General features: G+C 74.5%; 183 protein-coding genes, 5 tRNA genes, 3 pseudogenes, 2 CRISPR repeat arrays and 1 riboswitch (2 of these 194 running past the window's edge). Of the genes and pseudogenes, 110 read left to right on the forward strand and 81 right to left on the reverse strand.

Going from position 1 to position 230,686, the window contains the following annotated elements; all coding sequences use genetic code 11:
• The 6 genes from V1J52_RS08810 to V1J52_RS08835 form a co-directional block, all read right to left on the reverse strand.
• A protein-coding gene (locus V1J52_RS08810) for a Gfo/Idh/MocA family protein (protein WP_330139089.1) crosses the window boundary here: on the reverse strand, nt 1-598 show its 5' portion. It extends 587 nt beyond the left edge of the window; 598 of the gene's 1,185 nt are visible here — the first part of the coding sequence; it begins with the start codon at nt 596-598; the stop codon falls past the left edge of the window.
• Between the two features lie 55 nt (nt 599-653).
• Nucleotides 654-1,577, reverse strand: coding sequence for a carbohydrate ABC transporter permease (locus V1J52_RS08815; RefSeq protein ID WP_443075759.1), 924 nt, complete (start codon nt 1,575-1,577; stop codon nt 654-656).
• Nucleotides 1,574-2,512, reverse strand: coding sequence for a carbohydrate ABC transporter permease (locus tag V1J52_RS08820; protein WP_330139090.1), 939 nt, complete (start codon nt 2,510-2,512; stop codon nt 1,574-1,576). The genes V1J52_RS08815 and V1J52_RS08820 overlap by 4 nt, the downstream gene beginning before the upstream one ends.
• Nucleotides 2,513-2,710: 198 nt before the next feature.
• Nucleotides 2,711-4,435, reverse strand: a complete 1,725-nt coding sequence (gene araD, locus V1J52_RS08825; protein ID WP_330139550.1) for an L-arabinonate dehydratase — start codon at nt 4,433-4,435, stop codon at nt 2,711-2,713.
• 101 nt (nt 4,436-4,536) lie between these two features.
• A complete protein-coding gene (locus tag V1J52_RS08830) occupies nt 4,537-5,448 on the reverse strand; it encodes a dihydrodipicolinate synthase family protein (protein ID WP_330139091.1) in 912 nt (303 codons plus the stop codon).
• Nucleotides 5,449-5,551: 103 nt separating this feature from the next.
• Complete coding sequence (locus tag V1J52_RS08835) at nt 5,552-6,292, reverse strand: GntR family transcriptional regulator (RefSeq protein ID WP_330139092.1); 741 nt, start codon at nt 6,290-6,292, stop codon at nt 5,552-5,554.
• A 280-nt stretch (nt 6,293-6,572) separates the two neighbouring features.
• Between V1J52_RS08835 and V1J52_RS08840 the strand changes: the two genes are divergently transcribed.
• Both V1J52_RS08840 and V1J52_RS08845 read left to right on the forward strand, forming a co-directional pair.
• On the forward strand, nt 6,573-7,301 hold the full coding sequence (locus V1J52_RS08840; RefSeq protein WP_330139093.1) for an ArsR/SmtB family transcription factor: 729 nt from the start codon (nt 6,573-6,575) through the stop codon (nt 7,299-7,301).
• Nucleotides 7,298-8,641 carry an MFS transporter gene (locus V1J52_RS08845; RefSeq protein WP_330139094.1) on the forward strand — a complete coding sequence of 448 codons (1,344 nt, stop codon included), beginning with the start codon at nt 7,298-7,300 and terminating at the stop codon, nt 8,639-8,641. Before V1J52_RS08840 ends, V1J52_RS08845 begins: the two co-directional genes overlap by 4 nt.
• 38 nt (nt 8,642-8,679) lie before the next feature.
• Here the strand turns inward: V1J52_RS08845 and V1J52_RS08850 are convergent, their stop codons facing one another.
• On the reverse strand, nt 8,680-9,189 hold the full coding sequence (locus tag V1J52_RS08850; protein WP_330139095.1) for a peptidoglycan-binding protein: 510 nt from the start codon (nt 9,187-9,189) through the stop codon (nt 8,680-8,682).
• Nucleotides 9,190-9,274: 85 nt separating this feature from the next.
• Nucleotides 9,275-10,465, reverse strand: a complete 1,191-nt coding sequence (locus tag V1J52_RS08855; protein ID WP_330139551.1) for a hypothetical protein — start codon at nt 10,463-10,465, stop codon at nt 9,275-9,277.
• A 102-nt stretch (nt 10,466-10,567) separates the two neighbouring features.
• Here V1J52_RS08855 and V1J52_RS08860 point away from each other — a divergent pair, with 102 nt between their 5' ends.
• On the forward strand, nt 10,568-11,380 hold the full coding sequence (locus tag V1J52_RS08860) for an NAD-dependent epimerase/dehydratase family protein (protein WP_330139096.1): 813 nt from the start codon (nt 10,568-10,570) through the stop codon (nt 11,378-11,380).
• A gap of 119 nt (nt 11,381-11,499) precedes the next feature.
• Here V1J52_RS08860 and V1J52_RS08865 read toward each other — a convergent pair whose 3' ends face one another.
• The 3 genes from V1J52_RS08865 to V1J52_RS08875 form a co-directional block, all read right to left on the reverse strand.
• Nucleotides 11,500-12,003: an AMIN-like domain-containing (lipo)protein gene (locus V1J52_RS08865; protein ID WP_330139097.1), complete on the reverse strand. Its 504-nt coding sequence runs from the start codon at nt 12,001-12,003 to the stop codon at nt 11,500-11,502.
• 272 nt (nt 12,004-12,275) lie between these two features.
• Nucleotides 12,276-12,479, reverse strand: coding sequence for a DUF397 domain-containing protein (locus V1J52_RS08870; RefSeq protein ID WP_330139552.1), 204 nt, complete (start codon nt 12,477-12,479; stop codon nt 12,276-12,278).
• A gap of 5 nt (nt 12,480-12,484) precedes the next feature.
• The gene (locus tag V1J52_RS08875; RefSeq protein WP_330139098.1) at nt 12,485-13,360 is read right to left on the reverse strand and encodes a helix-turn-helix domain-containing protein; all 876 of its coding nucleotides are present in this window, start codon (nt 13,358-13,360) and stop codon (nt 12,485-12,487) included.
• Between the two features lie 149 nt (nt 13,361-13,509).
• Here V1J52_RS08875 and V1J52_RS08880 point away from each other — a divergent pair, with 149 nt between their 5' ends.
• The 12 genes from V1J52_RS08880 to V1J52_RS08935 all read left to right on the forward strand — a co-directional run bounded on the left by V1J52_RS08880 (nt 13,510) and on the right by V1J52_RS08935 (nt 29,220).
• A complete protein-coding gene (locus V1J52_RS08880; RefSeq protein ID WP_330139099.1) occupies nt 13,510-13,974 on the forward strand; it encodes an ATP-binding protein in 465 nt (154 codons plus the stop codon).
• 157 nt (nt 13,975-14,131) lie between these two features.
• Complete coding sequence (locus tag V1J52_RS08885; protein WP_330139100.1) at nt 14,132-15,427, forward strand: SGNH/GDSL hydrolase family protein; 1,296 nt, start codon at nt 14,132-14,134, stop codon at nt 15,425-15,427.
• 201 nt (nt 15,428-15,628) lie between these two features.
• Nucleotides 15,629-17,139: a CRISPR direct-repeat array (repeat unit 37 nt; unit sequence GTGGCGGCCGCTCCCCGGAGCGGCCGAGAATCGCAAC).
• Between the two features lie 228 nt (nt 17,140-17,367).
• Nucleotides 17,368-19,698, forward strand: coding sequence for a CRISPR-associated endonuclease Cas3'' (locus V1J52_RS08890; RefSeq protein ID WP_330139101.1), 2,331 nt, complete (start codon nt 17,368-17,370; stop codon nt 19,696-19,698).
• A gap of 155 nt (nt 19,699-19,853) precedes the next feature.
• Nucleotides 19,854-20,618, forward strand: coding sequence for a type I-C CRISPR-associated protein Cas5c (gene cas5c, locus V1J52_RS08895; RefSeq protein WP_330139102.1), 765 nt, complete (start codon nt 19,854-19,856; stop codon nt 20,616-20,618).
• A gap of 4 nt (nt 20,619-20,622) precedes the next feature.
• Nucleotides 20,623-22,422 carry a type I-C CRISPR-associated protein Cas8c/Csd1 gene (gene cas8c, locus V1J52_RS08900; RefSeq protein WP_330139103.1) on the forward strand — a complete coding sequence of 600 codons (1,800 nt, stop codon included), beginning with the start codon at nt 20,623-20,625 and terminating at the stop codon, nt 22,420-22,422.
• Between the two features lie 47 nt (nt 22,423-22,469).
• Nucleotides 22,470-23,378: a type I-C CRISPR-associated protein Cas7/Csd2 gene (gene cas7c, locus V1J52_RS08905; protein WP_330139104.1), complete on the forward strand. Its 909-nt coding sequence runs from the start codon at nt 22,470-22,472 to the stop codon at nt 23,376-23,378.
• Between the two features lie 8 nt (nt 23,379-23,386).
• Entirely contained in the window at nt 23,387-24,058 is a 672-nt protein-coding gene (gene cas4 / locus V1J52_RS08910; protein WP_330139105.1) for a CRISPR-associated protein Cas4, read from the forward strand.
• Entirely contained in the window at nt 24,055-25,089 is a 1,035-nt protein-coding gene (gene cas1c, locus V1J52_RS08915; protein ID WP_330139106.1) for a type I-C CRISPR-associated endonuclease Cas1c, read from the forward strand. The genes cas4 and cas1c overlap by 4 nt, the downstream gene beginning before the upstream one ends.
• The gene (cas2, locus tag V1J52_RS08920) at nt 25,089-25,379 is read left to right on the forward strand and encodes a CRISPR-associated endonuclease Cas2 (RefSeq protein WP_330139107.1); all 291 of its coding nucleotides are present in this window, start codon (nt 25,089-25,091) and stop codon (nt 25,377-25,379) included. The genes cas1c and cas2 overlap by 1 nt, the downstream gene beginning before the upstream one ends.
• A 143-nt stretch (nt 25,380-25,522) precedes the next feature.
• Nucleotides 25,523-26,148: a CRISPR direct-repeat array (repeat unit 37 nt; unit sequence GTGGCGGCCGCTCCCCGGAGCGGCCGAGGATCGCAAC).
• Nucleotides 26,149-26,497: 349 nt separating this feature from the next.
• Nucleotides 26,498-27,268, forward strand: coding sequence for a CPBP family intramembrane glutamic endopeptidase (locus V1J52_RS08925; protein ID WP_330139108.1), 771 nt, complete (start codon nt 26,498-26,500; stop codon nt 27,266-27,268).
• A 28-nt stretch (nt 27,269-27,296) separates the two neighbouring features.
• Nucleotides 27,297-28,523, forward strand: a complete 1,227-nt coding sequence (locus tag V1J52_RS08930; protein ID WP_330139109.1) for a sensor histidine kinase — start codon at nt 27,297-27,299, stop codon at nt 28,521-28,523.
• Between the two features lie 4 nt (nt 28,524-28,527).
• Complete coding sequence (locus V1J52_RS08935; RefSeq protein ID WP_330139110.1) at nt 28,528-29,220, forward strand: response regulator; 693 nt, start codon at nt 28,528-28,530, stop codon at nt 29,218-29,220.
• Between the two features lie 271 nt (nt 29,221-29,491).
• Here the strand turns inward: V1J52_RS08935 and V1J52_RS08940 are convergent, their stop codons facing one another.
• Together V1J52_RS08940 and V1J52_RS08945 are read right to left on the reverse strand one after the other, a co-directional pair.
• Nucleotides 29,492-31,459 carry a TerD family protein gene (locus V1J52_RS08940; protein ID WP_330139111.1) on the reverse strand — a complete coding sequence of 656 codons (1,968 nt, stop codon included), beginning with the start codon at nt 31,457-31,459 and terminating at the stop codon, nt 29,492-29,494.
• A complete protein-coding gene (locus tag V1J52_RS08945) occupies nt 31,456-32,445 on the reverse strand; it encodes a DMT family transporter (protein ID WP_330139112.1) in 990 nt (329 codons plus the stop codon). The genes V1J52_RS08940 and V1J52_RS08945 overlap by 4 nt, the downstream gene beginning before the upstream one ends.
• A gap of 211 nt (nt 32,446-32,656) precedes the next feature.
• On the opposite strand from V1J52_RS08945, the gene V1J52_RS08950 reads away from it, so the two are divergent.
• Nucleotides 32,657-33,592, forward strand: a complete 936-nt coding sequence (locus V1J52_RS08950; protein ID WP_330139113.1) for a LysR family transcriptional regulator — start codon at nt 32,657-32,659, stop codon at nt 33,590-33,592.
• 745 nt (nt 33,593-34,337) lie between these two features.
• Nucleotides 34,338-34,880 (forward strand): PAS domain-containing protein, encoded by a 543-nt coding sequence (locus V1J52_RS08955; protein ID WP_330139114.1) that lies wholly within the window; start codon nt 34,338-34,340, stop codon nt 34,878-34,880.
• Nucleotides 34,881-34,977: 97 nt separating this feature from the next.
• On the opposite strand, the gene V1J52_RS08960 is transcribed toward V1J52_RS08955, so the two are convergent.
• Entirely contained in the window at nt 34,978-35,496 is a 519-nt protein-coding gene (locus V1J52_RS08960; protein WP_330139115.1) for an RNA polymerase sigma factor, read from the reverse strand.
• A 60-nt stretch (nt 35,497-35,556) separates the two neighbouring features.
• On the reverse strand, nt 35,557-36,933 hold the full coding sequence (locus V1J52_RS08965; protein WP_330139116.1) for a phthiocerol/phthiodiolone dimycocerosyl transferase family protein: 1,377 nt from the start codon (nt 36,931-36,933) through the stop codon (nt 35,557-35,559).
• 434 nt (nt 36,934-37,367) lie between these two features.
• Between V1J52_RS08965 and V1J52_RS08970 the strand changes: the two genes are divergently transcribed.
• From V1J52_RS08970 to ccrA, 3 genes are all read left to right on the forward strand, one after another.
• Nucleotides 37,368-46,160: a non-ribosomal peptide synthetase gene (locus tag V1J52_RS08970; RefSeq protein ID WP_330139117.1), complete on the forward strand. Its 8,793-nt coding sequence runs from the start codon at nt 37,368-37,370 to the stop codon at nt 46,158-46,160.
• Nucleotides 46,153-49,968, forward strand: coding sequence for a type I polyketide synthase (locus V1J52_RS08975; protein ID WP_330139118.1), 3,816 nt, complete (start codon nt 46,153-46,155; stop codon nt 49,966-49,968). The genes V1J52_RS08970 and V1J52_RS08975 overlap by 8 nt, the downstream gene beginning before the upstream one ends.
• Before the next feature lie 136 nt (nt 49,969-50,104).
• Entirely contained in the window at nt 50,105-51,271 is a 1,167-nt protein-coding gene (ccrA, locus tag V1J52_RS08980; protein ID WP_330139553.1) for a crotonyl-CoA carboxylase/reductase, read from the forward strand.
• 60 nt (nt 51,272-51,331) lie between these two features.
• On the opposite strand, the gene V1J52_RS08985 is transcribed toward ccrA, so the two are convergent.
• The 3 genes from V1J52_RS08985 to V1J52_RS08995 are packed head-to-tail and all read right to left on the reverse strand — an operon-like array spanning nt 51,332 to nt 53,724.
• Nucleotides 51,332-51,985, reverse strand: coding sequence for a 4'-phosphopantetheinyl transferase superfamily protein (locus V1J52_RS08985; protein WP_330139119.1), 654 nt, complete (start codon nt 51,983-51,985; stop codon nt 51,332-51,334).
• Nucleotides 51,986-51,988: 3 nt separating this feature from the next.
• Nucleotides 51,989-53,467 carry a class I adenylate-forming enzyme family protein gene (locus tag V1J52_RS08990; RefSeq protein ID WP_330139120.1) on the reverse strand — a complete coding sequence of 493 codons (1,479 nt, stop codon included), beginning with the start codon at nt 53,465-53,467 and terminating at the stop codon, nt 51,989-51,991.
• Nucleotides 53,467-53,724, reverse strand: coding sequence for an acyl carrier protein (locus tag V1J52_RS08995; protein WP_330139121.1), 258 nt, complete (start codon nt 53,722-53,724; stop codon nt 53,467-53,469). Before V1J52_RS08995 ends, V1J52_RS08990 begins: the two co-directional genes overlap by 1 nt.
• Nucleotides 53,725-54,088: 364 nt before the next feature.
• On the opposite strand from V1J52_RS08995, the gene paaA reads away from it, so the two are divergent.
• The 10 genes from paaA to V1J52_RS09045 all read left to right on the forward strand — a co-directional run bounded on the left by paaA (nt 54,089) and on the right by V1J52_RS09045 (nt 62,187).
• Complete coding sequence (paaA, locus tag V1J52_RS09000) at nt 54,089-55,195, forward strand: 1,2-phenylacetyl-CoA epoxidase subunit PaaA (protein ID WP_330139122.1); 1,107 nt, start codon at nt 54,089-54,091, stop codon at nt 55,193-55,195.
• Nucleotides 55,192-55,503: a 1,2-phenylacetyl-CoA epoxidase subunit B gene (locus V1J52_RS09005; RefSeq protein ID WP_330139123.1), complete on the forward strand. Its 312-nt coding sequence runs from the start codon at nt 55,192-55,194 to the stop codon at nt 55,501-55,503. Before paaA ends, V1J52_RS09005 begins: the two co-directional genes overlap by 4 nt.
• Nucleotides 55,487-56,284, forward strand: coding sequence for a 1,2-phenylacetyl-CoA epoxidase subunit PaaC (paaC, locus tag V1J52_RS09010; protein WP_330139124.1), 798 nt, complete (start codon nt 55,487-55,489; stop codon nt 56,282-56,284). The genes V1J52_RS09005 and paaC overlap by 17 nt, the downstream gene beginning before the upstream one ends.
• Before the next feature lie 101 nt (nt 56,285-56,385).
• Entirely contained in the window at nt 56,386-56,862 is a 477-nt protein-coding gene (gene paaD, locus V1J52_RS09015) for a 1,2-phenylacetyl-CoA epoxidase subunit PaaD (protein ID WP_330139125.1), read from the forward strand.
• Between the two features lie 8 nt (nt 56,863-56,870).
• The gene (locus V1J52_RS09020; protein ID WP_330139126.1) at nt 56,871-58,031 is read left to right on the forward strand and encodes a 2Fe-2S iron-sulfur cluster-binding protein; all 1,161 of its coding nucleotides are present in this window, start codon (nt 56,871-56,873) and stop codon (nt 58,029-58,031) included.
• 85 nt (nt 58,032-58,116) lie between these two features.
• Nucleotides 58,117-58,893, forward strand: a complete 777-nt coding sequence (locus V1J52_RS09025) for an SDR family oxidoreductase (protein WP_330139127.1) — start codon at nt 58,117-58,119, stop codon at nt 58,891-58,893.
• A 100-nt stretch (nt 58,894-58,993) separates the two neighbouring features.
• Nucleotides 58,994-59,848, forward strand: coding sequence for a tryptophan 2,3-dioxygenase (locus tag V1J52_RS09030; RefSeq protein ID WP_330139128.1), 855 nt, complete (start codon nt 58,994-58,996; stop codon nt 59,846-59,848).
• Nucleotides 59,838-60,641, forward strand: coding sequence for an alpha/beta hydrolase family protein (locus tag V1J52_RS09035; RefSeq protein ID WP_330139129.1), 804 nt, complete (start codon nt 59,838-59,840; stop codon nt 60,639-60,641). Before V1J52_RS09030 ends, V1J52_RS09035 begins: the two co-directional genes overlap by 11 nt.
• A 52-nt stretch (nt 60,642-60,693) precedes the next feature.
• Nucleotides 60,694-61,167 (forward strand): NUDIX hydrolase, encoded by a 474-nt coding sequence (locus V1J52_RS09040; protein WP_330139130.1) that lies wholly within the window; start codon nt 60,694-60,696, stop codon nt 61,165-61,167.
• Between the two features lie 120 nt (nt 61,168-61,287).
• Complete coding sequence (locus V1J52_RS09045) at nt 61,288-62,187, forward strand: class I SAM-dependent methyltransferase (RefSeq protein ID WP_330139554.1); 900 nt, start codon at nt 61,288-61,290, stop codon at nt 62,185-62,187.
• A gap of 599 nt (nt 62,188-62,786) precedes the next feature.
• Here V1J52_RS09045 and V1J52_RS09050 read toward each other — a convergent pair.
• Nucleotides 62,787-62,862, reverse strand: a tRNA-Arg gene (locus V1J52_RS09050).
• A 307-nt stretch (nt 62,863-63,169) separates the two neighbouring features.
• Here V1J52_RS09050 and V1J52_RS09055 point away from each other — a divergent pair.
• The 7 genes from V1J52_RS09055 to V1J52_RS09085 all read left to right on the forward strand — a co-directional run bounded on the left by V1J52_RS09055 (nt 63,170) and on the right by V1J52_RS09085 (nt 72,291).
• Entirely contained in the window at nt 63,170-64,780 is a 1,611-nt protein-coding gene (locus V1J52_RS09055; RefSeq protein WP_330139131.1) for a dynamin family protein, read from the forward strand.
• On the forward strand, nt 64,777-67,113 hold the full coding sequence (locus tag V1J52_RS09060; RefSeq protein WP_330139132.1) for a GTPase: 2,337 nt from the start codon (nt 64,777-64,779) through the stop codon (nt 67,111-67,113). Before V1J52_RS09055 ends, V1J52_RS09060 begins: the two co-directional genes overlap by 4 nt.
• A gap of 191 nt (nt 67,114-67,304) precedes the next feature.
• Complete coding sequence (locus tag V1J52_RS09065) at nt 67,305-67,763, forward strand: single-stranded DNA-binding protein (RefSeq protein WP_330139133.1); 459 nt, start codon at nt 67,305-67,307, stop codon at nt 67,761-67,763.
• 177 nt (nt 67,764-67,940) lie between these two features.
• The gene (locus V1J52_RS09070; RefSeq protein ID WP_330139134.1) at nt 67,941-69,392 is read left to right on the forward strand and encodes a Cys-Gln thioester bond-forming surface protein; all 1,452 of its coding nucleotides are present in this window, start codon (nt 67,941-67,943) and stop codon (nt 69,390-69,392) included.
• A gap of 163 nt (nt 69,393-69,555) precedes the next feature.
• A complete protein-coding gene (gene ettA, locus V1J52_RS09075; protein ID WP_330139135.1) occupies nt 69,556-71,220 on the forward strand; it encodes an energy-dependent translational throttle protein EttA in 1,665 nt (554 codons plus the stop codon).
• Between the two features lie 5 nt (nt 71,221-71,225).
• The gene (locus V1J52_RS09080) at nt 71,226-71,663 is read left to right on the forward strand and encodes an acyl-CoA thioesterase (RefSeq protein ID WP_330139136.1); all 438 of its coding nucleotides are present in this window, start codon (nt 71,226-71,228) and stop codon (nt 71,661-71,663) included.
• Nucleotides 71,623-72,291 (forward strand): DUF8185 domain-containing protein, encoded by a 669-nt coding sequence (locus tag V1J52_RS09085; protein WP_330139137.1) that lies wholly within the window; start codon nt 71,623-71,625, stop codon nt 72,289-72,291. The genes V1J52_RS09080 and V1J52_RS09085 overlap by 41 nt, the downstream gene beginning before the upstream one ends.
• 42 nt (nt 72,292-72,333) lie before the next feature.
• Here the strand turns inward: V1J52_RS09085 and V1J52_RS09090 are convergent, their stop codons facing one another.
• The 11 genes and pseudogenes from V1J52_RS09090 to V1J52_RS09140 all read right to left on the reverse strand — a co-directional run bounded on the left by V1J52_RS09090 (nt 72,334) and on the right by V1J52_RS09140 (nt 85,106).
• Complete coding sequence (locus V1J52_RS09090; protein ID WP_330139138.1) at nt 72,334-72,738, reverse strand: globin; 405 nt, start codon at nt 72,736-72,738, stop codon at nt 72,334-72,336.
• Between the two features lie 131 nt (nt 72,739-72,869).
• Complete coding sequence (locus tag V1J52_RS09095) at nt 72,870-73,946, reverse strand: ABC transporter permease (RefSeq protein ID WP_330139139.1); 1,077 nt, start codon at nt 73,944-73,946, stop codon at nt 72,870-72,872.
• Nucleotides 73,943-74,674: an ABC transporter ATP-binding protein gene (locus V1J52_RS09100; protein ID WP_330139140.1), complete on the reverse strand. Its 732-nt coding sequence runs from the start codon at nt 74,672-74,674 to the stop codon at nt 73,943-73,945. Before V1J52_RS09100 ends, V1J52_RS09095 begins: the two co-directional genes overlap by 4 nt.
• A gap of 45 nt (nt 74,675-74,719) precedes the next feature.
• Nucleotides 74,720-75,841 carry an FHA domain-containing protein gene (locus V1J52_RS09105; RefSeq protein ID WP_330139141.1) on the reverse strand — a complete coding sequence of 374 codons (1,122 nt, stop codon included), beginning with the start codon at nt 75,839-75,841 and terminating at the stop codon, nt 74,720-74,722.
• Nucleotides 75,842-75,875: 34 nt separating this feature from the next.
• Nucleotides 75,876-76,586, reverse strand: a pseudogene (locus V1J52_RS09110) (hypothetical protein); the annotation flags it as partial.
• 133 nt (nt 76,587-76,719) lie between these two features.
• Entirely contained in the window at nt 76,720-78,024 is a 1,305-nt protein-coding gene (locus V1J52_RS09115) for a protein phosphatase 2C domain-containing protein (protein WP_330139555.1), read from the reverse strand.
• 2 nt (nt 78,025-78,026) lie between these two features.
• A complete protein-coding gene (locus V1J52_RS09120; protein WP_330139142.1) occupies nt 78,027-80,507 on the reverse strand; it encodes a serine/threonine-protein kinase in 2,481 nt (826 codons plus the stop codon).
• Nucleotides 80,504-81,805, reverse strand: a complete 1,302-nt coding sequence (locus V1J52_RS09125) for a hypothetical protein (RefSeq protein ID WP_330139143.1) — start codon at nt 81,803-81,805, stop codon at nt 80,504-80,506. Before V1J52_RS09125 ends, V1J52_RS09120 begins: the two co-directional genes overlap by 4 nt.
• 86 nt (nt 81,806-81,891) lie before the next feature.
• Nucleotides 81,892-82,947: a glutamate ABC transporter substrate-binding protein gene (locus V1J52_RS09130; RefSeq protein ID WP_330139144.1), complete on the reverse strand. Its 1,056-nt coding sequence runs from the start codon at nt 82,945-82,947 to the stop codon at nt 81,892-81,894.
• The gene (locus tag V1J52_RS09135) at nt 82,944-84,353 is read right to left on the reverse strand and encodes a GlnX family signal transduction membrane protein (protein ID WP_330139145.1); all 1,410 of its coding nucleotides are present in this window, start codon (nt 84,351-84,353) and stop codon (nt 82,944-82,946) included. Before V1J52_RS09135 ends, V1J52_RS09130 begins: the two co-directional genes overlap by 4 nt.
• A gap of 153 nt (nt 84,354-84,506) precedes the next feature.
• Complete coding sequence (locus tag V1J52_RS09140; RefSeq protein WP_330139146.1) at nt 84,507-85,106, reverse strand: HNH endonuclease; 600 nt, start codon at nt 85,104-85,106, stop codon at nt 84,507-84,509.
• Nucleotides 85,107-85,282: 176 nt separating this feature from the next.
• Between V1J52_RS09140 and V1J52_RS09145 the strand changes: the two genes are divergently transcribed.
• The 3 genes from V1J52_RS09145 (at nt 85,283) to V1J52_RS09155 (ending at nt 87,595) form a co-directional block, all read left to right on the forward strand.
• Complete coding sequence (locus tag V1J52_RS09145) at nt 85,283-86,203, forward strand: mechanosensitive ion channel family protein (protein ID WP_330139147.1); 921 nt, start codon at nt 85,283-85,285, stop codon at nt 86,201-86,203.
• A 6-nt stretch (nt 86,204-86,209) separates the two neighbouring features.
• On the forward strand, nt 86,210-86,950 hold the full coding sequence (locus V1J52_RS09150) for a TSUP family transporter (protein ID WP_330139148.1): 741 nt from the start codon (nt 86,210-86,212) through the stop codon (nt 86,948-86,950).
• A 99-nt stretch (nt 86,951-87,049) separates the two neighbouring features.
• Nucleotides 87,050-87,595: a winged helix DNA-binding protein gene (locus tag V1J52_RS09155; RefSeq protein ID WP_330139149.1), complete on the forward strand. Its 546-nt coding sequence runs from the start codon at nt 87,050-87,052 to the stop codon at nt 87,593-87,595.
• A 27-nt stretch (nt 87,596-87,622) separates the two neighbouring features.
• On the opposite strand, the gene V1J52_RS09160 is transcribed toward V1J52_RS09155, so the two are convergent.
• Nucleotides 87,623-91,018, reverse strand: a complete 3,396-nt coding sequence (locus V1J52_RS09160) for a beta-N-acetylglucosaminidase domain-containing protein (protein WP_443075794.1) — start codon at nt 91,016-91,018, stop codon at nt 87,623-87,625.
• A gap of 329 nt (nt 91,019-91,347) precedes the next feature.
• Between V1J52_RS09160 and V1J52_RS09165 the strand changes: the two genes are divergently transcribed.
• The 3 genes from V1J52_RS09165 to V1J52_RS09175 are packed head-to-tail and all read left to right on the forward strand — an operon-like array spanning nt 91,348 to nt 94,033.
• Nucleotides 91,348-91,632, forward strand: coding sequence for a hypothetical protein (locus V1J52_RS09165; protein ID WP_330139151.1), 285 nt, complete (start codon nt 91,348-91,350; stop codon nt 91,630-91,632).
• Nucleotides 91,632-93,746, forward strand: a complete 2,115-nt coding sequence (gene malQ, locus V1J52_RS09170; protein WP_330139152.1) for a 4-alpha-glucanotransferase — start codon at nt 91,632-91,634, stop codon at nt 93,744-93,746. The genes V1J52_RS09165 and malQ overlap by 1 nt, the downstream gene beginning before the upstream one ends.
• 47 nt (nt 93,747-93,793) lie before the next feature.
• Nucleotides 93,794-94,033, forward strand: coding sequence for a hypothetical protein (locus V1J52_RS09175; RefSeq protein ID WP_330139153.1), 240 nt, complete (start codon nt 93,794-93,796; stop codon nt 94,031-94,033).
• A 227-nt stretch (nt 94,034-94,260) separates the two neighbouring features.
• On the opposite strand, the gene pepN (V1J52_RS09180) is transcribed toward V1J52_RS09175, so the two are convergent.
• The 3 genes from pepN (V1J52_RS09180) to pepN (V1J52_RS09190) all read right to left on the reverse strand — a co-directional run bounded on the left by pepN (V1J52_RS09180) (nt 94,261) and on the right by pepN (V1J52_RS09190) (nt 100,713).
• Entirely contained in the window at nt 94,261-96,831 is a 2,571-nt protein-coding gene (pepN, locus tag V1J52_RS09180) for an aminopeptidase N (protein WP_330139556.1), read from the reverse strand.
• Nucleotides 96,832-96,922: 91 nt separating this feature from the next.
• Nucleotides 96,923-97,966 (reverse strand): hypothetical protein, encoded by a 1,044-nt coding sequence (locus V1J52_RS09185; RefSeq protein WP_330139154.1) that lies wholly within the window; start codon nt 97,964-97,966, stop codon nt 96,923-96,925.
• A 155-nt stretch (nt 97,967-98,121) separates the two neighbouring features.
• Entirely contained in the window at nt 98,122-100,713 is a 2,592-nt protein-coding gene (gene pepN / locus V1J52_RS09190; RefSeq protein ID WP_330139155.1) for an aminopeptidase N, read from the reverse strand.
• A gap of 176 nt (nt 100,714-100,889) precedes the next feature.
• On the opposite strand from pepN (V1J52_RS09190), the gene V1J52_RS09195 reads away from it, so the two are divergent.
• Nucleotides 100,890-101,522 carry a DsbA family protein gene (locus V1J52_RS09195; RefSeq protein ID WP_330139156.1) on the forward strand — a complete coding sequence of 211 codons (633 nt, stop codon included), beginning with the start codon at nt 100,890-100,892 and terminating at the stop codon, nt 101,520-101,522.
• Nucleotides 101,523-101,726: 204 nt separating this feature from the next.
• Here the strand turns inward: V1J52_RS09195 and V1J52_RS09200 are convergent, their stop codons facing one another.
• Both V1J52_RS09200 and V1J52_RS09205 read right to left on the reverse strand, forming a co-directional pair.
• Complete coding sequence (locus tag V1J52_RS09200; RefSeq protein WP_330139157.1) at nt 101,727-102,371, reverse strand: superoxide dismutase; 645 nt, start codon at nt 102,369-102,371, stop codon at nt 101,727-101,729.
• 136 nt (nt 102,372-102,507) lie between these two features.
• Nucleotides 102,508-103,914, reverse strand: coding sequence for an amino acid permease (locus V1J52_RS09205; protein ID WP_330139158.1), 1,407 nt, complete (start codon nt 103,912-103,914; stop codon nt 102,508-102,510).
• Between the two features lie 275 nt (nt 103,915-104,189).
• Between V1J52_RS09205 and V1J52_RS09210 the strand changes: the two genes are divergently transcribed.
• On the forward strand, nt 104,190-104,789 hold the full coding sequence (locus tag V1J52_RS09210; RefSeq protein ID WP_330139159.1) for a biotin transporter BioY: 600 nt from the start codon (nt 104,190-104,192) through the stop codon (nt 104,787-104,789).
• Between the two features lie 122 nt (nt 104,790-104,911).
• Here V1J52_RS09210 and V1J52_RS09215 read toward each other — a convergent pair whose 3' ends face one another.
• A complete protein-coding gene (locus V1J52_RS09215; RefSeq protein WP_330139160.1) occupies nt 104,912-107,542 on the reverse strand; it encodes a valine--tRNA ligase in 2,631 nt (876 codons plus the stop codon).
• Nucleotides 107,543-107,678: 136 nt separating this feature from the next.
• Between V1J52_RS09215 and V1J52_RS09220 the strand changes: the two genes are divergently transcribed.
• Nucleotides 107,679-108,584 carry a hypothetical protein gene (locus V1J52_RS09220; protein WP_330139161.1) on the forward strand — a complete coding sequence of 302 codons (906 nt, stop codon included), beginning with the start codon at nt 107,679-107,681 and terminating at the stop codon, nt 108,582-108,584.
• 120 nt (nt 108,585-108,704) lie between these two features.
• On the opposite strand, the gene clpX is transcribed toward V1J52_RS09220, so the two are convergent.
• The 5 genes from clpX to V1J52_RS09245 form a co-directional block, all read right to left on the reverse strand.
• Entirely contained in the window at nt 108,705-109,991 is a 1,287-nt protein-coding gene (gene clpX / locus V1J52_RS09225) for an ATP-dependent Clp protease ATP-binding subunit ClpX (protein ID WP_330139162.1), read from the reverse strand.
• A gap of 141 nt (nt 109,992-110,132) precedes the next feature.
• Entirely contained in the window at nt 110,133-110,813 is a 681-nt protein-coding gene (locus V1J52_RS09230; RefSeq protein ID WP_330139163.1) for an ATP-dependent Clp protease proteolytic subunit, read from the reverse strand.
• A 72-nt stretch (nt 110,814-110,885) separates the two neighbouring features.
• Complete coding sequence (locus V1J52_RS09235; protein WP_330139164.1) at nt 110,886-111,503, reverse strand: ATP-dependent Clp protease proteolytic subunit; 618 nt, start codon at nt 111,501-111,503, stop codon at nt 110,886-110,888.
• Nucleotides 111,504-111,752: 249 nt separating this feature from the next.
• Nucleotides 111,753-113,195, reverse strand: a complete 1,443-nt coding sequence (gene tig / locus V1J52_RS09240) for a trigger factor (protein ID WP_330139165.1) — start codon at nt 113,193-113,195, stop codon at nt 111,753-111,755.
• A 121-nt stretch (nt 113,196-113,316) separates the two neighbouring features.
• Nucleotides 113,317-113,393, reverse strand: a tRNA-Pro gene (locus V1J52_RS09245).
• An 88-nt stretch (nt 113,394-113,481) separates the two neighbouring features.
• Here V1J52_RS09245 and V1J52_RS09250 point away from each other — a divergent pair.
• Nucleotides 113,482-113,555: transfer RNA gene (locus V1J52_RS09250), tRNA-Gly, on the forward strand.
• 107 nt (nt 113,556-113,662) lie between these two features.
• Here V1J52_RS09250 and V1J52_RS09255 read toward each other — a convergent pair.
• Nucleotides 113,663-113,857 (reverse strand): hypothetical protein, encoded by a 195-nt coding sequence (locus V1J52_RS09255; protein WP_330139166.1) that lies wholly within the window; start codon nt 113,855-113,857, stop codon nt 113,663-113,665.
• 299 nt (nt 113,858-114,156) lie between these two features.
• Between V1J52_RS09255 and V1J52_RS09260 the strand changes: the two genes are divergently transcribed.
• Nucleotides 114,157-115,293 (forward strand): acyltransferase family protein, encoded by a 1,137-nt coding sequence (locus V1J52_RS09260; RefSeq protein WP_330139167.1) that lies wholly within the window; start codon nt 114,157-114,159, stop codon nt 115,291-115,293.
• Between the two features lie 27 nt (nt 115,294-115,320).
• On the opposite strand, the gene V1J52_RS09265 is transcribed toward V1J52_RS09260, so the two are convergent.
• On the reverse strand, nt 115,321-116,475 hold the full coding sequence (locus tag V1J52_RS09265; RefSeq protein ID WP_330139168.1) for a SpoIIE family protein phosphatase: 1,155 nt from the start codon (nt 116,473-116,475) through the stop codon (nt 115,321-115,323).
• A 113-nt stretch (nt 116,476-116,588) separates the two neighbouring features.
• On the opposite strand from V1J52_RS09265, the gene V1J52_RS09270 reads away from it, so the two are divergent.
• On the forward strand, nt 116,589-117,821 hold the full coding sequence (locus tag V1J52_RS09270) for a GNAT family N-acetyltransferase (protein ID WP_330139169.1): 1,233 nt from the start codon (nt 116,589-116,591) through the stop codon (nt 117,819-117,821).
• 98 nt (nt 117,822-117,919) lie between these two features.
• On the opposite strand, the gene V1J52_RS09275 is transcribed toward V1J52_RS09270, so the two are convergent.
• Together V1J52_RS09275 and V1J52_RS09280 are read right to left on the reverse strand one after the other, a co-directional pair.
• Nucleotides 117,920-118,741, reverse strand: coding sequence for an Fpg/Nei family DNA glycosylase (locus V1J52_RS09275; protein ID WP_330139170.1), 822 nt, complete (start codon nt 118,739-118,741; stop codon nt 117,920-117,922).
• A 55-nt stretch (nt 118,742-118,796) separates the two neighbouring features.
• Entirely contained in the window at nt 118,797-119,285 is a 489-nt protein-coding gene (locus V1J52_RS09280) for a ribose-5-phosphate isomerase (protein WP_330139171.1), read from the reverse strand.
• Between the two features lie 171 nt (nt 119,286-119,456).
• Between V1J52_RS09280 and folC the strand changes: the two genes are divergently transcribed.
• The 15 genes and pseudogenes from folC to obgE all read left to right on the forward strand — a co-directional run bounded on the left by folC (nt 119,457) and on the right by obgE (nt 138,805).
• Entirely contained in the window at nt 119,457-120,917 is a 1,461-nt protein-coding gene (gene folC, locus V1J52_RS09285) for a bifunctional tetrahydrofolate synthase/dihydrofolate synthase (protein ID WP_330139557.1), read from the forward strand.
• The gene (locus V1J52_RS09290; RefSeq protein ID WP_330139172.1) at nt 120,917-121,252 is read left to right on the forward strand and encodes a DUF4233 domain-containing protein; all 336 of its coding nucleotides are present in this window, start codon (nt 120,917-120,919) and stop codon (nt 121,250-121,252) included. Before folC ends, V1J52_RS09290 begins: the two co-directional genes overlap by 1 nt.
• A 163-nt stretch (nt 121,253-121,415) precedes the next feature.
• Nucleotides 121,416-121,829, forward strand: coding sequence for a nucleoside-diphosphate kinase (gene ndk / locus V1J52_RS09295; protein WP_330139173.1), 414 nt, complete (start codon nt 121,416-121,418; stop codon nt 121,827-121,829).
• 319 nt (nt 121,830-122,148) lie between these two features.
• Entirely contained in the window at nt 122,149-123,168 is a 1,020-nt protein-coding gene (locus tag V1J52_RS09300; protein ID WP_330139558.1) for a rod shape-determining protein, read from the forward strand.
• Nucleotides 123,169-123,288: 120 nt separating this feature from the next.
• Nucleotides 123,289-124,353, forward strand: coding sequence for a rod shape-determining protein MreC (gene mreC / locus V1J52_RS09305; RefSeq protein ID WP_330139174.1), 1,065 nt, complete (start codon nt 123,289-123,291; stop codon nt 124,351-124,353).
• A gap of 3 nt (nt 124,354-124,356) precedes the next feature.
• Nucleotides 124,357-125,115 carry a rod shape-determining protein MreD gene (mreD, locus tag V1J52_RS09310; protein ID WP_330139175.1) on the forward strand — a complete coding sequence of 253 codons (759 nt, stop codon included), beginning with the start codon at nt 124,357-124,359 and terminating at the stop codon, nt 125,113-125,115.
• Between the two features lie 33 nt (nt 125,116-125,148).
• Nucleotides 125,149-127,311, forward strand: coding sequence for a penicillin-binding protein 2 (gene mrdA, locus V1J52_RS09315; protein WP_330139176.1), 2,163 nt, complete (start codon nt 125,149-125,151; stop codon nt 127,309-127,311).
• Nucleotides 127,311-128,495: pseudogene (locus V1J52_RS09320) on the forward strand (FtsW/RodA/SpoVE family cell cycle protein); the annotation flags it as partial. The gene mrdA and the pseudogene V1J52_RS09320, both read left to right, overlap by 1 nt.
• Before the next feature lie 141 nt (nt 128,496-128,636).
• Nucleotides 128,637-130,562, forward strand: coding sequence for a TIGR03960 family B12-binding radical SAM protein (locus V1J52_RS09325; protein WP_330139177.1), 1,926 nt, complete (start codon nt 128,637-128,639; stop codon nt 130,560-130,562).
• Nucleotides 130,563-130,568: 6 nt separating this feature from the next.
• Nucleotides 130,569-131,135 (forward strand): GNAT family N-acetyltransferase, encoded by a 567-nt coding sequence (locus tag V1J52_RS09330; protein WP_443075761.1) that lies wholly within the window; start codon nt 130,569-130,571, stop codon nt 131,133-131,135.
• A gap of 118 nt (nt 131,136-131,253) precedes the next feature.
• On the forward strand, nt 131,254-132,012 hold the full coding sequence (locus tag V1J52_RS09335; protein ID WP_330139178.1) for a TIGR03936 family radical SAM-associated protein: 759 nt from the start codon (nt 131,254-131,256) through the stop codon (nt 132,010-132,012).
• Nucleotides 132,013-132,250: 238 nt separating this feature from the next.
• The gene (locus V1J52_RS09340) at nt 132,251-136,378 is read left to right on the forward strand and encodes an Rne/Rng family ribonuclease (RefSeq protein WP_330139179.1); all 4,128 of its coding nucleotides are present in this window, start codon (nt 132,251-132,253) and stop codon (nt 136,376-136,378) included.
• A gap of 259 nt (nt 136,379-136,637) precedes the next feature.
• Nucleotides 136,638-136,958 (forward strand): 50S ribosomal protein L21, encoded by a 321-nt coding sequence (gene rplU / locus V1J52_RS09345; RefSeq protein WP_330139180.1) that lies wholly within the window; start codon nt 136,638-136,640, stop codon nt 136,956-136,958.
• Nucleotides 136,959-136,972: 14 nt separating this feature from the next.
• A complete protein-coding gene (rpmA, locus tag V1J52_RS09350) occupies nt 136,973-137,230 on the forward strand; it encodes a 50S ribosomal protein L27 (RefSeq protein ID WP_330139181.1) in 258 nt (85 codons plus the stop codon).
• Between the two features lie 129 nt (nt 137,231-137,359).
• Nucleotides 137,360-138,805, forward strand: coding sequence for a GTPase ObgE (obgE, locus tag V1J52_RS09355; RefSeq protein ID WP_330139182.1), 1,446 nt, complete (start codon nt 137,360-137,362; stop codon nt 138,803-138,805).
• Between the two features lie 55 nt (nt 138,806-138,860).
• Here obgE and V1J52_RS09360 read toward each other — a convergent pair whose 3' ends face one another.
• Nucleotides 138,861-140,975 carry a hypothetical protein gene (locus V1J52_RS09360; protein WP_330139183.1) on the reverse strand — a complete coding sequence of 705 codons (2,115 nt, stop codon included), beginning with the start codon at nt 140,973-140,975 and terminating at the stop codon, nt 138,861-138,863.
• A gap of 337 nt (nt 140,976-141,312) precedes the next feature.
• Here V1J52_RS09360 and proB point away from each other — a divergent pair, with 337 nt between their 5' ends.
• From proB to V1J52_RS09385, 5 genes are all read left to right on the forward strand, one after another.
• Nucleotides 141,313-142,455: a glutamate 5-kinase gene (proB, locus tag V1J52_RS09365; protein ID WP_330139184.1), complete on the forward strand. Its 1,143-nt coding sequence runs from the start codon at nt 141,313-141,315 to the stop codon at nt 142,453-142,455.
• A 169-nt stretch (nt 142,456-142,624) separates the two neighbouring features.
• Nucleotides 142,625-143,074: a DUF8830 family protein gene (locus V1J52_RS09370; RefSeq protein ID WP_330139185.1), complete on the forward strand. Its 450-nt coding sequence runs from the start codon at nt 142,625-142,627 to the stop codon at nt 143,072-143,074.
• Between the two features lie 74 nt (nt 143,075-143,148).
• Nucleotides 143,149-144,486 (forward strand): glutamate-5-semialdehyde dehydrogenase, encoded by a 1,338-nt coding sequence (locus V1J52_RS09375; RefSeq protein WP_330139187.1) that lies wholly within the window; start codon nt 143,149-143,151, stop codon nt 144,484-144,486.
• A 51-nt stretch (nt 144,487-144,537) separates the two neighbouring features.
• Nucleotides 144,538-145,134 carry an SCO2584 family spore wall biosynthesis protein gene (locus tag V1J52_RS09380; RefSeq protein WP_330139188.1) on the forward strand — a complete coding sequence of 199 codons (597 nt, stop codon included), beginning with the start codon at nt 144,538-144,540 and terminating at the stop codon, nt 145,132-145,134.
• Nucleotides 145,135-145,188: 54 nt separating this feature from the next.
• On the forward strand, nt 145,189-146,334 hold the full coding sequence (locus tag V1J52_RS09385) for an SCO2583 family membrane protein (RefSeq protein WP_330139189.1): 1,146 nt from the start codon (nt 145,189-145,191) through the stop codon (nt 146,332-146,334).
• Between the two features lie 85 nt (nt 146,335-146,419).
• On the opposite strand, the gene V1J52_RS09390 is transcribed toward V1J52_RS09385, so the two are convergent.
• Complete coding sequence (locus V1J52_RS09390) at nt 146,420-147,490, reverse strand: M48 family metallopeptidase (RefSeq protein WP_330139190.1); 1,071 nt, start codon at nt 147,488-147,490, stop codon at nt 146,420-146,422.
• A gap of 173 nt (nt 147,491-147,663) precedes the next feature.
• Between V1J52_RS09390 and V1J52_RS09395 the strand changes: the two genes are divergently transcribed.
• The 13 genes and pseudogenes from V1J52_RS09395 to V1J52_RS09455 form a co-directional block, all read left to right on the forward strand.
• A complete protein-coding gene (locus tag V1J52_RS09395) occupies nt 147,664-147,825 on the forward strand; it encodes a hypothetical protein (RefSeq protein ID WP_330139191.1) in 162 nt (53 codons plus the stop codon).
• A 40-nt stretch (nt 147,826-147,865) separates the two neighbouring features.
• Nucleotides 147,866-148,495 (forward strand): nicotinate-nucleotide adenylyltransferase, encoded by a 630-nt coding sequence (gene nadD, locus V1J52_RS09400; protein ID WP_330139192.1) that lies wholly within the window; start codon nt 147,866-147,868, stop codon nt 148,493-148,495.
• A 13-nt stretch (nt 148,496-148,508) separates the two neighbouring features.
• Nucleotides 148,509-150,419 carry a LytR C-terminal domain-containing protein gene (locus V1J52_RS09405; RefSeq protein ID WP_330139193.1) on the forward strand — a complete coding sequence of 637 codons (1,911 nt, stop codon included), beginning with the start codon at nt 148,509-148,511 and terminating at the stop codon, nt 150,417-150,419.
• 95 nt (nt 150,420-150,514) lie between these two features.
• The gene (gene rsfS / locus V1J52_RS09410) at nt 150,515-150,943 is read left to right on the forward strand and encodes a ribosome silencing factor (RefSeq protein WP_330139194.1); all 429 of its coding nucleotides are present in this window, start codon (nt 150,515-150,517) and stop codon (nt 150,941-150,943) included.
• A complete protein-coding gene (locus V1J52_RS09415; RefSeq protein WP_330139195.1) occupies nt 150,943-151,578 on the forward strand; it encodes a histidine phosphatase family protein in 636 nt (211 codons plus the stop codon). The genes rsfS and V1J52_RS09415 overlap by 1 nt, the downstream gene beginning before the upstream one ends.
• 138 nt (nt 151,579-151,716) lie before the next feature.
• Nucleotides 151,717-151,789: transfer RNA gene (locus tag V1J52_RS09420), tRNA-Ala, on the forward strand.
• 190 nt (nt 151,790-151,979) lie between these two features.
• Nucleotides 151,980-152,213 (forward strand): hypothetical protein, encoded by a 234-nt coding sequence (locus V1J52_RS09425; protein WP_330139196.1) that lies wholly within the window; start codon nt 151,980-151,982, stop codon nt 152,211-152,213.
• A 138-nt stretch (nt 152,214-152,351) separates the two neighbouring features.
• Nucleotides 152,352-152,424, forward strand: a tRNA-Ala gene (locus tag V1J52_RS09430).
• Between the two features lie 231 nt (nt 152,425-152,655).
• The gene (gene leuS / locus V1J52_RS09435) at nt 152,656-155,535 is read left to right on the forward strand and encodes a leucine--tRNA ligase (protein ID WP_330139197.1); all 2,880 of its coding nucleotides are present in this window, start codon (nt 152,656-152,658) and stop codon (nt 155,533-155,535) included.
• Between the two features lie 123 nt (nt 155,536-155,658).
• Complete coding sequence (locus V1J52_RS09440) at nt 155,659-156,261, forward strand: hypothetical protein (protein ID WP_330139198.1); 603 nt, start codon at nt 155,659-155,661, stop codon at nt 156,259-156,261.
• A 10-nt stretch (nt 156,262-156,271) separates the two neighbouring features.
• A complete protein-coding gene (locus V1J52_RS09445; RefSeq protein WP_330139199.1) occupies nt 156,272-157,117 on the forward strand; it encodes a DegV family protein in 846 nt (281 codons plus the stop codon).
• Nucleotides 157,118-157,262: 145 nt separating this feature from the next.
• A complete protein-coding gene (locus V1J52_RS09450; RefSeq protein WP_330139200.1) occupies nt 157,263-158,441 on the forward strand; it encodes a ComEA family DNA-binding protein in 1,179 nt (392 codons plus the stop codon).
• Nucleotides 158,438-160,981 (forward strand): annotated as a pseudogene (locus V1J52_RS09455) (ComEC/Rec2 family competence protein); the annotation flags it as partial. The gene V1J52_RS09450 and the pseudogene V1J52_RS09455, both read left to right, overlap by 4 nt.
• A 1-nt stretch (nt 160,982) precedes the next feature.
• Here V1J52_RS09455 and holA read toward each other — a convergent pair.
• The gene (gene holA, locus V1J52_RS09460; protein WP_330139201.1) at nt 160,983-161,975 is read right to left on the reverse strand and encodes a DNA polymerase III subunit delta; all 993 of its coding nucleotides are present in this window, start codon (nt 161,973-161,975) and stop codon (nt 160,983-160,985) included.
• A 123-nt stretch (nt 161,976-162,098) separates the two neighbouring features.
• On the opposite strand from holA, the gene V1J52_RS09465 reads away from it, so the two are divergent.
• Entirely contained in the window at nt 162,099-162,344 is a 246-nt protein-coding gene (locus tag V1J52_RS09465; RefSeq protein WP_330139202.1) for a hypothetical protein, read from the forward strand.
• A 108-nt stretch (nt 162,345-162,452) separates the two neighbouring features.
• On the opposite strand, the gene V1J52_RS09470 is transcribed toward V1J52_RS09465, so the two are convergent.
• The 3 genes from V1J52_RS09470 to lepA all read right to left on the reverse strand — a co-directional run bounded on the left by V1J52_RS09470 (nt 162,453) and on the right by lepA (nt 166,932).
• On the reverse strand, nt 162,453-164,345 hold the full coding sequence (locus tag V1J52_RS09470; RefSeq protein WP_330139203.1) for an AMP-dependent synthetase/ligase: 1,893 nt from the start codon (nt 164,343-164,345) through the stop codon (nt 162,453-162,455).
• Nucleotides 164,346-164,522: 177 nt separating this feature from the next.
• Entirely contained in the window at nt 164,523-164,870 is a 348-nt protein-coding gene (locus V1J52_RS09475) for a hypothetical protein (protein WP_330139204.1), read from the reverse strand.
• Between the two features lie 190 nt (nt 164,871-165,060).
• A complete protein-coding gene (gene lepA / locus V1J52_RS09480; protein ID WP_330139205.1) occupies nt 165,061-166,932 on the reverse strand; it encodes a translation elongation factor 4 in 1,872 nt (623 codons plus the stop codon).
• A 199-nt stretch (nt 166,933-167,131) separates the two neighbouring features.
• Between lepA and rpsT the strand changes: the two genes are divergently transcribed.
• Nucleotides 167,132-167,398, forward strand: coding sequence for a 30S ribosomal protein S20 (gene rpsT / locus V1J52_RS09485; RefSeq protein ID WP_330139206.1), 267 nt, complete (start codon nt 167,132-167,134; stop codon nt 167,396-167,398).
• A 359-nt stretch (nt 167,399-167,757) separates the two neighbouring features.
• On the opposite strand, the gene hemW is transcribed toward rpsT, so the two are convergent.
• The 3 genes from hemW to V1J52_RS09500 form a co-directional block, all read right to left on the reverse strand.
• A complete protein-coding gene (hemW, locus tag V1J52_RS09490) occupies nt 167,758-168,990 on the reverse strand; it encodes a radical SAM family heme chaperone HemW (RefSeq protein WP_330139207.1) in 1,233 nt (410 codons plus the stop codon).
• A 57-nt stretch (nt 168,991-169,047) separates the two neighbouring features.
• Complete coding sequence (locus tag V1J52_RS09495) at nt 169,048-169,899, reverse strand: DUF3097 domain-containing protein (RefSeq protein WP_330139208.1); 852 nt, start codon at nt 169,897-169,899, stop codon at nt 169,048-169,050.
• A gap of 74 nt (nt 169,900-169,973) precedes the next feature.
• Nucleotides 169,974-170,675 (reverse strand): MBL fold metallo-hydrolase, encoded by a 702-nt coding sequence (locus tag V1J52_RS09500; RefSeq protein WP_330139209.1) that lies wholly within the window; start codon nt 170,673-170,675, stop codon nt 169,974-169,976.
• 257 nt (nt 170,676-170,932) lie between these two features.
• Between V1J52_RS09500 and hrcA the strand changes: the two genes are divergently transcribed.
• The 5 genes from hrcA to V1J52_RS09525 all read left to right on the forward strand — a co-directional run bounded on the left by hrcA (nt 170,933) and on the right by V1J52_RS09525 (nt 175,247).
• Nucleotides 170,933-171,949 (forward strand): heat-inducible transcriptional repressor HrcA, encoded by a 1,017-nt coding sequence (hrcA, locus tag V1J52_RS09505; protein WP_330139210.1) that lies wholly within the window; start codon nt 170,933-170,935, stop codon nt 171,947-171,949.
• Nucleotides 171,950-173,074, forward strand: a complete 1,125-nt coding sequence (dnaJ, locus tag V1J52_RS09510) for a molecular chaperone DnaJ (protein WP_330139211.1) — start codon at nt 171,950-171,952, stop codon at nt 173,072-173,074.
• Nucleotides 173,075-173,191: 117 nt separating this feature from the next.
• Complete coding sequence (locus V1J52_RS09515) at nt 173,192-173,929, forward strand: 16S rRNA (uracil(1498)-N(3))-methyltransferase (RefSeq protein WP_330139212.1); 738 nt, start codon at nt 173,192-173,194, stop codon at nt 173,927-173,929.
• 29 nt (nt 173,930-173,958) lie between these two features.
• Complete coding sequence (locus V1J52_RS09520) at nt 173,959-174,312, forward strand: histidine triad nucleotide-binding protein (protein WP_330139213.1); 354 nt, start codon at nt 173,959-173,961, stop codon at nt 174,310-174,312.
• Between the two features lie 17 nt (nt 174,313-174,329).
• Nucleotides 174,330-175,247 (forward strand): ribonuclease Z, encoded by a 918-nt coding sequence (locus V1J52_RS09525; protein ID WP_330139214.1) that lies wholly within the window; start codon nt 174,330-174,332, stop codon nt 175,245-175,247.
• A gap of 93 nt (nt 175,248-175,340) precedes the next feature.
• Here the strand turns inward: V1J52_RS09525 and V1J52_RS09530 are convergent, their stop codons facing one another.
• The gene (locus V1J52_RS09530) at nt 175,341-176,654 is read right to left on the reverse strand and encodes a family 4 glycosyl hydrolase (RefSeq protein WP_330139215.1); all 1,314 of its coding nucleotides are present in this window, start codon (nt 176,652-176,654) and stop codon (nt 175,341-175,343) included.
• A 37-nt stretch (nt 176,655-176,691) separates the two neighbouring features.
• On the opposite strand from V1J52_RS09530, the gene V1J52_RS09535 reads away from it, so the two are divergent.
• The 7 genes from V1J52_RS09535 (at nt 176,692) to era (ending at nt 182,988) form a co-directional block, all read left to right on the forward strand.
• Entirely contained in the window at nt 176,692-177,762 is a 1,071-nt protein-coding gene (locus tag V1J52_RS09535; protein ID WP_330139216.1) for a carbohydrate kinase family protein, read from the forward strand.
• A 124-nt stretch (nt 177,763-177,886) separates the two neighbouring features.
• A complete protein-coding gene (locus V1J52_RS09540) occupies nt 177,887-178,879 on the forward strand; it encodes a PhoH family protein (RefSeq protein WP_330139217.1) in 993 nt (330 codons plus the stop codon).
• Between the two features lie 39 nt (nt 178,880-178,918).
• On the forward strand, nt 178,919-179,416 hold the full coding sequence (gene ybeY, locus V1J52_RS09545) for an rRNA maturation RNase YbeY (RefSeq protein ID WP_330139218.1): 498 nt from the start codon (nt 178,919-178,921) through the stop codon (nt 179,414-179,416).
• Between the two features lie 10 nt (nt 179,417-179,426).
• Nucleotides 179,427-180,737 (forward strand): hemolysin family protein, encoded by a 1,311-nt coding sequence (locus V1J52_RS09550; RefSeq protein ID WP_330139219.1) that lies wholly within the window; start codon nt 179,427-179,429, stop codon nt 180,735-180,737.
• 75 nt (nt 180,738-180,812) lie between these two features.
• Nucleotides 180,813-181,589, forward strand: coding sequence for a hypothetical protein (locus V1J52_RS09555; protein WP_330139220.1), 777 nt, complete (start codon nt 180,813-180,815; stop codon nt 181,587-181,589).
• 21 nt (nt 181,590-181,610) lie between these two features.
• Nucleotides 181,611-181,964 carry a cytidine deaminase-like protein gene (locus V1J52_RS09560; RefSeq protein WP_330139221.1) on the forward strand — a complete coding sequence of 118 codons (354 nt, stop codon included), beginning with the start codon at nt 181,611-181,613 and terminating at the stop codon, nt 181,962-181,964.
• A 91-nt stretch (nt 181,965-182,055) separates the two neighbouring features.
• On the forward strand, nt 182,056-182,988 hold the full coding sequence (era, locus tag V1J52_RS09565) for a GTPase Era (protein ID WP_330139222.1): 933 nt from the start codon (nt 182,056-182,058) through the stop codon (nt 182,986-182,988).
• A 25-nt stretch (nt 182,989-183,013) separates the two neighbouring features.
• On the opposite strand, the gene V1J52_RS09570 is transcribed toward era, so the two are convergent.
• Nucleotides 183,014-183,709: a zinc ribbon domain-containing protein gene (locus V1J52_RS09570; RefSeq protein ID WP_330139560.1), complete on the reverse strand. Its 696-nt coding sequence runs from the start codon at nt 183,707-183,709 to the stop codon at nt 183,014-183,016.
• Nucleotides 183,710-183,932: 223 nt separating this feature from the next.
• Entirely contained in the window at nt 183,933-185,705 is a 1,773-nt protein-coding gene (leuA, locus tag V1J52_RS09575) for a 2-isopropylmalate synthase (RefSeq protein ID WP_330139223.1), read from the reverse strand.
• 253 nt (nt 185,706-185,958) lie between these two features.
• Here leuA and recO point away from each other — a divergent pair, with 253 nt between their 5' ends.
• On the forward strand, nt 185,959-186,708 hold the full coding sequence (gene recO / locus V1J52_RS09580) for a DNA repair protein RecO (RefSeq protein ID WP_330139224.1): 750 nt from the start codon (nt 185,959-185,961) through the stop codon (nt 186,706-186,708).
• A gap of 45 nt (nt 186,709-186,753) precedes the next feature.
• Entirely contained in the window at nt 186,754-187,578 is an 825-nt protein-coding gene (locus V1J52_RS09585) for an isoprenyl transferase (protein ID WP_330139225.1), read from the forward strand.
• A gap of 88 nt (nt 187,579-187,666) precedes the next feature.
• Here V1J52_RS09585 and V1J52_RS09590 read toward each other — a convergent pair whose 3' ends face one another.
• On the reverse strand, nt 187,667-189,049 hold the full coding sequence (locus V1J52_RS09590; RefSeq protein WP_330139226.1) for a glycine--tRNA ligase: 1,383 nt from the start codon (nt 189,047-189,049) through the stop codon (nt 187,667-187,669).
• Between the two features lie 186 nt (nt 189,050-189,235).
• On the opposite strand from V1J52_RS09590, the gene V1J52_RS09595 reads away from it, so the two are divergent.
• The 5 genes from V1J52_RS09595 (at nt 189,236) to dusB (ending at nt 193,737) form a co-directional block, all read left to right on the forward strand.
• Nucleotides 189,236-190,273, forward strand: a complete 1,038-nt coding sequence (locus V1J52_RS09595) for a metal ABC transporter substrate-binding protein (protein ID WP_330139227.1) — start codon at nt 189,236-189,238, stop codon at nt 190,271-190,273.
• Between the two features lie 24 nt (nt 190,274-190,297).
• On the forward strand, nt 190,298-191,116 hold the full coding sequence (locus V1J52_RS09600) for a metal ABC transporter ATP-binding protein (protein WP_330139228.1): 819 nt from the start codon (nt 190,298-190,300) through the stop codon (nt 191,114-191,116).
• Entirely contained in the window at nt 191,113-192,012 is a 900-nt protein-coding gene (locus V1J52_RS09605; protein ID WP_330139229.1) for a metal ABC transporter permease, read from the forward strand. Before V1J52_RS09600 ends, V1J52_RS09605 begins: the two co-directional genes overlap by 4 nt.
• Nucleotides 192,013-192,124: 112 nt before the next feature.
• Nucleotides 192,125-192,547 (forward strand): Fur family transcriptional regulator, encoded by a 423-nt coding sequence (locus V1J52_RS09610; RefSeq protein WP_330139230.1) that lies wholly within the window; start codon nt 192,125-192,127, stop codon nt 192,545-192,547.
• 56 nt (nt 192,548-192,603) lie between these two features.
• Nucleotides 192,604-193,737, forward strand: coding sequence for a tRNA dihydrouridine synthase DusB (dusB, locus tag V1J52_RS09615; RefSeq protein ID WP_330139561.1), 1,134 nt, complete (start codon nt 192,604-192,606; stop codon nt 193,735-193,737).
• Here the strand turns inward: dusB and V1J52_RS09620 are convergent.
• Complete coding sequence (locus V1J52_RS09620; RefSeq protein WP_443075767.1) at nt 193,683-195,188, reverse strand: MGH1-like glycoside hydrolase domain-containing protein; 1,506 nt, start codon at nt 195,186-195,188, stop codon at nt 193,683-193,685. The two genes, dusB and V1J52_RS09620, sit on opposite strands and share 55 nt — an antisense overlap.
• Before the next feature lie 204 nt (nt 195,189-195,392).
• Between V1J52_RS09620 and V1J52_RS09625 the strand changes: the two genes are divergently transcribed.
• Together V1J52_RS09625 and ppdK are read left to right on the forward strand one after the other, a co-directional pair.
• Nucleotides 195,393-196,685 (forward strand): ROK family transcriptional regulator, encoded by a 1,293-nt coding sequence (locus tag V1J52_RS09625; RefSeq protein ID WP_330139231.1) that lies wholly within the window; start codon nt 195,393-195,395, stop codon nt 196,683-196,685.
• A 425-nt stretch (nt 196,686-197,110) separates the two neighbouring features.
• The gene (ppdK, locus tag V1J52_RS09630; RefSeq protein WP_330139232.1) at nt 197,111-199,858 is read left to right on the forward strand and encodes a pyruvate, phosphate dikinase; all 2,748 of its coding nucleotides are present in this window, start codon (nt 197,111-197,113) and stop codon (nt 199,856-199,858) included.
• A 158-nt stretch (nt 199,859-200,016) separates the two neighbouring features.
• Here the strand turns inward: ppdK and V1J52_RS09635 are convergent, their stop codons facing one another.
• From V1J52_RS09635 to V1J52_RS09685, 11 genes are all read right to left on the reverse strand, one after another.
• Nucleotides 200,017-201,171 carry an alkaline phosphatase PhoX gene (locus tag V1J52_RS09635; RefSeq protein WP_330139233.1) on the reverse strand — a complete coding sequence of 385 codons (1,155 nt, stop codon included), beginning with the start codon at nt 201,169-201,171 and terminating at the stop codon, nt 200,017-200,019.
• Between the two features lie 233 nt (nt 201,172-201,404).
• On the reverse strand, nt 201,405-202,802 hold the full coding sequence (locus V1J52_RS09640) for a transglycosylase family protein (protein ID WP_330139234.1): 1,398 nt from the start codon (nt 202,800-202,802) through the stop codon (nt 201,405-201,407).
• A gap of 2 nt (nt 202,803-202,804) precedes the next feature.
• Nucleotides 202,805-202,990: riboswitch (cyclic di-AMP (ydaO/yuaA leader) on the reverse strand.
• A gap of 436 nt (nt 202,991-203,426) precedes the next feature.
• A complete protein-coding gene (locus V1J52_RS09645) occupies nt 203,427-203,792 on the reverse strand; it encodes a nitrite reductase small subunit NirD (RefSeq protein ID WP_443075769.1) in 366 nt (121 codons plus the stop codon).
• Entirely contained in the window at nt 203,789-206,347 is a 2,559-nt protein-coding gene (nirB, locus tag V1J52_RS09650; RefSeq protein ID WP_330139564.1) for a nitrite reductase large subunit NirB, read from the reverse strand. The genes V1J52_RS09645 and nirB overlap by 4 nt, the downstream gene beginning before the upstream one ends.
• A 140-nt stretch (nt 206,348-206,487) precedes the next feature.
• Complete coding sequence (locus V1J52_RS09655; protein WP_330139235.1) at nt 206,488-207,759, reverse strand: NAD(P)/FAD-dependent oxidoreductase; 1,272 nt, start codon at nt 207,757-207,759, stop codon at nt 206,488-206,490.
• Nucleotides 207,760-207,827: 68 nt separating this feature from the next.
• The gene (locus V1J52_RS09660; RefSeq protein ID WP_330139236.1) at nt 207,828-209,072 is read right to left on the reverse strand and encodes a cytochrome P450 family protein; all 1,245 of its coding nucleotides are present in this window, start codon (nt 209,070-209,072) and stop codon (nt 207,828-207,830) included.
• Nucleotides 209,069-210,367 (reverse strand): cytochrome P450, encoded by a 1,299-nt coding sequence (locus V1J52_RS09665; protein ID WP_330139237.1) that lies wholly within the window; start codon nt 210,365-210,367, stop codon nt 209,069-209,071. The genes V1J52_RS09660 and V1J52_RS09665 overlap by 4 nt, the downstream gene beginning before the upstream one ends.
• The gene (locus V1J52_RS09670) at nt 210,364-211,059 is read right to left on the reverse strand and encodes a GTP-binding protein (RefSeq protein WP_330139238.1); all 696 of its coding nucleotides are present in this window, start codon (nt 211,057-211,059) and stop codon (nt 210,364-210,366) included. The genes V1J52_RS09665 and V1J52_RS09670 overlap by 4 nt, the downstream gene beginning before the upstream one ends.
• Nucleotides 211,037-211,405, reverse strand: coding sequence for a DUF742 domain-containing protein (locus V1J52_RS09675; protein WP_330139239.1), 369 nt, complete (start codon nt 211,403-211,405; stop codon nt 211,037-211,039). The genes V1J52_RS09670 and V1J52_RS09675 overlap by 23 nt, the downstream gene beginning before the upstream one ends.
• Entirely contained in the window at nt 211,402-211,848 is a 447-nt protein-coding gene (locus tag V1J52_RS09680) for a roadblock/LC7 domain-containing protein (RefSeq protein WP_330139240.1), read from the reverse strand. The genes V1J52_RS09675 and V1J52_RS09680 overlap by 4 nt, the downstream gene beginning before the upstream one ends.
• Nucleotides 211,845-213,557 (reverse strand): ATP-binding protein, encoded by a 1,713-nt coding sequence (locus V1J52_RS09685; RefSeq protein ID WP_330139241.1) that lies wholly within the window; start codon nt 213,555-213,557, stop codon nt 211,845-211,847. The genes V1J52_RS09680 and V1J52_RS09685 overlap by 4 nt, the downstream gene beginning before the upstream one ends.
• Nucleotides 213,558-213,853: 296 nt before the next feature.
• Between V1J52_RS09685 and V1J52_RS09690 the strand changes: the two genes are divergently transcribed.
• Nucleotides 213,854-214,549, forward strand: a complete 696-nt coding sequence (locus V1J52_RS09690; RefSeq protein ID WP_330139242.1) for a helix-turn-helix domain-containing protein — start codon at nt 213,854-213,856, stop codon at nt 214,547-214,549.
• Here the strand turns inward: V1J52_RS09690 and V1J52_RS09695 are convergent.
• Nucleotides 214,524-214,934 carry a VOC family protein gene (locus V1J52_RS09695; RefSeq protein ID WP_330139243.1) on the reverse strand — a complete coding sequence of 137 codons (411 nt, stop codon included), beginning with the start codon at nt 214,932-214,934 and terminating at the stop codon, nt 214,524-214,526. The genes V1J52_RS09690 and V1J52_RS09695 overlap by 26 nt on opposite strands.
• A 77-nt stretch (nt 214,935-215,011) precedes the next feature.
• Entirely contained in the window at nt 215,012-216,631 is a 1,620-nt protein-coding gene (locus tag V1J52_RS09700) for a substrate-binding domain-containing protein (protein WP_330139244.1), read from the reverse strand.
• Between the two features lie 168 nt (nt 216,632-216,799).
• Between V1J52_RS09700 and cutA the strand changes: the two genes are divergently transcribed.
• Complete coding sequence (gene cutA, locus V1J52_RS09705; RefSeq protein WP_330139245.1) at nt 216,800-217,117, forward strand: divalent-cation tolerance protein CutA; 318 nt, start codon at nt 216,800-216,802, stop codon at nt 217,115-217,117.
• Between the two features lie 125 nt (nt 217,118-217,242).
• Nucleotides 217,243-218,775: a glycosyltransferase family protein gene (locus tag V1J52_RS09710; protein WP_330139246.1), complete on the forward strand. Its 1,533-nt coding sequence runs from the start codon at nt 217,243-217,245 to the stop codon at nt 218,773-218,775.
• Here V1J52_RS09710 and V1J52_RS09715 read toward each other — a convergent pair.
• Nucleotides 218,759-219,946 (reverse strand): S8 family peptidase, encoded by a 1,188-nt coding sequence (locus V1J52_RS09715; protein ID WP_330139247.1) that lies wholly within the window; start codon nt 219,944-219,946, stop codon nt 218,759-218,761. The two genes, V1J52_RS09710 and V1J52_RS09715, sit on opposite strands and share 17 nt — an antisense overlap.
• A gap of 230 nt (nt 219,947-220,176) precedes the next feature.
• On the opposite strand from V1J52_RS09715, the gene V1J52_RS09720 reads away from it, so the two are divergent.
• Together V1J52_RS09720 and V1J52_RS09725 are read left to right on the forward strand one after the other, a co-directional pair.
• The gene (locus V1J52_RS09720) at nt 220,177-221,295 is read left to right on the forward strand and encodes an NADH:flavin oxidoreductase (protein ID WP_330139248.1); all 1,119 of its coding nucleotides are present in this window, start codon (nt 220,177-220,179) and stop codon (nt 221,293-221,295) included.
• A gap of 102 nt (nt 221,296-221,397) precedes the next feature.
• The gene (locus tag V1J52_RS09725; RefSeq protein ID WP_330139249.1) at nt 221,398-221,835 is read left to right on the forward strand and encodes a VOC family protein; all 438 of its coding nucleotides are present in this window, start codon (nt 221,398-221,400) and stop codon (nt 221,833-221,835) included.
• On the opposite strand, the gene V1J52_RS09730 is transcribed toward V1J52_RS09725, so the two are convergent.
• The 7 genes from V1J52_RS09730 to V1J52_RS09760 all read right to left on the reverse strand — a co-directional run.
• Nucleotides 221,733-222,668, reverse strand: a complete 936-nt coding sequence (locus tag V1J52_RS09730; protein WP_330139250.1) for an urease accessory protein UreD — start codon at nt 222,666-222,668, stop codon at nt 221,733-221,735. The two genes, V1J52_RS09725 and V1J52_RS09730, sit on opposite strands and share 103 nt — an antisense overlap.
• Nucleotides 222,665-223,366 (reverse strand): urease accessory protein UreG, encoded by a 702-nt coding sequence (ureG, locus tag V1J52_RS09735; RefSeq protein WP_330139251.1) that lies wholly within the window; start codon nt 223,364-223,366, stop codon nt 222,665-222,667. Before ureG ends, V1J52_RS09730 begins: the two co-directional genes overlap by 4 nt.
• 113 nt (nt 223,367-223,479) lie before the next feature.
• Nucleotides 223,480-224,154, reverse strand: coding sequence for an urease accessory protein UreF (locus V1J52_RS09740; protein WP_330139252.1), 675 nt, complete (start codon nt 224,152-224,154; stop codon nt 223,480-223,482).
• Between the two features lie 107 nt (nt 224,155-224,261).
• Nucleotides 224,262-226,217, reverse strand: coding sequence for an urease subunit alpha (locus tag V1J52_RS09745; RefSeq protein ID WP_330139565.1), 1,956 nt, complete (start codon nt 226,215-226,217; stop codon nt 224,262-224,264).
• A gap of 62 nt (nt 226,218-226,279) precedes the next feature.
• Nucleotides 226,280-226,993 (reverse strand): urease subunit gamma, encoded by a 714-nt coding sequence (locus V1J52_RS09750; protein ID WP_330139253.1) that lies wholly within the window; start codon nt 226,991-226,993, stop codon nt 226,280-226,282.
• Nucleotides 226,994-227,335: 342 nt separating this feature from the next.
• On the reverse strand, nt 227,336-228,460 hold the full coding sequence (locus V1J52_RS09755; RefSeq protein ID WP_330139254.1) for a GH12 family glycosyl hydrolase domain-containing protein: 1,125 nt from the start codon (nt 228,458-228,460) through the stop codon (nt 227,336-227,338).
• Nucleotides 228,461-228,592: 132 nt separating this feature from the next.
• Nucleotides 228,593-230,686 carry the 3' portion of a molybdopterin oxidoreductase family protein gene (locus V1J52_RS09760; protein WP_330139255.1) on the reverse strand. The gene runs 153 nt beyond the window's last position, so 2,094 of the gene's 2,247 nt are visible here — the last part of the coding sequence; its start codon lies off the right edge, out of view; its stop codon occupies nt 228,593-228,595.

Genomic DNA, 230,686 nt, shown 5'->3' on the forward strand with positions numbered 1-230,686 from the left:
GCGGGTTCGTCAGGACGCCGTCGACCACGTCCCGTGAGCCCAGCCGCCGCCGTCCCGCCCAGGGGGCGCGCGACCAGTACGCCTCGTCCCTGGCCCACGCGCCGGCCGCGCCGACGCCCGTGACCGCGCCGATCGCCCCGGAGCCGGCCAGTTCGCGGACGGCGGCCACCGCGTGCGAGCCGAGGGACTGGAAGCCGATCTGGCAGGCGGTGCCCGCGCCGCGCGCCGCGTCCGCGATGCGGGTGAACTCCGCCAGCGTCGCCGCGGGCGGCTTCTCCAGCAGCAGGTGCACCCCGCGTTCGGCGGCGGCCACCGCCATCGGGGCGTGGGCCTGGATCGGCGTGCACACGACGGCGGCCTCGGCGCCGGTGGACTCCAGCAGGGCGGCGAAGTCGGCGGACTGCGCGACCGGGGGACCGGCCAGCTCGCCGGCCTCCAGCGGCGTCAGCTCGCAGACGCCGACGAGCCGGACCCGTCCCGCCTCCTCCAGGCGGCGGACGTTCTCCAGGTGCCACCGGCCGTGGCCGCGTGCGCCCGCGAGGACGACGCGCACGGGCGGCGTCCCGGTGGGTGGCTCGGTGGGGTGCGGAGCACTCATCTGTGGTTCTCCTTGGCCGTACGGGGAGCGGGGGATGGCCGGGCGGCGGGCGGGGTCAGCCCTTGACCGCGCCCGCGCTGAAGCCGGTGATCAGCCACTTCTGGATGAAGGCGAAGATGATCACGACGGGCACGGCCGCCACGACGCCGCCGGCGGCGAGCGCGCCGAGGTCCACGCTGTCGGCCCCGATGAGGGTGTTCAGGCCGACGGGGACGGTCTGCTTGTCCTGCTGGCTGAGGAACATCAGGGCGAACAGGAAGTGGTTCCAGCTGTGCACGAAGGCGAACGAGCCCACCGCGATCAGTCCGGGCCGCAGGAGCGGCAGCACCACGGCGGCGAACGCCCGCAGCCGCGAGCAGCCGTCCACCCAGGCGGCCTCCTCCAGGGAGACCGGCACGTTCTTGATGAACCCGCTGATCAGGATGATCGACAGCGGGAGCTGGAAGACCGTCTCGGCGATGATGACGCTGCCCAGCGAGTTGATCATCTGGAGGTTCCGGAAGATCTCGAACAGCGGCACCAGCATCAGCGCGCCGGGGATGAACTGCGAACACAGCAGCGCCAGCATGAAGCCGTTGCGGAACCGGAAGCGGAAGCGGGCCAGCGCGTAGCCGCCGCACAGCGCGACCAGCGTGGTCGCCACCAGCGTGGCGAGGCCGACCAGCATGCTGTTCATGAAGAAGACGTCGAAGTTGCGCTCGTTCCAGACCTTGTCGAAGTGCTCCGTGGTCACCGGCCACGGCACCAGCGACGTCGAGCCGGCCGGCCGCACGGCGAAGAGCAGCATCCAGTAGAAGGGGACGAGCGTGAACAGCAGGTAGAGGCCCAGCGGCAGGTAGATCTGCCAGCGCGGCACCTCCTCCAGCCCGGTGCCCCGGCGGCGGTGGGGGCGGCGCGGTGGCACGGTGACGCGGCCGGGGCCAGGGCCCCGGCGGGCGTCCTTGCCGCTGCGGGTGTTCCCGGTGAGCGTGGCGGTCACTTGGAGTCGCCTCCGAACTTGCTCAGGCGCAGGTAGAGGATGGAGCAGAAGAGGAGGATCACGAACGCCACGGTGGTGAGCGCGGAGGCGTAGCCGAAGTCGTGCCCCTCGATCCCGGTGTTCGCCACGTACAGCGGCAGGGTGGTGGTGACGCCGGCCGGGCCGCCGCCGGTGAGCGTGTAGAGCAGGTCGACGTTGTTGAACTCCCACACCGCCCGCAGCAGCGTGGACAGGATGATGGCGTCCTTGAGGTGCGGCAGGGTGATGTGCACGAACTGCCGCATCCGCCCGGCGCCGTCCACCGACGCCGCCTCGTACAGGTCCTTCGGGATGGACTGGAGGTCGGCGAGGATGAGGATGGCGAAGAACGGCACACCGCGCCACAGCTCGGCGAGGACGGCGGCCCAGAACACGGTGCCGGTGTCGGAGAGCACCGAGGTGCCGTACGAGCCGATGCCCGCGTCGGCGAGGTAGCGGCTCACGCCCGTCGAGGAGTTGTAGAGCAGCATCCAGATCGTCGTGGTGAGGACGCCGGAGACGGCCCAGGGGGAGAAGACGAGTGCGCGGGCGATGCCGCGGCCGATGAACGTCTGGTTGACGATCAGGGCCAGCGCCAGGCCGAAGACGAGCTGGAGCGACACCTCCGTGACGACCCACTTCGCCGTGAAGACCAGCGAGTCGGTGAACAGCGGGTCGTCGGTGAAGATGCGGGTGAAGTTGTCCAGGCCCGCGAAGCCGTTCCGCCAGGGCTTGGTGACGTTGTAGTGCTGAAGGCTGTAGTAGAAGACGCTGAGCACCGGGTACGCGATGAAGCCCAGCATGAGCAGCGCGGCCGGGGCGATCAGCAGGTAGGGCAGCCGCCGGGGGGCGGTGGCCGTCCTGTGCCGCCCCGGGGGCCGGGGTGGTGTCTTCGCCACGGCTGCGGATGGGGCCATGACCTGTCTCCGTTCTGGGTCGCGCACCGGGTCCCGTCGGCAGAAAGCGCTTGCTGTCGGGGGTGCGTGGGACGGTGCGCCTCACGCGGGTGCGTGTGCGGGTGCGAGTTGCGGGTGCGGGGTGTGCCGGGCGGGGGGAGCGCGCGGGCGGGGGAGTGCGTGAGTGCCGCTCGCCGCGGACCGGGCGCCGGCCGGGCGTCAGCCCGCGTTCGGTTCGTGCACCGTCCCCGGCCGGGCGAGGAAGGCGAAGTCGCAGCCGGTGTCGGCCTGGGTGACGTGTTCCTGGTAGAGGGCGCCGTAGCCGCGCTCCCAGTGGGCGGGCGGCGGCGTCCACTCCGCGCGGCGCCGCTCCAGCTCCTCGTCCGTCACCTCCAGGCGCAGCGTGCGGGCCGGGACGTCGAGGGTGACCAGATCCCCGCTGCGGACGTGGGCGAGCGGGCCACCGACGTACGACTCGGGCGCCACGTGCAGCACGCACGCGCCGTAACTCGTCCCGCTCATCCGGGCGTCGGAGATGCGGACCATGTCCCGCACCCCCTGCTTGAGCAGGTACTCCGGGATCGGCAGCATGCCGTACTCGGGCATCCCCGGGCCGCCCTTGGGCCCGGCGTTGCGCAGCACCAGGACGCTGTCGGCGGTGATGCCCAGCGCCGGGTCGTCGATGGTGCGCTGGAGCGTGCGGTAGTCGTCGAACACCACGGCGGGACCGGTGTGCCGCAGCAGGTGCGGCTCGGCGGCGATGTGCTTGATCACCGCTCCGTCGGGGCACAGGTTGCCGCGCAGCACGGCCACGCCGCCCTCCGGGGCGACCGGCCGCTCACGCGGGCGGATCACCTCCGGGTCCTCCACCCGGGCGCCGTCGATCTGCTCGCGCAGCGTGGCGTGCGCGACGGTGGGCCGGGCCAGGTGCAGCACGTCCGTCAGGCGGGACAGGAAGCCGGGCAGGCCCCCCGCGAAGTGGAAGTCCTCCATCAGGTACGTGCCGCCGGGACGGACGTTCGCCAGGACGGGCACGGTGCGCGCGATCCGGTCGAAGTCGTCCAGGCTCAGCGCGACTCCGGAACGCCCGGCCATGGCGATCAGGTGGATGACCGCGTTGGTGGAACCGCCCAGCGCCAGCACGGTGGCGACCGCGTCCTCGTACGCCTCCCGCGTCAGGACGCGCGAGAGCCGCAGGTCCCGCCACGCCAGGTCGACGGCCAGCATCCCGGCGGCGGCGGCCATCCGCTCGTGCCCGGAGTCGACGGCCGGGATGGACGAGGCGCCGGGCAGCGTCACACCGAGCGCCTCGGCGGCGGCGGTCAGCGTCGAGGCGGTGCCCATCGTCATGCAGTGGCCGGGGGAGCGGGCCAGCCCGCTCTCCAGCCCCGACAGCTCGCAGTCGCCGATCAGCCCGGACCGCTTGTCGTCCCAGTACTTCCACATGTCCGTCCCGCTGCCGAGCACCTCGCCGCGCCAGTGCCCGGGCAGCATCGGCCCGGCGGGCACGAACACGGCGGGCACGTCGGCGCTGGCGGCGCCCATCAGCAGAGCGGGCGTGGACTTGTCGCAGCCGCCCATCAGCACCGCGCCGTCCACCGGGTAGGAGCGCAGCAGCTCCTCCGTCTCCAGGGCGAGGAGGTTGCGGTACAGCATCGGCGTCGGCTTCTGGAACGTCTCCGACAGCGTCGAGACGGGGAACTCCAGCGGGAACCCGCCCGCCTGCCACACCCCGCGCTTGACGGCCTGGGCGCGCTCCCGCAGGTGCACGTGGCAGGGGTTGATGTCGGACCACGTGTTGAGCACCGCGACGACGGGCTTGCCTAGGTGCTCCTGCGGCAGGTAGCCGAGCTGCCGGGTGCGGGCGCGGTGGCTGAAGGTGCGCAGCCCCGAGGACAGCGACTCCCCGTACCACTGGTGGCTGCGCAGCTCCTCGGGCCGCAGCCGCCCGTCCGGCTGCCCGCCCTGGGACTGCCCGTCCGGCTGTCCGGTCTGCTGCCCGTCCTGTGGCCGCCCGGCCGCGGCGGCTCCCCGCTCGTCCGGCCTCACGCCGTCCACCCCGCCACCAGCGCGGCGACCGCGTCCCTGCGGTCCGCGGTCAGCTCGTGGCTGGGCGGACGCACGTCGCGGCGGCACAGCCCGAGCAGGGCCAGCGCCTCCTTCACGACGCTCACGTTGTCGGCGGACTGCCGCTCGGCGCGCAGCTCCTCGAACGTCCTGATCTGCGCCCACAGCTTCATGGCCGCCGGATAGTCACCGGCCCGCAGCGCCCCGAGCATGCCCAGCGAGACGGCCGGGGCCGCGTTGACCAGCCCCGAGGTGAAGCCCGTCGCGCCGCAGGCGAAGTACGCGGGGGCGTACAGCTCGGCCAGCCCCGCGACCCACACGAAGCGCTCCAGGCCCGCGTCCCGGGCGAAGGCGGCGAAGTGCACCGCGTCGGGGACGGCGTACTTGACCCCGATGACGTTCGGGCACGCCTCGCCCAGCTCGGCGAGCGCCTCGCCCGCCAGGTGCGGGTTGCGTATGTAGGGCACGACGCCCAGCTCCGGGACGGCCTCGGCCACGGCGCGGTGGTAGCCGATCCAGCCGTCCCGCGACACGTAGGGGTGCACGGGCTGGTGGACCATCACCAGCCCGGCGCCCGCGTCCCTGGCGTGCCGGGCGGCGGCGACGGCGGTCGGCACGTCGTGCCCGACGCCGACGACCACGGTCGCCCGGCCCGCCGCCTCCGCGACGGTCACCTCGGTGACGGTGCGGCGTTCCTCGGGCGTGAGGGCGTAGAACTCGCCGGTGTTGCCGTTGGGGGTGAGCGTGCGCACCCCCGCGTCCAGCAGCCGGTGCAGCACCGCGCGGTGCGCGCCGGGGTCGATGCCGCCGTCGGCGCCGAACGGGGTCACCGGAATGGCGACCACGTCGGCGAGCGCCGCCCGGTGGGAGGTGTGGTCCACGTGCGCCATCAGCGCTGCCCCTTCGTCCGTGTCCGGCCGCCGTCCCGGTGGCCGGCGCGTTCCGGCCGCCCGGCTCCCCGCCGGTTCCGTACCGTCCCCGTTTCCGTCCCCGTCACCGCGCGCCTCCGCTTCCGTCGTGGCCCCTGTGGCCGTTGCTGCCGATGTGGTCGTTTCCGAGGCCGCTGGCGGGTGTTCCCTCCAGGTCCGCCCCGGGGCCGTCCTCGTCCGGGTACGCGCGGCGGACGAAGGAGGCGATGTGGTCGTACAGCGCCCGCGCCGCCCCGGCCGCGTCCCCGTCGAGCGCGAGGCGCAGGATCTCCCGGTGCTCGGCGGCCTCCCGCTCCCAGGAGGCGACGACCTGCCAGCCGACGGCCGAGACGAGCGCCGCCTGGTCGCGGACCTCGTCGAGCATCCGGCACAGCAGCGGGTTCCCGCACGGCGCGTACAGGGAGCGGTGGAAGTCCCGGTTGGCCAGGCTGCGTTCGGCCTGGTCGTCGGCGGTGTCCGCGCGCTCCAGCGCCTCGCGGGCCGCCTCCAGCGCCGCCCCGCGCCCCACCGTCCGGCGCAGCGCCTCCGGTTCGAGGAGCAGCCGGACGTCGTACACCTCCCGCGCCATCGTCGCGTCCACCTCGCGCACGGTGACGCCCTTGTACTGGCTCATCACGACGAGCCCGGTACCGGCCAGCGTCTTGAGCGCCTCGCGCACCGGTGTCTTCGAGACGCCGAACCGGGCGGCGAGTTCGGCCTCCACCAGCGCCTGGCCCGGCACGAGCTGCCCGGTCAGGATGCCGTGCTTGATCGCGTCGAGCACGTACTGGGTGCGGGAGGGGATCGGGCTGGGGGCGAAGGCCATGGATGCTTCCATATCTGACGTATGACGTCTCATATATGACGTACGAAGTACGACGCGATGAAGTTAGAACCGCTCGCGGCCCGGGTCAATGCTTCGCGCAGAAGAACTTCGGACGGCCTCCGGGCGGCGGGCGGGACCCGGGGTGGTGACCGGGGAAGCGGGCCGTCCGCGGGTGCGGCGTTCCCGGGATGCGGCGGCTCCGCGCCGCCCGCGAAGTTCTCCCAAGAAAATTCTGCAAAAATAGTTTTGCAGAAGCCCGGAGTCGTCCTACGCTCCCGCCATGACCAGCGAAGAGCAGGTCCGCGTCCTCGACCCCGAGCGGGACGCGGCAGCCCTCAAGGCCCTCACCCACCCCCTGCGCATCCGGCTGCTCGGACTGCTGCGGGAAGGCGGCCCCGCCACGGCGAGCGAACTCGCCGCCGCCACCGGTGAGTCCTCCGCCTCCACCAGCTACCACCTGCGCGTCCTGGCCCGGCACGCCTTCGTCGACGAGGCCGAGCACCGAGACGGACGCGAGCGCCGCTGGCGGTCGGTCCACCAGGTGACCTCGTGGGACAACCGCGCCATGGAGGCGTCACCAGGCAGCCGGGCCCTCGTCAGCTCCCTGCGCAGGCGGCAGGTCGAGCACCTGGCCGAATCCCTCGCCCGCTACGAGGCCGACACCGCCGCAGGGCGGCTGGCGGAGGAGTGGCTGGAGCCGTCGGGCATCAGCGACCTGATGCACCGGCTCACGCCGGAGTCGCTGACCGAGCTGTGGCAGGTGCTCGACCGCACGCTGGCGGACCTGTCCGCCCGCGACGCCGGGGACCCGCGCGCCGCGCAGGTCATGCTCCTCGCCGCCGGGCTCCCCCTGGCGCCCCGGCCCCCCGCGGCGGACCCGGACACGGACGCGGACGCACGGGCGGAGGACAGGGCGCGGACGGGGGCGCACGCGGAGGCGGTGGCGCAGGCGGAGACGGGAGCCGCCGGGGCCGACGCCGGACCGGGCACCACGAAGGACGCGCCGTGACCGGAGGGCCGGACGAACGCACCGCACGCCGCCGCTACGTCACCGTCTGCGTCCTCTTCTGGCTCCCGGCGGGACTGGCCATCGCCCCCCTCGTCCTCCTCTTCACCGAACGCGGCATGGCCCTGGCCGCCATCGCGGGCTTCCTCGCCGCGCACTCCCTCACCGCCGCCGTGCTGGAACTGCCCACCGGAGGACTGTCCGACGTCCTCGGGCGCCGCACCGTCCTGGCCGCCGCGGGCCTGCTCAACCTCACCGCCCTCACCCTCCAGGCCCTGGGCACCACCGCGTGGACCCTCGCCCTGGGCACGGCCCTCATGGGCGCGGGCCGCGCCCTCTCCAGCGGCCCCGCCGAAGCCTGGTACGTCGACACCGTCCAGGCCCGCTCCGGCCCCGACGCCGGACTGCGCACCGGACTGGCCCGCGGCTCCTCCGCGACCTCCGCCGCCCTCGCCGCCGGCACCCTCCTCGGCGGCGGTCTGCCCTGGCTCCTCGCCCTCGGCCCCGACCTCGGCGCCCGGCTCGGCCAGGCGACGTCCGGCCTGGTCCTCCCCCTGTCCACGCCGCTGCTGCTGGGCGCGGCCGTCGAGGCCGTCTTCGTCTGGTACGTCCTCACCGCCCTGCACGAACCGCCCCGCCCGGCGACCGCCCTGCGCGACGTGCTGCGCGGCGTACCCGCCACCGTCAGGGACGGACTGCGGCTCGGCGGACACGACGCGCTGGTACGCCGCCTGCTCCTCACCGCAGGCGCCGCCGGAGGCGCCCTGGCCACCATCGAACTGCTCACCCCCGGCCGCGCCGCCCACCTCACCGGCACCCCGGCGTCGGGCGCCGTGCTCTTCGCCGCCGTCGCCTGCGCGGGCTTCACCTGCTCCGGCATCGGCAGCCACCTCGCACCGCTCACCGCGCGGCTCGCGGGCAGCGGCGAACGCGCGGTCCTCGTCGGCCTCGGCGCCAGTGCGGGCGGCCTGCTGCTGCTCGGCGGCACGGCGGCGTCCACGGGCACCCTCCCGACGGTCCTCGCGGCCCTCGGCTACGGCCTGGTCTACCTCGGGCTCGGCGCGGCCGGGCCGAGCGAGAACGAACTCCTGCACCGCCGGGTGCCGGGCACGCGCCGCGCGACCGCGCTCTCCCTCCAGTCCCTCCTGCTGCAACTGGCCGGGGCCCTGACGGGCCTGGCCGCCGGAATCCTCCCGCCGGGGCCGTCGCGCTGGCTGCTCGGCGCCGGCGTCCTGCTGGCCGGAACCCTTTTGTGGACCCGCCGCACCCGGCCCGCGCCCCCGGCGGCCGGAACCGGGGCGCCCCCTCGCCGCGAGGCCGCGGCCACCGGCCGGGCGTGCTGAGCCAGCGGGCCGGTGACGCGGCCGGAGCCCGGCGCGCCCTAACGGAGTCCGTTGGGCCGGGTGGTAAGAGCCACGGTGGCGAAATGCGCGAACGCGGTCTGGGTGCGCGGCCCGGGGTCGCCGTCGATCTGACCGCCGTAGCCGTGGCCCGCTCTGAGCAGGCGCTGCAACGCCATGATCGTGTTGACGCCGGGGTCACCGTCGACCGCGCCGTTGTACCCCCAGTGCACCCTGAGGGCACGCTGGATCGCCTTCCAGCTGTTGGGGCCGAGCAGTCCGTCGACCGTGTCGTGGTAATTCCAGTGCTTCCTCAGCCAGTACTGGACGTTCACGGCCTGCGAGGGGTGCAGGCCGAGGTTGTTCGTCACGAGCGTGCTGACGTCCCCGCCGTGCACGGCCGGTTCCGCCACCGGTCCGGCCGCCACTGGTCCGGCCGCCACCGGTCCGGCCGCCGCGGAACCGGTGCCCGCGGTCGCCAGGCTCCCGGCGGCGATGCCGAGGACGGCGGCGGCTCCGACGAGCTTCCTTGCCCTGACGCGTGATCGCACTCGCTTCCCCCTTCAACCCGTTGGTCGTGACACCGATGAGTCTTCCAGGGGCACGTACGGGACGGAACCCGCCGGGCGGGGCGGCTCAGGACGGCGCGGCGAGCACGGCCGCCGCGGCGGCGAGATCGGCGTCCGAGGCCAGCCCGGCGTGGTACAGGCGCAGTTCGGTGGCGCCCAGCGACGCCGCGTGCGCCGCGTCCCGGGCCAGCGTGCCGGGACTGCCGCCCATCCCCGACACGACGGTGAGATTGGCCGCGAGCACCGACTCCGCCCGGCGGTGCGCGGCGAACGGCGTCAGCACCGCCTCCCGCGCCGCCGCCCCACCGGTGCAGGGCAGCACCACCCCGTCCGCCACCGTCAGGACGTGTGCCGGATCGACACCCGCGTTCGCCCCGCAGCGGTACGGCACCGGGTCGGCGTGGAGCAGCACCCGGAAACCGGGCGGCGCGGCGGCCCGCACGGCCGAGACGGCCGCCTCCTGGAGACGCCGTGCGGCACGCAGCCGCCAGGCCAGCGACGCGGCGGCCGGCTCCGCGCCGAGCAGCCGCTCCACCGCGGCCCAGCCGCCGTCCCCCGGATCGCCGCCCGACCACACCGGTTCCAGCGCGCGCCGCACGGCCTCGCCCAGCTCCCGCGCGTCCAGCCCGGCGTCCGCGTACCCCGCGCGGCAGGACGGGCAGAAGCACAGCGACATCAGGTACTGGGCCGCGTCGCCCAGCGGGACGCCGCCCGTCTTGTCGTGCGCGTGCAGGTGGGCGAGGCCGTACCAGCCGCAGGACTCCAGCTCCGTGCCGGACGCCCCCGGCCGCACGGCCGCCTCGGCGGCGAGGCCGGCCAGGTACGCCACCACCTCCGGCTGCCCGATGCAGGGCGCCCACGGGTAGCGGTCCCCGTAGGCGTTGACCACGGACGTCCGCGGATGCTCGGCGCCCAGCCGGGAGTTGTGCGCGAGGACGACCCACGAGTGCACGTCCAGGCCCGCACCGGCGAGCGCGGTGGCGGCCGTCCCGTACGGGTCGTCGGCGGCGGGCGCCCACGCCCCGGCGGCGTACGGACGCAGCTCCCGTCCCGCCCAGCGCCGTTCGTCCACCGGATACAGCACCGCCGCGTACTCGGCCGTCACCACGCGGTGCCGGGGATGGCGCGGGGTGAGCGCGCGGGTGGAGTGGTAGGCGGAGGCGAGCGTCGCCTGCCGCACCCCCAGGGCCGCGAGCCGCCCGGGTGCCGCCGGATCACCGACGACGTCCCATGGATAGACGAACGCCGACGCCTTCACCCGCACCCCCGGATCGTTGGAGCCGACCCTTTCCCGGGTCGCAGAAAGCGCTTACATTAGGCCGGCGCCCCACCCCGGTCAAGGCACCCCGAGGAGACCGTCATGCCCACCCCGCGCACCATCCTGCTCACCGGCGCCGCCGGCGGCCTCGGCACCCTGCTGCGCGACCTGCTGCCCCCCTACGGCTACGCCCTGCGCCTCTTCGACGTGGCCCCCGTGCCGGGCGGCGCCGGACCGGACGAGGAGGTCGTCACCGCCGACCTCGCGGACCGCGCGGCCCTGCGCGAGGCCGTACGCGGCACGGACGCCGTCGTCCACCTCGCCGGGATCTCCGGCGAAGCCCCCTTCGAGCAGATCCTCCGGGCGAACATCGAGGGCACCTACCACCTCTACGAAGCGGCCCTCGCAGAGGGTGTCCGCCGCGTCGTCTTCGCCTCCAGCAACCACGCCGTCGGCTTCACCCCGCGCCCCGGCGACGGCGACCCGCTGATCCCCGTCCACACCCCGCACCGCCCCGACACCTTCTACGGCCTGTCCAAGAACTTCGGCGAGGACCTGGCCCAGCTCTACTGGGACCGGCACGGCCTGGAGACCGTCTCCGTCCGCATCGGCTCCTGCTTCCCCGAACCCACCACCGTGCGGATGCTCTCCACCTGGCTGAGCCCGGCCGACGCCGCCCGCCTGCTGCACGCGGCCCTCACCGCCGAAGGCGTCGGCCACACCGTCGTCTACGGCAGCTCCGCCAACACCCGCCTGTGGTGGGACCTGGCCTCCGCCCGCGCCCTCGGTTACACGCCGCAGGACGACTCCGAGCCCTACGCGGCCCGCCTCCTTGCCGAACACGGCGACCTCCGCCCCGACGACCCGGCCCACACCCGTCTCGGCGGCGACTTCACCACCGCCCCGGCCCCCTGAACGCACCGGACCCGCCCGCTGTGGCCCCACGGACGGGCGGGCCACGGGCGGGCGGGCCCGGCTCCGTGCGAGGCCCGGCCGCGCTCCGGGCGCGGTCGGGGGCAGGGGCCGGTTCGGACTCAGCGGTGCAGGTCGATGACGACCCGGTTCGGCGCCGTCAGCGTGAACACCTCGACGGAGGCGTACTCCCCGGCGGCCAGCCCGATCAGGGTGTCGCTCTCCATCGAGAACACCACCGCGTGCCCCTTGAGGGTCGGCAGGTCAATCTGCTCGTGGCGCGGTCCCTCGAACGTGTTCGCGTAATCGGTGTCGAAGGTCTGCGCGCCGTTCAGGACGAGCTGAAGATAGGACGAACCGCTGATCGGGACGGTGCGTCCCTCCATGTCCTGCAACGGCGTGTCCTGCGTCGTCACCTGCCACTGCGGCAGAGCACCGGAACCCAGGTCCACCACGAGCCGGTCGAACCCGGGGTGCGTGGCGGTACGGATGTCCAGCACGCAGGTGTACGTGCAGGTCGGCTCGGTGACGGCGACGGCTGCGGACGCGGAGGCCGGAGCGGCGAAGAGCGTCAGCGCGGCGGCGCACGCGGCCGTCAGCGCTCGGGCGGCACGCGGGATTCTCACGATGGATCGGCCTTTCCTCGTTCCGGTTCCGGAGAAGATGATCTTAGGTGGATTCGCACGTGCGTTCCATAGTGCGAACCCGGAACGCCATCCCCCACTTGGCGCGGAACTCGTCCCCGGCCACATACCAGACGAACCTGCCCCACCCACCCACACCCCCGCAACCCCGCCTCCGGGCCATCGCTTCCGCAACGCGGTACCACTGCCAGGCAGCTCGGCTCCTCAGCGGGACCGTTGACGCCGACTGCCGCAGCCACTCCGGGGCAGGCCGGTCAGCGCGTACCGCGAGCGGAACTCGCGTCATCCGTCGCGTAGGCGACGAAGCGGCGCCACGCAGCGGGCGACAGGGCGAGCTGCGGACCCTGGAGTGCCTTGGAGTCCCGCACGTGAACGGCCACCGGACACGCCGCGACCTCGACGCAGGCGTCGCCATCGGACCCGCTGTAGCTGCTCCTGTGCCAAGTCCGCTCGTCCATGCCGCTCACAGCGCTCCTCGCAGTCGCTTCAGCAGGCTTCTGGAATCCTCGGTGGTGAGGGCCTGTGAGCGCAGTTTTGCATACCGCTGAAGCAGGATGCTGACCTCCTTCGGGTCGGAGATCAGCATGCCGCCGCGCTGTCCCTCCGCGTATCCGTACCACTTGTTCTCCAAGGTCTCGAGCAGCATCAGCGGTCCGTCGAACCCCGCGTGGTCCGGCTGCCGCAGCGGCATGATCTGGAGGTCCACGTTGTACTGGGACGAGCGCAGAAGCAGGTTGTCGATCAGCTCCCGTGTCGTTTCAGGCCCTCCGGTGTGCCGCTCGATCAGGGCTTGCTCCAGGACGAAGCTGAACGAGACAGGCGGTCTGCGTCCGAACAGCTCGTGGCGCTCCAGCCGGGCGGCCACTTGACGGTCGACCTGCTCCTCGTCTTTCACCGGGGGGACACTTTCGGTCACCGCGCGGGCGTACGCCTCCGTCTGCAAGAGGCCCGGAACGACCCGGCACTCATACGTCCACAAGGCCAGCGCCTCCTCCTCCCGCCGGGCCCAGGCGTGGAACCAGGTGGCCAGTCCCGGCTGGCGCGTCAGGTGCCGGGCGGCCTTCCGCAAGGCGCCCGTGTCACCGAGGACCGCTTCCGCCCGCTCCACGAAGGCCGGGTCCGGCATGCGGCGGCCCTGCTCGATCGAGGCGACCGTGTGTGTGGAGAACCGCACCAGCGGGGCGAAGTCACCACGGCTCAGGCCCGAGTGCTCGCGGAGGGCCTGGACGACGGCTCCGAAGGTCCGCAGACTGTCCGACGACCCCGGCTCGCCACGACCGCCTGTCGACGTCCCGTCCGCGCCCGTCCCGTCATCCGCCCCGCCCGTGCCTCCGGCCATGTGCCGTCACCTCCGCCTGGGTAACACGCGTGACCGCGTCATCGTCACGCGCCGTCACGAGTACCGTCCACCTGGTGTCCGCGTACGCTCACACTGCGTACGCGGCGCCGACCTGGTGAAACCCCTGCATCGCGGGCCATCTTGGCGTCATGATCCGACGCACCACCCAGCAAACACTCGTTACCGTACGTGTGTTCACCCAGCGATTCAGCTCCACGCCGCTCGGCGCCCGTCTCGCCCGGCACCTCGCGCTGCACCAGTTGCACACCTGGGGTGTGCCGCACGGCTCGGCGCTCTCCGACACGGCGGCCCTCCTCGTCGCCGAACTGACCGCGAACGCCGCCACACACGGCCGCGTGCCCGGACGGGACTTCGAGCTACGACTCGGGCTCTCGCCCTCGACGCTGCGGGTCGAAGTGTCGGACACCCGGGGTGAACGCCGCCCGCCCGCCCCCGGCGACGTGACCGAGCCGTCACCGCTCTCCACTTCCGGACGCGGCCTGCTCATCGTGCAGACCGTCTGTGACCGTTGGGCCGTACTGGACCGCGTCCCCGTCGGCAAGACCGTGGTCGCCGAGATCGACCTTCCCACCCGCACGATGTCCGGGGGCTGAGGAGCGGGGGAGGGCGGCCGGGGAGCGGGGGAGTCCGCGACGCCCGGCGGACGCGTGCCCGCCGATGCCCGACACGCGTCGGCTGCCCCCGCCGGAGCCACCTGGCACCGTGGTGAGCCGGACCGCCACCGGGACGGCCGGGAAGGGACGCACCGCTGTGAGAAGACTGCCGTGGGCCGCCAACCTGATCGCCGCATGCGTGCTCGCCATCGCCCTCGTCGCCGCCTCCTCCGCCCTCGGAACGGCGGGCGGGCAGAAGCCCGGGAGCCGGGGACAGCACTGGGTGCACACCTGGACGGCCATGCCGCAGCTCACCGAACCCCACAACATGCCGCCCGAGCCCTTCACCGAGGAGGGCCGCGTCCTGACCGACAGCACGCTGCGCCAGACGCTCCGCGTGACGGTCGGCGGCGAGCACCTGCGACTGCGCTTCTCCAACGCCTTCGGCGGCGCGCCGCTGCCCATCACCGCCGCGTCCGTCGCCCGCCCGCTGGACGGCCGGGCCGGGACCGCCGCGATCGAACCCGGCTCCGCCCGCCCGCTCACCTTCCAGGGACAGCCGTCCACGAACGTGCCCGTCGGAGCCCAGGCCGTCTCCGACCCGCTCCGCCTCCCCGTGCGGCCGGGCACCAACCTGACGGTGACGCTCTACCTCGCCGACGGCCAGGCGTCCGAGGAGATCACCTCACACCCCGGCTCCCGGACGACGTCCCACCTCCTGCGCGGCGACCACGTGCGCGCCGGCGACCTGCCGGACGCCACCCCCACCGACCACTGGTACTTCCTCAGCGGCGTCGAGGTCCGGGCGCCGCGCGGAACGGCGGCGGCCGTCGTCGTCGGCGACTCGCTCAGCGACGGCCGGGGCTCCACCACGAACGGCAACGACCGCTGGCCCGACCAGCTCGCCGACCGCCTCCGCGCCCGCCCCGGCCCGCAGCGGACCGCCGTCCTCAACCAGGCGGCGGGCGGCAACCGGGTCCTCAACGACGGCCTCGGCCCGAACCTGCTGGCCCGCCTCGACCGCGACGTCCTCGCCCACAGTGGCGTCGCATGGCTCATCGTCTTCGAAGGCGTCAACGACATCGGCACGGCACCGGCCACCCCGTCCGCCCAGCGGGACGTCGCGGAACAACTGATCGCCGCCTACGACCAGATCGTCACCCGCGCCCACGCCCACGGCATCCGCGTCTACGGCGCCACCCTCACCCCGTTCGGCGGCAACGACATGTACGACGACGCCGAAGGGATGCGCGAGGCCACCCGCCAGACGGTCAACACCTGGATACGCGACAGCGGCCGCTTCGACGCCGTCCTCGACTTCGACGCCGCCATCCGCGACCCCGCCCACCCCGACCGCCTCCGCCCCGCCGCCGACACCGGCGACCACCTCCACCTCAACCCCCACGGCTACCACCTCCTCGCCGCCACCGTCCCCACCCGCCTGCTCCGGTAGGAACCGGCACGGCGCGGTACGGTGCCCGGTGCCCGACGGAAGCCGCCACCCCGCCGAAGCCCGCTCGCCCACTTCGGAACCCCGAGCACACACACGACACGCGGATCGCACCGAAGCAGAATGTCCGATAGCTCCGTATCCGCTGCCCCGAACTACTCGCCGACCACGATGCGCTACCGTTCCCTGCGCACGTCAAACACCGTGGCGGCCGCTCCCCGGAGCGGCCGAGAATCGCAACGCCCGCCATGCGGCAGGGACCGTCCTCGGCTACCGGGTGGCGGCCGCTCCCCGGAGCGGCCGAGAATCGCAACACCGAATTGCCGGGCAGGTCGAGCACCCGGGAGCGAGTGGCGGCCGCTCCCCGGAGCGGCCGAGAATCGCAACGACAACCAGCAGACCCCGGGCGAACAGTCGCTCGCCGGGTGGCGGCCGCTCCCCGGAGCGGCCGAGAATCGCAACACACCCCTGGCCATCTGGCCGAAGACCATCCCTGTGGTGGCGGCCGCTCCCCGGAGCGGCCGAGAATCGCAACGGTGAGGTCGGACGGGGGTGGTGGTCAGGGCTGCGGGGAGTGGCGGCCGCTCCCCGGAGCGGCCGAGAATCGCAACTCCGACGACGGGGTGTACGGCAGCCCGTCCGATGCGGGTGGCGGCCGCTCCCCGGAGCGGCCGAGAATCGCAACCTCGGTCATGGCGGCGTCGAGGCATGGCTGGCGGACGTGGCGGCCGCTCCCCGGAGCGGCCGAGAATCGCAACATCCCCGTGCCGTGGGGCACGGAGCAGAACCCGGAGGTGGCGGCCGCTCCCCGGAGCGGCCGAGAATCGCAACCCGTCTATGCCCTCGGCGGCCTCGGTGGCCGCGAGGTGTGGCGGCCGCTCCCCGGAGCGGCCGAGAATCGCAACCCTCCGGGCGGTCCCTCCAGCAGCTCGATGAGGTCGTGGCGGCCGCTCCCCGGAGCGGCCGAGAATCGCAACAGCTCCTCGGTCCGGCCGGTGCGGATCGCGGCGGAGGTGGCGGCCGCTCCCCGGAGCGGCCGAGAATCGCAACCTGGCCCTGGCGGAGACCGGCGGCGACACCCTGGGGTGGCGGCCGCTCCCCGGAGCGGCCGAGAATCGCAACGCCGACTGGGCCACGAGCCTGAAGGGCTCCGACGAAGTGGCGGCCGCTCCCCGGAGCGGCCGAGAATCGCAACCGGATCACGAAGAAGACCGGCAGGCGCTGGAGCGGGGTGGCGGCCGCTCCCCGGAGCGGCCGAGAATCGCAACGTCGCCCGCACCCTGCGGCGGCTCGCCCGCTCTCAGGGGTGGCGGCCGCTCCCCGGAGCAGCCGAGAATCGCAACGCGGCCTGGCACTCCTCGATGGAGCTGAACGGGAAGTAGTGGCGGCCGCTCCCCGGAGCAGCCGAGAATCGCAACCACACGGGCAACCGCAGCGCAGCGACCAGCGTCGCCGGTGGCGGTCGCTCCCCGGAGCAGCCGAGAATCGCAACGATCGCCTGGGACGCGAAGCCGATCAGTCAGCCGAAGTGGCGGCCGCTCCCCGGAGCAGCCGAGAATCGCAACGCCTTCCGTACCGAGGAAGACCGGGCCGGTGTGCTGGCGTGGCGGCCGCTCCCCGGAGCAGCCGAGAATCGCAACGCCTTCCGTACCGAGGAAGACCGGGCCGGTGTGCTGGCGTGGCGGCCGCTCCCCGGAGCAGCCGAGAATCGCAACTACGCCGACGGCTGGGCGCTGTCCCGCGTACTCCCCAGGTGGTGGCCGCTTCCTGAAACGGATCAAAACGCGGTTTCGGGACAAGTAGAACCTTGCGTCACATTTGGGACCCGTGGTGGCAGCTTCGGGAGGTGCAGTTTGAGGGAAGCGCCGGTGAGTGTCGGTGCCAAGTCATATAGTCGCTCTGCGTCGGGCGGATAGTGAGTTCGCCCTGGTGAGGGGTGCTTTGTGTCTGACGGTGTTCTGTATGCGCACAGCCGGAGCGATGTTTCCGGTGTGCGGCATCGGCTCGACGAACACCTGCGGGGGACCGCGGCGCTTGCGAGACGTTTCGGAGATGTGTTCGACGCCGGACGTCTGGCGGAATACCTGGCGCTCGTGCACGACGTGGGCAAGGGACACTGCGCCTGGCAGAAGAGGCTGATCGACCACGCCGAGCCGACGGGAAAGCCGGTGGGGATTCCGCACAAGGAAGCCGGGACGTACTTGGCGGCTCGCTTCGCGGGCAGGGCCCTTGCCGCTGCCGTGCAAGGACACCACGGCGGGTTACCTGACCAGCAGAAAGTCAAAGACGTCGTTGCAGCGTTAAGCGGACAGAGCCAAGAGGCCGACGCGGCGCGTGAGGCGATCGACAGGGTCGAGCAGCTGATCCCTGAAGTATGTCCGCCCGGAAAGCTCCTGCCGCCGGACTGGCTCGGGGGCCTCGCCCCTCCGCAACGCCAGCTGGGGACGGATCTGCTGGTGCGCATGCTCTTCAGTTGTCTGGTGGATGCGGACTTCCTTGACACGTCTGCACACTTCGCCGCTACCACCGCGCACGTCGCGGCCGATGCCGATATGGACTTTCTGGCCACGCGATATGAGGAACGACGTGCGACGTTCCTGGCGACGCGCCCCGCGTCACCCGTGGACGCGGTGCGGGGCCGGGTTTACGAGCAGGCGGTCGCCGCCGCGGCTGGGGAACCGGGGATGTACGTGCTGCACGTGCCTACCGGCGGGGCGAAGACGATGGCGGCGGGCGGATTCGCGGTTCACCACGCGGCTGCTCGTGGGCTCAAGCGTGTGGTGGTCGCCGTGCCGTACATCAGCATCACGCAGCAGAACGCGCAGGTGTACCGGGACCTGCTGGACCCGTTGCCGGGAGAAGCCGGAGAACCGGTGGTGCTGGAGCACCACAGTTCCGTCCGGTTGGACGACGAGGACGGCGTCGGCCGCTGGGCGCGGCTTGCGGCCGAGAACTGGGACGCGCCGGTTGTGGTGACGACGACGGTTCAGCTGTTCCAGTCGCTGTTCGCGCGCCGTCCGTCCGCGATGCGCAAGGTCCACCGGCTGGCCGGGGCCGTGATCGTGCTGGACGAGGTCCAGGCGCTGCCGGACCGACTGCTGATCCCGATGCTGGACGTTCTGCGCGGGCTCGTGGAGCACTTCGGTGCCTCCGTGGTCCTCGCTTCCGCAACGCAGCCGGAGTTCTGGTCGCTGCCGCAGATGAGCGCGGTGAAGCGTCGCCTCATGGTCGAGGACACCCCGCAACTGTTCAAGGAACTGGGCCGGGTGAACTACACGTGGCGGTTGGACGAGGATGTCACCTGGGAAGGTATAGCCGACGAGATCGCTGCCGAGGGCGGCGATCAGGTCCTCACGGTCGTCAACACCACGGGTGACTCGGCCCGGTTGCACCGACTGCTCACCGAACCCGCCGACCCGGATGACGCGCACACCTGGGACCACGACGGTGTGGGGCTTCCGAGCCCGTCCAGTGCGGCGGGGCCACGCGTGCCCACTCCGGTGCTGCACCTGTCGACGCGGATGACAGCCGAGCACCGTCGGGAGGTCATCGAACGGGTACGCGCTGACCTGGCCGCCGGGCGCGCCGTACACGTCGTGTCGACCTCGCTCGTCGAGGCCGGCGTGGACATCGACTTTCCCCGGGTGTACCGGGCATGGGCACCGGCGGAGTCCTTGCAGCAGGCAGCGGGGCGGTGCAACCGGGACGGGCGCATCCCCGGGGGAGGGACGGTCGTCGTCTTCCGGCCGAAGGACGGCCGTACGCCGAAGGACAAGTCCTACAGAGCAGCGCTCCAGGCCACCGAGGAGCACTTCGGCCCGGACACTGCCTATCCCGACGACCTGCACGCCATTCCGGCCTACTACGCGAAGCGTTACGCCCTGCACGGGTCGGACGGACGGGCGATGGGGGAGGAGATCCAGCAGATGCGGCGCCGGTGGGATTTCCCCGCGGTGGCGGACGCCTTCGAGATGATCGATGACCGGTACGCGCAACCGGTGGTGGTCATCCGCCCGGAGAAGACGGAACTCCAGAAGGCTTTGATCATGGCGGATATCGAGGCGCTGCGCAGTCGATATCCGTGTGGCCCGGAACCGCTGCGGCGCCTACAGCCGCACACTGCGGTCCTGCCGCGTCATGACGTCGCCGATGCCCTGAAGTCGGGGCTTGCGGAGTCGATCGTGGGTGACCTCGTGGTGTGGTGCGGTCATTACGATCCGGCACGCGGTCTGGACGCTAACACCCCCGAAGACCGCGGCGGCTACGTCATCTGAAACGGGCACATACGGCAGTGGGGCCCTTTGTGAGGGCTCGAAGGATGACCATGCGAAAAGCTCCGCTGCTCACTCAACAAAGCAATTACCGTCCTTACGCCGCGCAGTGCTTTTTGGGTGTTACTGGACGGTCAAAGGCAAGGAGAACCAGGTTTATGGATACCACCGTGTCCGCGCCTCGGCGGGAGGGGCGTGGGAATGACGGGTGGGCGTTTCCCGATCTCGTCGTGGAGACGTGGGGGGAGTTGGCGTGCTTCACGCGGCCGGAGCTGAAGACGGAGCGTGTCAGCTACCAGGTGATGACGCCGTCAGCGGCGGACGGACTGCTTCGTGCGATCTTCTGGAAGCCGGAGTTCCAGTACATCATCCGGAGAATCGAAGTGCTCGCTCCGATCAACTGGCACCGGATCCGGCGCAACGAGGTGCAGTCCGTCGTCACTCCACAGCGGATCAAGTCCATGAGCAAGGACCGGCGTGTGCGGTACGACGTGGAAGCGGACCGGGACCAGCGCAGCACGATGGCGCTGCGGGACGTGCGCTACCGCATCCATGCCCAGATCGCGGTGTCGGCGCGGGCCAGGGCCGGATCGGGCCAGCACCCGCCCGTTTCGGAGGAGAAGTACCGCGAGCAGTTGCGGCGCCGTGTGGAGCGTGGCGCCTGCTTCTCACAGCCCTTCTTCGGATGCCGCGAGTTCACCGCCCACTTCGGTCCGGCCAGCTCCAGCGCCAAACCGATCACGCGCACCGAGGAGTTGGGCGTGATGCTGCACTCCATCGCCTACACGCCCCAGGGAGAGCGCTACCGGTGGTTCCGGGCCAGCCTCACCGAGGGGGTCATGGACGTGCCGTTGGCGCCCTTGCCCGGTGATGCCGTCAGCATGCCCCAGGCATCGTGGCGGGCCGCGGACCCGGAGGGATGACGCCGTGCTGGTGCAACGCCTGAACGAGTACGCCGACCGTGTGGCCGACGAACTGCCCGCGGAGTTCTACCGCGCCAAGAAGGTCCACTGGGTCCTGGACATCGCCGAAGACGGCGCGAGCGCCGTGCTGCTGGACCGGCGGACGTCTTCCCGGCAACGTGGTGAGGCGCTGGTCGAGCAGGTCCCCTACGTGCAGCGTTCGGGGACGAAGGTGCCTCCCTACCTGCTGGTGGACAGCGCCGAATTCGTCCTTGGCGTGCCCAAGGCCGACCAGGCCGGGCACATCAGTGACAAGGCCCGGACGGAGGCGGCCCGACGGCACGCCGCCTACCGGGAGCTGGCACTGACGTGGGCGGAGGCGGAGGAGGAAGACCCTGCGGCCGGGGCGCTGCGCCGCTTCCTCGCCGACGGCATCACCAATCTGAGGTTGCCGGAAACGCTGGAGGCCAAGGAGACCGTGGCGCTCATGGTGGGCTCCCGCTGGCTGCACACGACACCGTCCGTCCAGCGGCTCTGGGGCGATGTCGTACGGCAACGCAAAGGAGGCGGCGAGGAACGGAAGGGGCAGTGCCTGAGCTGCGGTGAGCACGCCGGTCTGCTCGACACGATCCCCGAACCGGTGAAGAAGGGAGCGATCCCGACCGCCGGCGGCAGCAACGAAGGCCAGCTGATCAGCGTCAACACCGCCGCCCAGGGGAGGGGCGGCGTCACCCAGCTCGCCAACACCCCCATCTGCTACCGCTGCGGGGGCCGCATGATGGCGGCTCTCAACCACCTCGTGGCCTCCAGCACGCACTGCCGCCGCTTCCGGGACGACGGCGTGCTGCTCTGGTGGACCCGAGAGGCCACCGACGAATCCGTGCTGGCCATGTTCTTCGACGACCAGCCCGACCCGGCCGACATCGCGCACCTCATCGACAGCCTGCACACCGAGCCGTCCCCGCACACGTCCGCACGTGTCGACAGCGATCACTTCTACGGCCTCTCCCTCGGCCTGAACAACGCCCGCCTCGTCGTCCGCGAGTGGATCGACACGCCCCTCCCCACGATCAAGACGTGTATCGGCGCGTGGTACGCGGATCACGGGGTCTACGACGGCTGGAACGACAGGACCCGGTACGTACCCCTGTGGCAGATGGCGCTGTCCTGCGGGCGCTGGACCGGGGAGCGTTACGCGTCCGACAGTGCCCCCCGAGGGCTGGAGTCAGAACTCCTGCGCTCCGCACTCCGTGGCGACCCCCCGCCCGCCCGCACGCTGCCCCTGGTGCTCCAGCGCATCCACGCCGACCGGCGAATCGACGCTCCGCGTATCGCGCTGCTGCGCCTGATCCTCAACCGTTCCGCCGACGAAGAGAACCACGTGATGCCGACTCTGGACCCGCACAGCACCGACCCCGCCTACCTCTCCGGCCGTCTCTTCGCCGTCCTGGAGGAGATCCAGCGCGAAGCCTTGCCCGACCTCAACACCACCCTGCGCGACAAGCACTTCAGCACGGCCGTCACCGCGCCGAACGCCACCCTCAGGCATCTGCGGGTCAACGCGAACGCGCACCTCAAGCGGCTGCGGCGCGACAACAGGGGCGCTGGCGTCTCACTGGAGAAGCGGATCACCGAGATCTACGCGAAGCTCCACGACGACCTGCCCCTGCACCTCACCCCCATCGAACAAGGGCGTTTCATCACTGGCTACGAGCACCAGCGCGCCGAGCACTTCGCCGCCGCCCGCGAGGGCGCGGAAGCCAGGAAAGCCAAGAAGGCGTCGCAGGAAGGAACCCCGGAGACACCGCCGGAACCAGCCGCCTGACAGCACACCGCCACGACCCGTACCAGCAGAGCACAGGAATGAACGACATGACCGCAGCACACCTGGACCCCGCCCGCAAGCACGACTTCGTCTTTCTCATCGAAGCGGTCGACTCCAACCCCAACGGTGACCCCGACAACGGCGGCATCCCGCGCACCGACCCGATCACCGGGCAGGGACTGATCACCGACGTCGCCATCAAGCGCAAGATCCGCAACACCGTCGCAGTGATCAACAGCGTCGAGAACAAGGCGGGCTTCGAGATCTACGTCGAGGCCGGAACCGCGCTCAACGCCCAGCACGAGCGGGCCTACGCCGACACCGCCACCGACAAGCAGTCCGCGCAGGCGTGGATGTGCCGGACGTTCTTCGACGTGCGCATGTTCGGAGCGGTGATGACCACCGGCAAGCGGGACAAGCAGGCAGGACGCGTCCAGGGACCCGTGCAGATCGGCTTCGCCCGCTCCGTCGACCCCGTCACCCCGCTCGACGTCGGCATCACCCGGGTCACCCCCACCCGGCAGGAAGACGTCGACGCCTGGAACGACACGAACGTCAAGCCGGACAGCAAGAACAAGGGCAAGGAGACCGAGATGGGCTCCAAGCACGTCGTCCCCTACGGCCTCTACAAAGGCACCGGCCACTTCAGCGCCCCCCTGGCCCAGAAGACCGGCGTCACCTCCGACGACCTCGCGGCGTTCTGGCGGGCCTTCACGCTCATGTTCGAACACGACCGCGCCGCCGCACGCGCCGGCCTCGCCCTGCGCGGGCTGTACGTCTTCACCCACGACGACGCCTTCGGCCGTGCCCCTTCCCACATGCTCTTCGACCGCATCGCCGTCAAACCCCGCGGTGACGCCAGCGCCCGCAGCTTCGCCGACTACGGCACCGTCGAGGTCCGTGACACCGACCTGCCGCCCGGCGTCACGCTCGCCTCGCTCCTGCCGGACTCCTGAGCCGTCGGGTGAGCACCACACGCCCCGCCCCGGGCTTGGGCGGGGAGGGGGAGCTGCTCCAAGTTCCCCTCTCCGCCCTGGAGCACTACGCCTACTGCCCGCGCCAATGCGGACTCATCCTGCTGGAAGACGCCTTCGAGGACGACGCTGCCACCATCCGCGGCACTCTCCTGCACCAACGTGTCGACACCCCCGGCAACCGGGGCCGTGGCACCGTCCGCACGCTGCACGCCCTGCCCGTCTGGCACGACGGATACGGGCTGACCGGTATCTGCGACACCGTAGAGATCCACGCCGACGGCCGTGTCCTGCCCATCGAGCACAAGTCCGGCCGCTACCACCCCGGCGGACCCGCCGACATCCAGGCCACCGCGCAGGCGCTGTGCCTGGAGGAGATGTTCCACCGCCCCGTGGCCGAAGCCGCCGTCTACTCGGCAGCCGACCGGAGACGGCACCCCGTCATCATCGACGGGCCGCTGCGCGACACCGTCCTGCGCCTCACCGAGACCGTGCGAGCGCTCCTCACCTCCGCACGGCTGCCCGCACCCGTCGCGGACACCCGTTGCCGCCGCTGCTCCATGGCCACCGGGTGCATGCCGAAGGTCCTCACCGGCACCCGCCGCTACCACCGAGCCCTCGACGACCTCTACCACCTCGAAGCCGACCCGGAAAGCGCGTGACGACCGAACTCCTCAACACCCTCTATGTCCAGACCCAGGGCGCCGACCTCCGGCTCGACGAGGACACCGTCCGCGTCCGCCTCCCCGACGCGCCCGGTCGCCGGACCCTGCCCCTGCGTCGGCTCGACGGCATCGTCCTCTACGGGCACGTCAACCTCTCCACTGAACTCATCACCCGCTGCGCGCAGGACGCCCGGCCCATCACCTGGATGAGCCGCAGCGGCCGCTACCTCGCACGCCTCGACGGCGCCGTGCGCGGCAACGTCCTCCTCCGCCACGCACAGCACCAACTCCACGACGACCACGACACCAGAGTCGGCATCGCCCGCAACATGGTGGCGGGCAAGATTCGCAACAGCCGGTGGATTCTCCTGCGTGCCGCCCGCGACGCCGCCCCCGGCCCACGGGCGCAGATCCGCGCAGCGGCCGCCGACCTCGCCGACGCCCTCGCGGCAACCGCCGCAGCCGACGGCATCGACACCCTCATGGGCATCGAGGGCGCCGCCGCACGCGCCTACTTCAGCGCCCTCCAGCACGTCTTCCGTCCGGCCGAGGGCATCCCGGCCTTCCTCCACCGGAACCGCAGGCCGCCCACCGACCCGGTCAACGCGCTCCTCTCCTTCGCCTACGGACTCCTGCGCGGCCTCGTCCACGGCGCAGCCGAACAGGTCGGGCTCGACCCCTACATCGGCTACCTCCACGGCCTGCGCCCCGGCAAGCCCGCACTCAGCCTGGACCTCATGGAGGAGTTCCGCCCCGTCCTCGCCGACCGTTTCGCCCTCACCCTCCTCAACCGCCGCCAGCTCCGTCCCGAACACTTCGAGCACCTGGCGGGAGGTGCCGTCCGACTCACCGAGGACGGACGCAAGACCGTCATCAGCGCATGGCAGGAATGGAAGCTCCAGACCTGGGAGCACCCCCTCGCCGGACGAGACGTCCCGGCCGGGCTCCTCCCCGTTGTCCAGGCCCGGTTGCTCTCCCGCCACCTGCGCGGCGAACTACCCGGCTACCTGCCCTGGACGGCCGCCTGATGGACCTCCTGCTGACCTACGACGTCGACACCACCAGCCCGGAAGGCCGACGACGGCTCCGCCGAGTCGCCAAACTGTGCGAAGGACACGGACTGCGCGTGCAGAAGTCCGTCTTCGAAATAGTCGCTGACGAGAAGGACCTCCTCCGGCTGCTCGACCGCATCGACGCCACCATCGACACGACCTGCGACAGCATCCGCATCTACCGGCTTCCCCACCACGGTTTCGACGACGTCCAGACTCTGGGCACCGCCCAGACCCAACCCCACCGTCAGGACCTCGTCCTCTGAGACCGTCACCCGGACTTCGGAACCAGAAGCACACACACGACACGCGAACCGCACCGAAGCAGAATGCCCGATAGCTCCGTATCCGCTCCCCCGAATCCCTCGACAAGCGCGATGCGCTACCTTTCCCTGCGCACGTCAAAGCCGTGGCGGCCGCTCCCCGGAGCGGCCGAGGATCGCAACCGGATGACGCCGCACGCCTTGGTGTTGCGCAGCACCGTGGCGGCCGCTCCCCGGAGCGGCCGAGGATCGCAACTCATCCCCTCCGAGTCGAGCCCGAAGCTCGCGGGGGAGTGGCGGCCGCTCCCCGGAGCGGCCGAGGATCGCAACTCGATGAGGGCCTGCGTGTCGGCGCCGTCCTCCTCCAGTGGCGGCCGCTCCCCGGAGCGGCCGAGGATTGCAACTACCCCTGGCACGGTGTCCGGCGCTTCAACTGGCCCGTGGCGGCCGCTCCCCGGAGCGGCCGAGGATCGCAACGACGTCCACGCCCTCATGAACCGCAGCGGCGCCGACAGTGGCGGCCGCTCCCCGGAGCGGCCGAGGATCGCAACCCGAAGACGGAGTCCATGACGGTGTCCTTGCTGGTGTGGCGGCCGCTCCCCGGAGCGGCCGAGGATCGCAACGACGTACAGCGCCGAGGCCAGCGACTCCACGTGGACGAGTGGCGGCCGCTCCCCGGAGCGGCCGAGGATCGCAACGCATCTACCTGGCCGTGAGGCAGGGCGCGAGCACCTAGTGGCGGCCGCTCCCCGGAGCGGCCGAGGATCGCAACCTGAAGATCCCGACTGGTCATGCGCCCATCTTGGCAGTGGACCGCTCACGACAATGGGCGGCCGTGCAGCTCGATACTGCGTGCTTCGGCCGCGTCCCGTGCCGTAAGGGGCGGGGGCGGGTGGTGTGTCCCCCGTGGGAGCTACAGGGGCTGTCCCTGCACGGGTGATTCGCGGACGTCCGCCAGTTTCTAGCGTGGCCGTCAGGTCGCCGCAGGTGTGACCGGTACCGGGGAGGTCACCATGGGCACGGCATCCGCCACACGACACGTTACGGGCTCCGGCCCGGCCGAGGACCGCGGCGGGGACGGCGGCCGCTTCGGTCGGATCGCGCGTTCTCCGCTCGGCTGGATGACGGCGGGAATCGTCGGCGTCGGCCTGGTCTCGGTTTTGACGGCGACCGGGCCCGGCCCGGTGCCGGTGCTGGGCGCGGTCGCCGCGGTGGCCGTGTACTGCTGGGTCATGCGTCGTGTCGCACGACGCTCCACGCCGGAGACGGCCCGGTCCGGGGCCGGCCGGGAGGCGCTGCTGGGCGGCGGGATCGGCCTGGGCTTCATCCTCGTCTCCGCCCTCCTGATCACGGCGTTCGGAGGCTACTCGTTCTCCTGGGCGGGTGACGGCTTCATGCCGGTCGTCTGGACCGCGGTCGCGGTGCAGATCGGCGCCGCGGTCACCGAGGAGTTGCTGTTCCGCGGTCTTGCCCTCCAGGCTCTTGAGCAGCTGTGGGGCAGCCGGGCCGCCATCGTGGTCACCTCGCTGTTCTTCGGTGTCGCCCACCTGGGAGCCCCGGGTGCGAACGCGTGGAGCGGACTGGCGATCGCACTGGAGGCGGGCGTCCTCCTCGGAGCCGCGTTCCTGTGGCGGCGTAACCTGTGGTTCGTCGCCGGTCTGCACTTCGCCTGGAACACCACGCAGCAGCTGCTCGGCATTCCGGTCTCCGGACACGCCCCCGAGGGCCTGTTCACCGTCGACGTCCACGGCTCCGCCCTCCTGACCGGCGGCGGTTTCGGTCTGGAGGCGTCGATCGTGCCCGTCCTCATCGGCGTGGCTCTCGCCGTTCCGATGCTCGTCCTCGCCCACCGGAACGGTGGGGTCAAGCCCCGCCGGCGCGCGGGCCACTGAGCCGGACCGACTGGAGGGAACAGACGTGATGCGCCGTCAGGCTTTCCGGGGCCTCCCGCTGCTCCGGGCGCCGCTCGGCCGGTGGCAGGAGCGGGACGCTCTCCTCAAGGACGGTGTCCTCGCCGTGACGCTCGCCCTGCTGGCCTTCGTGCCGACCCTGTCCCAGGTCGGTGCGCAGATCGGCGATCTGCCCGGGCGGTCGGCGAACGTGCTGGGCGTCGGGCTGGTCCTGGCCCAGACCGTGCCGCTGGCGGTCCGCCGCAGGTGGCCCGCGGCCTGTCTGGCCGTCGTCGCGGGCGCATTCGCCGTGCACCAGGCGCTGGGCTTCGCGACGACGTTCGCGAGCGTGGGGCTGTATCTGGCCCTGTACTCCGCCGGGGCCCACCAGATCCGCTTCCGCCGCGGTCTGGCGGCCGTGGCGAGTGCGGGGTACGCCGGGCTGGCCGTCGTCCTGGACCGCCTCGGCTCACCGCAGTCGGTGCCGGACTATCTCGCGTTCTCCCTGGCCCTGACCGCGGCCTGGCTGGTGGGGAGCACGGTGCGCACGCGGCGGAGGGAGGAGGCGGAGCGGCGGCGGCTGACGGCCGAGGCGGCCACGACCGCCGAACGGGCGCGGATCGCCCGCGAACTGCACGACGTGGTCACCCACCACGTGACGGCCATGGTGGTCCAAGCCGACGCGGGACAGTTCCTGCTCACGTCCGCGCCGGAACGCGTCGGCGAGGGACTGACGGCCGTCAGCGACACCGGCCGTCGGGCGCTGACGGAACTGCGGTACCTGCTCGGCGTCCTGGAGGCGACCGGTGAGCCGGAGTCCGCGGGCCCGGCGGGTGCGGGCCGGGCACCCGCCCTGGGCCGGGTGGGGGACCTGGTCGAGCAGGCCCGCAGGTCGGGTCAGCCGGTGGAGTTCAGCGAGCGGGGCGAGCGGCGGCCGCAGCGCGCGGACGTGGAGCTGGCCGCGTACCGGGTGGTGCAGGAGGCGCTCACCAACGCCGTGAAGTACGCGGCCGGGATGCCGACCCGGGTCCTGCTCCGGCACGGCGGCGACGGTGACGAGCACATCGGGATCGAGGTGACCACCGACGGACCCGCCGCCGCACCGGTCACGCGGAGCCCGGGCCCCGCGGGCGGACGCGGGCTGGCCGGGCTGCGTACACGGGTGCGGATGCTCGATGGTGAACTGGAGGCCGGTTCCCGGCCCGGGGGCGGGTTCGCGGTCCGCGCCACGATTCCGTCCAGGCCCCTTCAGGAGTGACCCCGTGAACGATGCGCCGCCACCGATCCGTGTACTCGTCTGCGACGACCAGGCGCTGGTGCGGACCGGCTACGTCACCATCTTCTCCGCGCAGCCCGACATGGAGGTCGTCGGGGAGGCCGGGAACGGCCACGAGGCGATCCGGGCCGCACGGCGGCTGCGCCCCGACGTGATCGTGATGGACATCCGGATGCCCCTGCTCGACGGCATCGAGGCGACGCGGCAGCTCGCCGGCCCCGGTACCGAGGGCGCGCCGAAGGTACTGGTCGTCACCACGTTCAACGTCGACGCCCACGTCTACGACGCGTTGCGCGCCGGAGCGAGCGGCTTCCTCCTCAAGGACGCGCCCCCGGCGGAGCTGGTCAACGGCATCCGGACCGTCGCCCGGGGCGAGGCCCTGCTGGCACCCGCCGTCACCCGCCACCTCATCGGCCACTTCGCCCAGCACCTGCGACCGGCCGACGTCTCCCGGTCGGCCGGACAGGACGTCGTGCGTGCGCTGGCCCCCCGCGAGCTGGAAGTGCTCCGACTGATCGCCGAGGGGCTGTCGAACGCGGAGATCGCCGCGGCGATGTTCATCACGCCCGAGACCGTCAAGACCTACGTGTCGCGCATCCTGGCGAAACTCGGCCTGCGCGACCGCGTCCAGGCCGTCGTCCTCGCCTACCGGGCCGGACTGGTGCCCGGCACACCGTGACCGGCACGCTGTACCCCAGGTGCAGTGCCGCCCGCCCGGCAGCCCGGCTGGCTCGTGGAGTCGTGGTGCACGGTCCACTCCTCCACCTCGCCCAGGCGCAGCCGGTGGTTGACGTAGGCGGGGTCGGCCGGGGGTGTCTCGCCGGTGCCCAGGATGCGGTAGGCGTGCGGGAATTCGCCGGGGAGCCCGTTCTCGTAGCTGAAAGAGCCGGTCCGGTCCGGGCCCGCGCCCGGCCCGCGTCGGCTCCAGCGGGCCCGCCCGGGTGGTCCGCTCAGTCGGCGACGGCGACGCCGTAGCCGCGCGCCAGCTCCGCGAGTCCGTGGTCGTAGCCCTGTCCGACGGCGCGGAAGCGCCAGAGGGGGCCGCGGCGGTACAGCTCGGCGAGGAGCAGGGTGCGTTCGGTGGTGGCGGCGTCCAGGGTCGTCCGGGCCAGGGGAGCGGCGCCGCTGCCGGGTGCGGCTGTGACCTGGACGGCGCCGACGTCCCCGAACGTCATGTCGCCGTCGATGGCGGCCGCGACGACGACCTTGTGGGAGCCCGGCGGGAGGGCCGCGAGGTCGAGGGCGATGGTCTGCTCGGCGGGGCCGTCGGTGAGGAGGCGGGCCGTGCCCGCGGGGTTCTCCGGGGCGCTGTAGAAAACGAAGTCCTCGTCGAAGGTGACCTGTTCGTCCTCGTCGAGCACGAAAGCCACGACGTCGACCTCGCACGCGTCCTGCGGCGCCCAGGCCGCGGTGACGTGCCACGGGGGCGCGGGCGCCGCGGACGGTGGCACCGGCAGGTCGATGACGCCGCCGCGCGGAAGCACGTGCGGCGCCTGCGGCCGGACGGTGTTCCACTCCGTCCCGCCGGTCTCCCCGGCGGGCGCGGCGGCCGTCGGGGCGTCGAGCCAGCGTTCCTCGTGCACCGGGACTTCGAGTTCCGTGATCCGCCGCATGCGGCGGTCGCCTTCCCCGCCGGTGAGGAGGACGACGTCGGTGACGCTGCGCGAGAGGTTGACGGCGGCGGAACCGCCCAGTTCGACCACGCGGGTGCGGGCGCCGACCGCGGCGGGGTGCGTGCCGCCCAGAACAAGCACGCGTCGGCCGGCCAGCGGACCGCCCGACGCCGTGCCCCCGGCGGTGCCGGACGGCACCGGACGCCGCTGGGCTGGGACGACGGCGGGCGGGGCGGCGGCGGGCGGTATGACGGCGCCCGGGGCAGGCGCTTCCGGGGCGGCGGGCGCGGCGGGTGTTCCCGGAGCGGCGGGTGCGGCGGCCGGGGCGGGAGCCGCTGCCGGGGCCGCCACGGCGGCCGACGGCGCCGCCGCGTGGTGGGGCGTTCCGGGGCGTACGGCGCCGAGCAGCCGGAGGAAGGTGTGCTCGTCGATGACCGGCACGCCCTCGGCGGCGGCCCGCCGGGCCTTCGCCGATCCGGAGGCCCGCTCGTTCGTGACGAGCGCGCTGGTGTGGCGGCTGACCGAGGCCATGACGTTCAGCCCGGCCGCGACCGCCCGCGCCACCAGTTCGGCGCGCGCCGTCGCGGTCTCCCCGGTGACGGCCACCTTCATGCCCTGCACGAGCGGCCCGCCCGGGGCCAGCCGCCCCGGGTTGCGGTAGGCGCAGGGCGTCTTCGGGGGACTGGGCGCGAACTGCGCGTCCTGCCGGGGCGGGCACGGCACGAGCGGCAGCGGCAGGTCGAGCCGGGCCGCCTCCCTGAGCGTGGCGCGGAAGATCCCCGCGAGGACCCGGGTGTCGTCCAGCGCGTCGTGCGCCCGGGTCTGCGGTACGCCGTAGTGGGCGGCCAGGGTGCCCAGCCTCATGTCGTCGGTGGGCGGGTCCACCTGCCGGTTCAGGGCCAGCGTGCACAGCCGCTGCGAGACGGGCAGGAACAGCCGGGCCCGCGCGAACTCGTGGGCCAGGAAGTCGTAGTCGAACTGCGCGTTGTGGGCCACCAGGACCCGGTCCTGCAACAGCGCCCCGATCCGTCCCGCGACCTGGCCGAAGGACGGCGCCCCGCGCAGCCGTTCGAGGGTCAGCCCGTGGACCTGGACGGGGCCGGGGTCGCACCCGGGGTCCAGCAGCGTCGAGAACTCCCCGGTCTGCTCCCCGTCCGGCCCGATGGTCACCACCGCGACCGACAGCACGCGGTCCCGCCGCGGGACGAACCCGGAGGTCTCCACGTCCACGAGGGCGTAGTCGAGTGCGTAGTCACGCGGACCGGACCCGTGGAGGGCGTCGTGGGCGGCAGGTCGCAGGCTCATGGCCGCAAGGATGATCCGGTGTCCGTCGCTCCTTCAACCCGGACGGCTGTTCGTCCCGGTATGTGCGGCGCGGCGGCCGCGTCGCCGGTGACCGGGGCCGCCGTCGTCCCGCTCCGCCGTGTCATCCCGACGCCCAGGAGGACCACGGCCGCGCCCAGCACCACCCGCGCGTTCAGGTCTTCGCCGAGGACGACCGCGCCGAGGAGGACGGAGACCACGGGCAGCAGATAGCCGACCACCGCCGCGTTGGTGGCGCCCTCATCGTTGATGATCCGGTAGGTGAGGTGGAAGGTGGCCGCGGTGCACGCGACGCTGAGGACGAGGGCGGCGACCAGGACCGTCGGGCCGGGATCGGCCGCCTCCAGGCCGCCGAACGGCAGGGCGAGGGCGGCCAGTCCGCTGGCGGCGACGAGCTGGGCGGCGGACAGCGAGATGGTGGGCGCTCCCCGGCCAGCCAGGGTGCGGCCCATGTAGTGGAACGCGACGGCGTAGCTGGCGGCCGCGCCGAGGATGGCGAGGACCCCCCAGCCGAATGCCCCGGCCGTGCGCCACGGGGCGAGGATGACCACCGTGCCGGTAAAGCCGAGGAGCAGGCCCGCGAGACGGGCCGGGCGGAGTCCGCGTTCCGTGCCGAGCGCGAGTCCGAGGCAGACCGACCAGAGCGGGGTCGTGGCGTTGAGGACGCCCGCGAGGCCGGAGCCGACGGTCTGCTGGCCCACACCGAACAGCGCGAACGGCAGCGCGTTGCAGAAGAGGGCCGCGACGGCGATGTGGCGCCAGACGGGGACGCCCCGGGGCAGGCGCCGCCCGGTCACGCAGCAGACGGCGCTGAGGACGAGCGCGCCGAGCAGGCAGCGGACGAACGTGACCTGGAGCGGGGAGAGTCCGCGCAGCGCCAGGTCGGTCCACAGGAAGGTCGAGCCCCACAGCAGGGCGAGCACGGCCACCCGTACGCCGCCCCGCAGGCCCCGTGGAGCGCTGTGCACGATGCTTCCCCCTTCGCCCTGCGCGCGGTCCTGCGCGCTTCGGTGTGCGGGCCGGTACGCGGCCCCGCGTGCTGCGGTGTGCGGACCAGCGGTCCGGTGGCCGGTTCCGCGGCCGGTCCAGCCGCTCGCCCGGTACCGGCGCTTCGACGATGGCCCAGCGCACGCGTGAGGACAAGCGAACGTTTCTCACAGGTGTTTTAAGCTGTGCTTCATGCTCGACGTGAGGCGGCTGCACGTGCTGCGCGCCGTGGTCACCAGCGGAAGCATCACCGCTGCCGCGGCGCACCTCGGCTACACCCCGTCCGCCGTCAGTCAGCAGATGGCGGCGCTGGAGAAGCAGGCCGGTACGGCGCTGCTCGAACGGGTGGGCCGCGGGGTGCGGCCCACCGCCGCCGGATCGCTGCTCACCGAGCACGCGGCCCTGATCGGTGCGGCGGTCGCGCGGGCGGAGTCCGCCCTCGCCGACCTCCGCGCCGGACGCACCGGCAGCCTGTCGGTGCGCTACTTCGCCACGGCGGGCTCCACGCTGGTGGCCCCCGCCCTGGCCTGGCTCCGCACGGAGCATCCCGGCGTCCGCGTCGATCTCGGGCTCACCGATCCGCGGGACCCGGTGCGGGAGGTGGCGCGGGGAGACGCCGACCTGGCCGTGGTCATCCGGACGCGCGGCCTCGTCGGCGACGGTTTCCGGCTCGTCCACCTCCTCGACGACCCGTACGCCGCGGTGCTGCCGCTGGGCCACCCGCTCGCGGGCGAGGACGTCATCGGGCTGCACGAGCTGTCCGGCGAGCGGTGGGTCGGCAGCGAACCGCCGGGCCCCTGCCTGGAACCGGTGCTCGAAGCCTGCGCGGCGGCCGGGTTCAGCCCCGGCTTCGTCATCCAGAGCGAGGACTACGCCACCGCCCAGGGCTTCGTCGCGGCCGGTCTCGGCATCGGCCTGATGCCGGGGCTGGGGCTGCGGGCCCGGCACCCCGGCGTCGTCGTCCGCCCGGTCCGCGACCCCGAGCCCGTCCGGGTGATCTCGGCCGCCGCCCGGGAGTCCGCCACCGGGCAGCCCGCGCTGCGCGGCCTGCTGGCGGCCCTGCGCGAGGCGGCCACCGCCGGCCCGTGGGGTGGCACCCGGACGCGGACGGCCGCGGCGCCGGACTGACCGGGCCCGCCCGCCGCCCGTCCCCGCCCCGGCCGGGAGCGCTGCCCGTGGCCGCCGGCCCGTGGGGGCCGGTCGCGTTCGTGGGCAACGAGGGCACGTGGCCGGGGCGCGTGTTCAAGAAGTGTCGCCTGGACCGGTCCGACACGGGACACGCCGGGCACCGTCGTGAACCGGCCAGATGAAGCCTGGGTGAAAGCCGTCGGTGAAGCGTCGGTCCTGCCAGACGAGCCCTTGCCTGGGGCGTTGGCCCGCTTTAGCCTGCGGAGTGCTGGCCCGAAGTGATCTTTCCCCCTGTCTCCGGAGGTTCCCGTGCCCCCTCGCGTCCCGTCGGGCCCCCTACGGAGGTTGGCCACAGGGATCGTCGCGGCGGCCGCTTGTGTGGGTGCCGCCAGCCGATTCCACAAGAGCGGCGGTGGCTCCGGCAGTCCGTAACCAGGGCACAGCGGTGATGGTCGGGAAACCCCGTCGGGCGCGGCGACGTGAGGCGTGAACACCTCGACAACGTTGTCCAGCGACCATGACGCGTTTTCCGCCCGCCCCCCACGTACACAGAAAGACGGCTACGTTCATGGTCACCACGAGCAGCACCGCTTCCTCCCCCTCCCCCCTCCCTTCTCTTTCCCCCGCCCTTTCTTCCCCCGGCACCGGAAAAGCGGCCGTCGACCTCGTTTCCCCAGCCGTTCCGCAAGAGACCGGTCACCCCCGGCGCCGCCGTGCCTACACGGCCCACGCGTCCGCCCGGGACATGACCATCACCGCCGCGGAGGCGGAATTCGCCGGGCTGTTCGGCCTGAGCCCGAGCGAGATATGCGGCCGTGACCTGTGCGACCTCCTCGCCCAGCGGCCCGAGAGCCTGCGGTACCGGTTCGCCGCCCTCACCGAGGGCCGGTCGGATTCGTTCACGGAGCGGGTGACCGGGCGGGACGGCGCCGGGCGGACGTTCTGCGCGCACCTGACGGCCGTGGGGGTGGCCGGCTCGGAGGGCCTGTCCGGACTCGTCATCCTGCTCCACCACACCGGTGATCCGGACGGGGCGGCACTGCACGGCCGCCACACCCTCAGCGAACTCGACGCCCGGGTCGTCGAGGGCGTGGCGAGCGGCGCGTCGACGGTCCAGCTGGCCAGCCGCCTCTACATGAGCCGTCAGGGAGTCGAGTACCGCGTGGGACGGCTGCTGCGCAGGTTCGACGCGCCCAACCGCCCCGCGCTCGTGGCGCGCGCCCACGGACTGGGCATGTTCGCCGCGGGGCAGTGGCCACCGCGCGTCCTGCCGGACTTCGTCGAGTAGCCGGCCGGCCCGGCGCGTCGGCCGCCGGGCCCCGCACGGCCGCCGTCCCCGCGGGGCGGGAGCCCCCGCCCCGCGCGCGGGCCCGCACCGGCGGCCCCTAGGCGGCCGAGGGCAGCCACGCCTCCCGGAACCGGCGGCGGGCCCGGTGCAGCCGGGACCGCACCGTCCCCACCGGCAGGGAGAGGACGCGGGCCATCTCCTCCTCGTTGAGCCCGTAGGCGCGCAGGGTCAGCACCTGCCGGTGGGAGGTGGACAGCCGGTCCAGGACGTCGCTGATGTGCACGGCGTCCAGCGGGTTCGCCTCCTGGCCCAGGTCCACCTGCACGGGGACCCCCTCGTCCCCCGCGCGTTTCACGGTGCGGATGGCCTCGCGCAGCGTCACCGCACGCACCCAGCCGTAGAACGCGGCCGGTTCGCGCAGGGTGGGCAGGCCCCGGTAGATGGCGAACAGCGCCTCCTGGGCGGCGTCGGCGCCGTCGTCGTGGGTGACGGACCGGCACAGCCGTGCGACGTACGGCGTGATCCCGTCCAGCAGGTGGTTCATCGCCTGCTCGTCACCCGCCTGGGCCCGGGACAGCAGCGCGAGGGGGGTGGGGAGGTGGCTGACGGTGCTCATGGGGGAGTGCTCCTTGTGGCAGCCGGTGCGGTCGGACGCGGTGGGCCGGGGTGGCCGGCCTCACCGGGCGTTCGCGGGCGCGGGCAGGGGCGTGGCGGCGTCCGCGAAGGCGTGGAGCCCGGCGAGGACGTCGTCGCGGAAGGCCCGCATGAAGGAGGGGCTGAAACAGGCGGTGAAGTGCGGGAACTCGATGGCGAGCCGCCCCTCGAAGGAGACGACGCACGCCATCAGGGGACTGCGGCCCGCCTGCGGGAAGTAGTGCTCACGGGCCGGCACCAGGCGGACGTCGGTGGCGTGCAGCCCGGCCGGGAGCCGGGGGCCGGGGACGACGCCCATGTTCGTGACGATCACGGTGGCCATCTGCAACGCCGGGTTCCGGGGGATCTCCGGCATGATCCGCATCTCGTGGTCCTGGTCCGCGCGGGCGATGGAGTCGCGCAGCCGGGTGTGGACGGTGCGCGCCAGTTCCGCCGGGTCGCTGTCCCCGGCGACGTCGACGGTCTGGAGGTGGCTGGTGACGGCCGGCACCATGACCGTGGCGGGCAGCGGCGGGGACAGCCGGGACCGCAGGTCCACGGGGGACAGGCAGCCCAGGGTGCGGGGGCCGTCGCCCTCCAGGCGGCGCCGTGCCGCCGTGAGCAGCGCGGCGGCGACCAGGGAGTGCACGGACAGGTCCGCCTCGCGTGCCGTCCGCCGCAGCCGGGCGGTGTGCTCCTCGTCGAGCGTCAGCCGGCGGGACTCGATGTGGCCGCCGCCACCGGCCGGTTCCGGGTCCGGTCCGGCGTCACCGGCGGCCGGACGCGGCACGTCGTAGGGCACGAGCTGGACGGGGTGCCGCCGGACCTCCTCGACGCGCCGCTCCAGGTGGGCGGCGGTGGCCGCCGGGTCGGCCTCGGGCAGCAGCAGGCTGACGGGCCGCGGCCAGTGCGGGGGCTCCGCGGCGTGCACCCGGTCGTCGGCGGGCGCGGCGGCCGGGGCGGGCGCGGCGGCCGTCCCCTCGTCCGTGCCGCCCCCGACCAGGGCCCGGTAGTGGTCCCACAGGGCGTTGTGCGCGGCGATGCCGCTGTGCCCGTCGGTGACCGTGTGGTCCACGACGAGGACGAACAGGTGGCGGTCGCCCTCCGGCGCGCTCACCAGGACCGCGCGGCTGAGCGGCCCCCCGACCGGCAGGGGCGCGTTCAGCTCCGCCGCGTACGCCTCCTCGCCGCCGGTGCGGGTGACCAGCCGGGGCCGCTCCTCCTCGCTGAGGAGGTGCAGCGCGAAGCCCTGGCCGTCCTGCGCGATGCGGGCGCGCAGCGTCGGGTGGGCCTGCGTCAGCGCGTCGAACGCCGCCGACAGCGCCTTGACGTCGACCTGTCCGCGCAGGGTGCAGGAGAGCACCGCCCGGCTCCGCTGCCCGACGTACAGCGTCTCGACCGGACACAACTCACGGTGCATACCGCCAGCCTTCCTTCCGCCGTTTGCTTTCTCTCAACTACGCAGTGGGGCACAGCCGTCACCGCCGGAGCCCGAATGCCCGACGCCCGTTGCGAGGGTGCACCGCCAGGGCGGACGAATCCACCCGCGGCGCAGGACCGGGGAGAAGTTGCGGGAATTCCTTAAAGCCCGCCGGGGGCGGCGCTATCCCCGCCCGCGCGTTCTTCAGGGAAATACCTGAATTGCGGCGCGGGCGAAGGTCCGGGCTTGAGCGGGACCGCCGGTCCACCGCACTCTGGGGCCACTTGCAGGACCGTCGGCGGGGCCGTGCCGGCCCCGCGCTCCCGGCGTGCGACCGGCCTTCCCCGTTCCGCGGGCCGAGGGCGCACCCCTGGTCCGCCCGGCCGGGCCCGCCCGGGCCGGGACGTTACGAGCTGCCACGTGAGGGTTGTGCCATGTCACTCCACGAGGAGTCACTCCGCGAGGACGGCCACCGGCCCCTGTCCGGAGCCCAGGAGGGGCTCTGGTACGCCGGACGGCTCGCGTCCGACCACGCCGCGTACAACACCGCGGAGGCGGTGGAGATCCACGGCGCCCTGGACACCGGCCTGTTCGAGACGGCCCTGCGCCGCACCGTGGCCGAGGCCGACACCTTCGCCCTGCGCTTCCTCGACACGGACGACGGCCCCCGCTGCCACCGGGCACCGGACGCGGACGCCTGGCCGCTGCGGCGGATCGACGTCAGCGACGCCGAGGACCCCGAGGACGCCGCCTGGGAGCGGGTCCGCGCGGACCTCGCCACACCGGCGGCCCCGGACAGGGAACCGCTGTTCGCGCACACCCTCCTCACCCTCGCCCCCGACCGCCACCTCTGGCTGCTGCGGGCCCACCACATCCTGCTCGACGGCTACAGCTACAAGCTCCTCGGCCGCCGCCTCGCCGACACCTACAACGCGCTGGCCCGGGGCCGCGAACCCGCCCCCACCGCCTTCGCGTCCGTGACCCGGCTCCAGCAGGAGGAGGCGGCCTACCTCGCCTCCGGACGCCGCACCCGCGACCGGACGTACTGGTCGCGGCGGCTGGCCGGGCTGCCGGAGCCCGCACGGCTCACGCACCGCACCGCCGCGCCCGTCGCCCCGTTCCTGCGCCGCACCGCGGAACTGGAGAGCGCAGACGTGCGGGCGCTGTCCCAGGCGGCGGCCCGGCTCGACGTCTCGCGCACCGACCTGCTGACCGCCACCGTCGCCGCGTACCTGCACCGCATGACCGGCGCCGGCGACCTCGTGCTGGGCATGGCCACGATGAGCCGGCTGGGCAGCGCCGCCCTGCGCACCCCGGGCACCGCCTCCGACGTGCTGCCGCTGCGCGTGGCCGCCGAGCCCGGCACGGCGGTCGCCGACCTGGTCCGGGCGGTCGCCGGGGACGTCCGGCTGCTGCGCCGCCACCAGCAGTACCGGGGCGAGTCCATCCGCCGCGACCTGAACCTGCTGGGGACCGGACGCCGGCTGTACGGGCCGGTGCTGAACATCGTCCCGTTCACCGAGTCGCTCGACTTCGGCGGCCACCCGGCCACCTGGCACCACCTGTCCGGCGGCGCCGTCGACGACCTCCAGATCACCGTGCGGCCCGGGTCCGGGGCCGGCGGGCTGTGGCTGGCCTTCGACGCCAACCCCGCCCTGTACGACGAGGACGAACTCGCCCTCCACCGCGACCGGTTCCTGCACCTCCTGCGCCGGATGGCGCAGGCCGGGCCCACGACGCCGGTGGGCGACCTGGACCTGCTGCTGCCCGACGAGCACCCGCGCGACGCCCCCGTGCGCGACTTCCCGGTCACCGGCACCCTCACCGACCTGTTCGAGCGGCAGGTCCGGGCCCGGCCGGAGCGCGTCGCGGTCACCTGCGAGGGCGAACGGCTCACCTACGCGGAACTCGACGCCCGGGCCAACCGCCTGGCCCGGCTGCTGGCCGAACGCGGCGCGGCCCCGGGCCGGGTGGTGGCGCTGGCGCTGCCCCGGGGCCCGCGGCTGCTGCCCGCCCTGCTGGCCGTCCTCAAGACCGGCGCCGCCTACCTCCCCCTGGACCCCGGCCACCCGGCGGAACGCCTGCGGCTGGTCATGGACGACGCGGCACCCGTCCTCCTCGTCACCGAGACCGGCTCCCGCCCGCACCCCGCCGGCGACGTGCCCGCCCTCGTCCTGGACGACCCCGCCGTCGCGGCGGACCTCGCCGCCCGCCCGGCCGGTGAGCTGACCGGCCCCGAACGGCCGGGCCCGCGGAGCCCGTCGGACACCGCGTACATCATCCACACCTCCGGCTCCACCGGCCGCCCCAAGGGCGTCCCCGTCACGCACGCGGCCGTCGTGCGCCTCTTCGCCGCCACCGCCGAGCACTTCGACGTCGGCGAGGACGACGTGTGGACGCTGTTCCACTCCTACGCCTTCGACTTCTCGGTGTGGGAGATGTGGGGCGCCCTGCTGCACGGCGGCCGGCTCGTCGTCGTCCCGCACGCCGTCAGCCGCTCGCCCCGCGACGTCCTGCGGCTGCTGCACCGCGAGGGCGTGACCGTGCTCAGCCAGACGCCGTCCGCCTTCGAACAGCTCATGGACGCGGACGCCGAGCAGGAGCGTGAGGGCGCTCCGGACGCGACGGGCACCCTGCGCTACGTCGTCTTCGGCGGCGAGGCCCTGCGCCCAGGGCGCCTGCGGCCGTGGGCCGAACGGCACGGGCTGGAGCGCCCGGCCCTGGTGAACATGTACGGCATCACCGAGACCACCGTGCACGTCACCCACCACCGCGTCACGCCGGCCGACCTGACGGACCCCCGCCGGACGAGCGTCATCGGCAGGCCCCTGGCGGACCTGCGGGTGCACCTGCTGGACCCGGCCGGCCGCCCCGTCCCCCCGGGCGCCGTCGGCGAGATGCACGTGGCCGGCGCGGGCGTGGCCGCCGGGTACCTCGGCCGGCCCGAGCTGACCGCCGAGCGGTTCCCCGACGACCCCTTCGGGCCGCCCGGCGCCCGCATGTACCGCTCCGGCGACCTGGCGCGGCGCCGCGCCGACGGCACCCTCGAGTACCTGGGCCGCGCCGACCAGCAGGTCCAGCTGCGCGGCTTCCGCGTCGAACCCGGCGAGATCGAGGCCGTCCTCACCGCCCACCCGCAGGTCTCCCGGGCCGCCGTCGTCGTCCGCGGTTCCGGCGACGACGTGCGGCAGCTCGTCGCCTACACGGTGTCCGCCGGGCAGGTGCCGCCGAGCCCGGCGGAGCTGCGCGCCCACGCCGCGGCCCACCTGCCCGACCACATGGTCCCCGCGGCCTGCGTCGGCGTGGACGCGCTCCCGCTGACCGCCAACGGCAAGCTCGACACCGACGCCCTGCCCGCGCCCGACTTCGCCGCCGCCGCGGCCGGAGCCCGGCCGCGGAACCCCCGTCAGGCGCTGCTGTGCGCCCTGTTCGAGGACGTGCTGCGGCTGCCGCGCGACACGGTGGGCACCGACGCGAACTTCTTCGACCTCGGCGGCGACTCCCTGCTCGCCACCCGCCTGCTGGCCCGGCTGCGGCACGAGACCGGGGCCGAGGTGCCGATCACCGCCCTGTTCGACGGCCCGACACCCGCGCTGCTCGCGCGGCAGCTTCCCGACGGGCCCGGCACGGCCCCCGCCCGCCCGGTGCTCGGCGCGGGCAGCCGTCCCGAGCGCGTCCCGCTGTCCTACGCCCAGGAACGCATGTGGTTCCTGCACCGGCTGGACGAGGCGGCGGCCACGTACAACATCCCGCTGGTCGTGCCGCTCGGCTCCGGCGTGGACGCCGAGGCGCTGCACGCCGCGCTCGGCGACCTCGCCGACCGGCACGAGAGCCTGCGCACCGTGTTCGCCGAGCGGGACGGCGTCCCCCACCAGCGCGTCCTGCCGCGGGGGGAGCCGCGCCCGCCGCTGCGCCGGGTGGACTGCCCGGCCGAGGAGATCGCCGCCCACGTCACCGCCGCCTCCCGGCACCGCTTCGACCTGGCCGCCGAAACCCCCCTGGCCGCCTGGCTGTTCGGCACCGGGGAGGAGCGCACGCTGCTGCTGGTGCTGCACCACAGCGCGGCCGACGGCTGGTCGCTGCGCCCCCTGGCCGACGACCTGGCCGCCGCCTACGCGGCGCGCCGCGCGGGCCGGGCCCCGGCGTGGGAGCCGCTGCCGGTGCAGTACGCCGACTACGCCGTCTGGCAGCGCGCCCTGCTCGCCGCGGCCCCGGACGGCGGGGACCGGGACGGCGCAGACCCGGACGGCGCGAAGCCGGACGGCGCGGGACGGCTGGAGCGGCTGACCGCCCACTGGCGCGCGACGCTGGCCGGTCTGCCCGAGGAGTGCACGGTGCCCGGCGACCGGCCCCGCCCCGCGTCCCCGCGCGGCGGCGGCGCCCACGTCACCCAGACCGCGGACGCCGCACTCCACCGGGACCTGCTGCACCTGGCCGAAGCGGAGGGCGCCAGCCTGTTCATGGTGCTGCACGCCGCCGTGAGCGCCCTGCTCACCCGCTGCGGAGCCGGAGAGGACGTCGTCGTCGGCACGCCCGTCGCGGGCCGCTCCGAACCCGCGCTGGACGACCTGATCGGCCTGCTCACCAACACCCTCGTGCTGCGCGCCGACACCTGTGGCGATCCCGCCTTCCGGGAGCTGCTCGGCCGGCTGCGCCCGCACGACCTGGCGGCACTGGACCACCAGGACCTGCCCTTCGACCGGCTGGTCGACGAGCTGAACCCGCCCCGCCGCCCCGGCCGCCGCCCGCTGTTCCAGGTCATGCTGGCGCTGCAGAACAACGAACCCGCCGTGCTGCGGCTGGCGGACCGCGCGGTGCCGCTGCGGCCCACCGCCACCGGCACCGCCAAGTTCGACCTCTTCGTCGACGTCCTCGAACGGCACGGCGGCGACGGCACGCCCGACGGGCTCGACCTGCACGTCGAGTACGCCACCGACCTGTACGACGCCCCGACGGCCGAGGAGTTCGCCCGCTGCCTGCGGGACCTGCTGCACGCGGTGTGCGCGGACCCGGACCGCAGGATCGGCAGCCTCCCGGCACCGCCCCCGCGCACCCCGGCCACGCACCGCGGCACCGGCGCGGCCGAGGTGGCCGGGATGGCGGAGGCGGCCCTGTCCGTACCCGGCATCCGCGACGCGGTCGCCCTGCCCGGCACCGGCGGCGCGCCGCCGCACCTGTACGTGGTGGAGGGCCGCGCGGACGCCGCCGAGGGCGCCGAGCGGGCCCTCGCCGAGGCCGGGCACGACGCCGTCCACGTCACCGCGGTCAACGCCCTGCCCCGCACCGCCGACGGCGCGCTCGACACCGGTGCGCTGCGCGCCCTGCCCCGCGTGGACCGCGCCGCCGCCGCAGTCTGGCGGCGGCGCCTGGCCGGCGTCCCCGGCGTCCGCACGGCCGAGGCCGGCCCGGAGGCCGCCCCCGCCGAACTGGGCCGCCGGCACGCCGGACCCCCGCGCCGCGCCGGGCGGACGGCACCGGCCGACGGGCCCGGCACCGCGACCGGAACCGTGCCCGCGCTGAGCGAGGGCCCGAAGCTGCCCGCACCGGCCGTGTCCGGCTGGGCGCAGGCGCTGGCCCGCGCCGCCGAACGCGGCCAGGGCGGCATCGTGCACGTACACGCCGACGGCAGCGAGACGCGGCGCGGCTACGCCGCCCTGCTCGCGGAGGCGTCCAGGGTCCTCGCCGGGCTGCGCCGGGCCGGGCTGCGCCCCGGCGACCAGGTGATCCTCCAGTGCGACGCCAGCGAGGACTTCCTCGCCGTGCTGTGGGGCTGCGTCCTCGGCGGTTTCGTCGCCGTCCCGCTGACCGTCCCCGCCTCCTACGCCACCTCCTCGGCGGCGCTCACCAAGCTGGAGGGCATCTGGCGGATGCTGGGGCGGCCCTGGATGGTGTGCTCCCCGGCCGCCGAGAGCGGCCTGCGCGACGCGGCGGCCCGCCAGAACTGGGACGGGCTGCGGCTGACGACGGCCGACGCGCTGCGGGAGGCGCCCGAGGACCGCGACTGGTACGCCGCCGGGCCGGACGACCTCCTCCTGATGCTGATGACGTCCGGCAGCACCGGCCTGCCCAAGGCCGTGCGCCTGACCCACCGCAACGTGCTGACCCGGTCCGCCGCCACCGAGGCCATGAACCGGCTCGGCGCCCGCGACGTCTCGCTGAACTGGATCCCGCTCGACCACGTCACCGGCGTGGTCATGTTCCACCTGCGCGACGTGTACCTGGGCTGCCGGCAGGTCCACGCGCCGACCTCCTGGGTCCTGGCGGACCCCACGCGCTGGATGGACCTCGCCCACCGGCACCGGGTCACCGTAACCTGGGCGCCCAACTTCGCCTTCGGCCTGCTGGCCGCGCAGGCCGGCCGCTTCCGGGACCGGGAGTGGGACCTGACGCCGATGCGGCTGGTGATGAACGCCGGCGAGGTCGTGGTGGCCGCGGACGCCCGCCGGTTCCTGCACACCCTGAAGCCGTTCGGGCTGCCGCAGGACGTGATGCACCCCGGCTGGGGCATGTCGGAGACCTGCTCGGTGGTCACCGACACCGTGCTGCCGTCCGAACCGCCCGGCACCGAGGGGACGTTCGTCAGCTGCGGCCGCCCCTACCCCGGCTTCGCCATGCGCACCGTCGACGAGCGGGGCACGGTGCTCGCCGAGGGCGACGTCGGCCGCCTCCAGGTCCGCGGCACCTCCGTGACCGGGGGCTACCACGACAACCCGGCGGCCAACGCCGAGGCGTTCACCGACGACGGCTGGTTCGACACCGGCGACCTGGCCTTCCTGCGCGACGGCGAGCTGTACATCACCGGCCGCGCCAAGGACGTCATCATCGTCAACGGCGTCAACCACTACAGCCACGAGATCGAGGCGTGCGTCGAGGAACTCCCGTGCGCCGTGCGCAGCTTCACCGCCGCCTGCGCGGTGCGCTCCGGCCCCTCGGCGGCCACCGACGAGCTGGCCCTGTTCGTCCACCTCGCCCCGGGGCACGACCGGGCCACCGCCCTGCGGGAGATCGCCGGCAAGGTGACCCGGGAGATCGGCGTCAGCCCCGCCCACCTCGTACCGGTCGCCGCCGACGACATCCCGAAGACCGAGATCGGCAAGATCCAGCGCACCAAGCTCCGCAAGAGCTTCGAGGCGGGCGCCTTCGACGAGGAGGTCCGCGCCGCCCAGCTCCTGCTGGGAACGGCCGACACCCTGCCCGACTGGTTCCTGCGGCCGGTGTGGCAGCGGTCCGCCCGCCACCGCCCGGGCGCGGCGGCACCCGGCCGCCACACCCTCGTCCTCGCGGGCGGCGACCCGCGGGCCCGGGAGCTGTCCGGACACCTCGCGCGGGCGCTGCGGGCCGACGGCGGACTGTGCACCCAGGTCACCGACGGAGCGGCGTACGCCCGGCAGGACGCCGCCCGCCACGAGATCCGCCTCACCGAGGAGGCCGACCACACCGCGCTGCTGCGGGCCCTCGCCGCCGACGGACGGCCCGTCGACGCCGTCGTGCACCTCGGCGCGCTGCACGCCGCCGAGACCGCCGACCCCGCCGCCGACCCGGCAGCCGAAACCGGCCCGCGCGCCCTGCTCGCGCTCGCCCGCGCCCTCGCGGACCAGCCCGGCGGACCGTGCCGGACCGACCTGCTGTACGTGACGGCGGGCGCCCAGGCGGTCACCGCCGAGGACCGCCCCTCCCCGGTACACGCCATGGCCGGCGCCGTCCTGAAGTCGCTGCGGGAGGAGCTGGGCGGGCTGCGGTGCGTCCACCTGGACCTCGACCCGCGGGACGACCGGGACGCCGTGCCCCTGCTGCTCGCCGAGGTGGCCGGCGTCCCCGCCGACACCGAGGTCGCCCACCGGGACGGACACCGCCTGGTCCGCCGCCTGGCCCCCCTGCCCGAACCGGCCCCCCGGACCGGCCCGCCCGCCGCCGACGGCTTCCACCTGGTCAGCGGGGGACTGGGCGGCGTCGGCACCGAGGTCGCCGCCCACCTCCTGCGGACGCCCGGCACCCGGCTCCTCGTCCTGGGCCGGACCCCGCTGCCCGCACCGGACACCTGGCCGCAGCACCTGGCCGCCGGAGGCGCCCGGGCCGCCCGCGTCGAAGCGTGGCGGCGGCTGCGGGAGCTGGGGGAGGTCCGGTACGCGTGCGCCGACGTGGGCGACGAGCGGCAGGTGCGGGAAGCCGTCCGCGCGGCCGTCGAACACTGGGGCGTGCCCCTGGCGTCCGTCCTGCACCTGGCCGGGTCCCTCGTCGAGCGCCCCGTCGGGGAACTGGACGCGGCGGCCTGGCGCGAGGCCCTGGACGCGAAGGTGCGCGGCGCCCGGACCCTGCACCGGGTGAGCGCGGACCACCCGGTCACCTCCTTCGTCACCTTCTCCTCGGTGAACGGCTACTTCGGCGGCGCCATGAACGCCGCCTACGCCGCCGCCAACGCCTACCTCGACGGGCTCGCCCTGCACCGCCGCGCGTCCGGGCTGCCCGGACAGAGCCTGGCCTGGAGCATGTGGAGCGAGCGCGGCATGAGCAGCGGCTACCGGCTCGCCCCGCTCACCGAGGCCCGCGGCTACCGCGTCCTGGACACCACCGCCGCGCTGCGCTCCTTCGACCTGGCCCGCACCCTGGACGAACCGCACCTGCTGATCGGCGCCGACCGCGGCGCCCCCTGGGTCCGCAGCCACGTCACCGGCCCGGCCCGGCAGGTGCGGCGGCTGGCCGGACGCGTCGCCCTGGAGGAGGGCGCCGACCTGGGCGCCCTCCACCGGGCCGCCGCCGAGGCCGCGGGCGACGCCCCCTGGGTGCTGCGCGCGGCCGGCGGCGGGCAGCCGGCCGCCCCCGCCGGCGACGCGGACCGGCTGCGGACGCTGGAGCACCGGCTCACCGGCCTGTGGCGCGACGTCCTGGGCCGCGACCGGGTCGGCCCGGACGAGAACTTCTTCGACCTGGGCGGCAACTCGCTGCTCCTGGTCGCCGCCCAGAGCGCCGTCAACCGGGCCTTCGGCTGCGAGATACCGGTCGTCGACCTGTTCGCGCACCCCACCGTGCGGGCCCTGGCCCGCCACCTGTCGGCCCTGACCGGACCGCAGGCCGCGGACGCCCCGGCGGCGGCGGACCCGCAGGCGCCACCGGAGAGCGCCGGGGCGGGCACGAGCGGCCTGGACCACGCCAAGGAACGCGCCCAGCGGCAGCGCGCGGCCCGCGCCCGCCGCGCGGCACGGCACGGAAAGGACCGGGGCCATGCATGAGACCACCGAACCGCAGGACGAGCAGGTACCGGCCGTCGCCGTGACCGGCATGGCGGGCCGCTTCCCCGGCGCGGACGACCTGGACGCGTTCTGGGACAACCTGGCCGCCGGACACGAGTCGGTGCGGCCCGTCACCGACGAGGAGTTCCTCGCCGCGGGCGGAACCGAACGCGACCTCGCCGACCCCACGCTCGTCCGCATGGCGTCCGTCATCGAGGGGATCGACCGCTTCGACTCCGGGTTCTTCGGCTACGGCCCCGCCGAGGCGGCCGTCGTCGACCCCCAGCAGCGGCTGCTGCTGGAGACGGCGTACCACGCCCTGGAGGACGCGGACTGCCTCGGCCCCGGCGCCGCGACCGGCGCGTTCGGCGTGTACGCGGGCAGCGGCGACAGCCGCTACTACCCGGCCCACGTGTACCCGCGCTACGCCGGGCAGCCCGGATCGGTGGAACTCGTGCACGCGGCCACCGCCAACTCCCTGGGCACGCTCGCCACCCGCGTCTCCTACGAACTGGGGCTGACCGGCCCGAGCGTGTCCCTGCAGACGGCCTGCTCCACCGCGCTCGTCGCGGTGCACACCGCCTGCCAGGACCTGCTCGACCACCGGTGCGACACCGCGCTCGCCGCCGCCGTCTCCGTCAACCCCTCGGCGCTGCTCGGCTACCGGCACGTGCCCGACGGGCCGTTCTCCCCCGACGGGCACTGCCGCGCCTTCGCCGCGGACGCGGCCGGCACCTCCTCCGGCGACGGCGTCGGCGCCGTGGTCCTCAAACGGCTGGAGGACGCCCTCGCCGACGGCGACCGCATCCGCGCCGTCATCCGGGGCGGCGCCGTCAACAACGACGGACGCCGCAAGGTCGGCTTCAGCGCGCCCAGCGCCGCCGGCCAGACCGAGGTCATCCTCGCGGCGCAGGCCCAGGCCATGACCGGCGCCGGCACCATCGGCCTGGTCGAGGCGCACGGCACCGCCACGCGCCTGGGCGACCCGATCGAGGTGGCCGCGCTGACCGACGCCTTCCGGCAGTCCACCCGGCGCCGCGGCTACTGCGCCCTCGGCTCCGTGAAGACCAACATCGGCCACCTCGGGGCGGCCGCCGGCATCGCCGGGCTCATCAAGGCCGTCCTCGCCCTGGAGCACCGGCAGATCCCGCCGAACCTGCACTTCGAACGGCCCAACCCGCACATCGACTTCGCCGCCGGACCGTTCCGGGTGCCCACCACCCTGGAGGAGTGGCCCGCGGGCGAGCACCCCCGGCGGGCCGCCGTCAGCGCCTTCGGCGTCGGCGGCACCAACGCCCACGTCATCCTGGAGGAGGCGCCGCCCGTCCCGGCCGCCCCGCCCCGTCCGCCCGCGGACGGCCGCCGCCTGGTGCTGCCCCTGTCCGCGCGCACGGCCGGAGCCCTGCGCGGCCAGGCCGAGGCCCTCGCCCGCCACCTCGACCGGCGCCCGCAGACGCGCCTGGACGACGTCGCGCACTCCCTGCGCGCCCGCCCCGCCCCGCGCCACCGCCTCGCCGTGACCGCCGCCTCCCTGGAGGAGGCCCGGTCCGCGCTGCGCGGCGCCGTGCCCGGCACGCCGCCCGTGCCCGACGAGCCCGCCCAGGTGGCGTTCCTGCTGCCGGGCGGCGGCACCCAGTACCCGGGGATGGGCGCCGGGCTCTACCGCGAGCACGACGTCTACCGCGACACCGTCGACACGTGCGCGGACATCCTGCGGCCCGTCCTGCGCACCGACCTGCGCGACGCCCTGTTCGCCCGGCAGCCCGCCGACACCACGAGCACCTTCCTCGGCCTGGTCGTCACCGAGTACGCCCTCGCCCGCACCCTCATGGCGGCGGGAGTGCGCCCCGACGCGCTCATCGGCCACTCCCTCGGCGAGTACACGGCCGCCTGCCTGGCCGGGGTGATCGACCTCGACGAGATGCTGCCCCTGGTCACCGAACGCATCCGGCTCATCAGCTCCGCGGGCGGGGCGACCACCGGGGTGGCGGCGCTCGCCGAGGAGGTGCTGCCGCTGCTCGACGACGAGCTGTCCCTCGCGGCGGTCAACGGCCCCGCCGCCTGCACCGTCGCCGGGCACGAGGACGCCGTCGCGCGTTTCGAGGCCGAACTCGCCCGGCGCGGCATCCCGTTCCGCCGCCTGCGGATACCGGCCGCCGCCCACTCCCACGTCCTGGACCCGGTGCTGGGGACGTACGAGAAGCACCTGCGCGGCGTCCGTCTGCGCCCGCCGCGCATCCCGTTCGTCACCAACGTCACCGGCACCTGGATCACCGACGCGCAGGCGACCTCGGTCCGGCACTGGCTCGACCACACCCGCGGCACCGTGCGGTTCGCCGACGGCGTCACCGCCCTGGGGGAGCGCCGCCCCGTCCTGGTGGAGATCGGGCCGGGCGACACCCTGACCAACCTGGCCGCCGAGCGGCTGGCCGGGCAGCAGCCGGTGACGGTGACCACCATGCGGCACGCCAAGGCCGACGCCGACGACGGCTTCGTCCTCACCGAGGCACTGGGACGGCTGTGGAGCGCGGGCGTGGACACCGCGCTCCCCGAGGTGCCGGGCACGCCCCGGCGGGTGCCGCTGCCCCCGTACGCCTTCGAACGGCGCCGCCACTGGATCGACGCGCCCGGCGCCCGCACGGACCCCGGCGCGCCCGAGGCCGGGACCGCGCCGGAGACCGGGCCCGCCCTCGGCCCCCGGCCCCGCCTGACGACCGAGCACGTGCCCCCGCGCACCGCACGCGAAGAGGCCGTGACCCGTCTGTGGGAGGAGACCCTCGGCATCGGCGGCATCGGCGTCCACGACAACTTCTTCGACCTGGGCGGCGACTCGATGCGCGCTGTCCTGCTGGCGGGCCGGCTGCGCCAGGCCGACGTGCTCGACGTGCCCGCCGCGGCCCTGCTGGCCGCGCCCACCGTGGCCGGACTCCTGACGGCGGCCGAGGACACCGGGGCGCGGGAGCTGGGCGCCGGCAGCCGCAACGCCCTGGCACCCCTGCTGCCGCTGCGCACCCAGGGCACCGCCGCGCCCCTGTTCTGCGTCCACCCCGGCGCGGGCGTGTCCTGGCGCTACACGGGGCTGCTGCCCCACCTCGGCGGCGACCAGCCGGTCTACGGCATCCAGGCCGCCAGCCTCGACGGCACCCGGCCGCCCGCGCCGGACGCCGCGTCCATGGTCGCCTCCTACGTCGACCTCGTCCGCGCGACCCAGCCGCACGGCCCCTACCGGCTGCTGGGCTGGTCCTACGGCGGTTTCGTGGCCCACGCGATGGCCTGCGCCCTCCAGGAGCAGGGCGAGCGGGTGGAGCTGCTGGCCATGCTGGACGCCCCCCAGCCGCACGGCACGGACCACGACGCCGCCGCGGCCGAACGGCAGGTGGCGGCCCTGCTGATGCGGATGGCCGGACTGCCCGACGCACCGGGCGGAGCCGGGGCACCGGACGTGGCCGCCGTCCTCGCCCGCATCGACGCCGACCTGGCGGCCGACCCGACGAGTTCGCCGGTCACCCGCGCCGAGGCCGGGGCCATCGCCGCCGTCATGCGCAACAACCTGCGCCTCGCCCCCCAGTTCGCGCCCGGCGTCTTCCGCGGGGACGTGCTGTTCTTCAGCGCCGCCCGCGAGGAGGCCACCGGCTTCCCCGGCGACCTGGCCGTGCTGCCGGACAAGGCCGAGGACTGGCGGCCCCACGTCGCGGGGACCCTGCACGACCACCGGGTGCCGTGCGGGCACTACGAGATGACCGAACCCGAGCCCATCGCGCTGATCGGCGCCACGGTCGCCAAGGCGCTGCGCGAGGCGACCCCCTGACCGACCGGCCCCGCCCCCACGTCCGCCACCCCGCCCCGAGCGGGACCCCACCGCCGAGGAGCCCCACGTGACCGCAGCCGCCGCCCAGGACCTCTACCCGCTCGGTGACGCGCCCGACCTGGGCACCGTGCCGAAGATGATGCACGCCTCGCTGATCCGCCGCGAACGGTACGGGCAGCCCGTCGACGCCTTCCGCACCGAGGTGGTCGACGTACCCCCGGTCGGACGGGGACAGGTACTCGTCAAGGTGATGGCGGCCGGGGTCAACTACAACAACGTCTGGGCGGCCCTCGGGCACCCGCTCGACGTGATCGCGGCCCGGCAGAAGGCCGGCGCCACCGAGGACTTCCACATCGGCGGCTCCGACCTGTCCGGCATCGTGTGGGCCGTCGGCGAGGAGGTGCGGGACGTCCGGCTGGGCGACGAGGTCGTCGTGCTCGCCAGCCGCTGGGACGAGGCGGCCGAGGACATCCGCCTCGGCGCCGACCCGGCCTTCTCCACCAGCCAGCGCGTGTGGGGGTACGAGGAGAACTACGGCTCCTTCGCCCAGTTCGCCGTCGTCGACGACTACATGTGCCACCCCAAGCCCGCCCGCCTGTCCTGGGCGGAGTCCGCCTGCTACATGGCGACGGCCGCCACCGCCTACCGCCAGCTCTTCGGCTGGGAGCCGCACACGGTCCGGCCCGGCGACCCGGTGCTGATCTGGGGCGGAGCCGGCGGCCTGGGCAGCATCGCCATCCAGCTCGTGCGGCACGTCGGCGGCATCCCCGTCGCCGTCGTCTCCGGCGAGGAGCGCGGCGAGTTCTGCATGAAGCTCGGCGCCAAGGGGTGGATCGACCGGCGCGAGTTCGACCACTGGGGCCGGATGCCGGACACCTCCGACGAGGCGGCGATGGCCCGCTGGCTGACCGGCGCGCGCGCCTTCGGACGGCGCTTCTGGGAGGTGCTCGGCGAGCGCCGCGGCCCGCGGATCGTGCTGGAGCACTCCGGCGCCGACACCATCCCCACGTCGATGTACCTGTGCGCCAACGGCGGCATGGTCGTCATCTGCGGCGGCACCACCGGCTACAACGGCGACGTGGACCTGCGGTTCCTGTGGATGCGGCAGAAGCGGCTCCAGGGTTCGCACGTGGCCAGCGCCCGCCAGGCCCGCGAGGTGACCCGGCTGATCGACCAGGGCTTCGTCGACCCGTGCCTGTCGCGGACGTTCGGCTTCGAGGAGATCGGCCTGGCGCACCAGCTCATCCACGACAACCGCCACCCGGCGGGCAACATGGCGGTCCTGGTGAACGCGCGGGAGTGACGGACCGGCGGCCCGCGCCCCGCACGCGACGCGCGGGGCGCGGGCCGCCGTGGCCGCCGGTCAGCGCTCAGCCCAGCCGAGGACCGTGCTGAAGACGCCCACGCCCAGCGGCGCCACGGCGACGCGCACGGCGCGCGCCCCGTCCCCGCGCACCTCGATCCGCAGCGCGGCCCCGTCCGGCCGCGCCCGCAGGTCGCGCAGGCTCCGCAGCGCGCCGTCCGGCAGCGCCCGCGGCCCGGTGTGCAGGGCCTTCCAGGCGGCCTCCTTCGCCGAGAACAGCGCGGTCACCGACCACGGAGCCGCCCCGGGCCGGGCAGCGCGCAGCAGCGCCGCCTCGTCCTCGCGCAGCACCAGCCGCGCCGCCGACGCGGGCAGGGGGCGCAGTTCCAGGTCGCAGCCGAGCGGGAGGTCCGGGCCCGGCACCCGGGCCACGGCCACCGCGACGCCCGCGCTGTGCGCGATCGACGCCGCCCGGCCCGGCGGGAACCTCGGCAGCCGCCCCGCCCGCGGGATCTCCCCGCACTCCAGCCCCGCCGCGCGCAGCGCGCGCCGTGCCGCGAGCCGGCCCGCCAGGAACTCCCGGCGGCGCCGCGGCGGCATCGCCGCGGCCGCGGCCTCCTCGGCCCGGCCCGCCGGGACGGCGCGCGGGTCCGCGGCGAGGGCGACGCCCAGCCGGAGCCCGGACGGCGTCCGGGCCGGGCGCGGCGGGACCACCGCTCAGGCCCGCAGCAGCTTCTTGACGATCTTCCCGGCGGGATTGCGGGGCACCTGCTCGATGAACTCCACGCGGCGCGGGCGCTTGTAGGGCGCGAGCAGCCGCCCGACGTGGGCGAGCAGGTCCGCGGCCGTGGTGTCCGGTCCGGCGACGACGTACGCCAGCGGCACCTCGCCGTAGTCCTCGTCGGGCATGCCGACGACCGCGGCGTCCCGGACCGCCGGATGGGACATCAGGGCGCGCTCGATCTCCGAGGGGTACACGTTCTGTCCCGCCCGGATGATGAGGTCCTTGCTGCGGTCCACGAGGTGGATGCGGCCCGCGTCGTCGACGAAGCCCAGGTCGCCGGTCCTGACCCAGCCGTCCAGGAGGATCTCGCGGGTGGCCTCCGGGTCGTTCCAGTAGCCCTGCATCAGGCCCGGACCGCGCACGATGATCTCGCCGGTCTCGCCGCGCGGCAGCTCCCGTCCGGCCGCGTCGACCGCACGGGCCGACATGCCCGGCACGACGCGTCCGCAGGGGATGCGGGCGGTGACGTCCCCGGGGGCCGGGTGCTCGTCGGGGCCGAGGGTGACGAACGGCCCGCCGACCTCCGTCATGCCGTAGACCTGCCGGAAACCGCAGCCGAGGCGCTCCACCGCCTCGGCGTACACGTCCAGGGGCATGGGGGCGGCGCCGTAGAGGACCTCCCGCAGCGAGGACAGGTCGGCGCGTCCGGCGCCCTTGGCCCGGAGCATGAAGCGGAGCATCTGCGGGACCAGCCACATGTGGGTGGCGCGGTGCTCCTCCACCGCGGCCAGCGCCCGCTGCGGCGTGAAACCGGGCATGAGCACGACGGTGGCGCCGGCGGCCAGGTAGGTCAGGGACACCACCATGCTGCCGTGGTACAGCGGACAGCAGTTGACCATGACGATGTCCTCGGTGGGACGCGCCATGACCAGCCAGCCCAGGGCGATCGCCCGGAACGAGGCGCTGTCGACCGTCACGCCCTTGGCCTGCCCGGTGGTCGCCGAGGTGTGCAGCACGGCGACCGGGTCGGTGTCGGCCACCGCGGGCAGCTCACGCCCGGCGGCCAGGCTGCCCAGCGCCTCGAACGCGGGCTGGTCCAGCGCCATCCTGATCCGCCCCGGCGCGGGCAGCTCCGGGTGCCGCTCCAGCAGGTCCGCCTCGCCGAGGACGGCCACCGCCCCGACCCGTTCGATGATGCCCGCGATCTCGGGCACGGCCAGGCTGTGGTTCAGCGGGACGAACAGCGCGCCGAGCCGGGCGAGCGCGAAGTAGGTCTCCAGGACCTCGACGCGGTCCCTGGACAGCACCGCGACGCGGTCGCCGCGCTCGACGCCCAGCTCGGCCAGGCCCCGCGCCAGTTCCAGCACGCGGTCATGGAGCTGCGACCAGGTGACCCGGCGCCGCTCGTCGACCAGCGCCAGGCGGTCCGGCCAGCACTGGCGGTTGCGTTCCAGCAGCTGCGTCAGCCACATCACGCACCGCCGGCGCCCGCGCCGGCGTCCGACCGCTCGGCCACGAACCGTTCGTAGTCGGCGATCGTGCGCAGCTCCTCCATGTCGTCGGCCGTGATCTCCACACCGACCCGCTGCTCGACGAGCAGGACCAGACGCACCAGGTCACCGGAGTCGATGCCGCTCGCGGCGAGGTCGACGTCGTCACCGACCCGCCCGGCGTCGGCGAACTCGGCGGTGCCGGTGAGTTCGACGAGCAACTCCCTGATGACGCTCATGCTTTCCCCTTTCGCTGCGGCGAGTGGCCGCTTCCGCTGCGGCGAGTGGCCGCCGAACACATCGCGTGGGTCCCGTGTCACCCGGACAAGAGGCCCGCGCGGCGCACCGCGATCCCCGCACCCCCGCGTGACCTTTCTCACCCGCCCGCACCGCCCGGCCCGGGGATAGCGGAGCCCGTGCGGGGCCTCTTTCCGGGGCGGGGAGCACGCCACCCGCCCGGCGGGCCGGGTGGCCGCGGCGCGCCGGGCGTGCGTGCCGCAGCCCGAGGAGCGCCGAAGGAGTGATGCCCGTGCCCAGGCCACACGTCCGGTCCCACGACCGGTACGGACCCGCCGCGCCGGACACCGGCCGCGGAGGCGCCGCATGACCGCACAGCCGGACGGCACCGCATCCGCCGCGCAGGACGGACTGCTCGCCCACTTCGACGCCCTCATCGCCGCGGGGGAGACCATCGAGCCCCGGGACTGGACGCCCGACGGCTACCGCCGGATGCTGGTCCGCCAGATCGCGCAGCACGCCCACTCCGAGATCATCGGCATGCAGCCGGAGGGCGCCTGGCTCACCCGGGCGCCCTCCCTGCACCGCAAGTCGGTGCTCCTCGCCAAGGTCCAGGACGAGGCCGGGCACGGGATGTACCTCTACTCCGCCGCCGAGACGCTGGGCGTGGACAGGGCCGACCTGCTCGACGCCCTGCACCGGGGTCAGCAGCGGGCCTCGGCGACGTTCAACCACCCCGCGCTGACATGGGCGGACACCGGCGCCATCGCCTGGCTCACCGACGGCGCCGCCGTCCTCAACCAGGCGCCCCTGTGCCGCACGTCCTACGGCCCGTACGCGCGGGCGATGCGCCGCGTCTGCCAGGAGGAGACCTTCCACGTACGGCAGGGGTACGACCTCCTGCGGGCCCTGTGCGAGGGCACCCCTGAGCAGAAGGCGATGGCCCAGGACGCGGTGGACCGCTGGTGGCTGCCGGCCGTGGCCCTGATGTTCGGGCCGCCCGACACCGAGGCGGGCGGCGCCGACGCCCGCACCGCGGCCCTGGGCGCCGCGGTCTCCCGCCGCGCCATGGCCTGGGGCATCAAGCGCCACACCAACGACGAACTGCGCCAGCGCTTCGTCGACGGCTGCGTGCCGCAGGCCGAACGCCTCGGGCTCGCCCTCCCCGACCCGGCGATCCGCTGGAACGAGGAGCGCGGCCACTACGACTTCACCCCCGTCGACTGGGACGTCTACCGCGCGGCGCTGGGCGACGACACGCACTGGTCCCGGCAGCGCGTCGCCCACCGGCGTGCGGCGCACGAGGACGGCGCCTGGGTGCGGGAGGCGTCCGCCGCGTACGCCGCACGCTTCGGCGACGACGGCCCGCCCCCGGCTGCGGAGGCGGTCGCGGACGTGGCGGCGTCCACGGTTGCGGACGCGGGCGCGGGCGCGGCGGAGGCCGCGCCGGGCCGGGCGGGAGAGCGCGGATGAACCGCCCGCCGGAGGGCGCCCCGGCGTCCTGGGAGGTCTTCCTGCGGCCCCGCCGGGGCCTGGCCCACCAGCACGTCGGGTCCGTGCGCGCCGCCGCCGCCGACACCGCCCTGCTGCGCGCCCGCGACCTGTACACCCGGCGCGGCGACCCGCTCTCGCTGTGGGTGGTCCGCTCGGACGCCGTGCACGCGGCGTCCCCGGACGAACACGACCCCTTCTTCGAGGGCGCCCGCCACAAGCCCTACCGGTACCCGGAGCACTTCGCGCCGCTGACCGAGAAAGGCCCCGACGGTGACCACCTCGACTGACCCGGCCGCGGCCACCGGAGCCGTCCGTGCCGACGCCCGCCTCGCCGCGCACGCGCTGCGCCTGGGCGACGACGCCCTCGTCCTCGGACAGCGGCTGTGCCAGTGGATCACGCGGGCACCGACGATCGAGGAGGACATGGCCCTGTCCAACATCGCCCTCGACCTGATCGGCCACGCCCGCACGCTGCTCACCCTCAGCGGGGAGATAGACGGCACCGGACGCACCGAGGACGACCTCGCCTTCACCCGGTCCGACCGGGAGTTCACCAACGCCCTGCTGACCGAGCTGCCCGGCGGGGACTTCGCCGCGACGATCGCCCGCCAACTGGCCTACACCCACTACGCCGTCCTGTACTACGAGGCCCTGGCCGGCCGCGCGGACCCCCGGCTGGCCGCGTTCGGGCGGCGGGCCGCCAGCGAGGTCGCCTTCCACCGGATGCACGCCGAGGACTGGACGCTGCAACTGGGACTCGGCACGCCCGAAAGCTCCCGCCGCATGCAGCGGGGCCTGGAGCGGGTGTGGCCCTACACCGCCGAACTGTTCGACGAGGACGAGCTGGTGCGCCACGTCGCGGCGGCGGGCACGGCACCCTCACCGGCCCCGCTCCACCCGGTGTGGGAGCAGCGCGTGCGCGCGGTCGTGACCCGCGCGGGCCTGACCGTGCCGGCCCCGCGCTGGCAGGCCCGGGGCGGGCGGGCGGGCCTGCACACCGAGGAGTTCGGACCGCTGATCGCCGAACTGCAATCGGTCCACCGCCAGTTCCCGGGAGGCCGCTGGTGAACGGCCCGCACCACCCGCGGACGCGGCCGGAGGCGCCGTCCCGGACGGCGCCCCCGGCGCCACCGTCCGCCCCATCCCCGTCCCCGCTTCCCGTCCGCGCGGTGGCGGAGGTCCGCGCCCTGGTGGAGGCGGTGCCCGATCCGGAGCTGCCGGTGATCAGCCTCGGCGACCTCGGCGTGATCCGCTCCGTCGCCCCGGCCGCCGACGGAGCGCTCGACGTGGAGATCACCCCCACCTACCTGGGCTGCCCGGCGCTGCCCGCCATTGTCTCCGCGATCCAGGACGTCCTCACCGCCAGCGGCCACCCCGACGGGCGGGTCAGGCAGGTGCTGTCCCCGCCGTGGACGACGGACCTCATCACGGCGGCGGGCCGGGAGAAGCTCGCCGCCCACGGCATCGCCCCGCCCGGACCCGCCCCGGCGGACGGGCCGGTCCCCGTCGCGCTGGCCGCGGTGCCCTGCCCGCACTGCGGCTCCCGCGCCACCCGGCCGCACAGCCCCTTCGGCCCGGCCCGCTGCCAGTCCGTGCTGCGGTGCACGGCCTGCCGGGAGCTGTTCCCCCACCTGAGCGCGCTGTGAGGCCGACCGTGCACACCACCGACCCGGGCCCGGCCGCCCCGCGGCCCGGACGCCCCGGCCAGCCCGGACGGTCCGGCGCCGCCGGGCGGCGCACCGGCTGGCACCCGCTCGCCATCGCCGACGTCCGGCAGCTCACCCCCGACGCCGTCGCGGTCACCTTCGAGGTGCCCGACGCCCTGCGCGACGTCTTCGCCCACCGGCCCGGGGAGCACGTCGTCGTCCGGCACCGCCGCGCCGGGACGGAGCTGCGCCGCAGCTACTCGGTGTGCCCGCCGCCCGCCGACCCGGCCGCGCTGCGCCTGGTGATCCGGCGCGGCGCCCCCGACGGCTTCGGGGCCCACGCCGCCACCCGCCTGACGCCCGGCGACGTCCTGGAGGTGTCCCCGCCCACCGGCGCGTTCGCGCTGCCCGAGCGGCCCGGCGGCCACCACGTCCTGATCGCGGGCGGCTCCGGCGTCACCCCGCTCGCCGCCATGGCCGCAGCCGCCCTGCGCGCCGACCCGGCCTGCCGCGTCCTGCTGGTCCACTCGGTCCCGACGGCCGCCGACGCCCTGCTCGCCGACGAACTGTCCGAGCTGAAGGACGCGTTCGTCGACCGCTTCGCCGTCCTGTACGTCCTCACCCGGGAGGAGCACGGCAGCGGGCTGTCCGGCGGGCGGATCGACGACGTGAAACTCGCGCGCCTGCTCACCGCGGCCGACGCCCGCCCCGGCCCCGGCACCACGTTCGCCCTGTGCGGCCCGGCCGGTCTGGTCACCGCCCTGCGCCGGGCGCTCACGGCACGGGGGGCCGACCCGGACCAGGTCCGCTCGGAAGTGTTCACCCCCGCGGGCACCGCACCGGGCACCGCACCGGACGGCGCGCCGTCCCCGCCGGCGGCCGCCCCGCACCGGACCCGCGTCACCGCGCTGCTCGGCGGCCGGCGCCGCCTGGCCACCGCGGGGCCCGAGGACGCCACGGTCCTGGACGCGCTGCTGCGCGCCCACCCCGAGGTGCCCTACGCCTGCCGGGAGGGCGTGTGCGGGAGCTGCCGGGCCCGCGTCCTGTCCGGCCGGGTGGCCGCGGAAACCCTGGAGGCCCTCGGCGCCGACGAGGTGGCCGCGGGCTACACCCTCGCGTGCCGGGCCCGGCCCCTGGGCCCCGAACTCACCCTCGACTTCGACGCATGACCCCGACGCATGACCCCGTACGCGTGACCCCGCGCGAACCGGCCGCGCGCCCCGCCCGGCCCCCGCTCACCCGAAGGAGAAGACAGTGACCACCACTCCGCGCCACGAGAACAAGACCGCCCTGGTCACCGGAGGCAGCCGCGGCATCGGCCGGGCCATCAGCCGCCGGCTGGCCCGCGAGGGCGCCCTCGTCGCCGTCCACTACGGGCACGACCGGACGGCGGCCGAGCGCACGGTCCGCGAGATCGAGGACGACGGCGGCCGGGCCTTCCCCGTCCACGCCGAACTCGGCGTACCCGGCGACGCCGACACCCTCTGGGAGACCTTCGACCAGGCCCTCTCCGCCCAGGACGCGCAGCTTGGCCTCGACATCCTCGTCAACAACGCGGGCACCAACCTCCCGCGCCCGCTCCAGGCCGTCACCGAGGCGGACTACGAGCGGGTCTTCGCCATCAACACCAAGGCACCGTTCTTCATCATCCAGCGCGCGCTGGACCGGCTGCGCGACGGCGGCAGGATCGTCAACATCTCCTCCGTGGCCACCCGCGTCGCCTTCCCGCCGATCGCCGCCTACACCATGACCAAGGCCGCGCTGGACTACCTCACCCTCGCCCTCGCGCAGGAACTGGGCCCCCGGGGCATCACCGTGAACAGCGTCGCGCCCGGCTACACCGAGACCGAGATCAACCCCACGCTGAGCATCCCGGAGATCCGCCAGCGGTACTCGGAAGCCTCCGTCTTCGGTCGCCTCGGCGCCCCCGCCGACATCGCCGACGTCGTCTCCTTCGTGGCGAGCGACGACGCCCGCTGGGTGACCGGCCAGTGGATCGACGCCTCCGGCGGCGTCCACCTCGGCGTGTGAGAAGGCCGCCCGCGGCACCGCCTCCCCGCGCCGCACGACCGGACGCCCCGGCCCCGGCCCCCCGGCCGCGTCCCCGCCGACGGCACCACCAGGAGATGCCATGAACGACCGCGCCCCAGCCCCCGCGCCGCCCGCCGCCGCCGACCTCGACCCGCTGACCCGGGCCTTCCCGGGCGCGAGCCCCTACGACCGCTACGTCCGCGCGTCCACCCTCAACACGCTGCAACACCCCCTCACCGAGGCACCGGACGAGATGGGGTTCCTGGTCACCACCCAGGTGATGGAGCTGTGGTTCACCCTGATCGTCCACGAGTGGCGCGCCGCGCGGACGGCCCTCGCCAAGGACGACCTGCACGCCGCCATGGACGCCCTGGTGCGCGGCCGGCGTGCCCTGACCGCCCTCGACGCGTCCTGGACGCCGATCGCCGCCCTGACACCCGCGCAGTTCAACGGCTTCCGCGCCGCGTTCGGACAGGCGTCCGGCTTCCAGTCGGCGATGTACCGGCACATGGAGTTCCTCCTGGGCGACAAGTCCGCCCAGATGCTCCGCCTGCACCAGGGCGACACCGCCGTCCACGAGGCGCTCGGCGAGGCGTACCGCGAACCGTCGCTCTACGACGAGGTGCTGCACTACCTGCACCGGCAGGGCCTGCCCGTCCCCGGGCACGTCCGGGACCGGGACGTGACCATCCCGCACACCAGTGACCCGGGCGTGGCCGAAGCCTGGCGGCAGGTCTACGCCGGTCCCCGGCACCACCCGCTGCTCGCCCTCGGGGAACTCCTCACCGACACCGCCGAACTCGTCGCGCGCTGGCGCTTCGACCACGTCATGGTCGTACGCCGCGCCATGGGCACCAAGAGCGGCAGCGCCGGTTCCACCGGACTCGCGTGGCTGGAAGAGCGCGCGGCCCGCCCGGTCTTCCCCGAACTGTGGGAGGTGCGCGGTGCCGTCTAGGCCGATCTCCGCCTTCGCGGCCGAGGAGGAGCAGCGAGTCCTCGGCCTGAAGCCCGTCCTGGCACCCGCGCACGGCTCCTACGGGGACCACCCCCACCAGGTCTACGACGCCTGGCCCGCCGAGGACCCCGGCGCCCCGCTGGTGATCCTGCTGCACGGCGGCTACTGGCGCTACGACCGGATGCACCTGACACCCTTCGCGGCCTACCTCGCCCGGCAGGGCTTCGACGTGCTGCTGCCCGGCTTCCGCCGCTCCGGCGGCGCCGGCGGCTACCCCGGGACGTTCGACGACGTCGCCCGGCTCACGGACACCCTGCCGCAGGGGCGGCCCTACGTCCTGGCGGGGCACTGCTCGGGCGGCCACCTCGCCCTGTGGTGCGCGGCCCGCGGCCTGCTGCCCCCCGGCTCCCGCTGGCACACCCGCAGCCTGCCCGCCGCCGTGCTGGCGCTCGCCCCGATCACGGACCTCACCGCCACCCGCCGTGACCGCCTCAGCGACGACGCCGCCCTGCAACTCCTCGGCGGCCCGGAGCGGTTCGAGGAACGGCTCCCCTCGGTGGACCCCCTCACCCTGCTGCGCGGCCCGGGCACGACCGGAGTCCCCACCGTGCTGCTGCACGGAGCCGTCGACGAGGAGGTCCCGCTCACCCAGTACGCGGACTACGCGGCGGTGCACCGCGACCTGCGCACCGTCGTGCTCCCCGGCACCGGCCACTACACGCTCATCGAGCCGGGCGCGCCCGCCGCCCGCGCGGTCGCCGCCACCCTGGGGGAGCTGTGCGCCCGCCCCTGACCGTGGACACTGTTCCCGGACGCGGGCACGAGATCCGACAGGGGGTACCAGGGTGAGTTTCCGGCTGGCGGCGTACGCCGTGTGCGTCGAGGACGGACGGGTGCTGCTCGTCCGCCACGTGTCACCGGAGGGCGAGAGCACCTGGAGCCTGCCGGGCGGCAAGGTCGAGCACGCGGAGGACCCGTTCGACGCGGTGATCCGGGAGGTCGCCGAGGAGACGGGCTGCGACGCGGTGGCCGACCGCCTGCTGGGCGTGGACTCCCGGATCATCCCCGCCGCCGAACGCACCCTCCCCGGCGGCGGGGACCACCAGAACGTCGGCGTCTTCTACCAGGTCCGCATCACCGGCGGCCGGCTCCGGCCCGAGCCCGGCGGCGCGGTCGTCGAGTCGGTCTGGACCCCGCTCGCCGACGTCGCCGGACTGCGCCGCTCCTCCCTGGTCGACACCGGCCTGGCCCTGTCCCGCACCCGCCCCCCGACCGGCCACGTACCCCCCGTCCCGACCGGCGGCCTCATCCAGCACTGAGCCCCCGCCGCGCCCCTCGGCGGCGTCCTGCCGTGTGACCGGGCTCAGCGGACCGTCACTCCTCGGCCAAGTGTCAATGCGGTGGCGCCGCGCAGGGGACGCCGCTAGCGTCGCGCCGTGATGTATGAGAGTCCGCTGGCCTATCTGCTGGGCCTTGAGGGCCTGGCCCTGCTGCGTACGTTCACCGGGGAGCACGACCGCGAGTTCGCCGAGGCGCGCGTCGCCGAGATCCGCAGGCTGCTCGACGACGCGTCGCTGGCCGACGCGGCCGTGGACGTCGCCCGGGTGCGCACGTCCGAGGGATACCGGATCTGGTCGCGGACGTATGACGGCCCCAACACGGCCTTCGACCTCGACGAACCGGTGCTGGGGGAGATCCTGGACGGGCTGTCGCCGGGCGTCGCCCTGGACGCCGCGTGCGGCACCGGCCGGCTCGCGGCCCTGCTGGCCAGGCGCGGCCACCGGGTCCTCGGCGTCGACAGTTCACCGGAGATGCTCGGGCGGGCCCGCGCCCGCGTGCCGGACGGCACGTTCCACCTCGGGGACCTGCACCGGCTCCCCGTGGCCGACGCCGCCGTGGACCTGGCCGTCTGCTCCCTGGCCCTGACGCACGTCCCCGACCTGCACCCGGTGATGGCGGAGTTCGCCAGGGTGCTGCGCCCGGGCGGACACCTCCTGACCTCCGACATCCACCCCGAACGGGTGCTGCGGGGCGCCGTTCCCCCGGTGTGCCTGCCGGACGGGCGCCCGGGGCGGCTGGAGAGCCACCGCCACGCGACCGGGGACTACCTGCGCGCCGCGCTCGCGGCGGGCCTGCAGGTCCGCCGCTGCGAGGAGCCGGTGGCCCCCACCGGCGAACCGCCCGGCCCGCAGGAACCGCCGAGGACGCCCACGACGGAACCGGGGCCGTGGGAAGTGTGGCCCTGGTCCCTCGCCGAACTGGTCCCCGACGCGGCAGCGGCCGCCAACGCCGGAGTGCCGGCCGAGATCATCTGGCACTTCCAACGAACCGCCCCCTGAACCCCGGACCCCCGCTGGCGCGGGGAGCAGGCGCACAGCGTGGACAGCAGGTCGTCGCCGAGCCCGGACCCCCGCTGGCGCGGGGAGCAGAGGGGATGGGCTGGGGGTTTAGGGGGAGGGGTGGCGGTTTTTGCTTACTTCCGCGGAGTCCGGCATTGCGGGTTCTTCGGGCGAGTTCGGCAACTGCCGAAGTGGCGGCTTCGGGGCGGGCGGTAGATGAGGATGAGCCCTTGTGAGCGGTGGGCGCCGTCTGGCCGGGGTCGAGGACGGACATTATTGCGCGACGCGGGTCTCCGTCGCCGGGTCGTCAGCTAGCCGCGACCGCCTCCGTGAGAGAGCCGTCGCTCTGCAGGACGGCACTGACGGGGTTCTGGGCCGGACGCTCGACGGCCCCGGCTGACCGCGCCCGCATCCGCCGTCCGCGGCTGGTGACGTCGTCCGCTGGCGGCCGAGCACGTCCGTCTCGGCGCGCGTCCCGCGCACGTCGGAGCCGTGACGGGGGAGCAGGAGGCGGGCGCCTGTGGGGCGGCGGTGCGTCCGGAAGGGCGGTAAGGTGCGGCCTGACCTGCGGGTACGTTCCCACTGTGACAGGGCGTCAGTGGTGCCCCCGGCAGGACTCGAACCTGCGGCCAAGCGCTTAGAAGGCGCCTGCTCTATCCACTGAGCTACGGGGGCTCGTCACGGTCGCGGACGGGCGGAGCCCCCGGGGGACCTTGCTCGCACAAGGATAGGGGTGCCCTTGGCGGCTCCTGGATGCTTCACGCGCACGCCATGGTGTGGAGATCCCGTGAAGCGGCTCCGATAATCGCAGCCGCGTGCGGTTCGTGCACTGGTTTGGCGGCCGGGTGGTGGCGGGTGTTGTGCACTCGTTATGCCTGCGAGCGCGTGTGTCACCCCTGCCGCAGGGGGTAAAGCGGGGCGATCCCCGCGAATAGGCTTCAAAAAACGTCTTAAACCGGGCATTCTTCACCATGTGGCGATCTTGGAAGCACGGACCGAACTGCTCGACGCGCTCGTGGCGCTGCGCGAGCGCGTGGCCGCCGCGCGGTTCCCCCTGACGGTGCCGGGGGCCGAGCGGGCGCGGCGCTCGCGCGCCGAGCTGCTGGCTCAGCTGGACGACTACCTGGTGCCGCGCCTGCGCGACCCCGGCGCGCCGCTGCTCGCGGTGATCGGGGGCTCGACGGGGGTGGGGAAGTCCACGCTGGTGAACTCGCTGCTCGGGCGCCGGGTGAGCGAGGCCGGGGTGCTGCGGCCCACGACACGGACGCCGGTGCTGGTGTGCCATCCGGACGACCGGCACTGGTTCGACGGCACCCGGGTGCTGCCGGGGCTGCGGCGGGTCCCCGCGACCGGCGGGGAGGGCGAGGCGGCGTCCGGGGACGAGCGCTGGGCGGAACGGGACGCGGAGGAGGGCGGCACCCTCGTGGTGGGGACGGACGGCCGGCTGCCCGCCGGTCTGGCCCTGCTGGACGCCCCCGACGTGGACTCCCTCGTCGCCGCCAACCGCGATCTGGCCGCCGAGTTGCTGTGCGCGGCCGACGTGTGGGTGCTCGTCACCACCGCGACGCGGTACGCCGACGCGGTGCCGTGGCACCTGCTGCGTACCGCGAAGGAGTACGACGTCACGCTCGCCACCGTCCTCGACAGGGTGCCGCACCAGTTCGCCGTTGACGTCTCGCGGCAGTACGCGGCGCTGCTGGAGCGGGCCGGGCTCGGGGACGTGCCCCGGTTCACGATTCCGGAGCTGCCCGAGTCCGCCGGAGGGGGGCAGGGGCTGCTGCCCGCCAACGCGGTCGAGCCGTTGCGGGTGTGGCTGGCCCACCGGGCGCAGGACCCCTCGGCACGCGCCCGCGCCGCCTGCCGCACGGCCTGGGGGACGCTGGACTCGCTGGCCGCCCGGGTGCCGGAGCTGGCCGCCGCCGCCACCCGGCAGCACGCCGCCGCCGTCCGGCTCACGCAGCACGTGGACGACGCGTACGACGCCGCGGTCCAGCGGGTGCGCCGCCAGCTCGCGGCGGGTGAACTGCTGGCCGGGGACGCGGTGGTGCACTGGCGGGGCTTCCCCGTGGACAGTGGTGGCGACGAGCTGCTGGACGCCTGCGCGGAGGGGCTGGTGGCCCTGCTGGCCGGTGCCGTCGGCGCCGCCGACGAGCAGATCGCCCGCGCCTGGCGCGACGAGCCGGGCGCGGACGGGGTGCCCACCCGCACGGCTGACGGGCTGGCGTCCACCTCCGAACGGGTGGGCCTGCTCGTGCGGCACTGGCGCCGATGCCTGGAGGAACTGGCCGACGAGGTGTACCGCGAGGAGGGCGCCGGGTTCGCCACCGCCGAGGAGACGGCGGCGCTGCTCGCCGCCTCCCTGCTCGGCGGCGCCCGCAGGAAGACCGCGGACGAGGCGCTGGAGAGGATCCTCGACGCCGCCGCCACCGCGCGGCTGCGGGACCGCGGCGTGCGGCTGCTGGAGGACTGCGTCGGCCGCGCCCTGCGGGAGGAGCGCGAACGGCGCCTGGCGCCGCTGGCCGAGCTGGACCCGGGGCCCGATCCGCAGGTGGAGCTGATCGCCGCACTGTCCGTACTGCAGAAGGAGAGGTGAGCGAGGTGACGGGACCGCTGGGCGAGACCCGCGCGGACGGCACGAGCGCCGGAGCGCCGGACGGCGCGGGGCAATGCTGGGACGACGGGCTGATCGCCCGGCGCGTCCGGCGCGGCCCCGTACCCGTGCTGGACGGCGGGGAGCCGGCGCGGGCCGGGTCCGGACGGCACCCGGAACCGGTGCGGCCGGATGCGCGGGAGGAGGAGCAGCCGGGGGAACCGGGGTGCGAGCCGGAGCCGCCGGAGCGGGCGGCTCCGGAACCGGGGGCGGGTTCCCCGCTGCGGCCCGGTTCCGGCCCGCCGCCGGAACCGGCTCCGTGGACGCGGCCGGAACCGGTGCGGGGGCTGTACGCGGAACCGGGCCCGGAACCGGGCTCGGGCCTGTACGCGGAACCGTGCCCGCTGACGGAGCCGGGTCCGCTGATGCCTCCGGGTCCGGCTGCGGGCCAGGCGCTGGTGACGGAACCGGACTTGGCGGCGCGGCCCCTGACGGACCCGCTGACGGACCCGCTGCGGCAGCCGCTTCCCGGGAGGGGCCCCGCAGCGGGAACCGGCCGGGAGCCGCGGCCAGAGGTGCTGCCCGCCGACCGCACGGAACCCGGCCCCGCGCTGCTGTCACCCGCGTCCGCGCCCGCCGCCCCGGCGGCTCCGCCGGTCCCGGCCACCCCGCCGGACCCGGTGGCGCCGGGGCGGCGGGCGCGCGGGAGCGAGAGCGGGCTCGCGGACCGGCTGCGCGCCCTGCACGAACTCGTCGGCCTCTCCCGCACCCGGCTGGAGGCCGACGCGCTCGCGGGAGCGGGGCGGGTCCTGGAGGAGGCGGCGGCGCGCGGGCGGCTGTCCCGCTCCTACACCACCGTCGCCGTCGCCGGACCGACCGGCAGCGGGAAGTCGTCGCTGTTCAACGCGCTCGCCGGGGCCCAGCTCTCCGAGGCGGGGGTGCGGCGGCCGACGACGGCCACGCCCGTCGCCTGCGTGTGGGAGACGACCACCGACCGGAACGCGGCCGAAGGGCTGCTGGAGCGGCTCGACGTGCCGGTCAGGGCGCGCCGCCGCGCGCACCTGCGGGACGCCTCGCACCTGAGCCTGCGCGGCCTCGTCCTGCTCGACCTGCCCGACTACGACTCGGCCGTCCCCGGCCACAGCGAGCAGGTGGACCGGCTGCTGGGCCTGGTGGACGCGGTGATCTGGGTCGTGGACCCGGAGAAGTACGCGGACGCGATCCTGCACGAGCGCTACCTCAAGGCGTTCGCCGGACACGCCGAGGTGTCCTTCGTCGTGCTCAACCAGATCGACCGGCTGTCCGGCGACGCGGCCGACGAGGTGCTCGGGGACGTGCGGCGCGTGCTGGACGAGGACGGCATGGCGCTCGGCGAGTACGGCGAACCCGGCGCCCAGGTGCACGCCGTCTCTGCGCTCACCGGCCGGGGCGTGCCGGAACTGCGGGAGGCACTGGCCGAGCTGGTCAGTGCCCGGATGGCGCCGGCGCGGCGGCTGGCCGCCGACGTGGACCGGGAGCTGGGCGGGCTGCGCCCCGTCTACGTCGCCGACGGCGCGCAGCCGCCGCAGGGCCTGACCGAGCGGGTGCGTGAGGACTTCGAGGAGCGGCTCGGCACCGCCGCCGGGGCCACCGTCGTCGGCCAGACCGCCGAACGGACCTGGCTGCGCCACGCCGAGCGGGCCTGCGGCACCCCGTGGGCCGGGCTGGTGCACGGCTACGCCAGGTACCGGGCCGAGCGCCGGGGGGAGCCCGTGGGGGCCCGGGGTGCGGGCGAGAGCGCGGCCGGGCCGCCGGCGGAGTGCCCGGCCGCGCGTCCGGTGGTGGCGCAGGCGGTGCGCAGGCTGGCGGAGGACGCGACCCGCGGCCTGCCGGAGCCGTGGGCCCGGACGGTGCGGGAGGCGGCGTGGCGCGGGGCCGAGGGGCTGCCGGAGGCACTGGACGAGGCGGTGGCCGCGGCGGCGCCGCCGCCCCGTCCGCCCCGGCCGGGCTGGTGGACGGCGGCGGCGTCGGGGCAGGCGGTGCTGCTCGTCCTGCAACTGGTGGGCTTCGGCTGGATGACGGGAGCGGTGTCCGGCCTGTTCGCCACGGACCCGTGGGTGCCGTTCGCGCTGCTGGCGGGCGGCGCGCTGGGCGGGCCGCTGCTGGCGTGGCTGTGCCGGGCGGCGGCGCGCGGACCCGCGCGGGCCTACGGGCTGGCCCAGGAGCAGCGGTTGCGCCGTCTGGCGGCGGGCTGCGGGCGGACCCGGGTGCTGGAGCCGGTGGCGGCGGAACTGCTGCGGTACCGGGAGGTGCGGGGCCAGTACGTCATCGCCTCCGGCGGCCCGCCGCAGGGCTGAGCCCACCGGCCCGCCGCAGGGCTGAGGCCATCGCCCCCTGACGCGCCGTCACCCGCCCGGGTGGCGGCGTTGTCCACAACCGGCCGGTAGCGCACAGCCGTCGGCGCGATTCCGCGTCCGCCACCAGCATGGTCCGTGCCCGTCCACAGCGGACGGGCCCACAGGGCAGGACGGCAGGGAGGCGGTCGGTGATGCACGAGACGACGGTGACGGTGGTGGGCAACGTGGCGACGAAGCCGGAGTTCCGCGACGCGGGGCGCGCCCCCTCGGTGCGGTTCCGGCTGGCCTCGACGGCGCGCCGCTTCGACCGGGAGCGCGGGAGCTGGGTGGACGGGGCCACGAGCTTCTACACCGTCTGGGCCTGGCGGGGGCTCGCGCACAACGTGACCGCCTGCGTGGAGCGCGGCGAACCCCTCCTCGTGCACGGCAGGTTGCGCGTCCACACCTACGAGCACGACGGCAGGCGGTCGGCGGACGCGGTGATCGACGCGATCGCCATCGGCCACGACATGGCACGCGGCACCTCGGCGTGGGTGCGCTCGGCGCCGCTGCCGGCGGACGCCACCGGGGTTCCGCCCGGCACGCCCGCACACCGGTCCGCCGCACCGCCCGTGCCCGTCCCGGCGCCCGAGTCCGTCCCGACGGGCTGACGGCAACGGTGTGTTGGGGCGCGGCGAATCCCGGGCAGGCGCAGGGAAGTGTCCGGCTTCGCGGCTTTCGGCGATAACGATTCCGACGCGGTACGCGTGGCTCCGGTGAAAGTTGGGGATCATGAGCGGCTTGATCTTTACGATTCCGCAGACCACGGGGTTGACGAGGGGACAGGCATGAAGGCGATACGCGGACGGGCCGCAGCCCGTCGCGCGGTGACCGCCACGGCCGCGGGCGCGCTCGCGGCGGTGGCGGCGGTGACGGGGACGCCGACGGCTGCGGCCGGGGAGGCCGGTCCCGTAAGCGTGCAGCACGGAGGTGCGGCGGCCACGCTGGGCGGGCTGAAGGTCTCGGGAGAGGCCGTCATCGAGGAGAACGGCACGCGGACGCGCACGGCGGCAGGGCTGTTCGAGATGTCCGTTGCCGGGGGCGGCAGCCTGCTCACCTACGGCATCGACATGTTCAGCTCGACGCAGCAGGAGGCCGGGTACCGGGAGGTGCCGTGGAAGGCGACCTCCCTCCAGGGCAACGAGAACGCCGGGAAGATCCGCTGGATCCTGGAGCACTCCTACCCGCAGGTGGACGACCTGGCGCGGCTGGCCGAGCAGGCCGGTGCGCGGGAACTCACGCCGCAGACGGCCGCCGCGGGCACGCAGGTCGCCATCTGGCGCTACTCCGAAGCGGCGGCCGGGGGCGGCGAGCGGCCCGAGATCACCGCCGCCGACCCGGCGGCGGAGAAGCTGGCCGACCACCTGGAGGCGCGGGCGCGCCTTCTGGCCGAGCCGCGCGGCGCGCTCAGCCTCACCTCGCCCGCCGTGGCCGGGCGGCCGGGCGAGCGGCTGGGGCCCGTCACCGTGCGGACGCGCGCCCAGAGCGTGAGCGTGACCCCGGGCCCGGACGCCACCCGGCTGGGCGTGCGGCTCGTGGACGACGAGGGCGAGGAGGTCACCGCGGCGCGGAACGGCACCGAGGTGTGGTTCGAGGTGCCGGCCGACGCCGAGGACGCCGGTGCCCATCTCACCGTCCAGGCCACCACGCCGGTGCCCGTGGGGCGCGTGCTCGCCGGAACGGGCGCGCACACCGGGAGCCAGGCGCAGATCGTGGCGGGCTCCAGCGACGCGGCGCTCACCGCGACCGCGACGGCGAACTGGGCGGTCCGCGGGGCGGTGCCCGCCGTCTCGGCGCAGCGGGACTGCGCGGCGGGCGGGGTGGCCGTCACCGTCACCAACCGGGGCGACGTCCCCTTCCCGCTCGCCCTCGGGGAGGCCGAGCACGAGATACCCGCGGGGGAGACGGGCACGCACACCGTCCCCGTGGGCGAGGACCAGCCGTACGGGATCACGGTCCCCGTGCCCGGCGGCTTCGAGCAGACGTTCTCCGGCGTGCTGGACTGCGCCACACAGGGTGCGGAGCCCGTCGGGACGGGGCTGAGCGTGCAGAGCACGCCCGTCACGGTCGGCGGCAGCGGCGGCGAGCAGGAAGCCGGCGTCAACCTGGCCGAGACCGGCGCCGGCACCGACGTCCCGCTGCTCGTCGCGGTGGCCGCCGGGCTGCTCGTCCTGGGCGGTGGCGCCGTGCTGGTGGTCCGCCGGGGCCAGTCCCGGCCCGGCGCGGGCGACGACGCGTAGCCGGTGCCCCACGGGCGGGTGGCGTGCGGGTAGCGGCACGTCACCCGCCGTGGTGCGCGCCGGAGCCCGGTTTCCGCCAGAGGCGTCCCATGCGGCAGGATGGGATGTCTGTCAACGCGGCCCGCGGCCGCATCCCGACACCTACGATGCCGGACGGTTTCTCTTGGCTGAGTTCATCTACACCATGCGCAAGGCGCGCAAGGCGCACGGCGACAAGGTCATCCTCGATGACGTCACCCTGAACTTCCTGCCCGGCGCGAAGATCGGTGTCGTGGGCCCCAACGGCGCCGGCAAGTCGACGGTGCTCAAGATCATGGCCGGGCTGGAGCACCCGTCCAACGGTGACGCCTTCCTGTCGCCCGGTTACAGCGTCGGCATCCTCCTCCAGGAGCCGCCGCTGGACGAGTCCAAGACGGTGCTGGAGAACGTCGAGGACGGTGTGGCGGACACCAAGGGCAAGCTCGACCGGTTCAACGAGATCGCCGAGCAGATGGCGACCGAGTACACCGACGCGCTGATGGAGGAGATGGGCAAGCTCCAGGAGCAGCTCGACCACGCGAACGCGTGGGACCTGGACGCGCAGCTGGAGCAGGCCATGGACGCGCTGGGCTGCCCGCCCGGGGACTGGCCCGTCACCAACCTCTCCGGCGGTGAGAAGCGCCGCGTCGCGCTGTGCAAGCTGCTGCTGGAGGCCCCCGACCTGCTGCTGCTGGACGAGCCCACCAACCACCTGGACGCCGAGTCCGTGCAGTGGCTGGAGCAGCACCTGGCCAAGTACCCGGGCACCGTCGTGGCCATCACGCACGACCGCTACTTCCTGGACAACGTCGCCGAGTGGATCCTGGAGCTGGACCGCGGCCGCGCCTACCCGTACGAGGGCAACTACTCCAAGTACCTGGAGACCAAGCAGACGCGCCTGAAGGTCGAGGGCCAGAAGGACGCCAAGCGGGCCAAGCGCCTCAAGGAGGAGCTGGAGTGGGTCCGCTCCAACGCCAAGGGCCGTCAGGCGAAGTCCAAGTCGCGTCTGGCCCGCTACGAGGAGATGGCCGCCGAGGCCGAGAAGACCCGGAAGCTGGACTTCGAGGAGATCCAGATCCCGCCGGGCCCGCGGCTGGGCAACATCGTCGTGGAGATCGCCAACCTCCACAAGGCGTTCGGTGACAAGGTCCTCATCGACGACCTGTCCTTCACCCTGCCGCGCAACGGCATCGTCGGCGTCATCGGGCCCAACGGCGCGGGCAAGACGACGCTGTTCAAGATGATCCAGGGCCTGGAGGAGCCGGACTCCGGCACCATCAAGGTCGGCGACACGGTGAAGATCAGCTACGTCGACCAGACCCGTGCCAACATCGACCCCAAGAAGACGCTGTGGGCCGTCGTCTCCGACGAGCTGGACTACATCAACGTCGGCCAGGTCGAGATGCCCTCGCGCGCCTACGTCTCCGCCTTCGGCTTCAAGGGCCCGGACCAGCAGAAGCCCGCGGGCGTCCTGTCCGGCGGTGAGCGCAACCGGCTGAACCTGGCGCTGACCCTCAAGCAGGGCGGCAACCTGCTGCTCCTGGACGAGCCGACCAACGACCTCGACGTGGAGACGCTCTCCTCGCTGGAGAACGCGCTGCTGGAGTTCCCCGGCTGCGCCGTCGTCGTCTCCCACGACCGCTGGTTCCTCGACCGCGTCGCCACCCACATCCTCGCCTACGAGGGCGAGAGCAGGTGGTTCTGGTTCGAGGGCAACTACGAGTCTTACGAGAAGAACAAGATCGAGCGTCTCGGCCCGGAGGCGGCCCGCCCGCACCGCGCCACGTACAAGAAGCTGACGCGGGGCTGACGCACGTGCGCCACCACTACCGCTGCCCCCTGCGCTGGTCGGACGTGGACTCCTACGGGCACGTCAACAACGTCGTCTTCCTGCGGTACCTGGAAGAGGCGCGTGTGGACCTGCTGTTCCGGCTGGCGCGGGAGGCCGCTCCCGACGCCTTCACCAGCGGCGCGGTGGTGGCCCGCCACGAGATCGACTATCTGAGGCCGCTGCTGCACCGGCACGAGCCGGTGGGTGTGGAGCTGTGGGTGACCAAGCTCGGCGCCGCCTCGGTGACGATCGGCTACGAGGTCAAGGACGCGGAGACCGTCTACGCCAAGGCCCTGACCGTGATCGTCCCCTACGACCTGGAGGAGGGCCGCCCGCGGCGGTTGAGCGCCGCGGAGCGGTCCTTCCTGGAGCCCTACCTCGATGACAGCTTCCGTGACCCGGCACCGCCTGCCCCTCGCTGACCCCGTACAGGCGGACGCGCTGGCCGCCTTCCTGGAACGCCTGCTGCGCTGGGAGAAGAACGCCGCCGTCCGCATCCAGGCGGGCGACGGCGTGGCCGCCCTGTTCGCCCGGCCCGCCCGCTTCGAGGTACTGGCCGTCCGCACCGCCCGCCTCGCGGACGACGCGGTGGCGCTGGACACCACCGTCGCGGCCGGGGAACTGCTGGAGCTGCTGGACGAGCCGGGGGCGACGCTCGCCGTCCCCGCCCCCGTCACCGGCCCGCCCTGGGCCGGGGTGCTCCCGCCGCGCACCGGCTGGGAGGCGCAGGGCGAGCTGCCGCCGGACGCCGTCCGCACGGTGGCCGCCGCGGCGGTGGCCGAGTTCCGCGAGCGGGCCGAGGCACTGCCCGAGGCCGAACGCAACCGGCGGCGGCTGGACGCGCTCGCCGAGGAGATCTGGTCCCGTCCGCTGGGCCGCACCGGGCTGCCGCTGCGCGCCGCCCACGCCGCCCACGCGCTGGGTTTCCTGCACGGCTCCCGGCCGCTGCGCCTGCTCGCGGCGGGCCCGTGGCTGCGGCTGGCGACGCCGCACGGCTCGGTGGCCGTCCGCAGCGGCCGTCCCGGGCAGCTCCCGGTCACCCCCGCTTGAGCGGCCACCGGCTGAGCGGGGCGCGCCCGGCGGGGCGGCGGCTCAGCCCGGGGTGTTGACCATGGAGGCGGCGGCGTAGACGAGGTAGTCCCACAGCTGCTTCTCGTGCTCCGGCGCCAGCTCCAGGCTGTCGACGGCGTCCCGCATGTGGGTGAGCCAGGCGTCGTGTGCGGCGCGGTCGACGGTGAAGGGCGCGTGCCGCATCCGCAGCCGGGGGTGGCCGCGGTTCTCGCTGTAGGTGCGCGGCCCGCCCCAGTACTGCATGAGGAACAGCGCCAGCCGCTCCTCGGCCGGGCCGAGGTCCTCCTCCGGGTACATGGGACGCAGCAGCGCGTCACCGGCGACGCCCTCGTAGAAGCGCTTCGCCAGCCGGCGGAAGGTCTCCTCGCCCCCGACCTGCTCGAAGAACGTCTGCTGCTGCAAGGTGCCCCGCGGAATCTCCATCACGCACCCCATGGTCGCAGATGCCCGGCGGGCACCGGCGGCCTCCGGCCACCGGCCCGCACCGGGCCCCGGGCTGCGCGTCGGTCCCGCCCCGGCCGGGACTGGCGCCCGAGTCCGTCCCGGCCGGGGCGGACTCAGGCGTCGTCCCAGCGGAAGACGCGCCAGGCGACCGCCGTCACGACCGCCCCGAACAGCAGCAGGCCGCCCATCACCGGGAGCGCCGTGCCCCAGCTCTCGCCGCGCGACAGCACGCCCTGCATGGCGTCGGCCAGGTGCTTGAGCGGCAGGAACTCCGCGAACGTGCGCACCCAGGCCGGGGCGGCGTCCAGCGGGATGAAGGCTCCGGAGAGGAACGCCATCGGCAGGATGACGATCTGCGCCAGCCCGTTGGCGGCCTCCTCCGTCTTCGCCCACGCGCCCACCAGGAGGCCGATCGACATGAAGGCCAGCGTCCCCGCCAGCACGAGCGGGATGGCGACCCACCAGTCGCCGGTCAGCCGCAGCCCGTAGTAGGGGAGGGTGGCGATGCCCAGGAAGATCGCCGTCTGCGCGAGGGCGAGCACCACGTTGATGCCGAGGCGGGCGCCGATCACCGAGGTCGCGTCCACGGGGGCCAGCCACAACCGCCGCAGGATGCGCTTCTTGCGCCAGCTGACGAGGTTCAGCGCCGGGCCGAACACCGCGCCCATGGCCACCGCCCACGCCAGCAGGCCCGGGGTGAGGAACTGGATGGGCTGGACCGACTCGTCCTCGACCCGCTCGGCCGTCAGCGTGTAGGCGGGCGGCTGGCCGGTGGCGGCCTGGTTGGCCGCCTGGACGACGGAGTCGAGGACGGAGTGGACGGTTCCGGCGCGCACCTGGTCGGCGGCGGAGAAGTGCACCTCCACCTCGTCGCCGCGCTGCGTCACCGCCGCGTCCACCTCGCCCTTGCGGACCTGCTCCAGCGCGTCCTTGAGCGCGGCGGGGGAGCCGTCCGTCTTCTCGACCTCCAGGACGTCGCGCAGCGCCGCACGGCTCTGCTCCGGCATCTCGTCGAGCACGGTGACGTCGCCGACCTGCACGACGCGGGACTGAGAGACGCCCGCGTCCTTGAACAGGGCGCCGAAGAGGACCAGGAACAGCACCGGGAAGACGAGCATGAAGAACACCGCCGCGCGGTCGCGCAGCAGGCCGAGCGCCATGGCCCGGGACAGGGTTCTGAAGGACGTCATTCGCGGTACTCCCGTCCGGTGAGCTGGAGGAACACGTCCTCCAGGGAGCGCACGCCCAGTTCGGCGATCAGCTCGCGCGGCGGCCCGACGCGCAGGACGCGGCCGTGGTCCATGACGGCGACCCGGTCGCACAGCGTCTCGGCCTCGTCCATGTAGTGCGTGGTGAGCACGACGGTGCGGCCCTCGGCCTGGATGTCGCGCAGCAGGTCCCACAGGTTGCGCCGGGCCTGCGGGTCGAGGCCGGTGGTCGGCTCGTCCAGGAACACCAGCTCCGGGTCGTGCACGAGGGCGCAGGCGATGGACAGCCGCTGCTCCTGGCCGCCGGACAGCTTTCCGTGCGGGACGTCGGCCTTGTCCGTCAGCCCGACCTTCTCCAGCATGGCGTCCGCCCGTTCCCGGGGGACGCCGTACAGCTCGCCGAACGTGCGGATCTGCTCCCGGGCGGTGAGCCGTTCGAAGAACGCGGACGCCTGGAGCTGCACGCCGATGCGGCGGAGCAGTTTCTTGTCGCGGGGCCAGGACGGCAGTCCCAGCAGCAGCGCCCGGCCCTCGTCGGGGCGTCGCAGGCCCTCGACGATCTCCAGGGTCGTCGTCTTGCCCGCGCCGTTCGGTCCGAGGATGCCGTAGAACTCGCCGCGCGTGACCTCGAACGAGACCCCGTCGACCGCCTGTACATCCCCGTACCGCTTGCGCAGCCCTTCAGCTGTGATCGCGGCATCAGTGGTCATGCCGCCCGACGCTATCCCGGCCGCCTCCGGGCCGGCCTGCCGGGCTCAGCCCCGGCGCAGGGTGAGCGTGGTCCAGGCGCCGACGTGCACCCGGTCGCCCTCGGCGAGCGGCACCGGCACGAACGGCTGGATCGGGTCCTCCGCGCCGTTGAGGGTGGTGCCGTTGGTGGAGTCCTGGTCGACGACGGCCCAGGCGCCGTCCGGCTGCTGGACCAGCAGGGCGTGCTGGTGGGAGACGCCCGGGTCCTCCGGCGGGCGGGACAGGTCGATGTCCGGGGCCTCACCGGTGGAGTTGCGCCTGCGGCCGATGCTGACCTGCTGCCCGGACAGCGTCACGTGCTGCTCGGGCGAGTACGCGGGCAGGCTGAGCCCGGCGCCCTCGGGTCCGCTGCGCTGCATCATCGCGGTGAAGTACTCGCGGTCGGGTCCGATGGTGACGACCCAGCCCGCGCCCTGGCTCTGCGGCCCGCTCGGGCCGCCCGGGTAGCCGGGGGCCGGGGCCTGCTGGTGGGGCGGCGGCGTCTGCTGGTGGGGCTGCTGGTGGGACTGGTGGTGCGGCTGCTGGTGGGACGGCGTCGGGTGCGGGGGGTGGTGCTGGGGCGGGTAGGGCTCGTACGGCTGGGGCTGCTGCGGCGGGGCCGGCGGTGCGGCGGGCGGGGCCAGGTTCCAGTCGCCGTGCTCGGTCTCGGGCTGCGGCGGTATGGGCTCGGCCGGGCGGTTCATCCGCGAGGGCCGGGAGTCCTCGTACACCGGCGGCGGCCCCGGCTGGTGGAAGCCCGGCGGCGGGGCGGGCGGGGCGTAGGCGGCCGCGTGGGAGTGGAAGTTGTAGCGGCACTCCTCGCAGAACGGGCCCCGCGACTCGCGCGGCGTGCGGCACCGGGGGCACAGCTCGGTGTGGTGTGTCGGCTGCCCCGGCGGCACGCCCTGGCCGGGAGCGCCGTGGGCTGCGGGGTAGCCGTAGCCGCCGGTGGGTCCGCCCGGCGGCGGGGGAGCGGTGGGGTAGCCGTAGCCGTAGCCCCCGGTGCCCTGGCCCGGTGCCGGGGGCGGGCCCGGCGGCGGGGACGCGGGCGGCGGGGGGACCGCCGCGGGGGTGGCGGTCATGGGGTGTCCGCACACGTCGCACCACTCGTCGGCCGCCGACTGGTGACCGTTCGGGCAAGTCGGCATGTGGAACTACCCCCTCCGTACCGCTGCTGTGCGGTCAGTTACCGGCTTTCCGCACGCGGACCGTTCGCGTGGACCGCGTTTCGAGTGTCATCTCGTCGGCTTCGGCGACCTTCGCCTTCAGCCGAACAGTACCGGTCGCCACGTCCACGACGTCCACCACCTTGGCCAGCAGTCTGGCGGTCTCCGCGTTGCCGCAGGCCGCCGCGAGCCGCACCGCGCGGCCGAGCCGGGCCGTCGCCTCGTCCGTGTCCCCGGCCCTGCGGGCGTCGAGGCCGCGCTGGACGGCGCGGGCCAGTTCCGCCTGCCCGGTGTAGTGCGCCACCTGCGGGTTCATGACGGTGGACGCGGCCGTGTCCGCCGTCCACCGGGCCCGCACCAGACCCTGGCCCAGCACCTGGGCCCCCTCGGGCGCGGGACGCGGGCGGACCAGCGCGACGCGGGCGGCCAGCATCTCCTGCCCCACGGCCGCCGCCGGGACGCGGACGCACAGGTGGTAGTCGCGCACCTCGTCGCCCCACGAGCCCGTCGGGTAGTCGCCGGCGCGCGGCCCGGCCGGTGCGCGGCGCCCGGTGAGGTCCGCCACGACCGGCGCGACCTGCCTGACGAAGGCGACCTCCGCGTCCTGCGGCGTCCACAGCCGCAGGGCGACGTCGGCGACGATGTCGGCGGTGCCCGGCAGCGCCGAGGCGATGCCGGTGACCTCCTGGACGTCCCCGCCCGCGCCGTCCCCGGCGGAGGCGGCGGTCACGGTGACGATCGCGTTGACCTCCCGGCCCTCCGGCGGCAGGTACGGGTTGTGGTGGACCTCCACCGAGAATTCGGGCGTGTGCGGCTCCGCGAAGTCGGCCATTCCTCGTCACTCCCCCCGGAGTCGGACCTCAGGCCGATTCTTCCCGGCGCGCGGCGGCCGGGAACGGGATCACCGCCACCGTTACGTTGTCGTGGCCCCCGCCCCGCAGCGCGTGCCCGACGAGGTGCCGGGCGGCGGCCAGCGGCCTGTCGAGGGCGTCGGCCGGTACGGCGTCGGCCATGTCCCGCGCCGACTCGGCGTAGTTCCACAGCCCGTCCGTGCACACGACGACGACGCCCGCCCCCTCGGGGCGGAACGACGCGGTGCGCGGGTCGAGGTCGTCGGCGTCCGCGCCGAGCCAGCCGGTGATGGCGTGCGCGCGCGGGTCCGCGTAGGCGTCCGCCTCCGTCATGAGCCCGGCGGCGACCATCTGCGCGGCCCACGAGTCGTCCTCGGTGAGCCGGGCGGGTGCCGAGGTGCCGTCCTGCGGCACCCAGTAGGCCCGGCTGTCGCCGATCCAGCCGACGGTCAGGACGCCGTCGGCCACGACCGCGCCGACGATGGTGCAGGCGGGGGCGTTCTGGCCGCCGTCCCGTGCGGCGTCGGCCAGCTCCGCGACCGCCCGCGCCGCCACGCCGAGCGCCTCGTGCACGGCGCGGGGCGGCTGGACGCCGCGCGGCAGCGCCTGCGTGACGACGTCCCTGGCCGCCCGCGCGGCGGCGGCGGACGCCTCGTCGGGCCGCGCGGAGGAGGACACCCCGTCGCAGACGACGGCCACGACGGCCGGGTGGTCGCCGGGGAGCCGGGCGGTGGCCACGGCGAAGGCGTCCTCGTTGCGGTGGTGGCGCAGTCCCCGGTCGCTGGCCGCGGCCACGCCGGGGAGTTCCTCCTCCTGGTGGTCGCGCCGGCCCGGCCGGGCGTGTCCGCACCGCTCGCAGTAGCCGTCCGCGTCGGAGCCGTCCGCACCGCAGGCGGTGCAGGCCGTCGCTCCGGGCGCGGCCCCCGGCGCGGGCGGGGCCGGGACGGCCTCGTCGGTGCGGGGGTCGGACGCGGGCCGGGGCGGGGCGGGCGGCGCCAGCGTGTAGTCGGCGTCGTCCGTCCCGCCCGCCGGTGCCGTCCTGCCCGCCGGTGCCGGGCCGGGAGCGTGCGCGGGCGGCGCCGGGACGGACGGCTGCGCCGGTGGCTGCGCGGGCGTCGCGGGCGGCGGGGGTACGGGCGGCGGGGACGGGGGCCGCGCGGGCGGCGGCGGCACGGCCGGGGCCGCGGGCGGGCCCGGAGGCGCGGCGGGCGGCGGTTCCGGCAGGCCGGCACCGCACACACCGCAGAACAGGTCGCCTGGCTCCAGCGGTTCGGCACAGCTGGGGCAGGCGGAGCGTCGGTCGAGCTGAGGCATCCTCACACCCATGTCCTGGGGCGGTAGCGGTTGGCCCGCTCCACCCATGCGTTCCTCTCGGTCCCGTCCGGCGCGAGACGGGCGAGCCGTCGGCAGGCTGTCTCCAGGCCGCGCCGCAGCCCGTCCTCCGTCGGCGGGCTGCCCAGCAGCGCTCCGGACCGCCCGGCCCCCTCCGGCGCCCCCGGGCGTCCGGCCAGCACCCAGTCCAGCGCCCGGCCCAGCACCTCGACGGCCAGCCGCTCCCCGCGCCTGGCGTCCAGCCCCAGCGTGCGCAGCCGTTCCAGCTCGGCGGCGGCGACCCGCAGGTCCGCCAGCAGCGGTTCACCGGCCCCGCGCTGCCGCAGCCGGGCGGAGACCGACGCGACCCGCGCGGCGACGTGGTGGACGGAGGACTCGGGGACGGACTCCAGCGCCGCGACGGCTCCCGCCCGGTCTCCGCGCGCCAGCCGCACCCGGGCCAGACCGAAGGCGGCACCGACGTAGTTCGGGTCCGTGGACCATACCAGTCGGTAGTACTCCTCGGCGTTGTCCAACTGGCCGAGCAGTTCGGCGCCCACGGCCAGCGCCAGCTTGGGCGCGGGCTCGCCGGGGAAGGCGTCGTACACGGCGTCGAAGGCGAGGGCGGCCGTCTCGTGGTCCCCGTGCACCAGCGCGGTCACCCCCCGGTACCAGATGACACGCCAGTCCTCCGGATGCCGTTCCGTCAGCGCCCGCAGCTCCGGCGGCTCCTCCCACGCCGCCGGACGGGCCAGTTCCAGCCGGGCCCGCAGGGCGCGCAGCCGCAGTTCGACGGAGTCGGCCGGGGCGGCGCGCAGCGCGAGCAGCAGGTCCCGCGCGGAGGCTCCGGTGAGCCCGGCCAGGAAACCGGCGTTGGCGTCGTCCGGATCGACGCGCGGCACCGGCAGCGCGAGCGCGGCGGCGGCACCGTCCAGCGGTGTGACCGCCACCGACCACGCGGGCGCGACCGGCCCGGCGGCCACCGGCTCCGCCCGGCGGCCCCGCCGCACCGCCCGGGTACCGGGCAGCGTCGCGTCACCGTCCTCGGCGGGCAGCAACCCGGTGTCGGCCACCCGCAGTTCCGGGCCGAAGAGGGTGGAGACGGCGGGCCGGGGCCGTCCGCTGCCGACCGCCGCGATCTCGCGCAGCACGCCCGTCAGCTGCTCGGCCATCTCCGGGGCGGAGCCGAAGCGGCGGCGCGGGTCGGGGTCCGTGGCCCGCACCAGGAGGCGGTAGAACGACTCGTGGCGGCCGAACACCTCGACCGTGTCCGGGTCCGGCAGGCAGTCCGCGTAGACGTTGGTGTAGCCGCGGAAGTCGAAGGTCAGCACGGCCAGGGTCCGGGCGACGGTGTAGAGGTCGGACGCCACCGAGGGCCCCAGCTCGGCGACCTCGGGCGCCTGGTAGCCGGGCGTCCCGTAGACGGCGCTGGTCCGGTCGTCCATCCGGCGCACCGCGCCGAGGTCGATCAGCTTGAGCTGGTCGTGCTGCTGGATCGCGTTGTCCACCTTGAAGTCGCAGTACAGCAGTCTGCGGCCGTGCAGGTGGCCGATCGCCTCCAGCGCCTCGATGCCGAACGCGCAGGCCACCTCGACGGGCAGCGGGTCGCGTCGCCCGTCCGGTGTGCGCCGCTCCTCGACGAGCTGCTTGAGCGACTTGCCGCCGACGTACTCCATGACGATGTACCCGTCGAGGCTGCCGGTGCGCTGGTCCAGGTGCTCGACGAAGTTGTAGATGCGCACGATGCTCGCGTGCTCGATCTCGGCGAGGAAGCGCCGCTCGGAGATCGCCGCCGCCATCGCGTCCGGGTCGCCGGTGTCCAGCAGCCCCTTGAGCACCACCCAGCGGTCGGAGACGGCCCGGTCCACGGCGAGGTAGACCCAGCCGAGCCCGCCGTGGGCCAGGCAACCTGCGACCTCGTACTGCCCGTGCACCACGTCGCCCGCCCGGAGCTTGGGCACGAACGAGTAGGGCTGCCCGCACGTGGTGCAGAAGCCCTCGGTGCGCCCCGGCCGCCCGGCACGCGCGCGGCCCACCGGGCTGCCGCAGTCGGGGTTGCCGCAGAACCGCTTGCGCTCGGGCACCTCGGCGCGCTTCAGCACGGCGGTGGCCGGATCGGCGCGCGGCACCTCCGGCACGGCGACGAGCCCCGCGCCCAGCCGGTTGCGGGTGGAGGAGGAAGCGGCGGAGCCGGAGCTGCGCACCGACAGCGGCCGGGCCGCCGGGCCCGTCCCCGGGGCGCCGGTGAGCCGCCCGGGGACGGAACGCCGGGAGGACCGAGAACGCCCCGACGGCCGCGCGCCTCCGGACCGGGCGGACGGCACCGCACCGGAACCGCCGGACGCCCCCGGACCGCCGGACGGGCCGGTGGCGGCCAGCACGGGCGAGAGCCCGCACACGTCGCAGTACAGCTCGCCCCCGCCCACGTCCTCGTAGGCCCCGGCGCACCCCGGCTGCCGGCACGCCCGCCGCGGCCCGGCCGTCACCCGTCCCTCCCGCCGTCCACCGGGGCGCCGTCCGCCCGGGGCGCCAGCGCCTCGGACGCCGCCCGCTGGTAGCGCAGCACCGCCTGCCCGGCGGCGCGCAGGTCGCACGGCGCGCTCCACAGCATCCGCCGCGCCGCGTCGTACCGCTCGGCCAGCAGCGGGTCACCGGCCAGGCCGTGCCGGGTGAGCCTGGCCCGGCAGGCGTCCAGCCTCCCGCGCAGCTCCGCGCGCACGGCCAGCGGCGCGGTGACCGCCGAGAGCTGGTCCCTGGCCCGTTCCAGCTCCTCGTCCGCCCGCTGCTCCAGACTGTCCAGCAGCGGGGACAGCCGGTGCCACTGGGCACGGCGGCGGTGATCCACGGCCAGCGCCAACTGCTCGTGCAGGGCCGTCGCCGGACCGCTGACCGCCGGGACCTCGGACGCGGCGATCTTCGCCAGCACCTCGCCGCGCGCGATCCGGGCCTCGGCCAGGGTGCGGTCGGCGCGGGAGAGCACGTCCCGCAGCCGGACGATCCGCTGTTCGGCGTCCTGCCGCACGCCGAGGACGGCGTCGATCTCCCGGCGCACCTCCTCCAGCGCCCGCGCCGCCCGGTCGTAGCGGTCGGTGTCCAGGCGGCCGCCGCCGGGCGCGCTGGAGCCGCCCGCCGGATGCCAGAAGGCCAGCGGATCGGTGATCGCCTCGCGGCGCAGCGCGGTGAGTTCGGCGGTGATCTCCGCGAGGTCGTCGCCCGCCGGGTGCTCGCCGGGACGGACGCCGACCGAGTGCGCCAGCGAGCGGATGCGGCCCAGTTCGGCGGCGAGGAGGTCGATGCGGGCGGGCAGCGCGGACCACACCGCGTCCGCCGCGGCGACCACGTCCAGGGCCCGCGCGTACCCCGTGTTCATGCGCTCCACCAGCTCGGGCAGGCTCAGGTGCTCGGCGAGCCGCCCGCCGCCCGCGCCACCGCCCGCGCCGCATCCGGCGACGGTCACGCCGCGTCCGCGCAGCAGTCCGGTCAGCTCGGCCAGCTCCTCCCGCCCCGGCCAGCGCCGCCGCTCCCGCACGGCCCGCGCGGCGGCCAGCGCCTCGGTGTACCGCTCGAACTGCGTCCACAGCGCGGTGATGGTCTGCTCGGTGGCGGCCCAGCGGTGTCTGGTGGTGCCGGTCAGCTCGGCGCCCTCCAGCAGCCGGCGCCCGGCGTGGTCCTGGAGGGCGAGCAGGGACGACTCGATCGCCTCGTGCTCCGCGCCGAGCCGGGCCAGCGCCCTGTCGACCCCCTCCCGGTCCAGGACCGGTCCGGCGGGTTCCGCGGACCCCATCGATCACCTCGCTGCTCTCGTCCGGCCGCTCCCGCGGCTGCCTGTCCCGCACCGGACGGCGCCCTCGCGCCCCGCCCGGGCCCGTCTCAGTCCCGGTAGCGCGGCCTGGGCGGCTCCGGGTCCCGGTCGGGCATGACGTCCGCCAGCCAGCGGTCGAAGGAGGTCCGCCAGGGGCTGTCCGCACCACCCGAACGGAAGTCGTCCAGCACGCGGTTGACGCGCCGGACCAGATCCTCGTCCCCCCGGTTCATCGCGACACCGTACGACTCGCTGGTGAACGGCTCGCCGACCAGCGCGACGGTCGGGTCCTGCGCCGCCTGCCCGGCGGCGAGCGCGTTGTCGGTGACGACGGCGTCCACCTGGCCGAGCTGGAGCCGCACGAGGCAGTCGAGCTGGTTGGGCACGAGTACCAGGCGGGCGCCGTGGCGGCCGTCCCGCAGCGCGCTCTCACCGGTGGAGCCCCGCGCGGTGCACACGGTGCGGCCGTCCAGGGAGTCGTCGAAGCCCGTGACGGGGGAGGAGCGCGGGGCCAGCACCTGCTGCCCCGCCTCGAAGTAGGCGGTGGAGAAGGCGACCTGCTCGCGGCGCTCGCAGTTGACGGTCATCGTCCGCACGACGAGGTCCACGTCGCGGCCGCGCAGGGCCGGGATGCGCTGGTCGGTGGGGATGGTGCGGTAGACGATCCTCGGGTCGGGACCGAGCAGGTCGCGGGCGACGGCCTTCACCAGGTCGATGTCGAAGCCGTCGATGGCGCCGGTGTGCGGATCGCGGTAGCCCCACAGGTAGCTGTTCTGGTCGACGCCGACGACGAGGTGGCCGCGCTCCTGGATGCGGCGGACGGCCGGACCCGCCGCGCGGGACGGCCGCAGGCTGGCCGCCGCCGGACTGCCGTCCGCACACGTCTGCGCCTGCCGGGCCGCCGCGTCCCGGTCCTGCGCCGCGTCCCGGTCCTGCGCCTGGCGGGCGGCGGCCGGGGCGCCGGGCGAGCCGGGAGCACCGGGTACGCCTGCGGGGTCCGCCGCCGGGGGAGCGGCGCAGGCCCAGGCGCACACCGCGAACAGCGCGGCGCCCGCCGCCGCGCGCGCTCCGGCGCCGCGCCCCCGGCCGCCCGCGCCCGGCACCGGCCCGCCCCGCCCGCTCACCGGTACTCCGCCAGCCGCCGGCCGATCCCCGTCACGGCCCCGGCCGCACCGGCGAGCGCCAGGGCTCCGGCTCCGGCCGGCAGCCCGTCGGACGCCGCCCGGCCGGACTTGGCGGACCGCGTGAACTGGTCCTGCTCGTGGCCGATGGCCTCGCGCAGGGCGGCGTCCACCCGGTCGAAGGTCTCGCCCGTGGTGCCGCTGCGGCCGATCACCTTGGCGACCGCGTCACCGTACGCACCCGTGTTGTCCAGCTCCCGTACCTCGGCATGGCGTTCGTGCCACTCGCGCACGTCCCGCAGCGCCCCGCGCACGGGGGCGCGGCCCGCGTCGTCGTCGGCCAGCCGCAGCGCCCGGGCCAGCAGCCCGCCCCCGTCCGCCGCGCGGCCCGCGGCACTCCCGTCCGGCTCTCCGTCCGTCGCGCCCCCGGCCAGGCGCGCCATGCTCTCCCGGTACGTCTCCTCGTACCCCGCGCCCCCGCCCCGGGCGACCAGGGTCATGCCCTCGTCACCCCGCGCCTCAAGGGCGGCGGCCAGCGCCTCGTTCAGGGTGTGCAGCGACCGGGCGCCGTGGTCCTCGGCGGCGGCGAGCTGCCCCCTGGCGACGCCGTGCCCGGCGGCCAGCCACACCAGCAGCACGAGCGCCGCCCCGGTCGCCGCGAGCAGGCCGCGGTTGAAGACCCGGTTGGTGCGCAGGTAGTGCCGCCGCTGGGCCCACACCAGTGCGCCGAGGACGAGCCCGCCCAGGGCCAGCGCCTGCCACGGCCAGGCGCTGGCCTCGGCGTGGTCGGCGCGGTAGCGGGCGGACTCCGCCGCGTACAGGCGCCGGGCGGCGGGCAGCAGCTCCTCGCGCATCCGCTCGTCGGCGTAGCGCAGGTAGGCGCCGCCGATGGGCAGCCCCTGCCGGTTGTTGGCCCGCGCCGCCTCCACCAGTCCCGTGTACACGGGGAGCCGTTCGTTGAGCGTGCGCAGCTCGCGGCGCGCGCTCGGCGAGCCGCCGCCGCTCCCGGCCGCCCGCGTGATGAGTCGCGCGGCGGTGCGGACGGCCCGCTCGTAGCGGTCGCGGACCTGCCGCGGCTCCTGCCCGCCCGCCAGGAAGCCGCTGGCGGCCGTGGTGTTGGCGTCGGCGAGCGAGCGGTAGATCTCGGCGGCGTCCACGCTGAGCGGCTGGCTGCCGTGGATGACGGCGTCGGCCGCCGAGGCGCGCTGGGCGACCTGCCCGGCGGTCACCGCGCCGAAGGCGACGAGCGCGGCGGCGAGCAGGGCGCCGATGACGCGCAGCCGTCCCGGCTCCGTCACCGCGGTGGCCCGCAGCTGCGCGACGCCCTCCGACCAGGCGGTCCGCCGCGGCGGCTCCGGGCGCGCCGGGAGCGGCGGCTCGGGCGGTGCCAGGTGTGGCGCCTGCGTCACGGTACGGGCCTCCCCCTCGGTCGCTCGGTGAACCCTCCCCGGTCACGGCCAGCAGTATGACGCGGGGAAGTGCGCAGCGGCACCGGTCGGACGCGGAATGTGCCCGAACGTGAACGGCCGCCGCCCCGGCCACCGCAGACGAAAGCCCGGACCTCAGGCAGGGGACCTGCCGTCGATCCGGGCGTCGAGGCGGAGATCCGCCCTGGCATCCGTCCTGGCGTCCGCTCTGGCGTCGATCCGGGCCAGGGCGTCGTCCGCGCCGTACGGTTGGAGGTACGGCAGCCAGCGCGGGTCCCGGTGGCCGGTGCCGATGATGCGCCAGGCCAGCCCCGTCGGGGGCGCCGGTTTGTGCCGCAGCCGCCAGCCCAGCTCGGTGATGTGCCGGTCCGCCTTGACGTGGTTGCAGCGGCGGCAGGCGGCGACGACGTTGTCCCACACGTGCTGCCCGCCCCGGCTGCGCGGGATGACGTGGTCCACGCTGGTCGCCGCCTGCCCGCAGTACGCGCACCGCCCGCCGTCCCGGGCGAACAGGGCGCGGCGGGTCAGCGGGACGGGGCCCCGGTAGGGCACCCGCACGAACCGCTTGAGCCGTACCACGCTGGGCGCGGGCATGGCGTGGGTCGCGCTGTGCATCAGGGCGCCGGAGTCCTCCAGGCAGATCGCCTTGTCGTTGAGGACCAGGATGAGCGCGCGGCGGAGCGGTACGACACCGAGCGGCTCGTACGACGCGTTGAGGACCAGGACATGCGGCACGATGCCTCCTCGTACGTCTGCGGCACGTGGCTCGTGCCGGGACGATCTCCCCCCAAGTGTGTCCCGGGCGGCCCCCGCAGCGCCACCACGATCGCGTAATGCGCTGCTGGTGTTCTGTGCCACACCGGCACCCCGGGCCCCCGTGTGTCCCCCGATAGGGTGGAACCGTGGACCCGATGGACGACGCAGGGCGCCGCGCCGACGAGGCCGCCGGCTGGGTACGGGAGAACTGGGAGAGCTGGCTCGGCGCCGGGCTGCGCATCATCCTCATCGTCGTGATCGCGCTGGTGCTGCGCGCGGTGGTCCGGCGCACCATCACGCGGCTGGTGGCGCGGATGAGCCGCGGGACGCAGGAGGGCGCCACGCCGGGGCCCGGGTTCGGAAGTCTGCTGATCAACGCCGAGCGGCGCAGGCAGCGCTCCGGGGCGATCGGCTCGGTGCTGCGCAGCGTCGCGTCCTTCCTCATCCTGGGCACCGCCGCGCTGACCGTCCTGTCGGTGCTCAGCATCAACCTCGGACCGCTCCTGGCGAGCGCGGGCGTCGCGGGCGTCGCCATCGGCTTCGGCGCGCGGAACCTCGTGACGGACGTGCTGACCGGGATGTTCATCCTGCTGGAGGACCAGTACGGGGTGGGCGACCGGGTGGACGCGGGGGAGGCCACCGGCGTCGTGCTGGAGATCGGTCTGCGGGTGACGAAGCTGCGCGGGGACACCGGCGAGATCTGGTACGTGCGCAACGGCGAGATCAAGCGCGTCGGCAACCTCAGCCAGGGCTGGGCGACCGCGGAGGTGGACGTGCAGGTCGGCGCGGACGAGGATCTGGAGACCGTCCGCGCCGTCCTCTTCGACGCGGGACGCGAGATGGCCGCCGAGCCGCCCTGGGACGAGCGGTTGTGGGGCCCGGTGGAGGTGCTGGGCCTGGACGCGGTGACGCGGGAGACCATGACCGTGCGCGTCGCGGTGAAGACGATGCCGGGCGCGGCCCCGCCGGCCGGGCGGGAGCTGCGCTGGCGGATCAAGCAGGCCCTGGACGCGCACGGTGTCCGTGTCGTGGACGACGGGCCCGTCTGCCTGGCCAAGCACGACCGGTGCCGCTGACCGCCGGTGCTGGCGAGCTGGTCCTTCCTGCTGCCGTTCGGCGCCGTCGTCTTCTGCGGTGCGGCCGTGCAGCGGCTGGCGGGCATCGGCTTCGGGCTGGTCTCCGCGCCCTTCCTCGTCCTGCTCGTCGGCCCGATGGACGGCGTGGCGCTGGCGAACTGCGCGGGCGTGGCGATCAGCGGGGCCGGGCTGGCGGCCACCTGGCGCCGGGTGAGGCTGCGGGCGATGGTGCCGCTCGTCGCGGCGGCGGCGGTGACCGTGCCGCTCGGCGCCACCGTGGCCAGGCGGCTGCCCGAACCGGTGCTGCTGACGGCGATGGGGGCACTGCTCACCCTCCTCGTCCTGCTGCTCGTGCGGGGCGTGCGGGTGCCGGTGCTGCGCGGCACGGCGGGGGCGGTCGCGGCAGGCGCGGCCAGCGGCTTCATGAACTCCTCGGCCGGGCTGGGCGGCCCCGCGGTCTCCCTGTACGCCGTCAACGCCGGGTGGACGGCGCGCGAGTTCGTGCCCAACGCGCAGTTCTACGGGCTGGTCGTCAACGTCTTCTCCCTCGTGGCCAAGGGCACGCCCCACCTCACCCGCCCGGTGTGGCTGCTGGGCGCCGCCGCGCTGAGCGGGGGCCTGGTGGCCGGGCACCTCCTCGCCGCGCGCACCTCGGAGCACCGCGCCCGCCGCGTCGTCCTCGCCCTGGCGCTCGGCGGCGGCCTGGTGACGCTGGCCAAGGGGATCGGCGGCCTGTCGGCCACCTGACCGCGGTCGCCGTTGACCTCAACCGAAGTTCACCTTCTAGCGTGGTGATGCCACGTCGGAACACCACCGGGCTGCACGCAGCCGGAAGGACGGCACACCATGGCTTCCACCCTCCCCACCCAGTTCACCACGCCCGCCCCCGCGACGGACGCCGCCGCGACGGCGCCCGCACCGGCCCCCGCCGAGGAGGTGCCGGACGCCGAACTGCTGGAGCAGCCGCTCGGCTACTGGACCGGCGTGGCCGGTACCGCGATCGTCGGGCACATCAACGCCGCGCTCGGCCGGGAGGGCATCGCCCAGCCGCACTGGTGGTCGCTCAACCGGATACACCAGGCACCGCGGGGGCTCACCCGGCGGGAGGTGGCCGACATCATCGCCGAGGGCCGCCCGCAGCTCGACGTGTCCGTCGTCGGCCCGGCGCTTGAGGAACTGCTGGCCCGTGACTGGGTGGGCGAGGACGACGGGGGGCGGCTGCGGCTCACCGCGGCCGGCTCGGCGGCGCTGGACCGGCTGTGGAGCGACGTCATGCCCGCCACGCTCGCTCAGATCCGCGCGGGCGTCAGCGACGCCGAGTACGTCACGGTCGTGCGGGTCCTGCGGCGGGTGGTCCGCAACCTCGGCGGGGACGACGGCTTCCGGCTCTGAGCCGTCCGCCCGCGCGCCCCGGCCGCCTCACGGCCCGTCCGCGCGGCCCCGGTCCTCCTCCGGAGCCGCGCCCGCCCCGCCTTCCTCCGGTCCGTCCTGGTCCGGCCCGTCACCGTCCGGCCCCTCCTCGTCCGGCTCACGCTCGTCCGCGCGGCCCCGGTCCCCCTCCGGCGTCCCGTCCGGCCCCCCGTCCCCGTCCGCCGGGCGCTCCGGCGCCGGACCGGCGACCGGGTGGACGGCCACGGACCACAGCGAGTAGCCGTACTCCGTCCCGCGCCGCTCCCCGCTGATCCGGACGTACCGGACCTCGCCCGGCGCGGCCAGGCGCACCGTCTCGCGTCCGCCCCTCCCGTCGCGCACCGTCGCCGCCGTGCGCCAGGAGCGGCCGTCGGCGGAGACCTCCACCCGGTACCCGGCCGCGTAGGCGTCCTGCCAGTGCAGCGTGACGGCGCCGACGCGGGCCGGGCGCGGCAGTTCCACCCGCACCCAGGCGTCGTCCGCGGGTGGCGAGGACCAGCGGGTGGCGGGGTCGCCGTCGGTCACGGCGGCGGCGGGGAAGTCGGGCGTCTCGTCCGCCGACGACTCGGCCCGCGCGCCGAGCGCCAGGTCCCGGTCGTCGGTGCGCGGGCCGACCCGCACGGTCAGCGTCAGCTCCCGCCGCTCGCCCCCGTCCTCGGTGAAGACGACGGGCACGCGGTGGCTGCCGGGGCGCACGCCCTCGTCCGCGGTGAGGACCAGCGGCGTGTCCGTGGTGGCGCCGCGCGGCACGGTCAGCCGTCGCGGCGCCCGCACGGTGAACCCCTCGGGCGCGCGGACCGTCAGCCGCCCGGCGACGTCCCGCGGCCGGTGGGAGGTCAGGCGCAGCACGGCCCGCGCTGCGGGGCCGCCCGCCACCGCGTCCGCCTCGGCGCGGGCGAGCGCGGTCGACGTGCCGGGGGTGTCGGCGTACCAGGGGGAGACCTCGTGCACCACCGGCGCCGCCGAGCCAGCCAGCCAGACCAGCCGGATCGCGTCCGCCCTGGCGCCGTCCGCCGTCAGGTGCGTGAAGCCCTGCCCGTCCAGCTCGCCGATCCGGCGCCAGCCCGAACCCGGGGCGTGCACCTCGACCGCCGCCTCGGTGCCGCTGCCGGGCCCCGACTGGACGGTGACGGCCTCCAGCGGGCGGGCCGCGGGCAGCCGCACGGTCAGCGGCTCGGTGCCGGAGCGGGGGGCCGCCCGCGCCGCGTAACGGGTGGCGGGGTCGCCGTCGGCCGCCGCGGCGGCCTGCCCGCCGGGGCGCGGCGGCGGGCCGCCCCGGGCGCCGCCGGTCCGCTCGGGCGCGGCGCCCGTCCAGGCGCGGGCGGCGGCCAGCGTCTCGCGCAGGAAGGCGTCCAGCACGCCGTCGCCGACCGTGGCGTCCGCCGCGCCGGCCTGGTCGAGCAGCCTCGCCACGGCGAGCTGCCCGCGCCAGGCGGCGGGCCCGTCGCCGCGCCGCTGGGCGAGGAGCAGGTCCACCGCCTCCTCCCCGGCCGTGCCGTAGCGGGCGAGCTGTTCCAGCCAGGGCGCCGTCTCGGCCACCAGCGCGCCGTCCGCCACGTCCGCGAGCCGCCCGCGCGCGGTGCGCAGCACGGTGAACGCCTCGCGCAGCCGCCGGGCCGCCGCGGTGACCCGCTCCTCGTCGCGGCCGTCCAGCGCGGCGTCGAAGCCGTCCAGCAGCGGACGCAGGTACGCCGACTCCTGGCCGCCGAGCATGGAGGAGGCACCGTTCCCGGCGAGCGCGCGCAGCGCCGACCGCGCCTGCCCGTCGGACCCCGCCAGATCCGCGACGGCCGCCCGCCAGGACTCCTCGGGGCGGTAGCCGCGCGGGTTCCAGGCGAAGTCGGCGGCGGTGAACAGCGGGACGCGCGAGGCGACCGGCTGTTCCATCGCGTTCGTCAGCAGCGCCGCCGAACCGGCGGCGACGGCGGGTTCCCGGCCGGTGTAGGGGCCGAGGAACAGCCGGTCCTCGGCGTAGTCGTTGACCGGGTAGTTGTCCAGCGTCACCAGCGGGTGCGCGAACGCCTCCCTGGCCCGGCCCAGCTCCCGGCCGGTGATCGTGCGCGGCACGACGCCGACGCCCGACCAGGCCACCTGCACCCGGTCGTCCAGCCGTCCGGCGAGCGCCGCGCGGTACTCGGTGCGGCCCTCCTGGTAGAACTCGGTCGGCAGCACCGACAGCGGCTGCCGACGCACGTCGGTCCCCTGGCCGGGGGAGCGGCGCAGCAGGTGCGCGAGGACGGCGCCGGCCAGCTCGGCCTGCGCGGTGGCGGCGGCCTGCGGGCCGCGCCCGTAGGCGTCGGCGTCCGCCTCGCAGTGCCACTCGGTGTAGCTGACGTCGTCGAACCGGAGCTGGACGGCGCGGAACCCCAGCGCCCACATGCCGTCCAGCTTGCGCAGCAGCGCCCGGCGGTCCTCGGCGGACGCGAAGCAGAACCGCTGGCCCGGTGAGACGGCCCAGGCCAGCGTGACGTGCCCGGCCCGCGCCCGCTCGGCCAGCTCCCGGAACGCCGCGCGCTGCCCGGCCGGGTACGGGTCGCGCCAGCGGGCCGCCCGGTAGGGGTCGTCGCCGGGGGCGTAGAGGAAGCGGTTCTGCTTGGTGCGGGCGAGGAAGTCCACGAGGGCCAGCCGCTGCTCGTGCGTCCACGGCTGCCCGTAGAAGCCCTCGGTGGTGCCGCGCACCGGGGCGGCGGGCCAGTCCCGCACCACCGTCTGCGGCAGCCGTCCGTCCGCCGTGAGCTGGCGCAGCGTCTGCGCGGCGTGGAACAGTCCGGCGCCGTCGGGGGCGGCGAGCGCCACGGTGACCCGGCCCCCGACGCGGCCGGTGGCGAGCCGGTAGCCGCCCGGCGGCAGGTCGCCCTGCCCGGCGGCGCCGAGCACCCGCAGCGCCTCCTCGGCGCGCGGGCCGCCCGCCGCGACCTCCAGGGCGCCCGGCGGCGGCGTTCCCCCGGGCCGCGCCTGGCGCACGGTGGCCACCCCGGCGGCGTGCAGCGCCTCCCGGAGCGCGGCCAGCGCGGGCGCGTCGGTGCCTTCCTCGGCGACGAGCACGGCCTCGGACGGCAGGGGGAGCGCGGAGCCGCGCTGCTCGGCGTGCTGCGGGCGCGGCCAGACGGCGGGTGCCTGCTGCCCGGCGCGCCGCTGCCCGTCGTGCCCGGCGGCGGGGGACGGCTGCGGGGCGAGCGGGGCGGCGTGTGCGGGGGCGCCGCCCCATCCGGCGGGGGCGCCGGAAGCGCCGCCGAGCAGCGCGCCGACGACGGCCGCGACCAGCGCCGAGGCACCGGCCCGCCGCCCGGCCCGCCCGGCGGCCCCGCCGGGTGTCCGCGGAGCGCCGCCGGGCGCGGGCTCCGTGCCGGGCCCGTCCGGCCCGTCCGGTTCCCGCGCGTCCGTGTGTGTCAGCCCGTTGCCCATCGCCGCCGAGCCCATCACCGGCGCCACCGGGTGTCAACGCGTCGGGGGGAAGTGTCCGGCTTGTCCGCCGTGGTGGTGGTCGCCCGTACGCGTGTCCTGTGTCCCGGATCGGATCACTGCCGGATGCGATGTCCGCCGCATCCCGTAAAATCTCATGTGGAACGGCCGTCGCACCGTGTGCCCTGCGCTCGCGGCCCACCACGGCCGTGAAATTCCCGGTGCCGCCGTGACGTGACCTGTGCCACGTTCTCGTCCGGATCACGGATGCCCGCGCCCGCAGTGGGTAAGGCACTGGGTGTCCCGCACGTCGTCCAGGAACGGAGGCCCCCGTGGCCGCGTCCGCCGAACTGCTAGAGACCCTCGCCCCGCTGCCCAGACAGCAGGGGCGAGCCGAAGAGGGCGATCCCTCAAAACGCATCTTCGCCACCATCCTCGGCCCGGACTCCGGGCTCGACGGCTCCTGCACCTGCGGCTGCTTCGAGGCGCCGCTCACCAGTGAGCCCCCGCTCGCCGACGTCGCCCCGCTGACCAGCGAGCCCCCCATCGCCGCCGAACTGCCGCTGACCAGCGAGCCCACCGGCGCGGGATTCGGCGCGGAGTACACGGAGATCTGATGGACCGGCTGGCGCGGCTGGCCGCGGCACACGGTGTCGCCACGTCCTACTCGCCCGCCCCCGGGCAGTCCGTCGACGTACCCGACCGCACCGTCGTCGCTGTGCTCGCCGCACTCGGCGTGGACGCCTCGACACCCGAGGCCGTCCGGCAGGCGCTGGACGACCACGACCGCGCCGCCGCCACCCGGCTCCTCCCCCCGACCCTCGTCCTGCGGACCGGGCAGGAACACCCCCTGGCCGGTCCGCTCGCCGTGCCCGCGGGCACCGTCCTGCGGGTGGACACCGAGGACGGTGCCCCCGGGCGCGGCCTCGGGCCCGGCCTGCCGTCCGGCGTCCACACGCTGCGGGCGCAGGCGCCCGACGGGCGGACCGCCCGCGCCGCCCTCATCGTCGCGCCCGAACGCTTACCCCAGCCCGAGCACCGCACGCACGGCCTGATGGTGCAGCTGTACTCGCTGCTGTCCGAACGCTCCTGGGGCATGGGGGACCTGGCCGACCTCACCGACCTCGCCACCTGGGCCGCCCGCACCGCCGGCGCCGGGTTCGTCCAGCTCAACCCGCTGCACGCCGCCGTGCCCGCGCCGCCGGGCGAGGCCACCGACCCCTCGCCCTACCGCCCCTCCTCCCGCCGGTTCGCCGACCCCGTCCACCTGCGCGTCGAGGACGTCCCCGAGTACGCCTACCTGACCGGCACCGAACGCGGCCGCATGGACCGCCTTACCGAACGGGCCGCCGCCCTGCGCGACGGGGTGCTGCGCAAGGACGCCCACATCGACCGGGACGCCGTCTGGGCGCTCAAACTGGACGCCCTGGAGATCCTGCGCACCGTCCCGCTCAGCCCCGGCCGCCGCGCCGAGTACTGCGCCTTCCTGTCCCGCCACGGCAGTGCCCTGGAGGACCACGCCCTGTGGAACGTCCTCGCCGAGCTGCACGGCCCCGACTGGCGCACCTGGCCCTCCGGCCTCGACGACCCCCGCTCGCCGCGCGCCCGGCGGGCCCGCACCCGGCACCTGGACCGGCTCGACTTCCACTGCTGGCTCGCCTGGCTGACCGACGAGCAGCTCGCCCGCGCCCAGCAGGCCGCCCGGGGCGCCGGCATGCCGCTCGGCCTCGTCCACGACCTCGCCCTCGGCGTGCACCCCTCCGGCTCCGACGCCTGGGCCCAGCAGGACGCGCTGGCCGCCGGGATGTCCATCGGCGCGCCGCCCGACGCGTTCAACGCGGCGGGCCAGGGCTGGGGCCTGCCGCCCTGGCGCCCCGACGCGCTCGCCGCCACCGGCTACCGTCCCTACCGGGAGCTGCTGCGCGGGCTGCTCGGCCACGCCGGGGCCCTGCGCATCGACCACGTCATGGGCCACTTCCGGCAGTGGTGGGTGCCCGAGGGGCGCCCGCCCGCCGAGGGCACCTACGTCCGCTACGACGCGCAGGCCATGCTCGGCGTGCTGTCCCTGGAGGCCCACCGGGCCGGCGCCGTCGTCATCGGTGAGGACCTGGGCACCGTCGAGGACGGCGTGCGCGAGGAGCTGGCGCGGCGCGGCGTGCTCGGCACCTCGGTGCTGTGGTTCGAACGGGACTACGGGGGCGGTGGCAGGCCGCTGCCGCCCGACCGGTGGCGGCAGGGCTGCCTGGCGACGGCCACCACGCACGACCTGCCCAGCACCGCCGCCCGGCTCAGCGGCGACCACGTCGAGCTGCACCACCGGCTCGGCCTGCTGGACGGCCCGCTGCGCGCCGCGCGCACCGCCGACGCCGCCGAGCGCGCCGATTGGCTCACCGTCTTCGCCCGGCTGGGCCTGCTGCCCGGCGGCCACGGGGACGAGGAGGCCCGCGTCCGGGCCGTGTACCGGTTCCTGGCCGCCACGCCCGCCTGCCTGGTCGGTGTCTGGCTGCCGGACGGCGTGGGGGACCGGCGGCCGCAGAACGTGCCGGGCACCTCGCTGGAGTACCCCAACTGGCGGCTGCCCCTCGCGGACGGTTCCGGGCGCCCGCTCCCCCTGGAGGAGCTGCTCGCCTCGCCCCGGCTGCACGGGCTCCTCACCGCCCTGCGCGACGAGCTGACCGCGCACCCGCCGCCCCGCCGCCCCGGCGCGCGCCCGGAGGGACGCGGAGGCTAGCGGACCCCGGATGCGCGGGTCCGCGTGCCGTTCGCTACGTTGGGAACGTGGTCAAGACTGTCAAGACTTTCGCTGCGCGTGCCGGGCTCCTGAGCATCGGCACGGCGCTGGTGCTGCTGCTGTCGTCCCCCGCCTTCGCCGCCGTCCGGGACGACGGCGACGACCCCGCTCCCAAGCTGAGCGTCGTGGAGACGCTGGGGCTGTTCGTGGCGGCGCCGCTCGTCCTGTTCGCGCTGATCGCCGGGCTCGTCGTCGCCGGGGAGAAGACCGGCAGGAAGACCGGCTGACACCGCACGTCGGCTGACACCGCACGCCGTCACCAGCGCCCCCCGCCGCCCGTCCGGACGAGCCGGGCGGGCGTTCCGGCGTCCCGTGCGGCCCTCCGGCCCCTGACGTGACGCACGGCCGTCTCCGCTGAGCGGCCCCGTCCCGCCGTCCGCCTCCTCGCGTCCCGTGCCCCGGCGGGGGAGTGGGCGGGGGTGGTGGCGGCCACCCCCGCCGGTGGGGGCACGGGTCAGCGGGCGGCGGCGGCGTCCGCCGCCTGGGCGCGCAGGGCGCGCTCGACGCCCGCCCGGGACTCGGTCACCAGGCGGCGCAGGGCCGCGCTGCCGCCGGACGCCGACGCCAGCCACGCGTCGGTCGCCTCCAGCGTCGCCGGGGAGATCTGCACCGCCGGGTAGAGGCCCACCGCGATCTGCTGGGCCATCTCGTGGCTGCGCGCCTCCCACACCCCGGCCAGCGCCTCGAAGTACCGCTCGGTGTAGGGCGCGAGCAGCTCCCGCTGGTCGGTCTGGACGAAGCCGCCGATGACGGCCTCCTGGAGCGCGTTGGGCAGTGCGTCGGACTCCACGACCTGCGCCCACGCCGCGGCCTTGGCCTCCGCCGTCGGGCGGGCGGCGCGGGCGGTGGCGGCGTGGCGCTCGCCCGCCGAGGTGGCGTCGCGCCGCAGCTCCGCCGCGATCCGCTCCTCGTCCGCGCGGCCCTTCGCGGCGAGCCGCTGGAGGAACGCCCAGCGCAGCTCGGTGTCCACGGCCAGGCCTTCGACCGTCTCCGTGCCCTCCAGCAGCCCGTCCAGGAAGGCGAGCTGCCCGTCCGTGCGGGCGGTCGCGGCGAACGCGCGGGCCCAGGCGAGCTGGTGGTCGCTGCCCGCGTCCGCCGCGCGCAGGTGCTCCAGCGCGGCCCCGGACCAGCGGGCCAGGCCCTCCTCCCGCCAGCCGGGCGCGGCGTACAGGTCGAGGGCCAGCTTCACCTGGCGGTGCAGGGTCTGGACGACGCCGATGTCCGACTCCTTGCCCACTCCGGCGAGCACCAGCTCCAGGTAGTCGCGGGCGGCCAGCTCGCCGTCGCGGGTCATGTCCCAGGCCGAGGCCCAGCACAGCGCGCGCGGCAGCGACTCGGTGAAGTCGCCCAGGTGCGCGGTGACGGTCGCCAGCGACTGCGCGTCCAGCCGGACCTTCGCGTACGACAGGTCGTCGTCGTTCAGCAGGATCACGGCCGGACGGGCGCGGCCCGCCAGCTCCGGCACCTCGGTCAGGTCGCCCTCGACGTCCAGCTCGATGCGCTCGTTGCGCACCAGGCGGCCCGCCTCCAGCTCGTAGACGCCGATGGCGATGCGGTGCGGGCGCAGCGTGGGCTGGCCGGACGCGCCCTCGGGCAGCGCGGGCGCCTCCTGGCGCACGGCGAACGAGGTGATCACCCCGTCGTCGTCCACCAGGATCTCCGGGCGGAGCACGTTGATGCCCGCCGTCTGGAGCCACGCCTTGGACCAGGCCGACAGGTCGCGGCCCGAGGTCTCCTCCAGCGCGGAGAGCAGGTCCGTCAGGCGGGTGTTGCCCCACGCGTGGCGCTTGAAGTACGTCTGCACGCCGCGGAAGAACTCGTCCATGCCCACGTAGGCCACGAGCTGCTTGAGCACCGAGGCGCCCTTGGCGTAGGTGATGCCGTCGAAGTTGACCAGGACGTCGTCCAGGTCGCGGATCTCCGCCATGATCGGGTGGGTGGACGGGAGCTGGTCCTGCCGGTAGGCCCACGTCTTCATCTGGTTGGCGAAGGTCGTCCACGCGTGCGGCCAGCGGCTGCCGGGGGCGTGCGCCTGGCAGGCGACGGAGGTGTAGGTGGCGAACGACTCGTTCAGCCACAGGTCGTTCCACCACTCCATCGTCACGAGGTCGCCGAACCACATGTGCGCCAGCTCGTGCAGCACGGTCTCGGCGCGCACCTCGTAGGCGGCGTCGGTGACCTTGGAGCGGAAGACGTACTCGTCGCGGATGGTCACCGCGCCCGCGTTCTCCATGGCGCCCGCGTTGAACTCCGGCACGAAGAGCTGGTCGTACTTCTCGAACGGGTACGGGTGGTCGAACTTCTCCTGGAACCAGTCGAAGCCCTGCCGGGTGACCTCGAACAGCGCCTCCGCGTCCAGGTGCTCGGCCAGCGAGGGACGGCAGTACAGGCCCAGCGGCACGCTGCGGCCCTCGCCCTCCCAGGCGCTGTGCACGCTGTGGTACGGGCCGACGATGAGCGCGGTGATGTAGGTGGAGATGCGCGGCGTCGGCGCGAAGCGCCACACCCGCCCCTCGGGCTCGGGCGTCGGCGAGTTCGAGATGACCGTCCACCCCTCGGGCGCCGTGACGGTGAACGCGAACGTGGCCTTCAGGTCCGGCTGCTCGAAGCAGGCGAAGACCCGCCGTGCGTCCGGCACCTCGAACTGGGTGTAGAGGTACGCCTGCTCGTCCACCGGGTCCACGAAGCGGTGCAGGCCCTCACCGGTGTTGGTGTACGCGCAGTCCGCGACGACCCGCAGCTCGTTCTCCCCGGCGGCGACGGAGGCCAGCGCGATGCGGGAGTCGGCGAACACCGCCCCGGCGTCCAGCGCCTCGCCGTTCAGCACGACCTCGTGCACGGCCGGGGCGACCAGGTCGACGAAGGTGCTCCCGGCCGCGCCGGCGGTGAAGCGCACCGTCGTCACCGAGCGGAACGTACCCCCCTCCTGCGCCCCGGAGAGGTCCAGCTCGACGGCGTACGCGTCCACGGTCAGCAGCCGCGCCCGCTCCTGCGCCTCGTCACGGGTCAGATTCGTCCCAGGCACGTGGTGTTCTCCCTCGTCGTTGTTCAGCGGTCCGGCCATCCTTCCACGCCCTCCCGCCCCGGCGCCGCTGCCTTTCCGCGCGCTGCGGCGGTCAGCGGGGCAGCACGAGCAGGTAGGCGCCCGGGTCCCGCCTGTCGGCCGCCGCCAGGGTGGCGCGGACGACCTCCGCCTGCCGCCGCGGGTCGTCCCGCAGCCCGTGCGGCGTCAGGTGCACGACGGTGACGCCCAGGCGTTCCAGCAGCTCCCGCCTGCGGGCGTACTCCGCGCACGGCTTCCCGCTGGAGCCGTCACCGTCGCCGGAGTCGCCGCTGTCGTCGCTGGAGCCGTCGCCGGTGTGCCCGGTGGAGCGGGGGGCGATCTCCACGGCGACGGACTGCTCCGGCCAGAAGGCGTCCACGGGGCCCAGGCACGGGCCGCCGGGCAGCCGCAGGTCCACGTTCCAGCAGGGTTCGGGCAGGCCGCCGTCCCTGACCACCGCGTACAGCCGCGCCTCGGCAGGTGCCCGGCCCCCGGCCGGCGGCACGTCCACGGCGTCCGCCACGTCCGGGCGGGTCAGCAGCCGCGCCCCGCCCAGCTCACGCACCAGGGCCTGCGCCGCGCAGTGCCCGTCCCCGACCGCCTCGGCCAGCAGCCGCCGCACCAAGCTCGCGTCGCTGAGCCGGGCCACCGCGTCGGCCACCGCGCGGGCGGCCGGAGCGACCGGCAGCCCGGCGGCCTCCTCGGGTGCGGGCACCGCCTGCGCCCGCACGACGCGCACCCAGCCCACCGAGCGCAGCCGGCGGGTGTCCGGCACGAGCAGGTCGACGTGCGTGAGGGCGGACAGCGCCGGCGCGGCGGCGAAACCGCGCAGGGCGAGCGCGGCCAGGCCGGTGACCATCACCGCTCCGGGCGCCGGGTCCCGCCGCGTCGCGTACAGCAGCGCCGCGTGCAGCCGCTCCTCACCCGTCGGCGCGCCGGGGTGCAGCAGGTAGACGCCCGGCAGGGGACGCTGCCAGGGTCCGCCCGGACGGCACCGGTGCTGGGCGGTCGCGCCCGTCACGCCCTGCTCGCGGAGCGTGCGTGCGGTGACGACGCGCCGCCGCACGTCGGACAGGTCGCTGAGGGGGCGGGGAGTGCGCGGGGCGTCGTACGTCATGCCGGGGCGTTTCCCCCGCGGCCCCCGTGCACTAACGGCTGTTACCGTCCCGTCGACACTTCAGGACAAAACCGCCCTCACGTGCCGCCGCACGGCAGCCGGCGCCGCCCGGCCCCGGGCCCGCCCGGGGTCAGCCGGCGCCGCCGGGCCGCCCCTCACGCGTCGCGGGCCTGCCCCGCGAGCGCCCGCGCCAGGTCGTCGCGGGCCTCCAGGACGAGCCGCCGCAGCGCGGACGGCGCCGTGGACGCGGTCGCCGCCAGCCACGCGTCGGTGGCGGCGAGCGTCTCCGGCGTGCCGAGCAGCGCCGGGTACAGGCCGCGCACCACGGACATGGCGATCTCGATGGACCGCTCCTCCCACACCCGCTCCAGCGCGGCGAAGTACCGCTCGGCGTACGGCTCCAGCAGCTCCCGCTGGCCTGCCTGCACGAACCCGTCGATGGTCGCCTCCACCAGGGCGTTGGACAACCGGTCCGACTCCACCACCGAGGCCCACGCCTGTGCCTTGACGGCGGCCGAGGGACGCGCGGCCAGGCAGCGCACCTGGTGCCGCCTGCCGGAGGCCGTGTCGTCGCGGACCAGCTCGGCGGCGAGTGCCGCCTCGTCGGCCCGGCCCTCGGAGGCCAGCCGGACGAGGAACGCCCAGCGCAGTTCCTGGTCCACGTCCAGGCCGTCGATCCGCGCGGTACCGGCCAGCAGCTCCTGCAGCAGCCGCAGCTCCGCGTCCCGCCCGGCGGTGGCCGCCAGGAAGCGGGCCCAGGCGAGCTGGTGCCCGCTGCCCGGCTCCGCCCGGCGCAGCTCGGCCACCGCGCATTCGGCCAGGGCCCTCCCCGCCTCGGCCCGCCGGTGCGGGGCGCTGTAGTGGTGCAGCGCGGACTGCGCCCACGCGTGCACCATCTGGAGCACGCCCACGTCGGACTCCCGCCCGGCGAAGCGGACGACCAGGCGCACGAAGTCCCGGGCCGGCATCAGCCCGTCGCGCGTCAGGTTCCACACAGCCGACCAGCACAGCGCCCGCGCCAGCGGGTCGGCGACGTCGCCCAGGTGCTCCCGCAGGGTCGCCAGCGAGGCGGCGTCCGGCCGGGTCTTGCAGTAGGTGAGGTCGTCGTCGTTGACGAGCACCAGGTCGGGGCGTGCGGCACCCGCCAGCTCGGTGACGACGGTGCGCGGCCCGGCCACGTCCAGCTCGGCGCGGGCGTACCGGGCCAGGGCGCCGTCCGGCCCGCGCCGGTAGAGGCCCACCGCCACCCGGTGCGGACGCAGGACGGGGTACGCCTCCGGCGCCTCCTGGACGACGGCCAGCTCGGCGACGCGGCCGTCCTGCCCGTACCGCACCTCGGGCGTCAGCGTGTTGACGCCGGCCGTCTGGAGCCACAGGCGGGCCCACTCGCCCATGTCCCGTCCCGAGGTCTCCGCCAGCACCGCGAGCAGGTGCTCCAGGCGCGTGTTGCCGAAGGCGTGCCGCTTGAAGTAGCGGCGGGCGCCCTCCAGGAAGGCGTCGCGGCCCACGTAGGCGACGAGCTGCTTGAGCACCGAGGCGCCCTTGGCGTAGGTGATGCCGTCGAAGTTGAGCTTGGCGTCCTCCAGGTCCCGGATGTCGGCGGTGATCGGGTGGGTGGAGGGGAGCTGGTCGGCGCGGTAGGCCCACGCCTTGCGCCGGTTGGCGAACGTGATCCAGCCGCCGGTGAACCGGGTGGCCTCCACCAGCGAGAAGGTGCCCATGAAGTCCGCGAAGGACTCCTTGAGCCACAGGTCGTCCCACCACTCCATCGTGACGAGGTCGCCGAACCACATGTGCGCCATCTCGTGCAGGATGACGTTGGCCCGCCCCTCGTAGGACGCCTCGGTCACCTTCCCGCGGAAGACGAACTCCTCGCGGAAGGTGACGCAGCCCGGGTTCTCCATGGCGCCGAGGTTGTACTCGGGCACGAACGCCTGGTCGTACTTCCCGAACGGGTAGGGGTAGTCGAAGTGGTCGTGGAAGAAGTCGAGGCCCTGGCGGGTGACGCGGAAGACGTCCTCGGGGTCGAAGTGCTTGGCCAGCCCCCTGCGGCACAGCGCGCCGAGCGGGATGTCCAGCCTGGTGCCGTCGGGGAGCGTGCGCCGGTAGCGGTCGGTCACGTGGTGGTACGGCCCGGCCACCACGGCGGTGATGTAGCTGGACAGCGGCGGGGTCGGGGCGAACCGCCAGGTGGCGCTGGCGTCGCCGTGCGGCTCGGGAGGGCCGGTGCGGTCGCTGTTGCTGAGCACCGTCCACTGTTCGGGCGCGGTGACGGTGAAGGTGAAGGGCGCCTTGAGGTCGGGCTGCTCGAAGGTGGCGAAGACGCGGCGTGCGTCGGCCGGTTCGTACTGGGTGTAGAGGTAGGTCTCGCCGTCCTCCGGGTCCACGAAGTGGTGGAGCCCCTCACCGGTGCGGCTGTAGGCGCACTGGGCGTCCACGGTCAGCTCGTTGTCGGCGGCCAGCGGCCCGATGGCGACGCGGGTGCCGTCGAAGACGCGGTCCACCGGCAGCGACTCGCCGTTGAGCGTCACCGAGTGCACGTGCGGGGCGAGGAGGTCCACGAATGTGGCGGCGCCCGGGGTGGTGCAGCGGAACCGGACCGTCGTGGTCGAGCGGAACGTGCGCGGGCCGTCCGCGGGGGGCGGCAGCACGGCCGAGCGCAGGTCGAGCGCCACGTCGTAACCGTCCACGGACAGCAGTCCGGCCCGCTCCCGGGCCTCCTCACGGGTCAGGTTCTCTCCCGGCACGGGGCGCTCCCTTGTCACACGCGTTCTCGCATATCGAACAGTGGGGGTCAGGATGTCATGCGCGGCGCCGGAGGTGCAGGGCCGATCGTGCGGCACCGGGAATACCGCGCACGTGGGCGTGGTTGCGGGCTGGACGTGCACGGAACGACGTGCGCGGAACGCATGGAGGAGGAACCGTGTCCGACGCCAAGACCCCCGCCGACTTCTGGTTCGACCCGCTCTGCCCCTGGGCGTGGCTGACGTCCCGCTGGATGCTGGAGGTGGAGAAGGTGCGGCCGGTGGAGGTCCGCTGGCACGTGATGAGCCTCGCCGTGCTGAACGAGGACCGGCTCGACGAGCTGCCCGCCGAGTACGCGGACCTGCTGCGGACGGCGTGGGGCCCGGTGCGGGTCTGCGTCGCCGCCTCGGAGAAGTACGGCCCCGAGGTGCTCGGCGCCCTCTACACCGCCCTCGGCACCCGCTTCCACGTGCGCGGCGAGGAGCGCAGCCGCGAGACGGTCGCCGCCGCCCTCGCTGACGCCGGGCTCGACCCGGAGCTGACCGAGGTGATGGAGAGCACCGCCCACGACGAGGCCCTGCGCGCGACGCACGCCAGGGGCATCGGGCTCGTCGGGCAGGACGTGGGCACGCCCGTCATCGCGGTGCCCGGTGCGGACGGCGAGCCGCTGGGCTTCTTCGGCCCCGTCGTCACCCCGGCCCCCAAGGGCGAGGCCGCGGGCCGGCTGTGGGACGGCACCCTGCTGGTGGCGTCCACACCGGGGTTCTACGAGATCAAGCGCACCCGCGACGCGGAGCCCCTCTTCGACTGAGCGCGGATCCCGCCTCCGTCCGGGACGCCGGACGGCCAGGTGCCCGGGCGGCCGGCCGCCCGGGCACCTGGCCGTCAGCGGAGGCGCGGGGGCTCCCGTCGCGTGTCACGTCCACGCGGCGGGAGTCCCCTCCATACCCCGCCTGCCCGGTGAGCGGTGAGAAGACGATCACGAGGGCAGGGGCCTTCGGGTGCCGGCCCGGCGTCAGGGCACCAGCAGCAGGTTGTGCGCGCGCTCCTTGGCCGCCGTGTAGCGGGCGGCGACGTCCTGCCAGTTGACGACGCGCCACATCGCCTCCACGAAGTCCACCTTCTGGTTGCGGTACTGGAGGTAGAACGCGTGCTCCCAGGCGTCGAAGACGAGGATCGGCACCGAGCCCTGGCCCACGTTGCCCTGGTGGTCGTAGACCTGCTCCACGATCAGGCGGCCCGTGACCGGCTCGTAGGCCAGGACGCCCCAGCCGGAGCCCTGCGTCGTGGCCGCGGCCTTGGAGAGCTGCGCCTTGAAGCGGCCGAAGGAGCCGAAGGACTCGGCGATGGCGTCCGCCAGCTCTCCCGTGCCGTCCTTCTCCAGCGGCTCGCCGCCGCCGTCACCGCTCATGTTCCGCCAGTAGATCGAGTGCAGGATGTGCCCCGACAGGTGGAAGGCCAGACTCTTCTCCAGGCCGTTGACCGAGCCCCACGCGTCCTTCTCCCGGGCCTCCGCGAGCTGTTCCAGGGTGTCGTTCGCGCCCTTGACGTAGGCGGCGTGGTGCTTGTCGTGGTGCAGTTCGATGATCTCACCGGTGATGACCGGCTCCAGGGCCGCGTAGTCGTACGGGAGCTTGGGCAGCGTGTACAGCGTGGACATGTGCTTGTTCCCCTCGGCCCGCTATTGCACATCCCTTGCAATAAGAGACTAGCAGCAACAACGGGACGCACCAACGGGGCGGCCCCCGGACGGGGGCCGCCCCGTCACGGGCGGGTGGCGCCGTCGGCGCCCCGGGTCATCGCCGGGCCGCCGCCCGCTGCCGCAGGTAGCCCCCCGCCGCGAGGGCCAGCGCCAGCCCGCCCGTGGCGAAGAGCTGCTGGCGCGTCGCGGCGTCGCGCAGCATCAGCACGAAGATGACGGCCATGGCCGCGAGTGCCAGCCAGGTGAGCACGGGGAACGCCCACATCCGCACGACCAGCCGCTCCGGGTGCTCGCGCTCCAGCGTCCGCCGGGTCCGCAGCTGTGCCAGCGCGATGAACGCCCAGACCACGAGGACTGCCGCGCCCACCATGTTGAGCAGCCAGAAGAAGACGGAGTCGGGCCACCACAGGCTCAGCAGCACGGCGAAGAAGCCGAACGCGGAGGAGGCCAGCACCGCCCGGCGCGGCACGCCGCCGCTCACCTTGCCCAGGAGAGCCGGGCCCTCACCGCGCCGCACCAGCGAGAACGCCATGCGCGACGCGCCGTAGATGTTGGCGTTCATCGCCGACAGCAGCGCCACCAGCACGACGACCTTCATCACCTCGCCGGCCGCCGGAACGCCGATGTGGTCCAGCACCGCCGCGTAGGGGCCGCTCAGCAGCGACGTCTCGTCCCACGGGATCAGCGTCACGATGACCACCATGGAGCCCACGTAGAACAGCGCGATCCGCCACATCGCCGTGCGGACGGCCCTGGCGACGCCGCGCACCGGGTCCTTGGACTCGGCGGCCGCGATCGTCACCGTCTCCAGGCCGCCGTAGGCGAAGACGGACGCCAGCAGGCCGACGATCAGCCCGTCGGCGCCGTTGGGGAAGAAGCCGCCGTTGCCGGTGAGGTTGGCGGTTCCCGGAGCGTCCGAGCCCGGCAGCAGCCCGGCGATCGCCAGCACGCCGACGACCAGGAACGCGACGATGGCGAACACCTTGAGCGCCGCGAACCAGAACTCGTACTCGCCGAAGTTCCGCACCGAGGCCAGGTTCGTCGCGCAGAAGGTCGCCATGAACACGGCCACCCACATCCAGGATGCCGTGCCCGGGAGCCAGGTCAGCATGATCTCCGCGGCCGCGATCGCCTCCACGGCGACGGCCACGCACAGCAGCACCCAGAAGATCCACCCGGCCGTGAACCCGGCCCACGGCCCGAACGCCCGCTCGGCGTGCACGGAGAAGGAGCCCGAGGACGGGTGCGCGGCGGACATCTCACCGAGCATGCGCATGACCAGCATGACGAGCAGGCCGGACACCGCGAAGGCGACCACGATCGCGGGCCCGGCGGCGGCGATGCCCGCGCCCGAGCCCACGAACAGACCCGCGCCGATCACGCCGCCGAGCGCGATCATCGACAGGTGCCGCTGCTTGAGCCCGTGGGAGAGGGCGCCCTGCTCGGCGCCGGCCGGATCGCCGGGCGCCGCTGACGCCTCGGTGGTGGGGGAGGAAGCCATGACGGTCCAAGGGTGTGGGGAGGGGGCGTGCGGACAGGATCGGCCGTCCGCCGACGTCGGCGTCCCCGGCCACCCGCCAGTGTGATGCGGGACTCACCGCGCTTCAATGGCGCAGATCACTGTCCCGCCATCCGGACACACCAGGGGACGCGGGACGCGTGTGCGGAACCGGCTAAGTGTAGCCGTCAAGCGTTGTCGGCAACATCACGCAGCGCTGCGACAGCGCTTCGGTTAGCGTCAGACGGTCCCTGTCTCCACACCCGTACGGAGTAGCCATGAGCACTGCCGCAGCCGGCCCGCGTCCCGGCGCCGTCCTCGCCGACGCGCTCCCCGCCACCACCGCCGCCCGCGCCCGGGTCCGCGACGCGGCGCTGGTGCTCGGCGGCGCCGCGCTCACCGGGATCGCCGCCCAGCTCGCGGTCCCGGTACCGGGCTCCCCGGTCCCCGTCACCGGGCAGACCTTCGCCGCGCTGCTGGTCGGCGCCTCGCTCGGCGCCCACCGCGCCCTGCTGTCGATCGGCCTGTACGCCGTCGCGGGCGTCGCCGGGGTGCCCTGGTTCGCACAGGGTGAGCACGGCGCCGGGATGCCGTCCTTCGGGTACGTGCTGGGCATGCTGCTGGCCGCCGTGGTCGTCGGCGCCCTCGCCCGGCGCGGCGGCGACCGGGGTGCCCTGCGGACGGTCGGCACCATGGCCGTCGGCACCGGCCTGATCTACGCCGTCGGGGTGCCCTACCTGGCGCTGGCCACCGGCATGACGTTCGGTGAGGCGGTGGTGGCCGGACTCGTGCCGTTCCTGGTGGGCGACGCGCTCAAGGCGGCCCTGGCGATGGGCGCCCTGCCGACCGCCTGGCGGCTGCTCGGCCGCCACGGCTGACGCCCCCGACCCCGGCCCGGGGAAGAGGCCCGCACGCGCGAGGCCCGCACGCAGGAGCCCCGCACCGTCGAGAGCACGGTGCGGGGCTCCTGCGTGACCGGGGGCCTCGCGCGTCGGCGGACCTACGCCGGAGGCAGCTTCTCCAGCTGGGCCTCGATCCGGGCGATGTCCGCCTCGGCCGCTGCCCGCCGGTCGCGGATCTTGCCGACCACGTGGTCCGGGGCCTTTGCCAGGAAGCCCTCGTTGCCGAGCTTCGCCGTGGTCTGCGTCAGCTCCTTGCGCGCGGCCTGGAGGTCCTTCGTTAGCCGCCGGTGCTCGGCGGCGAAGTCGATCGCCCCCGACAGGTCCAGCGCGACCGTCGCCCCCGCCACCGGCAGCGAGGCGGTGGCCGTGAAGCCGTCCCCCGCGGCCTGGAGGCGCAGCAGCGAGCGGATCGCCTCCTCGTGCGCGGCCAGCGGCGTCCCCGCGACGTCCAGCCGGGCCGGCACCCGCTGCCCCGGCTGGAGCCCCTGGTCCGCGCGGAAGCGCCGCACCTCGGTCACCGCCTCCTGGAGGGTGCCGATCTCCCGCTCCGCCGCCGCGTCGCGGAAACCGCTGTCGGACGGCCAGTCGGCGATCACGAGCGACTCACCGCCGGTCAGCGTCGTCCACAGCGTCTCGGTGACGAACGGGACGACGGGGTGCAGCAGCCGCAGTACGACGTCGAGCACCTCGCCCAGGACCCGTCCCGAGACCTCGGCGGGCCGCCCGCCGGCGGCGAACGTCGTCTTGGACAGCTCCACGTACCAGTCGAACACCTCGTCCCACGCGAAGTGGTAGAGGGCGTCGGACAGCTTGGCGAACTGGTAGTCGTCGTAGTGCGCGTCCGTCTCGGCGACCACGGTGTTCAGCCGGGACAGGATCCAGCGGTCGGCCGCCGCCATCTCGGAGGCGTCCGGCAGCGGGCCCTCGACGGTCGCGCCGTTCATCAGGGCGAACCGCGTCGCGTTCCAGATCTTGTTGCAGAAGTTCCGCGACGCCTGGACCCAGTCCTCGCCGATGGGCACGTCCACGCCGGGGTTCGCGCCGCGCGCCAGCGTGAACCGCAGCGCGTCGGAGCCGTAGGCGTCCATCCAGTCCAGCGGATTGACCGCGTTCCCGAAGGACTTCGACATCTTCTTGCCGAACTGGTCGCGCACCATGCCGTGCAGGGCGATCGTGCGGAACGGCGGCGTGCCGTCCATCGCGTACAGGCCGAACATCATCATCCGGGCGACCCAGAAGAACAGGATGTCGTAGCCCGTGACCAGGACGGCGTTCGGGTAGAACTTCTCCAGGCTCTCCGTCCGCCCGGGCCAGCCCATCGTGGAGAACGGCCACAGCGCCGAGGAGAACCAGGTGTCCAGGACGTCGGTGTCCTGGTGCCAGCCCTCGCCCGCCGGCGGCTCCTCGTCCGGGCCGACGCAGACCGTCTCGCCGCCGGGGCCGTACCAGACGGGGATGCGGTGGCCCCACCACAACTGCCGCGAGATACACCAGTCGTGCAGGTTGTCCACCCAGCCGAAGTACCGGGACTCCATCTCCTTCGGGTGGATGGCGACGCTGCCGTCCCGCACCGCGTCACCCGCCGCCCGCGCCAGCGGACCGACCTTCACCCACCACTGCATCGACAGCCGCGGCTCGATGGTCGTCTTGCACCGCGAGCAGTGGCCCACCGAGTGCTGGTACGGGCGCTTCTCCGCGACGATCCGGCCCTCGGCGCGCAGCGCGGCCACGATCGCCGACCGCGCCTCCAGCCGGTCCAGGCCCTGGAACGGGCCGTGGACGGTGATGACGGCGTGCTCGTCCATGACCTGGATGTTCGGCAGCCCGTGGCGCTGGCCGATCTCGAAGTCGTTCGGATCGTGCGCGGGCGTCACCTTCACGGCGCCGGTGCCGAACTCCGGGTCCACGTGCGGGTCCGCGACGACCGGGACGGAGCGGTCCGTCAGCGGCAGCCGGACCTCCCGCCCGACGAGGTGGGCGTACCGCTCGTCGTCCGGGTGGACGGCCACGGCGGTGTCCCCGAGCATCGTCTCGGCGCGGGTCGTGGCGACGACGAGGGAGTCCTCCCCGTCGCCGTACCGCACCGACACCAGTTCGCCGTCCTGGTCGGCGTACTCCACCTCGATGTCGGAGATCGCGGTGAGGCAGCGCGGACACCAGTTGATGATGCGCTCGGCGCGGTAGATCAGCTCGTCGTCGTAGAGCCGTTTGAAGATGGTCTGGACGGAGCGGGACAGGCCCTCGTCCATGGTGAACCGCTCCCGCGACCAGGCCACGCCGTCGCCCAGCCGCCGCATCTGCCCGGAGATCTGGCCGCCCGACTCGGCCTTCCACTGCCAGACCCGCTCGGTGAACGCCTCCCGGCCCAGGTCGTGCCGGGACGTGCCCTCCTTGGCCAGCTCCCGCTCGACGACGTTCTGGGTGGCGATGCCCGCGTGGTCCATGCCGGGCTGCCACAGCGCCTCGAAGCCCTGCATCCGCTTGCGCCGGGTGAGCGCGTCGATCAGCGTGTGCTCGAAGGCGTGCCCGAGGTGCAGGCTGCCGGTGACGTTCGGCGGCGGGATGACGACGGCGTACGGCGGCTTCTCGCTCTTGGCGTCCGCCTCGAAGTAACCGCGCTCCACCCAGCGCTCGTACAGCTGCTCCTCTACCTCGGCCGGCGCGTACTGGGTCGGCAGTTCGGCAGATGCGCTGTGCGGGCCCTCGGGGCCGTGCTGGTAGTCGGTCACGACCGTCAGTGTACGGCGGCGGATGTCATGGTCTCGAACCGGTTTGGGGACCGGTGCGGCGCCCGGGAGAACCGTCCGACAGGATGGACGGAACGCGTCAACGCATGCAGCGCGCATGTTCACGGAGGGAAGCGCCTTGAGTCACAACCAGCCGCCGCCGCAGGGCCCGTACGGACATCAGCCGGGCCAGCCGGGGCCCTACGGCGCCCCTCAGCAGCCCGGCCCCTACGGCCAGCCCGGCGGCGCCCCCGGCCAGCCCGGCTACGGGTACCCCCAGCAGCAGCCGCCCCCGCAGCCCGGCTACGGCTACCCGCAGCAGCCCGGCGGGTACGTCGCCCCGCCCCCGCCGCCCAAGAGCAACAAGGGCAAGGTCATCGGCCTGGCGGTGGGCGCGGTCGTCGTGGTCGGCGCCGTCATCGGCGGCATCCTCGCGTTCGGCGGCTCCGGTTCCTCCGGCGTCGCCGACGACGGCCCGCACCGGCTCGTCACGCCGCAGGAGGTGGGCGAGTACACGCTCCAGGAGGACGGGAACTCCACGGGCATGTCCGCGGACAACGACGAGATGCGCGAGATGATCGACACCCTCTCCGTCGCCGACGGCGAGAGCGTCAACGGCACCTACAGCAACCTCGACCTCGCCGACCCCAGCACGCTGGAGGACCCGACGGCCTTCGCCCGCATGCGCATGGCCTTCTTCGTGGGGGCCTGGGGCACCGTCGAGGACCCGGAGAAGTCGGTCGACGACTTCTTCGCCAAGCTCAAGGCCGAGCACACCAAGGACCCGGACGGCTCCGAACTCGTCGGCGAGCCGGAGTCCGTCACGCCCGCCGGGCTGGACGGCGCGGTCATGAAGTGCCAGACCGTGCGCACCGAGGCGGACGAGCAGATGCCGACGCCGACGGAGACGCCCATATGCGTCTGGGGCGACCACAGCACGGTGGCGATGGTCTTCGACATGTCCTTCAGCGGCGAGCGGAAGATCGAGGACGCCGCGCGGCTGGCCGTCGACTTCCGCAAGCAGGCCCGCGTCGCGGCTGAGTGAACCGCGCCCGGCCGGGCCCGCACGGCGAAGGCCCGGGACGCTTCCCGCGTCCCGGGCCTTCGCCTTCCGCGTCCCGTGCCACCGCGCCGCGCGCCGGCACGGGCGCTCACGCGGGCGTGCTCATGCGGACTTCTCGCGGGGACCCTGATCGGTGCCGCGGGAGCGCGGCACCAGGGTGGGATTCACGTTCGAGTGAACGACGTCCTCGGTGATGACGACGCGGGCCACGTCCTTGCGGGACGGGACCTCGTACATCACCGACATCAGGACCTCCTCCATGATGGCGCGCAGCCCCCGCGCGCCCGTCCCGCGCAGGATCGCCTGGTCGGCGATGGCCTCCAGCGCCGGGCGGTCGAACTCCAGCTCCACACCGTCGAGTTCGAACAGCCGCTGGTACTGCTTGATGAGCGCGTTCCGCGGCTCGATCAGGATCTGGAGCAGCGCCTCGCGGTCCAGGTTGTGCACCGAGGTGAGGATCGGCAGACGGCCGATGAACTCCGGGATCATCCCGAACTTCACCAGGTCCTCCGGCATGACCTCCTCGAAGTGGTTCGCCGACTCGATCTCGCGCTTGGAGCGGATCGTCGCGCCGAAGCCGATGCCCTTCGCGCCCGCGCGGGACTCGATGATCTTCTCCAGGCCGGCGAAGGCCCCGCCCACGATGAACAGCACGTTCGTCGTGTCGATCTGGATGAACTCCTGGTGCGGGTGCTTGCGCCCGCCCTGCGGCGGCACCGAGGCCGTGGTGCCCTCCAGGATCTTCAGCAGGGCCTGCTGCACGCCCTCGCCGGAGACGTCCCGGGTGATCGACGGGTTCTCGCTCTTGCGGGCGACCTTGTCGATCTCGTCGATGTAGATGATCCCCGTCTCGGCCTTCTTGACGTCGTAGTCGGCCGCCTGGATCAGCTTGAGGAGGATGTTCTCGACGTCCTCGCCGACGTAGCCGGCCTCCGTCAGCGCGGTGGCGTCGGCGATGGCGAACGGGACGTTCAGCATGCGGGCCAGCGTCTGCGCGAGCAGCGTCTTGCCGGAGCCCGTCGGGCCGAGCAGGAGGATGTTGGACTTCGCCAGCTCGATGGCGTCGTCCTTGCCCTGCGGCCCGCCGTTCTCCCCGGCCTGCACCCGCTTGTAGTGGTTGTAGACCGCGACCGAGAGGGCCTTCTTCGCGGCCTCCTGGCCGACGACGTAGCCCTCCAGGAACTCGTAGATCTCCCGCGGCTTGGGCAGCTCGTCCCACCGCACCTCGGAGGTCTCGGCCAGCTCCTCCTCGATGATCTCGTTGCAGAGATCGATGCACTCATCGCAGATATACACACCCGGGCCCGCGATGAGCTTCTTCACCTGCTTCTGGCTCTTGCCGCAGAACGAGCACTTGAGCAGGTCGCCGCCATCACCGATGCGTGCCACGAGGTGCTTCCCCTTCGCCTGTCACCGCCGGGGCCCGGCGGTGCCTGGTCCTTGCTCTCCGACGGTACCTTGCCCAGGCCCCGGAGTGGGCCCCCCTCGGACTTGTTGGGCCCGAGGGGGGCCGGCGGACTGCCCGGCGGGTCAGCCCGCCATGCCGACGGAGGTCTTGCGCGTGGCGACGATCTGGTCGATCAGACCGTAGGCCAGCGCCTCCTCGGCGGTGAGGATCTTGTCCCGCTCGATGTCGTCGCGGATCTGCTCGATCGGCTTGGTGGAGTGCTTGGCGAGCATCTCCTCAAGCTGCGTGCGCATCCGCTGGATCTCGTTCGCGGCGATCTCCAGGTCGGAGACCTGGCCGCGCCCGGTCTCGCTGTACGGCTGGTGGATCATGATGCGGGCGTTCGGCAGCGCCATCCGCTTGCCGGGCGTGCCCGCGGCCATCAGCACCGCCGCGGCGGAGGCCGCCTGGCCCATGCAGACCGTCTGCACGTCGGGCTTCACGAACTGCATCGTGTCGTAGATGGCGGTCAGCGCGGTGAAGGAGCCGCCGGGGGAGTTGATGTAGATGGAGATGTCACGGTCCGGGTCCATCGACTCCAGGCACAGGAGCTGCGCCATGACGTCGTTGGCCGAGGCGTCGTCGATCTGGACGCCGAGGAAGATCACCCGCTCCTCGAAGAGCTTCGCGTACGGGTCGTACTCGCGCACGCCCTGCGAGGTGCGCTCCACGAAGCGCGGCACGACGTAGCGGGCCTCCGGCGAGGGACCGGTGTAGCGCGCGTCGAGGCGCTCATAGAGACCGGAACCGGGGATGTTGTTCATCGAAGTGTCCACCGTCCTGGTGAGGTGCTGGCTGCGGGCTGCGAGGAGCCGGGGGAGGAAGGGGAGGGCGGCTCAGGCGCCCGTGCCGCCGCCACCGGGAATGTCGGCTGCGGAACCGATCACGGCGTCCAGCAGACCGTAGTCCCTGGCCTCTTCGGCGTTGAACCAGCGGTCGCGGTCGGCGTCGCGGTTCCACTGCTCGACGGTCTGACCGGTGTGCTGGGACGAGAGCTCGGCCATCTTCTTCTTCGTGCGCAGGAGCTGCTCCGCGTGGATCCTGATGTCCGACGCAGAACCCGCGAGACCCGCGGACGGCTGGTGGATCAGGATCTCCGCGTTCGGCAGCGCGAACCGCTTGCCCGGGGCGCCGGCGCTCAGCAGGAACTGGCCCATCGAGGCGGCCAGGCCCATCGCGATCGTCACCACGTCGTTCTTGATGTACTGCATGGTGTCGTAGATCGCCATGCCGGCCGTGATCGACCCGCCGGGGCTGTTGATGTAGAGGTAGATGTCCTTGTCGGGGTCCGCCGCGAGGAGCAGCAGCTGCGCGGTGATCTTGTTGGCGATCTCGTCGTCCACCGGCTGGCCGAGGAAGATGATCCGCTCGTTGAGCAGCCGGTTGTAGACCTGGTCGCCGAGCCCACCACCGAAGTTGGGCTCACCGGCGGCGGAAGGCTTCGGAAGCGTCACGTGTCCACCTGCTCGTGTCCGGACGGCCGGGCCGCGAGAAGGGCTCGCGTCATGGCCGTCGCTTAGCGTCTTCGTGTACATGGACCCTAACGCGCGGGCCCTTCCCGACCATCCCGGTGCGGGAGCTGTTCGCTGTGAGCGCAGGGGGTGTTCCGGCAGGTCGCGGCGGGGAGTGAGCCGGCCGTCCGCCCTACGCGTACGGGCCCGTACGCGCGTCGCGCACGGGCCCGTACGTGTGGCTGTGCGGGGTCAGGCGTCGCCCTTGTCCCCGGCCTTGGCGTCAGCGTCGCCCGCGGGCTCCGGCCCGGCGTCGGCGTCGGCGGACGCCTCGGCGGCCTGTCCGGCGGACTCGGCGTCCCCGGCCCCGGCCGTCTCCTCCTCGTCGTCCTCCAGCTCGACGACCTCACCGTTGCTGTCCTTGACCGTCACGGCCTCGACCACCAGCGCCAGCGCCTTGCCGCGGGCCACCTCGCCCACGAGCATCGGCACCTGGCCGCCCTCGACGATCGCCTGGGCGAACTGGTCGGGGCTCATGCCGGAGGACTGCGCGCGCCGCATCAGGTGCTCCGTCAGCTCTTCCTGGCTGACGTTCAGCTTCTCCTTGGACACCAGCTCGTCGAGCACGAACTGCGTCTTGATGCCCTTGACGGCCTGCTCGCGCAGCTCGGCGTCGAACTCCTCCTCCGACTTGTCCTGGAGCTGCAGGTAGGTCGGGAGGTCCATGCCCATCTGGCCGAGCTGGTGGTTGACCAGGTTGTGCTTGCGGGTGTTGATCTCGTCCGCGAGGAGCTTCTCGGGAACGGGCACCTCGACCAGGCCGATCAGCTCGTCCAGCACCTTCTGCTGGGCCTCGGTGGCCTGCTCGTACTTCTTGTTCTGCTCCAGCCGCTTGCGGCTGTCGTCGCGCAGCTCGGACATCGTGTCGAACTGGCTGGCGAGCTGGGCGAAGTCGTCGTCCAGCTCGGGCAGCTCACGGGCGGAGACGGACTCCACGTTCACCGTGACCTCGGCCTCCTGGCCGGCCGCCGAGCCGCCCTTGAGGGTGGAGGTGAAGGTGGCCGAGCCGCCGGCCTCCAGGCCGGTGACGGCGTCGTCGATGCCCTCCAGCAGCTCGCCCGAGCCGATGGTGTAGTCGATGCCCTCGGCCACGCCGTCCGGCAGGACCTCGCCGTCGACCCTGGCCTCCAGGTCGAGCTTGACGACGTCGCCCTCGGCGGCGGCGCGCTCCACCGGGGAGGTGGAGGCGAAGCGCTCGCGGAGCTGCTCGACGGCCTGGTCCACGTCCTCGTCGGTGACCCCGACGGCGTCGACGGTGACCTCGATGCCGGAGTAGTCCGGCATCTCGATCTCCGGGCGGACGTCCACCTCGGCGGTGAAGGCCAGCAGCTCGTTGTCCTTCAGCTCGGTGATGTCCACCTCGGGCTGACCGAGGACGTTCAGCTCGCCCTCTTCGACGGCGCTCTGGTACAGCTTCGGCAGCGCGTCGTTGACGGCCTCCTCCAGCACCGCGCCGCGGCCGAACCGCTGGTCGATCACCCGGGCCGGCACCTTGCCCTTGCGGAAACCGGGCACCTGCACCTGCTGGTTGATCTTCTTGTACGCCGCGTCGAGGCTGGGCTTGAGCTCCTCGAAGGGCACCTCGACAGTGAGCCGAACCCGGGTCGGGTTCAGGGTCTCCACGGCGCTCTTCACGGTCGGTCTCCTTGGGGCAGACTGCTCGGGATCAGGTACGTCTGGTCAGACGCTGGGGCGCCCCGTATGTGAGTGAAGAATTTTCGGACACGACACAGGCACGCGCGTCTTTCATAGTACGTGGTCGGGGTGGCCGGATTCGAACCGACGACCTTCCGCTCCCAAAGCGGACGCGCTACCAAGCTGCGCCACACCCCGCCGGTGCGACACGTAGGGTACATGCCGTACGATGCACTGCGTGCCGCACGGCGGTCTGTGACCGAAGCGGACCACGTGCACGGCGCTCGCGGGCGTAGCTCAATGGTAGAGCCCCAGTCTTCCAAACTGGCTACGCGGGTTCGATTCCCGTCGCCCGCTCCACCGGCCGAGGGCCCGGACCGACAGGTCCGGGCCCTCGGCGTGCGCGTCCCCGAAAGGTTCCGTGCGGCTCCGCGCGCGGGCGTGCCCGCGTACGGAGCCGCACGGAGCTAGATGTCGATCGCGTTCAGCGACTGGGCGAGCGAGTCCAGGAAGTTCTGGATGGTCGGCGCCATGCCGCTGGAGGCGAGGAAGAAGCCGAGGAGTATGGCCACGATCGCCGGGCCGGTCTTGATGGAACCGCTCCTGATCATCACCACGAGGATGATCACGAGCAACAGCACCACGGACAGCGAAATGGCCACACTGATCCCACCTTCGGTCGCAACGCCTTGTCACGGGCGAGGGGACCACGCGAGCGCCGCGGTCCGCCACGGCTCCCCATCGTGCCACCGATCGGGTGACGGCAGGGCCAGGGCGCGTCGAACGGGACGCTTTGGGCGCGTGGCGTTCCGGCGCGGCGCCCCGCACCCGGCCGCGGGGCGTGCGGTGTCGCGTGGGGGCGCCGCGTGGCGCGCGGGAGCGGGTGAAAAAGGTCGGGGACGGCAGGCAACGCGAGGGCCGTTGCTTACGTCTTCGCAAGTTCGCGGCTATCGTCCTGAAGATGTTTTCCGCCGGCACCGACCGGGCGTCCGCGCCCCCCGGTCCCCTCCAGCCGTCCGATCCCGCCCCCGACGCCGCGCCGTCCCCGCCCGCGGGTGAGGCGGCGGCGCCGCGCGGCCGGGAGAAGCACCGGGACCCGTTCTTCGACAACGCGAAGTACCTGGCGATCGTGCTGGTCGGGCTGGGGCACGCGATCGGCCCGCTGAGCCAGGGCAGCCGCCCGGTGGAGGCGGTGTACTTCTTCATCTACGCCTTCCACATGCCCGCGTTCGTCATCATGTCGGGCTACTTCTCCCGGAGCTTCGAGGCCCGGCCCGCCCAGATCAGGCGCCTGGTCACCGGGGTCGCCGTGCCCTACCTCGTCTTCGAGGTCATCTACAACCTGTTCATGGGGTGGCTGAACGGCGACCTGAGCCGCCCGTTCACGCTGCTGATCCCCGGGTACGCGCTGTGGTTCCTGGCCGCCCTGTTCATCTGGCGCATCACCACCCCGGTGTGGAAGGCGCTGCGGTGGCCGCTGCCGGTGGCGCTCGTCATCGCCGCGTCGGCGGTCGTCGCCGAGGGCATCGGGCCGAACTTCAACCTGATGCGGGTCCTCCAGTTCCTGCCGTTCTTCGTGCTCGGCCTCCAGCTGCGGCCCGAGCACTTCGAGCTGGTGCGGCACCGGGCGGTGCGCGTCGCGGCGCTGGTCGTGGCGCCCGCGTGCCTGGTGGCCGCCTACCTCGCGGTGCCGCGCGTGGAACTGGGCTGGTTCTACCGGGACAACAGCGCCGCGGACCTCGGTGCGCCGGCCTGGTACGGCGTGGTGATGTCGCTGGCGACGTTCGGCTGCGCGCTGGTGCTCACCGTCTGCCTGTACGCCTGGGTGCCGCGCCGGCGGACCTGGTTCACCGCGCTGGGCGCCGGCACGATCGCCGCCTACCTGCTGCACGTCTACCCGGTGCTGCTCGCCCGCGACCTGGAGGTGTACTCCCTGTCGTGGATGGCGACGCCGCTGGGGCCCGTCGTGGTCACGGTGGTCACCGTCGCGGGCATGTCGGCGTTGTGCAGCCCGCCCGTGCGGCGGCTGTTCCGCCCCCTGATGGAGCCGCGGCTCACCTGGGCGTTCCGCCGGGAGCCCGCCGGCCGGCGCGACTGAACGGCGGGCCGCCGCCGTCCGCGCGGCTCACTCGCGGCAGATGAGGAGCAGGGCCCGGTCGTCGTTGACGTCGCGGGCCACCTGCTCGATCAGGTGCCAGGCGGCTCCGCGGAACCCGGTGGCGACGTAGGTCTCGGCGGTGCCGGTGAGCCGGTCGATGCCGTCCGCCAGCTCCCGGTCCGCTGTCTCCACCAGGCCGTCGGTGAAGAGCATGAGCACGTCGCCGCGGCGCAGCCGCCCCTTGACGGGGTGGAACTCCGCACCCTCCAGGACGCCGAGCAGCGGCCCCTCGGCCTCCTGCGCCTCCCAGGTGCCCGCGCCGGCCGAGAAGTGCATCGCGGGCAGGTGCCCGGCCGACATCAGCTCGTAGTCGCCGGTGTCCAGGTCCAGTACCAGGTGGACGGAGGTGGCGAAGCCCTCCGGCCACTCCTGGCGCAGCAGGTAGGCGTTGGCGGCGGGCAGGAAGTCCGGGGGCGGCAGGGAGCCCAGCAGCCCGCCGAACGCGCCGGACAGCAGCAGCGCGCGGGAGGCGGCGTCCATGCCCTTGCCGGAGACGTCCGTGAGGACGACCTCCAGGGTGCGCCGGGCCGCTCCGGTGCGGGCGGCCACGACGAAGTCCCCGGAGAACGACTGGCCGCCGGCCGGCCGCAGCGACATCTCCCGGTGCCAGCCCCGCGGCAGCGGTGGCAGGCGGCTCTGCATGCGCAACCGTTCCCGCAGGTCGAACAGCATGGTGCCGCCCCGCGTCCACGGCACGCCGACCCGCATCCGGAACTGGGCGATGAGCAGACCGGCCAGGCCCGCGACGGCCACCACCAGCACCGTGCCGGGCGTGACGCGTCCGGCGCCCGTGGTGTAGGGGCCCAGCGCGACGGACTCCACGATGAGGGCCAGCGCCGAGGCGGCGTACAGGGTCAGCAGGCTCACCGGGCGCAGCAGCAGGCCGCCCGCGATGACCGGAAGCACCAGTGCCTCCGGGGCCACCCACAGCGGCTGGACCAGCGTGCCCCACGAGAACAGGAGGACGGCGAGCAGAAGCGCGCCGAACGTCACCCAGTCCGAACCGTGGCCGCGGAAGGCGTCCACCCCGGACCGGCGCACGCTCAGCCGGGCCCGGTGCCACGCCTTGCGGCTACGGTGCAGCCGGGCCGTCCATCCGGCCGAGCCGGTGCGACGTGCCATGGCTCGGGACCCTATCCGTGGCGCCCGGCCTGCGTCGATTCCCGACCTCAGTCCGAAGTATTCCAGTTCGAAAATCGGATGTCGCGTTCGGCCGTCCTTGATAGGCATGCGGTATGACGACTGAGCTGCGTACGCTGCGCCCCGAGGACTGGGAGTCCTGGTACGGCACCATCATCCGGGCCTTCGGAGGCGTGCCGGAGGAGCCGGAGGAGGAGGCCCGCTGGCGCCGCCTGATCGAGTTCGAACGGGCGCTGGCCACCGTCGACGGCCCCGACATCGTCGGCACCACCGCGACGTTCTCCTTCCGCCTCACCGTTCCCGGCGGCGCCGCCGTGCCCGCCGGGGGGCTCAGCGTGGTGAGCGTCGCCGCCACCCACCGCCGCCAGGGCGTCCTCACCGGCATGATGCGCCGTCAGCTCGACGACGTGCGCGCGGCCGGGGAGCCGCTGGCCGTGCTGCTGGCCTCGGAGCCGCCCATCTACGGGCGGTTCGGCTACGGCATGGCCACGCAGCAGGTCAAGGCCACCATCGACACCGCCCGGGTGCGCCTCGCGGTACCGCCGGAGGCCGACGGCGTCCGGCTGCGCTGGGCGGACCCCGCGGAGTCGCTCCAGCGGTGCGAGGCGCTGTACGCCCGGCTCGTCCCCGGCCGTCCCGGCATGATCGCCAGGGCGTCGGACGAGTGGGCGCGGGACCGCATCGCCGACCCGCCGGGCGACCGCAAGGGCGCCTCGCCGCTGTTCTGCGTGCTGGCCGAACGGGACGGCGAACTGGTCGGCTACGCCCGCTACTCGGTCACCCCGCAGTGGGACGAGGCGGGCCCGCACGGCACGGTCGGCCTGCGGGACCTGGACGCGCTGGACCCGGGCGCCGGCGCCGCGCTGTGGCGGTTCCTGGCGGGCATCGACCTGACCTCCCAGATCGAGACCGGCGGCCGTCCGGTCGACGACCCCTGGCTGCACCTCGTCTCCGATCCGCGCCGGTGCGCAACGCGGCTGAAGGACCAGCTCTACCTGCGCCCGGTCGAGGTCGGCGCGGCGCTCGCGGCGCGGACGTACGCCGCGCCCGTGGACGTCGTGCTGGACGTCACCGACGCGTTCTGCCCGTGGAACACCGGGCGCTGGCGGCTCGCCGGTGACGGCGCGGGCGCCGTGTGCGAGCGCACCGGCGCCCCGGCCGACCTGGCGCTGACGGTGCGGGAGCTGGGCGGCGCCTACCTCGGCGGCGTCCGGCTGTCGGCGCTGGCCGGGGCCGGCCGGGTGCGCGAGCTGCGTCCGGGGGCGCTGGCCGCCGCGTCCGCCGCGTTCGGTTCCGACCTCGCCCCCTGGGTGCCGCACAGCTTCTGAAACCCGCGCGGGCTCCCCGGCCGTCCGGCTTCCCCGGCGCCGGGGAGCCGCGGCCACGGGGACGCAGCCGCCGCCGGGGCGTCCCGGCCGCCGGGAGGTCACGGCTTCTGGCAGCCGGGGCACCAGAAGAGGTTGCGGCCCGCCAGCTCGGCCCGCCGCACCGGGGCGGCGCAGACGTGGCACGGCCGCTCCGCCCGCCGGTAGACGTACACCTCGCCGCCGTGGTCGTCCACGCGCGGCGGGCGGCCCATCGCCTCGGGCGTGTGCTCGGGCCGTACGGTGTCGATGCGGCCGAGCCGCACGCCCTCGGCCATGAGGGCGGCCAGGTCGTCCCACACCGCGCGCCACTGCCGCGCGGTCAGCTCGCGGCCCGGCAGCAGGGGGTCGATGCCGTGCCGGAACAGCACCTCGGCCCGGTAGACGTTCCCGACGCCCGCCACCACCTTCTGGTCCAGCAGCAGCGTGGCGATCGGCGTGCGGCTGCGGGAGACGCGTGCCCAGGCGCGGTCCGGGTCGGCGCCGGGACGCAGCGGGTCGGGACCGAGCCGGGCGGCGACGGCCGCCTTCTCGGGCTCGGTGACCAGCGCGCACCGGGTGGGGCCGCGCAGGTCCGCGAAGTCCGAACCGGTGGACAGCCGCAGCCGCACGGTGGCGACGGGCGCCGGGCCGCCGTCGTCGTCCGGCACGCCGAAGAACACCTTCCCGAACAGGCCCAGGTGCACGTGCACCCAGCCGGTGCCCGGCCCGAACCCGAGGAAGAGGTGCTTGCCGACGGCGTCGGCCTCCCGCAGCTCCTGTCCGTCCAGCCGGGCCGCCCCGGCCGCGAAGGTGCCCTGCGGGCTGCGCGCGCGGACGCGGCGGCCGGCGAACCGGTCGCGGTAGTCCGCGGCGAGCCGGTGGATCGTGTGCCCCTCGGGCATGCCCCTCCGCCGTTCGTGTCCGCTCGCCTCTGAGCCCCGTGCCCCGCGCCCGGGTTCAGTCCTGCTGCGGGTGGTGCGCGGGGACGGGGGGCAGCTCGCCGGTGCGCTCGTAGCCGGTGAGCTGGTCGATGCGGCGCTGGTGGCGCTCGTCACCGGTGAACGGGGTCGACAGGAAGACCTCCACGAAGCGGGTGGCCTCCTCCTGCGTGTGCATCCGGGCGCCGACGCTGACGACGTTCGCGTCGTTGTGCTCCCGGCCCAGCGCGGCCGTCTGCTCGCTCCAGGCCAGCACGGCGCGCACGCCCGCCACCTTGTTCGCGGCGATCTGCTCGCCGTTGCCGGAACCGCCCACGACGACACCCAGCGCGCCCGGGTCGGCGGCGGTGCGCTCGGCGGCGCGCAGGCAGAACGGGGGGTAGTCGTCGGCGGCGTCGTAGAGGTGCGGGCCGCAGTCGACGGGCTCGTGGCCGTGGGCCCTGAGCCACTCCACCAGGTGGTTCTTCAGTTCGTAACCGGCGTGATCGGAGCCGAGGTAGACGCGCATGGGCACGAGTGTGGCACGCGCGCGACGGCCCGGCGGCGCCGGGTCGGCGCCCGCGGCGCCGCGCCCGGCGTCCGTAGACTGGCGTGCGTGAGCGACACCCCCAGCACCCCAGGCACCGGCCCCGACGACCACGCCACCGGCCCGTCCGAGGACGACCCCTTCGAGGAGATCGTGGGTGAGGCGACCCAGCGCGACCCGGACCTGGCCGTCATCGAGGCCGGCAGCCGCACGCTGCGCACCCAGGCCGGACCGCTGAGCGGGGACGACGTGCCCGCCCGCCCGGCCGACCCCGAGACGGACCGGGCGCTGCGCGAGGTGGAGAACGAGCTGCTGGACCGCTGGCCGGAGACCCGGCTCGAACCGTCGCTCGACCGCATCCGCGCGCTCATGGACGTGCTCGGCGAACCGCAGCGGGCGTACCAGTCGGTCCACATCACCGGGACCAACGGCAAGACGAGCTGCGCCCGCATGATCGACGCGCTGCTGCGCGCCTTCGAGCTGCGCACCGGCCGCTACAGCAGCCCGCACGTGCAGTCGATGACCGAACGGATCAGCGTGGACGGCGCGCCGCTGCCCCCCGAGGCGTTCGTGCGCACCTACGAGGACACCAAGCCGTTCTTCGGCCTGGTGGACTCCGCGCAGGAGCACCGGCTCTCCTTCTTCGAGGCGCTGACCGGCATGGCCTACGCGGCGTTCGCGGACGCGCCGGTGGAGGTGGCCGTCGTCGAGGTCGGCCTCGGCGGCGGCTGGGACGCGACGAACGTCATCGACGCGCAGGTCGCCGTGGTCACCCCGATCGCGCTGGACCACACCGACCGGCTCGGCACCACGCCCGGGGAGATCGCCGGGGAGAAGGCGGGCATCATCAAGCCCGGCGCGACCGTCGTGATGGCCCAGCAGCCGGTGGAGGCCGCCTCCGTCCTGCTGCGCCGGGCGGCCGAGGCGGGCGCGACCGTCGCCCGCGAGGGCCTGGAGTTCGGCGTGGTGAGCCGCGAGGTGGCCGTCGGCGGACAGCTGCTGACGCTGCGCGGGCTCGGCGGCGAGTACCCGGACCTCTTCCTGCCGCTGCACGGCGCGCACATGGCGCACAACGCGGCCGTCGCGCTCGCCGCCGTGGAGGCGTTCTTCGGCGTGGGCGCGGACAGCGGGCGGACGCTGGACGCCGAGACCGTGCGCACCGCCTTCGCCTCCGTCACCTCGCCGGGACGCCTGGAACTCGTCCGCAGCAGCCCCTCCGTGCTGCTGGACGCCGCCCACAACCCGGCGGGCGCGCGGGCCACGGCGGAGGCCGTCTCGGAGGCGTTCGGGTTCAGCCGGCTGGTCGGCGTCGTCGGGCCGAGCCGCGACAAGGACGTGCGGGGCCTGCTCGAAGCGCTGGAACCGGTGCTCGCCGAGGTGGTGGTCACCCGCAACTCGACGCCCCGGAGCATGGACGTGGACGCGCTCGCCGCGCTGGCCGTCGAGGTGTTCGGCGAGGAGCGGGTCCAGGTCGAACCGCGCCTGGACGACGCCCTGGAGGCCGCCATCACCCTCGCCGAGGAGGAGCACGAGTACGCGGGCGCGGGCGTCCTGGTCACCGGTTCGGTCGTCACCGTCGGTGAGGCCCGTCTGCTGCTCGGGAGGGACCGCTGATGCGGACGCTGTGCGCCTCGACGCTGATCGGGGAGTTCCTCGTCATCGGCTTCGCCGGGCTCGTCGCCATGCGGCTCACGGACCACTCGGCCGGGACGGTGTGGCTCGTCTCGGGCGTCGCCATGGCCCTGTGCCTGCTGCTGTGCGGCATGCTGTCCCGCCCCGGCGCGGTGCAGCTGGGCTGGGTGCTCCAGGCCGCGCTGGTCGTCAGCGGCTTCGTGGTGCCGGTGATGTTCTTCCTCGGCGCGGCGTTCGCCGCGCTGTGGTGGGCGTCGCTGCACTTCGGCCGGAAGATCGACGCCGCGAAGGCCCGGTACGCCGCCGGGAACCCGTAGCCGTCCCCCGGGGCCCGGGTGGCCCCGTCCGCGGCCGTCACCGCCCGCGCGCCGCGGCCGCTCCGCCGGCCGGGGGAAGCCCCCGGTGCCCTGGGCGCGGGCCCCGGGAGCGGGGGCTGTAGCCTCGGGCGCGTCATCCCGTCCGGCCGCAAGGAGCCGCCCCATGAGCCAGCGCACCCTCGTCCTCCTCAAGCCCGACGCGGTCCGCCGTGGACTGACCGGCGAGATCATCAGCCGCATCGAGGCCAAGGCGGGCTGGACGATCACCGCGCTGGAGCTGCGCACGCTGGACCGGGCGACGCTGGAGCAGCACTACGCCGAGCACGAGGGACGCCCGTTCTACGCGCCGCTGCTGGAGTTCATGACCTCGGGCCCCTCCGTGGTGCTGGTCGTGGAGGGCGAGCGGGTCATCGAGGGCGTGCGCGCCCTGGCGGGCCCGACTGACCCCATCGCCGCCCCTCCCGGCTCCATCCGGGGGGATTTCGGCACCATCGTGCGGGAGAACCTCGTGCACGCCTCGGATTCGGTGGAATCCGCCGAACGCGAGCTCGCGCTCTTCTTTCCCGGCCGCGGCTGAGTCCGCGGGCGCCACCCCGGTGTTCTGACCCCGCGTCACGCGGCCCGGTGGCGGCGCACCGCGCCACGTCGGCCCGTTCGTCCGGTACTCCGGCGAACGGGCCGCCATTCGAGGGAACGATTCACCCGTACGCGTCGTCCCAGGAGTGGGACCGGTCCCCGTTGCGCCCACAATGGCGGAGGAACCCGCAGTCCGCGCCCGCCGCGGCGCGACTACGATGGTGACTTCCGGAACTCCTCCCGCGTTCCGCAGCGCTTCCTGCCCTCTTGCTCCTCACCGTTCCTGCTGGAAGGCCAGACGTATCCTCATGGCGAACAACATGTCGTTCATCGGCCGTGACATGGCGATCGACCTCGGGACCGCCAATACGCTGGTGTATGTCAGAGGGCGCGGAATTGTCCTCAACGAACCGTCCGTCGTGGCGATCAACACCAACACCGGCGGAATTCTCGCCGTCGGCGCCGAGGCGAAGAAGATGATCGGGCGCACGCCCGGGAACATCGTCGCCGTCCGTCCCCTGAAGGACGGCGTCATCGCCGACTTCGAGATCACCGAGCGCATGCTGCGCTACTTCATCCTGAAGGTGCACCGGCGCCGCTACCTGGCCCGGCCGCGCGTGGTGGTCTGCGTGCCCTCCGGCATCACCGGCGTCGAGCGCCGCGCCGTCATCGAGGCGTCCACCCAGGCCGGCGCCCGGCAGGTGCACATCATCGAGGAGCCGATGGCCGCCGCGATCGGCTCCGGACTCCCGGTGCACGAGGCCACCGGAAACATGGTCGTGGACATCGGCGGCGGCACCACCGAGGTCGCCGTCATCTCGCTCGGTGGCATCGTCACCGCCCAGTCCATCCGCGTCGCGGGTGACGAACTGGACAACGCGATCATCCAGCACGTCAAGAAGGAGTACAGCCTCCTCCTCGGCGAGCGGTCGGCCGAGTCCATCAAGATCACCATCGGCTCGGCGTACGACCTGGAACAGGACGAGCACACCGAGATCCGCGGCCGCGACCTGGTCAGCGGACTGCCCAAGACGGTCGTCATCTCGGCCGCCGAGGTCCGCAAGTCCATCGAGGAGCCGGTCAACTCCATCGTGGACGCCGTCAAGACCACGCTGGACAAGTGCCCGCCGGAGCTGTCCGGCGACATCATGGACCGCGGCATCGTCCTCACCGGCGGCGGCGCCCTGCTGCGCGGCCTGGACGAGCGGCTGCGCCAGGAGACGGGCATGCCCATCCACATCGCCGAGGACCCGCTGGACTCCGTGGCCCTCGGCTCCGGCAAGTGCGTCGAGGAGTTCGACGCGCTCCAGCAGGTCCTCGACTCCCAGCCGCGCCGCTGACCCCCGCCGCGCCGGGTACGGAAACACCCGTCCGGCGCCGGGCGGGCCGGCCGCACGACCGGTACAACTGAAGTCCGTAGGGACACACGGTTCTGACAGAGGAAGGCACGGCCGTCGAACGTGAGGGACTCCCGAGAAAGCCGGCTCCTGCTCGTCCTGCTGGTGGCCAGTGCGTTCGCGCTGATCACGGTGGACCTCCGCAGCGGTGAGCGCTCGCCGCTGGACAACGCCAGGCAGGGCGCCGCCTCCGTGTTCGGGCCGGTGGAGACGGCCGTCGCCGGGGCGGTGGACCCGGTGGGCAACGCCATAACGGCCGTCCGCGAGTCCGGGGACCGCCACGACCGCATCAGCGCCCTGGAACGCGAGAACGCCGAGCTGAAACAGCGGCTCGGCTCCGACGCCCGCCGCACCTCCCGCGTCGCGGAACTGAACACGCTGCTGCGGACGGCCGCAGCCGGGCAGTACGGCGTCAAGGGCGCGCAGGTCGTCGCCATCGGCGCCGCCCAGGGCTTCTCCTGGACGATCACCATCGACGTCGGCGAGCGGGACGGCATCACACCGGACATGACCGTGCTCAACGGCGACGGCCTCGTCGGACGGGTGACGACGGTGGGCCCGGCCACCTCGACCGTGCTGCTGGCCACCGACCCCGACTTCACCGTCGGCACCCGGATGGAGGGCAGCAACGAACTGGGCTTCGCCACCGGACGGGGCGACAGCTGGCTGACCGTGCAGCTGCTCAACGCCAAGGCCAAGGTCGAGAAGGGCGACCGGCTGGTCACCTTCGGATCGAGCAACGACCGGCCCTTCGTACCCGGCGTGCCCGTCGGCGAGGTCACCGAGGTGCCGCCCGCGTCCGGCGACCTGACCCGCACCGTCCGCGTCGAGCCGTACGTCGGCTTCAGCCGCCTCGACATCGTCGGCGTCGTCGTCCAGCCGCCGCGCGAGGACCCGCGCGACACGGTGCTGCCCGACCCGGTGAAACCGGAACCGACCCCGACGGTCACCGTCACCGTCGGCCCCGACGGCGAACCCCTCCCCGGCCAGGGAGCCGGTGGCGACGGCCTCGAAGGACAGGGCGGCCAGAACGGCCCCGCGCCGGACACCACCGCCCCCGGAGCCCTGGGACGCGACACGCAGGAAGTGGCCGGAGAAGCCGACCCGGGCGACCAAGGAACGGACTGACCGATGCGCTTCAACCGGATTCTGCTGTCCACCACCCTGGTGGTCGTCGCCCTCGTCGTGCAGGTCACCGTCCTCGCCCGGCTCCAGCTCCCCGGCGCCACCCCCGACCTGCTGCTGCTCACCGTCCTGGCCCTCGCCCTCGTCTACGGCCACACCAGCGGAGCCGTCATCGGCTTCGGCGCCGGACTGCTCGCCGACCTCGCGCCGCCCGCCGACCACGCGGTGGGCCGGTACGCCCTCGTGCTGTGCCTCATCGGCTACGTCGCCGGACTGACCCGGCCGGAGACCGGACGGCACCGCAGCGCCACCGTGCCGCTCCTCGTCGTCGCGGGCGCCGCCCTCGGCTCCACCCTGCTGTACGCGGGCGTCGGCGCACTCGTCGGCGACACCGCCGCCCGGCACGTCGGACTCACCTCCCTGCTGCTCACCGCCGCCCTCTACGACCTCCTGCTCGCCCCCTTCACGGTGCCGCTCCTCATGGCACTGGCCCGCCGCGCCGACCCCGACCCCGTCACCGAGGCGGCCGGGGGCGGCTCCACGGCGGGCGGCGGCGAGAAACCCTACGGCCCGCTCGGCGCGGGCGCCCCCCGCGCCGGCTCCCCGCTGGCCAGGGGCGGCACGGGGAAACGAGCCGGCGCCGTCCGCTGGTCACAGGGCCGGTGGGCGTCGCGCAAGGGCTGGACGTCCGCCGGCGGCGGCGGACTGCTGAGCCGCTCGGCACGGGCCAGAGCCGGACGCATCAAGGGAGTCAAGCGGCTGTGACGACTGCACCAGGACTATGAGGGGAGGGGCCTCGTGAGCAACATCCCGGAGACCGGGCGCACCCCGCGCGTGACGATCCGCCTCATCGCCATCCAGATCCTCGTCTTCTCGCTGCTGCTGACCCTCGGCGGGCGGCTGTGGTACCTCCAGATCCGCAACGGCGAGGAGTACGAGAAGGAAGCCGCGGGCAACCACGTCCAGCAGGTCGTGCAGCCCGCGCCGCGCGGCACCATCTACGACGCGCGCGGCGTGCCCATCGCCGACAACGAGACCCGGCTCGTCGTCTCCGCCAGCCGCACCGAGCTGCTGAAGATGGACGACGACGGCGAGGCCGTCCTCGACCGGGTCGCCGACGTCCTCGGCATGACCGAGGAAGAGGTCGCCCACAAGGTGCGGCTGTGCAACAACGAGACCCCGCAGCCCTGCTGGAACGGCTCCCCCTACCAGCCGATCCCCATCACCGACGAAGCCACCACGCAGCAGGCCCTCACCATCCGCGAACGCGGCGAGGACTTCCCCGGCATCACCGCCGAACCCACCGCCGTACGCCGCTACCCCGGCCCGTACGGCTCCGGCACCGCCCAGGTGCTCGGCTACCTCTCACCGGTCACGGACGCCGAAGTGGAGGAGGCCAAGGACACCGGCTCGCCGCTGCTGCGCTCCGACCAGATCGGCCGCAACGGCGTCGAGCGCTCCTACGACAGCGCCCTGCGCGGCGACGCGGGCGTGCTGCGCTACGAGGTCGACAAGCTCGGCCGCGTCCTCGGCATGGCCGACAGCGACGAACCCGTGGCCGGGGCGTCCCTCGTCACCAGCATCGACTCCCGGGTCCAGGCCATCACCGAGAAACAGCTCGACCTCGCGATGAAGACCGCCCGCACCGAGATGGACCCGGTCACCGGGCGGCCGTACGAAGCGGACGCCGGAGCCGCGGTCGTCATGGAGTCCAGAACCGGCCGCATCGTCGCCATGGCCTCCCTGCCCGACTACGACCCGAACGCCTGGGTGGGCGGCATCGGCGCCAAGGAGTACGCCGCCCTGACGGGCAAGGACTCCAACTACCCGCTGCTCAACCGCGCCATCCAGGGACAGTCCGCGCCCGGCTCCATCTTCAAGGTCGTCTCCAGCGCCGGAGCCGTCAACGCCGGCTACCCCTTCGACGGCAGCTACAACTGCTCCAGCTCCTACAGCCTGGGCAGCCACACCTTCAAGAACTTCGAATCCACCGGCTACGGACCCATCTCGCTCGGCAAGGCCCTCGAAGTCTCCTGCAACACCGTCTTCTACGCACTCGGCCACCAGGAATGGCGCAAGGACGGCGGACTCGACCCGGAGAAGGGCGAGGCCAACGAGCACCTCTACCAGGCCGCCAAGGGCTTCGGGCTGGGCAGCACGACCGGCATCGACCTGCCCAACGAGGTCCCCGGCCGCATCCCCGACCGCCAGTGGAAGCGGGACTACTGGGAAGCCAACAAGGACAGCTGGTGCAAGCAGGCCGAGGCCGACGTGGCCGACGACGCCGACGCCGCCGAGAAGTACGTCGCCAAACTGGCCCGGGAGAACTGCCTCGAAGGCATGAAACTGCGCGCCGGTGACAGCATCATCTACGCCATCGGCCAGGGCGACACCCTCGTCACCCCGATCCAGATGGCCACCGCCTACGCGGCCATCAGCAACGGCGGCACGCTCTACGAGCCCACCGTCGGCAAAGCCGTGATCAGCCCCGACGGCAGCGACATCAAGGAGATCGAGCCCACCGCGCACGGCAGGCTCCCCGCCTCCAAGCAGACGGTCCGTCAGCTCGACCAGGCCCTGCGCGGCGTCGCCACCGGCGGCACCGCCTCCTGGCGGTTCACCACCTGGCCGCACCAGGAGATCCCCATGCACGCCAAGACCGGCACCGCCCAGGTCTACGGCAAGCAGACCACCTCCTGGCTGGCCACCTACACCGACGACTACACCATCGTCATGACCATCTCGCAGGCCGGCACCGGCTCCGGCGCCTCGGGCCCGGCCGTCCGCAACATCTACGACGCGCTCTACGGCGTCCAGGAGGACGGCTCCATCGACCGCGCCACGGCACTGCTGCCCGAGCCGCAGAAGGACCTGCCGAAGATCAACGCCGACGGCACCATCGAGGCCCAGCGCACCAAGGCCGCACTGGTGAAGACCTGGCGGGACGCGGAGTTCAGCTGATGAGCATCCACTCCTTCGACACCAGCGGCATCGGCCCGCCCAAGAGCCTGTGGGCCCGCCTGGCCGCCCCCGGCTCGCTGGCCCGGCGGCTGGACTGGCCGCTGCTGCTCGCCTCGCTCACCCTGTGCGCCCTCGGCTCGCTGCTCGTCTGGTCGGCCACCCGCAACCGGACCGAGCTGACCGGCGGCGACCCGAACCAGTTCCTGTTCAAACACGTGCTCAACACCGGCATCGGCATCGCGCTCGCCGTGGGCGTCGTCTGGCTCGGACACCGCAGGATGCGCTCCCTCATGCCGGTGCTCTACGTCCTGTCCGTGGTCCTGGTCGCCCTCGTCTACACCCCGCTGGGCGCCACCATCAACGGCGAGCGGGCCTGGCTGAACCTCGCGCCCGGCCTGCAGATCCAGCCCTCGGAGTTCGTGAAGGTCACCGTCATCCTCGGCATGGCCGTCGTCCTCGCCGCGAAGGTGGACGCCGGCGACCGCGAGCACCCCGACCACCGCACCGTCTTCCAGGCGCTCGCCCTCGCCGCCCTGCCGCTGGCCGTCGTCGGCGACCTCGGACAGGTCATGGTCATCACCGTGACCGTCCTCGGGGTGCTGCTGGCCTCCGGCGCCTCCAACCGCTGGGTGATCGGCCTGGTGACCGTCGGCGCCGCCGGCGCCGTCGCCGTCTGGCTGCTGGGGCTGCTGGACGAATACCAGATCAACCGCTTCGCCGCCTTCGCCAACCCCGCCCTCGACCCCTCCGGCGTCGGCTACAACACCAACCAGGCCCGCATCGCCATCGGCTCCGGCGGACTGTTCGGCACCGGCCTGTTCGAGGGCTCCCAGACCACGGGCCAGTTCGTCCCCGAGCAGCAGACGGACTTCATCTTCACCGTGGCGGGAGAGGAGCTGGGCTTCGTCGGCGGCGCCTTCATCCTGCTGCTGCTCGGCTTCGTGCTGTGGCGCGCGTGCCGCATCGCCATGGAGGCCACCGACCTCTACAGCACGGTCATCGCCGCCGGCGTCATCGCCTGGTTCGCCTTCCAGTCCTTCGAGAACATCGGCATGTCCCTGGGGATCATGCCCGTCGCCGGGCTGCCGCTGCCGTTCGTCTCCTACGGCGGCACCGCCATGTTCGCCTGCTGGATCGCCATCGGCCTGCTCCAGTCCATCGCCGTGCAGCGCCCCCTGACCGCGAAGGCGGCCCCCGGCGCGGGCGGGCCGGGCACCGGGCTGGCACTGGCGGGACGGCTGCGCCGGACGGGTTAGGCTGGAGGGTCACGGCCCACGACGAAGCCGTCGAGCCAGCACACACCCCCGCATCCGAGGACACCACCCATGCCTGTCGAGTCGGTCTTCCCGCGCCTGGAGGCCCTCCTCCCGCACGTCCAGAAGCCGATCCAGTACGTCGGCGGTGAGCTGAACTCCACCGTCAAGGACTGGGACGCGGCCGACGTCCGCTGGGCGCTGATGTACCCGGACGCCTACGAGGTCGGACTGCCCAACCAGGGCGTCATGATCCTCTACGAGGTGCTCAACGAGCGCGAGGGCGTGCTCGCCGAGCGCACCTACAGCGTCTGGCCGGACCTGGAGGAGCTGATGCGCGAGCACGGCGTCCCGCAGTTCACCGTGGACGCCCACCGCCCCGTCGGCGCCTTCGACCTCTTCGGCGTCTCCTTCTCCACCGAGCTGGGCTACACCAACATGCTCACCGCGCTCGACCTCGCCGGCGTTCCGCTGGAGGCCGCCGAGCGCACCGAGGACCACCCGATCGTGGTGGCCGGCGGCCACGCCGCGTTCAACCCGGAGCCCATCGCGGACTTCGTCGACTGCGCCGTCATCGGCGACGGCGAGCAGGCCGTGCTGGAGATGACCGAGATCGTCCGCGCCTGGAAGCGCGAGGGCCGCCCCGGCGGGCGCGACGAGGTGCTGCTGCGCCTGGCGAAGACGGGCGGCGTCTACGTGCCGCGCTTCTACGACGTCGAGTACCTGCCCGACGGCCGCATCGCCCGCGTCGTCCCCAACCGCTCGGGCGTCCCGTGGCGGGTGGCCAAGCACACCGTCATGGACCTGGACGAGTGGCCCTACCCCAAGCAGCCGCTGGTGCCGCTCGCCGAGACGGTGCACGAGCGGATGTCCGTGGAGATCTTCCGCGGCTGCACCCGGGGCTGCCGCTTCTGCCAGGCGGGCATGATCACCCGGCCGGTGCGCGAGCGCTCCATCACCGGCATCGGCGACATGGTCGAGAAGGGCCTGAAGAACACCGGCTTCGAGGAGGTCGGACTGCTGTCGCTGTCCTCCGCCGACCACAGTGAGATCGGCGAGGTCGCCAAGGGCCTGGCCGACCGCTACACGGAGGACAAGATCGGCCTGTCGCTGCCCTCCACCCGGGTGGACGCCTTCAACATCGACCTGGCCAACGAGCTGACCCGCAACGGCCGCCGCTCCGGACTGACCTTCGCCCCCGAGGGCGGCAGCGAGCGCATCCGCAAGGTCATCAACAAGATGGTCTCCGAAGAGGACCTCATCCGCACCGTCGCCACCGCCTACGGCAACGGCTGGCGGCAGGTGAAGCTGTACTTCATGTGCGGCCTGCCCACCGAGACCGACGAGGACGTCCTCCAGATCGCGGACATGGCCACCCGCGTCATCGCCAAGGGGCGCGAGGTCTCCCGGTCCAACGACATCCGCTGCACCGTCTCCATCGGCGGGTTCGTGCCCAAGCCGCACACCCCGTTCCAGTGGGCGCCGCAGCTCTCCGCCGAGGAGACCGACGCCCGGCTGGAGAAGCTGCGCGACCGCATCCGCGGCGACAAGAAGTACGGCCGCTCCATCGGCTTCCGCTACCACGACGGGAAGCCCGGCATCGTCGAGGGCCTGCTCTCCCGGGGCGACCGCCGCACCGGTGACGTCATCCGCGCGGTGTACGAGGCCGGCGGCCGCTTCGACGGCTGGCGCGAGTACTTCAGCTACGACCTGTGGATGGAGTGCGCCGCGCGGACGCTGCCCGCGCACGGCGTGGACGTCGACTGGTACACCACCCGCGAGCGCACCTACGAGGAGGTCCTGCCCTGGGACCACCTCGACTCCGGGCTGGACAAGGACTGGCTGTGGGAGGACTGGCAGGACGCCCTGGACGAGACGGAGGTCGAGGACTGCCGCTGGACCCCGTGCTTCGACTGCGGCGTGTGTCCCGCGATGGACACCGCGATCCAGGTCGGCCCGACGGGCAAGAAGCTGTTGCCGCTGACGGTCGTGAAGTAGCCGGCCGTGCCCCAGCTCCTGCCGCCCACCACGGACGTGCACGCCTCCTTCGTCGCCGCCATGCGCGAGTTCGCGGCGGAGGGGCGCGGACGGCCGGAGGACCTGTCCATGGTCGGCAGCGACATCCGCGTCCACGGCGCGCGCTGGAGCGCGCCGGACGCGTTCGCCGCGTACGTCGGACGGGTGCGGGCCGACGCCGACCCCGGGGCGTCCCGGCCCGCGGGGCACGTGCCCTGCACCACGCTGTGGTGGGTCGACGGTGACGTCTACCTGGGCCGCGTCGCCATCCGGCACCGGCTCACGCAGCGGCTGCTGGAGTGGGGCGGCCACATCGGCTACGACGTCCGGCCCACGGCCCGGCGGCGCGGGCACGCCACCGCCATGCTGCGCGCGGCCCTGCCGCACGCCGCCGGGCTCGGCATCGACCCCGTCCTGGTCACCTGCGACCACGACAACACCCCCTCGCGCAAGGTGATCGAGGCGTGCGGGGGCGTCTTCGAGGACCGGCGGGCCGAGAAGCTGCGGTACTGGGTTCCCACCCGGCCGCGTCAGGACCCGCACCGGCCGCACTAGGCTTGCGGCAGGACACCCGTGTTCCACCCGCGCCGCGCCCCGCCGGGCGCGGACGCGACCAGCAAGGAGAAGGACCCTGGGGAAGCGACAGCCCGAAGGCCCGCCGCCGGCGCCCGCCGTGCAGCGCATCCGACTGCGCTACGCCAAGCGCGGCCGCCTGAGGTTCACCAGCCACCGCGACTTCCAGCGCGCCTTCGAGCGCGCGCTGCGCCGCGCCGAGGTGCCCATGGCGTACTCGGCCGGGTTCACGCCGCACCCGAAGGTCTCCTACGCGGGAGCGGCGCCCACCGGGACGGCCAGCGAGGCGGAGTACCTGGAGATCGCGCTCACCGCCCCGCGCGACCCGGTCGTGCTGCGGGAGCTGCTGGACACCTCCCTGCCCCCGGGCCTGGACGTCGTCGAGGCCGTGGAGGCCCGCACCACCGGGTTCGCCGAGCGGCTGACGGCCTCCGCCTGGGAGCTGCGGCTGGACGGCGTGGAGCCCGCCGAGGCCGAGCGGGCCGTGCGGGCGTTCCTCGACGCGCCGGCCGTCGAGGTGCAGCGGCAGACCAAAAAGGGGTTGCGGACCTTCGACGCCCGGGCCGCCGTCGCGTCGCTGCGGACCGTTCCCGCAGCTGCGGACGCCGGGTCCGATAGGCCGGGGGCCGGTCCCTGTGCGATACTGCGGCTGGTAGTGCGGCACCTGACACCTGCCGTACGACCCGACGACGTCCTGACCGGTCTCCGCGCAGCGGCCGGCCTGGCGCCGCCGGTCCCCCCAGGGGTGACCAGGCTGGCGCAGGGGCCGCTTGACGAGGAGAACGGCACGGTGACCGATCCGCTGGCGCCCGACCGCGACGCAACCCCCGCCGCGACGGCGCACGGACCGACCGCTTAGGGCCGGCGTCGCGGCGCCGCCGACGTGCCTGGCACCAGGGAGCCACCCGGGTACCGCCGTACGGCCGGCGCACCCACCGACAGACTTTCGCCGTAGCCGGCCGACTGGCAGGAACCGGCGAGTACAGACAACAGCTCCCGTGCGGCGCCCGCGCCCCGGACCGCGACACCGTTTCGATGCCGCGGGCCGCGGCGGTCGCGGGCCCCGCTTCCGGGAGCGTGACGGGAGAAACGCCCGCATGCTCGGACCTACCGATCCCACAGGTTCCGCTCCGGCGGACAGCACCGAGGAAAGCAGCCCCGGCGGCAGCCTGCCGCCGCGCAGGCGCCGCCGTGCCGCGACCCGCCCCGCGGGTCCGCCGGCCGCCGCAGACGTCCCGGCCGCCGCAGACGTCCCGGCCACCGCCGACGCCCCGGCCCCGGCGCCCGCCACGTCGGACGCGGAGGCGGCGTCCGCTCCGGAGCCCGCGTCGGCTCCGTCCGCCGCTGCGGAGCCCGCCGCCGAGGAGCCCGCGAAGCCCGCGCGCACCCGTCGCCGGGCCACCCGCAAGACCGCCGCGCCGAGCACGGCACCGGCCGCCGCCGGGGCGGAGCCCGCCGCCGGGGCGGCCGGGCCCGAGGCCGCCGCGGCCGGGCCGGAGCTCGCTCCGGCGGCCCCCGCCCGGCGTACCCGCAGGTCCCGGAAGGCCGCCGCCGGGGACGGCCCGGAGGCGGAGCCCGCGGCGCAGGACGGCAAGTCCGCGCAGGACGGGAAGGCCGCGTCTGCGGGTGAGGCCGTGAGCGCCGACGCCGGAGGTGACGGGACGGCGGCGGACGCCGGGCAGGCCGACGAGCCGCCGGCGGACCGGCCGAAGGCCCGGAAGGCCACGAGGTCCGGTAGGCCGAGGGCCGCCAGGCCCGTGGCCGAGGACCCGGAGCCCGTGGCCGAGGAGCCCGCGACGCCCACGCTGACGCCGCCGCCGCTGACCTTCCGGGCCCCGGTGTTCACCGAGCCCATGTTCCAGACGCCGCAGACCGCCGCGGCGGCTGCCGCAGCCGGGGTGCGGGGTGCCGAGGAGGAGACGGAGGAGGACGCCGAGGCGGAGCCCGAGGCGCCCGTCGCCGAGGAGCGTCCCGCCCGCCGTCGGCGCCGCCGGACCGCCGAGGCGGCCGACACCGGTGCCCCCGCCGAACCGGCCGCTGAACCGGCCGCCGACGCGGACGGCGAGGAGAGCGACGGCGCGTCCCCGGAGGACTCCGAGGACGGCGGCGAGCGTCCGACCCGCCGCAGGCGCCGGGGCGGCCGCCGCCGCAGGCGCGGCGACGCGGGCGACGACGGCGAGCAGCAGGACACCGATGTCCGGGGTGAGGGCCGCGACGAGGCCGCCGACGAGGACGAGGACGCGTCCCGGGGCGCCGACGAGGCCGCCGAGGACGAGGGCGGTGAGGACGGCGGCTCGGCTTCCACCAGCAGTTCGCGCCGCCGCCGGCGCCGCCGCCGGCGCGGTGGGGACGAGCCGGGTGGCGCGGGCGGCACGGGCGAGAGCACCGGGGACGACCCGGAGCGCACGGTCGTCAAGGTCCGCGAGCCGCGCAAGAAGCGGGACGGTTCCGGTGACGCCGCCGAGGGCGACGGGGTGCAGGCCATCAAGGGCTCGACCCGCCTGGAGGCCAAGAAGCAGCGCCGCCGCGAGGGCCGCGAGCAGGGCCGCCGCCGGGTGCCGATCATCACCGAGGCCGAGTTCCTGGCCCGCCGCGAGGCGGTCAAGCGCGAGATGATCGTCCGGCAGAGCGGTGAGCGGACGCAGATCGCGGTGCTGGAGGACGACGTCCTCGTCGAGCACTTCGTGAACAAGGAGCAGGCCACCTCGTACGTCGGCAACGTCTACCTGGGCAAGGTCCAGAACGTGCTGCCGTCGATGGAGGCCGCCTTCGTGGACATCGGCAAGGGCCGCAACGCGGTCCTGTACGCCGGTGAGGTCAACTTCGAGGCGCTGGGCCACTCCGGCGGCCCCCGCCGGATCGAGAGCGCCCTGAAGTCGGGGCAGCCGGTCCTGGTGCAGGTCACCAAGGACCCGATGGGCCACAAGGGGGCCCGGCTCACCAGCCAGGTCTCCCTGCCGGGCCGCTACCTGGTCTACGTGCCCGAGGGGTCGATGACCGGTATCAGCCGCAAGCTGCCCGACACCGAGCGGGCGCGGCTGAAGCAGATCCTCAAGAAGGTCGTCCCCGAGAACGCGGGCGTGATCGTGCGCACCGCCGCCGAGGGCGCGAGCGAGGAGGAGCTGGCGCGTGACGTGAAGCGGCTCCAGGCGCAGTGGGAGGAGATCCAGCGCAAGGCGCAGAAGGGGAACGCGCCCACGCTGCTCTACGGTGAGCCGGACATGACCGTCCGTGTCGTGCGTGACATCTTCAACGAGGACTTCACCAAGGTCGTCGTCAGCGGCGGCGAGGCGTGGGAGACGATCCACAGCTACGTCACGCACGTGGCCCCCGACCTGTCCGACCGGCTCCAGAAGTGGACGTCCGAGGTGGACGTCTTCGCCACCTACCGGATCGACGAGCAGCTCATGAAGGCGCTGGACCGCAAGGTCTGGCTGCCCAGTGGCGGTTCCCTGGTGATCGACCGGACCGAGGCGATGATCGTCGTCGACGTCAACACCGGCAAGTTCACCGGCCAGGGCGGCAACCTGGAGGAGACGGTCACCAGGAACAACCTGGAGGCGGCCGAGGAGATCGTGCGCCAGCTCCGGCTGCGCGACCTCGGCGGCATCATCGTGATCGACTTCATCGACATGGTCCTGGAGTCCAACCGCGATCTGGTGCTGCGCAGGCTGCTGGAGTGCCTGGGCCGGGACCGCACCAAGCACCAGGTCGCCGAGGTGACCTCGCTGGGCCTGGTGCAGATGACCCGCAAGCGGGTCGGCCAGGGGCTGCTGGAGTCGTTCTCCGAGCCCTGCGTGCACTGCAACGGGCGCGGGCTGCTCGTCCACATGGAGCAGGCGCACGCCGCGGCCGGTGGCGGCAAGCGCGGCAAGAAGAAGGGCAAGGGCGGTCAGGCACAGGCCGACGAGGCCCCGGCCGCCGCGCCCCGGGCCGAGGCGCAGGCCCCGGCCGCGCCGGAGGCGCCCGCCGAGGTGGAGCCGGAGGCCGCCGAGACGGAGCCGGTGGCGCTGCCGGAGCCGCCGTTCGTGCCGGACGAGGAGCTGTACAGCAGCGTCGCCGAGGCCGAGGAGGCCGCGTCGCGGTACGGCCGCCGGGGACGCCGCCGGGCCAGCCGCCGGGCCAGTGCCCCGGTGACGGCGCCGGAGTCAGCGGACGCCGGGGCGGCGGAGGCGGTGGCCGAGGCGGCCCCCGCTGAGACCGCACCCGCCGAGACCGCCTCCGCCGCCTCCGCCGCCTCCGCCGGACCGGTGGTGGCGGAGGAGCCGGTGACGCCCGCGGAGCCGGTGACGGCTGCCGAGCCGGAGGTGTCCGCGGAACCGGAGGCGCCCGCCGGGCCGGAGGCGCCGAGGAGCCGTACGCGGCGCCGGGGCAGCCGGAAGGTCTCCGTGCCCGCCGGTGCGCCGAGGGCCGCGGAGGAGGCGGCGGTCACCGTCGTGCCCGCCGCCGAGCCGGTGCCGGAGCCCGCGCCCGCCGAGACCGCGCCCGAGCCCGCCGAGCCCGTCGAGGAGCCGCCCGCGGCCCCGGCGCGGCGTCGCCGGGCCAGCCGGAAGGTCTCGGTGCCCGCCGGTGCCCCCAAGGCGGCGGAGGCCGACGAGCAGGCGGCGGTGACGGTCGTTCCCGCCGGTGGACCGGCGGAGCAGCCGGAGCCGCAGGCCGGACCGGAGCCCGTCGCGGCTCCGGCCGAGCCGGAGGCGGCTCCCGCCCGTCCGCGCCGCCGGGCCACGCGGACCGCGTCCGCGCCCCCGTCGGAGGCCGACGAGGCCGCCGCGGCGATCGTCCTGCCCGCCGCCGAACCGGCCGCCGAGCCCGCCGCCGAACCGGCCGGGGAGTCCGCCGGGGAGGCGGCTGCCGGTGAGCAGCCCGCGAAGAAGGCCCCGGCCAAGCGGGCGGCGAAGAAGACGGCGGCCAAGAAGGCCCCGGCGAAGAAGGCCACCGCCAAGAAGGCACCGGCCCGGAAGGCCGCGGCGAAGAAGACGGCTGCCACGAAGGCCGCCGAGCCCGCCGCTGAACCGGCCGGGGAGTCCGCCGGGGAGGCGGCTGCCGGTGAGCAGCCCGCGAAGAAGGCCCCGGCCAAGCGGGCGGCGAAGAAGACGGCGGCCAAGAAGACGGCGGCCAAGAAGGCCCCGGCGAAGAAGGCCACCGCCAGGAAGACCGCCGCCAGCAGGGCGGCGGCGGCCGAGCAGGCGTCGGCCCCGACGGTCTCCGAACCGGCGGAGGACTGAGCCGGCGGCTGCGGACCCGGGTGCTCCGGCGCCCGGGTCCGCAGCCCGGTTTGACCCCCTGGTCAGGGCCCCGTAACCTTGACCGTCGGCGTGTCACTGTACGCGCCGTGCCCCTGAGCACATCCCTCCCACCCGGCCGGTCCCCGGCCGCGGGGAGAGGCCGCTCGCTCCCATCCGGGTCACCGTGGACGCCGCAGGGCGTCCCGCGGACGGCGGCTGGCATCAGGGGCTTCCGACCACGAGTGAAAGAGAGATCCGCGTGTACGCGATCGTGCGCACCGGCGGCCGGCAGCAGAAGGTCGCCGTCGGCGACGTCATCGAGGTTGACCGCATGTCCACCAGCAAGGTCGGCGACAGCGTCGAGCTCTCGGTGGTGCTCGTGGTCGACGGCGAGGCCGTCACCAGCGACCCCTGGGTGCTGGCCGGCGCGAAGGTCCAGGCCGAGGTCGTGGACCACCACAAGGGTGTCAAGATCGACATCCAGAAGTACAAGAACAAGACCGGTTACAAGAAGCGCATCGGTCACCGCCAGCTCCACACCGCGCTGAAGATCACCGGCATCGACGCCCCGGCGAAGTAAGGGACTGAGAACAGATGGCACACAAGAAGGGCGCATCGTCCACCCGGAACGGGCGCGACTCCAACGCCAAGCGGCTCGGCGTGAAGCGCTTCGGCGGCCAGGTCGTCAGCGCCGGTGAGATCCTCATCCGCCAGCGCGGCACCCACTTCCACCCCGGCCTCGGGGTCGGTCGCGGCGGCGACGACACGCTGTTCGCGCTGTCCGCCGGTGCCGTGCAGTTCGGCACGGCCCGCGGCCGCAAGGTCGTCAACATCGTGCCGGTCGCCGAGTAACGGCCAACCGGTACGACGCACCACCGAGCCGAGGGCGGACCGCCTCACTCGCGCCACGCGCGGGGAAGCGGTGCCGCCCTCGGCTTGTTAGCACCGAAGAGACATCCGATCTGCCGGGAGGCATCCGTCATGACCACCTTCGTGGACCGCGTCGAGCTGCACGTCGCCGCGGGTAACGGAGGCCACGGCTGCGCCTCCGTGCACCGGGAGAAGTTCAAGCCGCTCGGCGGGCCCGACGGCGGCAACGGCGGCCGTGGCGGCGACGTCGTCCTCGTCGTGGACCAGAGCGTGACGACGCTGCTGGAGTACCACCACTCGCCGCACCGCAAGGCCACCAACGGCAAGCCCGGCGCCGGGGGGCTGCGCATGGGGGCGAACGGCGAGGACCTGGTGCTGCCCGTCCCCGACGGCACCGTGGTGCTGGACAAGCGCGGCGACGTGCTGGCCGACCTGGTGGGCCACGGCACGAGCTTCGTCGCGGGCCAGGGCGGCCGCGGCGGCCTGGGGAACGCGGCGCTCGCCTCGGCGCGGCGCAAGGCGCCCGGCTTCGCGCTGCTCGGCGAGCCCGGCGAGAGCCGGGACATCGTGCTGGAGCTGAAGACGGTCGCCGACGTGGCCCTGGTGGGCTACCCGTCGGCCGGCAAGTCCTCGCTGATCTCGGTCCTCTCGGCCGCCAAGCCCAAGATCGCCGACTATCCGTTCACCACCCTGGTGCCCAACCTCGGCGTCGTGACGGCCGGCTCCACCGTGTACACCGTCGCCGACGTCCCCGGGCTCATCCCGGGCGCCAGCGAGGGCAAGGGCCTGGGCCTGGAGTTCCTGCGGCACGTCGAGCGCTGCGCGGTCCTGGTCCACGTCCTGGACACCGCCACGCTGGAGTCCGACCGGGACCCGGCCTCCGACCTGGAGGTCATCGAGCGCGAGCTGGACCAGTACGGGCGCGGCCTGGCGGACCGGCCGCGCATCGTGGTGCTCAACAAGGTCGACATCCCCGACGGCCAGGAGCTGGCCGACATGGTGCGGCCCGACCTGGAGGAGCGCGGCTACCGCGTCTTCGAGGTCTCGGCGCTCAGCCGCCAGGGCCTCAAGGAGCTGTCCTTCGCCCTGGCCGGCATCGTCGGCGAGGCGCGGGCGGCCCGGCCGAAGGAGGAGGCCACCCGCATCGTCATCCGGCCGCAGGCCGTGGACGACGCGGGCTTCACCGTCACCCGCGAGGACGAGGGCCTGTTCCGGGTGCGCGGCGAGAAGCCCGAGCGGTGGGTGCGCCAGACGGACTTCAACAACGACGAGGCCGTCGGGTACCTCGCCGACCGGCTCAACCGGCTCGGCGTCGAGCAGGAACTGCTCAAGGCCGGGGCCCGGGAGGGCGACGGCGTGGCCATCGGCGACGAGGACAACGCCGTCGTCTTCGACTGGGAGCCCACCGTCATGGCGGGCGCCGAGATGCTCGGCCGGCGCGGCGAGGACCACCGCATGGACGAGGAGCGTCCGGCCGCCCAGCGCCGCCGCGACCGTGAGGCGGAGCGCGGCGACACCTCGCTGCGGGAGTACGAGGAGTTCGACCCCTTCGCGTGAGCCGCCCGCCCCGGTGCCACCGGGCCGCCCGCCGCGCGGCCCGGTGGCACCGGGGTCAGGCCGTGACCGAGTCCTCGTTCTCCTCCGCCGTGCCGGGGGGCCCGTCGCCCAGTTCGCGGCGTGTGCGCTCCCTGAGCTGCTCCTCCGCGCGTTCCTGCTGCGGCTCCCGCGCGGCGGCCTCGGCCATGCGCGCCCGCCGCTCGTCGGCCCGGATGCCCAGTGCCCGCACGGCCGCCTGGAACCGTTCCAGGGACGGCGGCCGGGACGGCCCGAGGAGGTGCCGTTTCAGCCGCGCCCTGGCGCCCGCCAGGGTGTCGAGCCGGGGATCGCGGACGGCGGCCAGCAGGGCGGGCACCCCGGCGGCGTCGGGCGTGAGGATCGTCGCGGCCCGCGCCGTCGGGTAGGCGGCGCGGAATCCCTCCTCGGACAGCCCGGTGGTGTTGGCCACGGCGTAGGGCTTCTCGCTGCTGAGGTAGTCCGAGACGACGCTGGAGACGTCGCTGACGAGCAGGTGCGCCTGGTTGAAGCAGGAGTACAGGCCGGGGCGCGGCCCGGTGACGGTCTGGTGCTCCCACGCGGGCAGCGACGCCCAGTACGCCTCTTCCCAGGCAGCCTGAGCCCGTTCCACGGCGACGGCCCAGCCGGGGTCCGGCACGCCCTGGAGCAGCATGCGCTCCACGTCGTCGGCGCTGGCGCGGAACACGGCGGCGGACAGCTCGTCCAGCTCGGCGGCGCGGCGCGCGGCCTCGGCCGCCGCCTGCGGACCGGGTCTCTCGCGGTCCGGTCCGGCCGCGCGCGCCGCGTTGGCCTCGGCGATGACGGCCTGGATGCGCGCGTCGGCGAGAGCGGCCCGCACGTCCACCGAGCCCGTCATCGGGTGCGGCTTGTACAGGAGGCGCACGCCCGGGTCGGCGAGCAGCGCCCGGACGACGTTCTCCCCGGCCAGCATGATCGAGGTGTTGCCCGGGTCGTCGGTCCAGCCCTCCCAGGTGGGGGCGTACAGGACGGTGAGCCACGGCCCGGTGGGCGGTCCCGCGCCGGGCAGGACCGGCGCGAGCTGCGGGCGGCCGACCTCGACCACGTCGCGGTCCTCCACGCCGATGTCGGCGAGCTGGTAGCGCTCCCTGGCGGCGGGCCCGGCCACCCACACCTCGTCGTACGCCTTCGCGTACGGGTTGCAGCTGGAGAGCTTGTCGCTCTCGCCGTGGTTGACGAAGGCGTGCTTGACCGAGGGGATGCGCAGCACCTGGGACGTCTTGCCGGAGTTGGCGGGGTGCAGCAGCACCCTGAGCGTGGAGCGCTCCAGCGCCATGAGGTGCGCCACCTTGGGGATGCACACGACCGGCACGTCCGTCGCCGCGATCTTCTGCACCATGAACCGTTCGCGCAGCACGAGCAGCGGCCTGCCGTCGAGGGCGGCGAGTGTGGACAGCCACATGTTGGCCTGGTAGGCGGAGGACGCGCCGCCGGAGAAGTACATGCCGTGCGTGGGCCGGTACCCGTCCAGCCAGCCGTCCAGCCAGTCCAGCACCTTCTGCTCGCCCGGCGCCCGCCTGCCGGGCAGCAGCCAGGTGCAGGTGTACAGGGCGCCGCCGGCGAACAGCGCCAGGGAGGCGCCGACGCCCGCCACGCCCCACAGCGCGTCCGCCGTCGCGGCGGCGACCAGCAGGCCCGCGGTGGCCGGGACCATGAAGACGAGCAGCCTGCGTCCCGGCTGGCGGGCGAGGATGCGCGGGGGCGCCGGGCACAGGCCGAGTGCGGACACGTCCACGTTGCGGGTGACGACGGGCAGCGAGCGGTCGCGCCGGACGACGAGCGCGGCCGTCTGGCAGGCGAAGTGCGCCGCGTACGCCAGCAGCAGGCCGGTCACCAGCGGTGTCTCGGTGAGCGGGTCGAACCCGGGGATCTGGACGAGTCCGATGACGAGCAGTATGTCGCGCAGGAGCTGCCGGGTCGGCGCGTCGAAGCGGACCCGGCCGAGCAGTGCCAGCAGCCGCGGCTGCCGGTGGTGCAGGTACAGGTCGAGGGCGAGCCCGCCCGCGGTGGCGGCGATGAACAGCGGGACGACGGGCAGCAGCGCTCCGGCGAGCTGCGCGGCGAAGAACACCAGCATGGCGAGCAGCGCGCAGAACTGCCCCAGGCGTCGGGAGAGGACTCCGTCGAGTGGCACGGGCGGTGACTCCTGCGGAAGCGGAAGCGGAGGCGGGAAGGATCTGGGGAGGGGGATGACCCGGGGGATGGGGCTGGAGTGCGGCGTGGTGTCGTGGTGACGCTGTGTGCAACGACCGTAGGCCGGAGGGACAAGCGTCACAATTCATGGTGAACCCCCACGCGCTGCGCCGCGCTCCCGCGCGCCGGGTGGCAGGCCGTGACCAGCCGGGCCGCGGCCGCACCCCGCCGTCCGGCCCATGGACCCGCGAGCGTGACGAGAGCGGGCTGACGTAGATTGCGGCCGTACGGCGCCCTCACCGGCGCGCATCGCGGCACAGGCACAGCTGGGGGTTCCCGTGGCAGGGGCAGCCGAGGCACAGGGAGAGGTCACGCGGCACGATGTCGAGCGCGCCCGCCGCGTCGTGGTGAAGGTCGGCTCCTCCTCGCTCACCACCGCCGCCGGCGGCCTGGACGCCGACCGGGTGGACGCGCTCGTGGACGTCCTCGCCGCGCACGGGCACAAGGACGTCGTGCTCGTCTCCTCCGGGGCCATCGCCGCCGGGCTCTCCCCGCTCGGCCTCACCCGCCGCCCCCGCGACCTGGCCCGCCAGCAGGCCGCGGCCAGCGTCGGGCAGGGCCTGCTCGTCGCCCGCTACACCGCCTCCTTCGCCCGCTACGGGCGCCGGGTGGGCCAGGTGCTGCTGACCTCCGACGACACCAGCAGGCGCGGCCACTACCGCAACGCCTTCCGGACGCTGGAGCAACTGCTCGCCATGGGCGCCGTGCCCGTGGTCAACGAGAACGACACGATCGCCACCGACGAGATCCGGTTCGGCGACAACGACCGGCTGGCGGCCCTCGTCGCGCACCTCGTCCGCGCCGACCTGCTCGTCCTGCTCTCCGACGTGGACGGCCTCTACGACGGGAACCCCAGCACACCCGGTGCCTCCCGCATCGAGGAGGTGCGCGGTCCCGCCGACCTCGAAGGCGTCTCCCTGGGCAGTGTCGGGGCCGCCGGAGTGGGGACGGGCGGCATGGTCACCAAGGTGGAGGCCGCCCGCATCGCCGCGGGCGCGGGCATCCCCGTGGTGCTGACCTCCGCCAGCCGGGCTGCCGCCGCGCTGGCCGGACGGCCCACCGGCACCTACTTCCACCGCACCGGCCGCCGCTCGGCCGACCGGCTGCTGTGGCTGGCCCACGCCTCCAGCCCGCAGGGCGCCCTGATCCTCGACCCCGGGGCCGTGGAGGCCGTCGTGGAGCGCCGCACCTCCCTCCTCCCGGCGGGCGTGCAGCGCGTGGAGGGCGACTTCTCCGCCGGTGACCCGGTGGAGCTGCGTGACGCGGGCGGACAGCCGGTGGCCCGGGGGCTGGTCAACTTCGACGCCAAGGAGCTGCCGCGGCTGCTGGGCCGGTCCACCCGGGAACTGGCCCGCGAACTCGGCCCGGCCTACGAGCGGGAGATCGTCCACCGCGACGACCTCGTGCTGCTGCGCCGCTGAGGGGCGCCCCCGGCGGACGCCGCCGGCAAAGCGGTCAGTCTTTCCACGGACACCTTCGGCAAAACGGCCACGCGACCGGCCCAGGACTGGTCAACTGTGGTGCGGCGGCCAGGAATCGGTCCGCCACCGCACCGCAGTTCCCGTGCCAGTACCGCACAAGGAGGCCGCCGTGAGACGACTGGCCAGCGTCGGCGAGAAGTCTCTCCGGCAGGACCCGCAGCGGCCGACGGCCGTCGAGCAGCCCACCCCCGGCGGGGCGTGTCCCGACGCGGACGGCGCGTCCCGCCTGTGGCACGTCACGCTGAGCGTGTCCGGCGCCGAGGTGCCGCTGGGCGAGGTGCGGCGCGGTCTGGAGCAGCTCGCCCACGACCACCCGTTCCTGCTGACCAGCCGGTACGCCAACGACCACGCGGAGATCCGGTACTGGGAGGAGGCCCGCGACCTGCGGGACGCCGCCGCCGTCGCCCTGCGCCTGTGGGGTGAGCACCGCGCCAGCGCCCAGCTCCCGCCGTGGGAGATCGTCGGCCTGGAGGTCATCGACCGGGAGACGTACCACCAGCGCGTCGCCGAGGGCTACGGGCCGCCCCCGGCCGCCCCCGTCGGCGCCCACCCCTTCTGACGCGTTCTCCCGCGGCGTCTCGCAGCGTGGACGTCTCGACGGGACGTCGAGCGCTCCTGTCATACGCTGGCCGCATGAGCAGCACTCCCACGCCCACGGCCTCCGCCGCGCCCACCGAGCCGTCCTTTGGCGGCGGCGCTCCGTCCGCCTCCGGCGCCTCGCCGGTCGTCGAGACCGCCCGCCGTGCCCGGGAGGCGGCAGCCCGCCTCGCACCGCTGCCGCGCACGGCCAGGGACGGTGCGCTGCTCGCCATCGCCGACGCCCTGGTGGCCCGCACCGGGGAGATCACCGCGGCGAACGCACAGGACGTCTCCCGGGCCCGGGAGGCCGGGACGCCCGGCGCCATCGTCGACCGGCTCACCCTCACGCCCGAGCGGATCGCCGCCATCGCCGCCGACGTGCGGGACGTCGTGGCGCTGCCCGACCCCGTCGGCGAGGTGCTGCGCGGCTCCACGCTCCCCAACGGCCTGGAGCTGCGGCAGATCCGGGTGCCGCTCGGCGTCGTCGGCATCATCTACGAGGCCCGGCCCAACGTGACCGTGGACGCCGCCGCGCTGTGCCTGAAGTCGGGCAACGCCGTGCTGCTGCGCGGCTCCTCCTCCGCCTACGCCTCGAACACGGCGCTCGTCGGCGTCCTGCGGGACGCGGTGGCCGCCGCCGGGCTGCCCGCCGACGCCGTACAGCTCGTCCCCGGCCGGAGCCGGGACAGCGTGACGGAGCTGATGACCGCGCGCGGCCTGGTGGACGTGCTGATCCCGCGCGGCGGCGCCTCGCTGATCAGGACGGTCGTGGAGGGCTCGACCGTGCCCGTCATCGAGACGGGTACGGGCAACTGCCACGTCTACGTGGACGAGCGGGCCGACCTGGACGTGGCCGTGGACATCCTGGTCAACTCCAAGGCGCAGCGCCCCAGCGTGTGCAACGCCGCCGAGACGGTGCTCGTGCACGAGGGCATCGCCGGCACCTTCCTGCCGCGGGCGCTGGCCGCGCTGGCGGAAGCGGGCGTCACCGTGCACGGTGACGCGGCCTGGCGCGAGGCCGCGGGCGACGCGTCCCACGTCGTCGCCGCCACGGAGGAGGACTGGGAGACGGAGTACCTCTCCTACGACATCGCCGCCGCCGTGGTGCCCGACCTGGACGCCGCCGTCGCGCACATCCGCCGGTACAGCTCGGGGCACACGGAGGCGATCGTCACCCGCGACACCTCGGCGGCCCGCCGGTTCGTCGCCCTGGTGGACTCCACCGCCGTGATGGTCAACGCCTCCACCCGTTTCACCGACGGCAGCCAGTTCGGTTTCGGCGCCGAGATCGGCATCTCCACGCAGAAGCTGCACGCGCGCGGCCCCATGGGCCTGCCCGAGCTGACCTCCACCAAGTACGTCGTCACCGGCGACGGGCACGTGCGCGGCTGAACCGCCTCCGTCCCCCTGCCCCCGGACCGGTTGCGGGGCTACGCTGGAGGGGTGCCGGACGAGGTGAGGGGCGCGCCGTTCCCGGACGGCGAGGAGCCCGACGACCACGACCACGGGGCGACGGACGACGCGCTCGCCCCCGTGGTGCTCGACGAGGCGTTCGTGCGGGCCGCGCCCGTCCACGAGCCCAGCGCGGCCGAACGGCGGCGGGCCGCCGCCCAGGCCCAGGCCAGAGCCGAGGCCGAGGCCCGCGAGGACGCCTACGGCTACCCCGGCGGGGACGGCTACGACGAGACCGACGGCTACGGGGACCAGGGGGGCTACGGCGGCTGGGGCGCCGGCGGGTTCCACGATGACGACGACGGCCACGGGCGCGCCGCCTACGCCGAGTGGGCGCGCGACCGGTCCGCCCGGCACCGTCCGCCGCTGCGGTGGCACCGGCCGGTCGCCTGGCTGCTGGCCGTCGTCATGGGCGTCGGCGTGCTGGCGGCGGCCTTCGCCGCCGTCTCCCGCGGCGGGTCGGGCCAGCGCGACGAGCCGCGTCCCCCGCCCGCCAGCAGCGAGCGGGACGATTCGCTCGGCGGTCCGGACACCCGGCCGCCGGCCGGTGCCGCGCAGCCCCGGGGCGTGGTCCTCGGGCTCGGCTGAAGCCCGCGCCCGGACGGGCGTTTACCGGAGCACCCCGGGGCCAACTCTGTGGGTATGCCCGACCGTGCAGACCCTCCCGAAGGGGTTCCCCCGGGAGGCGGCGACGACGAGTTCGGTACCACGGTGTTCGACGAGGCGTTCGTGCGCCGGGCGCCGCTTGAGGAGTGCTCCGCGCGGGAGCGCCTGGAGGACCACCGGCATCCCGTGCGCCGCCGCCCCGAGCGACTGCGGAGCGGCTCGCCCGGCTCACTCGTCCGGCACGGTGCCGTCCTCGTCGCGCTGGTCGTCCTGGTCTTCGCCGTCGCCGTCCACCTGGGCGTCGCGGGCACGTACCCCGAGCCGCCACGGGACAGCGGCCGGGCCCCGCTGGCCACCGTGGTGCCGCTCGCCCCGGGCGGGCCGGTGCCCGGCGGGGACCCGGCCCGCCTGCTCGCCCGCAGCCCGGCCGCCGGGTTCCGCACCGGAGCGAGCGGGGTGGACGTGCCCGCGCCCCTGGCCACCCGCGACTTCACCAGGAGCCAGGTCCTCGCGGCGCTGAGCCTGGCCAAGGGGTACGTCGTCGCCTCCTCCGTCGATCCCCGGGTGCTCACCGGCGACGCCACCGGCCCGGTGCGCGAACTGCTCGTCGAGGCGCAGCAGCCGCACTTCGACCGGGCCCTGCGGCAGCCGCCCGGCGCCCTGGACGCGGACACGCCACCGGGAACGCAGCCCGGCGCGAGCGCATGGCTGGTGCGGTTCGATCCCGGGCGGGTCGCCCTGGCCGGGGAGGGCGTGCGCGTCGACGGCGGCCTGGAGGTCGCCCAGCAGGGCCGCGACGCGCTGGAGGTCACCGCCGACCACGTGCTCGTCTACCCGCTGCGCGCCGCCGGGAACGCGGACGGGGGAGCCGCCGGGGACGCCGCCGGGCACGCGGCGTCGGGCCGGGGGGAGGCGTCGCTGTTCACCGTGCGGCGCCTGGTGCGGTTCCACTTCGACCGGCAGGCCCTCCTCGACCAGCGGGTGCGGGTGGAACACGTGGTCGTGCGGGCGGGGCCGCTGCCGTGCGCGGCGGACACCGGTGACCGGCTGCGTCCGCTGCTGGCCGGGGAACACCCCGGGAAGGACGGCGTGGCGAGCGACCCGTACGCCGCCGGACCCGCCGGGGCGCGGGTCTGCGGGGTGCTGGCGGACCCGGCCGCGCCCGGCCCGCCGGCGGACTGACCGCCGGGGGCCGGACGCGGACCGGGCACACCGCGCCCGCGAGGTGCGCCGCACCCGCTCCGGTGCGCCCGCGATTCCGGTGTGGCTACGGCTTGGGCGGGCCGTCCTCGGCGCCGTTCGCCCGGCGGGTGCCGCCGCCCGCGAAGTCCCGCAGCTTGCCGCCGAGGTCCCCGGCGCCGCCCGCCAGGTCCCTGACCAGGCCCATCAGCGGGTCCTTGCTGGCCTTGACGGAGTCCCGGTAGTGCCCGGCCGACTCCTTGAAGGAGTCCGACACCGAGGTGTTCGCGTCGTCCTCCCGCTTGGCGTAGTGCCCGTCCATCAGCCGCTGGTAGTCGCGGCTCTCCGCCCACGCGCGCAGCTCCGCCGCCCGCACGGTGGTGAACGGGTGGCTGCGCGGCAGCACGTTGAGGATCTTCAGGACGGAGTCGCGCAGATCGCCGCCCGCCTCGTACTCCTCGGCCTGCGCCAGGAAGGCGTCCACGTTCATCTCGTGCAGGTGGTTGCCGCCCGCGATCTTCATCAGGCCGCGCATGGAGGCCGCCAGGTCCTGCCCCACGAGCAGCCCGGCGCGGTCCGCGGACAGCTCCGACTTGCGGAACCACTCGCGCAGCGCCGCGACGAGCGCCATGATCGCCACGTTGCCCAGCGGAATCCAGGCGACCTTCACGGCGATGCTGGTGAGGAAGAGCAGCACCGTGCGGTAGACCGCGTGCCCGGACAGCGCGTGCCCGACCTCGTGGCCGATCACGGCGCGCGTCTCCTCCTCGTCCAGCAGCTCGACGAGACCGGTCGTCATCACGATGATCGGTTCGTCCAGGCCGATGCACATGGCCTGCGGCTGGGGGTTCTGCGTCACGTACATCGCGGGGACCTTCTCCAGGTCCAGGATGTAACAGGCGTCCCGCAGCATGTCGTTGAGGTGTGCGAACTGCTGGTCGCTCACGCGCACCGAGTCCGACAGGAACAGCAGCCGCAGGCTGCGCTCCGGCAGCAGGCCGCTCAGCGTCTTGAACACGGTGTCGAAACCGCTCAGCTTCCGCAGGGCCACCAGCGCCGAGCGGTCGGCGGGGTGTTCGTAGGCCCGGGAGGAGATTCCCGGGAACCGTCGCCGGTTACGCCCCGGCAGGCGCTCGGTGTTGCCAGTGTTTTCGCTCATTCGGCCCCCTTGTACGGGTCATCGCTGCGGCCCGTCCCCTCGCGAGCCCTGCCCGGCCAGCCGCGGCTGGTCCGCCCAGCCTACGGGGTGGGCCCACCGGCGGCGAGAAACCCGTCCCCTTACGATGTGCTCAGCCTCCTGCCCGATCACCTCCCGGATAGGTCACACGGACGATGACTCTCCTCAGCGCCGCCCCCGCCCTCAGTCTGCTCGCCGAGACCGAGGAGCACGGCGGCCCGTACGCCAGCCTGAACCCGTGGCTGATCGGCGCCGCCGGACTCGCCGCGCTCCTGCTCATGCTGTGGGTCACCACCCGGTTCAACCGGGACCGCTGAGCGCGGCGCCGCGGGCCCGGCGAGCGGTTAGGGTCAGCGCATGCGAGAGGACATAGGGTCCGGCGCCCGAAGGCGGCGGCTCGGGGTCATGGGCGGGACGTTCGATCCCGTCCACCACGGCCACCTGGTCGCCGCCAGCGAGGTCGCGGCGCGGTACCACCTCGACGAGGTGATCTTCGTGCCGACCGGACAGCCGTGGCAGAAGAGTCACCAGCGGGTGTCGCCCGCCGAGGACCGCTACCTGATGACGGTCATCGCGACGGCCTCCAATCCCCAGTTCTCCGTCAGCCGCCTCGACATCGACCGGGGCGGCCGGACGTACACCATCGACACCCTGCGCGACCTGCGGGCGCTGCACCCGGACGACGACCTGTTCTTCATCACCGGTGCCGACGCCCTCGCGCAGATCCTGACCTGGCGTGACGCGGCCGAGCTGATCTCGCTCGCCCACTTCATCGGCGTCACCCGGCCGGGGCACCACCTCGCCGACCCCGGTCTGCCGGACGGCGGGGTCTCCCTGATCGAGGTGCCCGCGCTGGCCATCTCCTCGACGGACTGCCGGGCGCGGGTGGCGCACGACGACCCGGTCTGGTATCTCGTCCCGGACGGCGTGGTGCGGTACATCACCAAGCGCCAGCTCTACCGGGACGCGCCGGTACCGAGGCGTTAGAGGAGCGGCAGTCGTGAACGACCGACAGGACCCGTACGGGCACCAGGAGTTCGCCGGGTACGACGAGTACGGCCGGCCGGTCTACCACGACCCCTACGCCCGGCAGCACGAGCCGGACCCGTGGGAACCGCGGCCTTCCGAGCAGCAGTTCCACGAGCAGCCGCAGCAGTACGGCGCCCAGCAGTACGAGGCCCGGTCCTACGGCGCCCAGTCCTACGAGCCGCAGTCCTACGAGCCCACGGCCTACGAACCGCAGCGGTACGAGCCGCAGCCCTACGGGCAGACCGGGTACGCCGGCCCGTCCTACGGCCAGGGGTACCCCGGGCCGACGCACGGCCAGGGTGACGCCGGGCCGTCCCCGTACGGGCAGCAGCCGTACGGGGACGGGCATCCGCGGACGGAGCAGCCGTCCCACGTCCCGCCGGACCACGGCCCCGGCTCCGCGGACGGCCGCCCCGGCCAGGCTTCGTGGGTGCCGCAGCAGCCGGGTCCGCCGTACGGGTCCGCCGAGTACGTCCCGCCCGGCTACGGCCACGACGGGCCGCAGACCTACGGCTACCCGGAACCGGAGACGGAGCCGGGGCGGGAGCCGGAGTCCGGTGCGGCGCCGGAGCCCGGCACGGCGTCCGGCGGCGCGGAGGAGGACCGGGCCGGGGAGGGCGAGGAGTACCGGACGGAGGAGTTCTCCTTCATCGAGGAGAAGGACGAGGAGTCCGAGGACGTCGTCGACTGGCTCAAGTTCAGCGAGAGCCGGACCGAGCGGCGCGAGGGCGCCAAACGGCGCGGCCGCAACCGCACCGTCGCGCTCGTGGTGGCCGCCGTGCTGCTCGTCGCCGGCGGCACCGGGTACCTGTGGTCGGCCGGGCTGCTGCCGGGCACGGGCGCGGAGGAGTCGGGTCCGGCGGCGTCCGCCGCGGAGCGCCGCAACGTGGTCGTCGTGCACCTGCGGGAGATCGACGGCGGGAACGTCTCGACCGCGCTGCTGGTCAACAACGAGACGGCCGGGAGCGGGACGACCGTGCTGCTGCCCAACTCCCTGGCCCTGACGGCGGACGACGGCACCACCACCACGCTGGGCGCGTCCTTCGACGCCCAGGGCGCCGGTGCCACGAGGGACGCGCTCGGCGTGCTGCTCGGCGCGGACATCAAGGGCACCTGGCGGCTGGACACCCCCTACCTGGAGAACCTCGTCGAGTCGGTCGGCGGCATCACGCTGGACGCCGACGCCACCGTGCCCGGACCCGGGAAGGACGGTCCGCCGCTGGTCGCCGAGGGCGCCGGGCGCGAGCTGAACGGGCAGGCCGCCGTCGCCTACGCCACGCACCGCGCGGAGAAGGAGCCGCAGAGCGCGCAGCTCACCCGGTTCGGGCAGGTGATGGAGGCCGCCCTGCGCGAGCTGTCCAGCGATGCGTCGGGTGCCATCCGCACCGTCCAGTCGCTCGGCCAGATCCCCGACCCCTCGCTGTCCGACGCGCAGCTCGGCACGGCGCTCGCGGAACTCGCCGCCCGCGCCCAGCAGCAGAAGCTCGACACCCGGCTGCTGCCGGTCGAGGACGACGGGACGCTCAGCGACGAGACGGCGCGCGGCCTGGTCAGGGACGTGCTGGGCGGCACCGTCTCCGACACCGACTCCGGCGCCGCCGTGCGGGTCAGCGTGCGCGACGCCACCGGCTCAGCGGGTTCGGCCGAGACGGCGCAGGTGGCGCTGGTGAACGGCGGCTACACCGTGGTGCCGACGCGGGAGGCCGACGCCACGGCCGCGTCGAGCACCGTCACCTACGCGGACGAGGCGGACGCCGCGCGGGCGGTGGAGGTGGCCAAGACGCTGGGGCTGCCGGAGGAGTCGGTCGAGCGGGGCGAGGGCGCGGCCAACGCCGACGTCACGGTCGTGCTCGGTACGGACTACGGGGGAGCGACGGGCTGACGGGGGGCGCGGCGGATCGTGAGACGCTTGGTGCGTATCCCCGGTACGCGCCGCGCCCGCGCCGCGTACCGTCCGCCGACCGAAAGCTACCGCTTGTGACCGCCACCGACCGCTCCATCGAGCTGATCAACGCCGCCGCCCAGGCGGCAGCCGACAAGCTCGCGCACGACGTCGTCGCCTACGACGTCAGCGACGTCCTCGCCATCACCGACGCCTTCCTGCTCGCCTCCGCGCCCAACGACCGCCAGGTCAAGTCCATCGTGGACGGGATCGAGGAGCGGCTGCTCAAGGAGCTGAAGGCCAAGCCCGTACGGCGCGAGGGCGAGCGCGACGGCCGCTGGGTGCTGCTGGACTACGTCGACATCGTCGTACACGTGCAGCACAGCGAGGAGCGGGTCTTCTACGCGCTGGAGCGGCTGTGGAAGGACTGCCCCGAGCTGGAGCTGCCCGAGGACGCCCGCGCCACCCGGACCAAGGACGACGCGGCGGGTGAGGCACCTGAAGTCACCGGGGACGGCCGGTGATGCGCGGCCGCAAGATCGTTCTGTGGCGGCACGGCCAGACGTCCTGGAACCTGGAGCGCCGCTTCCAGGGCACGACCGACATCCCGCTCACCGATGAGGGCGTGCACCAGGCCCGCCGGGCGGCCCGGCTGCTGGCCGCGCTGAAGCCGGACGCCATCGTCGCCTCCGACCTCGTGCGGGCCCGTGCCACCGCCGCCGAGCTGGCGGCCGTCACCGGCCTGGACGTCCACCACGACGAGGCGCTGCGCGAGACGTACGCGGGGCACTGGCAGGGTCTGACGCACGACGAGATCCTGGAGCGCCACGGCGAGCAGTACGCGGCGTGGAAGCGCGGCGAGGCCGTGCGGCGCGGCGGCGGCGAGCTGGAGACGGAGGTCGCCGACCGGGCCGCCCCGGTGGTCGAGCGCAGTGCCGAGAAGCTGCCCGACGGCGGGACGCTCGTCGTCGTCAGTCACGGCGGGACGATCCGGACCACCATCGGGCGGCTGCTCGGCCTGGAGCCGGGTGCCTGGGAGTCGCTGGGCGGCCTGTCCAACTGCTCCTGGTCCGTGCTGGGCGAGAGCCTGCGCGGCTGGCGGCTGCTGGAGCACAATGCCGGAAGCCTGCCCGAGCCCGTCCTCGGCGACGACGACTAGGGCGCGCGCCGCGAGGGCCTACCCGGTCCGCCGCGGGCCGTTCGGCCGGGACGGGCGATTTCCTGTTCCGGCAGGTCACGGGGTACAGTTCTTCTCGTTCGCGGCACGGCGGGGAAGCCCCCGGCGAGCCGGGAGCGCGGGGCTATAGCTCAGTTGGTAGAGCGCTTGCATGGCATGCAAGAGGTCAGGAGTTCGATTCTCCTTAGCTCCACACCCCGATCCCGTCCTCCGTACCGGAGGGCGGGATCTTCGTCGTCCGTCCGGCTCCTGCCCTCCGGCGTAACGTGGCAGAATCACACCGCAGGACGGGGAACAGCCCGACAGGGAGGGACGCCGCGGTGACCACGCGCAGCCGTCGCCCGAGCGAAGCCGCCCGCCATGCCTGGAGCTGATGGGGACTGATGGGGGCACACAGCAGGAAGTGCGACTGGTGCGGCAGCGGTACGCCGATCGTCCGCGACATGGAGCCCGTCAACGCCCGCTACCAGTACTGGTGCGTCGAGTGCGCGCGGGCGCTGATCATCAAGGGCGATCCAATCGAGACGTACCGGGAACTGGAGGGGGAGCCGATCTACGGACGACTGCTGGAGGAGCACTGCACGCTCAAACGGTTCTACTCCTTCGTCACCGTCTGACGCCCGCCCCGCCCCACCGCGTGCGTGCGCGTGGGGCACGGGTGCGGGCGCCGGGCGGGAGGCGATTTGGCAGCGGCGGCCCGGTGCCGTGTAGAGTGGGCGTCGCCGCCGCGGGGAGACCCGCGGAGGACCAGACCCGGGGCTATAGCTCAGTTGGTAGAGCGCTTGCATGGCATGCAAGAGGTCAGGAGTTCGATTCTCCTTAGCTCCACACTCCGGCAGACGGGCCGCCTTCGGGCGGCCCGTTTCTCGTGCTGCGGACGGGTCCGGGGCCGCGCCGGAGGGTGCGGTACCCTGACCGCATGCGTGCCGTACGCCTTCTGCTTAGCCGGCCGCGCTGACCTCCACGCCCCTCGCGGGCCACCTCGGCGCGGCTGCCCCTCCTGTGCGAGGGGCTTTTTCATTTCAGCGGGCAGAGACGAGACGATGGAGCCTTGAGGACATGAGCCAGACCACGACCGCCGCCGAGACCACGGCCCCGCACCGCTACACGGCGGCCCTGGCCGCCGACATCGAGGCGCGGTGGCAGGACTTCTGGGAGCAGCACGGCACGTACGAGGCTCCCAACCCCGGCGGCGGTGAGCTGGGCGGCGACCCGGAGCTGGCCGGGCGTCCGAAGCGGTACATCATGGACATGTTCCCCTACCCCTCGGGCGCGGGGCTGCACGTCGGACACCCGCTCGGCTACATCGCCACCGACGTCTTCGCCCGCCACCAGCGGATGACCGGCCACAACGTGCTGCACACCCTGGGCTTCGACGCGTTCGGGCTGCCCGCCGAGCAGTACGCGGTGCAGACCGGCACCCACCCCCGGGAGTCCACCGAGGCCAACATGGCGAACATGCGCACGCAGCTGCGCCGCCTGGGCCTGGGCCACGACCGGCGCCGGTCCATCGCCACGATCGAGCCCGGCTACTACAAGTGGACCCAGTGGATCTTCCTCCAGATCTTCAACTCCTGGTACGACGAGGAGGCCGGGCGCGCCCGGCCCGTCGACGAGCTGGTCAAGCAGTTCGAGAACGGTGAGCGGCCCACCCCGCCCGGGTACGCGCCCTGGGCCGACCTGTCCGCCGCCGAACGCGCCGGACTGCTGGGCGAGTACCGGCTCGCCTACGCCTCCGACGCGCCGGTCAACTGGTGCCCGGGCCTGGGCACCGTGCTGGCCAACGAGGAGGTCACCGCCGACGGACGCTCCGAGCGCGGCAACTTCCCCGTCTTCAAGGCGAAGCTGCGCCAGTGGAACATGCGCATCACGGCCTACGCCGAGCGGCTGCTGAACGACCTGGACGCGCTGGACTGGCCCGAGGCCATCAAGCTCCAGCAGCGCAACTGGATCGGCCGCTCCGAGGGCGCCCGCGTGGACTTCCCCGCTGTCGGCGCCGACGCGACGGTCAGCGTCTTCACCACCCGCCACGACACCCTGTTCGGCGCCACCTACATGGTGCTGGCCCCCGAACACCCGCTGGCCGGGCCGCTGACGGCCGACGCCTGGCCCGAGGGCACCCCGCAGGCGTGGACGGGGGGCCACGCGAAACCGGCCGAGGCCGTCGCCGCCTACCGGGCGCGGGCCGCCGCGAAGTCCGACGTCGAGCGGCAGGCCGACGCCAGGGAGAAGACGGGCGTCTTCACCGGCGGCTACGTCCGCAACCCCGTCAACGGCGAGGACATGCCCGTCTTCGTCGCCGACTACGTCCTCATGGGCTACGGCACCGGGGCCGTGATGGCCGTCCCGGCGCACGACAGCCGCGACTTCGCCTTCGCCCGCGCCTTCGGGCTGCCGATGCGGTGCGTGGTCGAGCCGGCTGACGGCCGCGGCACCGACCCCGCCGCCTGGGACGACGCCTTCAGCGCCCAGGACGGCACGGCGGTCAACTCCGCCGCCGACGGCCTCAGCCTGGACGGCCTGTCCGTGCCGGAGGCGAAGACGGCCGTCGCCCACTGGCTGGCCGCCCACGGCCACGGCGAGGGCACCGTCAACTACCGGCTGCGCGACTGGCTGTTCAGCCGCCAGCGGTACTGGGGCGAGCCCTTCCCGATCGTGTATGACGAGGACGGCGTCGCCCACGCGCTGCCCGAGTCGATGCTGCCGCTGGAACTCCCGGAGGTCGACGACTACGCGCCGCGCACCTTCGACCCGCAGGACGCCGACACCTCCCCCGAGACGCCGCTGTCCCGCAACGAGGACTGGGTCAACGTCACCCTGGACCTGGGCGACGGGCCCAAGCGGTACCGGCGGGAGACCAACACCATGCCCAACTGGGCCGGTTCCTGCTGGTACCAGTTCCGCTACCTCGACCCCCGCGACGACCGGCGCATGGTGGACCCGGAGGTCGAGCGGTACTGGATGGGCCCGCGCGAGGGCGCCCCGCACGGCGGGGTGGACCTGTACGTGGGCGGGGCGGAGCACGCCGTCCTGCACCTGCTGTACGCCCGGTTCTGGTCCAAGGTCCTGTACGACCTGGGACACGTCTCGTCCGTCGAGCCGTTCCACAAGCTGTACAACCAGGGCATGATCCAGGCGTTCGTCTACCGGGACGCCCGCGGCTTCGCCGTGCCCGCCGCCGAGATCGAGGAGCGCGACGGCGCCTTCTACCACGACGGCGTCCGGGTCGGCCGGGAACTGGGCAAGATGGGCAAGTCCCTGAAGAACGCCGTCACCCCGGACGAGATCTTCGCCGAGTACGGCGCGGACACCCTGCGGCTCTACGAGATGGCCATGGGTCCGCTGGACGTCTCCCGCCCCTGGGACACCCGCGCCGTCGTCGGACCGTACCGGCTGCTCCAGCGGCTGTGGCGGAACGTCGTGGACGAGGCCACCGGCGAGGTTACCGTCGTGGACGCCGAGCCGGGCGAGGACACCCTGCGCGCCCTGCACAAGGCCGTCGACGGGGTCGGGCAGGACATGGCGAACCTGCGCTTCAACACCGCCATCGCCAAGATCACCGAGCTGAACAACCACGTCACCAAGCTGGACCGGGTGCCGCGCTCCGTCGCCGAGACGCTCGTGCTGCTGGTCGCGCCGCTGGCCCCGCACGTCGCGGAGGAGCTGTGGCACCGGCTGGGCCGCGGCGGGACGGTCGTCCACCAGCCGTTCCCGCAGGCCGACCCGCGGTACCTGGTGGACGAGACGGTCACCTGCGTCGTGCAGGTTAAGGGCAAGGTCAGGGCCCGTCTGGAGGTGGCGCCGAGCGTTCCGGAGGACGAGCTGGAGGCGCTGGCCCTGGCGGCTCCCGGCGTCGTCGCGGCCCTCGGCGGCGCGGGCGTGCGCAAGGTGATCGTCCGGGCGCCGAAGCTGGTCAACATCGTCCCGGCCCAGGGCTGAGACGCCGCTCGGGGACATCCCCTACGGGAGCGGCCCGGGTCCGCAGCGACCCGGGCCGCGCCCGCAGCGCTTACGCTGGACGCAGGCCGAGGGACGGCGGGCGACGGACGGAGGCGTTCGATCATGGAGGTTGCAGCCGCGGTGGGGGCCCTGCTCCTCGTACTCTTCGTGACGTTCGGTGTGCTGTTCACCGTGCGGACCGTGCGTGCGGTGCACCGGCGCGTCGAGCGGGCGGGCCAGGAGGTGCGGCGCACCATCGACACGACCACGCTGCGCGCCAAGGCCGTACAGCCCGGCCCCGTCGGGCAGCTGGCCAGGACGCGCCTGGAGCTGCGCGGCTCGATCGACAGCACGCGGCGGGAACTGGACGCGGCAGCGCCCGGCGACGCCTCGCTGGCCGAGGCCGCCGCCCTGCTGGACCGGCTCCACGAGCACGCCCGCGGGCTGGACGGCGAGATGGGCTCCCTCATGGACCGCGAACCGGACCGCGCCCGCGTCGCCGCCCGCCTGCCGGACCTGCGGGAGCGCGCCGAGGAGCTGCGGCAGTCCGCCGACTCCCTGCGCTTCGCCGTCCAGGACCGGACCCGCCGTCACCAAACGGAGGAACTGGGCGCGCTGCGCGAGCAGATCGCCCTGGAGTCCGGGGCCCTGCGCCACTGGGAGCGGCCGCAGCCGCCGCACCCCTCGGCGGAGACCGGGCTGCCGGGTCCCGGGACCACCCAGTAATCTCCGGGCCATGGCCCGTCACGTCTCGATCATCACCGACTCCACGGCCTGCCTGCCGCAGGACGCCCTGCGCCGGTACGGCATCACCTCGGTGCCGCTGACCGTGGTCGTGGACGGGCAGCCGCTGGAGGAGGGCACCGAGATCTCCGCGCGGTCGCTGGCCGAGGCGCTGCGCCGGCACCGCCCGGTGACGACGTCGCGGCCCAGCCCCGAGACCTTCGCCGCCGCCTACCGCGCCGCGGCCGACGCCGGGGCGGACGGCATCGTCTCGCTGCACCTGTCGGCGGAGTTCTCCGGCACGTACGACGCGGCCGTGCTCGCCGCGGCGCAGGCGCCGGTGCCGGTGCGGGTCGTGGACTCCGGCATGATCGCGATGGCGCTCGGCTACTGCGTCCTGGCCGCCGCCTCGGCGGCCGCGGCGGGCGGGGGCCCGGACGACGCGGTGGCCGCCGCGGAGAAGCGGGCCGGGGGCACGTCCGCGTTCTTCTACGTCGACACCCTGGACCACCTGCGCCGGGGCGGCCGGATCGGGGCGGCGCAGGCGCTGCTCGGCTCCGCCCTGGCCGTCAAACCGCTGCTGGAGCTGGCCGACGGGCGGATCGGCCCGCTGGAGAAGGTGCGGACGGCCAGCCGGGCCATCGCCCGCCTGGAGGAACTGGCCGTCACGCGGGCCGGGGAGGGGCCGGTGGACATAGCCGTGCACCACCTGGCCGCCGGGCAGCGGGCGGAGCAGCTCGCCGACCGGCTCAGCGCCCGGGTGCCGGGGCTGGCGGACCTGCACGTGGGGGAGATCGGCGCGGTCATCGGCGCCCACACCGGCCCCGGCCTCCTGGCCACGGTCGTCTCACCCCACTGACCTGACCGGCCACCCCACTGACCCGTCCGGCCGCCGGGGGCGAGAAGTACCCGCGAGGGTGACGGAGTTATCCACAGGACGGTGGTTCTCCACGGGAGTCAGGCGGTGCCGACCGGTCTGCGGTGATCGTCCCTAGGGTCACCGCATGACTTCCCGCTCACTGTCCGAGACGAGGGGGCCGGGCCGCCCGGGGCGTCCGCGCCCCGGCGGGCGGCGCCGTACCGCGCTGCGGGCCGAGGACCGGCGCGCCGGGGTGCGGGCGCGCGCCGCCCGGCTGGTCCCCAAGGCGCCGGCTGGCGCCGACCCGTTGCCGCTGCCCTGGCCGCAGGCGCCCGCCCCGCCCCGGCCCGTTCCCCGTCCCGCTCCGGCCGCTCCGGCTGTCCCGGCTGCCCTGGCCGCCCCGGCCGCCGTGCCACTGCCCCGGGCGGAGGCCATCGCGGCCGCCCGCGCGGCGGTCCGGCACAGCCGCGCGGAGCAGCGGGAGCGGGAACGCGCCAGGGGCGGTCCCGTGCGGGAGGGGGACGGCCGCGGCGGGGGCGGGCCCTCTGAGGACCCCGGTACCGAGCCCGCCCCCGGTACCGAGCCCGGCCCCGGTGCCGGGGCTGGAGCCGGGGGCGGGGGCGGGGCCGGGCGTGCGGGGGCGAGGTGGCTCGCCGTGCGGGAGCGGCTGCCCCTGTGGCTCCAGTCCCGCTGCGCCGTGGAGCCGCGCGCCCTGGCCGCGCTGCTGCTCGTCCTCCTCCTCGCCGCCGGGTTCGGGGCCTACGAACTGTGGTCGGGGCGCCCCGCACCGGTCCCCGTGCCGGAAGCCACCGGCCCCGGCCCCACCGCGCAGCCGCCGCCGTCCACGGGGCCGGAGCCGCCGGCCGGGCCGTCCCCGGCGGCGGAGAGCGGCCACGTGCTGGTGGACGTCGCGGGGACGGTGCGCGAACCCGGCGTGCACCGGCTCAGGGCGGGCGCGCGGGTGGCCGACGCCCTCGCGGCGGCGGGCGGCGTACGGCCCGGCACGGACACGGCCGGGCTCAACCGGGCCCGCGTGCTCGCGGACGGCGAGCACATCGTCGTGGGCGTCACCCCCACACCCGTTCCGGCCGGTCCCGCGCCGCCTGGCGGGACGGCGGCCGGGGGTGGCTCCGCCGTCGTCAGCCTCAACACCGCCACCGTCGAACAGCTCGACACCCTGCCCGGCATCGGCCCGGTGCTGGCGCGGCAGATCGTGGAACACCGCACCCGGCACGGCGGCTTCCGCTCGGTGGACGACCTGCGCGACGTACGCGGCATCGGCGAGTCCCGGTTCGCCGACCTCGCCCCCCGGGTCACGCCGTGAACCCTCCCGCCGCCTCCCCGGCAGCCCGGCCGCGCGCCCCCGTGCACGCCGCCTCCGGACACCGGCTGGGCGCCGCGCACCCCCGCCAGGAGGGCCCGCCGGACCTCCGGCTCGTCCCGCCCGCTCTGGCGGCCTGGGCCGGTGCGGCACTCGCCCTGGGTGCGGACGGCGGCCTCGTGGCGGCCGGTGCGGGCGCCTGCCTCCTCGCCACCTGCGTGCTGCTCCTCCCCGCCCGACGCCCGGAGCGCCGCGCCGGCCGCCACCACCGGCGGGAACGCCCGGAGCCGCGGCGGCGACGGCCGTCCGCCTCCGGCCGGGCGGTGGCCCGCACCGCGGCGCTGGTGCTGCTGTGCGCCGCCGCCGGGTCCGCCGTCGCGGGCCTGCACACCGCCGCGGTGCGCGGCGGACCGCTGCCCGTGCTGGCCGCCGGACAGGGCAGGGCCACCGTGGACCTCACCCTCACCGGTGACCCCCGGCTCGCCCGGCCCCGCACCGACGGGGCACCCCGCGCGGTCCTGGTGACCGCGGACGCCACGGCCGTCACCACTCCGGACGGCCGTGTCACCGCGGTGGACAGCCCCGTCCTCGTCGTCACCGTCGCCGCGCGCCCCGGCCGCTGGCTGGAGCTGCTGCCGTCCACCCGGCTGCGCCTTGCGGCCCGGGTGGCGCAGCCGGTCTCCGCACGGGGCGGCGAACTCACCGCCGTCCTGCGGGCGCTGGACGACGGCCCGCCCCGGGTGACGGGGGGCCCGGGCACCGTCCACCGGCTCGCCGGGCGGCTGCGCGCCGATCTGCGCACCGCGAGCGACGGGCTGCCCGGCGACGCGCGGGCGCTGCTGCCCGCCCTCGTGATCGGGGACGCCTCCCGCATCCCGCCGGATCTGGAACGGGCGGTGGAGGCCGCCGACATGACGCACATGATCGTCGTCAGCGGCAGCCAGCTCGCCGTCGTCCTCGCCGTGCTCATCGGCGCACCGGGCACCGCGTCCCGGGCCGAGCGCGGCGGGCTGGCCGGGCGGCTGGGGGTGCCGCTGCGCACCACGGCGGTGCTGGGCTGCGGGCTCGTGCTGGCCTTCGTCGTCGTGTGCAGACCGGGCCCGAGCGTGCTGCGGGCGGCCGTCTGCGGCGGCCTCGCCCTGCTGGCCATCGCCACCGGGCGGCGCAGGTCACTGCTCCCCGCGCTGGCCGCCGCCGTGCTGCTGCTCGTCCTGTACGACCCGGTGCTGGCCCGGTCCTTCGGCTTCCTGCTCTCGGTGCTGGCCACCGGCGCGCTGCTGACCCTCGCTCCGCGCTGGAGCCTGGTGCTGCGGCGCCGGGGCGTGCCGGGGCGGCTCGCCGAGGGGCTGGCCGTCGCCGCCGCCACGCAGGCCGTGTGCGCACCGGTGGTGGCCGTGTTCGCGGCCCGGGTCAGCCTCGTGGGCATCCCGTGCAACCTGCTCGCCGAGCTGGCCCTCGCCCCGGTCACGGTGCTGGGGTGGGCGGCGCTGGTGGCCGCCCCCGTCGTGCCGCCGGTGGCCGTGGCGCTGCTGTGGCTGGCGAGCTGGCCCGCCCGCTGGATCGCCGCCGTCGCCCGCACCGGCGCCGCCCTGCCCGGAGCGGAGCTGGGCTGGCCGGACGGCTGGGACGGCGCCGCGCTGCTGGCCGCCGCCACGGTCGCCGTGCTCGCCGCCGTCCGCCGGGCGCTCACCCGGCCGTGGCTGGCCTGCGCCGGAGCCCTCCTCCTCGTGCTGGCCCTGCTCCGCCCCGCGCCGTTCACCCGGTTCGTGACCGGCTGGCCGTCACCGGGCTGGCGGCTGGCGGTCTGCGACGTGGGCCAGGGCGACGGGCTGGCGCTGGCCGCCGGGCCGGGCACCGCCCTCGTCGTGGACACCGGGCCGGACCCGGACGTCATGGACGCCTGCCTGCGCCGCCTGGGCGTCGACCGCGTCCCGCTCGTCCTCCTCACCCACTTCCACGCCGACCACGTACGCGGACTGCCGGGCGTGCTGCGCGGCCGGTCGGTCGGCGCCGTCCAGACGACGGCACCGCCGCCCCGGACGCGCGGGCGGGACGGGCCGGACGGCGGCGGCCAGGCCGCGTTCGTGCGGCGGACCGCCGCCGGGGCTCGCGTGCCGCTGCTCGTGGCGCGGGCGGGGGAGCGGCGCCGCCTCGCCCCGGAGATCAGCTGGGAGGTGCTGTGGCCGCCGGGCGAGGCGCGCGGACTGCGGACGAACGACACCAGCGTCACGCTGCTCCTGCGCACCGGGAGCCTGACCGTCTTCCTGCCCGGCGACCTGGAGCCGGAGGCGCAGCGCAGGCTGCTGGCCCGGCACCCCCGGCTGCCGGGCGTGGACGTGCTGAAGGTCGCCCACCACGGTTCCGCCTACCAGCACCCCCCGCTGCTGGCCCGCCTCGCCCCGCGTCTGGCGGTCGTCTCCTGCGGCGCGGGCAACGACTACGGCCATCCCGCCCCGTCGACCCTCGCCGCACTGCGCGACGCCGGGGCCGCCGTCGTGCGCACCGACCAGCACGGTTCTGTGGCGGTGGACGGTGCGGGCCGGGTCAGCGTGAGCGGGCGGCCCGTGCGATCGTCACGACGGCCTTCTCCAGGGCGTAGGCCGGGTCGTACCCGCCGCCCTTCACCGCCGCGTCCGCCTCGGCCACCGCCCGCAGGGCCACCGACACCCCGTCCGCGCTCCAGCCGCGCATCTGCTGGCGCACCCGGTCCACCTTCCACGGCGGCATGCCCAGCTCGCGGGCCAGGTCGGCGGGGCGCATCCCGCCGGGCGCCGAGGCCAGCCTGCCGATCGCCCGCACGCCCTGGGCGAGCGCGCTGGTGACGAGCACGGGCGCGACGCCCGTGGACAGCGCCCAGCGCAGCGTCTCCAGGGCCTCGGCCGCGCGGCCCTCCACGGCCCGGTCGGCGACGGCGAAGCTGGACGCCTCGGCGCGCCCCGTGTAGTAGCGGCCCACCACGGCCTCGTCGATGGTGCCCTCGACGTCCGCCGTGAGCTGGGAGCAGGCGGAGGCCAGTTCGCGCAGGTCGCTGCCGATGGCGTCCACGAGGGCCTGGCACGCCTCCGGGGTGGCCGAGCGGCCCGCCGTGCGGAACTCGGCGCGCACGAACGCCAGCCGTTCGGCCGGTTTCGTCAGCTTCGCGCAGGCCACCTCGCGGGCCCCGGCCTTGCGCGCGGCCTCCAGCAGCGCCTTCCCCTTGGCGCCGCCCGCGTGCGCGAGGACGATGACGACCTCCTCGACGGGCGCGGCGAGGTACGCCTTGACGTCCTTGACGGTGTCGGCGGAGAGGTCCTGCGCCTGGCGGACCACCACGACTTTGCGTTCCGCGAACAGCGAGGGGCTGGTCAGCTCCGCGAGCGTGCCGGGTTGCAGATCACCGGGGGCCAGATCCCGTACGTCGGTGTCCGCGTCCTCGGCGCGGACGGCGTCGGTGATCTGCCGCACCGCGCGGTCGACCAGCAGTTCCTCCTGGCCGACGAGGAGGCTGAGCGGCGCGAGCGGGCTCTCCTGGGCGGGCTTCTTGGCTTTCGGGGGCATCGCCCACAGCATCCCACGCCGCTCGGACACCCGGGGCCGCACAGCCCGGGCCGCACAGCCCGGGCCGCACAGCCCTGGCCGCCCCGGCGCGGGCGGGACGCGGCGGGGCGGCACAATGGCCCGGTGAACGAGGGACGACACGTGCTGGTGCTGCCCGACCGGGACAGCGCGGAAGAGGTGGCCGGGGAACTGGCCGAGCGGCTGGGGCTGCCGCAGGAGCCGCAGCTCGTGCGGGACGCGCTCGCGGGCGAGGACGACGCCGAGGACGCCCAGTGGCTCGTCGTGCTGGAGGACCCGGACGCCCGCTGCGATCCGGCCGCGCTGGACGAGCTGGCGGCCGCCCACGACGGCTGGCTGGAACGGGACTGACCCCGCGCGTCCGGTCGGGCCCCGCAGCGCTGCCGGGGCCCCGGCGGGACCGGTACGCGGGAGACGGGGCCCGCCCGCCGGGAGGCCGCCGGGCGGGGCCCCGCCCCGTCACTTCTCGCGGGTGCCCGCGTACATCTCCTCCAGCAGGTGCCCGAACTCCCGCTCCACCACCGGACGCTTCAGCTTCAGGCTCGGGGTCAGCTCGCCGTGCTCGATGTCCAGGTCGCGGGGCAGGACGCGGAACTGCTTGACCGTCTGCCAGCGCTGGAGGTTCGCGTTGAGCTGGTCCACGTAGCCGCCGATCAGCTCGCGCACCCGCGGGGACGCCACGACGTCGGTGTAGCTCTGGCCCGCCATGCCGTTGTCCTGGGCCCAGCCCATGATGGACGGCTCGTCCAGGGCGATGAGGGCGGTGCAGAAGTTCCGGTCGGCGCCGTGCACCAGGATCGACGACACGAACGGGCAGAGCGCCTTGAACCGGCCCTCGACCTCGGCCGGGGCGACGTACTTCCCGCCGGACGTCTTGAACATGTCCTTCTTGCGGTCGGTGATCCGCAGGTAGCCGTCGTCGGACAGCTCGCCGATGTCACCGGTGTGGAACCAGCCGTCCGGCTCCAGGACCTCGGCGGTCTTCTCCGGCAGGTTGTGGTAACCCTGCATGATGCCGGGACCGCGCATCATGACCTCGCCGTCCTCGGCGATGCGCACCTCGCAGCCGGGCAGCGGCTTGCCGACGGTTCCGGTGCGGTTCGCCTCGGCGGGGTTGCAGAAGCTGGCCGCCCCGGACTCCGTCAGGCCGTAGCCCTCCAGGACGGGGATGCCCGCGCCGGAGAAGAAGTAGCCGATCTCGGGGGCGAGGGCGGCCGAGCCGCAGATGCAGCCGCGCAGGCGGCCGCCGAACGCCTCGCGCAGCTTGGCGTAGACGAGCTTGTCGGCCACGGCGTGCTTGATCCGCAGCCCCGCGGGGGCGGAGGCCGTACCGGTGCGGCGCAGGTTGTCCTGGGTGACCTTGGCGTACTCGCGGGCCACGTCGGCCGCCCACAGGAAGATCTTGTACTTGGCGCCGCCGGAGGCCCGTGCCTTGGCCGCGATGCCGTTGTAGACCTTCTCGAAGATGCGCGGCACCGTCGCCATGTACGTCGGTCTGACGACCGGCAGGTTCTCGATGATCTTCTCCACCCGGCCGTCCACGGCGGTCACGTGACCCAGCTCGATCTGGCCCGCGGTCAGCACCTTGCCGAAGACGTGCGCCAGCGGCAGCCACAGGTACTGCACGTCCTCGGGGAGGGTCAGGCCCTGCGCGGCGATGGCCTTGGCCATGTAGGACCAGCAGTCGTGCGGCAGCCGCACGCCCTTGGGCTTGCCGGTGGTGCCGGAGGTGTAGATGAGCGTGGCGAGCTGTTCGGCGCGCAGCGTGGCGACCGTGTCCTTGACGGCGTCCGGATGCTTCTCCAGATACTTCTGGCCGCGCTCCACCAGCTCGTCCAGCGTCAGCACCCAGCCGTCCGGGTCCGCCGGGTCGGTGACGGGCTGCCCGGCCGGGTCGATGACGACGACGTGCCTGAGCTGCGGCAGCTCCGCGCGCTGCTCGCGGGCCTTGGCGAGCTGCGTCGCGTCCTCGGCGACCAGCACCCGGCTGTCGGAGTCGGCGAGGATGTACGCCGTCTCCTCGGCGTTGGTGCTGGGGTAGACGGTGGTGGTGGCGGCGCCGGCGCACAGGATGCCGAGGTCGACCAGGATCCAGTCGACCCGGGTGCTGGAGGCGATGGCCACCCGCTGCTCCGGCTCGATGCCGAGGTCCATCAGACCGGCCGCGACCGCGAACACCCGCTGCGCCGCCTCGCCCCACGAGTACGACCGCCACTCGTCGGGCCCGGAACCGGACGCCGGGGGCACGGGATAGCGATACGCCTCACCGTCCGGAGTGGCTTCGATGCGGTCGAGGAACAGGGCCGCCACGGAGGGCGGGCGATTCTCGATCTGGGACTGCGTGTCGCTCACGACATCCTCCGAGCCCGCTGTGTTGCTGGGGGGTGACTCACGAGTAACTGAGGCGTTCGTCAGACTAAGCGCCGCGCGCCCCCGGCGTAAGGGGCTGTGGTCGCGGCAATGGTTTCGTTACCGGTCAGTCGTCGGACGGGGACCTGGCGCGGGGCCTGGTGGGCGGGGTGCGGCGGTTCAGCCCGGCGGCAGCCCGCCGAGCAGCGGACGGCCGTTCCCGGCCGCGCCGGGCCGCACGGCCGTGTCGCTCCGCGCGGCCGCGCCGGGTTCCTGCGCGGGGCAGATCTGCCGTGTGACACCGCCGACCCCGACGTCGTAGGTGGGCTGCCGCTCGCCGAGGTCCACCGTGGCGGCGTCGCCGCCCGCGTCCGTCCCGGTGAGCAGGGCGCACAACGGGTCACCGGACGCGGGCTCCTCGGCCGCGGCCGGGGCCGCCGCCGCTCCGGCCGCGCCCGAGGCCAGAGCGGCGGCGGCCAGTGCCCGCACTGTTGCGCCGTACCGGCCGCCCGCCTTGTGGTTCCCCATGTGTGACTCCTCCGCCGTCGGTGTCGCACGTGCCGTGCTCATCGCCGTGTGCAACGGGAAGGCGGCACGCGGGACACGCCGGAACCGGGCTTTTCGCCGGGACGGCGCCGCCGTCCCGCGCGGCGGCTGGGGACGCGCACGGGCCCGGACCCCGTGCGGGGTCCGGGCCCGTGGTGCGGGCGGGCGGGGCCTACTTCTTGGCCTTCGCGTCGCCGCTGTCGTCGCTGGAGAGGGCGGCGATGAACGCCTCCTGCGGGACCTCGACGCGGCCCACGACCTTCATCCGCTTCTTGCCCTCCTTCTGCTTCTCCAGCAGCTTCCGCTTCCGGGAGATGTCACCGCCGTAGCACTTGGCGAGCACGTCCTTGCGGATGGCGCGGACGGTCTCGCGGGCGATGACGCGGGAGCCGACGGCCGCCTGGATCGGCACCTCGAACTGCTGGCGCGGGATCAGCTCGCGCAGCTTCCCGGCCATGCGGACGCCGTACGCGTATGCCTTGTCCTTGTGCACGATGGCGGAGAACGCGTCCACCTTGTCGCCGTGCAGCAGGATGTCCACCTTCACCAGGTCCGCGCTCTGCTCGCCGGTGGGCTCGTAGTCGAGCGAGGCGTAGCCGCGGGTCTTGGACTTCAGCGCGTCGAAGAAGTCGAAGACGATCTCCGCGAGCGGCAGCGTGTAGCGCAGCTCCACGCGGTCCTCGGAGAGGTAGTCCATGCCCTGGAGGTTCCCGCGCCGCGTCTGGCACAGCTCCATGATCGCGCCGATGAACTCGCTGGGGGCCAGCAGCGTGGCCCGCACCACGGGTTCGTGCACCTCGGCGATCTTGCCGGTGGGGAACTCGCTCGGGTTGGTGACGACGTGCTCGGTGTGGTCCTCCATGACGACCCGGTACACCACGTTGGGCGCGGTGGCGATGAGGTCGAGCCCGAACTCCCGCTCCAGCCGTTCCCGGATGACCTCCAGGTGGAGCAGGCCGAGGAAGCCGACGCGGAAGCCGAAGCCGAGCGCCGCCGACGTCTCCGGCTCGTACACCAGGGCGGCGTCGTTGAGCTGGAGCTTGTCCAGGGCGTCGCGCAGCTCAGGGTAGTCCGAGCCGTCCAGCGGGTAGAGGCCGGAGAACACCATCGGCTTGGGGTCCTTGTACCCGGCCAGTGCCTGGGTGGCGCCCTTGTGCAACTGGGTGATGGTGTCGCCCACCTTGGACTGGCGGACGTCCTTCACGCCGGTGATCAGGTAGCCGACCTCACCGACGCCGAGTCCGTCGGCGGCCGTCATCTCCGGCGAGTTGGTGCCGATCTCCAGCAGCTCGTGCGTCGCGCCGGTGGACATCATGCGGATGCGTTCGCGCTTGCCGAGCGTGCCGTCCACGACCTTCACGTAGGTCACGACGCCCCGGTAGGAGTCGTAGACGGAGTCGAAGATCATGGCGCGGGCCGGGGAGTCCGCCTCGCCCACGGGCGCGGGCACCAGCCGGACGACCTCGTCCAGCAGCGCCTCCACGCCCTCACCGGTCTTGGCGGAGACGCGCAGCACGTCGCCGGGGTCGCAGCCGATCAGGTGCGCCAGCTCCGCGGCGAACTTCTCCGGCTGGGCCGCCGGGAGGTCGATCTTGTTGAGCACCGGGATGATCGTGAGGTCGTTCTCCATCGCCAGGTAGAGGTTGGCGAGGGTCTGCGCCTCGATGCCCTGCGCCGCGTCCACCAGGAGGATGCACCCCTCGCAGGCGGCCAGCGAGCGGGAGACCTCGTAGGTGAAGTCCACGTGGCCGGGGGTGTCGATCATGTTCAGGATGTGCGCGGGGCCCGCCCCGTCTCCGGGGCCGGGCGCCCAGGGCATCCGGACCGCCTGGGACTTGATGGTGATGCCGCGCTCACGCTCGATGTCCATGCGGTCGAGGTACTGGGCGCGCATCTGGCGCTGTTCGACGACACCGGTCAGCTGGAGCATCCGGTCGGCGAGCGTGGACTTGCCGTGGTCGATGTGCGCGATGATGCAGAAATTGCGAATCAGCGCCGGGTCGGTGCGACGCGGCGCGGGCACGTTCGAGGGGGTCGCGGGCACGCGGGGTCCTGTCGGGGTCATGGCTGCGGGTCGGTACGTCGCCCCCATCGTCCCACGGATGGCCGCGGCCCCACGGATTAGGGCGGCCGCTCGCCCGGCTGGTAGTGTGGGCCACTGTGCCTCGTGCCGGTGCCTGCCCTCTCACAGGCCGCGCCGGGTGCACGGAAACCAGCATCTCCGATCCTGAAAAGGCTCCTTCGTGGCGAACATCAAGTCCCAGATCAAGCGGATCAAGACCAACGAGAAGGCCCGCCAGCGCAACAAGGCGGTCAAGTCCGAGCTGAAGACCGCCATCCGCCGCGTGCGCGAGGCCGTCGCCGCCGGTGAGGGCGAGAAGGCCACCGAGGCCGCCCGCGTCGCCGGCCGCAAGCTGGACAAGGCCGTCAGCAAGGGCGTCCTGCACAAGAACAACGCCGCCAACAAGAAGTCGGCGCTGGCCCAGCAGGTCTCCTCGCTGCAGAAGTGATCCCCCGGGGCCGCTGAAGCGACGCGGCCCCACTCGCCCGGACGGTTCCGTGTCGGACCCGGCGGCTGCCCTCTCATCAGCCGCCCCGCCCCCGTCCTCCGGGCGGCCCGGTGCACACCGGGCACCCGCTGCTCGGCCGAGCAGCCCACAGCGCCGCACGCGGCCTGCGTTCGCCACGCGGGTGCGGCGCCCACAGCGCACGGAAGAAGCCCCGCCGCCTCCGCTTCCCCCGGAGGGCGGCGGGGCTTCTCGCGTGGGCCACGCGCCGCCGCCGGGACGCCCGGAACGGCCCGAAGGTCCCGGAGGGCCCGAGCGCCCGGGGCGGCCCGAGCGTCCGGGGAGCGGCGGCGGCCGGGACCTCAGTCGACGAGGTCCCGCACCACGGCGTCCGCCAGGAGCCGTCCGCGCAGGGTGAGCGCGGCCCGGCCCGCCGCGTACGGCTCCGGGCGCAGCAGCCCGTCCGCGAGCGCCCGCCGCGCCGCCGCCGCTCCGGCGGGGGCCAGCAGGTCCAGCGGGCAGCCGTCGGCCAGGCGCAGTTCCAGCAGGACGCGCTCGACGCGCCGGTCCTCGGCGCTCAGCACCTCCCGGCCCGCGCCGGGGGAGCGGCCGGCCGCCAGCGCCTGCGCGTAGCCGCCCGGGTGCTTCACGTTCCACCAGCGCACCCCGCCGACGTGGCTGTGCGCGCCGGGACCCGCGCCCCACCAGTCGGCGCCCGTCCAGTACAGCTCGTTGTGGCGGCAGCGCCCGGCCTCCTGACGGGTCCAGTTGGAGACCTCGTACCAGGAGAAGCCCGCCGCCCGCAGCGTCTCCTCCGCGATGAGGTACCGGTCGGCGTGGACGTCGTCGTCGGTCATCGGCACCTCGCCGCGCCGCACGCGCCGGGCCAGCCGGGTGCCCTCCTCCACGATGAGCGCGTACGCCGAGACGTGGTCGGGTCCGGCGCCGACCGCGGCGTCCAGGGTCGCGCGCCAGTCGTCGTCGCTCTCGCCGGGCGTGCCGTAGATCAGGTCCAGGTTGACGTGCTCGAAGCCCGCGGCGCGCGCCTCGGCGACGCACTCCTCGGGGCGGCCCGGGGTGTGGGTGCGCTCCAGCACCCGCAGCACGTGGGCGCGGGCGCTCTGCATGCCGAAGGAGACGCGGGTGAATCCGGCCGCCCGCAGCTCCGCCAGGTACGCCGCGTCGACGGACTCCGGGTTGGCCTCGGTGGTGACCTCGGCGTCGTCCGCGAGTCCGAACTCCTCCCGGACGGCGGCGAGCATGCGGCCCAGGTCGGCGGCGGGCAGCAGGGTGGGCGTGCCGCCGCCGACGAACACCGTCCGCACCGGGCGCGGGTCGTCGCCCAGCACCTTCCGGGCGAGCCGCACCTCGTCGGCGAGCGTGGCCGCGTAGTTCTCCCGGGTGGCCAGGGTGCCGCCGGACCCGCGCAGCTCGCTGGCGGTGTACGTGTTGAAGTCGCAGTAGCCGCAGCGCGTCGCGCAGTAGGGGACGTGCAGGTAGAAGCCGAGAGGGCGGCCGGCGCTCCCGGCCAGGGCGGACGCGGGCAGCGCGCCGTCCTCGGGCACGGGCTCGCCGTCGGGGAGTGCGGAGGGCATGCGTCCATTGTCCGTGATCGCCCGCGCGGACGGTCCCGGGCCGGGCGCCGCCCGGGTTCACCCCGTGGGGCCGCCCACGGTGACGTGGTCGATGAGCCGCTCCACCGGGCCGAGCAGCTCCGGCTCCAGGTCGCGGTAGGAGCGCACCGAGCCCAGGATGCGCTGCCAGGCGGCGCCGGTGTTCTCCGGCCAGCCGAGCGCGCGGCACACGCCCGTCTTCCAGTCCTGGCCGCGCGGCACCTCCGGCCAGCGCCCGATGCCGACGGACGCGGGCTTGACGGCCGCCCACACGTCCACGAAGGGGTGGCCGACGACGAGGACGTCCTCGCCGCTGACCCGTGCCGCGATGCGGGACTCCTTGGACCCCGGCACGAGGTGGTCCACGAGGACGCCGAGCCGGGCGTCCGGGGTGGGGCCGAACGCCTCGACGACGGCGGGCAGGTCGTCCACGCCCGCCAGGTACTCCACGACGACGCCCTCGATGCGCAGGTCGTCGCCCCACACCCGCTCGACGAGTTCGGCGTCGTGGCGGCCCTCGACGTAGATCCGCCCGGCGCGGGCGACCCGGGCGCGCGCGCCGGGCACGGCGAGGGACCCGGAGGCCGTCCGCCGGGGCGCGGCCCTCTCCGGGCGGGACGCCGCGCGGGGCGGGACGAGGGTGGCGGGGCGGCCCTCCAGCAGGAAACCGCGCGGCTCCATCGGGAAGACGCGGTGTTTGCCGAAGCGGTCCTCCAGGGTGACGGTGGGGCCCTGCGCCGTCTTCTCCCAGCGGACGACCGCGCCGCAGAAGCCGGTCGTGGCCTCCTCGACGACGAGGCCGGGGTCCGCCGGGACCTCGGGGGCGGGAGCCTGCCGCTTCCAGGGCGCGGTGAAGTCCACGCCCGCGTACCTGTCATGACCGCTGCGCATGCGGCCATTGTGCCGTGCGGCCCCGGCGGGGGACGCCCTCCCGCGCGGCGCGTTGGCACCGGGCCCGTCCCGTCTCACCGGTGGCGGCGGGCCAGTGCGTCGCGCTGGCGGCGGACGAAGGCGGCGTCGACGAGCGCGCCGTGCCCGGGGACGTAGACGGCGTCCTCGCCGCCCAGCGCCAGCAGCCGGTCCAGCGCGGCGGGCCAGTGTGCGGGGTGCGCGTCGGGCCCGGCCTGGGGCGCGCCGGACTCCTCCACCAGGTCGCCGCAGAAGACGACCTCCGGATCGCCCGGCACCAGCACGGCGAGGTCGTGCCCGGTGTGGCCGGGGCCGACGTTGGCCAGCATCACCCGGCGTCCCCCGCCGAGGTCCAGCGTCAGTTCGCCGGAGACCTGGTGGCGCGGGGCGAGCAGGACGTCCGCCGCCTGCGCGGCGCGCTCCGGGTCCATTCCGTGCCGCACCGCGTCGGCGCGCAGCTCCTCCGCCGCGCGGGGGAACAGGTCCGCCGTGCCGACGGCGCCGTAGACCTCGGCCCCGGCGAACGCGGCGGTGCCGAAGACGTGGTCGAAGTGCGGGTGCGTGAGCGCCACGTGCGTGACCGGGAGCCCGAACCGCTCCCGGACCTCCAGGCGCAGCGCGGCGCCGTCGCGCAGCGAGGCGCCGGTGTCCACCACCAGTACGCCCTCGGCGCCGCGTACGGCACCGACCGTCTCGTCCCAGCCCGGCAGCCTGCGGCGTACGACGCCGGGGGCCGGCTGCTCCCACTCACCGGTCATGGGGCGACGCTAGCGCCCCCGGCACGGCGGCGCCCCCGGTGTCCCGCCCCGGCCGCGCCCGTGGCACCCGCCCCTGCGGCGCCCCCGGCGCGACTCCCGCCACGGCCGCCGTGCGACTCCCGCCACGGCCGCCGTGCGGCCGCCTTGCCCCGCCCGTAGGGCCCGGCCGTACACTGGCCCGGACACGTTGGCACTCGAACACGCGGAGTGCCAAGACGGGAAGCAGGCGGTCACGGCCGGACGGGAGGTGCGCAGCCATGCTCAGCGAACGCCGACTCAAGGTCCTGCGCGCGATCGTCCAGGACTACGTGGGCACCGAGGAGCCCGTGGGGTCCAAGGCGCTCACCGAGCGGCACAGCCTCAACGTCTCCCCGGCGACCGTGCGCAACGACATGGCGGCCCTGGAGGACGAGGGGTACATCGCCCAGCCGCACACCAGTGCGGGGCGCATCCCCACGGACAAGGGCTACCGGCTGTTCGTGGACCGGCTCGCGGGCGTCAAGCCGCTGTCGGTCCCCGAGCGCCGGGCGATCACGCACTTCCTGGACGGCGCCGTCGACCTGGACGACGTCGTGGGCCGCACGGTGCGGCTGCTGGCGCAGCTCACCCGGCAGGTCGCCGTCGTGCAGTACCCGTCGCTGACCCGGTCCACGGTGCGGCACGTGGAGCTGCTGGCGCTGGCCCCGGCCCGGGTGATGCTGGTGCTGATCACCGACACCGGCCGCGTCGAGCAGCGCATGGTGGACTGCCCGGGGCCGGTGGGGGAGAGCGCGGTGGCCGACCTGCGCGCGCGGCTGAACAGCCGGGTCGCCGGCCAGCGCTTCACGGCGGTCCCGCAGCTCGTGCAGGACCTCGCGGAGTCCTTCGACGCGGAGGACCGCGGCGCCGTCTCCGCCGTGGTGGCGACGCTGCTGGAGACGCTGGTGGAGGAGACGGAGGAGCGGCTGGTGATCGGCGGCACGGCCAATCTCACCCGCTTCGGGAACGACTTCCCGGTGATGATCCGGCCGGTGCTGGAGGCGCTGGAAGAGCAGGTCGTGCTGCTCAAACTGCTCGGTGAGGCCACCGACCCCGGGGTCATGGTCCGCATCGGGCACGAGAACGAGCACGAGGGTCTCAATTCCACGTCCGTGGTCTCGGTCGGTTACGGTTCCGGCGACCAGGCGGTCGCCAAGCTCGGCGTGGTCGGACCGACCCGCATGGACTACCCCGGAACGATGGGAGCGGTACGCGCAGTGGCACGTTACGTCGGACAGTTTCTCGCGGAGTCTTAAGTGGCCACGGACTACTACGCGATCCTGGGCGTGCAGCGCGACGCTTCGCAGGACGAGATCAAGAAGGCGTTCCGCCGGCTGGCGCGCGAGCTGCACCCGGACGTGAACCCGGACCCGAAGACCCAGGAGCGGTTCAAGGAGATCAACACCGCTTACGAGGTCCTGTCGGACCCGCAGAAGAAGCAGATGTACGACCTGGGCGGTGACCCGGCGGGCGGCGCGTCCGGCGGTTTCGGCGCCGGGGGCTTCGGCAACTTCTCCGACATCATGGACGCCTTCTTCGGCGCCTCCGCGCAGCGCGGGCCGCGCTCGCGCACCCGGCGCGGGCAGGACGCCATGATCCGTCTGGAGATCACCCTGGAGGAGGCCGCGTTCGGCACCACCAAGGAGATCCAGGTCGACACCGCGACCGTCTGCACCCCGTGCAGCGGCGAGGGCGCGGCCCCCGGCACCTCGGCGCAGACCTGCGACATGTGCCGCGGCCGGGGCGAGGTCTCCCAGGTCACCCGGTCCTTCCTGGGCCAGGTCATGACGTCGCGGCCCTGCCCGCAGTGCCAGGGCTTCGGCACGGTCGTGCCCACGCCCTGCCCCGAGTGCGCGGGAGACGGGCGGGTGCGCTCGCGCCGCAGCCTCACCGTGAAGATCCCGGCGGGCGTGGACAACGGCACCCGCATCCAGCTCGCGGGCGAGGGTGAGGTCGGCCCGGGCGGCGGCCCGGCCGGTGACCTGTACGTCGAGATCCGCGAGGCCCAGCACCAGGTCTTCCAGCGGCGCGGCGACGACCTGCACTGCACCGTCACCATCCCGATGACGGCGGCGGCGCTGGGCACCCAGTGCCCGCTGGAGACGCTGGACGGCGTCGAGGACGTGGACATCAGGCCGGGCACCCAGTCGGGGCAGTCGATCCCGCTGCACGGGCGCGGCGTCACCCACCTGCGCGGCAACGGGCGCGGCGACCTCATCGTGCACGTCGAGGTGACCACGCCCAGCAAGCTGGAGCCCGAGCAGGAGGAGCTGCTGCGCAAGCTCGCCAAGCTGCGCGGCGAGGAGCGGCCCACGGGCCAGTTCCAGCCCGGCCAGCAGGGGCTGTTCTCCCGGTTGAAGGACGCCTGGAACGGCAGGTGACACCGCCCGCGCCGCCCCCGGTGAGCGCCCCGCACGAGCATCCCCTCGCGCAGGCGCCGATGGGGGGCGGCGGTTCGGCCCGCCCGGAGGAAAGCGCCCGATGACCGGAAGTGCCCGATGACCGCCCCCGTCTTCGTCGTCGATCCCGCACGGCTGGGCACCGGCCCCGTCGTGGTGGACGGCCCGGAGGGGCGGCACGCCGTCTCCGTGCGGCGGCTGCGCGCCGGGGAGGAGGTCGTGCTGACCGACGGCGCGGGGCGCGGGGGGCTCGGCACCGTCACGGCCGCCACCGGCAAGGACCGCCTGGAGGTGGACGTGCGCGAGCTGCGCACCGAGCCGCCGCCACGCCCGTCCGTCACCGTCGTGCAGGCGCTCCCCAAGGGCGACCGGGGCGAGCTGGCCGTCGAGACCATGACGGAGACGGGGGTCGACGCCGTCGTGCCCTGGGCGGCGGCGCGCTGCGTCACCCAGTGGCGGGGCGAGCGGGCGGCCAAGGCGCTCGCCAAGTGGCGCAGCACGGCCCGGGAGGCGGGCAAGCAGGCGCGGCGGCTGCGCTTCCCGGAGGTCACCGAGCCGGTCACCACGCGGCAGCTCCTGCCGCTGCTGGCCGCCGCGTCCTTCGCCGCCGTCCTGCACGAGGAGGGCGGACGGCCGCTGGCCCGCGCGGAGCTGCCCGCCGGGGGGGACGTCGTGCTGGTCGTCGGCCCCGAGGGCGGCGTCAGCCCGGAGGAGCTGGCCGCCTTCGCGGACGCCGGCGCGCACCCGCACCGGCTGGGTCCCACGGTGCTGCGCACCTCCACCGCCGGGACGGCCGCCGCCGCGCTGCTGCTGGGCCGCACCGGCCGGTGGGGCTGACGGGGACGGGCTGCCGGTAGCATCCCCGCATGGCTGGAGAACCGCAGGCGGACTGCCTGTTCTGCAAGATCGTCGCGGGTGAGGTGCCGGCGACCGTCGTCCGCGAGACGGAGACGACCGTCGCGTTCCGGGACATCAACCCCCAGGCGCCCACACACGTCCTGGTGATCCCCAAGCTGCACCACCCCGACGCCGCCGCGCTCGCCGCCGCCGCCCCCGAGGTGGCCGCGGACGTGCTGCGGGAGGCGGGCCGGGTCGCGGAGGGGGAGGGCGCGGAGTCCTACCGGGTGGTGTTCAACACCGGGTCGGGCGCGGGCCAGACCGTCTTCCACGCGCACGCCCACGTGCTGGCCGGCCGCGGCCTGCAGTGGCCGCCCGGCTGACGGCACCCCAGACGCCCGTGTCCGTACGCGAACTCGTCGTCCTCGGCACCGCCAGCCAGGTCCCCACCCGCCACCGCAACCACAACGGGTACGTGCTGCGCTGGGACGGCGAGGGCTTCCTCTTCGACCCCGGCGAGGGCACGCAGCGGCAGATGCTGCGCGCCGGGGTCGCCGCGCACGACCTGAACCGGCTGTGCGTCACGCACTTCCACGGCGACCACGCGCTCGGCCTCGCCGGGGTGATCCAGCGCGTCAACCTCGACCGGGTGCCGCATCCGGTCACCGCGCACTACCCGGCGAGCGGGCAGCGGTTCTTCGACCGGCTGCGCTACGCGACCGCCTACCGCGAGACGGTCGCGCTGCGGGAGGAACCGGTCGCGGCCGACGGAGTGCTCGCCGCCACGCCCGCCTACACGCTCTCGGCGCGGCGGCTCTCGCACCCGGTGGAGTCCTTCGGGTACCGGCTCACCGAGCCCGACGGACGCCGCATGCTGCCCGGACGGCTCGCGGCGGCGGGCATCGCCGGGCCCGACGTCGGGCGCCTCCAGCGGGAGGGCGGGCTGCGCGGCGTGCGGCTCGCGGACGTCAGCGAGCACCGCCCCGGCCAGCGGTTCGCCTTCGTCATGGACACCCGGCTGTGCGACGGGGTGTGGGCGCTGGCCGAGGGGTGCGACCTGCTGGTCATCGAGTCGACGTTCACCGACGGGGACGCCGCCCTCGCCCGCGAGCACGGGCACCTCACGGCGGGGCAGGCCGGGCGGGTGGCCGCCGAGTCCGGCGTGCGGCACCTGGTGCTGACCCACTTCTCGCAGCGCTACGGGGACCCGGACGTCTTCGCGGAGCAGGCCCGCGCGGCGGGGTACGAGGGCGGGCTCACCGTCGCCCGCGACCTCCTGCGCGTCCCCGTCCCGCCCCGGCGCCCCGCCGGGCCGTGAGCCCGGCTCCCGTGACGCGCCCGGCTCCCCGGCCGTGAGCCGCCCGCCCCGCCGGGCCGTGAGCCGCCGCCGGCGCCCCGCCGCCCGGCCGCGTCAGTCCCGCCCGGCGCCCGGCTCCAGCCCGGCGCGGGCGAGGACGCGGGCCGCCACCGCGGGCGAGTCCACCAGCGGGTGCAGGGCCAGCGCCCGCAGCGCCGCCGTGCGCGAGCCCGTGCGGGCCGCCTCGACGACCGCCCGTTCCACGGCCTTGACCTGCAACATCAGCCCCAGCTCCGCGTCTCCCGGCGGCGCGGCGGGCAGCGGGCGCGCCCCGGCGCCGTCCACCTCGCACACCGTCTCGATCACCGCGTCGGGCGGCAGCGCCGCCACCGTGCCGCCGTTGCGCACGTTGAGGACGAGCCGGGCGGGCTCGTCCCGCGCGACGGCGCGCATCAGGGCGAGCGCCACCCGCTCGTAGCCGCCGCCGTCGAGGTCGCAGGCGTCCCGCTGCCAGCCGCCGGACGCCGCCCGGCCGTCGGCGAGGTAGGTCTCCTCGCGCTCCCGCCGGGTGGCCTCCCACAGCGCGTACGCCGCCTCCGGTTCCCGCGCGGCCCGGGTGAAGAACGCGTCCTGCTGCCGGGCCAGGAACTCCCCGCGCGTCTCGTCCGCCGCCCGCGCGGACCGGAGCGTCTCGCGGCGGAAGTAGTAGTAGTGCAGGTACTCGTTCGGCAGCGCGCCGAGCGCCCGCAGCCACGTGGCGCCGAACAGCCGCCCCTCCTCGAAGGAGGCCAGCGCCGCCGGGTCGGCCAGCAGGCCCGGCAGCAGCTCGGTGCCGTCCAGCGTCAGCGAGCGCAGCCAGCCCAGGTGGTTCAGGCCCAGGTAGTCGTAGCGGACGGCGTCCGGGTCGGCGCCCGCCGCGCGGGCCGCCCGGCGGACCAGCCCGACCGGGGAGTCGCAGATGCCGATGACCCGTCCGCCCAGCACCTCCGCCATCGCCTCGGTGACCATCCCGGCCGGGTTGCTGAAGTTGATGACCCACGCGTCGGGCGCCACCGCGCGCACCCGCTCCGCGATCCGCAGCGCCACCGGGACCGTGCGCAGCCCGTACAGCACCCCGCCGGCGCCGGTGGTCTCCTGGCCGAGCAGCCCCTCGGCCAGCGCCGTGCGCTCGTCGCGCACCCGCCCGGCCGTGCCGCCGACGCGGATCGCGGAGAAGACGAAGTCCGCGCCGCGTAGGGCGTCGTCCAGGTCATGCGCCACGCGCACCGCGGGGCCGCCCGCGCCCTGCCCGGCCAGCACCGAGCGGATGACGCCCACCCGCAGCGGGTCGGTGTCGTACAGCGTCACCTCCGACACGCCGCCGCCGGCCAGCGCGCCGTATACCAGCGGCACCCGGAAGCCGCCTCCACCGAGAATTGAAAGTCGCATGACACGGACCGTACCGACCGTCCGGCACACTGTCGGCATGTTCGATCCACTCGCCGCCGTGCGGACCCCGCAGGACCCGGCCTGCGACGTGTATCTGACCGGGACCGTCTTCCTCGACCTCATCTTCACCGGCCTGGACTCCGCGCCGGTGCGCGGCACCGAGTCCTGGGCCCGGGGCATGGGGTCCAGCCCGGGGGGCGTGGCGAACATGGCCACCGCGCTGGCCCGGCTCGGCCTGCGCACCACCCTGTCGTCCGCCTTCGGCGACGACATGTACGGCACCTACTGCTGGGACGTGCTCGCGCACGGCGAGGGCGTGGACCTCTCCCTGTCGCGGACGGTACCGGGCTGGCACTCGCCGGTCACCGTCTCCATGGCGTACGAGGGCGAGCGGACGATGATCTCGCACGGCCACGAGGCGCCGCCGCCCGTCACGCCGGACCCGGACGACCCGCCCCGCGCCCGCGCCGCCGTCGCCTCGCTCGTGCCCGGCGAGCGGCAGGAGTGGATCGGCCGCGCCGCGCGCCGGGGCAGCCGCGTCTTCGCCGACGTGGGATGGGACGACAGCGGCAGATGGGACCTGGCCGCCCTGCCGGACCTGGCGCACTGCGAGGCGTTCCTGCCGAACGCCGAGGAGGCCATGCGCTACACCCGCACCCCCTGCCCGCGCGCCGCCGCCCGCGCGCTGGCCGAGCACGTGCCGCTCGCCGTGGTCACCCTGGGCCCCGAGGGCGCGTACGCGGCCGACGGCGGCACCGGGGAGACGGCGGAGGTGCCGGGCGTCGAGGTGGCCGCGCTGGACCCGACGGGCGCCGGTGACGTGTTCGTCGCCGGTTTCGTCATGGCCTCGCTCGCGGCGTGGCCGCTCGCCGACCGGCTGGCCTTCGCCGGGCTCACCGCCTCGCTGTCCGTCCAGCACTTCGGCGGTTCGCTGTCGGCGCCGGGGTGGCCGGAGATCGCCGCCTGGTGCCACCGGGTCCACGCCTGCCCGCCGCAGGACCCGGCGGCCCTGTGCCGCTACCGGTTCCTGCGGAACCTGCTCGCGGACGGCACCCGCCCGGCACCGCGGCGCCGGGCCGTCCCCACGATCGGCTTCCGCGGCGCGTAGCCGGGAGCGGGCCCCGGCGGGGAGTTGCGGGAAAACTCTTCGGGCGTGTCGGCGCGGCGGCGTACCCTGGTAGCTCCAGCCACCGCAGCTACGGAGAGGGATGAGCAAGGCCCAGAGCCGGCCCATGACGCAGACATCCACCACCCAGGCACAAGCCCGCTTCGCCGTTCCCGCCAAGCACCCGATGGTGACCGTGCTCGGTTCCGGCGACTCCCTCCTGCGCGTGATCGAGGACGCGTTCCCCCGCACCGACATCCACGTGCGGGGCAATGAGATCAGCGCCACCGGCGACCCGGCCGAGGTCGCCCTCGTCCAGCGCCTGTTCGACGAGATGATGCTCGTCCTGCGCACCGGCCAGCCGATGACGGAGGACGCCGTCGAGCGCTCGATCGCCATGCTCCGCGAGGAGGGCACGGGGAACGAGACACCGGCCCAGGTGCTCACCCAGAACATCCTCTCCAACCGCGGCCGCACGATCCGTCCCAAGACGCTCAACCAGAAGCGCTACGTGGACGCGATAGACCAGCACACCGTGGTCTTCGGCATCGGTCCGGCGGGCACCGGCAAGACGTACCTGGCCATGGCCAAGGCGGTGCAGGCGCTCCAGTCCAAGCAGGTCAACCGGATCATCCTGACCCGGCCCGCGGTCGAGGCGGGCGAGCGGCTCGGCTTCCTGCCGGGCACGCTCTACGAGAAGATCGACCCCTACCTGCGCCCGCTCTACGACGCCCTGCACGACATGCTCGACCCCGACTCCATCCCGCGCCTGATGGCCGCGGGCACGATCGAGGTCGCACCGCTGGCGTACATGCGGGGCCGGACGCTGAACGACGCCTTCATCATTCTCGACGAGGCGCAGAACACCAACCCCGAGCAGATGAAGATGTTCCTCACCCGGCTCGGCTTCGACTCGAAGATCGTCATCACCGGTGACGTCACCCAGGTCGACCTGCCGAACGGCACCCGCAGCGGCCTGCGACAGGTGCAGGACATCCTCGACGGCGTGGAAGACGTCCACTTCGCCCGGTTGACCAGTACCGACGTCGTCCGGCACAAGCTGGTGGGCCGTATCGTGGACGCCTACGAGCGCTACGACGACCGCACCGGCGCCGCGTAGCCGAGCAGCGGGCCGAGACGACGGAGACACCAGCCGCACATGTCCATCGACGTGAACAACGAGTCCGGGCAGGAGGTCGACGAGCGGGCGATCCTCGACATCGCCCGCTACGCGCTGACCCGGATGCGCATCCATCCGCTCTCCGAGCTGTCCGTCATCGTCGTGGACGCCGACGCGATGGAACAGCTCCACCTCCAGTGGATGGACCTCCCCGGCCCGACCGACGTGATGTCCTTCCCCATGGACGAGCTGCGGCCGCCCGCCAAGGACGAGGAGGAGCCCCCGCAGGGCCTGCTCGGAGACGTCGTGCTGTGCCCGGAGGTGGCCGCGCGCCAGGCCGAGCAGGCCCCGACCGGGCACACCATGGACGAGGAGCTCCAGCTGCTGACCGTGCACGGCGTCCTGCACCTCCTCGGCTACGACCACGAGGAAGCGGGCGAGAAGACCGAGATGTTCGGCCTCCAGCGGGCCATCGTCGACGGGTGGCGGGCCGAGCACGGCCTCACCGGCCCCTCGCCCGCCCCCACCACGACGTGACCCACGCCTCATGACACAGCTACTCGCCGTCGCGGTGCTGCTCGTCGTGCTCGCCTGGCTGGCCGCCTGCGCCGAGGCCGGGCTCGCCCGCACCACGAGCTTCCGCGCCGAACAGGCCGTGCGCGCCGGGCGGCGCGGCAGCGCCAAACTGGCCGCCGTCGCCGACGACCCGGTGCGCTACCTCAACCTCGCCATGCTGCTGCGGGTGGCGAGCGAGACGGCCGCCGGGGTGCTCGTCACCTACGCGTCCCTGCGCACCTTCGAGACGACGTGGCAGGCGCTCGCCGTGGCCATCGCCGTCATGGTGCTGCTGTCCTACGTCGCCGTCGGCGTCTCCCCGCGCACGATCGGCATCCAGCACCCGCTGAACACCGCCACGGCCGCCGCCTACCTGCTGCTGCCGCTCTCCCGGGTGCTCGGGCCGCTGCCCCGGCTGCTGATCCTGCTGGGCAACGCCCTGACCCCGGGCAAGGGCTTCCGCCGCGGCCCCTTCGCCTCGGAGGCGGAGCTGCGCGCGATGGTGGACCTGGCCGAGTCGGAGTCGCTGATCGAGGACGAGGAGCGCCGCATGGTGCACTCCGTCTTCCAGCTCGGCGACACCCTGGTGCGCGAGGTCATGGTGCCGCGCACCGACCTGGTGTCCATCGAGCGGTTCAAGACCATCCGGCAGGCGCTCACCCTCGCGCTGCGGTCGGGTTTCTCCCGCATCCCGGTCACCGGCGAGAACGAGGACGACGTCGTCGGCATCGTCTACCTCAAGGACCTGGCCCGCAGGGTGCACATCAGCCGCGAGGCCGAGTCGGACCCGCTGTCCACCGTGATGCGGCCCGCCGCGTTCGTGCCGGACACCAAGAACGCCGGCGACCTGCTGCGGGAGATGCAGGGCGACCGCAACCACGTCGCCGTGGTCATCGACGAGTACGGGTCCACCGCCGGGATCGTCACCATCGAGGACATCCTGGAGGAGATCGTCGGCGAGATCACCGACGAGTACGACCGGGAGCTGCCGCCCGTCGAGGAGCTGGACCGGGGCCGCTACCGGGTCACCGCGCGGCTGGGCATCGACGACCTGGGCGAGCTGTACGGCATCGACGACTACGACGACGAGGACGTGGAGACGGTCGGCGGGCTGCTGGCCAAGCTGCTCGGCCGCGTCCCCATCGCGGGTGCCTCCGCCGTGGCCGACCTCTCCGCCGAGCCGTCCGACCCGACGCTGGCCGGGCTGCGGCTGACGGCCGAGTCCACGGCGGGGCGGCGGAACCGGATCGACCGCGTCCTCGTCGAGCGGATCGACGCCGGACCGGACCGCGACGCCGCGTAGCCGGGCGGGCGCGGCGGTCACCCGAACGGATGCACGGCGGTGGCCGCCCGGCGCGAACGGTGGCCCCATGGACGCATGGACGCGCACCCGCGCCGGTGGGCGCTCGCCGCCACCGCACTCGTCCTCGCCCTGACGGTCCCCGGCTGTGCCGGGAGCACCGGGGCGGGCGGCCCCACCGGTCCCACCCGTCCGGCCACCGCCTCCCCCAGCGCGCCGGCCGGGCGGCTCAGCCAGGAGCGGCTGCGGCTGGCGCTGCTGAGCCTGGCCGACCTGCCGGACGGCTGGGCCGCCGACAGCGCCGAAGCCGCGAGGGAGCGCGGCATCGGCGTGCCCGAGCCATCCGGGGAACCCTGCCGCGCCCTGTTCCGCGTCGCGGCCGGAGCCCGCGCCCACGCCCGCTTCGCGCGCACCGGGACGGGCCCGTTCCTCGTCGTGCGCACCGGCAGCCACCCGGACGCCGACGCGGCCGCCCACGCGCTGGCCGCCTTCCGGGGCGCCGCCCGGCAGTGCCCGGCGTTCCAGGTCGCCGAGGGCCCCGCAGGCGCGGGCGGCACCGCCGGCTACCAGGCCGAACCGGCGGACCCGCCGCGCCTGGGCGACGACAGCGCGGCGCTGCGCTTCGTCCGGGAGCCCGCGGGCGGCTCCCGCGTCACGGTGGTCGCCGACGTGCTCTACGTCCGCATCGGACCCCACACCGTGCACCTGGCGCACGCCGCCCGTGACGGTGACGACGGCGGCGGCGCCGACGGGTTCGCGGTGCTCGCCCGCCGCGCGGTGGACAAGCTCCGGGAGGCGGCGTCGGGCCGCACGCCGAGCCCCGCCGAGTCCTTCCCGGGCGCCACCCGGCTGTAGTGGGAACGTATGCTCACGGTCATGACTGACGCCCAGGCCATCGACCCCGAGGACCGCAAGATCATCACCCTCGCGCGCAGTGCCCGCGCCCGCAACGGCGCCCCCGAGGGCGCGGCCGTCCGCGACGAGACCGGCCGCACCTACGTGGCGAGCACCGTGGCGCTGGCCTCACTGCGGCTGAGCGCCCTCCAGACGGCCGTCGCCATGGCGGCCGCGTCCGGTGCGACGTCCCTGGAGGCGGCGGCCGTGGTCTCCGAGGCGGAGGCCCTGCCGGACGGCGACCTCGCCGCCGTCGCCGACCTGGGCGGCACCACCCCCGTCCTCCTCGCCGCCCCCGACGGCACACCCCGTACCACGCTGACCGCCACGCGCTGACCGCACGCACCGATCCGCCCCGCACCCGCCCGGCCCGGCGGCGTACGCGGGGCGGTCGAGGGGGGCCCGGGCGATCAGGGAGAATGACCGCATGAGCGACCCCACTCCCGCCCCGCACCGCGCCGGCTTCGCCTGCTTCGTCGGCCGTCCGAACGCGGGCAAGTCGACCCTGACCAACGCACTCGTGGGTACGAAGGTCGCGATCACCTCCAACCGGCCGCAGACCACGCGGCACACGGTGCGCGGCATCGTGCACCGGCCCGACGCGCAGCTCGTCCTCGTGGACACCCCCGGACTGCACAAGCCGCGCACCCTGCTGGGCGAGCGGCTCAACGACGTCGTCCGCACCACCTGGGCGGAGGTGGACGTCATCGGGTTCTGCCTGCCCGCCGACCAGAAGACGGGCCCGGGGGACCGGTACATCGCCGCCGAGCTGGCGCAGTCAAAGCGCACCCCGAAGGTGGCGGTCGTCACCAAGACGGACCTGGTGGACGCGAGGACGCTCGCCGAGCAGCTCATCGCCATCGACCGGCTGGGCCGGGACCTGGGCTTCGAGTGGGCGGAGATCGTGCCCGTCTCCGCCGTGGACGGCAGCCAGGTGTCGCTGCTGGCCGACCTGCTCGTGCCGATGCTGCCGGAGAGCCCGCCGCTCTACCCCGACGGCGACCTCACCGACGAGCCGGAACAGGTCATGGTGGCCGAGCTGATCCGCGAGGCGGCGCTGGAGGGCGTGCGCGACGAGCTGCCGCACTCCATCGCGGTGGTGGTCGAGGAGATGCTGCCCCGCGAGGACCGGCCCGCCGACCGGCCGCTGCTGGACATCCACGCCAACGTCTACATCGAGCGGCCCAGCCAGAAGGGCATCGTGATCGGCCCCGGCGGCAAGCGGCTCAAGGAAGTCGGTACCCGCTCCCGGCGCCACATCGAGGCGCTGCTGGGGACGCCCGTCTTCCTGGACCTGCACGTGAAGGTCGCCAAGGACTGGCAGCGCGACCCCAAGCAGCTGCGCCGCCTGGGCTTCTGAGGCCCCGGACGGACGGGCGGGCGGGTCAGCTCCGCTCGGGAGCCGCGGCGAGCAGCCGCTGCGTCTCCTCGGGGCCGAGCTGGAGCGCACCGCCCAGCGCGGCCAGCACCCGCAGCTCGGCGGGCCGGTACGGCCCGTCGGCGAGCGCGATGCGGGCGCCCTGGAGGAGGAGGTTCACCCGGCCCGGGGCGGCCAGGTGCGGGGTGAGCGGGCCCAGCGTCGCGTGCAGTTCGATCTCGATCCGCATCGTGTCGCCGCCGTCCCAGCCCCGGCCGCCGTCGTCGCCGGAGTCCTCGCCGCCGTGGCCGCCCGCCGCGCCGCCACCGGAGCCCAGCGCCGTGCACAGCACGAGGAGCTGTTCGGCGGAGCAGTCCGGGTAGCCGGCGGCGTGCAGGGACTCCACGGCCGCCCTGCGGGCCGCCTCGCTGCCCGCGCCGCCCGCCGCGAGGACGGCCAGGGCCACCCCGCGCACGCCGTCGTGCAGGAGCGTGGACAGCCGTGTGGTGGTCGGGTCCTCAAGGGCCTGCGGCCCGAACCGGCCGCGGCAGGACGTGCAGACGAGCACCGTGCCGCCGGCGCCGCGCCGCAGCAGCGGCAGCCCGAGCACCTCCAGACGGCGGCGGCCCGTGCGGCGCTCGTAGTTGCGGTCACCGCCGCAGGCCGGACAGAAGAACTCGCCGTCCTCGACGGTGGTCCACGCCGTGCGGACACCCGTGCGCATCCCCGTGCCCAAGCCCGTTCCCAAGCACGCCACACGCAGTTTGGCCACGCCGCACCTCCGTCGCTCCGGCACCGTTGCCGCGCTTCGCCTCGCCCGACGTGATGTTAACCACAGGGACGACCCGCCGTCAGCCTCCAGTACCGGACAAAAGTGCGGACCCTTCCGGAGTGCTGGGTTCCGGAAGGGTCCGCGGCGGCGCCGGCGCACGTCGCGCCGAACGTCCTCAGCGCGAGGCGCGGTTGACGGCCGAGACGACCGCCTTGATGGACGCCCTGGTGGTGTTGGCGTCGATCCCCACGCCCCACAGCACCTGGCCGTCGATGGCGCACTCGATGTAGGAGGCGGCCTGGGCGCTGGCGCCCTCGCTGAGGGTGTGCTCCACGTAGTCCAGGAGCCGCACGTCGATGCCGTTGGCGGCCAGGGCGTCGAAGAACGCCGAGATGGGCCCGTTGCCGCTGCCCGTCAGCACGGCCGGCTCGCCGTCGACGACGGCCTCGACGGTCAGGGCGTCGTGGCCCGCCGTCGTCGTCTCGCTCTGCGCGCTGCGCAGCTCGATCCGGCCCCAGGGGCGCTCGGGGGTGGGCAGGTACTCGTCGCGGAACGTCTCCCAGATCTGCGCCGGGGTGACCTCGCCGCCCTCGCTGTCGGTCTTCTCCTGGATGATGCGGGAGAACTCGATCTGCATCCGGCGCGGCAGTTCCAGCTTGTGGTCGTTCTTCAGGACGTAGGCGATGCCGCCCTTGCCGGACTGGGAGTTGACGCGGATGACGGCCTCGTAGGAGCGGCCGACGTCCTTGGGGTCGATGGGCAGGTAGGGCACCGCCCACTCGATCTCGTCCACCGTCTTCCCGGCCGCGGCGGCGGACGCCTCCATGGCCTCGAAGCCCTTCTTGATGGCGTCCTGGTGGGAGCCGGAGAAGGCCGTGTAGACCAGGTCGCCCGCGTACGGGTGGCGCGGGTGGACCTCCATCTGGTTGCAGTACTCGGCGGTGCGCCGCACCTCGTCGATCTGGCTGAAGTCGATGTGCGGGTCCACGCCCTGCGAGAACAGGTTCATGCCCAGCGTCACCAGGTCCACGTTGCCGGTGCGCTCGCCCTGGCCGAACAGGCAGCCCTCGACGCGGTCGGCGCCCGCCATGACGGCCAGCTCGGCCGCCGCGACGGCCGTGCCGCGGTCGTTGTGCGGGTGCACGGACAGGCAGATGTGCTCGCGCCGGGTCAGGTTGCGCGACATCCACTCGAACCGGTCGGCGTGCGTGGAGGGCGTGGAGCGCTCGACGGTGGCGGGCAGGTTGAGGATGATCTCGCGGCCGTCCTCGGGCTGCCAGACGTCCATGACCGACTCGCAGACCTCCAGCGCGAAGTCCAGCTCGGTGTCGGTGAAGATCTCCGGGCTGTACTGGTAGCCGAAGACGGTGCGGTCGTCCAGCAGCTTCTCGGCGTACTCCACCACCAGCCGGGTGCCGTCCACGGCGATCTGCCGGACCTCGTCCCTGGAGCCCCGGAAGACCACCCGGCGGAAGACCGGCGCCGTGGCGTTGTACAGGTGCACCGTGGCCCGGCGGGCGCCCGCCAGCGACTCCACGGTGCGCTCGATCAGCTCCTCGCGGGCCTGGGTCAGCACCGAGATCGTCACGTCCTCGGGGATCGCCTCCTCCTCGATGATCGAGCGGACGAAGTCGAAGTCCGTCTGGCCCGAGGAGGGGAAGCCGACCTCGATCTCCTTGTAGCCCATGGAGACCAGCAGGTCGAACATCTTGCGCTTGCGGGCGGGCGACATCGGGTCGATCAGCGCCTGGTTGCCGTCGCGCAGGTCGGTGGACAGCCAGCGGGGCGCCCGGGTGATGCGCCGGTCCGGCCAGGTGCGGTCCGGGATGTCAACGGCCTCGTAGCGGCCGTACTTGTGGACCGGCATGCCCGAGGGCCGCTGGCGTACCGACGCCGCCGTGACGGGGGTGGCGCGGCCGATCGGCCCGGGGCTGCTGGGGTGCGTCATGACGTGGGGCTCCTGTCGCGGAGTGGGCTCTTTGGGCCGACGGTGGCAACACCGGACTCCGCGGGGAGGGGGTCGGCCTCGACTACAGGCCCTCGCCGCGGCAGCTAAGGAGGAGCAGCCCGAAACGCATGATGCCCGTAGCGTAGCCGAGCCGCCGCCCGCGTGTCGGCTCTGTATCAGTATGCGAGATCCGTCATATTCCTGCGGTCCGGTGCGGCGCCCCGGGCCTTCGCCCATCGGGGAGAATGCCCGCATGAGTCTGTTCCGCGACGACGGCATCGTGCTGCGCACCCAGAAGCTGGGGGAGGCGGACCGCATCATCACCCTCCTCACGCGGGGCCAGGGCCGGGTGCGGGCGGTGGCCCGGGGGGTGCGCAGGACGAAGTCGAAGTTCGGCGCCCGGCTGGAGCCCTTCTCCCACGTGGACGTGCAGTTCTTCGCCCGGGGCAGCGACCTGGTGGGCCGCGGGCTGCCGCTGTGCACGCAGACGGAGACGATCGCGCCGTACGGGCGCGGCATCGTCGCCGACTACGCCCGCTACACGGCCGGCACCGCGATGCTGGAGACGGCGGAGCGGTTCACCGACCACGAGGGCGAGCCCAACGTCCAGCAGTACCTGCTGCTGGTGGGCGCCCTGCGCACGCTGGCCGCCGGGGAGCACGCGCCGGGGCTCGTCCTGGACGCCTACCTGCTGCGGTCGCTGGCCGTCGGCGGGTACGCACCCAGCTTCGACGCGTGCGCCCGCTGCGGGCTGCCGGGGCCGAACCGGTTCTTCTCCGTCGCCGCGGGCGGCGTCGTCTGCCCCGACTGCCGGGTGCCCGGCAGCGTCGTGCCGTCCCCCGACGCGCTGCGGCTGCTCGCCGCGCTGCTGACGGGCGACTGGGCGGCGGCGGACGCCGCCGAGCCCCGGCACGTCCGGGAGGGCAGCGGACTGGTCTCGGCGTACCTGCACTGGCACCTGGAGCGCGGCCTGCGTTCCCTGAGGTACGTGGAAAAGGGCTGACCCGATACCCTCGCCCCTGATCCCTGCCGACCCTACGGAGTGAGCATGCTGTCCCGGCAGACCCGAGCCCCCCGGGGCTACGCCGCCCCAGAACCGCACCCCTCGGGGGCCCGCCCGCCCCGGCTCCCCGCCGAGCTGGTGCCGAACCACGTGGCCGTCGTGATGGACGGCAACGGCCGCTGGGCCAAGCAGCGCGGGCTGCCGCGCACCGAGGGCCACCGCATGGGCGAGGCCGTCGTGCTCGACGTCCTCAAGGGCTGCCTGGAGCTGGGGGTGAAGAACCTCTCCCTCTACGCGTTCTCGACGGAGAACTGGAAGCGCTCCCCGGAGGAGGTGCGCTTCCTGATGAACTTCAACCGGGACGTCATCCGGCGCCGCCGGGACGAGATGGACGCCATGGGCATCCGCATCCGCTGGGTCGGGCGGATGCCGAAGCTGTGGAAGTCGGTCGTCCAGGAGCTCCAGGTCGCGCAGGAGCAGACCCGGGACAACACCGCGATGACGCTGTACTTCTGCGTCAACTACGGCGGGCGCGCGGAGATCGCGGACGCCGCCGCGGCCATCGCCCGCGAGGTGGCCGACGGACGTCTGGACCCGGGCAAGGTCAACGAGAAGACGTTCGCCCGGTACCTCTACCACCGCGACATGCCCGACGTGGACCTCTTCGTGCGCCCGTCGGGGGAGCAGCGCACCTCCAACTACCTGCTCTGGCAGAGCGCCTACGCCGAGATGGTGTTCCAGGACGTGCTGTGGCCGGACTTCGACCGGCGCAACCTGTGGGACGCCTGCCTGGAGTACGCCCAGCGCGACCGCCGCTTCGGCGGTGCGGTCCCCAACGACGTCCCCGTGCCGCCTCCGGCCGGGGCCTGACGGACGCCGCCGCCCGCACGGACCGCGGGCCCCGGCGCCGCCCGTGCGTGCGGGCGGCGCCGGGGCCCGCGGCGCCCGGAGCTGCGGTTCAGCAGCCGAGGAGGCGGGTGGCCAGGTAGGACTCGACCTGGTCCAGGGAGACGCGCTCCTGCTTCATCGTGTCGCGCTCGCGCACCGTCACCGCGTTGTCCTCCAGGGTGTCGAAGTCCACGGTGACGCAGAACGGGGTGCCGATCTCGTCCTGGCGGCGGTAGCGGCGGCCGATGGCGCCCGCGTCGTCGAACTCGATGTTCCAGTGGCCGCGCAGTGTCTGGGCCAGGCCGCGGGCCTTCGGCGAGAGCTGCTCGTTGCGGGACAGCGGCAGGACGGCCACCTTGACGGGGGCCAGCCGCGGGTCGAGGCGCATGACCGTGCGCTTCTCCATCTTGCCCTTCGCGTTGGGCGCCTCGTCCTCGACGTAGGCGTCGAGCATGAAGGCCAGCATCGTGCGGCCCACGCCCGCGGCGGGCTCGATGACGAACGGCGTCCAGCGCTCGCCGGCCTCCTGGTCGAAGTACGCCAGGTCCTGGCCGGACGCCTTGGAGTGCGCGCCCAGGTCGTAGTCGGTGCGGTTGGCGACGCCCTCCAGCTCGCCCCACTCCGAGCCGCCGAAGCTGAACCGGTACTCGATGTCAGCGGTGCGCTTGGAGTAGTGGGACAGCTTCTCCGCGGGGTGCTCGTACCAGCGCATGTTGGCCTCGGACAGGCCCAGACCCCGGTACCAGTTCCAGCGCTGCTCCATCCAGTACTCGTGCCACTGCTCGTCCTCGCCCGGCTTGACGAAGAACTCCATCTCCATCTGCTCGAACTCGCGGGTGCGGAAGATGAAGTTGCCCGGCGTGATCTCGTTCCGGAACGACTTGCCCATCTGCGCGATGCCGAACGGCGGCTTCTTGCGCGAGGTCTGCTGCACGGCCTGGAAGTTCGTGAAGATGCCCTGTGCCGTCTCCGGGCGCAGGTAGGCGACCGAGCCGGAGTCCTGGGTGGGGCCCAGGTGGGTGGAGAGCAGGCCGGAGAACTGCTTGGGCTCGGTGAAGGTGCCCTTGTTCCCGCAGTGCGGGCAGTTCAGGTCGGCCAGGCCCGCGGCGGGCAGGTGGCCGTGCTTGGCCTCGTACGCCTCCTCCAGGTGGTCCGCGCGGAACCGCTTGTGGCAGGAGGTGCACTCGGTGAGCGGGTCGGAGAACGTGGCCACGTGGCCGGACGCCTGCCAGACCTCGGAGGCGAGGATCACCGAGGAGTCGAGGCCGACCACGTCCTCCCGGGAGGTGACCATCGCGCGCCACCACTGCCGCTTGATGTTCTCCTTCAGCTCCACGCCGAGTGGGCCGTAGTCCCAAGCGGCCCGCTGACCGCCGTAGATCTCGCTGCAGGGGTAGACGAAGCCACGGCGCTTGCTGAGGCTGACGATGGTGTCGATCTTGTCGGCGGCCACGGTGCTCTCTTCGTTACGAAACGACGACGGAAGAGGTCAGATTACCGGCGGGTGCGCCCCCCGGATCAAATCGGTGCGCCCCGAGGGCTCCGGGGGCCGGGGCCGGTGCGGCGGGCGGGGCGGCCGGGAGGTCCGCCAGACGTTCGAATTTGACAACGGTTTCCATCTCAGCTGAAAATCAGTGTCATGAACGCTCGCCGCCGCCCTCTCATATCCGGTACCGCCCTGGCCGGTGCCACCGCCCTCGGCCTGCTCGCCCTGACCGGCTGCGGGAGCGGGGACGGCTCCTCGACGGAAGCCGCCGAGGACGGGAAGGTGAACGTCGTGGCGTCCTTCTACCCGATGGAGTTCCTGGCCGAGGAGGTCGGCGGGGAGCACGTCGAGGTCAGCACGATCACCGGCCCCGGTGTCGACCCGCACGACCTGGAGCTGGGGCCGCAGCAGGTCGCGGAGCTGGGCGAGGCCGGGCTCGTCGTCTACCTCCAGGGGCTCCAGCCCGCGGTGGACGACGCCGTCGAGCAGTCGGGCGCCGAGCACGTCGCGGAGGTGTCGGCCCTGACGACCCCGGCTGAGGACGCCGGGCACGCGCAGGAGGAGGAGCACGCCGAGGAGGGCCACGACCACGGCGAGGAAGGGCACGCCGAGGAGGACGGCCACGACCACGCCGAGGACGGCCACGACCACGGCCACGACCACGAGGGCGGGGAGGACCCCCATCTCTGGCTCGACCCCGTCCAGTACGCGCAGGCCGCCGAGGGCGTCGGCGAGGCGCTGGCCGAGGCCGACCCCGACCACGCCGCCGACTACCGGAAGAACGCCGGCGAACTGGCCGAGCGCCTGTCCGGCCTCGACACCGAGTTCTCCGAGGGGCTGGCCAACACCGAGACGACGACCTTCATCACCACCCACGCCGCCTTCGGCCACCTCGCCGCCCGCTACGGGCTCGACGAGGAGTCCATCGCCGGGCTGAGCCCCGAGGCCGAGCCCAGCGCCGCGCGGGTGCGGGAGCTGCACGACCTCGCCGCACGGGAGAACGTCAGCACCGTCTTCTTCGAGACGCTCGCCAGTGACCGCACGGCGAAGTCCCTCGCCGGCGACCTGGACCTGCGCACCGACGTCCTCGACCCGCTGGAGGGCATCACCGACGCGTCGCGCGGTGACGACTACTTCTCCGTCATGCGCGCCAACCTCGACGCGCTGCGCACCGCACTCGGTGCCCGCTGAGGCGCCACGGCAGGAGGCACCACCATGAGCGCACCGGACACCCCCGCGGCCGGGCCCCCCTCGGCCGCGGGAGACGCCGTCGTCGCCCTGCGCGGCGCGCACGCCGTGCTCGGGGCGCGTCCCGTGCTGCGGGGCATCGACCTGACCGTGGCCAGGGGCGAGGTCGTCGCCCTCCTCGGCGCGAACGGCTCGGGCAAGTCCACGACCGTGCGTGCCGCGATCGGGCAGGTGCCGCTCACCGGCGGGGAACTGGACCTCTTCGGCGCCCCGCTGCGCCGCTTCCGCGCCTGGCACCGGCTCGGCTACGTGCCGCAGCGGTCCACCGCGGCCGCGGGGGTGCCCGCGACGGTGCGCGAGGTGGTCTCCTCCGGGCGGCTGGCCCGCCGCAGGCTGCGCCCGCTGGGCCGCGCCGACCGGGCCGCGGTGACCCGCTCCCTGGAGCTGGTCGGCCTCGCCGACCGCGCGCGGGACTCCGTCAGCGCCCTGTCCGGCGGGCAGCACCAGCGCGTCCTGATCGCCCGGGCGCTCGCCGGGGAACCGGAACTGCTGATCATGGACGAGCCGCTGGCCGGGGTGGACCTGGCCAGCCAGCGCGTCCTGGCCGGGGCGCTGCGCGAGCAGGTCGCCGCCGGTGCCTCGGTGCTGCTGGTGCTGCACGAGCTGGGGCCGCTCGCGCCCCTCATCGACCGGGCGGTCGTCCTGCGGGACGGCCGGGTGGAACGCGTCGAGCGTCCCGAACAGCTCCACGACCCGGCCTGCCATCCGCACGGCGGCGACGAGGAGCCCGCCGGGGAATCCGCCGCCTCCGCGACGCCCACGATCCGCACGGGGCTGCTGACATGATCGAACTGCTGGACTACCCCTTCATGCAGCGCGCCCTGCTCGCGGCGCTGCTCGTTGGCGTCGCCGCCCCGGCCATCGGCATCTACCTGGTGCAGCGCCGCCAGGCGATCATGGGTGACGGCATCGGGCACGTGGCGCTCACCGGTGTGGCCCTCGGCTTCCTGCTGTCCACGAACCCGGTGTGGATGGCCGTGCTCGTCTCCGCCGCCGGCGGCATCGCCATGGAGCTGGTGCGCTGGTACGGCAGGGCCCGGGGCGACATCGCGCTGGCGCTGCTGTTCTACGGCGGCATGGCCGGCGGCGTCATGATCATCAACCTGGCCCCCGGCGGGTCCACCGGCGACCTCAACGCCTTCCTCTTCGGCTCGATCACCACCGTGGCCCCCGCCGACCTGACCGCCATCGTGGTGCTGTCGGTGTGCGTGCTGGCCACCTGCGTCGGGCTGCGGCGGCAGCTCTTCGCCGTCTGCCAGGACGAGGAGTTCGCCCGGGTGACGGGGCTGCCGGTGCGGGCGCTGAACCTGCTGCTCGCGGTGACGGCCGCCGTCACCGTCACGGTGGCGATGCGGGTGGTGGGCCTGCTGCTGGTCAGCGCGCTCATGGTGATCCCCGTCGCGGCGGCCCAGCAGGTCACCCGGGGCTTCGCGGTGACGTTCGGGCTGGCCACCGTCCTCGGGGTGCTCGTCGCGCTGTCGGGGACGGCCGTGTCCTTCTACGTCGAGGTGCCGCCGGGCGCCACCATCGTGCTGCTGGCCATCGCCGTCTTCGCGCTGGTCACCACGCTCGCCGTCCCCGTGACCCGCAGACGGGCCGCGCGTGCCGCGCGGCAGCCGGAACCGGACGCTCCCGGGCGGGAGGAGGCGGCCGACGGCCGCACGGCACGGGCCGGTGCCTGACCGGCCGAAGGCCCAGCTCAGCGGCGTCCGGCCGTCGCGCCCGCCACACCTGGCACAATTGGGCGCGACCCAGGCGACCCAATCACCCGTACGGGTGCCGAAGGAGGCAACGGTGGCGACCGCAGGTCCCCCAGTCCGCGGCCGGTCGACCCGGCAGCGCGCCGCGGTGGCGGCGGCTCTCAGCGAGGTCGAGGAGTTCCGCAGCGCGCAGGAGCTGCACGACATGCTCAAGCACCGGGGCGACTCCGTCGGACTGACGACCGTCTACCGCACCCTCCAGTCCCTCGCGGACGCGGGCGAGGTGGACGTGCTGCGCACCGACGAGGGCGAGGCCGTCTACCGCCGGTGCAGCACCGACGACCACCACCACCACCTGGTGTGCCGCTCCTGCGGGCGGGCCGTCGAGGTGGAGGGCCCGGCGGTGGAGAAGTGGGCGGACGCCATCGCGGACGAACACGGCTTCGTGGACGTCGCGCACACCGTGGAGATCTTCGGTACGTGCGGCGCCTGCGCCGCACGGCGGAAGCGGACGTGACGCCGCCGGCGCGGCAGCACACCGAGGACAAGCAGGCAGGCAGGACCCCAAGCATCGTGTCGCAGCAGCTCAGCATCGGACCCCACACCGTCACACCGCCCGTGGTGCTGGCGCCGATGGCGGGGATCACCAACGCGCCCTTCCGGACGCTGTGCCGGGAGTTCAGCGGCGGCAAGGGCCTGTTCGTCAGCGAGATGATCACGACCCGGGCGCTCGTCGAACGCAACGAGAAGACGATGCAGCTCATCCGGTTCGACGCGAGCGAGCGGCCCCGCTCGATCCAGCTCTACGGCGTGGACCCGGGGACCGTCGGCAAGGCCGTGCGGATGATCGCCGAGGAGGACCTGGCCGACCACATCGACCTCAACTTCGGCTGCCCGGTGCCCAAGGTCACCCGCAGGGGCGGCGGCTCCGCGCTGCCCTACAAGCGCCACCTGCTGCGCGGCATCCTGCGCGAGGCGGTCGCGGGCGCGGGCGGGCTGCCGGTGACGATGAAGATGCGCAAGGGCATCGACGACGCCCACCTCACCTACCTGGACGCCGGGCGCATCGCCGTCGAGGAGGGCGTCACGGCGATCGCGCTGCACGGCCGCACGGCCGCCCAGCACTACGCGGGCACGGCCGACTGGGAGGCGATCGCGCGGCTCCGGGAGGCCGTGCCCGAGATCCCGGTGCTGGGCAACGGCGACATCTGGTCGGCCGCCGACGCGGTGCGCATGATGCGCGAGACGGGCTGCGACGGCGTCGTGGTCGGGCGGGGGTGCCTGGGCCGCCCGTGGCTGTTCGGGGACCTGGTCGCCGTCTTCGAGGGCCGCCAGGCGCAGGTGGCCCGCCCGACGCTGGGCGAGGTCGCCGACGTCATGGTGCGGCACGCGCGGCTGCTGGGGGAGTGGCTGGGCGACGAGGCACGCGGTGTCATCGACTTCCGCAAGCACGTGGCCTGGTACACGAAAGGCTTCTCCGTGGGCTCCGAGGCGCGCGGGAGGCTGGCGGTGGCCGCGTCGCTGGCCGAGCTGCGCGGCCTGCTCGACGGGCTCGACCTCGACCAGCCGTGGCCGTCCGGCGCGGAGGGGCCGCGGGGCCGCACCCACGGACGGAACCGGGTGGTGCTGCCCGACGGCTGGCTGGACGACCCCTACGCCCGCGCGGCGGTCACCTCCGACGCCGAGCTGGACACCTCCGGCGGCTGACCGGCCCCGGCAGCCCCGACGGCTCCGGCGGCCTGGGCGGCCAGCAGGTCCAGCGTGAGGGCGGCCGTCCAGGAGAAGTCCCGGGCGCCGCGGCCCTGGCCGGTGGCCGGATCGACGTACTCGGCGCACTCCGTGGCGTCGGCGGCGGCCAGCAGGGCGGACCGCAGCGCGTCGGCCCGCACCGTGTGCCCGTGCTGCCGCAGCCCGCGCTCCAGCAGCCAGTTGACGTTGCACCAGGCCGGGCCGCGCCAGTAGCAGTGCGGGTCGAACGCGTCGCCCAGCAGGTCGTAGGAGGCCACCAGGCCGGTGCCCGCGGGCCGGGTGAAGTGCGCGGAGGCGGCGGTGCGCGCGAGGACGTCCGCCACGGCGCCCGGCAGCCCCGGCACGGCGAGCGGGAGCAGGCCGGCGGCGCTGCGTCCGGGCACCAGGGCGCCGTCCACGCCGTCGGCGAGCAGGTCGCGGGCGAGGAACTGCCCGGCCTGCGCGTCCCACAGCCGCCGCGTCAGCGCGCCGGTCAGCTCGCGGGCCCGGCGCAGGTGCGCCGCCGCGGCCGTCTCGTCGCCGAGGGTGTGGGCGATCTGCGCGAGCGCGTGCTCGGAGGCGGCCAGCAGGGAGTTGAAACCGGGGTCCTCCACGGCGAAGGCCGGGCGGGCGCGGGCGTCGTCGTAGCCCGCGTCGCGGTAGTCGGCGGCCAGTCGCACGTAGCGGCCGTAGTCGAGGTCGGTGGGCCGGTCGGCGGCGCGGCCGTGGTCGAGGTCGGCGCGGCGGAAGGAGCCGGACGGGGCGGGGGCGACGCGGGCCAGCGGGGTGTCCCAGCAGGGGCTGTTGTCCATGCCGGATTCCCACGGGTGCACGATCGCGGCGAGCCCGTGCCCGCCCGCGTCCCGACGGGTGCTCAGGTACCCGTGCCAGGCGGCCAGCTTCGGGTACAGGCGGTCCAGGAAGCGGCGGCTGCGGCCGAGCGCGGGGTGCGCGCGGTGCACCAGCCAGGCGGCGAGCGCGTGGACCGGGGGCTGCACGATGCCGGACGTCTCCCGGTCCGCCGGGGCTCCCGAGGCGCGGCCCGCGGCCGTCGAGCGCCAGAAGTCCGGGCTCGGGAAGTAGGCGTCGCGGGGCACGGCCGGGTGGAAGACGATGTGCGGCACGCGGCCGTCGTCCCACTGGGCGTCCAGCAGGGTCTCCAGCTCCCGCTGTGCCCGCAGTGGGGAGCGGTGCCGCAGCCCGATCGCCACGAACGCCGAGTCCCAGCTCCACTGGTGCGGGTAGAGGCTGCGCGAGGGCACGGTGGCCCGGCCCGTCCAGTTGCAGGCGAGCACGCGGGCGGCGCGGTGGGCCAGGCCGGTACGGCCGATGCCGGTGCGGCCGGCCGCGGGGGCGGCGGGCGCGCTCTGGTGGGGGACGGTGGTCAGGAGGGCGGCGGTCGGGGCGGTGGGCTCGGTCACGCGGTCCACGGAGGGCTCCGGTGTGGGAGGGCCCGTACGGTGCCGTCACGAGCGCGGGAACGCCTCGCGTCCCGGCTTACGCCGACGACACCCACAGGTTACGTCTGGTTAACACGCAAAACTAGTGGGGGTGGTGCCCGGCGGACAAGCGTAAACAGGTCACACCGGTGAAGGGTTGACATCGGGCGCCCGGAAGTGTGATGAGGTGCCCGTATGCCGCCGACCACATCGAACACCGCGCCGACGGCCAGTGCGGGGCACCTGCTCGGACTCATCCGCAGCGGCCGGGCCACCACGCGCGGGGAACTCCAGCGGGTGACCGGGCTCTCCCGCTCCACCGTGAGCCACCGGCTGGACCAGCTCTTCGCCGCCGGCTGGGTCCGGGAGAGCGCGGACGGCGCCGCCCCGTCCGGGCCCGGCGGCGGACGGCCCGCGAACCGGCTGGAATTCGACGGTACGCACGCCGTGGTGCTGGCCGCGGACCTCGGCACCCGGCACGCCCGTGCCGCCGTCCTGGATCTGGAGGGGCGGCTCCTGGCCGGGCGCACCGGGCCGCTCGTCGTCGCGGACGGCCCGGCACGGGTGCTCGACGTGCTGGGCGCCTGGTTCGCGGACCTGCTGCGGGAGACGGACCGGGGCGGGGGGCCGGGCGCCGGACGGCCGGTGTGCGGGGTGGGCCTGTCGGTCCCGGGTCCGGTGGACCACCCGGCCGGACGCGTGGTGCAGCCGCCGATCATGCCCGGCTGGGACGGTCACCCCGTGCCGGACGGCCTGCGGCGGGCGCTCGCCGCCCACGCGGGTGACCGGCTGGGCGGACGGGGCGGCGCGGGCGCCGCCGAAGCCGGGGGCGGGGTCCCGGTGCTCGTGGACAACGACGCGAACCTCATGGCGTACGCCGAACAGCGCGCCGCCCATCCGGACTGCGCGGCGTTCCTGCTGGTCAAGGTGTCCACCGGGATCGGCGCGGGGATGGTGGTGGACGGCGGGATCTACCGGGGCACCGACGGCGGCGCGGGCGACATCGGGCACGTGCGGCTGCACGACCGGCCCGATGCGCTGTGCCCGTGCGGTTCGTACGGCTGCCTGGCGGCCGTCGCCGGGGGAGGGGCGCTCGCTCGGGCGCTCTCGGCCGCCGGGGCACCGGCCGTGTCGGGTTCCGACGTGCGGGAGCTGCTGGCCGCCGGGCACCCCGAGGCCGTGCGGCTCGCCCAGGAGGCGGGCCGCCGGGTGGGTGAGGTGCTGGGCACCGCGGTCACGCTGCTCAACCCGGGGGTGCTGATGCTCGCCGGGGAGCTGGCCGGGCCGCCGTTCCTGTCCGGGGTCCGGGAGGTGCTGTACCAGCGCGCCATGCCGCGCACCACCGCCCATCTGAGCGTCGTCACCTCCTCGCTGGGGGACGCGGCCGGGCTGCTTGGGGCCGGGGCGCTGGCCGTGGAGCACCTGTACGCGCCCGGCCGTGCGGACGCCAGGATCGCCCGGCTCGCGGGGGCCGCCGGGTCCGGGTGACCGGCGGGTGGCGTCCGGGTGACGGGCGTCCGGATCGTGGGATGCGCGCGGGGGGTGACGCGTGATCCTCGCCACGATTGATCGGTGGTGTGCTCACATGAGCGCTCCGGTGAGTCGTGCAGTTCTCCAACGAGCGGCACTCAGTGCCAGGGGTCGGTGACGCCGGAGCGACGGCAGATCCTCGCACTGCGTGAACGTGACGCGCGTCAACCGTCGCACCGCGTCACGATGCGTTCGACTTCCTAACGCGGGCCGTTCGGCCACTTAACCGACCCTTTACTTTCGATCCCCTGGCGGATGGGTGGTTACGGCCGCAAGAGGTGGTGCCAGCCGTGCTCATCCACCTTCGATATGGGTACGCTCCCCGCCGTCAGGGCAGACCTTCCCCAGCGCCGTCCGGGGAACCCAGCGAGGAGTCGAGTCCCGTGCCGGAAAGCAGAGAGCCCCACGTACCCGCGAACGCCCCCAAGTTCGTCTACGCCTTCACCGAGGGCAACAAGGAACTCAAGGACCTCCTGGGCGGGAAGGGGGCCAACCTGGCCGAGATGACCAACCTGGGTCTCCCCGTCCCTCCGGGGTTCACCATCACCACCGAGGCGTGCAAGGTCTACCTCGACTCCGGCGCCGAGCCGCCGTCCCTGCGCGAGGAGGTCAGCGCCCACCTGACCGCCCTGGAGGAGCGGATGGGCAAGCGGCTCGGGCAGACCGACGACCCGCTGCTGGTCTCCGTCCGCTCCGGCGCCAAGTTCTCCATGCCCGGCATGATGGACACCGTCCTCAACATCGGCCTCTCCGACGCCTCGGTGACCGGACTCGCCACCCAGGCCGGGGACGAGCGCTTCGCCTGGGACTCCTACCGCCGCCTGATCCAGATGTTCGGCAAGACCGTGCTCGGCGTGGACGGCGAGCACTTCGAGGAGGCCCTGGAGCAGGCCAAGGAGGCCAAGGGCGCGACGACCGACGTGGACCTCGGCGCGGACGACCTGCGCACCCTCGTCGGCCGCTTCAAGGACATCGTCTCCAAGGAGACCGGCCGGGAGTTCCCGCAGGACCCGCGCGAGCAGATGGACCTCGCCATCTGCGCGGTCTTCGACTCGTGGAACACCGACCGGGCCAAGCTCTACCGGCGCCAGGAGCGCATCCCCGGCGACCTGGGCACGGCCGTCAACGTCTGCTCGATGGTCTTCGGCAACCTCGGGCCCGACTCCGGCACCGGCGTCGCCTTCACCCGTGACCCGGCCAGCGGGCAGCAGGGCGTCTACGGCGACTACCTCCAGAACGCACAGGGCGAGGACGTCGTCGCGGGCATCCGCAACACCATTCCGCTCGCGGACCTGGAGCAGCTCGACAAGCCGTCCTACGACGAGCTGATGCGCATCATGGAGACCCTCGAACTCCACTACCGCGACCTGTGCGACATCGAGTTCACCATCGAGCGCGGCAAGCTGTGGATGCTCCAGACCCGGGTCGGCAAGCGCACCGCCGCCGCGGCCTTCCGCATCGCCACCCAGCTCGTGGACCAGGGCCTCATCGACGAGGCCGAGGCGCTCCAGCGGGTCAACGGCGCGCAGCTCGCGCAGCTCATGTTCCCCCGCTTCGACGTGGGCGCGCGGGCCGAGCAGATCGGCCGGGGCATCGCCGCGTCACCCGGCGCGGCCGTCGGCAAGGCCGTCTTCGACTCCTACACCGCGATCAAGTGGTCCCGCTCCGGCGAGAAGGTCATCCTCATCCGCCGCGAGACCAACCCCGACGACCTGGACGGCATGATCGCCGCCGAGGGCATCCTCACCTCGCGCGGCGGCAAGACCTCCCACGCCGCCGTCGTCGCCCGCGGCATGGGCAAGACCTGCGTGTGCGGCGCCGAGGACCTGGAGGTCGACACCAAACGGCGCCAGCTCACCGCACCGCACCCCGACGGCAAGGGCACCCTCGTCATCGACGAGGGCGACGTCGTCTCCATCGACGGCTCCACCGGCAAGGTGTACCGGGGCGAGGTGCCCGTCGTGCCCTCGCCCGTCGTGGAGTACTTCGAGGGCCGCATGCACGCGGGCGCCGACGACGCCGACGAGCTGGTGCGGGCCGTCCACCGCGTCATGGCCTACGCCGACCGCGTCCGGCGGCTGCGGGTACGCGCCAACGCCGACAACGCCGAGGACGCCTCCCGCGCCCGCCGCTTCGGCGCCCAGGGCATCGGCCTGTGCCGCACCGAGCACATGTTCCTCGGCGAGCGGCGCGAGCTGGTCGAGCGGCTGATCCTCGCCGACACCGACAGCGAGCGGGACACCGCCCTGGACGCCCTCCTCCCGCTCCAGAAGGGCGACTTCAAGGAGCTGTTCGAGGCGATGGACGGGCTGCCCGTCACCGTGCGGCTCCTCGACCCCCCGCTGCACGAGTTCCTGCCCGACATCACCGAGCTGTCGGTGCGGGTGGCGCTGGCGGAGTCCCGCAGGGACGCCAACGAGAACGACCTGCGCCTGCTCCAGGCCGTCCACCGGCTGCACGAGCAGAACCCGATGCTGGGACTGCGCGGCGTGCGGCTCGGACTCGTCATCCCGGGCCTGTTCACCATGCAGGTGCGGGCCATCGCGGAGGCGGCGGCCGAGCGCAAGGCCGCCAAGGGCGACCCGCGCGCGGAGATCATGATCCCGCTGGTGGGCACCGTGCAGGAGCTGGAGATCGTGCGCGAGGAGGCCGAGCGCGTCATCGAGGAGGTCGAGCGGGCGCGCGGCGTGGACCTGAAGCTGACCCTCGGCACCATGATCGAGCTGCCGCGCGCCGCGCTGACGGCCGGGCAGATCGCCGAGTCGGCGGACTTCTTCTCCTTCGGCACCAACGACCTGACCCAGACGGTGTGGGGCTTCAGCCGCGACGACGTCGAGGCCAGCTTCTTCACCGCCTACCTGGAGAAGGGCATCTTCGGCGTCTCCCCGTTCGAGACCATCGACAAGGACGGCGTCGGCAAGCTCGTGCACGACGCCTCGGTGGCGGGCCGGGCCACGCGCCCCGACCTCAAGCTCGGCGTCTGCGGCGAGCACGGCGGCGACCCGGAGTCGGTGCACTTCTTCCACGAGGTGGGGCTGGACTACGTCTCCTGCTCGCCGTTCCGCATCCCCGTCGCCCGGCTGGAGGCGGGCCGGGCCGCGGCGCAGAGCGCGGGCAGCGACAGCCGCTGACCGCACCCGGTCCCGGCCCGCCGGCCGTGACCACCCGCCGGACCTCCGGGCGGGCCGCCGCACCCCGACCCTCACCGCCGGCGGCCGGTCCGGACACGAGGGGAGGGGCGGTGCGGCACCTGTGCGGAGGTGCCGCACCGCCCCCTCCCCGCCTCCCGTCAGCGCCGGAACGGGCCGCTCACCTCGTAGGTGATGCCGCCGGAGGAACTGCCGCTCGTGCCGCGCTGGCTGGAGAAGTACAGCCGGGTGCCGTCCGGGGAGAACGCCGGACCGCAGATCTCGGAGGACGACTGCCCCTCGACGCGCAGGAACGGCGCCACGACGTCGTCCGGGGTGATGACGCAGATCTCCATGTTGCCGCCGTCCTCCGCGACGAACAGGTCACCGGAGGAGGCGCCGGTGATGTTGTCCACGCCGGTCAGCGGGTCGGTGCCGCTCACCAGCGAGTCGTCGTAGGCCAGCTCGTAGGTCTGCGCGGCCAGGTTCAGCCGCCACACCCGGTTGTCGCCCTTGGTGGTGAACCACACGGTGCCGCCCGCGTAGTGGCAGCCCTCGCCCCCGTTGAACCGCTTGGCTCCGGAGACCTGGTGGCGGGTCGCTGTGGAGCCGCCCGGGTCCGGCACGTTCGCCCAGCTGAACGAGCCGGACGTGCCCGAACCGGCGCGCAGCACCTGGAGCCGCCCGGCGGACAGGTCGCCCCAGGTGTCGGGCACGAACCGGTAGAAGCAGCCGTCCCCGACGTCCTCGGTGAGGTAGAAGACGCGGCGCTGCGGGTCGGCCGCCGCCGCCTCGTGCTTGAAGCGGCCCATCGCGTCCCGGCGGACGGGGGCGTTCACGCCGTACGGGTCGGTCTCGTAGACGTAACCGCGGTCCACCTCCTCGCAGGACAGCCAGGTGTTCCACGGCGTCGCGCCGCCCGCGCAGTTCTGCCGGGTGCCGGACAGGATGCGGTAGGCGCCGGTGACCGAGCCCGAGGAGTTGAAGCGGACCGCGCTCGCGCCTCCGCCGGGGTTGACCTCGGAGTTGGAGACGTAGATCCAGCCGCTCCCGGAGGGGAAGCAGGCCCCGCCGTCCGGTGCGCGGTGCCAGGTGTAGGACGTGCCGCCCACCTGCTGTCCGGAGCGGGCGATGATCCGGCTGGTGAAACCGGAGGGGAGCCGGATGCCGCGTGCGTCGGGGGAGCCGAGCGGACCGTAGGGGCTCGGGCCCGGCTGGGCGGGGGCGGCGTGGGTGGCGCCGTGCATCAGGGTGCCGCCGAAGGCTGCGGCCGAGCCGCTCACCACGGCTCCGCGCAGGAAGGTGCGACGTTCCACGGGTTACCTCACCGGAGTCGTCGAGGCTCCGGCGCCGGCGGCGCCGGAGTACAACGCGCAGGACGCTAGGGGCGTCACATGGCGTCAGTGGCACGGGCGCGGCAATACCGGCCCACGACGACGTGAACCGGCCGTGCCGGGAGGAGTCTCGGCACGGCCGGTCGGGGTGCGGTTCCCCGTGGCGGGCGCCCCCTGTGCGGGGGCACGCGCGCGGGGCGCGGTGGGGCGGAACGTCAGATGGAGACGCCCTTGCCCCGCAGGTAGGCCAGCGGGTCGATGTCCGAGCCGTAGCCGGAACCGGTGCGGACCTCGAAGTGCAGGTGCGGGCCGGTGCTGTTGCCGGTGGAGCCCACCAGGCCGATCTGCTGGCCGCCGCCCACGCTCTGGCCGGTCGAGACGGTGATGGAGGACAGGTGCGCGTACTGGGTGTAGCGGCCGTCCTCGTGCCGGATGACGATCTGGTTCCCGTAGGAACCGCCCCAGCCCGCGGAGACCACGGTGCCGGCGCCGACGGACTTCACCGGGGTGCCGGTCCCGGCGGAGAAGTCCACGCCGGTGTGGTAGCCGCTGGACCACGCCGAGCCGGAGGCCCGGTAGGCGGTGCTCGGGGCGGCGTCGACCGGGCGGACGAAGCCGGAGGCCGCGGGCGCGGGCTCGGCGGGCTTCTCGGCCTGCGGCTTCGGCTGCGGGGCCTTGGGTGCGGCGGCCTTGTCGGCCTTCTCCTCGGCCTTGGGCTTCCCGGCCTCGGGCTGGGCCTTCGGCTCGGCCTTCTTCTCGGTCTTCTTCTCGGCCTCGGGCGCGGGCTCGGGCTTGTCGGCCTTGGGCGCGGCCTTCGGCTGCGCGGCCTTGCTGGGCTTGTCGGCCTTGGGCGCGGCGGTGGCCCCGTCCGTGTCCAGGCTCAGCCGCTGGCCGGGGAAGATCAGGTCCGGGTCCTGGCCGACGACGTCGCGGTTGGCGGAGTAGACGGCCTGCCAGCCGCCGTCCACCTGCTTGACCGTGGCGATGCCGAAGAGGGTGTCGCCGCTGGTGACGGTGTAGTCCTGCCCGGCGTCCTTCTCGGCCTTCTCGGCCTTCTTCTCCGGCTTCTGGGCCGTGGCGGCCTTGCTGGGCTTGTCGGCCTTCGTCCCGGCGGCCTCCGGCTTCGGCCCGGCCTGCTCGGCCGGGGCCTTGCCGGCCTTCTCCGGCTTGTCGGCCTTCTCGGCGGCGGGCTTCCCGCCGGACTCACCGGCCGGGTCGATGGCCGGGGCGGCGGAGCCCTTGGCCAGTCCGGCGCGCGGACCGCACACCGGCCAGGCGCCGGGGCCCTGCATCTCCAGCAGCCGCTCGGCGGCGGCGATCTGCTGGTCCTTGGTGGCCAGGTCCGCCCGTGCGGCGTACTGGGTGCCGCCGGCGGCCTCCCAGCTGGACTGCTGGAACTGGAGGCCGCCGTAGAAGCCGTTGCCGGTGTTGATGGACCAGTTGCCGGAGCTCTCGCACTCGGCGACCTTGTCCCACACGGAGACGGGGGCGGCGTTCGCGGCACCCGCGGCGAGCGGGACGGTGACGCCTCCCGCAGTGACCACGAGGGAGACCCGGGCGACCTGACGGGATATCAGCGGTGTGCGCGGACGGCGGTGGCGACCACGAGACATAGGTGTGTCCTCTCCTACGCCTGCGAGGTGAGCTGTCGGATTCGGGCCGGAGCAGCCCGGCCACTTCCCGTAGCGCCGGAGCGCTGCGGGGCGTGGCTTCACCCCTAGCCGTACCGGTACGGATACACGGCACGGCGCTTACCTGGTTCCCCCGCTCCTGCCGCCTGGACTGCTGGCTGTTCCCCCAGCCGGGCGGCAGGATTCGGCGTCCCGGCGGTAGGGCCACGCATCCGATGCGTGGCGGAGGAACCGTAGGCACAAGCATTTGCAGGAGACAAGCAGCGGACCTGTGGACGTTCCTCCGATCCCTCCCGCACCGGCCGTCGCAGCCACGGTCCGCACCGGTGCCGATTCCGAGCGTAAGAGGACGGATCTTGTGGAATGTCCGAAAACCCCTGGTCAGGGGCGAATCTGACGGAGCGCGAACGACGGCGCCACCCGGTGCCATTGCACCGGGTGGCGCCCTTGTGAGTCCGGTCACCCGGAGGGGCGGCCCCGCCTTTACATCACCGCAAAGCAGACACCCGTCCGGATGATGGAATGTCAGGCTCCGCTTGTCGCCTGCCGTTGATGTCGGGCCTTCTGTCCGTTTGGTCGCTTATGCGGTGCCGCTCCGGGCCCCCGTCAGCGGGTGCGGGCCGGGTACACCGGCACGGTGACCGCGTCCTCGTCCAGGCAGCGCCCCGTGGCCAGGTCGAAGCGCTGCTTGAGCAGCGGCGATGCCACGAACGGGCGCCCCCGCGCGGAGCCCAGCAGCCCGCGCGAGAGGACGTAGGCACCGGTGAACGGGTCACGGTTGGCGATCACGTGCACGGTCCCCGCCCGGTCCAGGAAGACGGCGGCCTGCCCGCCGTCCGGCAGCAGCGCCGCCACGCCGCGGCCCGGGGTGAGGTCGGCCAGGTCGCACAGCCGCACCCAGCCCCGCCCGGCCCGGACCTCCACCCGGGTCAGGGTCCGCGCCGCGGTCGGGGCGTCCATCACGTCGGTCATCGGGTCTGCGCTCCTTCGAGGGTGCGGACGGGCAGGTCGGGGCCCGCCAGGATGTCCAGATCGGGCTTGAGCTGGTCCCGTTCGGGCACGAACCGCACCGACGGGTCGGGGGCGTCCGGGGCGTTGACGAACGACACGAAGCGGCGCAGCCGGTCCGGGTCGTCCAGCGTCTGGGCCCACTCGTCGCGGTACCCGGCCACGTGCCCGGCCATCATCGCCTCCAGTTCGGCGCAGATGCCCAGCGAGTCGTGCACCACCACGTCGCGCACGTGGGCCAGCCCGCCCTCGATGCGCTCCAGCCACACCGAGGTGCGTTCGAGTCGGTCGGCCGTGCGGATGTAGAACATCAGGAACCGGTCGATGAGCCGGACGAGTCCGGCGTCCGAGAGGTCCTGGGCGAGCAGGTCGGCGTGGCGCGGCGTGGCGCCGCCGTTGCCGCCGACGTACAGGTTCCAGCCACCGGCGGTGGCGATGACGCCGAAGTCCTTGCTCTGCGCCTCGGCGCACTCCCGCTGGCACCCGGAGACGGCCGACTTGAGCTTGTGCGGTGCGCGCAGCCCCCGGTAGCGCAGTTCCAGGTCGATGGCCATCCGCACCGAGTCCTGCACGCCGTAGCGGCACCACGTCTCCCCGACGCAGGACTTCACCGTGCGCAGCGCCTTGCCGTAGGCGTGGCCCGACTCGAACCCCGCGTCCACCAGCCGGGTCCAGATCATCGGGAGCTGGTCCACCCGGGCGCCGAACAGGTCGATGCGCTGCCCGCCGGTGATCTTCGTGTAGAGACCGAAGTCCCGGGCCACCTCGCCGATGACGATCAGCTTCTCCGGGGTGATCTCGCCCCCGGGCACCCGGGGCACCACCGAGTAGGAGCCGTTCTTCTGGAGGTTGGCGAGGAAGTGGTCGTTCGTGTCCTGGAGCGCGGCCTGCTCCCCGTCCAGTACGTAGCCGTCCGCGCCGATCACCGGGGCCAGGGAGGCGATGACCGAGGCCACGGCGGGCTTGCACACCTCGCAGCCCTCACCGCCGCGCGCCTCCGGCCGGCCGTGGCCGTCCAGCAGCTCCCGGAAGGAGGTCAGCCGCAGGGCGAGCACGATCTCGTACAGCTCCTGGCGGGTGTGGGCGAAGCAGCCGCACAGGCCGGGATCGACCTCGACGCCCTGGGCGGCCAGTTCGTCGTTCACGAGCTGCCCGAGCACCTTCACGCAGCTTCCGCACCCGGTACCGGCCTTGGTGCACTTCCTGACCTCCGGCACGGTGGTGCAGTGGTGCTCGGCGACCGCGCCGCGGATCGTGCCCTTGGTGACGTTGTGGCAACTGCACACCACCGCCTCGTCCGGCAGCGCCGCCGGACCGATCGCCGCGGGGGCGCCCGCCCCGGCGGGCAGCACCAGCGCCTCGGGGGCGACGGGCGGCACCGAGCCGGTCAGCGGGCGCAGCAGCCCGTACGCCTCCGCGTCCCCCACCAGGACGCCGCCCAGCAGCGTGCCGTCCCCGGCGACGACGAGTTTCTTGTAGACCCCGGAGCGGGAGTCGGCGTACACCACGTCGAGGCAGCCCTCGGCCGTGCCGTGCGCGTCCCCGAAGGAGGCCACGTCCACGCCGAGGAGCTTGAGCTTGGTGGAGGTGTCCGCGCCGGTGAAGCCGTCGCCGTCCGCCGCGGTGCCCGCGATGGCGGCGGCCGCCGTCTCGGCCATCTCGTAGCCGGGCGCCACCAGCCCGTACACCGTGCCGTCGGCGGCGCGGGCGCACTCACCGATCGCGTACACCGCCGGATCGCTGGTGCGGCAGTGCGCGTCCACGACGACGCCGCCGCGCTCCCCGACGTCCAGGCCGGCCTCGCGGGCGAGCTGGTCGCGCGGGCGCACCCCGGCCGAGAAGACCACCATGTCGGTGGCGAGGACCGAGCCGTCCGAGAGCACCATGCCGGTGACCGCGCCGTCGGCGTCCGCGGTGATCTCCTTGCCGCCCACCCCGGTGTGGACGGCGAGCCCCATGCCCTCGATGGTGCGGCGCAGCGCGGCCCCGCCGCCCGCGTCGACCTGGAGCGCCATCAGCCGGTCGTTGAACTCCACGATGTGCGCGTCCACGCCCAGGCCCGCCAGCGCGCCGGCCGCCTCCAGGCCCAGCAGCCCGCCGCCGACGACCACGCCACTCCCGGCGCCCTTCGCGTACGCCTCGATGGCGAGCAGGTCCTCGATGGTGCGGTAGACGAAGCAGCCCGTGCTGTCCCTGCCGGGGACGGGCGGCACGAACGGGTAGGAGCCGGTGGCCAGCACCAGCGTGTCGTAGGTGAACGTCCGTCCGGAGCGGGCCGTCACCGTGCGCGCGGCCCGGTCCACGGCTTCGGCCGGGTCGCCCAGGTGCAGTTCGATGCCGTGCCCGGCCAGGAACGCCTCGTCGGTCAGCGACAGCTCCTCGGGCGTGGTGCCGGAGAAGTAGGAGGTGAGCTGCACCCGGTCGTAGGCGGGGCGCGGCTCCTCGCACAGGACGACCACCCGGGCCCGCCCGGTCACGCCCCGGTCGGCCAGGGCCTCAAGGAAGCGCTGCCCGACCATGCCGTGCCCGACCAGGACGATCGTCGGCTTCTTCGGTGCGGCCGGTGCGGCCGGTGCGGTGGTCCCGGTCGGCTCGGTCGGTCCGGTCGGCCTCAGCGGCGTGGCCGGCACCGTCGGTACCGTTCGCGGCTCGGACATCGTCACAGACCTCCATCGTTGGTGAGCAGGTGGAGCAGCGGGGCGGAGGGGAGCGGTTCGTCCCCTTCCCAGGTGCGGGCGAGCGCGCCGACGGTGCCGAGATCGCCCAGGAGGATGCCGCCGACGAGCCGATCGCCGCGCACGACGACCTTCCGGTAGGCGCCGCGGGTGGCGTCGGCGAGGTGCACGACGTCGTCGTCCGCGCGGGGGACGGCCTCCCCGAAGGCGGCCAGGTCCAGCGGCCCCGGACCGCCCAGCGTCAGCCGGGTCAGCGCACGGGTTCCGGTGTAGGGGGCGGCGCCGCCGTCCGGGGCGGTGAGCCGTCGGGCCAGCGCGTCGGCCTGTTCCTGCGCGGCGCCGGCCAGCCCGTAGACGGTGCCGCGGTGCTGGGCGCAGTCCCCGACGGCGTGGACGCGCCGGTCGTCGGTGCGCAGGGCGTCGTCCACGACCACGCCCCGCTCGACGGTGAGCCCGGCGGCGCGGGCCAGCCCCGTGCGGGGCCGCACCCCGCAGGCCAGGACCAGCAGGTCGGCGCCGAGGGTGTAGCCGTCGGCCAGGCCGACCGCGTGCACCGAGCGCCGCCCGGTCACCGGGCCCGGACGGGTGAGCACGCCGCGCACCCGGCACTCGGTGTGCACCTCCACACCGAGCCCGGTCAGGTGGGCGCGCAGCAGCGCGGACGCGCCCGCGTCGAGCTGGCGTTCCATCAGGTGCTCGCCCTGGTGGGCCAGGACGGTGGCTGCCCCCCGTGCGGCCAGCGCCCTGGCGGCGGAGACGCCGAGCAGCCCGCCGCCGACCACGACCGCCCGGGTCCCGGGGCCTGCGGCGGTGAGGGCGGCGCAGTCGTCCAGCGTCCGGAACGGGTGGACGTTCTCCGGCAGCCCCGCGCCGGGGGCGGCGCCGCCGGTGTCGTCGAACAGGCCGCGCATCGGCGGCAGCACCGGGTTCGACCCGGTGGCCAGGACGAGGGTGTCGTAGGGCACCAGGGAGCCGTCGTCGCACACGACCCGCCGCTCGGCGCGGTCGATCCGCACCGCCCGGACCCCGGCCCGGAGGCGGACGCCCGGCCCCGGCTCGGGCAGGGCGATGACGTCGGGCGTGTACCGCCCGGCCAGCACCTCGGCGAGCAGCACCCGGTTGTACGCCGGGTGCCGCTCCTCCCCGATGACGGTGACGGCGTGGCCGGCGGCACCGCCGTCACCGGTGAGCTGCTGCACGAGCCGGGAACCGGCCATGCCGCCGCCGATCACCACCACGCGCTGTTTCGAGGTCATGCCCGACAGCGTGCGCTGCCGCTGTTACCCGGTGGGTTCCCCGCTGTTTCCCCGGGGCAACGCGGACCTCAGCTTCGTCCGGCGGGGGCGGTGAGCCGCACGGGGCACACCGGCACGCTGTTCCCCACGAAGCTGCCGCGCGGCAGCTCGCCCTCCTCCGCCGCGACCCGCAGACCGGGGAAGCGGGTGAACAGGCCCTCCAGGGCGATGGTGGCCTCCATGCGGGCGAGCGGCGCGCCGATGCAGAAGTGCGCGCCGTGACCGAAGGACAGGTGGCGGGCGCGGTCGCGGGTGACCTCGAAGCGGTCGGCGTCCGCGCCGTGCGTGCGCGGGTCGCGTCCGGCCGCCGAGTACCCGGCGAGCACCGGCGTGCCGCGGGGGATGAGGGTGCCGTCCACGGTGAGGTCGCGGGTGGGGTAGCGGAACGGGAAGTAGCTGACGGGGCTGTCCCAGCGCATCGTCTCCTCGACCACGTCGTCCCAGCCCGCCGTGCCGTCCAGCACCAGGGCGAGCTGGTCGGGGTGGGCGGACAGGGCGCGGACGGCGTTGGTGATGAGGTTGAGCGTCGTCTCGTGCCCGGCGATGATCATGAGCAGCAGCGTGCCGATCAGCTCCGGCTCGCTCAGCCGGTCGCCGTCCTCCTCACGGGCGGCGATCAGCGCGCTGGTGAGGTCGTCGCCCGGTTCGGCCATGCGGGCCGCCGCGACGCGCCCGAGCACCTGGAGCATCTCCTGGTTCGCCGCCATGACCTCCCCGGGCGCCAGGCTGGTGGAGACGATGCGGTTGGACAGGGCGTGCAGCCGGTCCTGGTGCTCGGCGTCCACGCCCAGCAGCTCGCAGATGACGCCCATGGGCAGCGGCATGGCGAAGTGCCGCCGCAGGTCGGCGACGCCGTCACCCTCGGCCACCGCCCGCTCCAGGTCGTCCAGCAGGGCCGCCGTCAGCTCCGTGACGCGCGGGCGCAGGGACTCCACGCGGCGTGCGGTGAAGGCGCGGCTGACCAGCGAGCGCAGCCTGCGGTGGTCCGCGCCGTCCGCCGTCGTCATGCCCTGCACCGTGGCGAACGTCCGCATCGGCCAGCCCTCGGGTATCTCCCCGGCCTGGAGGGCGGCGAAGTGTCTCGCGTTCTTGGCCACATCGGGGTGGGACAGGAACTCCTTCAGCTCCTCGTGCCCGAGCACCGCCATGCCGGGGACCTCCCCGGGCAGGACGACGGGGGCGACGGCGCCCTCGGCGAGCAGCCGGGCGTTCGCGGCGTGCGGGCAGCCGCCGGCGGGGTCCATGCGGTGGGGGGTGCGGTGCGCCTGGGTCATCTTCGCTCTCCTTGCGGTGCGGCCGGGGGGTGGGGAGCGGCGTCCGGGAGGGACAGCCGCGGGTCGGTGAACCGGACGGGGAGCGCGGCGAGGCCCTTGGACCAGGGCGACTTCACCCAGGCCAGCTCCCGTTCGGGCACCGACAGCTCCATGTCCGGCAGCCGGTGCCGGATCGTGTCGACCGCCGTGCGGGCGATGAGGCGGGCCGGGTCCTGCGCGGGGCAGGTGTGCGGGCCGGCTCCGAAGGCCAGGTGCGAGCGGTTGCCCACGACGGGACGGCCGCCGGGCGGCAGGACCTCCGGGTCGGTGTTGGCGGCCGCCAGTCCGAGGATGAGCATGTCCCCGGCGCGCACGTCCTGGCCGCCGAACCGCAGGTCGCGGGTGGCGTAGCGGGCGGGGAAGTTCTGCGTGGGCGGGAAGCGCCACAGGACGAGGTCCAGCGCGTCGTCCACGCTGAGCCGTCCGCCCGCCAGCGAGGAGCGGAAGCCCGGGTCGGTCAGCAGGATGCGCAGGGTGGTGGCGATCCAGTTGACCGTGGTCTGGTTGCCCGCGACGAACATGACGACGAGGTTGTGCAGCACCTCCTCGTCGGACAGCCGCGCGGGGTGACGCAGCAGGGCGGACGTCACGTCGTCACCCGGGGCGCGCCGCTTCTCCTCGATGAGCCGCATGAGGATCGCGCCCATGCGGCGGCTGGCGTTCACCGAGTCGGCGTTGGCGGCGACGGTCCCGGCGATCGCCTGGACGAGCTGCTGCCCGGTCCGGTCGTCCAGGCCCAGGAGCGTCGTGATGACCTGGAGCGGCAGTCTGCGCGCGTAGTGCGGGACGAGGTCGGCCTCGCCCCGCTCCGCGAACGAGACGATGAGGCGCTCGGCGGCGGTCCGCACGGTGCGCCGCAGTTCGTGCCCGTTGACGCGGGACAGGGCGTCCGCGACGGCGGCCCGCATGCGGCGGTGCTGCTGCCCGTCGGCGAACAGCAGCGCGGGCCGCCAGCCGACCATGGGCAGGATCGGCGAGTCCGGCGGCACCCGGCCCTCGCGCAGCAGCGTCCAGCGGCGCGGGTCGTGCGAGAAGTCCTGCTCCTCGCGGGTCAGCCGCAGCAGTTCCCGGTGGCCGAGCACGAGCCAGGCGTCGATGCCGGGCGCGATGGTCACCGGGGCGACGGGCCCGTGCCGCTGCCGCAGCTCCTCGTAGAGCTGCGGCAGGGCGTCGCCGTCGAGCTGCGGCCCGTACAGCGGGGTGGCCGGGCAGCGTCCCGCGCCGGGGCCGGCGCGGTCGGGGAAGAGACCGGTCATGAGAGCTCCGCGGCGTTGATGAGGTGGGAGACCAGGGCGATGAGCGCCCGCACCGAGGAACTCGGCTCGCGGGCGTCGCACATCACCAGGGGGGTGTGGGGGAGCAGGTCGAGTGCGTCCCGCAGCTCCCGCTCGTCGTACTCGGGGCTGCCGGGGAAGGTGTTCACGGCGACGGCGAACGGCAGCCCGAGGTCCTCCAGGTGGCCCAGCGCGTCGAAGGACGCCGCCAGGTCCCGGGTGTCGACGAGCGCGAGCGCGCCGAGCGATCCGCTGGCGAGCTGCCGCCAGGCGGGCAGGAAGCGCTGCTGCCCGGGGGTGCCGAACAGGTAGAGGACGAGGTCGCCGTCGAGCGTCATGCGGCCGAAGTCGAGGGCGACCGTGGTGGTGGTCTTCGTCCGCTCCCCGCTGGTGTCCACCCGCGCCCCGGCCTGGCTCATCACGGCCTCGGTGGACAGCGGTCTGATCTCCGAGACGGTGCCGATGAGCGTCGTCTTGCCCACGCCGAGCGGGCCGACGACGAGGATCTTCGCCGCCCCGGCGACGCTGGAGCGCACGTAGCGGTTGTCGTCCGGCGCGTCGTGGGCCCCGGGGGCGTCGCGTGCCGCTGCCGTTTCGGGCGCGGCACGCGTTCCGGGCGTGGCGGGCGCCGCCGGTGCGGCCCCAACGTGGTCAGAGGCGGCTTTCGAGACCATGGAGAACCTTTCTGAGCATGGTCACATCGGCGCGTTCGGCGGCCGGGACGGGCGGGCGGGTCACGATCAGGCCCCAGCCGAGCAGGTCGGCCAGCAGGACCTGGAGCACCGAGGGCGGCTGGCCCACGTGTGCGGCGATCTCGGCGACCGACAGCAGCCCCGCGCAGTGCGCCAGGATGTGCCGGTGCTCGGGCTGGAGCCCGGGTACGGGCCCCGGGGGACCGTCGTCCACCGCGCGGACGAGCGTCTCCCAGGGCAGCGGCTCACTCGGGACGCCCGCCCGGCCGCCGGTGATGACGTACGGGCGGACCGCCGGTGCCGTCCGTTCCTCCCAGTCACCCGTCATGGCGACGGGCTCACCGAGTCCCTGGGACGCGTGCTGAGGTGGGCGCCGATCTTGGCCACCAGCAGCTGCATCTGCTGGGCCACCAGGCCGACGTCGGCCTCCAGGTCGGTGGCCACGCCCAGGTGGGCGCCCACCCCCGCGGCGGTGAACAGGACGAAGCCGTGCTCGGACTCCAGCATGAGCTGGCGCACGCCCGCGCCGCTGCCGAAGAGGAGCGAGGCGGTCGAACGGCCGGTCATCGTCATGCCGGCGCACGCGGCGGCCAGCGACTCGGCCTCGTCCCGGCCGAGTTCGACGACCGTGCCGCTCAGTCCCTCGGCCGACGCGTGGCCCAGGTGGAGCCCGTCCTCGGAGAGGACCACGGCGTGCCGTACGCCGGGGATGTCGGTCAGCGGGCGCAGCATCCAGCCCAGGTCGGGGAGTCTGGCTATGGTTCCGGTCACGGACGGGCTCCATCGTGGTCGTCGGTCTGCTCGGTGTCCTGGGCCGCCGCCCGGCCGCGCCGGGAACCGGACACGACGCTGGCCACCGAGGCGCGGGCCGCCTCCGGGGACCAGTCGGGCGCCGGGCGTCCGCCGTCGGGACGCGGCGGGGCCAGGGGCGCGGGCCGCTGCTGCGGGCCGCCCTGCGGGGCCCCGGGGCCCGTCTCGCGGCGCCGGCTGCGGCGGCGGGGGAGCGCGGGGTGCTCGGACGCGTCCTGCGGCGCGTCCTGCGCCGCCCGGTACGGCCCGTCCTGCGCCGCCGGGTGCGGCGGCTGGTGCGGGGCGGGGTACCGCTCCGCCGCGCGCGGCGCCGCGTGCCGGGGCCCGGCGTGCCCGGAGCGGGTCCGCGCCGGGTGGTCCTGCGCCGCGTGGTCCTGCGTGTGGTGCTGCGCCTGGTGCTGCACGGCGGGGGCCGGTGCGGCGTGCGCCGGTGCGTGGCCGGGCGCCGACGGCGGCACCGCGAACCCGGCGGCGTCCTGGCCGTACCCCGGGGCCTGCTGCGGGAGGGCGTGGGCGCCGGTGTCCTCGGTGAGGCCGGGCAGCGGTTCGGTCAGCAGCCGGTGCGGCACGAAGACGACGGCCCGGGTGCCGCCGTACGCCGAGGCGCCGCTCAGCTCCACGTTGAAGCCCAGTTCGCGGGCCCAGCGTCCGACGCAGGCCAGTCCGAGCCGGGGCACGGCACCGAGCTGGGCGAGGTCGAGGTCGTCGCGGAGCCGGCCGACCGCCTGGTCGAGCACGTCCGGCGGCATGCCGAGTCCGGCGTCGTCGATCTCGATGACCGCGCCCGCGCCGACCTCCCGCAGCGTCACCACGACCTGCGTGCGCGAGGGGGAGAAGACGGTGGCGTTCTCCAGCAGTTCGGCGACCGCGTGCATGACGCCCTCCACGGCGGGCGGCACGACGTACAGCGTCTGGCCGCCGTGCACGTCCACCCGGCCGAACTCGACGATCCGCGACTGCGCGCCGCGCACGCAGTCGTACAGCGTCACGGGGCGCACCTCGCGGCGCGCGGGCCAGATGCCGCACATGACCAGCAGCGTCTGGGCCTTGCGGGTCATCTGGGCCGCCGCGTGGTCGGCCTTCATGACCTCGCTCATCAGCCGCGGGTCGGTGAGGAGCTGCTCGACGTGGTCGAGCACCTGCTGCTGCACGGTCGCCATGGCGTGCATGGTGCGGGCGACGGACTCGAAGGCGGCCTGCACCGAGTCGCGCAGGGCGCGTTCGCGGCGCACGGCCTCGTCCGAGCCGAGTCCCTCGGCGATGGCGGCCACGTCGCGGGCGAAGCCGTCCCCGGTCTGGTCGGGGGACGCGACCGGTCCCGGCACGCCGTCCAGCCGCCGTCCCGCGCGCACCCGTTCGGCGATGGCGGGCAGCCGTACGCCCGCGAGGTGCGCCAGCTCCGCGGCTCTGGCGTCCGCGGTGGCCTGCGCCTCGCGCCGCCGCGCCTCGGCGTCGGCCGCGCGGCCGCGCGAGCGCAGCGCCCAGGACGCGGCGAGGACGACGAGGACCGCGAGGCCGGCGGCGAGCGCCCGCGCTGCGGTGGGCGCGGGAAGCAGCGCGGCGGCGGCGCCGCACACGAGGGCCACCGCCGCGGCCGTGCCCCACCACGCGCCCGCAGGGCGGCGGCGTGACTCCTGCCTCTTCCTGCGCTCCACTGGCCGTTTCAGCATGGAGTCCACAAAGCCACTGCCCCTCCGTTGGACGCGTCTCAGCACCCGGCAATGATCCATTCCGGTCAGATACCTGGGAGCAACTTGCCATACGGGGGGTGGTGTTCTCCAGTTCCGGCCGGACGTCCCGGTGTTTGAACGGCGCGAACCGGAGGATTGCGACCATTCGTTGAACGAGAAGGACAATGGCCGGTCAACTGCGGGTGAAGGTGTTGCGGAGGCCACCGGGGCGGCTACGCTGCCGATGTGGACATCCCCGCCGGCCCGCCCGGACGCGCCGCGCCGGTGGGCTGAGCGTGTACCGCGAACGCCCCTCGTCGCTCGGCGGCGGCGCCGTGCTCTGGTCCCGGACGGCCGCGTCCGCTCCCGCGACGGCGCGTGTCCTGCCGGACGGCTGCATGGACCTCATCTGGCACGACGGGCTCCTCGTCGCCGGTCCCGACACGCGGGCCCAGCTGAGCACCGAGCAGCCCGGCGACGCCTGGACCGGCCTGCGCTTCGCGCCCGGCACCGGACCGGCCGTCCTCGGCGTGCCCGCCCACGAACTGCGCGACCGGCGGGTGCCGCTGGACGCGCTGTGGCCCCCGGCGCGCGTCCGGCGGCTGGCCGAGTACGTCGCCGGGGCCGCCGACCGGGGCGCGGCGCTGGAGACGGTCGCCGCCCGCACGGCGGGAGCGGGGCCCGGGGCGGCCGACCCGCTGTACCGCGCGGTGGCCGCGGGCCTCGCGGCCGGACGCGGCGTGGCGGAGGTCGCCCGCGCGGCCGGACTGAGCGAGCGCCAGCTCCACCGCCGGTCCCTGCGCGCCTTCGGGTACGGCCCGAAGACGCTCGCGCGCGTGCTGCGGCTCCAGCGCGCGCTGGCCCTGGCCCGCGGCGGACTGCCCCTGGCCGCGGTGGCCGCCGGGGCGGGTTACGCCGACCAGGCGCACCTGGCGCGGGACGTGCGCGCGCTGGCCGGCGTCCCCCTCACGACGCTGCTGGCACCTCGCTGAGCGGTGCGTAGAGGTCCACGGGCGTGCCGTCCGGGTCCTGCACGATGGCGTAGCGCTGGCCCCAGAAGGCGTCCCACGGCTCCTTGAACCCCGGGTGCCCGGCGCCCGTCACCACCGCGTACATCCGGTCGACGTCCGCCGGGTCCGCGCAGCGGAACGCCAGCGACACCCGGCCCGCGCCGCCGGGCATCTCCCAGCCCGGGTGCGTGGACCTGACCACCTCCACGGTGTCCCAGGCCAGCCGCACGCCGCCCGCTCCAACGGCCTCGGCGTGCGGGGCGGAATCGGCCTCGGGCGGGATGTCCATCCCCAGCAGGCGGTAGAAGGCGAGTGTGGCGGCCATGTCCGCCGTCACCAGGCCCACGAAGTCGAACTGAACAGTCATGCCCCGCACGCTAGACGGGTCCGCGGCCGTCCGTCTTGAACGAATCGGACGCACCGCCGCACCTGCCCCGGAAGGACTCAGGTTCCGGCCCCGTCCGCCCCGTCCGCCCCGTCCGCCCCGTCCGCCCCGTCCGTCGCGGCCACGGGCAGGCCCGGCGGGGCCGGGCGGCACAGGACCGGGTTCTGGAGTTCGGCGCAGGGCCGGTGGCCGTGCGAGCGGATGACGTCCTTGCCGACCTCGTTCGTCAGGTAGCGCAGGAAGCTGGCGGCCAGCGAGTCGGCCGGGGGCTCGCCGTAGGTGTGGGCGTACTCCGTCTCCCAGAACGGATAGGCGCCGTAGTCGGCGGCCTCCAGGGTGGCCCCGCGCCCGTCGATGGTCACCAGCAGCACGTCCCGGCGCCCCGACGCCTGGCCGAACGCGCTGTAGCCGAGGGCGCCGGGCGTGCGGGCGACGGTGTCCAGCACCCCGGTGGTCGAACCGCGTTCGCAGCGCAGCGGCCCCCCGGGAGCGCCGGGCGCCCGCGTCCGGCAGTCGTCGGAGGTGTACGCGGGCTCCTGCCTGCCGCCGAGCACCTGCTGCTGGAACGTCCTGCGGGTGCCGGAGTCGGGGTAGCGGCCCACCAGGCGGACCGGCCGGTCCGCGCCGCCCACCTGCTCCCAGCTGGTGACCTCGCCCGCGTACAGCCGCCTGATCTGCCCCAGCGTGAGGTCCCGCACGCCCGCCTCCTCGTTGACGACGAGGGTGAACAGGGAGAACGCCAGGGGCCGGGGCAGCAGTTGAGGATGGCCGTCGCCCTTGGCGCCGTCGGTGAACGCCAGGTGCTCCGGGGACTCCCCGCCGCTCTCGTGCCCGCTGCGCTCCAGCGCGCGCAGCCCGTCCGTGCTCCCCTCGGCGGCGACGGTGAAGCGGGCGCCGGGGCACGTCCTGCGGTAGGCGTCGGCGGCGTCGCGCAGCACCGGCGCGAAGGCGGTGGAGCCGGAGAGGGTGAGCCGTCCCGACGCGCAGTCCAGCGGCGCCGCCTGTCCGTCGCCGAGGGACAGGGCGACCTGGCCGAGGACCACCAGCACGAGGAAGCAGATCAGCGCGACGACCGGCCGGGAGACGCCCGTCCGGCTCCGGGTCCGCTGGATGCCGCCGTTCCCGACGCCGCCCTTGACGCCCCCGACGATCTCCGGATCGGGGAACCCGCCGGCGGGCACGTCCCCGCCGTCCGGCGTGCGTTCGAGCAGGGCGAGGACCTTGTAGTGCGCGGACCGGTTGAGCGGCACCTTGGGCAGCTCGATGACGCCGTCGCGGACGCTCAGCCCCGAGTCCTCGTTGAAGCACGGGCGCAGGAAGTCGTCGCTGAGTTCCGTCACCACCATCCCGGCCACCCGGCGCCCGGGGAACCTGACGCGGAGACCGACCTTGTCGTCGGGGAGGACGGCGTAGTCGCCGGTGTCGATGGGCGTGGCACCGTCGTTCTCGACGCGCAGCAGCACGAAGGAGGGATCGGTCAGCCGGGCACCGCCCCCGTCCCGCATCTGCTGGAGCGCGCCCGCGTGGTGCGAGTGGACGACGTCGGTCGCCGTGGTGTCCATCTGCACCCGGTAGCCGAGCCGTTTGCGGCCGACGAAGACGAACTCGTACAGCGCTGCGGCGATCGGGACGACGACACCGAGGACCGCGAGCAGGACTTCCCAGCGCAGTACGCCCATGACCGCCTCCTCCCCCCACGGGAGATCCGGGTACCGGGCGGTCCAACCTACGAGCGCGCGGCGGCCCCGGGGAGGTGCGGTGTCCGGCTCCGGGCGAGTGTTCACCCAACGTTGGGACGCCGCATCCCCGTGTGCCACCCGTGCCGCCCGGCGGCTACCGTGCCCGTCATGGAGTCCCTTCTGACCGTGCTCACGACGACCGACAGCCCGGAGAAGGCCGAGGCCCTCGCCGCCGGGGCCGTCGACCGGCGGGTGGCGGCCTGCGCCCAGATCAGCGGCCCCGTCACGTCCGTCTACCGATGGGAGGGCGCGGTGCGCACCGACCCGGAGTGGCAGGTGCTGTTCAAGACGACCGCCGCCCGCTACGACGCGCTGGAGCGCTACCTGGGGGAGGCCCACGACTACGACGTGCCCGAGATCATCGCCACCCCCGTCACGGCGAGCGCGGCCTACGCGGGCTGGGTCGCCGAGGAGACCGCGCCCTGACCGCTCCGGTCCGCCCGGCCGGCCGTCCGCGGCCGACGGGCGGGAGGCGGCCGGTGCGCCTCGCGCGGCCTGGGTGGCCCGCGCGGCCTGGGTGGCCCGCGCGGCCCGGGTGGCCCGGGTGGGCGGTGTGGGCGGTCCCGGCGCTGGTGGCGCTGGCGCTCGGCGCGTGGGGCATCCGGCGCGGCGGCTCGCTGTGGCGGGACGAGGCCGTCACCGAGGCCGTCGCCCACCGCTCGCTGCCGCAGCTGTGGGCCCTCGTGCAGGAGGTCGACGCCGTCCACGCCGCCTACTACGCGCTCGTGCACGGCTGGTTCGCGGTGTGGGACGGCGGGACGGTGGCGCTGCGGCTGCCGTCGGTGGCCGCCACCGCCCTCGCCGCGGCGGGCGTCGCCGCCATCGGCCGGCGGCTGGTCTCCCCGCGCGCCGGGCTGCTGGCCGGGCTCGCCTACGCGCTCCTGCCCGCGGTGCAGGACTACGCGCGGGAGGGCCGCTCGTACGCGCTGGTGGCCGCGTGCGTGGTGGGGTCCACGTGGTGCCTCGTGCGGGCCTGCGCCGCCCGGACCCGTGACCGGGAGGCCCCCGGCGGCGGCCTGCCCGGCGGGGCGCGCTGGTGGGCGGGGTACGTGGCGCTCGCGCTCGCCGCCTCCTGGCTGCACCTGTTCGCCGTCCTGGCCCTGGCCGCGCACGCGGTGACGCTGCGCCTGGCCGCCGCACCCCGCGCCGTCCGGCGCGCCCACACCGCCTGCGCCGCCGCCGTGGCGGCCGGGCTGGCGCCGCTGGCCGCGCTCGCAGCGGGACAGTCCGGCGCCCAGCTCGGCTGGCTGTCGCGCCCCGGGCCCGGCGAGTGGGCCGCGTTCCTCGGGACGGTGACGGCCGCCGCGCTGCTGGCCGCCGTCCGAGCCCCCGCCGGTTCCACCGCCCCCGGTGCCCGCCGGGGCCCCTTCGCGGTGCGGCACCTCGCGCTGCCCCTGCTGGCCGTGCCGTGGGGAGCGCTGCTGGCCGTGTCGGTGGTGCGGCCGTACTACGTCGACCGGTACGTCCTGTACTGCGTGAGCGGGCTGGCCCTGCTCGCCGGCGCCGCCGCCGACCGGGCGGCGGACCGGGCGGCGGACCGGTCCGGGCCGCGCCGCCGCCTTCTCCGCCCGGCGCATGCCCGGGCCGCGCTCGCGCTGCTCCTCGCGGCGGCGGCCGCGGTGCTCGTGCCGTGGCACGCGGCGGTCCGCACGCCCGAGGCCCGCAAGGACGACGCGCTGGCCGTCGCCCGCGCTGTCGGGGAGGCCACGGCGCCCGGGGACGCCGTCCTGTTCCTGCCCGCCCGCCGCCGGGACTGGCTCCTGCACGACCCCCGCCGGTACCGGACGCTCGACGACATCGCCCTGCGGGAGACGCCCGAGGCGTCCGGCACCCTGCGCGGCGTCGAGCACCCGGCCCGCGAGATCCGCCGGCGGATGCTCGCCGAGGACTCGATCGTCACCCTGGCCGACCCCGAGGGCCAGCCGCTGGACCAGGTGCCCGCGGAGGCCGTCAAACGGGACGTGCTGGCCCGCTACTTCACCGTGTGCGCGACGGCCGCGCCGCACGGCGCCCGGGTCACCGTGTGGTCCCGCGACTGCGGGCGGACCTCCCCGGGCGCGCGGCGGCTCAGCGCAGGGCGGTGACGTTGAGCAGCCCGGCGGTCGTCCCGGCGCCCGGGTTCCGCACGACGCCGGGGGTGGCCGCCTCCGTCAGCGCCTGCGCCACGCCCGCCGGATCACGGTGCGGGCGCTGCCCCAGCTCCAGCGCCACCGCGCCGCTGACCAGTGCGGCGGCCATGGAGCTGCCGGACAGCGTGGCTGTGGCCGTGTCCGAGGTGTGCCAGGCGGAGGTGAGGTTCGTGCCCGGCGCGAAGAGGTCGATCAGCGGACCGTAGTTGGCGAACGGGGCCCGTTCGTCGCGTTCGTTCGTCGCGCTCACGGTCAGCGCCTCGGGAACCCGGGCGGGGGAGTACCGCGACACGTCGCCGTTCGAACCGCCGGCCGCCACCGAGAAGGTGAGGCCCTCGGCGATGGCCCCGCGCACCGCCGCGTCCAGCGCCGTGTTGGCCGCGCCGCCGATGCTCATGTTCACCACGGAGGGCCCGTCCGCGTGCGCCACGACCCAGTCGATGCCCGCGATGATGCCGGACACCGTGCCACTGCCGTGGTCGTTGAGCACCCGCACCGCGACGACGTCGGCGGCCTTCGCCACGCCGTACGTCTCCCCGGCCACGAGCGCCGCCACATGCGTGCCGTGCCCGTTGCCGTCCCCGGAGTCGAAGTCGCCGTCCACGACGTCCCTGCCGTGGACGGCCCGGCCGCCGAACTCCTGGTGGGTGACGCGCACGCCGGTGTCCAGGACGTAGGCGGTGACACCGGCTCCCGCCCGGCGCGGGTAGGCGTACCGGCCGTCCAGCGGCAGCGTGCGCTGGTCCAGCCGGTCCAGGTGCCAGGGCGCGGGCTGCTGCACGCCCAGCGGGCGCAGCGGCGACTCGGGCGCGCCCAGGCCCGGTCTCCCGGTGTCCAGCGCCCGCACCGGCGTGTCCGGCACGACCCGTTCGACGCCCGGCAGCGCCGCGAGCCGCCGCGCCTGCGCGGGCGTCGCACGCACCGCGTACCCGTCCAGGGCGGCCCGGTACGTCGCCGTGACGCGGGCCCCCGCCTCCCGGACACCGGACGCCGAGGCGGCCCCGGGTGAGCCGTCGAGCACCACGACGTAGCCGCTCGCGCGCGCCTCCCCGGCGGTGGCCGGGGTGAAGCCGAGCGTCAGACCTGCCAGTGCCGCGAGCGTCGCGGCCGTACGCAACCGTGCCATGAGGGGTCTCCTCCGCAGTGGGGGTGCGAGTGATGGCCCGAGTGTGGCAGCCCGGAGCCCGCTTCCCCAGAGGGCGTGCGCCCGCTCACGCCCTCCGGCCCACCGCCAAAGGGCCGTGAGCGAAACCACCCGCCCGGCCGGGAATCGCCGCGCGGCCCCGGCGGTTGGCGTGGGGTGGCCGCGCGTGTGCCGAAGGGCGCGGCCACCGTCGAACGAAAGTGGTTACCTTCATGTCCTCCAGCCCCGCCGCGCGTGCCGAGCAGGTGCTCGTCCGCCCGTTCTCCCTGGGCAGCATGACCCTGCGCAACCGCCTCGCCATGGCGCCGATGACCCGGGAGTTCTCGCCCGGCGGCGTGCCCGGCGCCGACGTCGCGGAGTACTACGCGCGGCGCGCCGCCGCGGGAGTGGGCCTCATCATCACCGAGGGCACCTACGTCGACCACGCCTCCGCGGGCACCAGCGACCGCGTGCCGCGCTTCCACGGCGAGGACGCGCTCGCGGGCTGGGCCGAGGTGGCGGGGGCCGTCCACCGCGCGGGCGGAGCCATCGTGCCGCAGCTCTGGCACGTCGGCATGGCCCGCACGGCGGGCGCCCCGCCCGTCCCCGAGGCGCCCCGCGTCGGCCCGTCGGGCATACCGCTGGACGACTCCGAGCCGGGCCGCGCGATGACGGCCGCCGACCTCGACGACGTCATCGCCGCCTTCGCGCGCGGCGCGGCGGCGGCCGAGGCGAACGGCTTCGACGGCATCGAGGTGCACGGCGCCCACGGCTACCTGATCGACCAGTTCCTGTGGGCCCGCACGAACCGGCGCACCGACGCCTACGGCGGTGACGCCGTCTCCCGCACCCGTTTCGCCGCCGAGATCGTCGCCGCCTGCCGCGCGGCCGTCTCGCCCGGCTTCCCGATCCTCTTCCGCATGTCCCAGTGGAAGATGGGCGACTACCAGGCCCGGCTGGCCGAGTCGCCGCAGGAGCTCGAAGCCGTCCTCACCCCGCTCGCCGAGGCCGGAGCCGACGCCTTCCACTGCTCCACGCGCCGCTACTGGCTCCCGGAGTTCGACGGCTCCGACCTCAACCTCGCGGGCTGGGCGAAGAAGCTGACCGGCAAGGCGACCGTCAGTGTCGGATCGGTCGGCCTGGACAACGAGTTCACCCGCGCCTTCCAGGGCGAGCGCGGCGCCGTCACGGGCATCGACGGGCTGCTCGACCGGCTGGAGCGCGACGAGTTCGACCTCGTGGCCGTCGGCCGTGCCCTGCTGGGGGACCCGGAGTGGGCCGCGAAGATCCTCAGCGGCCGCACCGACGACCTCACCCCCTTCGAGGCCGCCGCTCTCACCACCCTCCGCTGACGACCCGCCCGCGACGGGGCGCGGGGCGTAGGTCCCGCGCCCGAGCCGCGCCCCGTCCCGGGGCGGTTCCGCCAGGGGCGGGGTACGGCCATCCTCGTCCCCATGACGCACACCTGGCCCGGACACCTGGACGCCGGCGCCGTCCGGTTCGCCCGCCCCACCGCCCGCTACGACGCCGTCCTGCACTTCTACCGCGACGACCTCGGCCTTCCGCTGCTGGGCGCCTGGCGCGGCCACGCGGGCTACGACGGCGCGTTGTTCGGCCTGCCCGGCGCCCCGGTGCACCTGGAGATCACCCAGCACGGCAGCCCGCCGCGCGTCCCGGAGCCGCACCCGGAGAACCAGCTCGTGCTGTACCTGCGCGGCCCGGCGGCCGTCGCGGCCGCCACCGACCGCCTCACGGCACGCGGCCACACCCCCGTCGCCGCCGCCAACCCCTACTGGCCCGAGCGCGGAGCCGTCCTCTTCTCCGACCCGGACGGCTGGCTCGTCGTCCTGGCCCCCTGGGTCTTCGGTGAGGAACCGCCCCCGTCCGTCTGAGGCACCGGCCCCGGCCGCCCGCCCCGGCCGAGCGTGCTCCACAGGCCGTCGAGGAGGCGGCGCAGGCACGGGCCGTCCGGCGCGACGGCGGTGACGAGCACGGCGGGACCGGCGAGGGGCGTCAGGAGGGCCTGGCCGTCGCCGGGCGGGTCACCGAGGAGCCGGGCCCCGGGCGGATCGTCCGCGAAGGCGGGATCGACCACGAGGAGCTGCCCGGCCGTGCGGTGCCCGCCGAGGACGGCCGGGCCGTCCCAGCCGGGCACCCCGGGCCCGTACGCCGCCTCCTGGTCGAGGAGGACGCGCCCGCCGCGCCGGACGGTGAGCCGGGTGGCCACCCGGCCGGGCGGCTCCCCCGCCCGCCCGAGCACCTGCTCCTCGCGCAGCACGAGCCGGGCGGTGGGCGCGAGGTCGACCGTCCACGTCTGCCGCAGGCTGCTGCCGGCGGCGCAGATCAGCGGCTTGGGCAGCCAGTGCAGCCCGGCCTCCTTTGCCACGGTCAGGTGGACGTCGTAGGAGGCGGGGCCGGGCACGGGGCCCCGCAGGGCGAGGGTCGCGGCGGCGGACGTCACGTGGAGCACCGCGTGCGGCCGCACGGTGGCCTCGATGCGCAGCCGGTCCCCGCCGAGCGGCGCGCTCATGGCGCCGACGACGCACACGCGCGCCTCGGTGCCGCGGGAGCGCAGGCGCCGCAGCTCGAAGGGCCCGTCGCCGTCGAGGACGGGGAGCGTGGTGATGCCGCCCCCGGTGGCCGCCGTGATGCGGGCGGTGGCCCGGACGCCCGCGAAAGGCGCCTGCCGGGCGGTCGGCACGGCGTCTGCGGTCGTACGGGTCATGCGGCGCCCGCGGTCCAGTGGGCGAGGCGGTCACGGACCCAGGCGGCGACCGGCTCGACGCCCTTCTCCTCCTTGAGGCAGGTGAAGGCGACGGGGAGGTCGCCGCGCTGCGCCTTCGCGTCACGGGCCATGCCCGCCAGGTCGGACCCGACGTACGGCGCGAGGTCGGTCTTGTTGACGACGAGGAGGTCGGCCGTGGTGAGGCCGGGGCCGCCCTTGCGCGGGATGTCGTCGCCGCCGGCCACGTCGATGACGAAGACCTGCGCGTCGACGAGCCCCCGGGAGAACGTGGCGGTGAGGTTGTCGCCGCCGGACTCCACCAGGACGAGGTCGAGCGGGCCGGCCTCGTCCTCCAGGTCCTCGACGGCTTCGAGGTTGGCGGAGATGTCGTCGCGGATGGCGGTGTGCGGGCAGGCGCCGGTCTCCACGGCCCTGATGCGCTCGGGCGGCAGGACGGCCTCGCGGAGCAGGAAGTCGGCGTCCTCGCGGGTGTAGATGTCGTTGGTGACCACGGCGATGGACAGCTCCGCGCGCAGGGCCCGGCACAGTGCGGCGACGGTGGCGGTCTTGCCCGAACCCACCGGCCCGCCCAGGCCGACGCGCAGGGCGCGCCGGGTGCCGTCGGAACGTCCGGGTCCGGCGGCGCGGTGGGTGTGCCGGTGGGGGAACCTCTCGTCGAGGTCGGAACCGAGGTGCATGCGTGACTCCCTGGCGTGGTGGGCGTGGTGGGCGTGGTGGGCGTGGGTGACGCGGGTACTGGGTCCGGTGGGGGAGGCGGCCGCCCGGTGTGCGGTGGCCGGTTCACGGGCGCTCAGGACGCGAACAGGCGTACCGGCCAGGCGGCGTGCTGCTGCGCGGTGACGTCCAGCAGCGGTGCGGAGGCGGCCGGAAGCGCGTCCGTGCCCTCCGCGCGGACGCGCCGGGCGGCGTCGGCGGCGGTTGCGGCGACCCGGTCCAGCTCCGGCGCCAGGCGGGCGAGGACGGCGGTGGCGTCGAACGGGTCCAGGCCCAGCAGCCGGACCGTCGCGGTGGCGGGCGCGCTGACGGCCTCGTAGACCGCCGCCGACGCGGCGTCCAGTGGTGCCAGCCCGGCCGACCGGGCGGCTAGGCCCAGCACCACCGGCTGGTGCGCTCCCTGCGGCCGGGCGGCGGCCAGCGCGTCCAGCCCGGCCGACGGCCAGGTGGCGCGGGCGGCGCGCATCATCTGGCGGCCGAGTCTGCGGGCGGTGGTCCGCAGGGCCAGCACGGGGGTGCGGGCGTCGGCGGCTTCGTCCAGTTCCAGCGGGGCGTGCCCCGCGGCGGCCGCGGCGGCCAGCGCCGCCGCGACCAGGCCCGCGGTGTGCAGCCGTCCCCGGCAGAACTCCTGGAGCGAGTCCGCGTCGCGGACCCGGCCCGCCGCCACGGCCGCCTCGGCCCCGCCCGATTGGGCGTGCCCTCCGGCGGGGAACCGGCCGTCGGCCAGGATGAACAGTGCGGCACGGTTCATGGGGCGTGGGGTCACCTTTCCTCCTTCCTCCTCGTGGCTCGCGTTCCGGGCCCGCACCGGCCGGGCCCCGGGCGGTGCGCCCCGGGGCCCGGGGGCCTGCACCGGACTCAGAAGAGGAAGTACCGCTGGGCCATGGGCAGTTCGGAGACGTAGGCGCGGTCGACGATCTGCCCGTCGACGAACGTCGTCACGTCCGTCACCTTCGCTCCGCCGATGAGGACCTCGTAGGTGTCGGGGTCGATGCGCACGTCCGGCGTGGCGTTGTTCTCCCGCATGTCGGCCTTCGTGACGGCGCGCGTGTTCTTGATGGCCCTGAACCGCTTGGTCAGCCCGCCGCCCTCGCCCAGCCCCTTCCTGAGGGCCCGCTCGGTGACGAAGTTGTAGGAGACGGAGCCGGGCGCCCGGCCCGTGGCCCCCCACATGGGGCGCGGCAGCACCGGCTGCGGGGTGGGGATGGACGCGTTGGCGTCACCCACCTGGGCGTACACGATCTGCCCGCCCTTGATGACCATGTGCGGCTTGACGCCGAAGAACTTCGGCTCCCACAGCACCAGATCGGCCAGTTTGCCCGGCTCCACCGACCCGACGACGGCGTCGATGCCCTGGGCGAGAGCGGGGTTGATGGTGTACTTCGCCACGTACCGCCGGGCGCGCCGGTTGTCGGCCGGCGGCGGTTCCGGTTCCGGCGTCCCGTCGCCCGGCGCCGTGCCGCCGCGCACCGCGTCCGCCGCCTTCGCGTCCGCCGCCTTCGCGCCCCTCGCCTTCCCGGCCTTCGGTGCGACGGCCGTGGGCCTGCCGGGCGGCTGGTCCTCCTCCAGGAAGCCGCGGCGGACCTTCATGACGTGCGCGGTCTGCCAGGTACGCATGATCATCTCGCCGATGCGGCCCATGGCCTGGGCGTCCGAGGACATGATCGAGATGGCGCCGAGGTCGTGGAGGATGTCCTCGGCGGCCATCGTGGAGGGCCGGATGCGGGAGTCCGCGAAGGCCAGGTCCTCCTCGACCTTCGGGTTGAGGTGATGGCAGACCATCACCATGTCGAAGTGCTCCTTGACCGTGTTGACGGTCAGCGGGCGCGTCGGATTGGTGGAGGCCGGGAGCACGTTCGGTTCGCCGACCATCTTGATCATGTCGGGCGCGTGGCCGCCTCCGGCGCCCTCGACGTGGAAGACGTGCAGGGGGCGCCCGCCGATGGCCTTGATGGTGTCCTGGACGAAACCGGCCTCGTTCAGCGAGTCGGCGTGGAGCGCGAGCTGCACGCCGGTCTTCTCGCAGACCTCCAGGCACGCGTCGATGACGGCCGGGGTGGCGCCCCAGTCCTCGTGGATCTTGAGCCCGATGACACCGGCGTCCACCTGGTCGAGCATGGACTCCCGCGACATCGTGGCGCCCTTCCCGAGCAGCCCGATGTTGACCGGGAAGCCGTCCAGCGCCTCGAACATCCGGTCGATGTGCCAGGAGCCCGGGGTCACGGTGGTGGCGGTGCTGCCCTCGGCCGGGCCGGTACCGCCGCCGATGAGCGTGGTGACGCCCGCGGCCAGCGCCTCGTCGACCTGGCCGGGGCAGATGAAGTGGACGTGCGTGTCGATCCCGCCGGCGGTGAGGAGCCTGCCCTTGCCCGCGATGACCTCGGTCTCGGGCCCGATGACGAAGTCGGTGGGCGCCGGGCCGATGCCGTTGTGCCGGGTCGCGCCCTCGTGCAGCGGGTCCATCGTCTCGGGGTTGTACGCCTTGCCGAGCGCGACGATGTCGCCGTCGCGCAGGGCGACGTCGGCCTTGACGACGCCCCAGTGGTCCAGCACGACGACGCCGGTGATGACGGTGTCGGGGGGCGGTGCGAGAGCTCCCGCGCCGGACGCGCGCTTGCCGCGGTCGCGCGGCACGGCCGACTGCCCCATCGACTCGCGGATCACCTTGCCGCCGCCGAAGACCATCTCGTTGCCGCTGCGCCCGGGGCCGCCCGACCAGTCGTCCTCGATCCTGACGCGCAGCGCCGTGTCGGCGAGACGGACGCGGTCGCGGGTCGTCGGTCCGAACCGGTCCGCGTAGGCGGCACGGGACAGCGGGTCGAAGGGCGTCGGCTCCGCCGGGCAGCAGGAGCAGTCGGGACACCGGGTCGTGGGGTTCACGCGCGCTCCTTGCCGAACGAGCCCTTGGTCCGGTCGAGGGAGCCGTTGACCTTCTCGGGCAGCCCCTCGGCCCTGCCGCGCAGCCCGTGGACCACGCGCTCGCCTTCGATGGGCACCAGCTCGATCTCCTCGGTGATGCCGGGCTCGAAGCGGACGGAACTGCCGGCGGGCACGTTCAGGCGCTTGCCCCACGCCTCCTTGCGGGGGAACTCCAGCCCGGTGTTGGCCTCGGCGAAGTGGTAGTGGGAACCGACCTGGACGGGGCGGTCGGTCGGGTTGCCCACCGTCAGCGTCGTGACGCGCTCCAGCCGCCTGGCGTCCTCGTTGAAGGCCACGACCTCGTCTCCCTTGAGCGGGGAGAACTCCACCTTCCCGGGGCAGACGGTCCTCTCGTCGTCCTCCGCGGCCTCGGGGAAGGGCCCGTGGACGGTGACCAGCTTCGTGCCGTCGGGGAACGTGGCCTCCACCTGCACGTTCTCGATCATCTCCGGGACCCCCTCCATCACCTCCTCCCGGGTGAGCACCTTCCGCCCGGAGGACATCAGCTCGGCGACCGTCCTGCCGTCCCGGGCGCCTTCGAGGACGTGCACGATCAGCAACGCCATGGTCTCGGGGTAGTTGAGCCGCACCCCCCGTGCCCGGCGCTTCCCGGCGACGTCCGCCGCCAGGTGGATCATCAGGCGTTCTTGCTCGTGTGGCGTCAGGTGCACAGCGGTTCCCCTGCGTTCGCTCGTGCCGGGACGTGTGTCCGGGCACCGCGTGCTGGGACCGGCCCCGTGCCGTCGGCGTCCGGGCGCCCGGCACGGCCTTCGGCCCGGCGCACCGGCGCGGCACGGATCAACTCCGGCCGCTCGGCCCCAGCCCGGCGTGGGCCATCCTGGTCAAGCGGGCGGGGCCGTGGCGGAAGGTCCGCCCGACCAGCACCCGAACGAGTGATGGCGGGCGGCGTGCCCGGGAACGGCCGCCGGCCGGAACCCCTGGGAGGGGCCCCGGCCGGCAGGTGGCCCGGCACGAGCGGGGGGAAGACGCCCCGGGCCGGCGGTGGCGTCAGGTCACGCCACCGTGCAGGGGACGCCGTTGAGGCGGAACGAGCCCGGCTCGCTGAAGGAGCCCGTGTACGAGCCCTGGAAGCCGAACGACTGGGTGCCGCCGTTCGCCGCGATGCGGCCGTTGGAGCCGTTGCTGCGGGCCGTCACCGCGCCGCTGGACGGGCTGACCGTCGCGTTCCAGGCGTGGACCACGGACTGTCCGCCGGGCAGCGTGAAGGCCAGCTCCCAGCCGTCGACCGCGCTGCCGCCGGTGTTGGTGATGGTGGCGTCGGCGGTGAAGCCGCCCGGCCACACGTTGGCGGAGTAGTCGACCCGGCAGGCCGCGGGGCCGGGCGCCGGGTCCTCGCCGCCCCCGTCGTCACCGCCGCCGTCGTTCACCGAGGACGAGAAGGAGTTGACCGCCAGGCCCGCGCCGCCCTGCCAGGGCTCGAAACCGGCCTGGACGCTCGTCAGGTACCAGTTCTGGCCGGCCATGCCCCGGCGGACGGTCTCGTCCACGAAGTCCATGACGTCGAAGCTCCAGCTGCTGATCGCCGACGGGGCGAGGAAGGAGATCACGTCGTTGTGGCCGTTGCTGCCGGTCCACACCTGCCAGGTGCGGCCGCCGATGCTGGCCGTGCCGACGGGCGAGCCGATCGGCTGCACCGGACCGACGCGGTTGAACCAGATCATGATCTCGGTCTGGCTCACGCCGTCGGTCTTGGGCGCCGGGTCGAGCCAGATGTCGTACGCCGCGTTGTAGACGGCGTTGTTCACGTAGCTGTAGGAGATGCTGGAGGGCGCGCTGCCGATCGTGCTGACCCGCTTGGGCAGGTTCGTTCCCGGCGAGCAGTTGGTGTAGTGGCACCCGTTGAAGACCGACGGGTAGGACTTCGGGGCGCCGTTCGTCGGCACGGAGCCGTCCGCCTGCGTGACCTGGAAGCCGGTGCCCGTCGCGTTCACGCACTGGGTCGCGCTGGTGCCCCAGCGGTTGTTCTGGACGACGTAGCGGCCCTGGATCGTGGTGCTGCCGTACTGGTCGCAGATGAGGACGTCCGCCTGCGCCGGGGCCGCCGTCGCCAGCAGGCCGGTCAGGGTGCCGAGCACGGCCAGCAGGGCCAGCGCGGCGGATCGTATGCGAGGTGTCATGGTGTCCCTTCGGCAGGAGCGGTGGGTGGGGGACCAGTGGGAGCGCTCCCACTTACTGCCGCGCCGGACTCTATGAGCAACCGCAGGTCCTGACAAGACACTTGGCACAGGCGCGACCGCCGCGCCGCCGGCTCAGGCGCGCTCCACGCGCACCGCGCACACCTTGAACTCCGGCATCCGGGACACCGGGTCCAGGGCCGGGTTCGTGAGCGTGTTGGCGCGGCCCTCACCCGCCCAGTGGAACGGCATGAACACGGTGTCGGGACGGATCGCGCGGGTGACGCGCGCCGGGGCCACCGCGCGGCCCCGGCGCGAGGTGACGGCCACCGGGTCGCCCTCGGCGATGCCGTGCCGCCCGGCCAGCTCCGGGTGGAGCTGCACGAACGGACCCGACGCGGCGGCGTTCAGCTCGTCCACGCGGCGGGTCTGGGCGCCCGACTGGTACTGGGCGAGCACCCGGCCCGTCGTCAGCACCACCGGGTACTGCGCGTCCGGCTCCTCGGCGGAGGGCCGGTGCGTGACGGGGGCGAAGCGGGCCCGCCCGTCCGGCGTGGCGAACCGGGTGAGGAACAGCCGGGGCGTGCCCGGGTGCGCCCCCGCCCCCGGCCCGCCCGGCCCGGCCGCCCCCGGCTCCGGTGTGCCCGGCCCGTCCGCCCCCGGCCCGCCCGGGTCCGGCCCCGCCGCCCGTCCGCCCGCACCGCCGTCCGCCGCCGGGCCCCCCGCCGGGGCCTTCGGCACCGCGGGGCAGGGCCAGAAGACGCCGTCCTCCTCCGCGATGCGCCGGTAGGTGATGCCCGAGTAGTCGGCGGGTCCGCCCGCCGTGGCCCGGCGCAGCTCCTCGAAGACCTCCTCCGGGTCGGCGGGGAAGCCCTTCTCCCAGCCGAGCCGCGCCGCCAGCCCGTTCAGCACCGCCAGGTCCGACCGCACCCCCGGGGGCGGGTCGAGGGCCCGGCGGCGCAGCAGCACCCGGCCCTCCAGGTTCGTCATCGTGCCGCTCTCCTCGGCCCACTGCGTCACCGGCAGGACGACGTCGGCCAGCCGCGCCGTCTCGGACAGCACCACGTCGCACACCGTGAGGAAGTCCAGCGACCGCAGCCGTTCCTCCACGTGCGCGGCCCGGGGCGCCGAGACGACGGGGTTGGAGCCCAGCACCAGCAGCGAGCGGACGTCCCCGCCGAGCGCGTCGAGCAGTTCGTAGGCGCTGCGGCCGGGGCCCGGCAGCGTCGCCGGGTCCACGCCCCACACCCCGGCGACGTGTTCCCGCGCGGCGGGGTCGGTGAGCATGCGGTACCCGGGGAGCTGGTCGGCCTTCTGGCCCATCTCGCGCCCGCCCTGCCCGTTCCCCTGGCCCGTCAGGCAGCCGTACCCCGAGTGCGGGCGCCCGGCCCGTCCGGTGGCCAGGGTGAGGTTGATCCAGGCCCCGACGGTGTCGGTGCCCTTCGCCTGCTGCTCCGGCCCGCGCGCGGTGAGCACCATCGCGGAGTCCGCGTCGCAGAACCGGGCGGCCGCCGTGCGCAGCAGCGGCACCGGCACGCCGGTGACGCGCTCGACCAGCTCCGGCCAGTGCGCCATCGCCGCGGCCCGCGCCTGCGGCCAGCCCGACGTGCGCGCGGCGATGTACGCCTCGTCCGTGCGCCCCTCCGCGACGACCAGGTGCAGCAGGCCGAGCGCCAGCGCCAGGTCCGTCCCCGGCCGGGGTGCCAGGTGCAGGTCGGCCTGCTCGGCCGTGCGGGTGCGGCGCGGATCGACGACGATCAGCGTGCCGCCGTTCTCCCGCATCCGGGTGAAGTAGCGCATCGCGGGCGGCATCGTCTCGGCCGGGTTGGCGCCCACGAGGACGACGCAGCCGCTCTCGCCGATGTCCGCCAGCGGGAACGGCAGCCCCCGGTCCAGCCCGAAGGCCCGGGTCCCCGCGGCGGCGGCCGAGGACATGCAGAACCGGCCGTTGTAGTCGATCTGCGAGGTGCCGAGCACGAGCCGGGCGAACTTGCCCAGCAGGTACGCCTTCTCGTTCGTCAGGCCGCCCCCGCCGAAGACGGCGCAGGCGTCCGGCCCGTGCGCCGTCCGCAGCCGGGCCAGCTCCCCCGCGACGCGGTCCAGCGCCTCGTCCCACCCGGCGGGCTCCAGCGGACCGCCCGGGGAGCGCCGCACGAGCGGCTCCGTCAGCCGGGCCCCGGGCGCGAGCAGCGCCGGGGAGGTGCGGCCCTTCCCGCACAGCGCGCCCCG

The sequence above is a fragment of the Streptomyces solitudinis genome, from assembly GCF_036323765.1.
Taxonomy (GTDB): domain Bacteria; phylum Actinomycetota; class Actinomycetes; order Streptomycetales; family Streptomycetaceae; genus Streptomyces.

What these genes read in the sequence shown, in the direction of transcription:
- cas2 (WP_330139107.1), top strand. Translation starts at nt 25,089, where the DNA reads ATGGACCTCCTGCTGACCTACGACGTCGACACCACCAGCCCGGAAGGC.
- V1J52_RS09115 (WP_330139555.1), bottom strand. Translation starts at nt 78,024, where the DNA reads ATGCCTCAGCTCGACCGACGCTCCGCCTGCCCCAGCTGTGCCGAACCG.
- V1J52_RS08930 (WP_330139109.1), top strand. Translation starts at nt 27,297, where the DNA reads ATGCGCCGTCAGGCTTTCCGGGGCCTCCCGCTGCTCCGGGCGCCGCTC.
- V1J52_RS09270 (WP_330139169.1), top strand. Translation starts at nt 116,589, where the DNA reads ATGACGACTGAGCTGCGTACGCTGCGCCCCGAGGACTGGGAGTCCTGG.
- V1J52_RS09230 (WP_330139163.1), bottom strand. Translation starts at nt 110,813, where the DNA reads ATGAACAACATCCCCGGTTCCGGTCTCTATGAGCGCCTCGACGCGCGC.
- V1J52_RS08975 (WP_330139118.1), top strand. Translation starts at nt 46,153, where the DNA reads ATGCATGAGACCACCGAACCGCAGGACGAGCAGGTACCGGCCGTCGCC.
- rpmA (WP_330139181.1), top strand. Translation starts at nt 136,973, where the DNA reads ATGGCACACAAGAAGGGCGCATCGTCCACCCGGAACGGGCGCGACTCC.
- V1J52_RS09665 (WP_330139237.1), bottom strand. Translation starts at nt 210,367, where the DNA reads ATGACCGGTCTCTTCCCCGACCGCGCCGGCCCCGGCGCGGGACGCTGC.
- era (WP_330139222.1), top strand. Translation starts at nt 182,056, where the DNA reads ATGAGCGACCCCACTCCCGCCCCGCACCGCGCCGGCTTCGCCTGCTTC.
- V1J52_RS09560 (WP_330139221.1), top strand. Translation starts at nt 181,611, where the DNA reads ATGACTGACGCCCAGGCCATCGACCCCGAGGACCGCAAGATCATCACC.
- V1J52_RS09725 (WP_330139249.1), top strand. Translation starts at nt 221,398, where the DNA reads ATGACGCACACCTGGCCCGGACACCTGGACGCCGGCGCCGTCCGGTTC.
- V1J52_RS09095 (WP_330139139.1), bottom strand. Translation starts at nt 73,946, where the DNA reads ATGACGTCCTTCAGAACCCTGTCCCGGGCCATGGCGCTCGGCCTGCTG.
- V1J52_RS09395 (WP_330139191.1), top strand. Translation starts at nt 147,664, where the DNA reads ATGACTCTCCTCAGCGCCGCCCCCGCCCTCAGTCTGCTCGCCGAGACC.
- V1J52_RS09125 (WP_330139143.1), bottom strand. Translation starts at nt 81,805, where the DNA reads ATGGGGTCCGCGGAACCCGCCGGACCGGTCCTGGACCGGGAGGGGGTC.
- malQ (WP_330139152.1), top strand. Translation starts at nt 91,632, where the DNA reads ATGGACCGGCTGGCGCGGCTGGCCGCGGCACACGGTGTCGCCACGTCC.
- V1J52_RS09030 (WP_330139128.1), top strand. Translation starts at nt 58,994, where the DNA reads ATGAACGACCGCGCCCCAGCCCCCGCGCCGCCCGCCGCCGCCGACCTC.
- V1J52_RS09340 (WP_330139179.1), top strand. Translation starts at nt 132,251, where the DNA reads ATGCTCGGACCTACCGATCCCACAGGTTCCGCTCCGGCGGACAGCACC.
- V1J52_RS08970 (WP_330139117.1), top strand. Translation starts at nt 37,368, where the DNA reads ATGTCACTCCACGAGGAGTCACTCCGCGAGGACGGCCACCGGCCCCTG.
- V1J52_RS09070 (WP_330139134.1), top strand. Translation starts at nt 67,941, where the DNA reads ATGAAGGCGATACGCGGACGGGCCGCAGCCCGTCGCGCGGTGACCGCC.
- nadD (WP_330139192.1), top strand. Translation starts at nt 147,866, where the DNA reads ATGCGAGAGGACATAGGGTCCGGCGCCCGAAGGCGGCGGCTCGGGGTC.
- V1J52_RS09160 (WP_443075794.1), bottom strand. Translation starts at nt 91,018, where the DNA reads ATGGGCAACGGGCTGACACACACGGACGCGCGGGAACCGGACGGGCCG.
- V1J52_RS08955 (WP_330139114.1), top strand. Translation starts at nt 34,338, where the DNA reads ATGACCATCACCGCCGCGGAGGCGGAATTCGCCGGGCTGTTCGGCCTG.
- V1J52_RS08840 (WP_330139093.1), top strand. Translation starts at nt 6,573, where the DNA reads ATGACCAGCGAAGAGCAGGTCCGCGTCCTCGACCCCGAGCGGGACGCG.
- V1J52_RS09495 (WP_330139208.1), bottom strand. Translation starts at nt 169,899, where the DNA reads ATGCGCAGCGGTCATGACAGGTACGCGGGCGTGGACTTCACCGCGCCC.
- V1J52_RS09715 (WP_330139247.1), bottom strand. Translation starts at nt 219,946, where the DNA reads ATGGCACGGTTGCGTACGGCCGCGACGCTCGCGGCACTGGCAGGTCTG.
- holA (WP_330139201.1), bottom strand. Translation starts at nt 161,975, where the DNA reads ATGCCCCCGAAAGCCAAGAAGCCCGCCCAGGAGAGCCCGCTCGCGCCG.
- hrcA (WP_330139210.1), top strand. Translation starts at nt 170,933, where the DNA reads ATGCTCAGCGAACGCCGACTCAAGGTCCTGCGCGCGATCGTCCAGGAC.
- V1J52_RS08875 (WP_330139098.1), bottom strand. Translation starts at nt 13,360, where the DNA reads ATGGCCGGAGGCACGGGCGGGGCGGATGACGGGACGGGCGCGGACGGG.
- V1J52_RS09720 (WP_330139248.1), top strand. Translation starts at nt 220,177, where the DNA reads ATGTCCTCCAGCCCCGCCGCGCGTGCCGAGCAGGTGCTCGTCCGCCCG.
- V1J52_RS09675 (WP_330139239.1), bottom strand. Translation starts at nt 211,405, where the DNA reads ATGACGGGTGACTGGGAGGAACGGACGGCACCGGCGGTCCGCCCGTAC.
- cas5c (WP_330139102.1), top strand. Translation starts at nt 19,854, where the DNA reads ATGGATACCACCGTGTCCGCGCCTCGGCGGGAGGGGCGTGGGAATGAC.
- V1J52_RS09145 (WP_330139147.1), top strand. Translation starts at nt 85,283, where the DNA reads ATGGACGACGCAGGGCGCCGCGCCGACGAGGCCGCCGGCTGGGTACGG.
- V1J52_RS09555 (WP_330139220.1), top strand. Translation starts at nt 180,813, where the DNA reads ATGGACGCGCACCCGCGCCGGTGGGCGCTCGCCGCCACCGCACTCGTC.
- V1J52_RS09440 (WP_330139198.1), top strand. Translation starts at nt 155,659, where the DNA reads ATGGAGGTTGCAGCCGCGGTGGGGGCCCTGCTCCTCGTACTCTTCGTG.
- V1J52_RS09475 (WP_330139204.1), bottom strand. Translation starts at nt 164,870, where the DNA reads ATGGGGAACCACAAGGCGGGCGGCCGGTACGGCGCAACAGTGCGGGCA.
- V1J52_RS09625 (WP_330139231.1), top strand. Translation starts at nt 195,393, where the DNA reads ATGCCGCCGACCACATCGAACACCGCGCCGACGGCCAGTGCGGGGCAC.
- V1J52_RS09375 (WP_330139187.1), top strand. Translation starts at nt 143,149, where the DNA reads ATGAGCAGCACTCCCACGCCCACGGCCTCCGCCGCGCCCACCGAGCCG.
- V1J52_RS09185 (WP_330139154.1), bottom strand. Translation starts at nt 97,966, where the DNA reads ATGACGTACGACGCCCCGCGCACTCCCCGCCCCCTCAGCGACCTGTCC.
- V1J52_RS08870 (WP_330139552.1), bottom strand. Translation starts at nt 12,479, where the DNA reads ATGGACGAGCGGACTTGGCACAGGAGCAGCTACAGCGGGTCCGATGGC.
- V1J52_RS09275 (WP_330139170.1), bottom strand. Translation starts at nt 118,741, where the DNA reads ATGCCCGAGGGGCACACGATCCACCGGCTCGCCGCGGACTACCGCGAC.
- V1J52_RS08880 (WP_330139099.1), top strand. Translation starts at nt 13,510, where the DNA reads ATGATCCGACGCACCACCCAGCAAACACTCGTTACCGTACGTGTGTTC.
- V1J52_RS09500 (WP_330139209.1), bottom strand. Translation starts at nt 170,675, where the DNA reads ATGACCGGTGAGTGGGAGCAGCCGGCCCCCGGCGTCGTACGCCGCAGG.
- V1J52_RS08965 (WP_330139116.1), bottom strand. Translation starts at nt 36,933, where the DNA reads ATGCACCGTGAGTTGTGTCCGGTCGAGACGCTGTACGTCGGGCAGCGG.
- V1J52_RS09550 (WP_330139219.1), top strand. Translation starts at nt 179,427, where the DNA reads ATGACACAGCTACTCGCCGTCGCGGTGCTGCTCGTCGTGCTCGCCTGG.
- ndk (WP_330139173.1), top strand. Translation starts at nt 121,416, where the DNA reads ATGAGCCAGCGCACCCTCGTCCTCCTCAAGCCCGACGCGGTCCGCCGT.
- V1J52_RS09660 (WP_330139236.1), bottom strand. Translation starts at nt 209,072, where the DNA reads ATGACCCAGGCGCACCGCACCCCCCACCGCATGGACCCCGCCGGCGGC.
- V1J52_RS09105 (WP_330139141.1), bottom strand. Translation starts at nt 75,841, where the DNA reads ATGCCGACTTGCCCGAACGGTCACCAGTCGGCGGCCGACGAGTGGTGC.
- V1J52_RS09695 (WP_330139243.1), bottom strand. Translation starts at nt 214,934, where the DNA reads ATGACTGTTCAGTTCGACTTCGTGGGCCTGGTGACGGCGGACATGGCC.
- V1J52_RS09740 (WP_330139252.1), bottom strand. Translation starts at nt 224,154, where the DNA reads ATGAACCGTGCCGCACTGTTCATCCTGGCCGACGGCCGGTTCCCCGCC.
- V1J52_RS09595 (WP_330139227.1), top strand. Translation starts at nt 189,236, where the DNA reads ATGAACGCTCGCCGCCGCCCTCTCATATCCGGTACCGCCCTGGCCGGT.
- leuA (WP_330139223.1), bottom strand. Translation starts at nt 185,705, where the DNA reads ATGACGCACCCCAGCAGCCCCGGGCCGATCGGCCGCGCCACCCCCGTC.
- V1J52_RS09155 (WP_330139149.1), top strand. Translation starts at nt 87,050, where the DNA reads ATGGCTTCCACCCTCCCCACCCAGTTCACCACGCCCGCCCCCGCGACG.
- ccrA (WP_330139553.1), top strand. Translation starts at nt 50,105, where the DNA reads ATGATGCACGCCTCGCTGATCCGCCGCGAACGGTACGGGCAGCCCGTC.
- V1J52_RS09600 (WP_330139228.1), top strand. Translation starts at nt 190,298, where the DNA reads ATGAGCGCACCGGACACCCCCGCGGCCGGGCCCCCCTCGGCCGCGGGA.
- V1J52_RS09415 (WP_330139195.1), top strand. Translation starts at nt 150,943, where the DNA reads ATGCGCGGCCGCAAGATCGTTCTGTGGCGGCACGGCCAGACGTCCTGG.
- V1J52_RS09605 (WP_330139229.1), top strand. Translation starts at nt 191,113, where the DNA reads ATGATCGAACTGCTGGACTACCCCTTCATGCAGCGCGCCCTGCTCGCG.
- V1J52_RS09325 (WP_330139177.1), top strand. Translation starts at nt 128,637, where the DNA reads ATGCCTGTCGAGTCGGTCTTCCCGCGCCTGGAGGCCCTCCTCCCGCAC.
- V1J52_RS08835 (WP_330139092.1), bottom strand. Translation starts at nt 6,292, where the DNA reads ATGGCCTTCGCCCCCAGCCCGATCCCCTCCCGCACCCAGTACGTGCTC.
- V1J52_RS08995 (WP_330139121.1), bottom strand. Translation starts at nt 53,724, where the DNA reads ATGAGCGTCATCAGGGAGTTGCTCGTCGAACTCACCGGCACCGCCGAG.
- V1J52_RS09260 (WP_330139167.1), top strand. Translation starts at nt 114,157, where the DNA reads ATGTTTTCCGCCGGCACCGACCGGGCGTCCGCGCCCCCCGGTCCCCTC.
- V1J52_RS09670 (WP_330139238.1), bottom strand. Translation starts at nt 211,059, where the DNA reads ATGGTCTCGAAAGCCGCCTCTGACCACGTTGGGGCCGCACCGGCGGCG.
- V1J52_RS09730 (WP_330139250.1), bottom strand. Translation starts at nt 222,668, where the DNA reads ATGACCCGTACGACCGCAGACGCCGTGCCGACCGCCCGGCAGGCGCCT.
- V1J52_RS09385 (WP_330139189.1), top strand. Translation starts at nt 145,189, where the DNA reads ATGCCCGACCGTGCAGACCCTCCCGAAGGGGTTCCCCCGGGAGGCGGC.
- leuS (WP_330139197.1), top strand. Translation starts at nt 152,656, where the DNA reads ATGAGCCAGACCACGACCGCCGCCGAGACCACGGCCCCGCACCGCTAC.
- V1J52_RS09290 (WP_330139172.1), top strand. Translation starts at nt 120,917, where the DNA reads ATGCGGACGCTGTGCGCCTCGACGCTGATCGGGGAGTTCCTCGTCATC.
- V1J52_RS09425 (WP_330139196.1), top strand. Translation starts at nt 151,980, where the DNA reads ATGGGGGCACACAGCAGGAAGTGCGACTGGTGCGGCAGCGGTACGCCG.
- V1J52_RS09535 (WP_330139216.1), top strand. Translation starts at nt 176,692, where the DNA reads ATGTTCGATCCACTCGCCGCCGTGCGGACCCCGCAGGACCCGGCCTGC.
- V1J52_RS09445 (WP_330139199.1), top strand. Translation starts at nt 156,272, where the DNA reads ATGGCCCGTCACGTCTCGATCATCACCGACTCCACGGCCTGCCTGCCG.
- V1J52_RS09200 (WP_330139157.1), bottom strand. Translation starts at nt 102,371, where the DNA reads ATGTCCACGCTGTACACGCTGCCCAAGCTCCCGTACGACTACGCGGCC.
- V1J52_RS09005 (WP_330139123.1), top strand. Translation starts at nt 55,192, where the DNA reads ATGAACCGCCCGCCGGAGGGCGCCCCGGCGTCCTGGGAGGTCTTCCTG.
- V1J52_RS09700 (WP_330139244.1), bottom strand. Translation starts at nt 216,631, where the DNA reads ATGGGCGTACTGCGCTGGGAAGTCCTGCTCGCGGTCCTCGGTGTCGTC.
- V1J52_RS09685 (WP_330139241.1), bottom strand. Translation starts at nt 213,557, where the DNA reads ATGCTGAAACGGCCAGTGGAGCGCAGGAAGAGGCAGGAGTCACGCCGC.
- cas7c (WP_330139104.1), top strand. Translation starts at nt 22,470, where the DNA reads ATGACCGCAGCACACCTGGACCCCGCCCGCAAGCACGACTTCGTCTTT.
- V1J52_RS08990 (WP_330139120.1), bottom strand. Translation starts at nt 53,467, where the DNA reads ATGTGGCTGACGCAGCTGCTGGAACGCAACCGCCAGTGCTGGCCGGAC.
- V1J52_RS09210 (WP_330139159.1), top strand. Translation starts at nt 104,190, where the DNA reads ATGAGCACTGCCGCAGCCGGCCCGCGTCCCGGCGCCGTCCTCGCCGAC.
- V1J52_RS08860 (WP_330139096.1), top strand. Translation starts at nt 10,568, where the DNA reads ATGCCCACCCCGCGCACCATCCTGCTCACCGGCGCCGCCGGCGGCCTC.
- V1J52_RS09755 (WP_330139254.1), bottom strand. Translation starts at nt 228,460, where the DNA reads ATGACACCTCGCATACGATCCGCCGCGCTGGCCCTGCTGGCCGTGCTC.
- V1J52_RS09280 (WP_330139171.1), bottom strand. Translation starts at nt 119,285, where the DNA reads ATGCGCGTCTACCTCGGCTCCGATCACGCCGGTTACGAACTGAAGAAC.
- V1J52_RS09570 (WP_330139560.1), bottom strand. Translation starts at nt 183,709, where the DNA reads ATGCGCACGGGTGTCCGCACGGCGTGGACCACCGTCGAGGACGGCGAG.
- V1J52_RS09205 (WP_330139158.1), bottom strand. Translation starts at nt 103,914, where the DNA reads ATGGCTTCCTCCCCCACCACCGAGGCGTCAGCGGCGCCCGGCGATCCG.
- V1J52_RS08820 (WP_330139090.1), bottom strand. Translation starts at nt 2,512, where the DNA reads ATGGCCCCATCCGCAGCCGTGGCGAAGACACCACCCCGGCCCCCGGGG.
- paaA (WP_330139122.1), top strand. Translation starts at nt 54,089, where the DNA reads ATGACCGCACAGCCGGACGGCACCGCATCCGCCGCGCAGGACGGACTG.
- cutA (WP_330139245.1), top strand. Translation starts at nt 216,800, where the DNA reads ATGGAGTCCCTTCTGACCGTGCTCACGACGACCGACAGCCCGGAGAAG.
- obgE (WP_330139182.1), top strand. Translation starts at nt 137,360, where the DNA reads ATGACCACCTTCGTGGACCGCGTCGAGCTGCACGTCGCCGCGGGTAAC.
- V1J52_RS08950 (WP_330139113.1), top strand. Translation starts at nt 32,657, where the DNA reads ATGCTCGACGTGAGGCGGCTGCACGTGCTGCGCGCCGTGGTCACCAGC.
- V1J52_RS09450 (WP_330139200.1), top strand. Translation starts at nt 157,263, where the DNA reads ATGACTTCCCGCTCACTGTCCGAGACGAGGGGGCCGGGCCGCCCGGGG.
- V1J52_RS09530 (WP_330139215.1), bottom strand. Translation starts at nt 176,654, where the DNA reads ATGCGACTTTCAATTCTCGGTGGAGGCGGCTTCCGGGTGCCGCTGGTA.
- V1J52_RS08925 (WP_330139108.1), top strand. Translation starts at nt 26,498, where the DNA reads ATGACGGCGGGAATCGTCGGCGTCGGCCTGGTCTCGGTTTTGACGGCG.
- nirB (WP_330139564.1), bottom strand. Translation starts at nt 206,347, where the DNA reads ATGGTCGGGCAGCGCTTCCTTGAGGCCCTGGCCGACCGGGGCGTGACC.
- V1J52_RS09045 (WP_330139554.1), top strand. Translation starts at nt 61,288, where the DNA reads ATGTATGAGAGTCCGCTGGCCTATCTGCTGGGCCTTGAGGGCCTGGCC.
- V1J52_RS09585 (WP_330139225.1), top strand. Translation starts at nt 186,754, where the DNA reads ATGCTGTCCCGGCAGACCCGAGCCCCCCGGGGCTACGCCGCCCCAGAA.
- V1J52_RS09645 (WP_443075769.1), bottom strand. Translation starts at nt 203,792, where the DNA reads ATGACCGACGTGATGGACGCCCCGACCGCGGCGCGGACCCTGACCCGG.
- recO (WP_330139224.1), top strand. Translation starts at nt 185,959, where the DNA reads ATGAGTCTGTTCCGCGACGACGGCATCGTGCTGCGCACCCAGAAGCTG.
- V1J52_RS09515 (WP_330139212.1), top strand. Translation starts at nt 173,192, where the DNA reads ATGACCGCCCCCGTCTTCGTCGTCGATCCCGCACGGCTGGGCACCGGC.
- V1J52_RS08830 (WP_330139091.1), bottom strand. Translation starts at nt 5,448, where the DNA reads ATGGCGCACGTGGACCACACCTCCCACCGGGCGGCGCTCGCCGACGTG.
- V1J52_RS08940 (WP_330139111.1), bottom strand. Translation starts at nt 31,459, where the DNA reads ATGAGCCTGCGACCTGCCGCCCACGACGCCCTCCACGGGTCCGGTCCG.
- V1J52_RS09300 (WP_330139558.1), top strand. Translation starts at nt 122,149, where the DNA reads ATGTCGTTCATCGGCCGTGACATGGCGATCGACCTCGGGACCGCCAAT.
- mreD (WP_330139175.1), top strand. Translation starts at nt 124,357, where the DNA reads ATGCGCTTCAACCGGATTCTGCTGTCCACCACCCTGGTGGTCGTCGCC.
- V1J52_RS09390 (WP_330139190.1), bottom strand. Translation starts at nt 147,490, where the DNA reads ATGAGCGAAAACACTGGCAACACCGAGCGCCTGCCGGGGCGTAACCGG.
- V1J52_RS09520 (WP_330139213.1), top strand. Translation starts at nt 173,959, where the DNA reads ATGGCTGGAGAACCGCAGGCGGACTGCCTGTTCTGCAAGATCGTCGCG.
- V1J52_RS09065 (WP_330139133.1), top strand. Translation starts at nt 67,305, where the DNA reads ATGCACGAGACGACGGTGACGGTGGTGGGCAACGTGGCGACGAAGCCG.
- V1J52_RS09085 (WP_330139137.1), top strand. Translation starts at nt 71,623, where the DNA reads ATGACAGCTTCCGTGACCCGGCACCGCCTGCCCCTCGCTGACCCCGTA.
- V1J52_RS09540 (WP_330139217.1), top strand. Translation starts at nt 177,887, where the DNA reads ATGACGCAGACATCCACCACCCAGGCACAAGCCCGCTTCGCCGTTCCC.
- hemW (WP_330139207.1), bottom strand. Translation starts at nt 168,990, where the DNA reads ATGCCCTCCGCACTCCCCGACGGCGAGCCCGTGCCCGAGGACGGCGCG.
- V1J52_RS09100 (WP_330139140.1), bottom strand. Translation starts at nt 74,674, where the DNA reads ATGACCACTGATGCCGCGATCACAGCTGAAGGGCTGCGCAAGCGGTAC.
- ybeY (WP_330139218.1), top strand. Translation starts at nt 178,919, where the DNA reads ATGTCCATCGACGTGAACAACGAGTCCGGGCAGGAGGTCGACGAGCGG.
- V1J52_RS09640 (WP_330139234.1), bottom strand. Translation starts at nt 202,802, where the DNA reads ATGTCTCGTGGTCGCCACCGCCGTCCGCGCACACCGCTGATATCCCGT.
- V1J52_RS08960 (WP_330139115.1), bottom strand. Translation starts at nt 35,496, where the DNA reads ATGAGCACCGTCAGCCACCTCCCCACCCCCCTCGCGCTGCTGTCCCGG.
- ureG (WP_330139251.1), bottom strand. Translation starts at nt 223,366, where the DNA reads ATGCACCTCGGTTCCGACCTCGACGAGAGGTTCCCCCACCGGCACACC.
- V1J52_RS09655 (WP_330139235.1), bottom strand. Translation starts at nt 207,759, where the DNA reads ATGACCTCGAAACAGCGCGTGGTGGTGATCGGCGGCGGCATGGCCGGT.
- V1J52_RS09265 (WP_330139168.1), bottom strand. Translation starts at nt 116,475, where the DNA reads ATGGCACGTCGCACCGGCTCGGCCGGATGGACGGCCCGGCTGCACCGT.